The sequence below is a fragment of the Dysgonomonas sp. 25 genome (genome assembly GCF_010501075.1).
GTDB lineage: Bacteria > Bacteroidota > Bacteroidia > Bacteroidales > Dysgonomonadaceae > Dysgonomonas.
Genome location: NZ_QVMN01000008.1, coordinates 10,148 through 180,364, shown reverse-complemented (window position 1 = coordinate 180,364; position 170,217 = coordinate 10,148). Strand labels below are relative to the sequence as shown.

The 170,217-nt window shown below is 43.7% G+C and carries 160 protein-coding genes and 1 tRNA gene; 85 read left to right on the top strand and 76 right to left on the bottom strand.

Annotation, left to right across the window (positions count from 1 at the left end):
- Nucleotides 1-246: 246 nt before the first annotated feature.
- Complete coding sequence (locus D0T66_RS13435) at nt 247-1,308, bottom strand: DUF4349 domain-containing protein (RefSeq protein ID WP_163357819.1); 1,062 nt, start codon at nt 1,306-1,308, stop codon at nt 247-249.
- A gap of 95 nt (nt 1,309-1,403) precedes the next feature.
- Here D0T66_RS13435 and ybaK point away from each other — a divergent pair, with 95 nt between their 5' ends.
- The 5 genes from ybaK (at nt 1,404) to D0T66_RS13410 (ending at nt 4,835) form a co-directional block, all read left to right on the top strand.
- Complete coding sequence (gene ybaK / locus D0T66_RS13430; RefSeq protein ID WP_163357818.1) at nt 1,404-1,886, top strand: Cys-tRNA(Pro) deacylase; 483 nt, start codon at nt 1,404-1,406, stop codon at nt 1,884-1,886.
- A 196-nt stretch (nt 1,887-2,082) separates the two neighbouring features.
- On the top strand, nt 2,083-2,313 hold the full coding sequence (locus D0T66_RS13425; protein WP_163357817.1) for a 4Fe-4S dicluster domain-containing protein: 231 nt from the start codon (nt 2,083-2,085) through the stop codon (nt 2,311-2,313).
- 63 nt (nt 2,314-2,376) lie between these two features.
- Nucleotides 2,377-3,465 (top strand): 3-methyl-2-oxobutanoate dehydrogenase subunit VorB, encoded by a 1,089-nt coding sequence (locus tag D0T66_RS13420; RefSeq protein WP_163357816.1) that lies wholly within the window; start codon nt 2,377-2,379, stop codon nt 3,463-3,465.
- Between the two features lie 34 nt (nt 3,466-3,499).
- Nucleotides 3,500-4,261 carry a thiamine pyrophosphate-dependent enzyme gene (locus D0T66_RS13415; protein ID WP_163357815.1) on the top strand — a complete coding sequence of 254 codons (762 nt, stop codon included), beginning with the start codon at nt 3,500-3,502 and terminating at the stop codon, nt 4,259-4,261.
- Nucleotides 4,262-4,283: 22 nt separating this feature from the next.
- Nucleotides 4,284-4,835: a 2-oxoacid:acceptor oxidoreductase family protein gene (locus D0T66_RS13410; protein WP_163357814.1), complete on the top strand. Its 552-nt coding sequence runs from the start codon at nt 4,284-4,286 to the stop codon at nt 4,833-4,835.
- A 513-nt stretch (nt 4,836-5,348) separates the two neighbouring features.
- Here D0T66_RS13410 and D0T66_RS13405 read toward each other — a convergent pair.
- Complete coding sequence (locus D0T66_RS13405; RefSeq protein ID WP_163357813.1) at nt 5,349-6,002, bottom strand: hypothetical protein; 654 nt, start codon at nt 6,000-6,002, stop codon at nt 5,349-5,351.
- 131 nt (nt 6,003-6,133) lie between these two features.
- Nucleotides 6,134-7,447 carry a ribosome biogenesis GTPase Der gene (gene der, locus D0T66_RS13400; RefSeq protein ID WP_163357812.1) on the bottom strand — a complete coding sequence of 438 codons (1,314 nt, stop codon included), beginning with the start codon at nt 7,445-7,447 and terminating at the stop codon, nt 6,134-6,136.
- Between the two features lie 396 nt (nt 7,448-7,843).
- On the opposite strand from der, the gene D0T66_RS13395 reads away from it, so the two are divergent.
- The 4 genes from D0T66_RS13395 (at nt 7,844) to D0T66_RS13380 (ending at nt 10,101) form a co-directional block, all read left to right on the top strand.
- Nucleotides 7,844-8,332, top strand: coding sequence for an RNA polymerase sigma factor (locus D0T66_RS13395; RefSeq protein ID WP_185154844.1), 489 nt, complete (start codon nt 7,844-7,846; stop codon nt 8,330-8,332).
- A gap of 13 nt (nt 8,333-8,345) precedes the next feature.
- Entirely contained in the window at nt 8,346-8,921 is a 576-nt protein-coding gene (locus D0T66_RS13390) for a hypothetical protein (RefSeq protein ID WP_163357811.1), read from the top strand.
- 37 nt (nt 8,922-8,958) lie between these two features.
- Nucleotides 8,959-9,879, top strand: a complete 921-nt coding sequence (locus D0T66_RS13385; protein WP_163357810.1) for a TraB/GumN family protein — start codon at nt 8,959-8,961, stop codon at nt 9,877-9,879.
- Nucleotides 9,880-10,030: 151 nt separating this feature from the next.
- Nucleotides 10,031-10,101: transfer RNA gene (locus D0T66_RS13380), tRNA-Gln, on the top strand.
- A 55-nt stretch (nt 10,102-10,156) separates the two neighbouring features.
- Here the strand turns inward: D0T66_RS13380 and D0T66_RS13375 are convergent.
- The 12 genes from D0T66_RS13375 to D0T66_RS13320 all read right to left on the bottom strand — a co-directional run bounded on the left by D0T66_RS13375 (nt 10,157) and on the right by D0T66_RS13320 (nt 29,444).
- On the bottom strand, nt 10,157-11,158 hold the full coding sequence (locus D0T66_RS13375; protein WP_163357809.1) for an aldo/keto reductase: 1,002 nt from the start codon (nt 11,156-11,158) through the stop codon (nt 10,157-10,159).
- A gap of 131 nt (nt 11,159-11,289) precedes the next feature.
- Nucleotides 11,290-13,947: a glycoside hydrolase family 2 TIM barrel-domain containing protein gene (locus D0T66_RS13370; RefSeq protein WP_163357808.1), complete on the bottom strand. Its 2,658-nt coding sequence runs from the start codon at nt 13,945-13,947 to the stop codon at nt 11,290-11,292.
- An 11-nt stretch (nt 13,948-13,958) separates the two neighbouring features.
- Nucleotides 13,959-16,217: a GH92 family glycosyl hydrolase gene (locus tag D0T66_RS13365; protein ID WP_255489829.1), complete on the bottom strand. Its 2,259-nt coding sequence runs from the start codon at nt 16,215-16,217 to the stop codon at nt 13,959-13,961.
- A 140-nt stretch (nt 16,218-16,357) separates the two neighbouring features.
- Entirely contained in the window at nt 16,358-17,812 is a 1,455-nt protein-coding gene (locus D0T66_RS13360; RefSeq protein WP_255489832.1) for a glycoside hydrolase family 125 protein, read from the bottom strand.
- A 238-nt stretch (nt 17,813-18,050) separates the two neighbouring features.
- Nucleotides 18,051-19,010 (bottom strand): hypothetical protein, encoded by a 960-nt coding sequence (locus D0T66_RS13355; RefSeq protein ID WP_163357805.1) that lies wholly within the window; start codon nt 19,008-19,010, stop codon nt 18,051-18,053.
- Nucleotides 19,011-19,090: 80 nt separating this feature from the next.
- Nucleotides 19,091-20,497, bottom strand: coding sequence for a BT_3987 domain-containing protein (locus D0T66_RS13350; protein ID WP_255489828.1), 1,407 nt, complete (start codon nt 20,495-20,497; stop codon nt 19,091-19,093).
- 33 nt (nt 20,498-20,530) lie between these two features.
- Nucleotides 20,531-21,673 carry a DUF1735 and LamG domain-containing protein gene (locus D0T66_RS13345; protein ID WP_163357804.1) on the bottom strand — a complete coding sequence of 381 codons (1,143 nt, stop codon included), beginning with the start codon at nt 21,671-21,673 and terminating at the stop codon, nt 20,531-20,533.
- Nucleotides 21,674-21,685: 12 nt separating this feature from the next.
- A complete protein-coding gene (locus D0T66_RS13340; protein WP_163357803.1) occupies nt 21,686-22,732 on the bottom strand; it encodes a glycoside hydrolase family 18 in 1,047 nt (348 codons plus the stop codon).
- Nucleotides 22,733-22,749: 17 nt separating this feature from the next.
- A complete protein-coding gene (locus D0T66_RS13335; protein ID WP_163357802.1) occupies nt 22,750-24,333 on the bottom strand; it encodes a RagB/SusD family nutrient uptake outer membrane protein in 1,584 nt (527 codons plus the stop codon).
- A gap of 22 nt (nt 24,334-24,355) precedes the next feature.
- On the bottom strand, nt 24,356-27,697 hold the full coding sequence (locus tag D0T66_RS13330; protein ID WP_370520809.1) for a SusC/RagA family TonB-linked outer membrane protein: 3,342 nt from the start codon (nt 27,695-27,697) through the stop codon (nt 24,356-24,358).
- 177 nt (nt 27,698-27,874) lie between these two features.
- Nucleotides 27,875-28,855 carry a FecR family protein gene (locus D0T66_RS13325; protein WP_163357800.1) on the bottom strand — a complete coding sequence of 327 codons (981 nt, stop codon included), beginning with the start codon at nt 28,853-28,855 and terminating at the stop codon, nt 27,875-27,877.
- 43 nt (nt 28,856-28,898) lie between these two features.
- The gene (locus D0T66_RS13320; RefSeq protein ID WP_163357799.1) at nt 28,899-29,444 is read right to left on the bottom strand and encodes an RNA polymerase sigma-70 factor; all 546 of its coding nucleotides are present in this window, start codon (nt 29,442-29,444) and stop codon (nt 28,899-28,901) included.
- 257 nt (nt 29,445-29,701) lie between these two features.
- Here D0T66_RS13320 and D0T66_RS13315 point away from each other — a divergent pair, with 257 nt between their 5' ends.
- The 12 genes from D0T66_RS13315 to D0T66_RS13260 all read left to right on the top strand — a co-directional run bounded on the left by D0T66_RS13315 (nt 29,702) and on the right by D0T66_RS13260 (nt 43,297).
- Nucleotides 29,702-30,865 carry an acyltransferase family protein gene (locus tag D0T66_RS13315; RefSeq protein ID WP_163357798.1) on the top strand — a complete coding sequence of 388 codons (1,164 nt, stop codon included), beginning with the start codon at nt 29,702-29,704 and terminating at the stop codon, nt 30,863-30,865.
- A gap of 263 nt (nt 30,866-31,128) precedes the next feature.
- Nucleotides 31,129-32,934, top strand: coding sequence for a glycoside hydrolase family 2 protein (locus D0T66_RS13310; RefSeq protein WP_163357797.1), 1,806 nt, complete (start codon nt 31,129-31,131; stop codon nt 32,932-32,934).
- Between the two features lie 159 nt (nt 32,935-33,093).
- Nucleotides 33,094-35,100 carry a beta-L-arabinofuranosidase domain-containing protein gene (locus D0T66_RS13305; protein ID WP_255489830.1) on the top strand — a complete coding sequence of 669 codons (2,007 nt, stop codon included), beginning with the start codon at nt 33,094-33,096 and terminating at the stop codon, nt 35,098-35,100.
- 166 nt (nt 35,101-35,266) lie between these two features.
- Nucleotides 35,267-36,661, top strand: coding sequence for an MFS transporter (locus D0T66_RS13300; protein ID WP_163357795.1), 1,395 nt, complete (start codon nt 35,267-35,269; stop codon nt 36,659-36,661).
- A gap of 9 nt (nt 36,662-36,670) precedes the next feature.
- Complete coding sequence (locus tag D0T66_RS13295) at nt 36,671-38,065, top strand: peptide MFS transporter (protein ID WP_163357794.1); 1,395 nt, start codon at nt 36,671-36,673, stop codon at nt 38,063-38,065.
- Between the two features lie 10 nt (nt 38,066-38,075).
- Nucleotides 38,076-38,573, top strand: coding sequence for a DNA-deoxyinosine glycosylase (locus D0T66_RS13290; RefSeq protein ID WP_163357793.1), 498 nt, complete (start codon nt 38,076-38,078; stop codon nt 38,571-38,573).
- 104 nt (nt 38,574-38,677) lie between these two features.
- Nucleotides 38,678-40,132: an RNA polymerase factor sigma-54 gene (rpoN, locus tag D0T66_RS13285; RefSeq protein ID WP_163357792.1), complete on the top strand. Its 1,455-nt coding sequence runs from the start codon at nt 38,678-38,680 to the stop codon at nt 40,130-40,132.
- Nucleotides 40,129-40,764 (top strand): hypothetical protein, encoded by a 636-nt coding sequence (locus D0T66_RS13280; RefSeq protein ID WP_163357791.1) that lies wholly within the window; start codon nt 40,129-40,131, stop codon nt 40,762-40,764. Before rpoN ends, D0T66_RS13280 begins: the two co-directional genes overlap by 4 nt.
- Before the next feature lie 35 nt (nt 40,765-40,799).
- On the top strand, nt 40,800-41,180 hold the full coding sequence (gene gcvH, locus D0T66_RS13275; protein WP_163357790.1) for a glycine cleavage system protein GcvH: 381 nt from the start codon (nt 40,800-40,802) through the stop codon (nt 41,178-41,180).
- A gap of 4 nt (nt 41,181-41,184) precedes the next feature.
- The gene (gene purE, locus D0T66_RS13270; RefSeq protein WP_163357789.1) at nt 41,185-41,691 is read left to right on the top strand and encodes a 5-(carboxyamino)imidazole ribonucleotide mutase; all 507 of its coding nucleotides are present in this window, start codon (nt 41,185-41,187) and stop codon (nt 41,689-41,691) included.
- Between the two features lie 4 nt (nt 41,692-41,695).
- Nucleotides 41,696-42,301 (top strand): SIS domain-containing protein, encoded by a 606-nt coding sequence (locus tag D0T66_RS13265; RefSeq protein ID WP_163357788.1) that lies wholly within the window; start codon nt 41,696-41,698, stop codon nt 42,299-42,301.
- A 204-nt stretch (nt 42,302-42,505) separates the two neighbouring features.
- Nucleotides 42,506-43,297, top strand: coding sequence for an RNA methyltransferase (locus D0T66_RS13260; protein ID WP_163357787.1), 792 nt, complete (start codon nt 42,506-42,508; stop codon nt 43,295-43,297).
- Here D0T66_RS13260 and D0T66_RS13255 read toward each other — a convergent pair.
- Nucleotides 43,294-44,064: a hypothetical protein gene (locus D0T66_RS13255; RefSeq protein ID WP_163357786.1), complete on the bottom strand. Its 771-nt coding sequence runs from the start codon at nt 44,062-44,064 to the stop codon at nt 43,294-43,296. The genes D0T66_RS13260 and D0T66_RS13255 overlap by 4 nt on opposite strands.
- 145 nt (nt 44,065-44,209) lie before the next feature.
- Here D0T66_RS13255 and pnp point away from each other — a divergent pair, with 145 nt between their 5' ends.
- The 18 genes from pnp (at nt 44,210) to D0T66_RS13165 (ending at nt 63,659) form a co-directional block, all read left to right on the top strand.
- Nucleotides 44,210-46,363, top strand: a complete 2,154-nt coding sequence (gene pnp / locus D0T66_RS13250) for a polyribonucleotide nucleotidyltransferase (RefSeq protein WP_163357785.1) — start codon at nt 44,210-44,212, stop codon at nt 46,361-46,363.
- A 94-nt stretch (nt 46,364-46,457) separates the two neighbouring features.
- On the top strand, nt 46,458-47,405 hold the full coding sequence (locus D0T66_RS13245) for a hypothetical protein (protein WP_163357784.1): 948 nt from the start codon (nt 46,458-46,460) through the stop codon (nt 47,403-47,405).
- Nucleotides 47,406-47,736: 331 nt separating this feature from the next.
- Complete coding sequence (locus D0T66_RS13240) at nt 47,737-48,069, top strand: NADH-quinone oxidoreductase subunit A (protein ID WP_255489827.1); 333 nt, start codon at nt 47,737-47,739, stop codon at nt 48,067-48,069.
- A gap of 21 nt (nt 48,070-48,090) precedes the next feature.
- On the top strand, nt 48,091-48,669 hold the full coding sequence (locus tag D0T66_RS13235; RefSeq protein ID WP_163357782.1) for an NADH-quinone oxidoreductase subunit B: 579 nt from the start codon (nt 48,091-48,093) through the stop codon (nt 48,667-48,669).
- Nucleotides 48,666-49,211, top strand: a complete 546-nt coding sequence (locus D0T66_RS13230) for an NADH-quinone oxidoreductase subunit C (protein WP_163357781.1) — start codon at nt 48,666-48,668, stop codon at nt 49,209-49,211. Before D0T66_RS13235 ends, D0T66_RS13230 begins: the two co-directional genes overlap by 4 nt.
- 47 nt (nt 49,212-49,258) lie before the next feature.
- Nucleotides 49,259-50,461 carry an NADH-quinone oxidoreductase subunit D gene (locus tag D0T66_RS13225; RefSeq protein WP_163357780.1) on the top strand — a complete coding sequence of 401 codons (1,203 nt, stop codon included), beginning with the start codon at nt 49,259-49,261 and terminating at the stop codon, nt 50,459-50,461.
- Nucleotides 50,462-50,521: 60 nt separating this feature from the next.
- Complete coding sequence (nuoE, locus tag D0T66_RS13220) at nt 50,522-51,031, top strand: NAD(P)H-dependent oxidoreductase subunit E (protein WP_163357779.1); 510 nt, start codon at nt 50,522-50,524, stop codon at nt 51,029-51,031.
- 10 nt (nt 51,032-51,041) lie between these two features.
- Nucleotides 51,042-52,400, top strand: coding sequence for an NADH-quinone oxidoreductase subunit NuoF (gene nuoF, locus D0T66_RS13215; RefSeq protein ID WP_163357778.1), 1,359 nt, complete (start codon nt 51,042-51,044; stop codon nt 52,398-52,400).
- 119 nt (nt 52,401-52,519) lie between these two features.
- A complete protein-coding gene (locus D0T66_RS13210) occupies nt 52,520-53,563 on the top strand; it encodes a 2Fe-2S iron-sulfur cluster-binding protein (protein WP_163357777.1) in 1,044 nt (347 codons plus the stop codon).
- Nucleotides 53,564-53,621: 58 nt separating this feature from the next.
- The gene (gene nuoH, locus D0T66_RS13205) at nt 53,622-54,680 is read left to right on the top strand and encodes an NADH-quinone oxidoreductase subunit NuoH (protein ID WP_163357776.1); all 1,059 of its coding nucleotides are present in this window, start codon (nt 53,622-53,624) and stop codon (nt 54,678-54,680) included.
- A gap of 130 nt (nt 54,681-54,810) precedes the next feature.
- Nucleotides 54,811-55,338, top strand: coding sequence for an NADH-quinone oxidoreductase subunit I (locus tag D0T66_RS13200; RefSeq protein ID WP_255489826.1), 528 nt, complete (start codon nt 54,811-54,813; stop codon nt 55,336-55,338).
- A 122-nt stretch (nt 55,339-55,460) separates the two neighbouring features.
- On the top strand, nt 55,461-55,973 hold the full coding sequence (locus tag D0T66_RS13195) for an NADH-quinone oxidoreductase subunit J (RefSeq protein WP_163357774.1): 513 nt from the start codon (nt 55,461-55,463) through the stop codon (nt 55,971-55,973).
- Between the two features lie 3 nt (nt 55,974-55,976).
- A complete protein-coding gene (gene nuoK, locus D0T66_RS13190; protein WP_163357773.1) occupies nt 55,977-56,294 on the top strand; it encodes an NADH-quinone oxidoreductase subunit NuoK in 318 nt (105 codons plus the stop codon).
- Nucleotides 56,295-56,300: 6 nt separating this feature from the next.
- A complete protein-coding gene (gene nuoL, locus D0T66_RS13185; RefSeq protein WP_163357772.1) occupies nt 56,301-58,187 on the top strand; it encodes an NADH-quinone oxidoreductase subunit L in 1,887 nt (628 codons plus the stop codon).
- 15 nt (nt 58,188-58,202) lie between these two features.
- Complete coding sequence (locus D0T66_RS13180; RefSeq protein WP_163357771.1) at nt 58,203-59,639, top strand: NuoM family protein; 1,437 nt, start codon at nt 58,203-58,205, stop codon at nt 59,637-59,639.
- A 20-nt stretch (nt 59,640-59,659) separates the two neighbouring features.
- Entirely contained in the window at nt 59,660-61,039 is a 1,380-nt protein-coding gene (locus D0T66_RS13175; protein WP_163357770.1) for an NADH-quinone oxidoreductase subunit N, read from the top strand.
- Between the two features lie 119 nt (nt 61,040-61,158).
- The gene (locus D0T66_RS13170; protein ID WP_163357769.1) at nt 61,159-62,424 is read left to right on the top strand and encodes a DUF2851 family protein; all 1,266 of its coding nucleotides are present in this window, start codon (nt 61,159-61,161) and stop codon (nt 62,422-62,424) included.
- A 20-nt stretch (nt 62,425-62,444) separates the two neighbouring features.
- On the top strand, nt 62,445-63,659 hold the full coding sequence (locus D0T66_RS13165; protein ID WP_163357768.1) for a DUF6051 family protein: 1,215 nt from the start codon (nt 62,445-62,447) through the stop codon (nt 63,657-63,659).
- A gap of 6 nt (nt 63,660-63,665) precedes the next feature.
- Here D0T66_RS13165 and D0T66_RS13160 read toward each other — a convergent pair whose 3' ends face one another.
- The 5 genes from D0T66_RS13160 to D0T66_RS13140 form a co-directional block, all read right to left on the bottom strand.
- Nucleotides 63,666-64,313, bottom strand: coding sequence for a hypothetical protein (locus D0T66_RS13160; RefSeq protein ID WP_163357767.1), 648 nt, complete (start codon nt 64,311-64,313; stop codon nt 63,666-63,668).
- Between the two features lie 106 nt (nt 64,314-64,419).
- A complete protein-coding gene (locus D0T66_RS13155) occupies nt 64,420-65,403 on the bottom strand; it encodes a beta-ketoacyl-ACP synthase III (protein WP_163357766.1) in 984 nt (327 codons plus the stop codon).
- Nucleotides 65,404-65,485: 82 nt separating this feature from the next.
- Entirely contained in the window at nt 65,486-65,671 is a 186-nt protein-coding gene (rpmF, locus tag D0T66_RS13150; protein ID WP_163357765.1) for a 50S ribosomal protein L32, read from the bottom strand.
- Nucleotides 65,672-65,741: 70 nt separating this feature from the next.
- A complete protein-coding gene (locus D0T66_RS13145) occupies nt 65,742-66,314 on the bottom strand; it encodes a DUF177 domain-containing protein (protein WP_163357764.1) in 573 nt (190 codons plus the stop codon).
- Nucleotides 66,315-66,499: 185 nt separating this feature from the next.
- On the bottom strand, nt 66,500-66,790 hold the full coding sequence (locus D0T66_RS13140) for an RNA-binding protein (RefSeq protein ID WP_163357763.1): 291 nt from the start codon (nt 66,788-66,790) through the stop codon (nt 66,500-66,502).
- Nucleotides 66,791-67,128: 338 nt separating this feature from the next.
- On the opposite strand from D0T66_RS13140, the gene recG reads away from it, so the two are divergent.
- The 5 genes from recG to nagB all read left to right on the top strand — a co-directional run bounded on the left by recG (nt 67,129) and on the right by nagB (nt 73,880).
- Entirely contained in the window at nt 67,129-69,225 is a 2,097-nt protein-coding gene (gene recG, locus D0T66_RS13135; RefSeq protein ID WP_163357762.1) for an ATP-dependent DNA helicase RecG, read from the top strand.
- Between the two features lie 17 nt (nt 69,226-69,242).
- On the top strand, nt 69,243-69,962 hold the full coding sequence (locus D0T66_RS13130) for a hypothetical protein (RefSeq protein WP_163357761.1): 720 nt from the start codon (nt 69,243-69,245) through the stop codon (nt 69,960-69,962).
- Nucleotides 69,963-70,099: 137 nt separating this feature from the next.
- Nucleotides 70,100-70,927 (top strand): ROK family protein, encoded by an 828-nt coding sequence (locus tag D0T66_RS13125; RefSeq protein ID WP_163357760.1) that lies wholly within the window; start codon nt 70,100-70,102, stop codon nt 70,925-70,927.
- 46 nt (nt 70,928-70,973) lie between these two features.
- Nucleotides 70,974-72,953, top strand: a complete 1,980-nt coding sequence (locus D0T66_RS13120; RefSeq protein ID WP_163357759.1) for a glucosamine-6-phosphate deaminase — start codon at nt 70,974-70,976, stop codon at nt 72,951-72,953.
- 114 nt (nt 72,954-73,067) lie between these two features.
- Nucleotides 73,068-73,880, top strand: coding sequence for a glucosamine-6-phosphate deaminase (gene nagB, locus D0T66_RS13115; protein WP_163357758.1), 813 nt, complete (start codon nt 73,068-73,070; stop codon nt 73,878-73,880).
- 65 nt (nt 73,881-73,945) lie between these two features.
- Here nagB and D0T66_RS13110 read toward each other — a convergent pair whose 3' ends face one another.
- The gene (locus D0T66_RS13110) at nt 73,946-75,007 is read right to left on the bottom strand and encodes an aldose epimerase family protein (protein ID WP_163357757.1); all 1,062 of its coding nucleotides are present in this window, start codon (nt 75,005-75,007) and stop codon (nt 73,946-73,948) included.
- 94 nt (nt 75,008-75,101) lie between these two features.
- Here D0T66_RS13110 and D0T66_RS13105 point away from each other — a divergent pair, with 94 nt between their 5' ends.
- Together D0T66_RS13105 and D0T66_RS13100 are read left to right on the top strand one after the other, a co-directional pair.
- Nucleotides 75,102-75,746 carry an O-methyltransferase gene (locus tag D0T66_RS13105; RefSeq protein WP_163357756.1) on the top strand — a complete coding sequence of 215 codons (645 nt, stop codon included), beginning with the start codon at nt 75,102-75,104 and terminating at the stop codon, nt 75,744-75,746.
- A 1,038-nt stretch (nt 75,747-76,784) separates the two neighbouring features.
- Nucleotides 76,785-78,128 (top strand): FISUMP domain-containing protein, encoded by a 1,344-nt coding sequence (locus tag D0T66_RS13100; protein ID WP_163357755.1) that lies wholly within the window; start codon nt 76,785-76,787, stop codon nt 78,126-78,128.
- Between the two features lie 295 nt (nt 78,129-78,423).
- Here D0T66_RS13100 and D0T66_RS13095 read toward each other — a convergent pair whose 3' ends face one another.
- The gene (locus D0T66_RS13095) at nt 78,424-78,888 is read right to left on the bottom strand and encodes a YcxB family protein (protein ID WP_163357754.1); all 465 of its coding nucleotides are present in this window, start codon (nt 78,886-78,888) and stop codon (nt 78,424-78,426) included.
- Between the two features lie 220 nt (nt 78,889-79,108).
- On the opposite strand from D0T66_RS13095, the gene rbfA reads away from it, so the two are divergent.
- Both rbfA and D0T66_RS13085 read left to right on the top strand, forming a co-directional pair.
- Nucleotides 79,109-79,444 carry a 30S ribosome-binding factor RbfA gene (gene rbfA, locus D0T66_RS13090; RefSeq protein WP_163357753.1) on the top strand — a complete coding sequence of 112 codons (336 nt, stop codon included), beginning with the start codon at nt 79,109-79,111 and terminating at the stop codon, nt 79,442-79,444.
- Nucleotides 79,445-79,464: 20 nt separating this feature from the next.
- The gene (locus D0T66_RS13085; protein WP_163357752.1) at nt 79,465-80,682 is read left to right on the top strand and encodes an FtsX-like permease family protein; all 1,218 of its coding nucleotides are present in this window, start codon (nt 79,465-79,467) and stop codon (nt 80,680-80,682) included.
- Here D0T66_RS13085 and D0T66_RS13080 read toward each other — a convergent pair.
- Together D0T66_RS13080 and coaBC are read right to left on the bottom strand one after the other, a co-directional pair.
- Nucleotides 80,679-84,416, bottom strand: coding sequence for a hypothetical protein (locus tag D0T66_RS13080; protein WP_163357751.1), 3,738 nt, complete (start codon nt 84,414-84,416; stop codon nt 80,679-80,681). The two genes, D0T66_RS13085 and D0T66_RS13080, sit on opposite strands and share 4 nt — an antisense overlap.
- An 84-nt stretch (nt 84,417-84,500) precedes the next feature.
- A complete protein-coding gene (gene coaBC, locus D0T66_RS13075; RefSeq protein WP_163357750.1) occupies nt 84,501-85,691 on the bottom strand; it encodes a bifunctional phosphopantothenoylcysteine decarboxylase/phosphopantothenate--cysteine ligase CoaBC in 1,191 nt (396 codons plus the stop codon).
- A 177-nt stretch (nt 85,692-85,868) separates the two neighbouring features.
- Here coaBC and D0T66_RS13070 point away from each other — a divergent pair, with 177 nt between their 5' ends.
- From D0T66_RS13070 to D0T66_RS13060, 3 genes are read left to right on the top strand one after another with little or no spacing between them, the layout of a single operon-like run.
- Nucleotides 85,869-86,636: an alpha/beta hydrolase-fold protein gene (locus D0T66_RS13070; protein ID WP_163357749.1), complete on the top strand. Its 768-nt coding sequence runs from the start codon at nt 85,869-85,871 to the stop codon at nt 86,634-86,636.
- A gap of 53 nt (nt 86,637-86,689) precedes the next feature.
- Entirely contained in the window at nt 86,690-87,643 is a 954-nt protein-coding gene (locus tag D0T66_RS13065) for a nitronate monooxygenase family protein (protein WP_163357748.1), read from the top strand.
- A gap of 22 nt (nt 87,644-87,665) precedes the next feature.
- On the top strand, nt 87,666-89,039 hold the full coding sequence (locus D0T66_RS13060) for a transporter substrate-binding domain-containing protein (RefSeq protein ID WP_163357747.1): 1,374 nt from the start codon (nt 87,666-87,668) through the stop codon (nt 89,037-89,039).
- A gap of 6 nt (nt 89,040-89,045) precedes the next feature.
- Here D0T66_RS13060 and D0T66_RS13055 read toward each other — a convergent pair whose 3' ends face one another.
- The 3 genes from D0T66_RS13055 to D0T66_RS13045 form a co-directional block, all read right to left on the bottom strand.
- Nucleotides 89,046-89,270, bottom strand: coding sequence for a DUF4834 family protein (locus tag D0T66_RS13055; protein ID WP_163357746.1), 225 nt, complete (start codon nt 89,268-89,270; stop codon nt 89,046-89,048).
- A 74-nt stretch (nt 89,271-89,344) separates the two neighbouring features.
- A complete protein-coding gene (locus tag D0T66_RS13050) occupies nt 89,345-90,490 on the bottom strand; it encodes a PepSY domain-containing protein (RefSeq protein ID WP_163357745.1) in 1,146 nt (381 codons plus the stop codon).
- Nucleotides 90,491-90,708: 218 nt separating this feature from the next.
- Nucleotides 90,709-93,078: a TonB-dependent siderophore receptor gene (locus tag D0T66_RS13045; RefSeq protein ID WP_370520811.1), complete on the bottom strand. Its 2,370-nt coding sequence runs from the start codon at nt 93,076-93,078 to the stop codon at nt 90,709-90,711.
- A gap of 351 nt (nt 93,079-93,429) precedes the next feature.
- Between D0T66_RS13045 and dxs the strand changes: the two genes are divergently transcribed.
- The 6 genes from dxs to D0T66_RS13015 all read left to right on the top strand — a co-directional run bounded on the left by dxs (nt 93,430) and on the right by D0T66_RS13015 (nt 102,684).
- Nucleotides 93,430-95,391, top strand: coding sequence for a 1-deoxy-D-xylulose-5-phosphate synthase (gene dxs / locus D0T66_RS13040; protein ID WP_163357743.1), 1,962 nt, complete (start codon nt 93,430-93,432; stop codon nt 95,389-95,391).
- A gap of 15 nt (nt 95,392-95,406) precedes the next feature.
- On the top strand, nt 95,407-96,744 hold the full coding sequence (gene trkA, locus D0T66_RS13035) for a Trk system potassium transporter TrkA (protein ID WP_163357742.1): 1,338 nt from the start codon (nt 95,407-95,409) through the stop codon (nt 96,742-96,744).
- A gap of 5 nt (nt 96,745-96,749) precedes the next feature.
- Nucleotides 96,750-98,243, top strand: a complete 1,494-nt coding sequence (locus D0T66_RS13030; protein WP_255489825.1) for a TrkH family potassium uptake protein — start codon at nt 96,750-96,752, stop codon at nt 98,241-98,243.
- A gap of 187 nt (nt 98,244-98,430) precedes the next feature.
- Nucleotides 98,431-99,507, top strand: coding sequence for a CapA family protein (locus D0T66_RS13025; RefSeq protein WP_163357741.1), 1,077 nt, complete (start codon nt 98,431-98,433; stop codon nt 99,505-99,507).
- 191 nt (nt 99,508-99,698) lie between these two features.
- Complete coding sequence (murF, locus tag D0T66_RS13020; protein WP_163357740.1) at nt 99,699-100,991, top strand: UDP-N-acetylmuramoyl-tripeptide--D-alanyl-D-alanine ligase; 1,293 nt, start codon at nt 99,699-99,701, stop codon at nt 100,989-100,991.
- Nucleotides 100,992-101,091: 100 nt separating this feature from the next.
- Nucleotides 101,092-102,684 carry a tetratricopeptide repeat protein gene (locus D0T66_RS13015; protein WP_163357739.1) on the top strand — a complete coding sequence of 531 codons (1,593 nt, stop codon included), beginning with the start codon at nt 101,092-101,094 and terminating at the stop codon, nt 102,682-102,684.
- A 495-nt stretch (nt 102,685-103,179) separates the two neighbouring features.
- Here the strand turns inward: D0T66_RS13015 and D0T66_RS13010 are convergent, their stop codons facing one another.
- The 6 genes from D0T66_RS13010 to D0T66_RS12985 all read right to left on the bottom strand — a co-directional run bounded on the left by D0T66_RS13010 (nt 103,180) and on the right by D0T66_RS12985 (nt 108,576).
- Nucleotides 103,180-103,950: a 3'-5' exonuclease gene (locus D0T66_RS13010; protein WP_163357738.1), complete on the bottom strand. Its 771-nt coding sequence runs from the start codon at nt 103,948-103,950 to the stop codon at nt 103,180-103,182.
- 39 nt (nt 103,951-103,989) lie between these two features.
- Complete coding sequence (locus D0T66_RS13005) at nt 103,990-104,787, bottom strand: hypothetical protein (RefSeq protein ID WP_163357737.1); 798 nt, start codon at nt 104,785-104,787, stop codon at nt 103,990-103,992.
- 88 nt (nt 104,788-104,875) lie between these two features.
- Entirely contained in the window at nt 104,876-106,000 is a 1,125-nt protein-coding gene (dnaN, locus tag D0T66_RS13000) for a DNA polymerase III subunit beta (protein ID WP_163357736.1), read from the bottom strand.
- Between the two features lie 97 nt (nt 106,001-106,097).
- Nucleotides 106,098-106,700, bottom strand: a complete 603-nt coding sequence (locus tag D0T66_RS12995; RefSeq protein ID WP_163357735.1) for a M48 family metallopeptidase — start codon at nt 106,698-106,700, stop codon at nt 106,098-106,100.
- A gap of 14 nt (nt 106,701-106,714) precedes the next feature.
- A complete protein-coding gene (locus D0T66_RS12990; RefSeq protein WP_163357734.1) occupies nt 106,715-107,533 on the bottom strand; it encodes an alpha/beta hydrolase family protein in 819 nt (272 codons plus the stop codon).
- Nucleotides 107,534-107,535: 2 nt separating this feature from the next.
- Nucleotides 107,536-108,576: a lysylphosphatidylglycerol synthase transmembrane domain-containing protein gene (locus tag D0T66_RS12985; RefSeq protein ID WP_163357733.1), complete on the bottom strand. Its 1,041-nt coding sequence runs from the start codon at nt 108,574-108,576 to the stop codon at nt 107,536-107,538.
- A 338-nt stretch (nt 108,577-108,914) separates the two neighbouring features.
- Between D0T66_RS12985 and pbpC the strand changes: the two genes are divergently transcribed.
- Entirely contained in the window at nt 108,915-111,299 is a 2,385-nt protein-coding gene (pbpC, locus tag D0T66_RS12980; protein WP_163357732.1) for a penicillin-binding protein 1C, read from the top strand.
- Nucleotides 111,300-111,710: 411 nt separating this feature from the next.
- On the opposite strand, the gene rplQ is transcribed toward pbpC, so the two are convergent.
- From rplQ to D0T66_RS12805, 35 genes are all read right to left on the bottom strand, one after another.
- A complete protein-coding gene (rplQ, locus tag D0T66_RS12975; protein ID WP_163357731.1) occupies nt 111,711-112,352 on the bottom strand; it encodes a 50S ribosomal protein L17 in 642 nt (213 codons plus the stop codon).
- An 8-nt stretch (nt 112,353-112,360) separates the two neighbouring features.
- Nucleotides 112,361-113,353: a DNA-directed RNA polymerase subunit alpha gene (locus tag D0T66_RS12970; protein ID WP_163357730.1), complete on the bottom strand. Its 993-nt coding sequence runs from the start codon at nt 113,351-113,353 to the stop codon at nt 112,361-112,363.
- Between the two features lie 16 nt (nt 113,354-113,369).
- Entirely contained in the window at nt 113,370-113,975 is a 606-nt protein-coding gene (gene rpsD / locus D0T66_RS12965) for a 30S ribosomal protein S4 (protein WP_163357729.1), read from the bottom strand.
- A 118-nt stretch (nt 113,976-114,093) separates the two neighbouring features.
- Entirely contained in the window at nt 114,094-114,483 is a 390-nt protein-coding gene (rpsK, locus tag D0T66_RS12960; RefSeq protein WP_163357728.1) for a 30S ribosomal protein S11, read from the bottom strand.
- An 11-nt stretch (nt 114,484-114,494) separates the two neighbouring features.
- The gene (gene rpsM / locus D0T66_RS12955) at nt 114,495-114,875 is read right to left on the bottom strand and encodes a 30S ribosomal protein S13 (RefSeq protein WP_163357727.1); all 381 of its coding nucleotides are present in this window, start codon (nt 114,873-114,875) and stop codon (nt 114,495-114,497) included.
- Nucleotides 114,876-114,907: 32 nt separating this feature from the next.
- Nucleotides 114,908-115,024, bottom strand: a complete 117-nt coding sequence (ykgO, locus tag D0T66_RS12950; RefSeq protein ID WP_015361145.1) for a type B 50S ribosomal protein L36 — start codon at nt 115,022-115,024, stop codon at nt 114,908-114,910.
- A gap of 12 nt (nt 115,025-115,036) precedes the next feature.
- A complete protein-coding gene (gene infA / locus D0T66_RS12945; protein WP_006841806.1) occupies nt 115,037-115,255 on the bottom strand; it encodes a translation initiation factor IF-1 in 219 nt (72 codons plus the stop codon).
- Nucleotides 115,256-115,269: 14 nt separating this feature from the next.
- On the bottom strand, nt 115,270-116,052 hold the full coding sequence (gene map / locus D0T66_RS12940) for a type I methionyl aminopeptidase (RefSeq protein WP_163357726.1): 783 nt from the start codon (nt 116,050-116,052) through the stop codon (nt 115,270-115,272).
- Between the two features lie 13 nt (nt 116,053-116,065).
- Entirely contained in the window at nt 116,066-117,388 is a 1,323-nt protein-coding gene (gene secY / locus D0T66_RS12935; RefSeq protein ID WP_163357725.1) for a preprotein translocase subunit SecY, read from the bottom strand.
- Nucleotide 117,389: 1 nt separating this feature from the next.
- Nucleotides 117,390-117,839, bottom strand: coding sequence for a 50S ribosomal protein L15 (rplO, locus tag D0T66_RS12930; RefSeq protein WP_163357724.1), 450 nt, complete (start codon nt 117,837-117,839; stop codon nt 117,390-117,392).
- Nucleotides 117,840-117,875: 36 nt separating this feature from the next.
- The gene (gene rpmD, locus D0T66_RS12925) at nt 117,876-118,052 is read right to left on the bottom strand and encodes a 50S ribosomal protein L30 (RefSeq protein WP_163357723.1); all 177 of its coding nucleotides are present in this window, start codon (nt 118,050-118,052) and stop codon (nt 117,876-117,878) included.
- 22 nt (nt 118,053-118,074) lie between these two features.
- Nucleotides 118,075-118,587, bottom strand: coding sequence for a 30S ribosomal protein S5 (gene rpsE, locus D0T66_RS12920; protein ID WP_163357722.1), 513 nt, complete (start codon nt 118,585-118,587; stop codon nt 118,075-118,077).
- Between the two features lie 5 nt (nt 118,588-118,592).
- Nucleotides 118,593-118,937, bottom strand: a complete 345-nt coding sequence (rplR, locus tag D0T66_RS12915; protein WP_163357821.1) for a 50S ribosomal protein L18 — start codon at nt 118,935-118,937, stop codon at nt 118,593-118,595.
- 26 nt (nt 118,938-118,963) lie between these two features.
- Nucleotides 118,964-119,515, bottom strand: coding sequence for a 50S ribosomal protein L6 (gene rplF, locus D0T66_RS12910; RefSeq protein WP_163357721.1), 552 nt, complete (start codon nt 119,513-119,515; stop codon nt 118,964-118,966).
- A 22-nt stretch (nt 119,516-119,537) separates the two neighbouring features.
- Nucleotides 119,538-119,933: a 30S ribosomal protein S8 gene (gene rpsH / locus D0T66_RS12905; protein ID WP_163357720.1), complete on the bottom strand. Its 396-nt coding sequence runs from the start codon at nt 119,931-119,933 to the stop codon at nt 119,538-119,540.
- Between the two features lie 115 nt (nt 119,934-120,048).
- On the bottom strand, nt 120,049-120,318 hold the full coding sequence (gene rpsN, locus D0T66_RS12900) for a 30S ribosomal protein S14 (RefSeq protein ID WP_163357719.1): 270 nt from the start codon (nt 120,316-120,318) through the stop codon (nt 120,049-120,051).
- 3 nt (nt 120,319-120,321) lie between these two features.
- Nucleotides 120,322-120,882, bottom strand: coding sequence for a 50S ribosomal protein L5 (rplE, locus tag D0T66_RS12895; RefSeq protein ID WP_163357718.1), 561 nt, complete (start codon nt 120,880-120,882; stop codon nt 120,322-120,324).
- A complete protein-coding gene (gene rplX / locus D0T66_RS12890; RefSeq protein WP_163357717.1) occupies nt 120,882-121,208 on the bottom strand; it encodes a 50S ribosomal protein L24 in 327 nt (108 codons plus the stop codon). Before rplX ends, rplE begins: the two co-directional genes overlap by 1 nt.
- A 20-nt stretch (nt 121,209-121,228) precedes the next feature.
- A complete protein-coding gene (rplN, locus tag D0T66_RS12885) occupies nt 121,229-121,594 on the bottom strand; it encodes a 50S ribosomal protein L14 (RefSeq protein ID WP_163357716.1) in 366 nt (121 codons plus the stop codon).
- A gap of 2 nt (nt 121,595-121,596) precedes the next feature.
- Nucleotides 121,597-121,854 carry a 30S ribosomal protein S17 gene (gene rpsQ / locus D0T66_RS12880; protein WP_163357715.1) on the bottom strand — a complete coding sequence of 86 codons (258 nt, stop codon included), beginning with the start codon at nt 121,852-121,854 and terminating at the stop codon, nt 121,597-121,599.
- A gap of 12 nt (nt 121,855-121,866) precedes the next feature.
- On the bottom strand, nt 121,867-122,061 hold the full coding sequence (rpmC, locus tag D0T66_RS12875; protein WP_163357714.1) for a 50S ribosomal protein L29: 195 nt from the start codon (nt 122,059-122,061) through the stop codon (nt 121,867-121,869).
- Between the two features lie 11 nt (nt 122,062-122,072).
- The gene (rplP, locus tag D0T66_RS12870; protein WP_163357713.1) at nt 122,073-122,501 is read right to left on the bottom strand and encodes a 50S ribosomal protein L16; all 429 of its coding nucleotides are present in this window, start codon (nt 122,499-122,501) and stop codon (nt 122,073-122,075) included.
- A 19-nt stretch (nt 122,502-122,520) separates the two neighbouring features.
- The gene (rpsC, locus tag D0T66_RS12865) at nt 122,521-123,252 is read right to left on the bottom strand and encodes a 30S ribosomal protein S3 (protein WP_163357712.1); all 732 of its coding nucleotides are present in this window, start codon (nt 123,250-123,252) and stop codon (nt 122,521-122,523) included.
- Nucleotides 123,253-123,259: 7 nt separating this feature from the next.
- Nucleotides 123,260-123,667, bottom strand: coding sequence for a 50S ribosomal protein L22 (gene rplV / locus D0T66_RS12860; RefSeq protein WP_163357711.1), 408 nt, complete (start codon nt 123,665-123,667; stop codon nt 123,260-123,262).
- A 45-nt stretch (nt 123,668-123,712) separates the two neighbouring features.
- On the bottom strand, nt 123,713-123,982 hold the full coding sequence (rpsS, locus tag D0T66_RS12855) for a 30S ribosomal protein S19 (RefSeq protein ID WP_163357710.1): 270 nt from the start codon (nt 123,980-123,982) through the stop codon (nt 123,713-123,715).
- Between the two features lie 22 nt (nt 123,983-124,004).
- Nucleotides 124,005-124,829, bottom strand: a complete 825-nt coding sequence (gene rplB / locus D0T66_RS12850; protein ID WP_163357709.1) for a 50S ribosomal protein L2 — start codon at nt 124,827-124,829, stop codon at nt 124,005-124,007.
- A gap of 7 nt (nt 124,830-124,836) precedes the next feature.
- Nucleotides 124,837-125,127: a 50S ribosomal protein L23 gene (gene rplW / locus D0T66_RS12845; protein WP_163357708.1), complete on the bottom strand. Its 291-nt coding sequence runs from the start codon at nt 125,125-125,127 to the stop codon at nt 124,837-124,839.
- A 12-nt stretch (nt 125,128-125,139) separates the two neighbouring features.
- Complete coding sequence (gene rplD / locus D0T66_RS12840; RefSeq protein ID WP_163357707.1) at nt 125,140-125,769, bottom strand: 50S ribosomal protein L4; 630 nt, start codon at nt 125,767-125,769, stop codon at nt 125,140-125,142.
- Nucleotides 125,769-126,383, bottom strand: a complete 615-nt coding sequence (gene rplC, locus D0T66_RS12835) for a 50S ribosomal protein L3 (RefSeq protein ID WP_163357706.1) — start codon at nt 126,381-126,383, stop codon at nt 125,769-125,771. Before rplC ends, rplD begins: the two co-directional genes overlap by 1 nt.
- Before the next feature lie 106 nt (nt 126,384-126,489).
- Entirely contained in the window at nt 126,490-126,795 is a 306-nt protein-coding gene (gene rpsJ / locus D0T66_RS12830; protein WP_163357705.1) for a 30S ribosomal protein S10, read from the bottom strand.
- 83 nt (nt 126,796-126,878) lie between these two features.
- A complete protein-coding gene (gene fusA / locus D0T66_RS12825; RefSeq protein WP_163357704.1) occupies nt 126,879-129,002 on the bottom strand; it encodes an elongation factor G in 2,124 nt (707 codons plus the stop codon).
- 33 nt (nt 129,003-129,035) lie between these two features.
- A complete protein-coding gene (gene rpsG, locus D0T66_RS12820) occupies nt 129,036-129,512 on the bottom strand; it encodes a 30S ribosomal protein S7 (RefSeq protein WP_163357703.1) in 477 nt (158 codons plus the stop codon).
- A gap of 166 nt (nt 129,513-129,678) precedes the next feature.
- Nucleotides 129,679-130,083 (bottom strand): 30S ribosomal protein S12, encoded by a 405-nt coding sequence (rpsL, locus tag D0T66_RS12815; protein ID WP_163357702.1) that lies wholly within the window; start codon nt 130,081-130,083, stop codon nt 129,679-129,681.
- A gap of 260 nt (nt 130,084-130,343) precedes the next feature.
- Nucleotides 130,344-130,787: a hypothetical protein gene (locus D0T66_RS12810; RefSeq protein ID WP_163357701.1), complete on the bottom strand. Its 444-nt coding sequence runs from the start codon at nt 130,785-130,787 to the stop codon at nt 130,344-130,346.
- 13 nt (nt 130,788-130,800) lie between these two features.
- The gene (locus tag D0T66_RS12805) at nt 130,801-131,379 is read right to left on the bottom strand and encodes a hypothetical protein (RefSeq protein WP_163357700.1); all 579 of its coding nucleotides are present in this window, start codon (nt 131,377-131,379) and stop codon (nt 130,801-130,803) included.
- 354 nt (nt 131,380-131,733) lie between these two features.
- Between D0T66_RS12805 and D0T66_RS12800 the strand changes: the two genes are divergently transcribed.
- Complete coding sequence (locus tag D0T66_RS12800; protein WP_163357699.1) at nt 131,734-134,556, top strand: outer membrane beta-barrel protein; 2,823 nt, start codon at nt 131,734-131,736, stop codon at nt 134,554-134,556.
- 151 nt (nt 134,557-134,707) lie between these two features.
- On the opposite strand, the gene D0T66_RS12795 is transcribed toward D0T66_RS12800, so the two are convergent.
- Genes D0T66_RS12795 through pta form a run of 3 tightly spaced genes read right to left on the bottom strand, consistent with a single transcriptional unit; the run spans nt 134,708 to nt 137,916 of the window.
- Nucleotides 134,708-135,910, bottom strand: coding sequence for an acetate/propionate family kinase (locus tag D0T66_RS12795; RefSeq protein WP_163357698.1), 1,203 nt, complete (start codon nt 135,908-135,910; stop codon nt 134,708-134,710).
- A gap of 7 nt (nt 135,911-135,917) precedes the next feature.
- A complete protein-coding gene (locus D0T66_RS12790; RefSeq protein ID WP_163357697.1) occupies nt 135,918-136,883 on the bottom strand; it encodes a 3-hydroxyacyl-CoA dehydrogenase family protein in 966 nt (321 codons plus the stop codon).
- Nucleotides 136,884-136,902: 19 nt separating this feature from the next.
- A complete protein-coding gene (gene pta / locus D0T66_RS12785; protein WP_163357696.1) occupies nt 136,903-137,916 on the bottom strand; it encodes a phosphate acetyltransferase in 1,014 nt (337 codons plus the stop codon).
- Nucleotides 137,917-138,129: 213 nt separating this feature from the next.
- On the opposite strand from pta, the gene D0T66_RS12780 reads away from it, so the two are divergent.
- The 3 genes from D0T66_RS12780 to D0T66_RS12770 all read left to right on the top strand — a co-directional run bounded on the left by D0T66_RS12780 (nt 138,130) and on the right by D0T66_RS12770 (nt 139,376).
- The gene (locus D0T66_RS12780; RefSeq protein ID WP_163357695.1) at nt 138,130-138,321 is read left to right on the top strand and encodes a CDGSH iron-sulfur domain-containing protein; all 192 of its coding nucleotides are present in this window, start codon (nt 138,130-138,132) and stop codon (nt 138,319-138,321) included.
- A gap of 154 nt (nt 138,322-138,475) precedes the next feature.
- Nucleotides 138,476-138,940 (top strand): hypothetical protein, encoded by a 465-nt coding sequence (locus D0T66_RS12775; RefSeq protein ID WP_163357694.1) that lies wholly within the window; start codon nt 138,476-138,478, stop codon nt 138,938-138,940.
- A 109-nt stretch (nt 138,941-139,049) separates the two neighbouring features.
- Nucleotides 139,050-139,376 (top strand): hypothetical protein, encoded by a 327-nt coding sequence (locus D0T66_RS12770; protein ID WP_163357693.1) that lies wholly within the window; start codon nt 139,050-139,052, stop codon nt 139,374-139,376.
- A gap of 65 nt (nt 139,377-139,441) precedes the next feature.
- On the opposite strand, the gene clpB is transcribed toward D0T66_RS12770, so the two are convergent.
- Nucleotides 139,442-142,030, bottom strand: a complete 2,589-nt coding sequence (gene clpB, locus D0T66_RS12765; protein WP_163357692.1) for an ATP-dependent chaperone ClpB — start codon at nt 142,028-142,030, stop codon at nt 139,442-139,444.
- Between the two features lie 4 nt (nt 142,031-142,034).
- On the bottom strand, nt 142,035-142,286 hold the full coding sequence (locus tag D0T66_RS12760) for a hypothetical protein (RefSeq protein WP_163357691.1): 252 nt from the start codon (nt 142,284-142,286) through the stop codon (nt 142,035-142,037).
- Between the two features lie 166 nt (nt 142,287-142,452).
- On the opposite strand from D0T66_RS12760, the gene D0T66_RS12755 reads away from it, so the two are divergent.
- From D0T66_RS12755 to trxB, 4 genes are all read left to right on the top strand, one after another.
- Nucleotides 142,453-143,493 carry a winged helix DNA-binding domain-containing protein gene (locus D0T66_RS12755; RefSeq protein ID WP_163357690.1) on the top strand — a complete coding sequence of 347 codons (1,041 nt, stop codon included), beginning with the start codon at nt 142,453-142,455 and terminating at the stop codon, nt 143,491-143,493.
- 442 nt (nt 143,494-143,935) lie between these two features.
- Nucleotides 143,936-144,649, top strand: coding sequence for a dipeptidase PepE (gene pepE, locus D0T66_RS12750; protein ID WP_163357689.1), 714 nt, complete (start codon nt 143,936-143,938; stop codon nt 144,647-144,649).
- Nucleotides 144,650-144,668: 19 nt separating this feature from the next.
- Entirely contained in the window at nt 144,669-145,304 is a 636-nt protein-coding gene (locus D0T66_RS12745; RefSeq protein WP_163357688.1) for a LolA-like putative outer membrane lipoprotein chaperone, read from the top strand.
- A 116-nt stretch (nt 145,305-145,420) separates the two neighbouring features.
- Entirely contained in the window at nt 145,421-146,359 is a 939-nt protein-coding gene (gene trxB, locus D0T66_RS12740; RefSeq protein ID WP_163357687.1) for a thioredoxin-disulfide reductase, read from the top strand.
- Nucleotides 146,360-146,458: 99 nt separating this feature from the next.
- Here trxB and D0T66_RS12735 read toward each other — a convergent pair whose 3' ends face one another.
- Entirely contained in the window at nt 146,459-146,791 is a 333-nt protein-coding gene (locus tag D0T66_RS12735; RefSeq protein WP_163357686.1) for a YegP family protein, read from the bottom strand.
- A 231-nt stretch (nt 146,792-147,022) separates the two neighbouring features.
- Here D0T66_RS12735 and D0T66_RS12730 point away from each other — a divergent pair, with 231 nt between their 5' ends.
- The 6 genes from D0T66_RS12730 (at nt 147,023) to D0T66_RS12705 (ending at nt 154,309) form a co-directional block, all read left to right on the top strand.
- On the top strand, nt 147,023-148,285 hold the full coding sequence (locus tag D0T66_RS12730) for a PLP-dependent transferase (protein WP_163357685.1): 1,263 nt from the start codon (nt 147,023-147,025) through the stop codon (nt 148,283-148,285).
- A gap of 116 nt (nt 148,286-148,401) precedes the next feature.
- Entirely contained in the window at nt 148,402-148,833 is a 432-nt protein-coding gene (aroQ, locus tag D0T66_RS12725) for a type II 3-dehydroquinate dehydratase (protein WP_163357684.1), read from the top strand.
- Nucleotides 148,834-148,873: 40 nt separating this feature from the next.
- Nucleotides 148,874-150,340 carry a pyruvate kinase gene (gene pyk, locus D0T66_RS12720; protein WP_163357683.1) on the top strand — a complete coding sequence of 489 codons (1,467 nt, stop codon included), beginning with the start codon at nt 148,874-148,876 and terminating at the stop codon, nt 150,338-150,340.
- Nucleotides 150,341-151,253: 913 nt separating this feature from the next.
- On the top strand, nt 151,254-152,417 hold the full coding sequence (locus D0T66_RS12715; protein ID WP_163357682.1) for an FISUMP domain-containing protein: 1,164 nt from the start codon (nt 151,254-151,256) through the stop codon (nt 152,415-152,417).
- Nucleotides 152,418-152,674: 257 nt separating this feature from the next.
- On the top strand, nt 152,675-153,622 hold the full coding sequence (gene cysK / locus D0T66_RS12710; protein WP_163357681.1) for a cysteine synthase A: 948 nt from the start codon (nt 152,675-152,677) through the stop codon (nt 153,620-153,622).
- Nucleotides 153,623-153,943: 321 nt separating this feature from the next.
- Nucleotides 153,944-154,309, top strand: coding sequence for a hypothetical protein (locus tag D0T66_RS12705; RefSeq protein ID WP_163357680.1), 366 nt, complete (start codon nt 153,944-153,946; stop codon nt 154,307-154,309).
- A gap of 66 nt (nt 154,310-154,375) precedes the next feature.
- Here the strand turns inward: D0T66_RS12705 and D0T66_RS12700 are convergent, their stop codons facing one another.
- Nucleotides 154,376-155,653 carry an Nramp family divalent metal transporter gene (locus tag D0T66_RS12700; RefSeq protein ID WP_163357679.1) on the bottom strand — a complete coding sequence of 426 codons (1,278 nt, stop codon included), beginning with the start codon at nt 155,651-155,653 and terminating at the stop codon, nt 154,376-154,378.
- A gap of 332 nt (nt 155,654-155,985) precedes the next feature.
- Between D0T66_RS12700 and D0T66_RS12695 the strand changes: the two genes are divergently transcribed.
- The 13 genes from D0T66_RS12695 (at nt 155,986) to D0T66_RS12635 (ending at nt 170,134) form a co-directional block, all read left to right on the top strand.
- Nucleotides 155,986-161,577 (top strand): alpha-2-macroglobulin, encoded by a 5,592-nt coding sequence (locus D0T66_RS12695; RefSeq protein ID WP_163357678.1) that lies wholly within the window; start codon nt 155,986-155,988, stop codon nt 161,575-161,577.
- Between the two features lie 79 nt (nt 161,578-161,656).
- Entirely contained in the window at nt 161,657-162,511 is an 855-nt protein-coding gene (locus D0T66_RS12690; RefSeq protein WP_163357677.1) for a hypothetical protein, read from the top strand.
- Nucleotides 162,512-162,673: 162 nt separating this feature from the next.
- Nucleotides 162,674-163,051, top strand: a complete 378-nt coding sequence (locus D0T66_RS12685; protein WP_163357676.1) for a hypothetical protein — start codon at nt 162,674-162,676, stop codon at nt 163,049-163,051.
- Between the two features lie 149 nt (nt 163,052-163,200).
- The gene (locus D0T66_RS12680; RefSeq protein WP_163357675.1) at nt 163,201-163,503 is read left to right on the top strand and encodes a septum formation initiator family protein; all 303 of its coding nucleotides are present in this window, start codon (nt 163,201-163,203) and stop codon (nt 163,501-163,503) included.
- A 7-nt stretch (nt 163,504-163,510) separates the two neighbouring features.
- Nucleotides 163,511-163,873 carry a hypothetical protein gene (locus D0T66_RS12675; RefSeq protein WP_163357674.1) on the top strand — a complete coding sequence of 121 codons (363 nt, stop codon included), beginning with the start codon at nt 163,511-163,513 and terminating at the stop codon, nt 163,871-163,873.
- An 89-nt stretch (nt 163,874-163,962) separates the two neighbouring features.
- Nucleotides 163,963-164,790 carry a pyridoxal kinase gene (gene pdxY / locus D0T66_RS12670; RefSeq protein ID WP_163357673.1) on the top strand — a complete coding sequence of 276 codons (828 nt, stop codon included), beginning with the start codon at nt 163,963-163,965 and terminating at the stop codon, nt 164,788-164,790.
- Between the two features lie 254 nt (nt 164,791-165,044).
- Nucleotides 165,045-166,619, top strand: a complete 1,575-nt coding sequence (locus D0T66_RS12665) for a hypothetical protein (protein WP_163357672.1) — start codon at nt 165,045-165,047, stop codon at nt 166,617-166,619.
- A 2-nt stretch (nt 166,620-166,621) separates the two neighbouring features.
- The gene (locus D0T66_RS12660; protein WP_163357671.1) at nt 166,622-167,203 is read left to right on the top strand and encodes a hypothetical protein; all 582 of its coding nucleotides are present in this window, start codon (nt 166,622-166,624) and stop codon (nt 167,201-167,203) included.
- 59 nt (nt 167,204-167,262) lie between these two features.
- Nucleotides 167,263-167,769: a hypothetical protein gene (locus tag D0T66_RS12655; protein ID WP_163357670.1), complete on the top strand. Its 507-nt coding sequence runs from the start codon at nt 167,263-167,265 to the stop codon at nt 167,767-167,769.
- Between the two features lie 55 nt (nt 167,770-167,824).
- Complete coding sequence (locus D0T66_RS12650; RefSeq protein ID WP_163357669.1) at nt 167,825-168,376, top strand: hypothetical protein; 552 nt, start codon at nt 167,825-167,827, stop codon at nt 168,374-168,376.
- 66 nt (nt 168,377-168,442) lie between these two features.
- Entirely contained in the window at nt 168,443-168,994 is a 552-nt protein-coding gene (locus tag D0T66_RS12645) for a hypothetical protein (protein ID WP_163357668.1), read from the top strand.
- 65 nt (nt 168,995-169,059) lie between these two features.
- Nucleotides 169,060-169,566: a hypothetical protein gene (locus D0T66_RS12640; RefSeq protein WP_163357667.1), complete on the top strand. Its 507-nt coding sequence runs from the start codon at nt 169,060-169,062 to the stop codon at nt 169,564-169,566.
- A 55-nt stretch (nt 169,567-169,621) separates the two neighbouring features.
- A complete protein-coding gene (locus D0T66_RS12635) occupies nt 169,622-170,134 on the top strand; it encodes a hypothetical protein (protein ID WP_163357666.1) in 513 nt (170 codons plus the stop codon).
- The last annotated feature ends 83 nt before the right edge of the window (nt 170,135-170,217 follow it).

Below are 170,217 nucleotides of genomic sequence, written 5' to 3'. Positions count from 1 at the left end.
CCGACAACTATCTCATAAATTATTAATATTTTTGTCTAATAAAACCTGTAACGGTTTTTTAGGACTAGTCACCATACAGAGAAAGGAGAATCCCTCCTATTCCGATAAGTTTAGCTTTCAGGTTCATAGTATCTGATTATGTAGTTTTTAGATTCCGGCATAAAGATAATACAATCCTCGTAACATAAAATGAAAAGGACTTTCCAAATCGGAAAATCCTTCTCACAAATACTATTGTTCCGGCTGTCATCCTTTGCGGCTTCGTCTGTACCGGATGAAAATGATTGCACCCACTGTCAATACCAGTACTACCGGCCAGATGCTCACCAGGAACAATACTAAGCTGCATATTACCCACCAACCAGCAGCCAGCCCATCTATTGCTTTCTGACCGAAGCCCGGTTCGTAAGCGGTGATGTCTGCCTGGTTGGCAATCATTGTGCGGACTTCCGTCCTGTCTTGGTAAAGTTGAATCTCAATATTGCTGAAGTCTATTTTATCGTGTAGTATCACATTCGCCAGCTTCATGCGATCGACTTGCTCCTCAGCATAGTCGCGCGATTCTTCGGCATCTACTGCATCGCCCAATTTACCGCTACGCGAAGCAATGGCGCTACCTAAGCGGTTTGCCTTGCGAAGTTTGCGGTCTTCGGTCATTTTATTCCACAAGATGTTGAATGTTTCATCTTCGGCATGCAATGTGCGATAATCGATTTCGATAGCATAAGGAGCAATCTCTCTTAATGTCTGGTCTAATAATTCTTTGGATACGCGAAGGGATAGGTTCGAATTCAGTTCGTAATAGGAAATCAGCAACGAAGAATCTTTCGATACAAGATAAGGCACATCGGTATGTTTGGTATTAGTTATCGCCGAGTTCATTATCAAGCCCTGATTCTTCAGGATAATATTTTCGATAGCGGCAGTCGCCTGCACGACATCTTTCACTTTGAAGCGGAGGCGTGCCGTACGCACCAATTGGTGCTTGCCATCGTTATTCGATAAGGCTGCCGCTGTAGCGATGAAGTTAGCACTCAGTTCGGGTGCACCTTGCACAGTAGGAGGAGTGAAGCGTACAGTTTGCTGCGATTGCCGCATCTGTTTCGTATTCATCACGCTACTCTCTTCCTGTACCTTGCAGTCATAATCTCTCATCTCTGTTTGTACTTCATCTGCTTCCGGAATCTGCATTTCCGAGAGTGCATATACCTCGTCCGAAACCATGTCAGAACTCTTGTTATTGCCACATCCTGCCACTACGAGGACGCCTAACACTGTTGTTGCGATAAATTTGAAGGGTGCATTCATAATTTTGTATGTTTAAATTCGTTTATTATATGGAGAGAATTCAACCGGAGATTCCATAACTGCCGGATAAAAAAGTGAGGTTAATCAAAAAAGAAATGAAAATAAACAAGACAAACGCTGCCAGACTATTGGATAAAGAGGGTATAGATTACAACCTTATCCCTTACGAAGTAGACGAATCCGACCTGAGTGCCATTCATGTAGCCGAACAATTGAACGAACCTGTAGAACAGGTTTTCAAAACGCTCGTCCTGAAAGGAGATAAATCGGGATATTTCGTTTGCATCATTCCGGGGGCGAAGGAATTGGATTTGAAAGTTGCTGCTGCAATCTCGGGCAACAAAAGTTGCGAAATGATACCGATGAAGGATTTGCTGAATATCACAGGATATATACGGGGTGCATGTTCGCCGCTGGGGATGAAAAAGGCCTTTGCGACGTATATCGACCATTCGTGCCTGCAATTTGCAGCTATCTACGTCAGTGCCGGAAAACGAGGCCTGCAAATACAGATCGCACCCGAAGCACTGATAAAAGCAGCTTCCATTTCGACTGTCGATTTCTTCCCGAAAGGGTAGTTTGGTTGTTGGAATAACTATAAAAATACATTTCTTATAACTGTCAATAAAACAAGTTAATGGAAGTTACAGGATAAAAGTTTATCATAAAAAGTATGGTTGTACCACAAAATACTCATAACTTTAACCTCATAAACAAACAACATAGAACACGTTCTAAAGAAAGATATAGATCAATTAAAATATACACCGAACAATGGCTAAAATAAAAGGAACAGTTGTAGTTGATGAAGAACGTTGCAAAGGATGCGACCTGTGCGTGGTTGCCTGTCCGTGCGATGTGCTGGAACTCCAGCCCCGCAACGTAAACCAGAAAGGGTATCACTACGTATACATGAAAAATCCGGACGAGTGTATCGGATGTGCCAATTGTGGCTATGTATGCCCCGATGCCTGTTTAACAATTTACAAGGTAAAAGCGGAATAAGCGTTATTTTAACATGCGGTTATCCGGCAATCATTCCCGGATAATTCAAAATTCAACAACATTATGTCAGAAGAAAAAGAAATATATTTACTGAAAGGAAACGAGGCCATCTCTCATGCAGCCATCCGTTACGGTTGCGACGGATACTTCGGCTATCCTATCACTCCCCAGTCGGAGATTATGGAAACGCTGATGGACGAAGCCCCTTGGGAAACTACCGGAATGGTTGTCCTTCAAGCCGAAAGCGAGACAGCCTCCATCAATATGGTATATGGCGGCGCCGGCTGCGGAAAAGCAGTGATGACTTCGTCGTCGAGCCCGGGTGTAAGCCTCATGCTCGAAGGGGTGTCGTATCTGGCAGGTGCCGAGTTGCCTTGCCTCTTGGTCAACGTTATGCGCGGAGGACCGGGATTGGGTACAATACAGCCATCGCAAGCCGACTACTTCCAAACAGTAAAAGGAGGAGGACACGGCGACTATCGACTGATAACATTAGCGCCTTCGTCCGTACAGGAAATGGCCGATCATGTGGCCTTAGGCTTCGATTTGGCTTTTAAATACCGCAATCCGGCAATGATTCTGACCGACGGTGTCATCGGGCAAATGATGGAGAAAGTTGTTCTCCCGCCTTTCAAAAGAAGGCGTACAGACGAAGAAATCCGCCAGCAATGTCCGTGGGCAACTTTAGGGAAGCCTGCCGACCGCAAACCGAATATCATTACATCCCTCGAACTGGATGCGCATAAGATGGAAGAGAACAATCTTCGCTTCCAGGCTAAGTATGCACAGATAGAGAAGGATGTTTGCTTATACGAAGAAACCAATTGCGAAGATGCCGACTACCTTTTCGTAGCCTTCGGCTCGATGGCGCGTATTTGCCACAAAGCAATGGAAATAGCACGCAGCGAAGGCATCAAAGTGGGGCTTATCCGCCCGATAACGCTCTGGCCTTATCCGTATAAAGTGATTGACAGCTATTCGTCCCGTGTAAAAGGAATCCTCACGGTAGAAATGAATGCCGGACAAATGGTGGAAGATGTAAGGCTGGCCGTAAATGGCAAAGTAAAAGTCGAACACTATGGACGTTTGGGTGGTATCGTTCCGACTCCGAACGAGATTGTTACGGCACTGAAAGCTAAATTCGGCGCTTAAAAACAGAGTTACAAACAACTAAAAAACGAGAAAAATGAGCCATATAAATATGATAGACCCCGCCAATCTGGTTTACGCCAAACCGGAATTGATGAACGACAACACCATGCACTACTGTCCGGGTTGCTCGCACGGGGTAGTACACAAAATAATAGCCGAAATCATCAGCGAAATGGGCTTGCGCGACAAGACTGTGGGAATAGCTCCCGTGGGCTGCGCCGTTTTTGCCTACAACTATTTAGACATCGACTGGCAAGAGGCTGCGCACGGACGTGCTCCGGCTCTGGCAACTGCCGTCAAACGCCTCCTACCCGACCGCTTGGTATTTACGTATCAGGGCGACGGGGACTTGGCTGCTATCGGTACGGCCGAAACGATACACGCTGCCAATCGCGGCGAAAACATTGCCATCATATTCATCAACAACGGTATATATGGTATGACGGGAGGCCAGATGGCTCCTACTACTCTGCCGGGGATGGTGACGGCAACCACGCCGAACGGACGCGACATACATCTCAACGGTTATCCGTTGAAGATAACCGAACTGCTGGCTCAATTGCCGGGGGTATGTCTGGCAACACGTCAGGCAGTACACACGGCGGCTGCGGTGAAAAAGACAAAGCGCATGATTCGCAAAGCGTTCGAGAATTCGATGGAGAATAAGGGTACATCTATCGTAGAAGTAGTATCTACTTGCAGCTCGGGTTGGAAAATGACTCCTGCGGCTGCAAACGACTGGATGGTAGAGAATATGTTCCCTTTCTATCCGCTGGGTGACATGAAAGATATCTAAAACGAAGGAAAAAAGCACAATTATGATAACAGAAATAATTATAGCCGGTTTTGGAGGGCAAGGGGTTTTGTCGATGGGTAAGATACTTGCATACTCCGGCCTGATGGAAGATAAAGAGGTCTCATGGTTTCCGTCGTATGGCCCTGAACAGCGTGGAGGAACTGCGAATGTAACGGTTATCCTGAGTGACGAGCCTATCAGTTCGCCAATCGTAAACGAATACGATGTAGCCATCATCCTCAACCAACCTTCGTTGGAGAAATTCGAGCCTCACGTAAAAAAGGGCGGAATCTTGATTTACGATCCGAATGGAATCGTTTCGCCACCGATACGAAAAGATATTCATATTTACACAACGGCGGCCATAGATACGGCAACGCAAATGAACAACATGAAGGCTTTCAACATGATTGTGTTGGGCGGATTGTTGAAGATATTGCCTTTGGTGAAATTGGAAAATGTGATGAAAGGATTGAAGAAATCGCTTCCTGAACGTCACCACAAATTACTGCCGATGAACGAACAGGCCATCCTAAAAGGGATGGAGATAATAGAAGAGTATCATCCGGCGTAAGAAAGAGGGAAGATATATATCTAAGAACAACAGAGGGGCTTTCTTAATGAAAGCCCCTCTGCTTTATCTATATTTCCGTAGTTTCTACAGGTTTCTTACTATACCTCTCTTTTATCTGTCTGTTCGATTCCCAAGAATAGAGGAACGCTCCAATAAGAGGGAAAATACAAGTCAGCACAATATAGAACTTTCTCTTTTTAGGAGTAAGTAACTTATGTTTTTGTATCCTAAGCACGATAGGTACAATAATCAATAAATCTAATGGAATAATCCAAAGTAAGTCTGATAAAGTAAGATTCATCTTTTAGTTCATAAATCAAATAAATAATATATTATTAAACAACGAACTAAAGTATAAACACATGCAAGTATAATGGCTACTACTTTTTCCCATGTAGATAGCTTCTTGTCTTTATACTTTTTTCGTATTGCTACTATCAAAAAGAACAATTCATAAGGAATAATTAATAATATATCCCAAAAATCAATATTCATAATGATCTCTTTATAAACTTAAATACATGCATTATAACGTGCTTCAGCATCTGCAATTTCTATATAGTGTTCTCCAGCAAATGCTTTCTTTGCTACCCGAAAGGCCAACGAAAGGCCAAGCTTTTTATCCACAAGATAAAGCCCCCAAGCTGCTGCTGCTCCTCCTAAATAGCGATTTCGGATACTTGTCAATTCTGATCGATAAGTATCTAAACATGAATTAACCATTTTCGTATTATTTATCACATTCTTTTCTTGAAAAACTTCTTCTATGTATTCTAAAGAAGAAAGGGTAACAATTAAGAACTCTCGTTCTTCGATAGACAACGTATTATCATATATTATTTCATCGAAGTTCACATTTCCAACAAAAGAGTAGTTTCCAGAGGATTCCTGTTGAATATATTTATCCAAATACTCATTTTCTTTTTGAGTAGTAGTTTTTTCAACGATGGAAGATTCTTCCTCTACTTTAGATTCCATCGCAATCAAGCAACTGTCAATAAAAGAAATATCTTTATTTTGCATTTTACTATAGAGATTTTCCAGATCTGCTATAGCTTTTTGGGGTTCTCCTTTGGGCGAAAGTGTTTCATCCGAAGAGCAATTGTAAAAAGAAATAACTAACACTAGTAACAGGGTCGACAGGGTCGAAAAAATAATTTTTCTCATGGTTGTGCTGTTTTTGTTAAAAAATTAAATTAATTAAGGTCAAACAATTTTAGGCCCTCATTGTTCTAAAAACAAACATATATCCTTTTTAACAAAAAAACAAGAAAAAGATAGTTTTTTTCAAAAAAAAGTTACTTTTCTCTGACAAACACATTAATCGGTGTACCAGACAAATCCCAGTTGTCGCGGATGCGGTTCTCGAGGAATCGTTTATATGGTTCTTTCACCCATTGAGGCAGGTTACAGAAAAACACAAACGACGGAATCTGCGTCTTCGGCAATTGTGTAATATATTTTATCTTGATATATTTTCCTTTGTTGGCAGGAGGCGGTGTACGCTCGATAATCGGCAACAATACTTCATTCAGCTTATGCGTTGGGATACGAGCCTTGCGGCGATGATATACTTCTTTTGCCACTTCCAACACCTTCAGAATACGCTGTTTAGTCACTGCAGAAGTAAAGATGATTGGAAAATCAGTGAAAGGTGCCAAACGTTCGCGAATGGTATTTTCGAATGTTTTGATTACAATCTGCTCTTTGTTCTCGACCAAGTCCCACTTGTTGACACAAACAACTAAACCTTTCTTATTCTTCTGTATCAGCGAGAAGATATTCAAATCCTGGCTCTCGATACCTTGCGTGGCATCTATCATCAGCACACAGACATCCGAGTTTTCAATCGCTTTGATAGAGCGAATTACAGAATAATATTCCAATCCCTCGTTGACCTTCCCTTTCTTGCGAATACCTGCTGTATCGACCAGATAGAAATCCATCCCGAACTTATCATAGCGGGTATAGATAGAATCGCGCGTCGTTCCGGCAATATCCGTCACAATATTGCGATCCTCGCCCATCAAGGCGTTCAACAAAGAGGATTTACCAGCATTCGGACGTCCGACGATAGCGATACGCGGAATTTCTTCCAATTCTTCTTCTTCGTCCTTTTTCGTAAACTTAGAGATAATCAGGTCGAGCAAGTCTCCCGTTCCCGAACCATTGATAGCCGAAATATTAGCAGGATCGCCCAGTCCGAACGAATAAAATTCAGCCGATTGAGCATGCATCGCAAAATTATCGGCTTTGTTGGATACAAGGATAATCGGCTTCTTCGAGCGGCGAAGGATACCCGCCACATTCATATCCAGATCGGTCAATCCGTTTTGTACATCCACAACAAACATGATAACATCCGCCTCTTCGATGGCGATGGTTACCTGTTTATTGATTTCTTCTTCGAATATATCTTCGGAGTTCACTACCCATCCGCCTGTGTCGACCAGCGAAAACTCTTGTCCGCCCCATTCAACCTTTCCATACTGGCGATCACGTGTAGTGCCTGATGTTTCGTCTACAATGGCCTGTCTGCTTTGCGTCAGGCGGTTGAATAAAGTGGATTTCCCTACGTTAGGTCGTCCGACTATGGCTACAAGATTTCCCATAAATTCCGTTCGTTTTTAGAGTCTGTTTAAATTTTATAGCACATCTTTTTTATAGCTATTATTCAGATGGATTTATTTCTTTTTATTTGAAGATTTAGCGGGCTAAATCAAAAGGAAAAAGAGAGAAATACGCTGAAAAGAGCAGAAAAAAAATGACTAAGAAACAATTAAGCCTGTTATGAATTTTTTCGCTAAAATTTAAACCGGCTCTTATTTCAGGTTGCAAAGATAGCTATTTTTCTTCTATTATGATGCGGATATACCGAACTGATTCAGAGCATTTTTCTGTATACAGGAAAATCTTTTTGAAAAAAAAGATAAATTTGCTGTGATTATTCATAAATAGGTGCGACTAATAGGATAAATACTTAAACAGAATACAATCGCCGAATAAGGATGGGACAAGAGAGAGTTAGTAAGGAGTTTGTTTCGCTCGTGCAACAGAATGAGGGCATCATTTATAAGGTGGCTTCTTTCTATGCCGATGCCGAAAATCCCATCGGAGATTTGTATCAGGAAATCGTTCTCAATTTATGGAAAGGTTATTCCTCGTTCAGGGGCGAAAGCAAATTCTCGACATGGATATACCGTATTGCGCTTAATACGTGTGTATCCTTTTTCCGCAGAAAGAAAGTGAAGCCCGATTACGTCGAAAACCTGCCGGAGATAAGGGACGAAATCGACCACAAAGATGAGCAGATACAAGAGTTGTATAAACTCATTAACAAGTTAGGGAACATCGAGAAGGCGCTTATCCTGCTTTATCTGGAGGATAAGCCTTACAAGGAGATTGCGGAGATCACGGGTATCAGCGTTACGAATGTGGCAACGAAGATCAACCGTATCAAAGAGAAGCTCCGCAAGATGTCAGCCGAAAATGAATAAAACAGCAATTATTATGGAATTAGATAAATTAAAAGAATCGTGGCTAAAAGCCGAAGTAAAGTCTTCGATCAGTGAGGAGAAGATTCAACGGATGGTAAATAACCGGGGAAAAAGTGCTTTCAATAGTTTGCTAAGGACAGAAAAGATCATGCTATTCCTTTTGTTTCCTTGCTTATTTTTTTCTGTCTATCTATATCCTAAAGTCCCAATATCTTCTGTTGTATATGCTATTCTTATCCCATTAGGTATCATCTGGCAATTTTACAAATTAAACCATTTAAGGAAGATAGATTTTACCAACATGAATATTTTGGAGGTTTCCAAGTTGATTAATAAATACAAGTTGTTCATTAAGTGGGAAATTATAGGCGGAGTAGCTTTTCTTATATTGTTCCTTGCATTCTACACTATCGAATTGTCATTCTACTATTCAAATATCCCCGCCACGGGCTTAATAATAGCCTGTTCCATAGGTATCAGCGTAGCCCTGCTGTTTATGTTATTTATCTATAAAGTATTCTATCTGAACAACATAAAAAAGATAGAAGCTTCGATTAAGGAAATAGAAGAATTCGAAACGGAAGAATAAAACTTCATCCAAACAACCATAACTTAATAACACATTTATGAAAAAGCTATTTGTACTTCTCCTGTTAATCAGCTCTGTATTGAGCCTATCGGCACAACGTTCCGAAAAATACAACGGTTCTTTACTCTGGAAAGTCTCGGGAAATGGGCTGAAAGAAGCTTCTTATATTCTCGGCTCCCATCACTTAGCTTCTTTGTCCGTATTGGATAATATCAAAGGGTTAGACAAAGCTCAGTCTGAGACGCGTCAGGTAGCCGGCGAGCTGGTATTAGCTGATAAAACGGATCTACAAAACCGCATGATGCAACGCGCTATGCTCCCTGCCGGAGAGTCGTACAAAACATATCTTTCGGAAGCTGATTACAACAAGCTGGATAAGGATCTGAAAGCTATCTTCGGAACAGGATTAGACCAAATGGGCGTAATGCATCCGGGGATAATATCACTGTCAGCATCTATTATGTTCTACACAAAAGCCTTCCCCGATGTTAATCTGATGGCTCATATAGCTATTGACGAACATATGCAGAAAGTTGCAAACGAAACAGGCAAAACAGTTATTGGTTTGGAAACCGTAGAAGATGAGTTGACAGCCCTATTCGATGCCGAACCATTGAAAACTCAAGCCGAACAGTTAGTTTGTACCATCAGTTCGCTCGTAAACGAAAAAGAAAAGTCTATCGCACAAGTGAAAGAGTTGAATAACTATTATGGCGAAGGAAACTTAGTTAAGATGTACGATCTGTCGTTTAACAATCCCGATGATCCGTGCCCTTCGTCCGAAGAAGCCAAAAACTCTATTTTACGCGACCGCAACAATAAATGGTTAAAACAAATGCCTGCTATCATGAAAGGCAAACCGACATTGTTTGTAGTCGGTGCACTCCATTTAGCCGGAGAAGAGGGCTTGTTATACCAGCTCGACAAGATGGGGTATAAAGTAGAGATTGTGAAGTAAAATCGTTAAGACTATAAGATACATCATTCTTTTCAACGAAATGGAAGAGCCTCCTGCATACCAAAAGAAATTTTAGCAAAGGCTCTTCTTTTTCTATAGGATATATTGAGTTTACTATTTTTTTATTAATTTTGTCCCGCAATTATCGCATTGCCTTATGGTGTAATGGTAGCACTACAGATTCTGGTTCTGTCTGTCTGGGTTCGAGTCCTAGTAAGGCAACAAAAAAAGGAAACCTCTTATAATCAGAGATTTCCTTTTTTTATGTCGTTTCCTATTATAAGAAAGCTTCTATCCCATCCAGTTCCTCCTGTGAGAATGATGTATTATCAATCGCTTTCAAATTTCTGCCCAATTGCTCTACCGAGCTGGCACCAACAATAACCGAAGTCACCGCCTTATCTCTCAACACCCAGGCCAATGCCATTTCGGCAAGCGATTGTCCACGCCCTCGCGCAACGGTATTCAGCCGCTCTATACGGGTTAAAACCTCCTGCGTCAACGCTTCTTTTTTCAAGAAACCACCGCGGGCAATCCGGGAATTTTCGTCGATCTTTCCTCCAAGATACCTATCGGTAAGCAATCCCTGTGCAAGCGGCGAAAAAGCAATAAAGCCACTGCCATTCTCCTCGGCCTGACGGATAATACCTTCTTTCTCGGGTTCGCGATCGAACATATTATATTTCCCCTGATAGAGCAGGCAAGGCGTATCACGCTCCCGCAAATAGTTATAGGCAAATTGCGCCGCCTCGAAAGGGTATTTGGATATGCCGACATACAACGCTTTCCCTTGACGGACAATATCGACTAAAGCCTGCAAAGTCTCCTCCAAAGGGGTATCGGGATCGTAACGATGAGAATAGAAAATATCCACATAATCGAGTTTCATCCGTTGCAAACTCTGATCGAGGCTATTCATCAGGTATTTGCGCGATCCCCACTCGCCGTAAGGGCCGGGCCACATATCATGTCCCGCTTTGGTAGAAATGAATAATTCGCTTCGGTATGGCCTGAACGATTTCTCCATTACCTGACCGAAAGTTTCTTCGGCCGAGCCATAAGGAGGGCCGTAATTATTGGCCAGATCGAAATGCGTAATCCCCTTGTCGAAAGCATAGTGAAGCATCTTCCGGCTATTGCTGAATGTATCCACACCTCCGAAGTTGTGCCACAAACCCAATGAAATCAGCGGAAGCATAATGCCGCTTTTGCCGCACCTCCGGTATGGCATTTTGCCGTCATATCTTTCGGAAGCTGGAGAGTAAACCGGTTCTATCATGGTATCATTGTTTTGGTCATTTGATGGATAAAGATAAGGATTCTTCTCAAAAACAGAAACCTCCCCCGATCTAAATTACCTTTAGACAGGAGGAGGTCATCACTTAAACCTAATTTAAAAGCCTTAGCTCTTTATCTTGCTTGTACCGGAATGGTGAATCTATTCACATTCCAACCATATATATCTACGCTGTAATTCTTTCCGTTCTGCGGCGTGTAATCAACCGTAACAGTAACTGTTTCGCCCGGAAGGACTGATACATAGTTATCGTCATAGAAAGCCGGTAACACACGGTCTTTAGTTTTGCTATCAATCAACGAAACCCTGTTGAAGAACGCAATCGGTGCATCTTTAGGATTCGTGAGTGACACTTCGACTTTGCCATTTCCGGCATATTTTGCCTTCGCTGACAAAGATGTTTCCGGCATAGCCTTCAAGCCGGAGTATTCTCCATTGGCATCCGGGAACCAGTATAGATTTCTGCTGATTACATTTTTATCGAGGTCGCATAATTCCAGATAAAGGAATCCGCCTTTTTTCTCAAAAATAGGATCGGTTGCAGCTTTTACCGACTGAATGTTCTTTGACATACTCGGCTCCATGTAAACCAATGTGCGATCGATAAAAGTTTCTTTACCATCCATATCATAGGCACGCATTTCCACCGTCAGATCGAGTAACTGCTCGAAACTATTGTTCACCACCATTACCATTTTCGTAACAGGGTTGCACATCACATGAACGGGCTGGCTACCATTGCGCAAACCGAACAAACAAGCATTCGGGTCGAGGTAGTAATCATACATCTGTCCGCGCATAGAAGTCCATGGATTTTGTGTTTTCCAGATAATCGAGCCGGTGTACCAATCCCACATGTGCGAGCTGAATCCTTCCATCAGGGCACGGTATTGGTCGTAGTTGACTAACTGTGCCTTCATCGCGAAGTCTTTTATATCTTTCGGCTCACCATAAGGGACGAGGTGACCTTCGTATCCCACGCCGGTATAGGTGTGGTATGTCCACACGTCATCTGTTTCTTCCTTGAACTTAGCATTCGGATTGTATTTCGGCGCTACAAGGTTTTTCTCTGGAATAAAACGAACCAACGATTCGTAATCTCCCACTCCAACCGAACCGACTTCCGAATTGAAAGGCCATGTGCGGTGCTCCCAGAAACGTTCTTTTGGCTGGATAGTATACGGGCCGTCGCCGTTTCCTCCGATGAAGTTATACGACCATTCGTCCGAGTTGGAATAATCGGCAAACCAACGTGTTCCGTCCAGACGAGGAAGTAATTCGTCACGCAAAGGAATCAGGATATCCTGCGGCGGCATAATTTCGTTACCTCCGCACCAGAAAGCCAATGACGGATAGTTACGGATCATTTTTATCATATCTTCGGCAGCTTCCAATACCAAGGCATGGTTATCCGGGTATTTGCGGCGCGTCCATTGATCCTCAGCTTTCAGCGGATCTGTCCAGCGACCGTTACAGTCGCCCGAGAACCAGAAATCCTGTATCACGAGCATACCATATTTGTCGCACGCTTCGTAAAATTCGGGACGCTCAGTCAAAGCACCTCCCCAGATACGGATAAGGTTCAGATTCATATCGCGATGGTAGCGGATTTCGGCATCGTAACGCTCCGGCGTGAAGCGAAGCATAGCATCCGAAATAATCCAGTTACCACCTTTGATGAATATCTTTTGTCCATTGACAGAGATTTGTTTGCTTCGCGTATGCTCGTTCCAGTCGAACTGCAATTCGCGGATACCGAATTGTACATTCTCGAAGTCCTGTACTTTACGGCTTTCGTCTTCAACAAACTCTATCTTGATGTTATACATGTTCTGCTCGCCATATCCGGCAGGCCACCAAAGTTTCGGATTCTTAACCGAATAGTCCGGCAAGCTCACTTCTACCGTTGCATTGGCTTTCAGATTGACGCGCTGCGTAACTAAATCGCCGTCAATCTCGTAGCGCAAAACACCCGAGAGCGACTTATTCGTTGTATTCTGCAATTCAGCCGAAACTTTCAGGATAGCATCTTCTTGTTTTGCTCCTGTATTTCTTTTCCCCGGAACGAGCGTAACAATATGCGGGTTCTTGAGGTTTACGATACCTGTCTTTTCAATATACACCTTGTCCCATATACCTGTATTGCGGTCGCGGATCGGTTGAATCCAGTCCCAACCGGCAGTGTATTGGTGTGTCAGGCTTTTGGCAATGCGTCCGTCGCCCCCTTGCCCACCATTCGGATTGCCGACAGGATCGGGCGGATAAACGATGACTGCCAGACGGTTTTTACCGTCTTTTGCCAACAGCTTAGTGATATTGAAGGATTTGCGCAGGAACATTCCTTCGTAAACTTCATTGTTTACTTTCTTGCCATTCAGGTAGATTTCGACACTATAGTTTATCCCGCGGAATGTCAACCATACCTGCTCGTCGCCGCTTGGAGCCTTTTCGTCAAAGTCCTTGGCAAACCAGTAGGTATAATAGTCGCGTCCTGTTTCGTAAATATCTTTTATCTTCTCGTTATTCATTCCATAGAACGGATCAGGAATTTCGCCGTTCTCCAACTGGGTTGTCAATACGGTTCCGGGAACGACCGCCTTTTTCCATTTCGAAAGAGAATAATTCGGAGCAGAGATTTTCTCTCCTTTGTCTTTCGTTTTAGTGGACGGCATACATTTCCATCCGCTATTCAATTCGTAACGATCCTGCGCATTCACTACTCCTAAGGAGAGAACAAGCGCTATCGCAGTAAATAGGATTTTGTTCAACATAGTATATTCGGTTATTTAATTACTTCATCATTAATACCCCATGTATCGGAAGGCTTGTCTCCCATAAAGAATTCGAGCGTCCCTCCGGCTTCTATCGCTTTGAAGTCGATATAGAACTTATCATAGTCTTTACCATTCAGTTTCACGCTTTGGATGTATTTGTTATCCTTGCTGTTGTTGTGTGCTGTTATAGTAAAGATTTTGCCACCTTTCACTCTCACAACAGCCTCGTCGAGGATAGGACTACCGAAGATATATTTTCCGCCGGCAGGTTCTACCTGATAGAAACCCATTGCTGAGAGCACATACCACGCCGACATCTGGCCGACATCTTCGTTACCCGACAATCCGGCCGGCTGGTCGTGATAGAGAACATAAAGCACTTCGCGCACTTTATCCGCCGTTTTCCAAGGTTGCCCTACATAAGGGTACATGTAAAGTACATGGTGGCTCGGCTCGTTTCCGTGCGCATATTGTCCAATCAGTCCGCTGATATCAGGAGAAGCGCCTTCACCCAAATTACCTTTAACAGTAAAAAGCGAATCGAGTTTAGTCACAAACTTGTCTTTGCTTCCGAAGCTCTCTACCAATCCGGCAATATCATGCGGTACCAACCAAGTATATTGCCATGCGTTTCCTTCTACATAATCGCCTTCGCGGTGAGGAGCTGCAAACGGATCGAAATTCGGGCGGAAGTTGCCTTCGGACGAAAGTCCTCTGACAAAGCCTTTTTCTTTATCGAAGTAGTGTTGATAGACTTTGCTTCTTTTCGAGAAGTATTCATAGTCCTCAGTCTTACCCATTTCTTTGGCTACCTGAGCCAAACTCCAGTCAGCGATGGCGTATTCCATTGCTTTGGAAAGGGCTTCATCTTCTTTGTCGTAAGGGATGTATTGAAACTCTTTGTAATAGCCTAAGCCTCTTTCGTCCAACAGCATCGAGTTTTTCATCGCTTCGTAAGCCAGTTCTTTATCGAAACCGGCATAACCTTTCAGAATAGCATCGGCCACAACGATAACGCCCGGATTACCGACCATACAATCCGTTTCGCAACCAACCAAGTGCCATACTGGCAATTTGCCCTGTTGCTGATAGATATGAAGCATCGTATTGATCATGTCGTTCACCTTCTCGGGGTGTATAATGGTCATCAGCGGATGTGCTGCACGATAGGTATCCCACAGAGAGAAAGTTGTATAATTCTTGAAATCGGCTTTTTCGTATGTCTTGCCGTCCGATCCGCGATAATCGCCGTTCACATCCTGAAAGGTTGAAGGGGCAACCATTGTATGATAAAGCGCCGTATAGAATATGCGTTTTACCTGCTCGTCAGTTGTTTGAATTTGAATCTTGTTCAACTCGGCATTCCATGCTTTATCGGCATCTTTTATCACCTGCTCGAAATCCCATCCCGCCAATTCGGCTTGCATATTCAGTTTTGCATTTTCGATGCTGACAGGCGAAAGAGCGACTTTCACATAGATTTCTTCGTTTTCTTGGGTATCGAATTTGGCAACGCCATATACTTTTTCGGCCGTCAGGCTCGTTCCCGAAACAGCTTTTCCGGCATCGGCAACTTCAAATTGTTTCATCGGTTTGGAGAATACCGCTGTGAAGTAAAGCCTTTGCTTATTGGCCCATCCTTCGGAATAACGGTAACCTGAGATAACCGAATCGTTCTCCTGAACGAGGTAGCCTTCGGTCGGTTTATCCCAGTTCATGTGATCGGCTAAATTGATTACCACCGCCGAAGCATCGGATGCAGGGAAAATATATTTGTGGAAGCCTACACGGTTAGTTGCTGTCAGCTCCACGTCTACATTGTAGCGGTCGAGGTGTACGGCGTAATAGCCCGGTTTGGCTTTTTCGGTTTCTCTTCTGAAAAGGGAGTAATAACCAGACTTCTGGTCGTTATGGACTCCTTTGGCGAGTTTAACATCGCCAACAGTCGGCGTGAACAGGATATCCTGCAAATCGCCGATTCCCGTACCATTGAGGTGCGTATGGGAGAATCCAAAGATAATGGAATCGGAATAGTGATAGCCCGAAACCCAATCCCAGCCTTCGGTTATGCTCGATGGGCCAAGCTGCACCATCCCGTAAGGGACATCGGCGCCCATAAATACGTGTCCGTGGTCGCCCGTACCGATATACAGGTCGACATACTGAGTTAGATCTTGATCTTGGGGAACTTCGGTTTGCTCGCATGAGCAAATAAAAGTAGCTGCGGCAAGGGCAGTAAAAAGAGTGATTGCTGTTTTTTTCAACATGTTAGTCATTGTGAATATTATTAATCAGGTTATATTTTCATCGGTTGAATCAAAAAACCGGGGATAATTACCTATCAAAAACGTGAAATAGAGAAAGATGGTAAGAATCCCCGGCAAAACTAAAACCTCCCGAGAAATCCCTAATAATTGGTGTTATTCAATAACTCCAATTTACCTTCATCTATTAGTTTCAATATCAATTCGCCAAACAGCGTATTTTGCCAAGCAAACCATTCGCGCGTAAACTTGTTCGCATCATCTTTGTAGAAAGATTCATGCATAAAACCTGTTCCGGCATCGGTGTCGATAAGCATCTGTATGCATTGTTGTATTTCGGCATCATCCTGCGAAGTGAATGCTTTCATCATGATGCTCATCGGCCAAATCATATTCAGGCTTACGTGTGATACGTGCGGGCCTCCGATTCCTTCGCCTGCCGTACCTTTGAAGAAGTAAGGATTGTCCTCGCTCCACACAAAGCGGCGGGTGTTCTGATAAATCGGGTCGTTTACATCTACGTCTCCCAAATAAGGCATTGCCAGCAAAGAAGGCACATTGGCGTCGTCCATGAGGTTCACGCTTCCGTAACCGTCTACTTCGAAGGCATATATGGTTCCATATTTAGGATGATTAAAAGTAGCATATTTTTTCAAGGCATCTTCTACTTCTTTTGCCAAAGTAGTACATTCCTGTGCCAAAGCTGCATTTCCATTCACTTCAGTCAGAATTTCAGCCGCTTTGCGCAGGGAAGTAACAGCAAAGAAATTCGACGGAACAAGGAACTGGTAGATAGATGCATCGTCCGACGGGCGGAATGTCGAAGCAATCAGTCCAACCGGTTTCACAGGGTTACCCCATCCGTCATTGACTACCGTATCGGAAGCTTTAGGCGTCTCGCGTTGAAATTTGTAGGGGCCTAAGCTATCTTTACGTTGTTGTTCTTTGAAAGTCTTGAGTATATTCTGAATCGCAGCGAGCCATTCGGCATCGAATACGCTGGCATCGCCGGTCACTTTCCAATAGTGGTAGGCAAGGCGTATGGGATAGCAAAGGGAATCGATTTCCCATTTGCGCTCATGCAATTCGGGCCTCATAGCCGTCAAATCCGACTGCCATTGATGGTCTGGATTGGGATCATACGGATCTAAGAAAGCATTAGCATACGGATCGATGATAATACATTTAAACTGCCTGCGGATAACGCCTGCAAGCATATTCTTCAAATGAGGATCAGTATTTGCCAGCTGCACGTAAGGCCATACCTGTGCTCCCGAGTCGCGAAGCCACATAGCATGTATGTCACCCGTGTAAACGATGGTATCGTCTTTGTCGTCTGTTTTGCGATGGCGCACGGTTGTGTCGAGCGTGTTAGGGAAACAATTCTCGAACATCCATGCCAATTTAGCATTCGTCAATAGCTTCTTGACGCGGACAATTTCTTTTTCGACTGCCTGCGATTTGAACAAACGATCTTTGGGGTCGGGGCGGTTGCTATCGAATCTCGCCATCGGGTTAGCTACGGCTGTATTGTCTTGGACAGCTACAGGAGGATAAGAGTCTTCCGCATGAATTTCTGCCGGACAAACTCCTGCCATACAGATTCCTGCGATAACGCCTCCAAATATTTTCTTTGATATGCGCATAGTACTAAATTAGGTTTAATATAAAAAATAATTTCCTATATAAATAAAGACACTTAAATCGACCTTATCACTCATCATATCGAAATTATTTATATTTTTTTAATAAAAAGAGAAAATCACTATCGCCCTAAAATAATCTATGCAACCCCAATATGGAGTTGCATAGAAAAATCAAGTATAGTATGTTTCTTTATAAATCGTGGATAAAGAAGCCTCTTTGCAATTGGTTATTTTCGTCGTAAAGAGAGAATATCATCCATATTTTATCTCCATCATTTTTAATGATCTTGAAATGTTCCAGATTAAGTCTTCCTCCGGAGTTGGTCGGATAATAGTAATATGCTATTTGCGCACCTGTATATTCGCCAACAGATCTGTCTCCCGGATAATAAAGCCTTACGTAATAAACACCGTAATAATTTAATCCTGATAGGTTTTCCACACCTGGAGTATTCTCAAGTGCATTGAGATATGGAACTTTCGATCCTTTATAGACAACATAAGGCGATGTATTCATTGCCATTATTTCCTCTTGTTCCGATTCGTTATACGGGAAAGTCGTACCTGTTGCTGATACAGCAAATGTCGAAGTCAGCCCGAGAGCATCGGTCACTGTAATATTTGCCGTCGCTGCAGTAAGGCCATCCACCAGAGAAACAGTAATTTTGTTACCGGATGTAGAAACCTCGATTTCAGCCTCATTATCAGACACTACTGTATATCCCGGATTACCTTTGAGTACATCTACAGTGTAAACACCTCTATCTCCCAAAAAGAATCCGAAGTCTAATCTATTTCCATCTACTATTAGCAACTCATCATAATAGGATATAACAGGAAGCACCTTAATTTCAGACTTTTCGTCCATTATAACGACTGAGGTTCTACCCAATCCTGTTGATAGTATGGTAAGACGGTCTCCATCAATTGTCGCGGTAGCAATCGTTTCGTCTGTTGAAAAAACTGTATATCCGCCATTGCCGGAAACTATATCCAATACCATTGTTTCATCTACGATAACCATCGCTGTATCCGAGCTCAATTTAATAACCGGATCGCTCACAGGTCCATTATCGTCGTCGCTGCTACAACTAACTAAGCCAATGGATAGCATAACAAGCAGCGAGAGTAAAGCATATTTTATTTTCATAAATAATCGATTTAAAAGTTTGTTAACCAAACCTCTGGCCTCACAACAAATGAGGCCAAAGGTTTATTATAATCAAATAATTACCAGTCTTTAGCGTATGGTTGTCCATCGTACACCAATTCTTCATCGTAAAGAACCCTTGCCATTCTTTGCATAGCCGGCAACTGGCTCGAATTAAAGTTTGAACGGAACGGGTCCATAGCAAATATCATATTACCGCCATAGCCATCATTACGCAATCTCCTTAAATTTGCTTCAGAAGTAGTCCTGCCTTGTGCAAATTCTTGAGAATAAAGAGCCATACCAGACTTCGGAAGACCCGGGTAGTTACCACTCAAATCGCTACTGCCACCATAGTCATGGATACCCCAGTCTACAAAATCACCTGGCTGTACGCCATCTACACTTGGGAAATTCCTTGTTAATCCGTATACATATGCACACATCAATTTATCAGGCATAGCCTGTTTGCACTCGTAGCAGAGACGGGCTGCTGCCGCGCTCGATGGAGAAACAAATCCCGGAGGAGGAGGAGATATGTAAGAAGAATATTCATCATCCCAAAAGATACCATCGAGATTGTAAGCATCGCAAACCGCTTTCAACTCCTGCGCAAATGCCTGTGCAGTTTCCTTCGACAAGTTAGCCACACCCGAACGGTCGTGATTACCCAATATACCAAGTACCACTTTTATACCTCTATCTTGCAACGGTTTCAGATATTTCTCGCGATTATCCAAAAGGTGTTGCACATTCGGGTTATTGTAGTTGTATACACGTCCTGTCGTTTCATCATAATTGACATTACCCGAAAATAATATAAGGATGTCGACTAATGGTTTTCCGCTGTCTTGCAATGTAAAGCATAAATTATTCAGAGGGTTGGTATCATTTACCTCCATACAACTTATAATTTTTATTCCGGAAGCTTTATCGGCAGTCGGAATTTGTGATAAGTCCTTCACAAAAATCAAGAGAGTCGATTCTTCGCCCAATAATATATCTCCGTTGTTTAAGTCTGTTGATACAGGGATAACATAAGTCGTTTCCGGATTTAATGTTCCGTCTGAAACAACCGAAACAACAGCAGCATCGGATTTAATTGCGCCATTGGCCACTGAAACCGCACCAGCACTAGCAAAGGACACAGATGCCTGAGGGAAGAGAGCATAATTCGTTCCGTGTGCAGTATTGTATCTCTCCAATACCGAAGCATCGAACTTTAATGTTGCACTTACTGCCTGAGTAGCGTTCTTATTCAGTGCCAGATAGAGAGAGATGTCGGCTGCATCGCGAAATTCAGCATAAGTAGTGCTTTTTTTACCATCGGCACCGATCAGGTAACCGGCAACTTTGTCGCTGGTTTCATAGTTCCCCTCGTCCACTTTATTACCCACATTTACGTCGTCGCTACATGCTGCGAACATTCCCAGCATCAGCAAAAACAGGGTGACCATTGTCACATTTATAAACTTATATTGTTTCATAATTTTTGACTTTTAATATAAATAATCATTTGTTTATGGTAATGAAACAGGATTCCATTTGATAACAGTCTTCCTGGAAGTCAGATGGTTCTCGTTCGCAGTATAGTCTGTCACAGTATTACCCGCTCCGTCGTCGCACTTCCAATATGCCACCAGACCCGGAGTAGTAGGATCTACTTCATAAATAGATGATTCGATTTCCTCCTGTGTACGTACAACATTCCAGATGCGGCATTCCGAGAATTCTCCTGCAAAATAGCGGCTATCTTCGTACGAACGTCCGATATAGAATTTTTGCGTGCCAGATGCCGTCATATCCAATGTTCCGAGGCCGGAAATTGTTCCTTCGGATTGAACTCTACCATTCACATACACTTTCACAGCCCCGCTGGCTGTGTTACATGTAACAGCAATATGCGTCCATGTATTCAAAGGCAAACCTTTATTCGCATCACTTCCCGGGAAGTTTCCTCTGTTTGTTGCAACCTGTATCTGATTCGAAGGGAAACCGGCATCACCCAAACGGATAAGGAAGCGACCTTCAACCCCCATTACAGTGCTAATCATTCGATCGTAATTGCGGGCACGTACCAAAGCCTCCATTGTGATTTCGGTTATTCCTCTGAGTGCAGAAGGATTGTTCCATGAAGTATAAGCGCCTAATGCATTTTCTTCCAAATCGGCAACCACATTAATCAAAGCAGCACCTTTAAACACATAATAGTGTGTATTTGCGCTCTCCAATGTTGAAGCATTTATATTAGTAATTGTAACCGGTAGCACATAAACCGTATCACGGCTCAGAAGGTTTATATCCTTGAAATGGATAGTTTTACCTATCGAACGCACAGTTCCTACGTTCACCGTGTCATAAGGTACAGGAATTTCGTAGAAACTCGCAGGCAATAGTTTTGCATTGTCATAAAAAGCTTCGTTGTATTTCTTCACAAGTGAAGTATCGGCCTCATATTTGAGATGTATCTCGTAAGACTGAGGGTGAGGCATTTCTACTTGGAGTGCTTCTACTGCACTTACATTCGCCGGCTTTATCAACAATGTAGTCACCTTTGTAGCAGAAGTTAAAGATACTTTATTGCCAAAGGAGTCGTCGCTCTCGCAACTATTCAAGAGGAATAGCGCCAAAAGGGATAATAGTAAAAATTTATATTGTTTCATAATCAATAAAATTTAAAATGAAGGATTTAATGTATCTATTGCTTCTCTCGAATAAGTGTATACTCGCTTCACATTAAAATAGTCGTTATTAATGTTATAGATACCAAATCCTGCGATTGTGTAATCTGAATATGTACCTGCTGCCCAACTTGCAGTTGAGGTAATTGCAATGCTTCCATCGACCCAGTAACCTGTTTTGATATCGCCCGAATCGAAAGATGGTGTTTGTGCTATTACTATGAAACGGTCGGTAGGGACACCTGCGACTGATGCCATTGACACAGTATATGCCAATGCATTTGCATTCGTCAGGTTGACCGATGGTACAATAATATGCTTGAACGAATTAAACAAGGTTTTATCTGTCAGATACTGAGGATAGCCCTGATAAGTAACTGTTTTAGTCGGATTGAGGTTCATCCATGCAGTAATGAAATTGAAGAAACTATTTTCGTTGTTGAGATAAGTTTGTTTTTCGTCCGCTTCCATGTGCATAGTATTCTTACCGTTATAGCAAATCACTATTCCATCATAATTATACTTCTTCACCAAGCTTAGTTTGTGGCTTAGCGAATCGGCCAGGAATGAGCTAAAGCTACCCGGATCTTGCACTTCCGGATTCCCTTGTCCCCACTCAAAAGAGAGCTGGTCGTGTGCCAGTTTTATAGCATCGAAGTCTATCGACAACAAGGTTCTGATACTCTTTTCTTGACGTATCGAGCTTATTTCTTGTTGCTCCCAATCGGCAAGACCATCAGGGTGCATCAATACAACTGCATCCAAACTATCAGGCAAATCTGTCAAGTGGTGCGAACGGTTGAAAGGAAGCTTCTCGCTGTTGTCATGCCATGCATAAATAAACTTATGATCCGATTCTTTATATTTTCTCAGATTCTCCAGATACTTGGCATATAATGTCGGATTCTGGATTTCGATGCCCGGCTCGTTTATATCTACACTTTCGTCATCCGTCCAATCGCTGCAAGAAGTAAGCATGAGCCCTCCTGCCATTAGCGACAATAGGAATAGGAGTATTTTGTTCATATATATATTTTTCATTCGTTAGACTATTAATGTTATTTACTTCCGTTAGCAGGATTATTTGCCCACCAAACATCTGTCGCCATATTATCAGGAGCATTGAAAAAAGTACTTAATGCATTCAGCACATTTTCCCTATTTCCTGTATATTCATCATTAGGATAAGGCAATCGGCGAGCCATCTTGTTCAGGTCTGTGATAACCGAACTACGGTTCAGCAAGACAGGCATCAACTTAGGATATCCTGTACGACGGAATTCGCTCCATGCTTCGATACCATTCGGATAATTTGCAATCCATTTTTGCGTAATAATGCGTTCGAGGTTTTCATCGAAATTCGAACCACTCCATGCTATTTTGATAGTGCTCGGCGAACCTATGAACGAGTATGAGCCCAACGGGTCTACATATTTGAGCGGTGAGCTTGTTGCATTGGCAATATAAGCCGCTGCGCCCGAAACGCCCCATTGTCCGAAAGACAATTCGATACCCGATTCGTATAAGCTTTGAGCCGTTCCGCCCATATTCCATCCACGCAAAGCTCCTTCGGCTCTGAGAAATGCAATTTCGGCAGCATTCATCAGGCGCATGCTCATCTGGTTATAAACTTCCGGATTCATGCGTGAATATTGTTGTCCGATAGATTGTGCAGGAATCGAAATCCCGTTACGGAATCCGACATATACGCCCGGGCCGAAAGCTGATTCTTCGAAATAGGCAGCCATACGCGGATCATTGTATCCGTTCATATAAGAGGTAATATCGGCCGAAATACGCGCATCACCTCCGCTGTTCCAGATATCAAAACCATAGGCATATGGATTCGTCTGGCCAGATACTAATGTAAGATTCGCATTGTCATCGTTAGACAAAATAGGGCCGATAGCATTCGACATCACCTCTTCGGCTTTCGTGCGAGCCAAGAGAGGCTCTACCTCGGACATACGAATAGCCATACGAAGCTTTATCGAATTGGCATACTTAATCCAACGCTCTACATTACCTGAATAGATACGATCAGCTTTGGGAGAGAAATCATTTGTCCGGTTCACAGTCAACACATCAATGGCCTCATCCAACTCGTCAAGCATCGTTTTATAAACATCTTCCTGAGAGTCATATTTGGCATTCAGAGCTCCATCAACACCTACTTCGGTGTAAGGGATAGGGCCGAAAATATCTGTAATTCTGGACATAGCCGCCACTTTGGTAATGGAAGCAACAGACAGAAGGACAGGATCTTCGGTCAACGTTTTCACTGTATTGTAAGAAGTCATCACTTCCTTCATATAGTCTTTGAAGATGGATGCATACCAACCGTCTTCAGGACCATAGGTAGAGAAGTTTCTGTTGTTAAAACCCGGGTTCACGTCGGAGAAATAACCTCCGTACGGGCCGCCAAGCAATTGCTCGGAGAATTGATTTGCATGCGAAGCACTTGGAATAATCCAGCTTTGCATATTTGTCATGTGCGTTTTCAGAAAGTACTGATCGCGGCTTCCTTCCTCGTCATTCACGCCTGTCTTATTATACCTATCGTATGAGTCTGTACATTGAACAGTGAAGAGCAATGCAGAACAGGCCATCAGTATAATTGATATATGTTTATATATTTTCATAATTATATGGTTATCCGATTATTTAAAATCTCAGTTTAACATTGAATCCCATGCTTCTGGTGCTCGGCATCATGAAGTAGTCGATACCCTGGTAGTTGTTACCGGTAGTAGCAACGGCTTCGGGATCGAACGGAGCCTTGTTGTAAATCATCAACAGGTTACGTCCTATCAATGATACACTGAGCTCTCCTATGTCCCATAGTTTCGATTTAGGGAAAGTATAACCCAACGATACTTCCTGCAGGCGTACGTTAGTAGCGCTATAGGTATAGTATTGTCCGATATTGGAAGCAGAACCTACAGTTTCGTACCATATCTGCGGATTGATTTTATCCCCGCCGTTTATTGTCACGCCACCGTTATCGCGCGCTTTGGCAGAAGCTTCCGACACACCATAGCTATCCATGATAGCTTGTGTTGCAGAATAAACAACACCTCCAAGACGTGCAGAGAACATAAAACCAAAGTTAAAGTTGTTCCATGCGAAGTCATTCCTCCACGACATATTCGCCTTAGGCAATACGCTACCCATTTTCACAGGATCGCTGGCTACATTGATTTTAACTACTTTTCCGTCCGGATCTACATAGATTTTTCCGTTGGAGTCTCTTTGCAAATCAGTCAATGAATACAGGTCACCTAATGTTCCTCCTTTTTTCAGGATGAATTTTGTATCTCCCAGCGCTTTAAGCGTCAACGTTTCCATCGGATACAACTCTCCTGTAACCGGATTCACCCAATTGTTGGCCAATTGTTTGATCTTATTCCTATTAGTCGTAAATGTATAATTTGATGACCATCTAACGCCGGCAAATGTATTTTCATAGCCCAAAGACAATTCTATACCTTTGTTGACAACACTACCCGATTGCACATAATAGTCTTCGTATCCCGATGAGGCCGAAAGTTGTGCATTAAATACCTGGTTGTATGTTTTGGCATGGTAAAGTCCAACATCGAGCTTGAAATTCTTCAGGAAGCGGGTTGTTATACCAAATTCCCATGAATCTGTTTTCTGTGGATCCAAGAAGTTAATCGGATAATGGTCGTAGTTAGGATTATAATTGTTCTTCTCTTCGTCCCACGAGTGATACCTTTGAGCAAGGTGGCGCTGGAATGGAAGACCAACAGAAGCAAAAGATCCTCTTACTTTCAAGTATTCGATTTGTTTAGGCATTGGTAAAACCTCAGACAGAACAACTGATGTACCTATTGATGGATAGAAGAATCCGCTTTTCGAAGACTGATCTCCTGCCAATTGCGACGGCCAGTCGAAACGGCCTGTCAATGTCAGGTAGTAAGTTCCTTTGTAGCCTATTTCGGCACTGGCAAATACAGATTGTGTCTGCTCCTGATACTTGTCCTGATATGGTTTCAGTTTGTTACGATCTATCTGATACACAGTAAAGACATTCGGAATAGCATCGTCGCCTAAAGGTCCCGAGTTGCGGAAGTAATCCTGAAACATATCCGAGATAGAAGCTCCGGCATTGGCTGTCAAAGTAATATCTTCGTTGAACGTCTTATTGATATTGACCAACACATCGGCATAGGTCTGGCGGTCGCGGGTTTTCTGCATACCGAAGAATCCATTCTCCGATCCGGCTAACGTCGAGTTAGTGGAAGCATACAATTTCTCCGTATATTGGTTTTCAGAGAAGTCAGTACGTACACGGCCCGATACATTCAACCAGTCGAATATTTCGTAACTCAGGCTTCCGTTCAACATATAACGGTCTTTCGTATTTTCGCGAAGGTTGCGGTAGTTGATCCAGTAAGGGTTTTGTCCCGAGAATCCCTGGAGTCCATAATCCCAGCGTTGAGTATATATCTGACGGGCATTATTCCATTCTTCGTACATCTTTACATTGTTCCAATCTTCGCCACGCGGGAACAGATAAGCAGACACCAACGGATTCTGATAAACCCCCTGGTTGGTCATATTCATATCTTTCTGTTTGATGTAGCTCGCTCCGAGATCCATTTTCAATTTGCCATCCAACATTACTGTCGAATTGCGAATCGTAAAGTTCATACGGTCATAAGTATTGTTGCGGATAATTCCTTCCGAATTGACTGTCGCAGCTGAAGCATACGTCTGATTAAGCTCATTACCGGTAGATAGGGTTACCGCTTCGGTAGTGACAACACCTGTTCTGAGGTAGTCGTCTTTCGGGTTGTATCCCATGCGGTTAGCCGAATTCAGTTTAGCACCCCAGCTACGGTCTGTCGCCAATGTCGTAAGATTTACTCCTTCCAAACCTGTTCCGTATGAATTCTGGAATTTAGGCATTACAAAAGCGCTCAGGAATTCTGTATTCTGCGTGAAAGTAAGCGTCGTCTTACCGGCTTTACCTCTTTTGGTTGTTATCAAGATTACCCCATTCGCAGCATTGCTACCATACAAGGCCGAAGCGGCAGCACCGTTCAATACGGTCAATGATTCAATATCTTCGGGGTTTATATCGGCAATCGATTCGGTAGTACCACCCGAGCCGAACTCGGTACTTCCTTCGCCGCCTGTATTAAACATCGGGATTCCGTCGACTACATACATTGCGTTATTCGACTGATCGATACTTTTCACACCACGCATCACAACCTTACTTGCACCTCCGACACCCGAAGAACTCGCATTGATTGTTACCCCTGCAACTTTTCCGGATAATGCGTTTATGAAGTTGGCATCTCTCACGCGGGTGAGGTCTTCTGCATTGACCTCTTGTGCGTTATAGCTCAATGCCTTTTGAGAACGCTTAATACCGAGAGCCGTTACAACAACAGCTTCGAGATCCTGCGAAACAGATGCTAATGTTATATTATAAACATTCTTATCTGTCACTTTAATTTGTTGAGTTTCGTAACCCAAATAAGATATAACAAGTACGTCGCCCGGAGCAACTTCGATACTGAACGATCCGTCGATATCGGTCATCGCACCGGCTGTTTTCGAACCTTGCACCGTTACCGGAGCACCGATAAGCGGTTCGCCCGCATCATCCAACAAAGTACCTGTAACTGTTTTAAGCGGCTTTCCTTCCTTCTTGACAGGGACGATCATGATATAATCATCTTTCAGTTGGTAAGAGAAATTTGTTCCCGACAAAATTTCAGCAAGCGCTTGCTCGAGAGTTTGATTCGCTATATTCAAACGAATCTTTTGGTTTCCGTTCAGCTTCGATTCATTGTAAGCAACGGACATCTTCGATTGTTTTTCCACTTCCTGCAATGCTTCTTTTATAGTGATGTTGTCTCTACTAATAGAAATTTTCACATCACTCTGAGCAAATAGGTTCATTTGCACGAAAAACAAGCAAAGCAATAAGATTAACTTAAAGTTTACTTTCTTGTAAAATTGATTCATAGATCAGTACAAATTAAGGGTTAGGGATAAAATTACTATTTGAACAAATTTTAGACTTAAGGGTGTCTTGTATTACCCCCCGCAAGGCGGCAATTAGACTCATGTTCTCTTCATGATTTAGATTTATTAGTTAATCAAAAAAACTTAATTCTATACAAACACATCCGCAGTGCCGGTTTATCTCGATACTGCCGTTATATGGTATGATTCGCCGGTTTGTTTATAATCGAAATTTGCCGAGACGCTTTTTATTATCTCCAGCATATCGTCCAGCGAAGATTCTCTTTTGAACCGGAATGTATATTTATCTTCATTGAAAATATTAGATTTATACTGGAACGACACTCCGTATTTACGCTCCATAGCACACAAAATGTCGGGGATGGTAGCGCTGCGGAATATAAATTCGCCTCGTTGCCATGCCGTAACTTCCTGTATATCGACCTTGGAAATACTATACTCTTCATTTTGCCTGTTATATAGGAATTGATCCTTCGGATACAAAGTATAGTCGTCTACATTTCCTTTTTGCTGTATTTTTACACTGCCTGAAATCAATACTGTTCTGAAATAAGGATCTTCGAGATAAGAATAGACATCGAACTCCGTTCCCAAAGCTGTTACGGAAAATTCTTTGGACTTCACGATAAAAGGCAGCTCTTCGTTTTTCTGTACTTTGAAGTTTGCTTCGCCCGAGAGGTATATCGTGCGGTTATCTTTCCCGAATGATTCGTTGTACAGAAGGATCGTACGCGAATTGGTCTGGATAATACTTCCGTCCGGCAAATGGATGGTATCCATTTCCCCCGCTTGGGTAAAATATTCTATAACTTCGGCATCAGGTTCGGCAGTTCGGGAAAAGAGGTATACCGTGGTAGAGCACAAAATGAGCACAATAGCAGCAGCATACCTCCAGATAATCAACCTCTTCTTAGAACCTTCTCTTATTTGTTGCGCTTTCGATTTAACCGAAGCCAATGCTTCGAGGGTGTCTTTGGTAACCGTAGGGTTCGACTGATTCCACCATTCGAACAGGGCTTCTTCCTTTTCGTCGGCTAATGTATCTTCGGTAAGCCAGTTCTGGAATTTTATCTTTGCAGAATCTCCCAGACAGGCTTTGGTATATAAATCAATTATTTTCTTTACGTATTCGTTCATTTCTGATAGTAGTTATATGATAAAGACAGTTAACCCCACGCGACTACTCAACGGGGCGATAAAAAATTAACGATTTCTTCAGTTCGAGCAGCGCCAGATACAAATGCCTTTCCACTGTGCGCACCGACATATCCAATGCGTCGGCAATCTGGGCATTGCTCTTTCCGTCAAAACGGCTCATCATGAATACCTCCTTACGACGTTGCGGCATTTGCTCTATCGTATAGGTTATCAGCAGCTCGATTTCTTTGGCATGCAAAGTGTCTTCTAAATCGAGTTCGTCGATAATCAGGTTTTTCTTTATCAATTCTTGTTGATATTTGCGCTCGATATTCTTATGCTTGATGAAATTGAATATATGATTCTTTGTCATCTTGAACATATAACGGTTTCTCCTGTCCTTATCCTTGTCGCGCCAAACTTTCGGATAATTCAATAGTTTCAGGAAAATATCCTGCGAAATATCTTCTGCGTCCTCCTCCGACATAAGGATATGCAACGCAAAGGATTTCACCCTCGGATAATTCTCCAGGAAAAACACCTCGAATTCGTTTTCTATTGTTGTTTTCTTCTCTTTAAGTGGCCACATCTAAGAAGCTTTATTTGGTTTTTCACAATATTTTCCTCACATATTACAATGAGCTTGCTCTACTATTAATACATTTTACTCGCGAATACTACGTACTGACATTTTTATGTTATCCAACATGTTTTTTAGCCGTATTATACATCACCCTTTTACTATTCTTTTCAAACCCTCTGTAAAAATGCAACAAAATGACAAAAGAAAGCGTTAAAATCCGATACGATTTACTATTTTTATCCAAAATATTTTTATACGCATAAATGAGCTCGCCAACCAATAACCGTTTATTATCCCTCGACATATTGCGAGGAATTACCATTGCAGGAATGATATTAGTCAACAATCCGGGGTCGTGGAAGTATGTTTATGCTCCGCTCCGGCACGAACAATGGCATGGAATCACGCCTACCGATCTGGTATTCCCGTTTTTCATGTTTATTATGGGAATATCGACTTTCATTTCGCTGCGAAAATATAATTTCGAGTTCACCTTTCCCACATTCAGGAAGATAGTAAAGCGAACGGTAGTCATCTTCGCTATTGGCGTAGGATTGTCGTGGCTCTCCGTTTCTCTCGGAACGCTTCTTCGTTTAGATGGTACAGAGATAGGATTGTTAGAGCGTATAGGAAAAGCTGTAACCAACTTTGAGCATGTCCGCATTTTAGGCGTCATGCAACGATTAGCGCTCACCTATGGGTTAACGGGGCTAATTGCATTATTCGTGAAACATAAGTATATACCGTATATTATTGTTGCGGGACTGCTCGGATACTTCTTGCTGCTGCTGTTTGGCAACGGCTTCGAACAAGGAGACAATAATATACTTGCAATTGTAGACCAGCATATTCTGGGCTTGAAGCATATGTATGTGGATTCCGGGCTCGATCCCGAAGGCATCCTCAGTACAATACCGGCAACCATGCACGTATTAATAGGGTTTTGCTGCGGCAAAATTTTAATAGAAACCAAGGATAACCGCGATCGTATGCTGCGGCTCTTCATCATAGGAGCCATGCTCACATTCAGCGGATTTCTATTAAGCTATGGATGCCCGATGAATAAAAAAATATGGTCGCCGACATTCGTTCTCGCAACATGCGGACTGGCTTCTACCCTATTGTCGCTCCTTATCTGGATAATTGACGTAAAAGGCTACAAAAAGTGGAGTGTATTTTTTGAATCATTCGGTGTCAATCCGTTATTTATATATGTATTGGCAGGTGTTTTGTCAATACTAATAGGGAAAATACCGATAATATACGACGGAAATAGCACAAGTCTGAAAGGCTTTTTTTACACCCATCTTTTAGAACCATATTTCGGAGGTCTTTTCGGCTCATTGATTTTTGCTATACTCTTTGTACTCATCAACTGGCTGATAGGAAACATTCTCTACAGGAAGAAGATCTACATCAAAATATAACATATTGAATAGCCTTTAGACAATTTTAACAATAAAAAACACCGGCAAAATACAAAACACAGCAATTTATTATCGAAAAAGCACTATTTTCGGGGACTGATTTTTTCCAATCATCAGTACTAACCAAATAATTAGCGCAAAAGTTTATTGATCAGGTTGCAGTATTACTACTGCTGCACTGACATAGGTTTATTTGGCCTATGCCATTTTCAATTCACCAGACAATACCGATTTATTTAATAACTAAAACCAAAAAAGTAAGAATGAAAAAGAACCTCTTTCTGATTTTGTTTATTGCCGTTGCTACGAGCCTCTCGGCACAGTGGAAGCCGGCAGGCGACAAAATAAAAACAAAGTGGGCGGATGAAATCGACGTAAACAACGTATTACCCGAATATCCTCGCCCAATGATGGAACGCACAGCATGGAAAAACCTGAACGGATTGTGGGATTATGCCATCCTTCCGGCAGGAGCAGCAGAGCCTACAGCCTTCGACGGTAAAATCTTAGTCCCTTTTGCCGTAGAATCGAGCCTTTCGGGTGTTCAAAAAACACTTGGAAAAGAAAACGAATTATGGTACAAGCAAACATTTACCGTTCCCGCCAACTGGAAAGGCAAAGATGTATTATTACACTTCGGCGGAGTAGATTGGAGAACCGAGATTTATGTGAACGATATAAAAATCGGAACACACGAAGGCGGATATACCCCTTTCAGCTTCAATATCACTCCATACCTGACTTCGGGCAATCAAAAATTGGTTGTGAAAGTTTGGGACCCTACAACCGACGGTTACCAACCGGTAGGAAAACAAAACAAACGCCCCGAAGGCATCTGGTATACACCCGTATCGGGTATCTGGCAAACAGTATGGCTGGAGCCGGTAACTAAAAAACATATTGCTCACATCAAAGCGATTCCTTGTATCGATAGCAACCGCCTGACAGTAGATGTTTGCACAGAAAACACCGCAGCCGGCGATATTGTAGAAGTAATCGTGAAAGACGGTTCGTCGGTAGTAGCGAAAGCCAAAGGCGCTGCTTGCCAGCAATTGGCTCTTAACATTGCCAATCCTAAACTTTGGTCGCCCGAATCACCATTCCTTTACGATATGGAAGTGAATCTCTATTCAGGCGGCAAATTGCAGGACAAAGTAAAAAGCTATACCGCTATGCGTAAAATTTCGGCAAAACGCGATGCAAACGGCATTATGCGTATGCAACTGAATAACAAGGACTATTTCCAATTAGGCCCACTCGACCAAGGTTGGTGGCCCGACGGATTATACACAGCTCCTACTGACGAAGCATTGCTTTATGACATTCAGAAAACTAAAGACATGGGCTTCAACATGATTCGCAAGCACGTGAAAGTTGAACCTGCCCGCTGGTACACACATTGCGACCGCGTGGGAATCCTCGTATGGCAAGATATGCCTAACGGTGACAAATCGCCACAATGGCAGCAATACAAATACTTCGACGGGACGGAAATCAAACGCTCACCTGCATCGGAAGCTGATTACCGTGCCGAATGGAAAGGTATTATGGACTACCTCATGTCGCATCCTTCTATCGTGGTATGGGTACCGTTCAATGAAGCATGGGGACAATTCAAAACCGAAGAAATCACCGAATGGACACAGGCATACGATCCGTCACGCTTAGTGAACTCTGCCAGTGGAGGTAACCACTACAAAACAGGCGACATTCTGGATATCCACCGTTATCCGAAACCGGAACTTCCATTCTACGATGCCGAGCGCGTAACTGTGTTGGGTGAGTATGGTGGTATCGGATTCCCAATGCAAGGACACTTGTGGCAGACAGACCGCAACTGGGGATATGTACAATTCAAGAACAAAAAAGAAGTAACAGACGAATATGTTAAGTTTGCCGAAGAGTTGAAGAAACTCGCGAAAGTAGGCTACTCGGCTGGTGTTTACACTCAGACAACCGACGTAGAAGGCGAAGTAAACGGCCTGATAACTTACGACCGTAAGGAAATCAAAGTAGAAGAAGGCCGCATAGCCAAAATTAACAAAGAGGTCTGCGACGTCTTGAAATAAAAAAGATGCATGGTTAGATTTTTTTTCTATCTTTACAGAGAACTAACCAATTAATTAACCGACCAATGGCACGGCTAGCCTGTGCTGTTGGTTGGTTCTGTTTTATATACCCAATAAATCAATAACCCCGTTTAATTCATGAAAAAACTATTTTTATTGATGATACCCTTGTGGGTGTCACTGTGTATGGGAGCACAAGCTCCGGAAGTTCAGAATTACCAGAACAACCGTTACCCTTTAGTACAAAAACCATACGTAGCCCTTCCGTTAGGCAATATCAAAGCCAAAGGATGGTTACTCGAAATGCTCGAACGCCAACGTGTAGGGGCAACCGGACATATGGACGAGCTATATCCTGAAGTAATGGGCGAACGCAACGGTTGGCTCGGCGGCGACGGCGACCAATGGGAGCGCGGGCCGTATTGGATAGACGGATTATTGCCGTTAGCCTACATATTGGATGACAAAGCCCTGAAAGCGAAAGTTCAGCCTTGGATAGAATGGGCACTGAAAAGCCAGCGCGAGGACGGATTCTTCGGTCCTGCACGCGATTATCCGCACGAAGATGGTATTCAACGCGACAACTCAGCGGACTGGTGGCCTCGCATGGTGGTACTGAAAATTATGCAACAATATTACAATGCTACGCAAGACCAGCGTGTCATTCCGTTTATGACAAACTATTTCCAATACCAATTGAAAACACTTCCTGAGAAACCGTTAGGACACTGGACTTTCTGGGCTGAATACCGCGTATGCGACAACCTGCAAGTCGTTCATTGGTTATACAACATAACAGGCGATACCTTCTTATTGGAATTGGGAGACCTGCTGCATAAACAAAGCATCAACTTCACCGAAATGTTTACGAATAGCGACGCTCTAACCCGTCAGGCATCTATCCACTGTGTGAATCTGGCGCAAGGATTGAAAGAGCCGGTCATATATTATCAGCAGGCGGGCGACCGTAAATACATCGACGCTGTGAAGAAAGGACTTGCCGACATACGGAAATATAACGGCCAAGCACAAGGTATGTACGGAGGCGACGAACCGTTGCACGGAAACAACCCGACACAAGGAGTAGAACTTTGTTCTATCGTAGAAATGATGTATTCATTGGAAAGTATGGCCGAAATCACAGGTGATTTATCTTTCGTAGATCATTTGGAGAAAGTCGCATTCAACGCCCTTCCAACCCAAATCACAGACGATTTTATGCGTAAACAATACCTGCAACAAGCCAATCAGGTGATGGCGACAAGGCATAAACGTAACTTCTACGAAGATCACAGCCATGTATGCACCGACGTTACCTATGGAACAAAAACAGGTTACCCGTGCTGCTACTCGAATATGCACCAAGGATGGCCTAAGTTTACGCAAAATCTTTGGTATGCCACTCCTGATAACGGTATCACCAGTCTGGCATTCTCTCCGTCGGAAGTAACAGCCAAAGTAGGAAACGGCGTACAGGTACGCATCACGGAAGATACGTATTATCCGATGGATGATGTTATCAAATACACTGTTAACATGGTAAATAAGAAGACGAAGCAAGTAGAATTCCCATTCCATGTAAGAATCCCGAGCTGGTGCAAAAAAGCCGAAATCGTATTAAACGGCTCACCATTGAAAAGCGTAGAAGGCGGACGTGTAGAGGTTATCAAACGTATCTGGAAAAGCGGGGATGTCCTTGAACTTCGCCTACCTATGGAAATAAAAATACAGGACGGATGGTACGAAAACTCTGTATCGATCGAAAGAGGCCCATTAGTATATGCCTTGAAAATGAACGAAAACTGGACGAAGAAACCATTCACCGGACACGAAATAAAACAATTCGGCGAGGATTATCTGGAAGCTACCTCTACTACAAAATGGAACTACGGATTGGTGAATGACGACAAAAACAAAGCGAATGAGAAATACATCGTTTCAGTCGACAAAGAAAAAGTCAAATCCACTTTCCCATGGAATATTGAGAATGCTCCGATCGAAATAAAGGTCAAAGCAAAAGAACTAACTCACTGGGGGTTATATAACGAGATGACCGGCCCACTACCGCTATCGGTAGGGCATACGCCGGAGCCTGTCGAAGAAATCACCCTGATTCCTTACGGATGTACAACATTGCGCGTATCGCAGTTCCCATTAGTTTGGTAGTATACAATATCACATAGAAAGAGGTTGCTTCGGGCAACCTCTTTTGGCATAAATATGAAGTAGTTGATAGGATTTTGAGACTTTTTCTATACTTTTGTAACGCAATAAAATAAAACAACAATCTTGCTTACTCTTTTCCCGGGTAAGCATTAAAACAGGAAATAATATGACCGAATTTATCCGTAAAAAACTGAACGAGTCCAAAGCTGCTCGTTGGACAGTACTGATAACCGTAGCTTTTACTATGTTTTGCGCCTATTTTCTGAATGATGTAATGGCTCCGCTGATGGAGAAATTAGGAGAAGAGTTCGGATGGACGGCACAAGATTTCGGAACATTCAATTTTTCTTACGGATGGATTAACGTATTCCTGTTTATGCTCATCTTCGGGGGTATGATTCTCGACAAAATCGGCGTGCGAATGACGGGAATCGGCTCTTGTATCTGTATGGTTATCGGTGCAGCTATCCAATACTATTCGGTAGGAAACTTTGTTACGTTCGAAGGAGCAGTCTTCGGCATAAAAATGCAGCTATTTGTAGCCTGTGTCGGTTTTGCCATTTTTGCGTTCGGGTTGGAAATGGCTGGTATCACCGTAACCAAAACTATCGTACGATGGTTCAAAGGGTACGAAATAGCACTGGCTATGGGCTTGCAGGTTGCCATCGCCCGTCTGGGAATGGGATTGGCTTATGCCTTAACGCTTCCATTGGCAAACAGGCTGGGCCTTTCTACTCCTATCTTGGTTGGATTATTGGCTCTTTGTATCGGTCTGATAGCCTATCTTGCATTTTGCGTGATGGATAAGAAGTTAGACAAATCAGTAGGAGCAGTAGAAGTTTCGGAAGAAGATAAGTTCAAATTTTCAGACATCCTTTTCATCATAAAGAATAAAGGGTTCTGGCTGATTACCTTCCTTTGCCTGCTTTTCTATTCGGCAGTTTTCCCTTTCATGAAATATGCCGTTTCATTTATGAAGAATAAATACCACATCGACGACGATTTCGCAGGAATTATTCCGTTTATGCTACCGGTAGGAGCTATTTTCCTTACTCCTTTCTTTGGAGGTATCTACGACAAAAAGGGAAAAGGAGCAACTATTATGATCGTAGGGGCAGTTTTATTGATTTGCGTCCATTTCCTTTTCTCGCTTCCTATGCTCGACCATTGGCTGATTGCCGGCACTTTAATGGTTGTTTTGGGAATTGCTTTCTCGCTTGTTCCTTCCGCCATGTGGCCTTCTGTGCCGAAAATTATACCGGAGAATAAACTGGGAACAGCATACGGACTTATTTTCTGGGTACAAAATATCGGATTGAGCGGTGTCCCTTATCTGATTGGATGGGTGCTGTATAAATATTGTATCACCGGAACAAATACAGTAACGGAAATAGTAGACGGATTAGAAAAAACAAAAGAAGTTACTCTCTACGACTATACTATCCCGATGATTATTTTCGCAGGATTCGGAGTAGCCTCACTTATTATAGCCTTCCTGCTGAAAAGAGAGGACAGGCTCAAAGGCTATGGTCTGGAGAAACCAAACGTTGTTAAAGAATAAGATCAACATATGAATTCAGAGATAAAGAAAAAAGGACATCCGAAGGGGTTATACATGCTCTTTTTCGTCGAGATGTGGGAACGCTTTTCCTATTTCGGGATGCGGGGTATATTAATGTTATACCTTACCAAAACATTCTTGGAAGGCGGTTTGTCTATCGACCCTAAAGAGGCAAGTTTAATCTATGGCTTTTTCACAGGATTTGTATACTTCACTCCGCTCATCGGAGGATGGCTGGCCGATCAATTTTTAGGACAACGCCGGGCTATCTATATCGGTTGTTTGGTAATGGCATTGGGGCAGTTCTGTTTATTTGCCATCAACACCCACTTCGGATTGATGCTGGGACTTATATTGCTTATCATAGGTAATGGGTTCTTTAAGCCGAATATATCCACATTAGTAGGAAAATTATATTCCAAAGACGACCCTCGAAAAGATTCGGCATTCTCCATTTTTTATATGGGAGTAAATCTGGGTGCGCTTATTGCCCCTATCGTTATCGGTATATTGACCGACGGTGTTTTTGCTACTCACGATGCCAGTGGAAAAATAATTGCATGGGGATATAAATATGGATTCTTAGCTGCCTCTATCGGCATGATACTCGGATTCTTTATTTTCTCTGCCTTATCGAAAAAATATCTGGGAGATGTCGGATTGAAACCAACAAAGGAAAAGAAAACAAAAGAAATAAAACAAGAGATTCAGCAAGTAGAATCGGGAAAACTGACTTCAGCCGACAAGCAACGAATTGCCGTAATTTTTATTTATTTCTTCTTTGCCATCTTCTTTTTTGCCGGATTCGAACAAGCCGGTTCTTCACTGACATTATATACCGAAAACTATATAGACAGAGTTATCACGCTGCCATTCATTGGCGCATGGGAAATACCCACACCGATATTCCAGTCTGTTAATCCGTTCTTTATTGTGACGCTGGCACCTCTTTTTGCCATCTTCTGGGGAACTAAATTCGGACGCAGGCTATCCACTCCTATCAAGATGGGATCGGGTATGATTATTTTAGGGCTTGGCTTCTTCTTTATGCTGGGAGCCGTTTCGGAGCGCGGAGGAGACATCGCTGATGTTACCGTAAAAGCCAGCCTATGGTGGTTGGTTATGACATATCTGGTACATACCATCGGCGAGTTGTGTCTATCTCCTGTGGGGCTATCCGTCGTAACCAAACTTTCGCCACCTAAATTGGCATCGGTTCTAATGGCTGTTTGGATGTTAGCTTCCTTCTTTGCCAATATATTAGGAGGGGTATTAGCTTCCACCGTACAAGCATTAGGCGCTGGAAGAATATTCCTATACATTTCCATATTCGTAATAGGTTGCGGATTGCTGATGATTTGCCTCAACAAAGTCATTCTGAAAATGTCGCACGGCATCCGATAACGTTTTGCCTATGAGGAAGATTGCCTTTTCTCCGGTTATAAACAAAAACTCGAAAGTGCTGTTTTTGGGCACTATGCCGGGGGAAGAATCGTTGAGAAGGCAGCAATACTATGGGCATCCGAGCAATCAATTCTGGAAAATACTATATACCTTATATCAAGATCCACTACCGTCCGATTACAACGAACGGGTAGCTTTTGTGCTATCTAAAAGATTAGCCCTCTGGGATGTACTGCAATCACGCGAAGGTCAGGGAAGCCTCGATTCGTGCATAAAAAACGAAATACCCAACGACTTTTCCGGTTTCTACAAAAACTATCCTTCGCTCGAGACTGTTTGCTTTACGAGCAAGAAAGCCGAAGAATTTTATCGCAAATACGTTGGCTTCGATACAGCGCACACCTTTCTCGTATTACCATCGCCCAGTCCGGCCAATGCCCGCATGAGCTTGTCGGAAAAGGTCGAAAAATGGCACGAGATATTAGAAAGTGTATTATCTTTGCTTTAATAAAAGCGGAGATAGGCTGCGCCTCCGGAATAAAAAAGGGAAACCTTTTTATTCTTCTCTCGGCTTGCACTATCTTTGTAAAGTAAGGAAAATCAGACTTCTCTATGGCACTGAAACAGCAACTTCAATTAAAGCAACAGCAAAAGCTTTCGCCTCTGCAAATGCAGGTGATAAAGCTTACGGAGATGCCTGCCTTGGAGTTAGAGGAGCGCATAAAACAGGAATTGGAAGATAATCCGGCTCTGGAAGAGGGATATGAAGCTGATGAATCGGACGACCTACAGGATGGTAACACCTTGGATGGTGACGACAACATCACGCAGGAAGACCTGACTTTAGGCGACTACCTCAACGAAGAAGAGATTCCCGATTACCGCCTGAAAGACAATAACAAACAAACTTCCGACAACAAAGAAATTCCTTTTGCCGTAGGCGAATCGTTGAGCGAGTATTTGCTCGACCAGCTGGGAGAATGCGACTTCGACGAAGAAGAGCAAAAATGCGCCGAATATATTATCGGAAATATCAATGAGAGTGGTTACTTAGACCGTACACTCCCTGCCATATCGGACGATTTGATTTTTCAGCAAAACATAGACGTTTCACCCGAAAAGTTAGAAAAGATACTGCATATCGTCCAGACCTTCGATCCCGCAGGCATCGGCGCGAGGGATTTGCAAGAATGTTTACTCCTACAACTCGAGCGAAAAGAATCGTCGCCCGTTGTGGAAGCTGCGACACTTGTTATCCGTAACTACTTTAACGAATTTTCGAAAAGGCATTACGATAAGATAATGAAGCAGTTGAATCTCGACGAAGACACATTGAAGGAAGTCATTCGCGAGATAACGACGCTCAATCCTAAGCCGGGGAGCAATTGGGGCGATTCGCTGGCGCAGACGATGAACACGGTAGTGCCCGACTTCATTGTCGAGTCCTACAATGGCGAGTTGTTTTTCAACCTCAACAGCCGGAATCTGCCTCCACTGAAAGTAAATCGCGAATACTCGGATATGCTGAGGGGATATAGCGAAAATAAAGAGTCGATGAGCACAGATGCCAAAAATGCCGTCCTGTTCGTCAAACAAAAGCTGGATTCGGCACGCTGGTTTATCGAGGCCGTGCGTCAACGGCAGGAGACACTCCAACGGACAATGCAGGCAATTATCGACCTGCAATACGATTTCTTCCTTACGGGAGACGAGACGCAGTTGCGCCCGATGATACTGAAAGACGTGGCCGAACGCACCGGGTATGACATTTCGACTATCTCGCGTGTAAGCAACAGCAAATATGTCCAAACCAATTTCGGTGTATATCCGCTCAAATACTTCTTTTCCGAATCGATGCAGACCGATACGGGAGAAGAAATTTCGTCGCGCGAAGTAAAAGCGATACTAAGAGAATCGATAGAAAACGAAGATAAACGGAAACCGTTGACCGACGACAGGTTATCCGACATTTTACGCGAAAAAGGCTATATCATAGCCCGCCGCACAGTGGCCAAATACCGCGAACAGATGAATATACCTATAGCCCGTCTGAGAAAGGAAATATGAATAGACAACACTTTATCGCCCAGGCACTTTCGTTCATCCTACACCCCATCTTTATGGCGGTGTACGGGGTATTGCTCCTCTTTGCCTACGAGGGGGTATATACTAACTTCGAAACGTTTATCCGGTTTATGCTGCCGATAATCATTCTTTCGTGCATCCTCCCCGCCAACGGCATTTTCCTGTTCAAGCGCTTCCGGCTGATAAAGGATTATGCAATGAGCGACAAACGCGACCGGCTGTTGCCTTTCCTTTTCACCTTCCTGTGTTACGTATTGCTGCTCTATTATTTTATGCAGCCCTACATACCCATCTGGTTCCTTGCGATGCTGGCTACGCCGTTGATATTGCTGCTGCTGGCAGGAATCATTACTTTCTTCTGGAAAATAAGCGCCCACATGATGGGTATCGGCGGACTGATAGGATGCGTGCTATCCATCTCGTACAACGTGAAAGGTATCTCGCCCTTCGGGTTGTTTATCGTATTGTTTATCCTTGCCGGATGTCTCGGCACATCACGCCTGCTGCTCAAACGCCATACTCCGGCGCAGGTATATGCAGGCTTTGCGTTAGGATTTATTGTTTCTTATATTTGTATCTATTGGGGCGCATATTTTACTATCTTTGGATTTTAGAATCAATTTATATTAACCATAAAAATATAACAACTATGAATTTCCCTGAAAATTTGAAGTATTCGAACGACCACGAGTGGATAAGAGTAGACGGCAAAACGGCCTTGATAGGTATTACCGACTTTGCGCAAAGCGAATTAGGCGAAATCGTCTATGTCGACATCACCACCGAAGGTGAATCGGTAAAACAAGGCGACGTATTTGGTTCGGTTGAAGCTGTAAAAACTGTTTCGGAATTGTTTATGCCCGTTTCGGCAAAAGTGCTGGAAGTGAATACCCAATTAGAAGACAAACCCGAGCTAATCAACGAAGACCCTTATGGCGAAGGCTGGATTATCAAAGTAGAAATAGAAGATGAAAGCGGATTGGCCGAATTGTTGTCGGCTGCCGATTACAAAAATTTAATAGGAAAATAAGGATATGACACCTGTTGTAAGCATCATTATGGGCAGTACTTCGGATCTGCCCGTAATGGAAAAAGCCGCCAAGCTGTTGGACGAAATGGAAATTCCGTTCGAGATGAATGCATTGTCGGCTCACCGTACTCCCGAGCGTGTAGAAGAATTTGCCAAGAACGCCAAAGCACGTGGCATAAAAGTAATCATTGCCGCTGCCGGAATGGCTGCGCACCTGCCGGGTGTGATTGCGTCGATGACTCCGCTGCCCGTGATAGGTGTGCCTATCGATTCGTCGCTCGACGGAATGGATGCGCTGCTGGCAATCGTACAGATGCCTCCGGGGATTCCTGTCGCAACAGTGGGAATAAACGGGGCGCTCAATGCGGCAATCCTTGCTTTGCAGATGATAGCAACAGGAGACGAACAGGTACAACAAAAGCTGATAGCCTATAAAGAAACACTAAAAGGTAAGATAGAAAAGGCTAACGAGGAGTTGTCCAAAATACAATACAAGTATAAGACAAACTAAAACGATGGGAATAAACGAAATACGTTCCTTACTGGAACACGAAGCGAATGCTGTACTGAACATACCTGTTTCGGACGCATACGAACAGGCTACCGATTTAATCGTGGAGCAAACCAACAAAAAAAAGGGAAAATTAGTAACCAGCGGGATGGGTAAAGCCGGACAGATAGCACAAAACATTGCTACCACTTTCAGCTCTACCGGCACGCCTGCCGTTTTCCTCCATCCGAGCGAAGCGCAACATGGCGACCTCGGCATTTTGCAGGAGAACGATATTATGTTGCTTATTTCCAATTCGGGTAAAACACGCGAAATTATAGAACTGGTTTCGCTGGCTCAGGTGCTTGTGCCGGGGATAAAATTTATCGTTATCACCAGCGATCCCGATAGCCTCTTAGCTCAAAAGGCAACCATCTGCCTGCCTACAGGAAATCCGACCGAAGTATGCGCTTTATGCCTTACGCCGACCACATCCACCACCGTTATGACTGTCATAGGCGACATCCTTGTTGTGGGTACGATGAAGAAAATCAACTTTTCGCCTGCTGACTATGCCAAACGCCATCATGGCGGTTATTTGGGTGACAAGTCGCGCGAGATGAGCAAGTAGAAAAAAGAGTTACAAGTTACTTCGTCCTGTGGACAGTTACGAGTTACAAGGTTTTCAGAACTTTATCTATATTCAAAACGGTCAGCCGTGGTGAGAATTGAACAAGTTGTAAAAAGCACTGTATTGCGTCATATTTGTCAAGTTTGTAAAGTCAAAAAAAATCAGTTGACAATCAACGGAATATCATTTTATCCATCATAGTTCATGGAAAAGATAACCAGTTTACAGAATCCTAAGATAAAGAACATCGCCAAGCTGACAAAAGCGAAGGAGCGGCGTGAGCAGAACCTGTTCGTTATAGAAGGGGCACGCGAACTTAGCTTGGCTTTATCGGCAGGATATACTGTCAAATCGGTTTTCCTTTGTCCCGAACTGTTTTCCAAAACCGACTATCCCGATGTATTGCATAGCATTCCGCAAGAGTTAATAGCCGAAGTATCGCAAGCCGTTTTCGAAAAAGTTGCCTATCGCGAAGGTTCTGACGGATTAGTCGTTTTAGCCGAACCCAAGCTGCATACCCTGCAAGACCTGAAATTGTCGGAGAATCCGTTTATCATCGTGCTCGAGGCTGTCGAGAAACCCGGCAATCTGGGGGCTATCCTCCGCACTGCCGATGCGGCACAAGCCGATGCCGTTATCATTTGCGATCCGGCAACCGACCTCTATAATCCCAATGCTATCCGCTCGAGTGTGGGATGCATCTTCACCGTTCCCACTGCCGTTTGTACATCACAGGAAGCACTCGCATACCTGCAAGCAAAAGGCGTCCAGACCTTTGCTGCCGAATTGCAAGCTTCGCAATGGTATCAGGATACCGACTTCACCCGCCCTTCGGCTATCGTCATGGGTACGGAAGCGGACGGACTAACCGATTTCTGGCTCGACAAAGCCGATGCCCGCATCAAAATACCGATGCGCGGGAAGATAGATTCGCTCAATGTTTCGGTTTCTACTGCCGTACTGACTTTCGAGGCGATGAGGCAAAGAGGATTTTAATAATATAGAAATTCTGTTATCTCTGGCAAGAGTATATGTCCATCCGTCCATTTGAACCAAACATGATGATACATTCCCTCTCTATCCGAATAGAGAAACAGTGCCCAATCCCCTTCTATACCAATGATTCTTCCAGTAAGATTCTTTAAATCGAGTTGTTTCCCATCCGGCCGGTCATATATCGGAAGCTCTTCGCTCCTGACACGCGCAACCTGTCTTAAATATGTGCCCCAGTTCGAATATCGATGGTAGCCTAACATATACATCTCGTCTTCACTTTCACTCCAATCTACATCGTCCTGGTAAAACAAATCCACTCGCTTTACAACAGCAAGCTCTCTTGTCTCACTATCGACTTCAACAATGTAGAAATCTTCTCCGCGAAACATCACTTTCAGAATCAACTCAGGCGGACTATACGGTATAATCCACGAACCTTCATGAACACTCAATATCGCACTAAAAGGCTTCAAAGGAAGGCCGGATTGGCGGCTCATTTTATAAGAAAGGTATTCTTCGATTTCCTTAAACTGTATGGTATCGAACGGAACAGTATCGAACTCGCTTGCATATAGCGGAAGAGGTGAACGAACAGGGCAATATAAGCGGCCAATTCCGATAGTACGGTCCGAATCGGATAAATCAGCCACACCCTGCGCTTTATTCCTGAGCTCTTCTACACTGGGTAATTCGAGCCTTACGTTCTGGGAAGAAATAGAAGTTGCACAAAAAGCAAAGAAGATTATCAATAGAAAGGTACGCATCATTTTATATTGGTGTTTGAAATAATCGGGAAGAAAGATACAAAATATTTTTATCGATTCATTTATATTCGGTATTTGAAAAGCTAACACACCTATATATCAAAACTTTTGCATACCTTTGCATCCGAATTAAAGAAGTTAAAAAAATATGATTAAACCGATTACAAAAAGTATCGATTTGGGTGATGGAAGGACTATCACTCTCGAAACCGGTAAATTAGCTAAGCAAGCCGATGGTTCGGTAATGCTGCGCATGGGCAACACCATGATGCTGGCAGCAGTAACTGCAGCTAAAGATGCAAAACCGGATGTAGATTTTATGCCTTTACAGGTAGAGTACAAAGAAAAATTCTCCGCTTTCGGACGTTTTCCGGGAGGATTTCAGAAACGCGAAGCGCGCCCTTCTGACTACGAAATATTAACTTGTCGTTTGGTCGACCGCGCATTACGCCCTTTATTCCCTGATGATTATCATGCTGATGTATTTGTAACTATTACACTTTTTTCAGCAGATGGAGTAGATATTCCAGATGCATTGGCAGGATTGGCAGCCTCGGCAGCTCTTGCTGTTTCCGACATTCCTTTCAACGGGCCAATTTCGGAAGTGCGTGTTGCCCGCATCGACGGACAATTCGTTATCAACCCTACATTCCAGCAGCTCGAACAAGCTGATATGGACATTATGGTAGGTGCTACGATGGACAATATCATGATGGTAGAAGGTGAATTTAAAGAAGTATCGGAAGCAGAAATGCTCGAAGCTATCAAATTCGCTCACGAAGCTATCAAAGTACAATGCCAGGCTCAGATTGAGTTAATGGAAGAATGTGGCAAAACCGTTAAACGTGAATACTGCCACGAAGAAAACGACGAAGACTTACGCAAAGATGTTTGGGCTAAATGCTACGACAAGGCTTATGCTGTCGCAACATCTTGCAACACGAATAAACATGAGCGCAGCGACAATTTTGCCGCTATCGTTGATGAATATAAAGCAACTTTAACTGAAGAAGAATTGGCGGAAAAAGCTACTCTTATCAGCCGCTATTATCACGACGTAGAGAAAGAAGCGATGCGCCGTTCTATTCTCGACGAAGGCAAACGTCTCGATGGTCGCAAGACTACCGAAATACGCCCTATCTGGAGCGAAGTAGATTACCTTCCGGGATCACACGGTTCTGCTATCTTTACTCGTGGAGAAACTCAGTCTTTGACAACCGTAACTTTGGGTACAAAACTCGATGAGAAGATTATCGACGATGTATTGAACAACGGAAAAGAGCGTTTCTTACTACACTATAACTTCCCTCCATTTTCGACAGGAGATGCTCGCCCATCACGCGGATTGAGCCGTCGCGAAATCGGTCACGGAAATCTGGCACACCGCGCTTTGAAACCAATGATACCTACCGACTACGCATACGTAATACGTGTAGTATCGGATATTCTGGAATCGAACGGTTCGTCTTCAATGGCAACTGTTTGTGCCGGAACATTGGCTTTGATGGATGCCGGTGTACAAATCAAAAAACCGGTATCGGGTATCGCTATGGGATTAATCTCTGAGAAGAAAGGAACAAACTATGCTGTTCTTTCTGACATCTTGGGAGACGAAGACCATTTGGGAGATATGGACTTTAAGGTGTGTGGTACAAAAGACGGTATCACAGCTACACAGATGGACATCAAGGTAGACGGACTATCATACGAAATCCTTGAAAAAGCATTGGCTCAGGCGAAAGAAGGACGTTTACACATCTTAGGTAAAATCCTCGAAACATTGCCTGCTCCTCGTCCTGACCTGAAAGACAATGCTCCTCGTATCGAAGTGCTTATCATTGCGAAAGACTTCATCGGCGCTGTTATCGGGCCGGGTGGAAAAATCATCCAAGGTATTCAGGAAGAAACAGGTGCGACTATTACTATCGAAGAAATCGACGGTTACGGACGTGTTGAAATATCAGCTACAAACCGCCAGTCTATCGAGGCTGCCATGGCTAAGGTCAAAGGTATCGTAGCCGTTCCTGAAGTAGGTGAAGTATACGAAGGTAAAGTACGTTCTATCATGCCGTACGGAGCATTCGTAGAAATACTTCCGGGCAAAGACGGATTGTTGCATATCTCCGAAATATCGTGGGAACGTATCGACGATATGGAGAAAGCCGGATTGAAAGAAGGCGATATCATCGAAGTGAAATTGATAGATATCGACCCTAAATCGGGCAAATTGAAACTTTCGCGCAAAGTGCTTCTTCCGCGTCCTCCAAGACCGGACAAGCCTATAAAGAAAGATGGTGAGTAAATAAACTTACAATTATAATTTAAGAGCCGGATTCCGACAAGGAGCCCGGCTTTTTTATGCTTAAATTCTTATCTTTAGCAAAAAAACACAATAAATGAAAAATATACTTCTTTTGTCAGCATTAGTTATTTCTTTCAATTTAGATGCCCAGACATTTAATATAATAAAAGACTCAATTGAAGTTAACGACTATACAAGATCCTTATGCAAAGTAGAAAACAGTATTTATTTTCTGGATAGCCGAGGAGACAATGCTTACAAGATCGACCTTACAACAAAAGCAATAGACACCTTAAACTGCAATATCGAACTCGACTACCTGATCAACTATAACAATACATTGATTGCCTACAATTATAAAAACAAGCCATATTATTATACCGGAACAAAATTTGAGAGATATAATAAAAAAATCAAGCAAAAGCCCTTCTTCGAAGACAAGCAGTATCTGGTAGAAACACTCTGCAACGGAGAGTGGGGAGGAGAAGCATGGTTCACAGACAAAAGAACAAAGAAAAAATATGCCTGTGAGGCAACTTGTCCTTTTATTATCAATAAAATAAACAATACATATTATCTGACAACTTCTCTACTCCATCTAACAGCATTCACGGCTATTCTTGAGATCAACGATCCATCTTCTCTACCTCTCTACCAAAAAAGAAGAAATATATCAGAACATCCCGACAGACTACCTATCAGCCCCGATTCACCCAATAGGACAGTAATAGACTCAGTAGGATTTATGACAATGACCTCATTTGTCTATAATGAGGAATTATACCATATTGGATCAAAAGTAGATTATCTGTCGCCGAATTATACCGAAGCGACCAATCTATATAAAGTTACTAAGAATGAATTAGTTTTGATAGAAAAAATTGCTAACTTTAATATGATGACTGACGAAATTATAATCACAGAATCAGGTGAGCAAACATGTTACTTCAGCAAAGAACTCGATAACGGCGGAATATTATGGATTAAAGATAACAATATTCATGTTTTTTCTCTTAATAAGAAAAAAGAACACCTGAATTAACTTTTATCTATTGAAAAAGAAAACACACATCCCCTATTCTATCTTTGTAATTTTCGATGTTGAAGATTATAGAATGAGTAAAGTAAAAAACGAAACTTCGATATAAAATTGTTAAAATAGCCGTTTGCTAAGTACTCTTTGCAAAACGGCTTATTTTGTTCATTTTTAATTGTTTTTTCATCAAAATCCTGCCAAAATTGTCATAATTACTACATTTTTTTAGCGAAAAAGGGAGTATCTTTGTGCTTTAGAACATAAAATATACCAAGAATCAATCAATAGAAAAATAACGATGGAATCTTCGACTTTATACGGTTTTCTACCCATTCTTATGCAAATAGCATTCTGTGTAATATTTGTGGTTGCTATCATTTTTGTATCGCAACTACTGGGACCGAAAGTACGTATGAAAAATAAGCTCGACAACTTCGAGTGCGGGTTACCATCCATCGGCAATGCCCGCTATCCCTTTTCTATCCGCTATTTCCTCGTAGCCATACTATTTGTGCTTTTCGATATAGAAATCATCTTTATGTACCCTTGGGCAGTAAATTTCAGCGAGTTAGGCTGGGAAGGCCTGCTCAAGATGGGAGGATTCCTCGGACTGCTGTTTATCGGATACCTTTATATAAAGAAGCGCAAAGCGCTCGACTGGGAAAAATAAGCAATCTATATATCACTATATATGAGCAAAAAAACTAAACTATCAACCGTTGATATTGTCCCTTGCCCCGAAGGATATATGGGGGAAGGCTTTTTTGCTACCAAATTCGATAATGTCATCGGATTAGCCCGTGCCAATTCTCTTTGGCCGTTGCCTTTCGCCACCTCGTGCTGCGGCATCGAGTTCATGGCGACCATGGCATCCAATTACGACATGGGACGTTTCGGAGCTGAACGAAACAGCTTCTCGCCACGTCAGGCAGATATGCTGATGGTGATGGGGACTATCTCGAAAAAGCTCGTTCCCGTACTCCGCCATGTATACGAACAAATGGCCGAGCCCAAATGGGTGATAGCTGTGGGAGCTTGTGCTTCGTCGGGCGGAATATTCGATACATACTCCGTATTGCAGGGAATCGACAAGGTTATCCCTGTGGACGTATATGTACCCGGATGCCCACCGCGCCCGGAGCAGATTATCGACGGTGTGATGCAATTACAGGAAATCGTTAAAAACGAGTCCATCCACCGCCGTGGTTCGGAAAGATATAAGGAATTGTTGAAGTCGTACCAGTTTGAAGAAGAGGAGGAAGCGAAATGACACTCGAAACATCCACTATTCAAAGCCGGATTACGGAGCAATTCCCAAAAGGTGTATCCAACTTCCGCATGGAAAAGGATATCCTTACATTCGAAGCTTCACCCGAAGCGATACACGATGTAATACAATATATGCACGAGGACGAAACACTTCTATTCAACTTCCTCACTGACCTTTGTGGTGTGCATTATCCTGACAATGATAAAGATTCGCAGTTTGCAGTGGTGTACCTGCTGCACAACTGGATAAATAATGTACGGGTACGCGTAAAAGTATATCTGAACGGACAGCCGGAAGTGGCAACCGTAACCGACATATTCAAGGCTGCCGGATGGATGGAGCGCGAAACATTCGACTTCTTCGGTATCAAATTTATCGGACACCCCGATTTACGCCGTATATTGAATGCCGACAGCGTATCATCCCATCCTATGAGAAAAGAATTCCCGCTCGAAGACGGAGGACGTTCCGATAAGGACGACCGTTTCTTCGGACGTACACCCAATAACTACGAAGTAGAAACGAAAGGAGGAGAAGCATAATGTTAGGCGAACCAGTTATATCTCCAAAAGTACGTCAATTTGAAGAGATGATTAAGAATCAGAACTTCGCAGACGGACGCGAGTTATCCGTAATCAATTTCGGTCCTACTCACCCCTCCACTCACGGTGTATTTCAGAATATCCTGCTACTCGACGGCGACATCATCCTTGATGCCGACACAACGGTAGGATATATCCATCGCGCTTTCGAAAAGATAGCCGAGCACCGCACGTTCTACCAAATCAATACACTGACCGACCGGCTGAACTACTGTTCGTCGCCACTCAACAATATGTGCTGGTGGATGACCGTAGAAAAAGCATTGAACGTCGAAGTTCCTAAGAAGGCGCAATATATGCGTGTTATTATTATGGAACTTGCCCGCATTGCCGACCACATCATTTGCAACGGTATATTGGGTGTCGATATGGGAGCATATACAGGCTTCCTTTATGTGATGGAATTCCGCGAACTGATATACGAAATATACGAAGAAGTCTGCGGGGCACGCCTTACGACCAACATCGGACGTATTGGCGGATTCGAACGCGATTTCAGCGAAGCTTGCTACCAAAAGATAGAGAAATTCCTCGAAGGATTTCCTAAGGCTTGGGGCGAATTAGAAAACCTATGCGTACGAAACCGCATCTTTATGGATCGCACGATCGGTGTAGGCGTAATCGACGCCGAAAAGGCAATGAACTACGGTTTCACAGGACCTAACCTCCGTGCAACAGGTATCGACTACGATGTGCGCGTTGCCAGCCCTTACAGCTCTTACGAAGATTTCGATTTCGACATCCCTGTCGGGCAATCCGGCGATACTTACGACCGCTGGTGCGTTCGCGCAGGCGAAGTAAAAGAAGGGGTTCGCATCATTCGTCAGGCTTTCGACAAGCTGAAAGGGATGAAGAAAGACCCTTACCATGCCGATGTGCCGGAATATTACCTCCCTCCGAAGGAAGAGGTGTATACGCAGATGGAAGCATTGATAAACCACTTCAAGATAGTGATGGGCGAATACCCTGTTCCTGTCAGCGAGGTATACCACTCCGTAGAAGCCGCAAACGGCGAACTCGGGATGTATCTGATTACCGACGGTTCGCGTGCGCCTTACCGCTTGCACTTCCGTCGTCCTTGCTTTATTTTTTATCAGGCATTCCCCGAATTGGTGAAAGGCAGCTCCATTTCCGATGCTGTCATCACGCTTTCGAGTCTGAATGTTATTGCAGGAGAGTTGGACGCATAGTAAAAATATGCTAATTAAAAAATACTAACAGCTAAAGGCTAAGGGCTAACAGCTATTATTATGAAACAAGAAATAAATATCACTCCCGAATTGCAGGCGCGTATCGACGAACTGCTAAGCCACTATCCCGCCGATAAAAAGAAGTCGGCGATGCTCCCCGTGCTGCATGCTGTGCAGGATGCACACAACGACTGGTTGAGCGTGGAACTGATGGATAAGGTTGCCGAAATACTGGAAGTGAAACCGATTGAGGTCTACGAGGTTGTGACATTCTATACCATGTTCAACCAGAAACCAAAGGGAAAATATATGCTCGAATTCTGCCGGACAAGCTGCTGCGCTATCCGCAAGGGGGAAGAGTTGATGGAATATACATGCAAAAAACTGGGCGTCAAAGAAGGAGAAGTAACTCCTGACGGATTATTCAGCGTGGTAGGCGTAGAATGCCTCGGAGCATGCGGTTTCGGGCCGATGCTGCAATTAGGCGATTACTACCATGAATTTCTGACCGAAGAAAAAATCGACGCCTTGATTGAGGATTGCAGACAAGGAAAAGTAAAACTTCATTGAATCGTTGGCAATGGGTAAAAAGATATTATTTGAGAAGTTACATATCGAAGGCATTCAGGAATATGAAGTCTACCGCAAAAACGGTGGCTACTCTGCCGTAGAGAAAGCCCTGAAAACGATGACTCCCGACGCCGTTACCGAAGAAGTAAAAGCTTCGGGCATCCGCGGACGTGGAGGGGCAGGATTCCCGATGGGATTGAAATGGAGTTTTATAGACAAACGCTCGGGCAAACCCCGCCATCTGGTAGTGAATGCCGACGAATCGGAGCCGGGAACGTTCAAAGACCGTTATCTGATGCATAAGATTCCGCACCTGTTGATTGAAGGGGCTATCCTTGCCAGCTATGCGCTGGAAGCAAACCTGTCTTACATCTACATTCGCGGGGAATATATGTGGATTTTCAAAATCCTCGAAAAAGCCATCAAAGAAGCATACGCCAACGGTTGGTTAGGCAAAAATATACTGGGTACGGGCTACAACCTCGATCTATACGTGCACTGTGGAGCCGGAGCATATGTCTGCGGCGAGGAGACAGCTTTGCTGGAATCGCTCGAAGGGAAACGCGGTAATCCGCGTATGAAACCACCTTTCCCTGCTGTCAGCGGGGTGTGGGCAGAACCTACGGTGGTGAACAACGTAGAATCAATATCTACCGTATCGTGGATCGTGAATAACGGCGGAGCGGCTTATGCTGCTATTGGTACAGAGAAATCGACCGGAACAAAACTGATCAGTGCATCGGGACATATCAAAAATCCGGGTGTATACGAAATAGAAATGGGACTATCTGTAGAAGAATTCTTCTACTCCGACGAATATTGTGGTGGCATGATGGACGACCGTCCGCTTAAAGCGCTTATCCCGGGCGGGGCATCTGTACAGATACTTCCTCCGCAATATATATTCAAAACTGCCGAAGGCGTAGATCGCCTGATGAGCTACGAATCGTGGTCGGATGGCGGTAAACAGACAGGCTCGTCACTCGGTTCGGGTGGATTTATCGTGTATAACGACACCACTTGTATCGTACGTAACACCTGGAATATATCGCGCTTCTTCCATCACGAAAGCTGCGGACAATGTTCGCCTTGCCGCGAAGGAACGGGTTGGATGGAAAAAATCCTGCACCGCATCGAAGAAGGTAAAGGACGCGAAGAAGATATAGATTTATTATTTAGTATTCAGAGCCAGATAGAAGGGAATACCATCTGCCCGTTGGGTGATGCCGCTTCGTGGCCGGTGGCTGCTGCAATACACCATTTCCGCGAAGAGTTCGAATACCACGTCCGCTTCCCCGAAAAGGTGAAGAACAGAGACCACTTCGTTAACGAACCGATGGAACAGGTAAGGAAATTATTGAAAAGTTAAACACCCCACCCTAACCCTCCCCAATAGGGAGGGAACAAGATGAAGGTGAAAAAATAGTGATAGGAAATAAATGATAACCGAAACAAAAGCCCCTCTGTAGGAGGGGTTGGGGAGGTGAAATGAAAGTTACAATAGACGGACAAACAATAGAAGTAGCCGAAGGGACAACCATCCTGCAAGCTGCCCGCATGATCGGAGGCAACTGTGTGCCGCCGACTATGTGCTATTACGCTAAACTGAAGGGTAGCGGAGGGAAATGCCGTTGCTGCTTGGTCGAAGTATCGAAAGGCAGCGAGAAAGATCCTCGCCCGATGCCCAAATTGCAACCTTCGTGTGTGACGGCTGTGCAAGACGGTATGGAAGTGAAAAGCGCTACTTCGCCCCGTGCATTGACTGCCCGCAAAGCGATTACCGAAATGCTGCTGATAAATCACCCGCTCGATTGCCCCGTATGCGATCAGGCCGGAGAGTGTAGCCTGCAGGATTTGGCGATGGAAAATAAATCCTTTCATTCGCGCTTCATCGAGAAGAAAGAAACATTCGTTACCGAAGATATCGGTAATTATATAGCCCTCAACAAGAACCGCTGTATCATTTGTTACCGTTGCGTACATGTTGCCGACCAACTCACACCGGAACGGGTACATGGTGTCTTGAACCGTGGCGACCGTGCAGAAATATCGACTTATATCAAAAACTCGATAGACAATGCTTTTTCGGGGAACATGATTGATGTTTGCCCTGTGGGAGCATTGACAGATAAGACCTTCCGCTTCAAATCGCGTGTATGGTTCACCAAGAAATTCGACGCCCACCGCGACTGTCCGCATTGTTCGGGCAAAGTGGTACTGTGGATGTTCGGCGACCATATTCAACGGGTTTCGGCACGTAAAAACGAATGGGGAGAAGTGGACGAATTCATCTGCAACGAATGCCGTTTCGAGAAAAAAGAATTGTCTGACTGGACAATCGAAAAGCCTCGCGAATTCGGCAAGCAATCCGTGTTGAACGTCAACAACTATACCAAGCCTACCGAGAAAGTACAACTCAATATGGGCGAGCTGGTAGAGGAAGGACGTCCGCAAGACCGTGAGAAAATAAGTATGGAACAAGTTCCGTACGACGAACAGGAATTGAAAGCGATAGAAGAAACAAAAAAATAGATAGTTACAGGTTACAAGAAGTACCTGATAACTGTTGACTGATAACTGCTAACTGATTATGGAGATTGCATTTATTGTTGAAAAACTGATATTTATCCTGCTGGTATTCACCATCACCTTGGTGGTGGCGATGTACTCTACTTATGCCGAGCGTAAGGTTGCAGGATTCATCCAAGACCGCTACGGACCAAACCGCGCAGGGCCTTTCGGGCTGTTGCAACCGGTATGCGACGGAACAAAATTGTTTGCGAAAGAAGACCTTGTTGTCAACACGCGCAACAAGTGGCTGTTTATCGCAGGCCCGGGCATAGCTATGGCCGTCTCGTTACTGGGGACAGCCGTCATTCCGTGGGCAAAAGAGTTCATCATCATGGGCGAAAGATATGTTCCCCAAGTGGCGGATGTCAATGTAGCCGTGCTGTTTATCGTAGCCGTGTTATCGACCAGCGTCTACGGCATTGTTCTCGGAGCGTGGGCGTCGGGCAACAAATTTGCCCTTCAAGGGGCTATCCGCGCAGGAGCACAGATGATTTCGTACGAAATAGCGATGGGGCTTGCCCTTATTGCTGTTATCATAGCTACCGGCTCGATGAGCCTGAACGATATAACCGACCATCAGAGTGCATGGCATGGTATGCGCTGGAACGCTATTGTGCAACCTATCTCGTGTCTGATTTTCATTATCTGTTCATTTGCCGAGTGTAACCGTACACCGTTCGACCTCGCCGAGTGCGAATCGGAATTGGTCAACGGCCACCATACCGAATTCGGTTCGATGAAGATGGGATTCTATATGTTCTCGGAATATGCCAGCATGTTTTTCTCGTCGGTATTTATCTCCGTCCTTTTCTTCGGAGGGTATAACTATCCGGGAATCGACTGGGTGAATGAAACATTATATGCCAAAGGCGATTGGGGAGTGAATGTGGCAAATGCTATCGCATTCCTTGCACTGTTTGGTAAGACTTTGTTCTTTATATTCTTCTATATGTGGGTACGCTGGACAATCCCGCGTTTCCGCTACGACCAATTGATGCGTCTCGGCTGGAAGATGTTGTTCCCGCTGGCATTGCTGAATATTTTCATCGTGGGTATAGGAACATTGATTTTTAAGTAGTCACCCCACCCTAACCCTCCCCAATAGGGAGGGAATAAAGTAAAAAAATAAAACAAATGAAAAATAGAGATTATATAAACGATATTAACGGAAGCCCCTCTGTAGGAGGGGTTGGGGAGGTGAGATGTCGATGAATAATATATCACTATCAGGCCGCAAGGTAGTTGCCAATAATAAAGATATGTCACCTATCGAACGTATCTATCTGGTAGCTATCATGAAAGGTATGTGGATTACGCTGAAACACTTTTTCAAGCGGAAAGTAACAGTACAATATCCCGAGCAGCAACGCGAATTCAGCCCTGTTTATCGTGGGCGTCACGTTTTGATGCGCGACGAAGAGGGACGCGAGCATTGTACCGCCTGCGGAATGTGTGCCCTTGCCTGTCCTGCCGAAGCCATCACGATGACAGCTGCAGAGCGTCAGGAGGGAGAAGAAAATCTCTACCGCGAGGAGAAATATGCGAAGATATACGAAATCAATATGTTGCGCTGTATCTTCTGCGGGTTATGTGAGGAAGCCTGCCCGAAAGAGGCGATATTCCTGACAAAATCGAAACAGCTCGTAAAACCGAAGTTAGACCGCGAATCGATGATTTACGGGAAAGACAAATTAGTGATTTCGGTAGAAGATGGTAAATCGGGGAAATATAATTAAGCCCCCCATATTCCCCCCAAGGGGGAATTAGAAATAAAAAAATGAAAATAGATAAAAAATAGATACTATCCTTTCTTCTCCTCCCCACGGGGAGGCAGGGAGGGGCCAAATAATTAAGATACATGATTACAATAGTATTCTACATTCTGGCAGCCATTACATTAGGGACAGGGATACTGACTGTTATCTCGCGGAATCCTATCCATAGTGCCGTGTATATGGTCATCTGCTTCTTTTCCATAGCAGGGCATTTCCTGCTTATCAACGCCCAATTTCTGGCAGTGGTGCATGTGATAGTATATGCCGGCGCCATTATGGTATTGTTGCTGTTCACGCTGATGTTGATGAATCTGAATGAACAACACGAAGAGAAGAAAAAGATTGCCGGCCGTATAGCTGCCGTCCTTGCAGCCTGCCTCACGGGATTCGTCCTGTTGGCAAGCGTAGTAAAAGCCAGCCCCGTTATCGAAGGGTATAGCGCTGCGGGAACCGATTTTCAATCGGTGAAAGTAATCGGTCAGGTATTGCTCGACGAATACCTCGTTCCGTTCGAGTTTGCCTCTATCCTGCTGATTACAGCTATGATAGGTGCAGTGATGATATCGAAACAAAGTAAGAAAAACGCTCAAGAATAAGCTATGGAAATATTAAGTCAAATAGGAGTCGAAAACTATATCTACCTCAGCATTTTGCTATTTTGCGTAGGTATAGCCGGAATCCTTTTCCGCCGGAGTGCTATCGTGATGCTGATGTCGGTAGAGTTAATGCTGGCAGCCGCCAATCTGTTGTTGGCCGCCTTTTCGGTCTACCATCAGGATACAAGCGGACAGGTATTTGTCATATTTTCGATGGCCGTAGCCGCCGCCGAAGTGGCCGTAGGATTAGCCATATTAGTCTCCATATTCAGAAATATAGGGTTTATCGACATCGATAAACTGAAAAATTTAAGAGGATAATTTCGGATGGAAAAGATATTGATAATCATATTATTATTAAGTCCGTTAGCCGGTTTCTTCTTCAACATGTGCCTTGGCAACAAGATAGGAGGCAAATCGGGTATTGTGGCTACATTGGCTGTTCTCGTCAGCTTTGTTATATCGGCTTACTTTTTCGGTTCTACCTATTCGAGTGGCGAACCTGTACACGTACACCTATTCGAGTGGTTCTCGGTAAGTAACTTCACGATAAACTTCGACTTCACCCTCGACCAGCTTTCGCTTTTGTGGATGCTCGTGGTGACGGGAGTAGGCTCGCTGATACACCTCTATTCGATAGGATACATGAAAGGAGATGAGAATATAGGCAAATTCTTTGCTTATCTGAATCTCTTTATCTTCTTTATGACGGTGCTGGTTATCAGCAGCAACCTGTTGGTACTCTTCATCGGTTGGGAAGGGGTAGGATTGTGTTCGTACCTGCTTATCGGATTCTGGTACAAGAATCAATCATATAACGATGCCGCCAAAAAGGCGTTTATTATGAACCGCGTAGGAGATTTGGCTTTCTTGGTCGGAATCTTCACATTGATATATTTATTCGGTACAGTCGATTACGAAGGGCTGAAATTAGCCGTAAGTTCAACTGCCAACCTCGAAGCAACAGGTTTGCTGACAGTAGCAACACTATGTCTCTTCATCGGGGCTACGGGTAAAAGTGCGCAAATTCCGCTTTACACGTGGTTGCCTGATGCCATGGCAGGCCCAACACCTGTATCGGCACTGATACACGCGGCAACGATGGTAACTGCCGGAATCTTTATGATTACCCGCCTCAACTTCCTGTTCGACCTCACGCCGGATATCCTTTGGGTGATAGCCATTGTGGGCGCAGCTACTGCTTTGTTTGCCGCAACGATAGGGCTCGTTCAGACGGATATTAAGAAAGTGCTGGCCTACTCTACCGTTTCGCAATTGGGATTGATGTTCCTTGCCATCGGCTGTGGAGCTTATCATATAGCTGTTTTCCATGTTATTACGCATGCCTTCTTCAAAGCCTGTTTGTTCCTCGGAGCCGGTTCGGTTATCCACGGAATGGGCGGAGAGCAGGATATGCGCCGTATGGGAGGATTGAGAGGAAAGATGCTTGTAACATTCGCCACCTTTGCCGTTTCGGCCGTAGCCATTGCCGGTATTCCGCCGCTTTCGGGTTTCTTCTCGAAAGACGAAATCATGATAGCCGCCTTCGAAAAGAACACTATCCTGTGGATTGTCGGAGTAGTAGCATCCTTGTTGACAGCTATCTATATCTTCCGTGCCGTATACCTCACTTTCTACAAGAACTTCAGAGGGACAAAAGAGCAGGAAGCACACGTGCACGAATCGCCTGCCAGCATGACCATCCCGTTGATTATATTGGCTGTTTTCGCTGCTTTTGGAGGATTAATCAGCCTCCCATTCGGACTAAGTTGGTTGAATAATTATTTAGAGCCTGTACTTCCAAAGCTGGCTTATGCCGAAAGCCATCTGAATATGTCGACACACCTGATATTAATGATTGTGTCTTCGCTTATCGCCATCGTAGGATGGGCTATTGCCTTTGTCATCTACAATAAGAAAAATGCTGTCCCTGCAGAGGATAGCAAGAAAACAGGCTTCGTCAAATTGCTTTACAATAAGTATTACATCGACGAACTATACGACAAAGTCATTGTCAAACCCATCTATGCATTGGGTAAGTTCTTCAATAACATCATAGAGAAAGTTCTTTCGGGATGTGTTGCGGCATTTGCCAAAATAACCGATACAGTCTCCTACCCGCTGCGAGGGCTGCAAAACGGCCGCTTAGGCTTCTATCTGCTCTGCTTTGTTGTCGGGTTCTGCTGTGTTGCTTGTTATATGTTTCTTGTATAAAAATTCTATCGGAATATGAATATTGCTATAATACTGATTATCTTACTTGCCGGAGCCGTGGTAACCTATTTGTCGGGCAACCGCTTTGCTCAGAAAGTGGCACTATTATTCAGCGTCGCATCGGCGGTATTTGCCGTTGCCTTGTTGCTGCAATACTTCCAATCGGGAGAGGGAAACTTCGTTATGCAGTGGATAAGCAAGCCTTACATAAATTTCTCGCTCCGTGCCGATAGTTTATCATTGCTGATGTTGCTGATGACAACCTTCTTAGTGCCGGTGATATTGATGTCTTCCTCTGCGGATAAGATGAAAAGCGAGAAAACGTTTTATGCGCTCATCTTGTTCAACGTGTTTGCCATCGCAGGTGTATTTATGAGCAGCAACGCGTTGATATACTATATCTTTTGGGAATTATCGCTTATACCGATTTATTTCATTACCCTATTCTGGGGAAATGGCGATATAGAGAAACGTAAGAAAGCAACGCTGACATTCTTCATTTATACCTTTGCCGGTTCGATGTTTATGCTTGCCGCCATCATCTATATGTACACCAAAGTCGGCAGCTTCGAACTCGATGCTTTCTACGGAGCCAACCTTTCGTCTACCGAACAAATATGGATATATCTGGCTTTCTTCTTGGCTTATGCTATCAAGATTCCTATTTTCCCGTTCCATACATGGCAGGCCGATGTTTACGAGAAATCGCCTTATTCGGGCACTATGATATTAGCCGGACTGATGTCGAAAATGGGGCTATTCAGCATCTTACGCTGGCAATTGCCTACCGCGCCCGATGCTGCACTCCAACTCCGCCCGGTTGTATTGGTATTGTGTATTATCGGTGTTATCTACGGGGCAATTATCGCCTTGCGGCAGGAAAACCTGAAACGCTTTATGGCCTACGCTTCACTCTCGCATGTGGGGATGGTAGCCGCAGGTATCTATTCGGGAACGTATGATGGGCTCGAAGGAGCTATATTCCTGATGCTGGCGCACAGCTTCGGCATCGTCGGATTGTTCTTTGCCGTCGAAGTTATCAACCGCCGCCGTGGTACGATGGAGATAAAAGCACTGGGAGGCATCAAAGCGCAAGCGCCTAAGTTTGCAACGGCTTTCATGCTGATGCTGCTGGCTTCGATAGCCTTGCCGTTGACGCTCAACTTCCTCGGAGAATTTACGATCATGCTCGGATTATTCCGCATCAATATATGGTACGCCATCCTCATCGGCACAAGCATGTTTCTCGGAGCATTCTTCATGCTGCGGATGTATCAGCAGGTGATGCTCGGAGAGCCGGATAAAAGCAAACCGTTCGGAGACCTGACCATGGGCGAAGGATTCGTTTTCGGGCTTATTACCTTGGTTGTTTTCTTTTTCGGGATTTATTCCACGCCGATAAGCAATATATTAAGCCCTTACCTACATCAGATTTTAGTTTATATTAATTAGTAAAATATAGAAACAAGATAATGAATACATTGATAGCTATTTCGGGATTGGGTATTATCTGCCTTGTGTTGGAGGTTCTGAATCTCCGGAAGGTTTTGGTACCGATCATAATTGCGGCTTTGTTGGCTATATTAGGGCTGACCGCTATCGAATATTATTTCGCCCAGTCTTTTCTGGATCTGGATTCCGGTATGGTGGAAACGACTACCTATTCGTTGGGATTCTCAATGCTATTCATCATTCTGGCTATCTTCCTCATAGCGATGAGCCCCCGCTTCTATCAGGAGCAGAAAACAAAAATCGCCGACTATGTCTCCCTGAAGCTATTCCTGCTCGCGGGAGCAGTGGCTATGGTTTCGTTCGGCAATATGGCGATGTTCTTCCTCGGACTGGAAGTATTGTCTATCGCCGTTTATGTTCTTGCAGCAAGTAATGTAAAAGACCTCCGCAGCAACGAAGCCGGATTGAAATACTTCATCATGGGAGCATTTGCTTCGAGTTTTGTATTGTTCGGTATCGCAATGATATACGGTGCTACAGGGACGTTCGACATCAATTCACTTTACATCCTTTCCTCGACAGTTTCGATGCCTGTATGGTTCAATATCGGGTTTGTCATGATTTGTATCGGAATGCTCTTCAAAGCATCTATATTCCCGTTCCACTTCTGGGCACCGGATGTTTACGAAGGCTCACCTACACTGACAACAGCCATGATGAGCACCTTGGTTAAGGTGGCAGCTATCGGGGCATTATTCAAATTGGTATCGACTATGTCGGGCATGATTACGCCGGCCTATCAGACAGTAATCGTTGTATTGTCTATCCTCACCATGACGGTAGCCAATATTACGGGTCTGCGACAGACAAACATCAAGCGGATGATGGCCTTTTCGGGCATATCGCACGCCGGCTTTATGATAATGACATTATTGGCGGTTACAAGCAGCGCTAATGCCGTATTGTATTACGCAGCGGCTTATTCATTAGCAGGAATTGCTGCTTTTGCCATAATCCTCTCGGTATGCGAAGGAAAGGGCAACGAAGACATATCCAATTTCTACGGCTTAGCCCGCCGTCAGCCGTTACTGGCTACTATACTGACATTTGCTATGCTGTCTATGGCAGGGATACCTATTTTTGCCGGATTCTTTGCCAAGCTATTCGTTTTCGAGCAAATGCTGGAAATCAACCAATTGGTGCTTGTTATTTTCGGGGTTGTCAATTCCATCATTGCTGTCTATTACTACCTGGGTGTGGTGAATGTGATGATTGTGAAAACAAACGACGAGAAGAAGGTGAAAAGCCCTTATGCATACCGCATTGTTGCTGTTTTAGCCATCCTGATGAATATCGCTTTGGGATTGTTCCCTGATATCATCATGGGAACACCGCTGTAAAGGGAATCAGAAAAATATAACAGGCCTGTATGGTAGGAGCAAAAATCTTACGGTACAGGCTTTCTTCTTTTTAGTTAAATTATCTATATTTGATGTCGGAAAAACAAAACCGGCTCAATATGGAAAATATCTTACACTACGTCTGGAAATTCCGTCTCTACACCAACGATATGCAAACAACCGACGGACTACCGATCGAAGTGATTGATCCGGGGATACATAACACGGATGCTGGTCCGGATTTTTTCAATGCCAAAGTGAAGATAAACGGCGAACTATGGGCAGGAAACATCGAAATACATTCTGCCTCCTCCGATTGGGTAAAGCACAAACACCATACGGACAAAGCATACAACTCGGTAGTATTGCATGTGGTGGAAAAAGCAAACGACAAGATATATAACGAAGAAAAACGGCTCGTACCCCAATGCGAACTGAAATATCCGCAACATATCAAAGACAATTTTGCCTTCCTTGAGCATGCCAATACGGATATTCCTTGCCACAACTTCGTATCGTCCATGTCGCCCATCCATATCACTTCGTGGATGAGCTATTTGCTTTTCGAACGGCTGGAACGTAAGACAAAGCATATATTCAGCCTGCTCGAGCGGTTCAATAACTCGTGGGAAGATGTTTTCTTCGTATTGCTCACCCGTAACTTCGGGTTCGGGCTGAACTCCGACTCTTTCGAACGATTAGCGTTGAGCTTCCCTTTCAAGTGCATACAGAAGCAAGGGGATAATATCAAGCAGATAGAAGCTATCCTGTTCGGACAAGCAGGGATGCTGAATGAAACGGCTAATCCGGATGCCTATTTCCTCGAATTGCAGAAAGAATACAACTTTCTTCGCACCAAATATACGTTAACCCCTTTAGACGCGTTTATCTTTAAGAAGCTACGAAGCCGCCCTACGGCTTTCCCGCAAATAAGGATAGCCCAACTGGCAGCTTTGTTGTATACATCGCAGGGACTTTTTTCGAAGATAATTTCCTGTGAGGATGTAGGGCGTATCCGGTTGATGTTTCATGTAAACGCCTCGGAATATTGGCAGACACACTATACTTTCGGGATAGCATCAGAAAAGAAATCCAAATATCTGGGCGATGCATCTTTGGATATATTGCTGATAAATACGGTTGCTCCCATGCTTTTTGCATATGGGAAAACGATGAATAACGAGGCTCTTTGTGAACGAAGCATCCGTTTTCTGGAAACAATAAAGCCTGAGCAGAACGTGATAACCAAACGTTTCGGCAGTCTGAATTTCCCGCTGACAAACGCCGCCGATTCGCAATCGATTATCCAGTTGAAAAGGGAATACTGCGAATTGAAAAAATGCCTGCATTGCCGGATAGGGCATAAACTACTGACAACGAGATAATAATATAAATGACTTGTAACATGAAATATATTGATTTATTCAAACATCTGAAAAGTATCGAGAACTATGAGGATGACGAGATTATAATCGATGATGATTTCGCCATCCGTAATTATGATTTCAAATCGAATTATCAATCTATTTTGCCCGGAGGCGAAAACAATCCGGACGATTATGAGTATACACCTACTATTCCCGAGGATTTCGAACCGGACGTTATACAGCAGATGCTAAATAAAACCGATGCCGAAATCACAGAAAATATCCGCTTCAGGTACCATATGATTGTACCGCGCAATGCGGAACGGACGAATAAGATAGTGATGATGTTCCACGGCTTCAACGAAAAGCATTGGGATAAATACCTGCCTTGGGCAAGATATATCGCCGAAAAGACGGGTAAATCCATCGTCATGTTTCCCATCGCCTTCCACATGAACCGTGCTCCGGCTGCCTGGAGCAATTCGCGCGAGATGTACAAGATAAGCGAACAGCGCAAACAGCGCCACCCCGACATCATCAATTCGAGCTTGTCGAATGTCGCCATCAGTACGCGGTTGCATAACAAACCTCAGCGCTTTATCTGGTCGGGATTGCAAAGCTATTATGATGTTATAGACTTCGTAGAGCAGGTTAAGAGCGGGAAGCATCCTTTCATATCGTCCGATGCATCAGTCGATTTCTGTTCTTATTCCATAGGCACATTCCTCGGGCAGGTGGTGATGATGACCAATCATAAGGGCTATTTCTCCCATTCTAAATATGCGACATTCTGCGGTGGGGCGGTATTCAACCGTATGTTCCCCGTATCCAAATTCATTTTGGACAGCGAAGCGAATGTCAGCCTCTACTCGTTTGTGGTAGAGCATATCGAGAGCCATATGAGACGCGACAGGATGTTACGCCACTATCTGAATGAGCCTTTTGCAGAAGGGATCAATTTCAGGACGATGCTGAATTATAAAACGTTGACAAAACATCGCGAAGAAATATTCCGTTCGATGAGCGATCGTTTCTATGGCATTGTATTGGCTCAGGACGAGGTCGTTCCGGCATACGAGGTAATGAATACGTTGCAAGGGAGCAAGCGCGATATCCCAATAAAAGTGGATGTATTAGACTTCCCGTACAAATATATACACGAAGATCCGTTCCCCGCCTTGACGAAGATTGCCGATGAAGTGGACAAACAATTCAGGATAACTTTCGACAAGATAAGCGAGTTCCTGCAATAGGAAACTTTATTTATTATATCTGTATCTAAGGTTGCAGATGGCAATGGTATCCAACGGATCGGTCATTGCCGGCAGGCTACCGAAATAGCTCAAACCCACTGCTTTGTCGATATCTACAATAGCTGCCGTATCTTGGTGCAAAGTCCAATCGGCCACACCAGTTTTGGGGTATTTGATAAAACCGGACGTCCGCCAAAGGCTATCTTTCGACATCCCTTCGGCAACGAATAAAGGATTGCCATTCTTCAGATTGATGAAAAGCGTATCATTCCCATTTTCATTTCTAAAGAAATAGGAAGAGATTACCTGTTTTCCTCCTGCATTGCGATCGATATAGCTAAGCAAATCATCACTTAGAAACTCGAGGGTTATATTGTTGAGATAAGTTCCGTACTGGTTATACGTAGGAGTAAAATAGCGTCTGCCTAATGCCTGTTTCAGGCTGTCAAGATCTTTTACTTCATGCCGGGATGAGCTGTATGCCGTGGCTAAATCTGTCAACTCTTCTCCTCCACCGGGTTTCCCCACATATACTTTCAGGTCGCTGAAGTCGCTTGTGCTTATCCGCTTCACCCGCGAATCGCTATCGCTCGAGCAGGCCCAAAAGAAGATTACGGTAATAGCTATCGGAAGTATATATATCATTTTTTTCATACAGTCTCCATTTAGTTGTTGGTGTAAAGATAGGTTAAATCCGCTTAAAATAAAAGAGAGCATCTTGTGAAAAATGCTCTCCTATAATATGTTTTGGATATTATGCTCAATATGCCCATTTCAAATAGACCGACCCCCACGTAAATCCTGCGCCAAAGGCAGCAAGGATAATATTATCGCCTTTTTTGAATTTCTTTTCGTATTCATAAAGACAAACAGGGATAGTTCCGGCACTTGTATTTCCGTAATTTTCGATATTTATAATTACCTTCTCGGCAGGTAAACTCAAACGTTTTGCCGCTGCCTCGATAATACGGATATTTGCCTGATGAGGAATAAACCAATCGATGTCATCTTTCGACAACTGATTGCGCTCTGCTATTTCGGCCGATACATCAGCCATTTTGGTCACAGCATGTTTGAAAACGGGCTGTCCTTCCTGATAGACATAGTGCATATCGTTGGCAATAGTCTCTGCCGAAGCAGGATATGCCGAACCTCCACCTTTCATATTCAGATGCGGGATTCCGACACCATCGGTATGTAGAATTGTATCTACTATTCCCAACTTTTCTTCGGTCGGCTCCAACAATACAGCTCCCACTGCATCTCCGAATAACGGGCAAGTAGTGCGATCTTTATAGTTTGTTATCGACGACATTTTATCGCCGGCAACTACAATTACTTTTTTGTAGCGTCCCGATCGGATAAAATTAGAAGCGACTTCCAATGCATAGATGAAACCTGAACATGCAGCTTGTATATCAAATGCAAAAGCATTTTTTATTCCGCATGCCTCTGCAACAAGCACTGCCGCTGCCGGGAAACCGTAGTCGGGCGTTGTTGTTGCAAAAATTACGACTTCTATATCCTCCGGCTTGACATTCGTCTTTTCGAGTAATTCGTTGACAGCTTCTGTTCCCATCACGGAAACACCTTTGCCTTCGCCTTTCAATATATGCCGCTCTTTGATACCGACACGGGTCATAATCCACTCATCGTTGGTATCGACAATCTTCGAAAGTTCTTCGTTTGTCAATACATCTTTGGGGATTGAAGCACCTATACCGGTTATTGCTGCGTATACCATAATTCTTTAGGAATTGGATTAATAAAACACCTATATGAACTCGGTCATAGAGGTTTTTTTATAAATTTCGCCTACGCAATATTTATAGAGAAACTTCTTTTTCGATAGCTAATTTGCCACGATAGTATCCACATTCAGGGCATACTGTGTGAAACACGTGCCATGAACCGCAGTTAGAGCAAACAGCCAAAGTAGGAGCAACTGCTTTGTCGTGAGTTCTTCTCTTTCCTTGTCTCGCTTTCGATTGTCTTCGTTTAGGATGTGCCATTTTCTTTTATTTTTATTTATAGTTTTTTTTAATTAACGATTATATTTTCAATCCTTTGCAGGATATATATTTATTCTTCAAATTGCAAATCTTTCAATGCATCCCATCTGGAATCTGACGAGGCTTCGCCGCTATCATCATCCAAATCCATTTCGTCGTCGTTGTCATCGCCATCCTCATCAGAAGAAGATGTTTTATGCCTTTTCAACTTCGAAGTCATGGTTTTATTGCATTCGCCTTGCGGATGAACTTTTTTCATCGGGAGGCTCAAAGCAATAAATTCGTACAAAAACCACGAAATATTGATTTGCCCGTCCTCTTCAGGGATAATTACAATTTCGTCGCTTTCTTCGGAATATTCATTCCCGAATTTTACTATCAAGCGGCTCTTGGTATCCACGTCCATTATCATTTCGTCGAGACAACGGTCACAAGGAACTTTCACTTTCCCTGCAATAACAAAATTCAACTCAAACGTGGTTGCCGTCTTTTTCAGCGAAACGACTACGTCCAAGCTACCTTTTTTTATGTCCGTATCTTCGCCCAGCAGCTTAAAATACTCATCGGTAAGCTGATATGTAAATTCATGCTTACCATCTTCGAGCGACCTTAAAGGGATATTGTATTTACTATATTTTCCCACTTTTTTATCTCTTACAAAGAACGGCTGCAAAGATATATTTTTTTTTCGAGATATAGATAATCTAATTCTTTAAAAATAATCGATACTTGTTCTTCATTTCCATTATCATAAATATAGATAAAAAAGAAGTGAAATCCAATTATAGGACTTCACTTACTAAGACGGTTGGAAAGTATATTAATTTATTAATATCTTCTTTCTCTGTTGAAACTACCTTCGCGACGAGGTCTTTCTTCTCTTGGGCGGGCTTCTGATACAGATATTGTTCTTCCATCATATTCAGCGCCATTCAGTTCTTCGATAGCTTTTTTGCCGGCTTCTTCGTCGCTCAATTCAACGAAACCGTAACCTTTCGAACGACCTGTTTGTCTGTCCATGATAACTTTAGAAGATGCGATTTCACCATATTCAGCGAATAGTTCTCTCAAATCAGCATCATTAACTCTGTAGCTTAAACCTGCAATAAAAATGTTCATTGTCGTAATAAAAATAAATTGATAAAATAAATAATTCGTGCAGAAGAAATTACCAAAATAAAAGGAATCGTATAAAATGCGCTTAACAAGAAGTATAGTTTAGGTATAAACTTGAGAAGAAGAAATTATAAAAACCGAATTTAAGAACTCTTATGCATGGGCAAATGTAAGAATAAAAATTGACTGGCAACACTTTAGGTTGTTTATTTTAGTTAAAATTATAACAATTATCACCCATATGCGCCGAAACGATACGAAATATCACACGACAAACATTTACTGGCAGTTAATAACATAAAAAAATGTACCTTTGCCTTATAGATAATGTTTTGCCGACAATGTCCGATTTTTTACGAACCGATATAAAATACCTGACCGGAGTAGGCCCTAAAAGAGCCGAAATATTCAATAAGGAAATCGATGTATTCACAGTCGAAGACCTGCTATATTACTTCCCATACAAATACATCGACCGCAGCCGTATTTACTTTATCCACGAGATAGACGGCAATATGCCCTATATACAGCTGAAAGGATGGATTACCGCTTTCGAAACAGTGGGCGAAGGGCGGAACAAACGGCTCGTCGCACACTTCACCGACGGAACAGGCTTCATCGACCTGGTATGGTTTCAGGGCGTAAAGTTCATGCAGGACAAATACAAAACTCATTCGCCTTATATCGTCTTTGGCAAACCTACCCGCTTCGGCGACAAATTCAATATCGCCCACCCCGAGATAGATCCTTATATAGATGAGAATAGCCGTAATGTAGGTCTGGAACCTCATTACAATACGACGGAGAAAATGAAGAAGCATTATCTCAACTCGAAGGCTATACAGAAAATTATGGCGGGAGCTTTCAAATCCATACTCGGCTCTATCAGCGAGACATTGCCCGATACGGTCATACAAAAGGCTAAGTTGATGCCGCTAAAAGATGCTTTGCGGAATGTCCATTTCCCCGAGAATCCGCAAATCCTACGCGATGCGCAATACAGGCTCAAGTTCGAAGAACTCTTTTATATACAACTTAATATATTGAAGTACACTTCGGAGCGAAAGTCGAAGTTGAAAGGAATCGTCTTCACGCATGTCGGCGAATACCTCAACCGCTTCTATACCGACAAGCTACCTTTCGAATTGACGGGAGCACAGAAACGTATTATCAAGGAAATACGTGTCGACATGGCCACAGGCGAGCAAATGAACCGCCTGCTGCAAGGCGACGTGGGCAGCGGAAAAACATTAGTAGCCCTCATGTTGATGCTGATTGCGCTGGACAATGGCTATCAGGCTGCCCTGATGGCTCCTACCGAAATATTGGCTACTCAACATTACCAGACAATAAGCGAACTGCTGGAAGGACTGAACGTAAACGTCGAATTACTGACAGGCTCGACGAAGAAAGCCGACCGCGAACGCATACACAACAATCTGTTGACAGGCGACCTGCAAATCCTCATCGGCACACACGCCCTGATAGAAGATACCGTGCAGTTTTCCAATCTCGGATTAGTTATTATAGACGAACAACACCGTTTCGGCGTAGCCCAGCGAGCCAAGTTGTGGACAAAAAACCATCAGCCGCCGCATATTCTGGTGATGACAGCCACCCCTATCCCCCGCACATTGGCAATGACCGTTTACGGCGATCTGGATGTTTCGGTCATCGACGAACTTCCACCGGGACGGAAGCCGATACAAACCATCCACCAGTTCGACAAAAAACGCGGGGCGATGTATCAATCCATCCGCAAGCAGTTGCAAGAAGGGCGACAGGTATATATCGTCTACCCACTGATAGAGGAAAGCGAAAAGATAGACCTGAAAAACCTCGAGGAAGGCTACAAGCATATCATGGAAGTTTTCCCCGAATACAAAATCAGCAAGGTGCATGGCAAGATGAAACCTAAAGAGAAAGATGCCGAAATGCAACGTTTTCTCCGCAACGAGACGCAGATAATGGTAGCGACCACCGTTATCGAAGTCGGCGTAAACGTCCCCAATGCCTCCGTCATGGTCATCGAAGAAGCGCAACGCTTCGGGCTGTCGCAACTGCACCAGCTTCGCGGACGCGTAGGGCGGGGAGCCGACCAATCGTACTGCATACTCGTCACCCCTTACGAATTATCAGCCGATACCCGCAAACGCATCAACATCATGGTAGAGAGCAACGACGGTTTCGAGATAGCCGAAGCAGACCTCAAACTTCGTGGCCCCGGCGATCTGGAAGGGACACAGCAGAGCGGCATCCCGTTCAGCCTGCGGATAGCCAATATCGTCCGCGACGGCGAAATATTGCAATATGCCCGCGAGGTAGCGCAATCTATCATGGATGAAGATCCGAATATGGAGCGCCCCGAAAACAGAATCCTATTGCGCCAGCTACGCCGGCTGAAAGGCAACCGCTATGGCTGGGAATTGATTAGTTAATATCCAAATCACGATATATGAAAACCCGCATACTTTCACTCTTCTTACTTATTTGCAGCTGTTCGGCCACCTATGCCCAATCACCTATTAAGGTAGAAGAAGATAGCTTGGGTGTTTACAACATCGACATCATTTTCGAAAACCTGCACGCTTTCTACGAGAGGCTTAATAGAGGAGAAGCTACCCCCGAAGATTTGACGGCACTTAGTTGGTTTAGCCATTCCTCTGTCGATACATTGACAATCAAAAAAACCTTTACCGATAAAGGGGCTGAAAACCGACTGACCGTTCAAGTGTTGAATCCTTGCATTTGCTCTGACGAAATGGACTTTGAAGATTATCGGGTCAACGGCCTTTTTAATGCCATTTCGGCACATATCGAAAACGAAAAATACACCGATAGCCTCCTCTACTACAACCCTCACGTAGCCATGTCGCTTATCGACCTGCGGGAAAAGGAAATCATCTTTAAAACTGTTGCCCGGAAAACAGCTGCTATCATTCCGTTCTCTTATTGCGGCAATGCCGATATGGATATAACAATCTCTTACATTCTTTTCTACGACCGGAAGAAGTACCTTATCCACATCAATTACCGCAGCCGACACGAAGGATTCGAGGACTACCATCTATATGATAATCTGGACGAGAAACTAAAAGAATTACCCACCAAACTCAAAAAGGCTTTCACCGAAATACTGAAAGAAACGACAGCAGACAAATATATTACGCAATAACCCGATCCATACAAAGGAAAATCATTTTATCCGCCCGAAATGTTAATTAACATTTCGAAACGCAATCCCTATTTTTTTGTGGTTATATTTGTATCAGAAGTCCATTTGTTCTTCTTTGTTAAACTTAATTATATACCATGAGAATAGGAGTAGACATAGGAGGCACGACTATCAGAATGGGGATTGTAGACGGCGGAGTAATACTGAAGAAAATATCGGAACCCTGCCGGGCAGACAAGTCTGAAAAAGAGACGACAGATCACCTGATAGCGATGCTGCGCACGCTTGTCAATTCCAACATACGAGGCGTTGGGATTGGAGTTCCCGCATTTGTGGATTCGGACAGAGGAATCGTTTACAACTCGATAAACATTCCGGCATGGAAAGAAGTCCCGCTAAAAGATATCCTTGAACAAGAATTTAACTTACCTGTTTATATTAATAACGACTGTAACTGCTTTGCTTTCGGCGAACGCTACCACGGCGAAGGTACTACCTCGCGCAATCTGGTATGCATCTCGCTCGGGGCGGGATTAGGAGCAGGCATCATTGTAGACAATAAACTATACTGCGGACGAAACAACGCTGCAGGAGAAATCGGTTGTTTACCTTATCGAGACTTCGACTTCGAGCATTATTGCAGCAGCCACTTTTTTGTCGGACACTACGATATGACAGGCGCCGAAGCTCATGCCAAAGCCCTCGAAGGAGATGCTAAAGCATTGGCTATCTGGAAAGAATTCGGATTCCATCTGGGCAACCTCATCCAAACGATTTTGTTCGTTTACGATCCCGAAACAATCATTATCGGAGGGCGCATATCGCTGGCACATGACTATTTTGCCGATAGCATGCACGCCGTCGTAGAGCAGTTCCCGTTCAGCGAACCGAAAAGAAATTTAAAAATACGATTCTCTCAAAACGAGGATAGCAGTTTATTAGGTGCAGCGGCACTCGTCCTCTGATTCTTATACATTCAATAATTATTAAAAACCAAAATATTCACTTATTATGCGACTGGATTTAAGTTCACAAATAGTCTTAGACCGTGTGCCCCAGCGATACTATCGTCCCGAAAACGAGTTCGAATTATCGGCACTGACACGCTACGAAAAAGTCCCTACCCGGATATTCGAATCTTCCACCGAAGGCTCGATACAAGTAGCGAAAGATATTATTGCCAAAATCAAGGCTAAGCAAGAGAAAAACCAACATTTTGCAATCGGGCTGCCCGGCGGTCATTCGCCACAGACCGTTTATCAGGAATTAATCCGCGCCCACGAAGAAGGATTAAGCTTTGCAAACGTAATTGTATTCAGCATTTACGAATTCTATCCGCTACAAGCTTCGTCGAGCAGCAACTTAAACCTGTTGAAAGATTTGTTTCTCGACCATGTAGATATCAAACCCGAAAACATTTATTCACTGAACGGCATGGAATCGAAGGAGGCAATCCTCGACCATTGCCGCGACTACGAAAAGAAAATAAGGACTGTCGGCGGCCTCGACTATATCCTGCTCGGGCTCGGACGCGCAGGAAATATCGGTATCAACATTGCCGGCTCCAGCATGGGTTCTCAAACCCGTCTGGTACTACTCGATGTGCAATCCAAAAAGGAAGCGATAAATACCTTCGGCTCGTTAGACAAAGTTCCTCCGAGCGCCATTACAATGGGTATTTCCACCATTATGAAAGCGCGCGAAATAGCCTTGATTGCATGGGGAGAAGACAAAGCCAAAAGCATTGCCGATGTAGTAGAAGGACCTTTGTCCGACACCATTCCGGCATCGTGTCTGCAAAACCATCAGCATGCATGCATCTATGCCGACCTGAATGCCGCTTTCGATTTGACACGTATCAATCACCCTTGGCTGGTAACCAGTTGCAACTGGAACAATAAACTCATCCGCCGCGCTATCGTATGGCTTTGCCAGAAGCTGGATAAACCTATCCTGAAACTGACGAACAAGGATTATCAGGACAACAGCCTCGAAGAATTGCTTACACTATACGGCTCTGCCTACAACGTTAATATAAAAATATTCAACGACTTGCAGCACACCATCACCGGATGGCCGGGAGGAAAACCGAACGCCGACGATTCGAACCGTCCCGAACGTGCTATACCTTACCCGAAAAGGGTTCTCATATTCAGCCCTCACCCCGACGACGACGTCATTTCGATGGGCGGGACATTCAAGCGCCTTGTCGATCAGAAACACGATGTATATGTAACTTATCAGACTTCGGGCAACATTGCTGTTGGCGACGAAGAAGTTATTCGCTATCTTTGGATGCTCGAAGATGTTCGTAAGCGTTACGAACCGGACAACAAGGTGATGGAGCAGAAGTATGCGGAAATGCTGCAATTCCTGATGCACGACAAAAAACAGGATGATGTAGATACGCCGGATGTACTGTTTATGAAAGGACATATCCGCCGACAGGAGGCATTAACAGCCGACAGGTATGTAGGCGTTCCTGCCAAAAATGTGACATTCCTCGACTTGCCGTTCTACGAAACAGGACGAATCAAGAAGAATCCCATATCGGAAGCGGACGTCGAAATCGTCAAAGCACATCTGGAAGAAGTCAAGCCGCACCAGATATTCGTTGCGGGAGACTTAGCCGATCCACATGGGACGCACAAGGTTTGTCTGGATGCAGCACTGGCAGCGATAGACGAATTGAAAGGCGCAGAATGGCTGAAAGAATGCCGCATCTGGATGTATCGCGGAGCTTGGGCAGAATGGGAAATCGACCATATCGAAATGGCTGTACCTATCTCTCCCGAAGAGTTGCGCGCTAAACGGAATGCCATCCTGAAACATCAATCGCAGATGGAGAGCGCCCCGTTCCTCGGAAGCGACGAACGGCTTTTCTGGCAACGTTCGGAAGATCGTAACCGCGCCACTGCCGAGTTGTACCGTCAGCTGGGACTTGCCAGCTACGAAGCGATAGAAGCGTTTGTACAGTATAAACCATTATAGTAGTTACAAGTTACTTCGTGCTTCCGCACAGTTACAAGTTACAAGAAAAACCTCCTCTCCCTGTGGGATAGTTGGAGGAGACAAATATAATATTTATAAAAACAAAACCGAACCATGAGATTAATCATTCAATCCGACTACAATCTGCTCTCGCAATGGGCGGCCAACTATGTGGTGTCGAAAATAAAAGAGGCTCAAGCCAAAAGCAACAAACCTTTTGTACTGGGATTACCTACAGGCTCTTCGCCGCTGGGCATGTACAGCTGCTTGGTAAACCACTATAAAGAAGGACGTATTTCGTTCAAAAACGTGATCACTTTCAATATGGATGAATATGTAGGATTGCCCGAAAATCATCCCGAAAGCTATCACTCGTTCATGTGGAACAACTTTTTCAGCCATATAGACATCCCGAAAGAGAACGTCAATATCCTCAACGGAAATGCTACCGACTTGGTTGCTGAATGCGAAGCTTACGAAGAAAAGATAAAAGCAGTCGGAGGAATCGATTTATTTCTCGGTGGGATAGGTCCCGACGGACATATCGCGTTCAACGAGCCGGGTTCGTCATTGGCTTCGCGTACACGTATCAAAACGCTTACGCAGGATACAATAATCGCCAATTCGCGCTTCTTCGACAACGACATCAACAAAGTCCCCAAAACGGCTTTGACTGTCGGCGTAGGCACTGTACTGGATGCCAAAGAAGTATTGATCATGGTAAACGGCCACAACAAAGCCCGCGCATTGGTTCAAGTGGTAGAAGGCCCTATCAGTCAGGCATGGACGATAACCGCCCTGCAAATGCACCCGAAAGGAATCATCGTGTGCGACGAAATGGCAACATACGAACTGAAAGTGGGTACTTACAAATACTTCAAGGATATCGAGCATAACAACCTCGATCCGAAAAGTTTATTGAAGTAAGCCCACCTCGATATCCAATAAGAAAGCCTCCGATTTTCATTTTTCGGAGGCTTTTGCTATTTTAATTACTTCACAGAGAAAGCAAATGTCGTGCGGCTTTCGAATTTGTCACCCGGCTTCAGTATCACAGTTGGATAATCGGGGTGATTGATAGCATCGGGATAGTGCTGCGTCTCGAAGCAAACCGAACTGCGCTCAGGGTATTTATGCCCGTTTTTGTTCACCTGCTTACCAGCTAACCAGTTAGCCGTATAAACCTGCACACCCGGTTCGGAAGTATGAATCGTCATGCAAATACCTGTTTTAGGCGAAGTACATTCTACCGCGAAAGCATACTCACCTTCTTTTTTGTTCAGTACCCAGCAATGGTCGTATCCTTTACCAATGCGTAATTGTTCGAAGTCTTCATTGATTCGCTCCGCCAATGTATGAGGCGAAAGGAAATCGAACGGCGTGCCGACAACTGTTGCCGGTTTCCCTAACGGAATAGACGTTTCGTCCGTCGGCAAATATTCTTTGGCATCTATCACCACCACATGATCCATCGCATCCTGATCGGCATCGCCCGACAGATTGAAATACGAGTGGTTCGTTACATTTAGAATCGTTGTTTTATCGGTAGTAGCCTCATATTTCACATCCAGTGCGTTGTCTTCGGTCAGATGGTAAGTAACTTTTGTTGTCAAGTTGCCCGGATAATTCTCTTCTCCGTCTTTAGCCAGATAAGTCAATTCCACTGTTTGCCCGTCGATCTGCTTAGCATCCCACACTACGAAATGGAAGCCTTTGACACCACCATGAAGGCTGTTAGGCCCGTTATTGATAGCTAATTGATACTCTTTCCCTTCGAGGGTGAATTTACCTTTGGCGATGCGGTTGGCCACCCGCCCGCAAACAGCACCGAAGCTCGGTTCTTCGGAATGGAGGTAAGCATCGAGGTTCTGATGTCCTTGTACAACGTCGGTCAGTTTCCCATTTTTGTCGGGAACCATTAACGAAACGATTTTAGCACCATAGTTGAGTACTGTCACTTCCGCGCCCTTGTTGTTTGTGAGGATGTATAGCTGAACATCCTTTCCGTCTACTTTTCCGGTGAAGTCTGCCGGATTGAGTCCTGATTTTGTCATGGTATTTCTATTTTTGGTTTAGTTTTTTTTGAAATGTAAATATAGGGATTTTGTTAAAAGGTTGTATCTTCGAATAATAAAAGAATTGTAAACAATGAGTTTGGAACACGACGAAGCCATAGAGCAATATATCCTCGACCATATCGACGAAGAGGGCGACCTCCTGAAAGCGCTCAACCGCGACGCCCATGTCAACCTGATGCGCCCGCGCATGCTATCGGGGCATTTGCAGGGACGGTTACTAAAAATGTTCTGCCGGATGATGCAACCGAAATATATCCTCGAAATCGGCACCTATACGGCTTATGCAACGCTTTGTCTGGCGGAAGGGGCTGCAGATGATGCCGAGATACACACCATCGAGGTGAATGATGAACTGGAAGATTTCATCATGAAATACCTGCATCAGACGAAGCTGAACGATAAGATACACCTTCATCTGGGGGATGCGATGGAGATTATCCCGACACTTGATTGCATGTTCGATCTGGTCTTTATCGATGCCAACAAACGGACATATATCGAATATTATGACCTGATATTCGATAAGGTTCGCCCGGGCGGGCTAATCCTTGCGGACAATACGCTCTGGGACGGAAAAGTCCTCGAAACGCCCAAGCAGGGGGATAAACAGACAATCGGCATACAGGCATTCAACGATATGATAGCCAAAGACGAACGGGTAGAAAAGGTTATTGTCCCCTTACGCGATGGCTTGACAATGATTTGGAAGAAATGAAAATCTGGAAAGATTGCTTGGAAATTTATTTTTTAAACGCCTAAACTCCTGCTGAAAATTTGTATTATTTAAAGAAAATGCGTTCCTTTGCTTATCAGTAACAGTATCATTCCAGTGAAAAGGACAAGAAAAACAATATCAGAAATAGCCTTAACTTATTATACATCAGATAAGTTAACCGCCTTATCTTACACACACACACACACACACACACACGAAATATAATAAATATTTCGGATTAATCCAAGGTTTTAGAGAAGAATTTTCAAAGAAAAGTTACTTCGCCCTACGGGCAGTTACTTCGTGCTTCGCACAGTTACGAGTTACAAGAGATAACTTGCGAACTGCTGTACGGCTTTGCCCCTACTCGTCACTCGTAACTTGTAACTCGTCTACTAAAAAATATGCTTGTGTTAATGTCAGGGGTATTCCGGGCTGCGATAGCCGTACCTACCTCCCCCCAGCCCCCTCTAAAAGAGGGGGAGCGAGGGGCTGTCTTTCAGTTAACAGCGGGCCCCCTCAATCCCCCGAAGGTGGAAGTATATCATCCTCTTCTATCAACAATAGAACCCATGTAGGGGCGCACCTGCGTGTGCGCCCGCAAACCGATATATACGGGGCAATGTTGATTGCCCCCTACAAAGCTTTAACGAGATCCCTCGTATCTACCCGGGGTGACAAAGTTATCAGCAGGCAGTTAATAGTTATTAGTCTAATGTTGCCACGCCTTTTAAGGCGTGGGTATGATTGCATCTTTCAGAAGATGACTTTAGTCAAAAGATATTTGGCTAAAGCCCTTTGTTTCCTGTCCTTCTTGTTCCTCCACTTAAAACTGGAGGCAATTAAAAAGAATATACATGTATGTGTGCGCCCGCAAACCAGAATATCGGGCAGACACACAGGTCTGCCCCTACACAAAAACCGAACGAGCTCCCTTGTATCTACTCGGGATGGCAAAGCTAATAGCTATCAACTAATGGCTAAAAGCTATATATCAGCACATTATCTCATTATCATATTTACTAATTATTATTTCTTATGAAAAAAACTTTGACACTGGCTATCGTTCTGTTAGCCTTACTCACAACAATTAGCCTGCACGGACAGGTGACAATAGGAAGTGACCAAGCACCTAACAAAGGGGCGTTATTGGATTTGACACAAGGCTCCTCTACAAACAAAGGGCTTGGCTTACCACGCGTGAAGTTAAATTCACTTACCATCGCGGGAAACGACCTCAAAGTCTCTGTAAACGGGGCAACAGGGCCTGCATGGGATAAGGATGAGCACATCGGGCTGTTGGTATACAACATCAATAAAGTGGAAACAGCTTCCAATCGCGTATGCCCGGGTGTACATATCTGGGACGGAGAAACTTGGCAACCTTTGAGCACTTATCCCGAGCCATTGAAACAGAAAACATTACAACTTATGGTACGCGGATTCGAATACCTCGACCCTGATAGTCCTGTAGGTTGGCCTGACGATAAAGAAACAGAGCGTGCTGCAGGGAATTATGCTCTGGGAAACAGCAAAACGCCAGCCATAACCGACCATCAAGGAAATAGTTATAATACTTCTCGTTTCTATGTGGGATATAGAACCCAAGTAAAAACGTATAAAATAAGTCGCAGTTACAAATGTGATCCTGCTGCCAGTCCGAGTTGGGTAAACGAAGGCACTGAAACAGAAACAGAACGTACTTTCGTCGACGGGGTTTGGACTACTGAACACCTACGAGTAACTACCTTACCCACTGGGGGCAATATAACCAAGTCTTCAGCAAGTAGCTATACTTCCCCTTATTATTTTATCCCTGGCAATCAGGCTACTGTCACGCGCGCGCACGGACTATTGTACAACTGGGCAGCCGCTATCAATATGGGTAACGGAGCAGGACAAACACCTGACCCAGGGAATGTGCTACAAGGCGGAAGCTACGATGACGACGTTCGTATCCGCGGTCTTTGTCCGCAAGACTGGCACTTGCCAAGCGATCAGGAATGGACAGATCTGAAAAATGGCATTATCCTTAAAACAAGTCTCTTTAGTACTACCGCTGATATCGGCAGCCCTTTGCTTGGCTATGATGATAGCTCTCACTCTACTCTCGGTGCTGCGATGAAAAGCATCACGGAAGTCAACAGTCAACCTACCGCAGGTATCAGTAAATCCTCGGCGCAAGGTGGATTTGACGCTTATCTTGCTGGTGTCATCTACAATGGGTTCAACCTCTATGGCGGCTATGGATACTTTTGGTCGGCCAGTAGTTATGTTGGAAACCAAGCAAGGTTTCAGGTTACGGAGTATAACAGCGCACAGATAGTTCGACATGTAACCGGTCGCGACGCTTTGATCTCCATCCGCTGCAAGAAAGACTAATTAGCAGTTATCAGATAAATTATCTATACAGGGGAATATTCTGCGAGGACTGTTTCCCTGTGTTTTTTGTCATCACGAAACGCAGTGAGGGATCTCGTTGCGCTTTGCGCTGTTCACAGTCAGGTCGGGATGCTTCGCCGAAAGCTCTGCATGACAGAAAAATGACAAGTAAAAAACACTGTAGCGCGTCAAATATGTCAAGTTTGTATAGTTTTTGCTTAGAGAAGCAGATAGTAAAGATAAGACAATCTAAACTTTGTCTGGTAAAAGGAGGAAGAGATGATGCCGAATAGCATTATCTCCACTTCCAATCCAATTCCAGAAGATAAGGTATTTGCAAGGCTCTGGAACAGTTAAGCAAGTGCGATTTGAAACCTTCCGGATCCGCTATTTTCTTTTTAGGAATGATGTAATACACTTGCTTACTTTGTTGGATGTAAAAGTAATCTGCAAGTTCGATAATACTCAACAATTCCTTCAAATACATAGTCGTATGCCCGATTTTGTTAGACGATTCTATTGTCTCATCACTTATTTTAAATGAAATTGTTGAGTTTTCAGAATCATAGTTCCGTTCGGTGTTTTTCCGAAGTGTACGTTTATAGAACCAACGGGAATATAGCGGGAACAAAAGAAAAGCCAAAACAGCCATACCCCAGAAGTAATAGCTAATGAATGGATTGAATGGGATAAAAAGGATTCCAAGTATGAGCAGTATCCCCAATAAGATGAAGCGTCCGGTGCGCCTTTGCTTCTTCATTATAGGGCTTATTGAAAAAATATACAGTTGAAACTGTATGTAATCGTCTTTGTCTAACGTGTAATTTAATTCCAGCATAGCGATGTTTATTAGAGTTGTGTGTTGTATTTTAATTATGACAAAAATAAACAAAAAAACGATTTTTCTTTTTATCAGTTCAACAATATAACGATAAATGGCAGAAAGTCTTTACCTTTGCATCATCATTTAGAATAAAAACATGGAATCGACCAGACAACAAAAAATAAACCGCCTCATCCAGAAAGAACTGAGTGAGATATTTCAACGCGATACCCGCCAGATGCAGGGTGTGCTGATAACCGTGAGTACGGTGCGTGTCAGCCCCGACCTCGGACTGGCAAAGGTATATCTGAGCATTTTCCCTTCGGATAAAGGGGAGGAACTGCTCAAGAACATTAAAACGAACACCAAAGGCATCCGTTTTGCTTTGGGACAGAAAACAGGAAAACAACTTCGGGTAATTCCTGAATTGGCTTTCTACATCGACGATTCGCTCGATTATATCGAGAATATCGAGAACCTGTTGAAGAAATAATAACTGTAAAAAACTGCCCGTTGAATCTACCATTTCGCATAGCCCGCCGATACCTGTTCTCGAAGAAATCGCACAATGCAGTGAACGTCATTTCTGCGCTTTCGGTGTGTGGTATTGCTGTAGCTACGGCAGTCATGATTTGCCTGTTGTCCGTTTTCAACGGGTTCACAGATACGATAACACTGACATTCAGCGACTTCGATCCCGATTTGGAAATAACTGTCGCGCGCGGAAAGGTTTTCAATCCCGACGACGAGACGATTCAGCAAGTGTTGAAGCTTGACGGCGTCGCTTTCAGCGCCCAGAAGCTCGAAGAAAATGCCCTGCTCCGCTACGACGAACGGCAAGAGCCGATTGTTTTGCGCGGCTTATCGCAGGACTTCGAATACATTGCCGACCTGAACAAGTATGTGATGAGCGGCGAATTCGGGTTACGCAACGGCGACATAGATTTCGGGGTAGTCGGCATCGGCATAGCAGCCAAATTAGGGATGCAGGCAAACAGCATTCGCCCGTTGGAGATTTACATGCCCAAACGGAACGAGCGCTACAATCCCGCCAATCCGACCAAAGCTTTTGCCAAAAAGGACGCTTACATTTCGGGGATATTCATGCTCAATCAGGCGAAGTACGACGAGCATATGTTGATTGTATCCATCGACTTAGTGCGCGAATTGCTGCAATATACCAACGAAGTGTCGTCTATCGATATAAAGGTGGCTCATGGTGCGGATATAAACGAGGTTCAGAAGCAGATACAAACCATATTAGGCGATAAATACCTCGTCAAGAACCGCTTCCAGCAGCAGGAATCGACTTACCGCATGGTGAATATCGAAAAATGGGTGACCTTCCTTATTCTGACTATCATCATCATCATAGCCGTATTCAATGTAGTGGGATCGCTATCGATGCTTATCCTCGAAAAGATGGACGATATTACCGTCCTGCAAAAATTAGGGGCGAAAAAGAACCTGATATGCAAGATTTTCCTCTACGAAGGGTGGCTCATTACCTTTATCGGAACGGTTATCGGGCTGATACTGGGATTGGTATTGTGCTTGTTGCAGCAACACTTCGGGCTGATAAGCTTAGGTAATACGCCGGGCGCATTCATCATAGATGCCTACCCTGTCTCCATCGACCTACAGGATGTGTTTATTACCTTTATAACTGTTTCTGTGGTAGGTGTATTAGCGGTTTTCTATCCGGTAAACACACTGCGAAAGAAGCTTTAACCCTCGTCCTCCTTCTTTTGTGCCGCCTCTTTCTTCGGAGGTTTGAAGAAATGCTTGATTCGGGTGATGATATTCGCTATTCCCTTAAAGAAATCCTGCTTCTCTTTCGAGATACCGACCGACTCCACAACAGGCGGCTGCAATATCTGCCAGATATAGTTGAATGTCGAACGGTAAGGGTTACGCGTGATTTCGGCTTCCGGCTGACGAGGCGCTTTATTGCGCTTATCGGGGTTATTCTCTTTCAACACCCTGTTTGCCAGACCCGTAACAAACCTATTCTCGACCAGTTCGCCGTCTTTCTGTTTGTACATATCGACTTTCAGGTTGTTGTAGAGCAATGTCATACCAACGGTCGCCCGCTCGCTGCTCGCTGCCGTATTGAACCAAAGGTCATGTACATATCCGCTTGCAATTCTGACAGTTGGGAACATCGGCTGCACAATCTGGTTGAGTTCGGCAAAGTCGAAATCCGTCAGATGAGCATCCAACAGGAAGCTATCGAATGCCGTATCCACAGGCAGTTGCCATGTGGCAGTGAAATAGCCGGTACCCATCAGCTTACCGTCAGCGTCGAGGCGGATGTATTGGTTCGGTTCGGTGGCTACATTGGTAAATCCCGAGAAGCGCCCGTTCATCTCCGTGAAGAATATCTTACCCGGTTCGGTGGCTTTAGGAACCAACTCCTCATATACGACACCGAAGTTACTGACCTTTAAGTCGTTTACATCCAGCTTAACAGGAAGATTCTGTAACCCCTCATATATCATCGGCACAAGGCGCGATTCGGTCTTTATCTGCTTGTTCTTGAAGTTGAGCAGCTCTACATCGTTGACCTCGCCGGATGCGATACGCAATACCTTATCGCTGAAATAACCGGCAATGTCTATCCCGCTCAAACGGATGTCGCCCACTTTGACATCGAACCAGTCCTTATGCTTAGGGTGCTTGTAGGCAAACTCCATCATCGGATAGGCAGGATCGAGGCGGATGTTACGCAGATTGAGTTGCGCATTCGTTTTGCTGATATTGAGGTCATCTATCTTCAATGTATAGAAGCCGTTATCGATAGGAATGGCTAACTTATGCGTATCGAACGATATATCTTCGAGGAAGAACGATTTCTCTTTACTATCCAAAGCCAACCCTTTAAGCATTAGGTCGGTATCGTGCAAATCGAATTGCTTCTTCAGCGAATCGCTTTCCATCTCGTGATAGGTTATATTGCTGTTGCGGATATTCAGATTTCCCACTTCCAGCGTTTGTGCAAGACGACCGATAGTCGTATACAGATCCTGCTTTTGCTGCTCAAGAGGGGCTATACCTTTCCTCTTCGGTGGTGCATGTTGAAAGAGCAGATAAGGGTTATCGATATTCAAGTGCCCAATCCTGAAATAGGAATCGGGAAGGGTCGCCTTATAAGCGAAGTCGTTAGCCTCGAGTTTATCGAGAGATAGTTTAGATTCTTTGCCCGAATGCCAGATATCAGCATCTAAACGGGCGAGATATAACTCCGAAAAGCCAAAGAGAGTACGGCCTTTTGTCGTAACGCCTTGAGAGGAAAAAGCCGACAGGGTAAGATGTAAACTATCTCTCCCCGGTTTATCTATAAGGACAAGTTCGGTACTATCGATTGAGATATGGGCAATATTTATCGAAGGGAAATTAGCCGGCTGTTCAGAAGCTGTTTGCTGCTTAGCAGCATTTCTTTTCACCATTTTAATCTGTGGCGCCTGCACGATAAGCGAATCGGCAGCGAACGAAGCGACCGCATTATTCCGTTCACCATAAAATAACTTACTGATAGTAAGCGAGGGCGAAGAGATAGTGTAACACATATCCGGCATATCCGCACCATCATCCATCCGTGGATTGATGCGCAGTTCCTTCAATTTCAGATTGCCGGATTGACTATCGAACGAGGCGTTTCCAATATCGAGCGTATGTTGTTCTTGTGGGAAATAGCCGAAGAACTTATCGAAACTGAATTGGAAATCGAGGTAGTCGAAAAAAGCATTCGGATGCTTCACCGTGCTCTTATTTGCTAAGAATCCCTGAGCATCGAGATACAGGTTCTTTATACGGAATGTCTCCTTTGTTCTTTTATCGAGGTACTTGAAATCGGTATCGGTCAGCCTGATATTCTTGATAAGCAAGTGCCCGAACAAGGGCGAAAAGATATTGTTGATAACCTCCTGCGATTTCGCACCCGAAGACCAAGACGAAGTTCTTTTGGCTGATTTCTCGAAAGACACTACCGGCTTGTCGATAGTCAGCCAGTCTATTTCGACTGCATTCATATACCTCAGCCCTTCGACTGAAAGGCTTCTAACTGTTCCCGATAAGCAATCATAATCAGTAGTTGTGTTGATAGGCTTTATCCGGAGCGTGTCCACCCCGAGCTGGCCCGTACCCAAGCTGTCGAACGAAACATCGATATTCTTAATTCGGATCTGGTGGTTACGGCTCACCATATTTCCCCGCAACTCTTTGGAACTGAAACTGAAATCGTTCGAATAAAGCTGCCGGGGGTTATCACGCGAAAGGGAATCTATCCGAAAATGGTTGGCCGTGAATGTGAAGTCCTCCATCTCGAACACATCTTCTTTTCCGGCATTCATTAGGCAATATTCCAGCTGTGTGCTATCGATTCCTATCCGTTCGATAACCACCCGATGAAGCAATGGAGACACCAGCTCGTACAACGACCACGAATCCAGAAGCGAATCTACATTCTGCACCGGAGCATTAGCCGTTGTATCGCTTTTTGCCGTTCCGGCATTGAAATAACGGATATTCGCCGATGAGATGTCGAACGAACGGGCATCCAGATAATTCAGGCTGTTTTCCCGCTTAAAGTAAATTCCTTTCACCGCAACCTTTCCTACGGCTGCATTCACATAGCTATCAGCGACATAGTCGGGGCGGATGGAATCGTACATATTGAATTGTATCCCCTCGAAGAGGATGATCGAATCGCGCGTATCGAGCAAGATATTCCCGGTCGTCAGGTTGAAGCGCTCGCTTTGCAGCAATGCCTGCGCTTTCTCCGCTTTAAATTCGAAGTTATCGGAATATAGCAATTTCCCCGATTCCGAGGAATGTTCGTCCAACCTGAAACCATAGATATGAAAATCTATATCCTTGAGTGCATAGGTAGTCGAATCCAAATCTTCGCCAAGATGATAGGCAATGCTCGCATTCTCCAGATTCATTTTTTCAACGGTCAGTTCCGATATGTAAGGTGAAATGACAGCATACAGATTCTCTACATCGGCCGCCGATATGTGATGCTCGTTGCCGTTCTTTTCACTCACTTGTGTTTCGTAGAGATGCGTATCCACATCTTTTATCTCAAACAGGTCGAAGTTCAGCGTCTTATAATTCCTTCGCCACGTAAGGTTAACCCCTTTGAAGTAGATGGAACCGACCGACAAATCTGCCCGGATGGCGGGTAAACTATCTTGAGCTTTCCAGCGGGCTAATGTCTCCTGATTGGGATGTAAACGGATGCCTTCGATAAGCAGTTCGCCCGAAAAGAAGTCGATATTCAGGTCGGTAAACGAAAGGTCATAAAATCCGTCTGTTTCTTTATAGACAATTTTGGGCAGTTCTTTTTGGAGATACTGCTTCAGTTCGTGCATCAAGAAGGTATTCAGCAAAATACCGATCACAGCAAGACCCGCAATTACAATAATGCTTATTTTTAGTGCTTTACGGATTCTTTTTGCCATCGGTCCCGATTGTTTGAGTATACTATTATTACTAAACAACTCCGAATACCTTTTGTTTAGGGATTCTCTTTACAGGAGAGGATTTTATGCAAAAATCCGGTCGATAATATCTTTGGCTACATCCGCTTTCGACTTCAACGGGTAATCTTCTTTGGTTCCGTCTTTGCTCAGGATAGCTATCTTGTTGGTATCGTGGCGGAATCCTGCTCCCGCATCATTAAGCGAATTGAGGACAATGAAATCGAGATTCTTCCGCTCCATCTTTTTCAGGGCGTTTGCTACCTCATCGTTTGTTTCGAGTGCGAAGCCTACGAGCCTTTGTGCTGTTTTCATCTGCCCCAGCACTGCTGCAATATCTTTGTTCGGCACGAGCGAAAGCGTCATTTCGTCATCGTTCCGTTTGATTTTCTGTTCTACCTGTTCCTTAGGACGGTAATCGGCAACTGCTGCGCAAAGGATAGCCGCATCCATCTGCGGAAAGATGTCCGTCGCTGCCTGATACATTTGTTCGGCCGACTCCACATCTATACGGTGAATGTTCGGATGATTGACTTTAAGCGAAACAGGCCCGGCAACAAGATAAACCTCCGCCCCGCGTGCAGCACACTCTTCGGCAAGGGCAAAGCCCATCTTACCCGACGAATAGTTTCCGATAAAGCGTACGGGATCTATTTTCTCATACGTCGGCCCTGCCGTTATCAGGACTTTTTTTTTTGACAGGCTCCCGCCTTTTTCGAAGAAGCTTTTGGCGGCTTCCAGAATCTTTTCCGGCTCTTCCATCCGTCCTTTTCCTATCAGATGGCTGGCCAACTCGCCTGCCGCCGGCTCTATAATGATATTACCGTACGAGCGTAGTATCTCTATATTTCGTGTAGTAGAAGGATGCGCAAACATATCCAAGTCCATCGCCGGGGCAACCATCACCGAGGCTTTCATCGACAGGTAAGTCGTGATAAGCATATTATCGGCTATGCCGTTCGCCATCTTGCCGATAGTAGCCGCCGTAGCCGGAGCGATAACCATCAGGTCGGCCCACATGCCGAGGTCTACATGGCTGTGCCATGTACCGTCGTTGGCCGTGAAGAATTCGCTGACAACAGGTCTGCCTGTCAGCGCCGAAAGGGTTACGGGTGTAATGAATTCTTTGCCCGAGGGCGTCATTACTATCTGTACTTCAGCCCCTTCCTTGATAAAGAGACGAGCCAGTGATGCAGCTTTGTAAGCGGCGATACTACCTGTAATACCCAGAACGATATGTTTGCCTTTTAGTGTCATAGCCGAATGCTTTAGTTTTATACAAAGATATACGCAATAATCGGCTCATTCAAAAATAATTCCCTTAAATTCACTACTCGCCCAAAGAAACAAAACGGGAGCAATATCATTCGGAAACTGAAAAAATCTGTATATTTACCAATCTTTATCTCGTAATCAATTAATAAAACATACGTTATGAAACGACTATTATTCCTATCATTATTATTCATTGTCTCGTTATCCGGCTTTTCCCAGTTCAAAAACGCATCTTACGCCATCGGCGGCAAAACATTGCCCTATAAGGTAATGTTCCCTGAAAATTATGATGCAAACAAACGCTATCCCTTTGTCCTCCTTTTGCACGGAGCTGGCGAACGGGGCAACGACAACGAAGCCCAGTTGACGCACGGAAAGCAATTCCTTATAGATCATTTCAGCGCTGACTATCCGGCGATTGTGGTCGTTCCGCAATGTCCGACAGGTGAATTTTGGTCGAATGTTTCGCGCCACCAGATAGAAGGCGAGCAACCTTCTTTCAGATTCGGCATCACCGACGAGCCATCGGATGCTATGCAATTGGTGGTAGCACTTGTCAATGACTGGATTGTCTCGGGTAGAATAGACCTGAAACAAATGTATGTCGGAGGTTTGTCGATGGGCGGAATGGGTACATTCGAGATATTATGGCGCATGCCCGGAGTTTTTGCGGCCGCTTTCCCTATCTGCGGAGGTTCGGATACCAGCAAATACCCTATCTATGCTAACAATACCGCTTTATGGATTTTCCACGGCGAAGTAGACGGGATTGTCCCTGTCGAGTTTTCGCGCGAAGCATACAAAAAGCTGAAAGATATGGGTTGCGACGTAAAGTATTCCGAATATAAAGGTGTAAACCACAACAGCTGGGACAATGCCTTTGCCGAGAAAGAACTCGCTGCCTGGCTGTTCAGCCACACAAGATAATATTTCCCAAAATCCCTTATATTTGTATTTGTACAAAATAAAAAACAGTAATTATGAACAACAGAATAACATCTCTCTTCGGAATTAAATATCCTATTGTCGCAGGCGGAATGGTCTGGTGCAGCGGCTGGAGATTGGCAGCAGCAGTGAGCAATGCCGGCGGCCTCGGGCTGATAGGCGCAGGCTCGATGCATCCCGAGACACTTCGCGAACATATCCGCAAATGCAAGGCTGCCACGGATAAACCTTTCGGGGTAAACGTGCCGTTGATGTATCCCGAGATAGAAACGATTATGGATATCATTATCGCCGAAGGGGTGAAAGTTGTTTTCACTTCGGCCGGAAATCCCAAAACATGGACGAAAACACTGAAAGATAACGGCATAAAAGTGGCGCATGTGGTTTCCAGTTCCAAATTCGCCCTGAAATGCGAAGAAGCTGGCGTCGACGCCGTTGTAGCCGAAGGATTTGAAGCCGGAGGGCATAACGGACGTGAAGAAACTACCACCATGGTACTCATCCCGCAGGTGCGCAAAACGCTCTCTTTGCCGTTGATTGCCGCCGGAGGAATCGGTACGGGAGCAGGAATGCTCGCCGCTATGGCGTTGGGCGCCGAAGGGGTACAAATCGGTTCGCGCTTCGCCCTGACGGAAGAAAGTTCGGCTTCGGAGGAGTTCAAGAAACTGTGTATTGGACTGAAAGAGGGCGATACAATGCTTTCGTTGAAGAAGGTCAGCCCTACCCGACTCATCAAGAATCATTTTTATAATGCGGTTCAAGATGCGGAAGACAAAGGTGCTTCGGCAGAGGAACTTCGCGAAATCCTCGGACGCGGACGCGCTAAGAAAGGAATATTCGAAGGCGATCTGGAAAACGGCGAACTCGAAATAGGACAGATAGCCTCTCTGATAGAAGATCTACCTTCGGTACAAAAGGTTGTGGAAGATATTATCGCCGAATACAATGCCGGCATCGAAAAGATACTGGCAGAGCGACCGAAATTCTGACGTCGAACAAAAACCAGCTTATATGCAACGCATCCTTTACCTGTCTTTTATCGCTATTCTCTTATGCATGTTTTCTTGCAAGCAAGAAAATGTAAGGATATATGATCTGGAGCAGATAAAGAGGAATAAGGAGCTGACCGTGCTGACGCTCAACACTTCGGCTTCCTATTTTATCTATCGCGAAGATACCATGGGATATCAATACGACATGGTGCGCAACTTCTGCGATACGTTGGGGGTGAAGCTGAATATTGTAGTTGCCGAGAACGAATCGAAATTGCTCGAGATGCTGGAAGAAGGCAAAGGCGATTTGGTCGCCTATCCTATTCTGGTACGAAACGAGATGAAAGATTCGATTCTCTATTGCGGCCCAAAACAAATCACTTATCAGGTTTTGGTGCAGCGCGCCAATAAGGAAGATACGCTGCTAATCAGCCAATCACAGTTATTGGGGAAGACAGTGTATGCCGTCCCCGACTCGAGGTACTATGAGCGTATAAACAATTTCAACGAAGAATTAGGGGGAGGGATCGATATACGCTTGATCGCGCGCGATACGGTGACAACAGAAGACCTGATAGCGATGGTTTCGGCGGGTGAAATACAATATACGCTGGCATCGAACCTGTTAGCTAAACTGAACAAAACCTATTACAACAATATAGATGTCTCGTTACCTATCAGTTTCGACCAACGTTCGTTGTGGGTAGTGCGGAAAAATACGCCGCAATTGGCAGCAGCACTCGACGAGTGGGCTGAAAAATATAATAAAACCCCGTCATTCAAAGCGGTGACAAAAAAATACTTCGAGTTGAGCAAACAGCCACTCTCTGCTTATTTCGAAATACCAAAAGGGTTGCCTAAGGGTGCAATCTCCCCGTATGACGATTTATTCAAGAAACATGCCGACAGTACCGATTACAATTGGCAACTATTAGCCGCGGTATCTTATCACGAATCCCGTTTTATGAATAACAGGACATCGTGGGCAGGAGCATCGGGCATTATGGGGCTGATGCCGCGCACGGCACGTTCGCTCGGATTGTCGGATGACGATCGCTTATCGCCCGATTTAAGCATCGGCGCGGCTGTAGTATTGTTAGACAGGCTAAACGATATCTTCAAGAAAATAGAAGACCGCGATGAGCGCATCAAATTTATATTAGGAGCTTATAATGGCGGCGACGGGCATATCCGCGATGCTCAGCGGCTGGCGACCAAATATGGCGCTAATCCGCATAAATGGGAAGATGTGCGCAAATTCCTGCTATTGAAGAGCAAACCCGAATATTACAACGACCCGGTAGTGCGCAACGGCTATATGCGCGGAATGGAAACAGTAAAATATGTGGATAATGTATTGAAAACAACCGAACGGTTTACGGAAGGGAAGTAATGCGAATCAATCGGTTATCTCTTCGTAATCGACATATTTGCCTTCTGTTTTCTCGAATTGTTTGTTTTTGTGCGAAGAAGATTCGTGCTGATTGCTGTTTTGCTGTTGGTTCCGATCTCTGCGGTTGTTCGTATTCAGCGGGTTAAGAATATTCAGTATCCCTTTCAGTATCTTTGCTCCGAACCAGATAATACAAACAACAATAAGAATAAACAACAAAAAATAACCCATATCGCAATCAACCAATTTATATTGAATAAACAAATATATAACTTTTTTGTTTATCTCCGTCCTTCGGAGAGTTATTAGCCGTCTACCGGCCTCACCGTTTTGGGGTGTTTCTTGCGTTTGACATAGAAAATATAATAACCCGTAACGGGCAGGCTGGCACCTATCAACGCTGCAATAAAGGTGAATATCTTGGAGAACATCCCCCAATAATTTCCTACATGCAGCACGTAAGCCCAATGGAATATGCGTGTGGATTTGCTGATTTGGCTATAGTAAGTGATTTTTGTTATCTCGCCTGTTTGCGGATTGAAATTATAAGTATCTGTCGCGCGTGAATTAACGGCATCTTTGAGGTGTACGGATGCTGATTTATCAGCTATGCGGATATATTCGAAAGTCGGGTTTTTCTCTTTAATGGCGGCCACGACTGCATCCCAGTGAAGAATATCGAGCTCTTCTTTTTTGTTCTCCTGTCCTCCCCTGTTTCCTCGTCCTTGACCTCCTCCTTGCTGAGCCTGCTGCCCATGACTGCCGCCACGGCTTTCGGATTGTTCTGCACCGAAGAGTTTAAAAACGCCATTCCGATACCATTCGAACGACCACATGAGCCCCGTCAGCGCGCATAAGAGAATAATAATACTGACATACACCCCCAATACGCGGTGCAAATCGTAGAATAAGCGACGGCCTCCGCCTTTGAATTTAATCGTAAAGGCTTTTTTCCATTGCTTGCGGTTACGCGGAAACCAGATAACCGCCCCACTAACAATAATAAATACCAACAAAAGGGTAGTCACGCCCACAGCATATTTGCCTACCGTTCGGCTGCCATCCATCAGCCAACGATGTATTTTCATCACCTCGTGAAAAAATCCTCCGCGGAAAGGATAAGTATCTGTTATTTCACCCGTATAGGGATCGACTGCCACCATCAGTTTCTCTCCCGCAGCCTGCTGCATAGTATAGGTACGTTCGGGATCTGCCGAGACGCGGACATTGGCCACCGAATTTCCATCCATCTGTTTGTTTACCATCGGAATTAATTCTGCCAAAGGGATAGGGGTATCTTTTACTTCGGAAACAAAGTACCGCGAAGGGTATGCCAGTTCAAGCATCTCCGTCTGAAAGACCAATATAGCACCGGTCAGGCAAGTTATCGTAATAATAAGCCCTGCGGGGATCGAAAGCCATTTATGCAGCGCTTTGAAGAATTTTCTCATATACAGGTTTTAAGCTGGTTATAACAATTTTACTAAAAAAATCCGATGCCCTGATTCAACATCACAGCATCGGAAAACTATCATCAAAGTTATGTAATTACTAAAATATTGATCATTTCCTTACATGTTACAAAGGTCGTTACTTTCGGGCGGATACACAATCGCTAAAAATAATGATTTTTCATCCACCCGATCACTATAAATAGTGATCGCCTGTCTTAGAATGTATACGACAACGATCCGGCAAAGTTGCGGGGATCGATCTGGTTGATATACCCTCCGCGATAGTAAGAGTTATAGCCGACCTTGTCGAAGATATTATTGAAATAAGCCCGCGCCGTGATATGTTTATATCTATATGCCAGTTGGGCATTCCACGTAATATAGCCCGGCATATCGAACGGTTTGGCGCCAATCATAGAGCCATGTCCGTCAGGGCGGAGAGAATGTTCATTTACAGGGCGTTCGCCTACATAATAGGCTCCTACTCCGACTGACAAATCTTTCAGGATTCCTTTATCCTGCGTATAATATATCCAACCGTTTGCCGTATGCTTCGGCGCATTCATCGGCGCACTGCCGTTTTTGTAAGACGGGCTGTTGGCATAACGGGCATCGAGATAGGCATAACCCAACATCACCTGAAGGTTGTCGAGGATACGCCCGTTCAATTCCACTTCGATACCGTCGCGCTTCAAGTCTCCGGCTTTATACTTCAGTCCGGTAGCCTGTGTCCCGTTATATTCCGAATTGGTTAAGTTCTCGGTAATAATATGGAAATAAGTGAAGTTGAAACGCAGGCGATGGTCGAACCATTCGGTCTTGAAACCTGTTTCCCATTGTTTTGTCTTCGATGCTCCGGCTGTTCCTCCGCCAACGAGCAAATCGGCTGCACTGCGTAGATTGGTGCTGGTGGTATAAGAGCCAAAGAAGTTTACGTTTTCCACCGGAGACAGCATCAATCCGAACATCGGATCCCATGCATCGTTACGGACAGGTCCTGCTTCCGATCCTTTTGTTCCCGAATTAGAATTGGTAGTGATGGAACTATAGCGAATGGCTAAAATAGCCCGAGCATATTTGGTAATACTCATTACCTCCTGCGCCATCACTCCATAGGTATTGTATTTTGTATTGACAGGTTTTACTTTCGAATAATCGTTTTCGTTATAGAACAAGGTATCCACCCTGCTATTCGGTATCTGGCTTGCAGGCAATGTTACATCTATCTGGTCGATAACAAAAGAACCTAAATTTTTAGTCGTAGCATCTGCTTTACGATAATCAAATCCTGCCTGAAAGGTATGTTTCACCGGACCTGTATAGACATCCTGCCCTACAAAGTCGAACTGGAATGTATAATTGTTATCGTCGCGCAAACTGCGGGAGAGCGTACGGTTGCGGATATTATAATCCGCTCCCGGTTTATTGGCATTCGGCGTGCTAAGTCCTGTACTGGTATTATCTACCTGATAGGAAGAACCATATAGGGCAGCACGTATGCTGAAATTCTGATTAAAGTAATGCTTGATACGTGCCGAGTAGGTCATCAACTCGGTATTGGTATTATCGTTGCGGAAGCCGAGGAATTTATTATGAGGCATATCATACAAAGCCCTGACACTGTCGGCAGCTAAGTTTACGGTACTTGTCACAGGTGTCCTGTCTTCGTTCAGATAATCGGCTTCGAGATTAACGGTTGTCTTATCATTCGGACGCCATTCGAACGACGGGTTTATATAAACGCGCTCCATACGGACAATCGGACGGTAGTTATCGCTTCTTTCGTATGCTCCATTGATACGCAGGGCTGTCTTTTTCGATTCGTCGAGAACAGTCTGCACATCGAATGTCGGACGGAATTGTCCCCAACTGCCCACACGCACACCTACTTCGGCTGCATTAGTAAATTTAGGTGTTTTCGTTACCACATCTATTACCCCTCCGGCATTACCTATATCCGTGATAACCCCTTGTGTAATAGCGGCAGAACCTTTTATCATCTGAATGCTTTCGACACCCTGCATATCGGTAATACCCGATGCCGTCTGAAACTGAGAGTCCATGCGCACCCCGTTTTTAAGCACAGGCACTCCCCTGAAACCGCGGGTAGACATACTTTCTTTCACGCCTCCGTAGCTACCGAACAGCGTGACACCGGGAACATTGCGCATGGCATCCGAAATGGATAAAGCTCCTTGTTCCACAATGACCTTTTCCGAAATAACCGAGATACTTTGTATCTGCTCATTCGGGCGCAAAGGCATACGCGTGATGGCATCTAATTTTTCAGGTTGTTTATAGCGTTCGCCGAATACCTCTACCTCGTGGAGGTTATTGTCCGATACCATCTGAATCGTTAATATTTCTTCGTATTTATTAGTCAGGTCGGCTTTTTTGACAACTGTCTGGTAACCTACAAAAGTCACTTTCACGTCATAGGCTTTACGATCTAAATGATGGAAACGGAAACGTCCGTCATCATCGGTATGTACTCCCTTTTGCGTTCCTTCCAGAACAACCAATGCGCCCACCATAGGCTCTCCTTTTTCATCAACAACACGTCCTTTTATGAGCGATTGGGCCATCGCAAATGAACAACATATCACAAGAAATGTGATTAATAAAGATATTCTTCTAAGCATATTTAAGTTGGTTTATAATACTGTTATATGGATTGATTTTTCGTTCACAAAGGTCACTATCGCACTCTTTTGATGCAATACCGAATAATAATGATTTTAACAAATTTAAATACCTATAAATAGCGAGCAGACTTCCTCCTCGATGTTCTATTCGCTCTGCTACTCTCGCCGGAAGTGTATTTTCCTTTGTTAAACCCGTAAAAATATCCGTTAAAAGATTTATTGGCATCCGTATTGTTTATATCTTTGCTTTCTTAATATACTGCTACTTGCAGTATAGCTATTAGCAGAAAGATGGACGAACAAGATAAAAAGACTATATTAGACAATATCAACTATCCGGCTGATCTCAAACATCTGAGCATAGAACAATTGGAGGAGCTTTGTTCTGATCTCCGTACGTTTATCATCGACGAATTGAGCAATAATCCGGGGCACTTCGCATCCAGTCTGGGTGCAGTTGAATTGACAGTAGCTCTACATTACATATACAATACACCTTACGACCGCATCGTGTGGGACGTAGGGCATCAGGCATACAGCCATAAAATCCTGACAGGACGCAAAGACCGTTTCCACACCAACCGCCAATACGGAGGCTTGGCAGGATTCCCCAATCCGGCGGAAAGCGAATACGATTCGTTTATTGCCGGACACGCTTCCAACTCCATATCGGCAGCATTGGGGATGGCAGTCGCATCCAAATTGAAGGGTGAAGACCGCAGTGTAGTTGCCATCATCGGCGACGGTTCCATGACAGGGGGGTTGGCTTACGAGGCACTCAACAATGCCAGTTCGCAACCGAACGATATGCTTATCATCCTCAACGATAACGATATGGCTATCGACGACAATGTAGGCGGATTGCGCGATTATCTGGTAAAACTCACTACTTCAGAGACATATAACAAGATAAGGAATGAAGTCGCTCAGACTTTCAGGGGCGAAAACATTATTACCGAAAAGACAAAAAACCTTATCCTGCGCTTCAACAATAGTTTGAAATCGTTTCTGGCAGGACAACAGAATATGTTCGAAGGCTTCAATATCCGCTATTTCGGGCCGGTAGACGGAAACGATTTGCGCGGATTGATACGCATCCTGCAAAATATAAAGGATATGAAAGGGCCTAAGCTGCTCCATATCCACACGGTGAAAGGAAAGGGATACGAGCCTGCCGAAAAGGAAGCACAACTTTGGCACGCTCCGGGTAAATTCAATAAAGAAACAGGCGAACGCATCGTTTCCAATGCCAAGGATCAACCTCAACTATATCAGAATGTTTTCGGCTATACACTGGTCGAACTCGCCCAGAAGGACGAGCGGATTGTAGGTATCACACCTGCTATGCCGTCGGGAAGCTCGATGTCTTTCATGATGAAAGAATTCCCGAGCCGCGCCTTCGACGTGGGCATCGCCGAAGCACATGCCGTAACCTATTCGGCAGGATTGGCCAAAGAAGGGCTTATCCCGTTCTGCAACATTTATTCGTCGTTTATGCAGCGCGCCTACGATCAGGTTATCCACGACGTAGCCCTGCAAAACCTGCACATGGTGATGTGTCTCGATCGCGCCGGATTAGTCGGCGAAGACGGGCCTACCCACCACGGAGCATTCGACCTCGCATTCATGCGCTGCGTGCCGAATCTGACAGTGGCATCACCCTATAATGAGCATTACCTGCGCGACCTGATGTACACGGCCGTGTATGGCAACGAAGGGCCTTTCGTCATCCGCTACCCACGCGGGAAAGGCGAGCTGGTCAACTGGGAGAAGGAAATGCAACTGCTGGAAATAGGAAAAGGCTGGAAACTGAAAGACGGTAAAGATCTGGCGGTACTGACCATAGGCCCTATCGGGAATGTTGCATCCAAAGCGATTTCCATTCTCGAAGACCAAGGGTATAGCATCGCCCAATACGACATGATTTTCCTCAAGCCGATAGATACCGAACTTTTGAAAGAGGTTGCCGAAAACTTCACACATGTGATGACCATCGAAAACGGTACCATAAACGGCGGATTGGGAAGCGCTGTTGTGGAATATTTTGCCGATAACAAATACAACCATATCGACGTAACGCGTGTCGGGCTGCCGGACGAATTTGTGACGCACGGTTCGATTTCTATTCTGAACGAAATATGCGGTATAGATATGAACGGGCTTGCCAAGCGCATGACCGAAGTGCTGGAAAAGGCCAAAACAACAGGAAAGAAAGATCCTGAACTGACGGCAACAGCATCAGACAACGAATAAAAACAGGACGAGCGAATGAAAATAGTGATTGCAGGAGCCGGAGCGGTAGGAACACATTTGGCTAAATTGTTATCAGCCGAAAATCAGGATATTATCTTGATGGACCCCAACCGTGACAACCTCAACTTTTCGCAGAGTAACCTCGAAATAATGACAATGGTGGGTTCGCCCACTTCGCTCGACGACCTGACGGAAGTAGGCGTCAAAGATGCCGACCTTTTCATAGGTGTCACCCCCGAAGAGACAGTCAACATCACCGCTTGCATGCTCGCATCGAACATGGGCGCAAAAAAGACTTTCGCCCGTATCGACAACTACGAATACCTCCTCCCGCAGAATAAGGAATTTTTTGCCAAATTGGGTGTAGGCGCAATGGTTTATCCCGAAATGCTGGCTGCTAAAGAGATTGTAACTTCCCTCAAGCATCCGTGGGCAAGCCTTTGGCTCGAATTATGCGGCGGGCTGCTAATCCTTGTCGGGGTAAAAGTTCCCGAGAATGCGTCTTTAGCCAATACCAAGCTGAGCGACCTGAGCAATGAAGAGAAGAAATTCCATATCGTTGCCATCAAACGCAACGGACTGACTATTATACCGAAAGGGGATCACCAGATATTAGCGGACGACACGTTGTTTTTCACTACAACGAAGGAACATGTCGACGCTATCCCCACGCTTGTCGGCAAAAAAGATTTCGAGATACGCAACGTCATGATTATGGGCGGCAGCCGGATTGCTATACGAACATCGCAGTACCTGCCGGACAATGTGAATATCAAGCTATTGGAATCTGATAAGGAGAAAACGCAGAAGCTTGTGGAAGTGTTGCCTAAAAACGTTACTGTCTTTTACGACGACGGACGCCATGCCGAATCGCTGATACACGAAGGTATTTCGGAGATGGATGCTTTCATTGCCGTCACCGGCAACTCGGAAGCCAACATTCTCGCCTGTATGGCTGCCAAACGTTATGGCGTGCCGAAGACTGTGGTGGAAGTGGAAAATATGGACTATATTTCGATGGCGGAAAGCCTGAACATCGGTTCCATCATCAATAAAAAGCTGATAACAGTCAACAATATATACCGCTTCCTGCTGAACGCTGACGTTTCGAACCTGAAAACGTTGATGGTTGCGAATGCCGATGTAGCAGAAATCACTGCCAACCCCAATTCGCAGATAACGAAGAAGGAAATAAAGAAAATTACTTTACCCAAAAATATCACGCTGGGAGGGCTTATCCGCAACGGTGAATCGCTGATGATCGACGGTAATACCATTATCGAACCTTATGATATTGTCATTGTTTTCTGTCTGGAAGGAACGCTGAAAGATGCAGAAAAACTATTTCGCTGAACCGGATGGATGCACTTGTAATAGGGAATAATATCGTTCGCAGGAAATTCAACTACCGTTTTGTGTTGAAAACAATCGGGTTTATCCTGATTATCGAATCCCTCTTTATGATGGGTGCGGCTATTGTTTCGTTTTATTGGCACGAATGGAGCGCCGATTCGATGCTGCTCAGTTCGGCTATTACATTTTTTTCGGGCATCTTCCTCCGGTTGGTAGGGACCGACGATTACGACCATCCCATCGGCAAACGCGAAAGTTTCTTGACAGTCACCCTGACATGGGTTGCCTTGACGACTTTCGGGATGCTCCCTTTCTACCTCAGCGGGGCTATACCCGATATAAGCGATGCCTTTTTCGAAACCATGTCGGGCTTCACGACTACCGGCGCGACTATTATGACCAATATCGACGAAACTCCGCGCGGTTTGCTTTTCTGGAGAAGTATCACGCAATGGGTAGGCGGTATCGGAATCATTGTCTTTGCCCTTGCTATCCTCCCCATCGTAGGAGGAAACGCTTCGGTGCTGTACGACGCCGAATCGACAGGGATTGTCCGCGACCGTTTCCGTCCGCGTATCGCGCAGGTAGCCAAGCGTTTGTGGATAACCTATATTTTTGTCACTTCGGTATTGGTAATATTACTCTGGATAGGGCCAATGGACTTATTCGACGCTATCTGCCACGCGCTAACAACCATGTCGACAGGAGGTTATTCGACCAAGCAGGCAAGTATTGCCTATTGGAATTCGTCTTATCTGGAATATGTCCTCAGCATCTTTATGTTTATCGGCGGGATAAACTTTTCCCTGATATTCTTCCTGCTGAAAGGCGTTCCGAAGAAAATAATGAAAGATGAAGAATTTCGCTGGTATGCCGTTATCTGCCTGATTTTTACGGTTGTGATTGCCGGTGGCTTATTCATATCGGGACAAATAGGCAATATCGAGGATTCGTTCCGCACATCGCTCTTTCAGGTTGTTTCCACCATCACCACCACAGGCTTTTCGTCGGCATCGTATATGAATTGGGGCGCATTCTACATCTTCATGATATGTATACTGATGCTTTTCTGTGCCTGCGCCGGCTCTACGTCGGGCGGGGTAAAGATAGTGCGTATTATTGTCCTGTTCAAGAATGCCATCAACGAATTCAAGCGGCAGGTACATCCCAATGCCGTATTGCCTGTACGCCTCAACAATCAGGTAATCCCTATCGATATCGTAACCAAAGTACTGGCCTTTATATTCCTGTACATCGGCATCCTCATATTCAGCTTTATTGTCCTCTCTGTTACAGGGATGAGCTTTGAAGAATCTATAGGAGCCGCCATTTCGTGTATGGGTAATGTCGGTCCCGGGTTAGGCGAAATGGGTGTCAACGGGCATTTTGCATCTGCTCCGACTTTCTCGAAATGGTATCTGAGTTTTATCATGCTCACCGGACGTCTCGAACTGTTTACTGTCCTTTCCCTTTTCATGCCTGCTTTCTGGCGGAAGTAGCATATTAGTTACGAGTTACTTCATCCTGCGGATAGTTACAAGTTACGAGATGGTCTATTTGTAACATTGTGTTACTCTGTGAAAAAACTCCGTGTCCTCTGTGGTTAAAGAATAAGCTTCTTACTCCTACAAACAATAATTTTCCTATCTTTGCATTTATTAAGGTTTTGTTACACTTATCTAAACTATGCAAAGGGCACTTATACTATCCATATTTCTGCTTTTCCTGCAAATACTTCACGCTCAACAAAATCGCGTCAGCTTTTTGTTTGCCGGAGACGCCATGCAGCACCAATCGCAGATAGATGCCGGAAAAACTTCCGCCGGTTACGATTATACTTCCTGTTTCAAATACGTAAAAGATTCGGTACAGGCGGCCGACATTGCCGTTGTCAATCTGGAAGTAACGCACGCCGGAAAGCCTTATACAGGCTATCCCTCCTTCTGTGCGCCGGATGAATTTTCGGTTGCTTTGAAGGATGCAGGATTCGACATTTTCCTGACCTGCAACAATCATAGTTTGGACAAACGTAAGAAAGGGTTGGAACGCACCATCAAAGTTCTGGATTCGCTGAAAGTCAAGCACACAGGTACTTTTATCAATCAGGAGAAACGGGATACGCATTATCCGCTGATGATGATCAAAAACGGCATCCGTATTGCGATACTCAATTACACTTACGGAACGAACGGGCTGACTGTGCAATCGCCCAACATTGTCAACTACATAGATAAGAAGCAAATATTGAACGACATAGACATGGCTAAGATATTGAAAGCCGATATTATTGTCGCCAATATGCACTGGGGGCTGGAATATAAATTGCAGCCGAACAGCGAACAGAAAGAATTAGCCGATTTTCTTATACAACACGGTGTAAAGCTCGTCATCGGTAGCCATCCGCATGTGGTGCAACCGATCGACATCCGCCGAAACGAATCGGGCGAGATAGATGCTGTGGTTGTATATTCGCTCAGCAATTTCATTTCAGCCATGAAGATAGTAAATGCAACGGGTGGATTGATGGTGAATATCGACATCAGCAAGGAAGAGGATAAGCCTGTAAAGATAGAGCGTTGCGACTATTCGCTCGTATGGGTGAACAAAAAGGAGAAAAACGGCAAGTTCAATTTCTTCGAACTGTTGCCTGTAGAGGCTTTCGACAACGAAGAAGGAAAAGCGCATATGGGCGAGCAAAACTTCAGTACGATGCAAACTTTTGCCAAAACAGCACGCGCCACCGTAGAGAGTATGGGGCGGTAAATATCCGGATTATAAACAGATAAAAAATAAAGCCAAAAAGCGTTAACGTTTTTACTTCTTAATGATATAAATCTTATATTCGTATAGCTCTAATAATATTTCTTAAAAAAGGGAAGAAATTATAGCAAGACTCCAACTTTTTTGGACATATAAACGTTTTTAGGGTAGAATAGAATATATGGATTAGTATCATGGACATATCATCTTTATACAAAATTTTCACCCAACATCCAGCCGTTACAACCGATTCCCGTGATGTTACTCCCGGAGCGATATTTTTTGCACTGAAAGGGATAAATTTCGATGGAAACGAGTATGCTTCCGAAGCATTGGCTGCGGGTTGCAGTTATGCCGTAGTCGACAATCCCCGATATGCCACATCGCCCAATACCATATTGGTAGAGAGCAGCCTCAAGACCTTACAGGAACTGGCCAATTATCACCGCCGGAAGATGAGGACACCCATTATTGCTATTACGGGAACGAATGGTAAAACGACAACGAAAGAATTGGTATATTCTGTCCTTTCGCAAGAGCATAATGCAATTGCACCGGAAGAAAACATAAACTACGCTATCGGCGTACCGTTGACATTGCTCCGCCTCAGAAAAGAGCACGAAATTGCCGTCATAGAAATAAATGCCGGTAAAATCGGAGGAATCAAGGAATTGTGCGAAATCGCAGAACCCGATTACGGGCTGATAACCAATATAAGCCCTTCACATACCGAGAAATTCGGTTCATTACAGAATCTTATCAACTCCAAAAAGGAGCTATATACCTATATCGCCTCGCGAAAAGAGGGTAAAATTTTTGTCAATTACGACAATCCCGCCTTGCGCGAAATGGCTGTCGGCATACCGTCTATCTACTATGGTCTGGATTCCGACCACGACCAGTTTGTTACGGGAAAAGTGGTATCATCTACGCCCTATCTGGTATTCGAATGGAAAATGGCAAGAAAATTCCATACCGTAAAAACCAAGATGATAGGAGATTATAATCTATCCAACGCGTTGGCTGCTATCACTATCGGCAAGTATTTCGGGGTGAAAGGGGAGAAAATATGCCGCGCCATAGAAGCATACGAGCCCGACAAACGCCGGACGCACCTGAAGGAGACAAAGAAAAATATGCTCCTCATAGATGCCTACAATGCTAATCCGGCAAGCATGCAGGCTGCCCTGCAAAACTTCGGGCAGATGGAGGTCAACAATAAAGTGCTCATCCTGGGCGAGATGAAAGAATTAGGTCCCGATAGTAATAACGAGCATCAGCGGATAGTGGATAACATCTCGCAATACGACTTCGATAAGGTTATTCTGGTAGGCGAAAACTTCAACCAGTTAAGTCCCCAATACGAAACATTTTCGGAAGTCGAAGATTTGATGGATTACCTCAAAAAACAACCGTTGAAGAATAATTATATCTTGCTAAAGGGTGCCCGGCGATTACATCTCGAGAATATTATAGAGTTGTTGTAAACAATCTATCCTCATATTCGTGAGAACAAACGGATTAAAGAGATTTATTTTTTATATCTTTACAAAACGGAAATTTGTGTGGCTTTCTAACCTCATTTGTATGAAGAATATCTTATTGATATGTTTCTTTTACTTTTTATGTATTCCTCTTTCGGCGCAGTCTATAACTGTTAAAGATATAGAAGACGCTTCAAAGGAATTGCTGACATCGGGTAATCCGACCATGCTTCATCTTTATCAGGAGCTGGAAGAGAATTATCCGCAGATGACAGATGAGCAAAAAGCCGTCTTCGGGCTGAAATATACGGAAGCGCTCGATGCAACGCAAACGCCGGTAGCCGATCTAAAGTATCTCGATTTTTCGATCGATTATTATGCCCGCACCAATAATAAGAAGAAGCACGTACATGCCCTTTTATACAAAGGACGCCATTACAAAACCCAACGAAACTATCCTGCTGCCATACAGACCTTTCTGAAGGCAAAAGACCAGCTTAACCCGTCTAAGGATTTCAATCTGTTAGGCAATGTATATATCGAGCTGGCGCATCTGGCGGCTTATCAGGACGAATTCAGCAAAAGCCTCGGATATACCAATATTGCCATCGAGAACTTCGAAAAGAGTAACTACCAAGTAAATCTTACTGCTAGTTATGTACTGAAAAGCTGGATATATCAAACCATCGGAGAACTGGATTCAGCCATCATTTCATCTAAGTATGTTCTGGAAGCTACTCCAAAATTGGAGCAAAAAGGTGATGCGCTGAACGACATAGGATATGCATATTACCAAAAGGGGAATCTCGATTCGGCACACTACTTCATCAAGAGAAGCCTGCATTACCCCTACGACCACAAAAACGGAGCTATTCGTTTCTATCATCAGGCACAGGTATATACCGATTTATACGAGTATGATTCGGCCAAGATATATCTCCGCAAGGCATTATACGATCCTATCGATATATACACACAGAATGATTGCTACAAATTGCTGGTGAGGTTGTCGCTGATGAGTGGCGAAACAGATAATCTGGCATGGTACATAGCCCAGCAGCAAATCTGTGCAGACTCTATCCGGAAAATCGAAATGCAACCCAACATCAATACGATAGAGGAATTGCACAAAACAACCAAAGAGACGGAAGAAGCCAGAACACAAAATACGATTCTGGCAATAGTTATCATAATAATTGTTGTCATAGCTGCCCTTATACTCCTCTTTCTGCACAAACAGAAGAAAAAAGTCTCTGACAAAGCAGATACTTACAAAGTGGAACTGGAGAAAAAGCACGAAACACTCTTGCAGGAGCTACACTACGATTTTGAGAAAACCCGCGAAAAATATGCGGAAAAACGGAAAAAGGCTGATTTCATCCAGCGTCAGGAGATAGAGAGAACGATATACGAAGAGGTATTATATATCGATGATGAACAGAAATTTTTCAGTAAAATGAATGCTGTATTGAATCATCTGCCCGATAAGCTGAAAGCCGAATATCCGGCCATCACGTCCAAAGATATTATCTGCTGCTGCCTTTTCGTTTTGGATATCCCGACACAAGACATAGCCATGCTGATGGATTATACCCAGAGCAGCTTGTATAAATTTAAGCAACGGCTGGCTAAAAAATTGAATCTTTCAGGTTCGAAAGAGCTGGAACAAATGCTCCGCGAAAAAGCAGAAATTTAATCTCACACCCGTCATTTTTTACCCCATTTTCGGCACTTGTCAGAGAAGGAAAAGCCCTTGTCTCAAAAATGAGACATCGGTCAGACCTTAAATAATTAGCAATCAAATGAATACAATCGTCTCTTGTCCTAATCTTTCGGAGGGTTAGGACAAGGTCATAAGACATGTTTTGCCTACTTTTACAATGTAAGTTAAATGAGACAATGACTTGAATCACGATATACTTACTTCACACAAAACTATGACATGAATGCGTTTTATCCGCTTCGGGTTGAATAAACAGGAGGATAGGTACTTTGAACGATTTGAAGCGGATTCTAACGCAGGATTGAAAAAAGATTTACTTTGATTAGATACATTCATTTAGGACACACACACTTTTTCGAAGATTGATTGTTGATAATGCCCTGATTTATAAGATGGGCAAGTCTTGTGAAAGACAACTTTTTAGATTTCTGTGATAGAGAAAAAGCAGCTCGGAGAGAGCTGCTTTATTCATTTATTTATTTCGCGTAGTTTAATCTTCGTCAGTGCCTGCTTGGTATTCAGCGGAAAATCGGCATCCATCATCCAGGCATAAAAGCTCGGTTCGTTTTTCAGCACTTCTGCCACGGGCTTTCCTTTATGTTTGCCGAAGTTGAATATTTCGATACCATCTTCGTTCAGAATAATACGTCCGGCAAGGTCGACATTGTTGTTGAAGAAAGAATAGTCTTCCGACAATTTCTCTATATCATTCACCAAATCGGGATATTTGTCCAGTTGTGCTTTCAATACTTCGTATGTCGCACGTGTATCAGCTTCGGCGGAATGGGCATTTTCCAATTCTTTGCCGCAATAGAAACGGAGAGCTGCCTCCAGTGTACGTTGTTCTTTTTTATGGAAGATAATCTGCACATCTATCATCTTACGCTTGCTGAAATCGATATCTACCCCTGCGCGCAAGAATTCTTCGGCAAGCAGCGGTACATCGAAACGGCTCGAATTAAATCCTGCCAGATCGCAACCTTCCATCTGCTGCGCCAATGACTTGGCTACCTGCTTGAATGTGGGGCAATCTTTGACATCTTCGTCATATATCCCATGCACAGCCGAAGCACCCTCGGGTATATGCATTTCAGGGTTAAGACGCTTCGTTTTCGATTCTTCTTTTCCGTTCGGGAATATTTTGAGGTAGGATATTTCGACAATACGGTCTTTGACGGTATCGGTTCCTGTGGTTTCGAGGTCGAAAAATATAAGCGGGTTCTTTAGATTTAATTCCATACAGTTGAAAATTGTTATTCGAGATACAAAGGTAAGGGTTTATTTTGGATTATATCCTATCAATTCGTATTTCAACAACCGTTCGCTGCCCGGGAGATAATAGGCTTTCAGCTTTATATTGACTTTCAGTCCCAAGCGCCTCATATAACTTCCACGTGTAGCTTCGGGGGTGGTATTCCAACTGGCGGCTATCATCGCTTTATCCTTTTCGGTCAATACAAACGAACGGGCATCATCATAGTTATTTGAGGACTCTAACCGTTTGACATGAATATCAAAATTCTCTGGTGTAAGTTGGAAATTCTCCTTCAATTTCTGTAATTCTCTGTATTGGTAGATATCCAATTCGATATCTCCTAATTGGTAATAGCGTGTTTTACCTGTTCGGGAGCGTCTCAATGACTGCAAATCGACTTCCTGCTGAAGATATTCATTATTCCATATAGAAGGAAAATCCTGAATAGCCGAGGTAATAACAAGATAACCTACAAACAAGGCAAAACCTCCCAAAGCTACATACCCGACATAACGTCCATATTTTTTCGAAGCCTTATTCTTTATAGTTTTTTCGTTTTTATTACTTTTCGCTTTTCTCGGGTCTTTCCCTTTCAGCAAAAAAGCCACTAAAAAAAGCAAAGCAAACGATGTCCATTTAAAAACCTGCAGAAAATAAGGTAGGTAAAGGTATTCGCCAAAGAGGCTGTAAGCCGGATAATAATATATCCAATAAGTTATCCCGCTAATATGGTCAGGATGAATAATCACAAAAAGGATAGTCCCTATCGCCAGCAAAGATATAGTCGTGACGAGAATCGCTATTTTTACTTTTTTAGCCATCGCTTGTTGTGTGTTGTATATGTTGTAAATGAAGAACCCCACCTTTTTAATGATGGGGTCTTATAGTATTTTTGAGATGAAACGATTGTTAGTCGTTCAGCATCATCGGCATAAGGAGCATCAGCAGGTCTTCGTTTTCCTCATTCTCGGTAGGGATAATCAATCCGGCGCGCGAAGGGTCGGACAGTTCGAGTGAAATTTCCGACGAAGGGATATTATTCAAAATATCAACCAGGAATGTCGATTTAAATCCGATACTCATCGGTGTACCTGCATATTGGCAAGGGATTGTTTCTTCGGCAGCGGTAGAGAAATCTATATCCTGTGCCGAAATCTCGATATTGCTGTCAGTCAACTGCAATTTGATAAGGTTGCTTGCCTGATTAGAGAACACCGATACACGTTTGATAGCATTCAGGAATGCCAAACGGTCTAATACAACCTTGTTGGTATTGTTCTGCGGGATAACCGAGTTGTAGTTCGGATAGCGTCCCTCGATAAAGCGGCAAGTCATTGTATAGCCCGACATTTTGATGTGCGCGTTATTTTCGTCAAAAGCGATTTCTACTGTTTCGCTCTCTTTCGGCAAAATAGTGCGTAATAGGTTTGCAGGCTTTTTAGGGAGAATGAACGAAGCGCGCTCATTTCCTTTAGCAGACAATGTCTTGCAGCGAACCAATTTATGTCCGTCCGAAGCAACAAACGTCAAATCATCGGTGGTAATATCGAAGTAAATACCATTCATCACCGGACGAAGTTCGTCGTCGGCACTGGCAAATATCGAACGGTTGATTCCGCCCAACAATACGTCGGGAGCAATCGTCAGGTTGATAGCCGATTCTTTCAATTCCTTCGGCAACGGATAATCGTCACCGCTCTGGCCAATAAAGTTATATTTACCATTGTGGAAATAAATGAATATTTCCAGATTTTCGTCGTTGATATCGAATGTCAACGGTTGTTCCGGCAATTCCTTCAACGGGTCTAAGAGGTTTTTAGCATTTACCGCGAATTTGCCTTCGCCATCGGCATCCTGCACCTCGATAGAGGTTACCAGACGGGTTTCGGCATCCGAAGCTGTCAAGGTCAGTGTATTCCCTTTCAGTTCGAGCAGGAAACAGTCTAATATCGGTAATGTATTTTTCGAATTGATAACCTTGCTTATTGCCTGAAGGTGGCTCTGTAAGCCAGTGCTGGATACAACAAATTTCATATGTTTATTCTATATTAATTATTATTTTTGAATAAGGCAAATATAAAGAAAATATCAATCACTAACAACAGTATTATTATCTCTTGTTACAGAAGTATCAATAAGTTTGTCCTTGTTTATCGGCATTCGTACTAAGCCCATACATCATGGCCGTCATCTGTCCGCCATAGTCGGCATCGGGATTTAGTTCAATTGCTTTTTGCAGATATTTTGTACTCTGTTCTCTATAGCTCTCCTCTCTTGTGTCGAGAAAGAGCCTGTTGGCATTTATCGCCTGCCGGAAGTAAGCGACCGGATTCGCGGGATCGAGCTGTATTGCTTTATCCAATAAATCCATCGATTCTTTATAGGCCGACTTTTCGTACATCAGTATCCCAAATCCGCAATAGACATAAGTATTCAGGCTATCGAGCAGCCAAGCCTGATTGAAGCGCTTCATGGCTGTTTCGTTATCATTGACACCTATGTAATAGAAGCCCATTTCGACATGCTCTATCGCCGCCTTCTGCCGCGAAGAGTAGATGCTATCGCAGATACGCAGAAATTCCCGATCCGCTTCTAACTGCCCTTTTGTCTTTTTGCCTTTGCCATACATCGGTTTCAGGTTGGTTGCCCGTTCCTCTGTTGATTGACCTGTCTGGCACGAGGCCGAAGAAAATAGTATGCCTGTCAACAAGGCTAAAAGAATCAGCTTTTTCATCCGTATAGTGAGTATTATTTATTGAAATGTTTCATAAAAAACTCCAACTGGTAATCCAGCGCATTATCCCAGTACTCGTGTTTATGCGCTCCGGGGCGGACAATATAATCGTGCTGGATGTTATTATATAACATCGCCTTATGCAGCTCTTCGTTTATCTGGTGGAAAAAGTCTTCCGTTCCGCAGTCGATAATAATTGCCAGCGTTCCGGGTTCTATCTTCGACAGATTGGTTATCACCGTATGAGATTCCCAAAGGTCTTTATTGTCTTTGTAAGGTCCCAGAAGGTCTTCGATATGCCATTTCTTCGGATAAGGGCGGATATCTACTCCCCCACTCATGGAGCCGCATGCCCCGAAGACATCAGGGTGGTTGATTCCGATCCACAAACCTCCATGGCCTCCCATGCTGAAGCCTGTTACAGCTCGCCCTTTGGGAGAAGCGATTGTGTTATAATGCGAATCGATATATTCTACCAATTCTTTGCTCACGTATGTCTCGTACTGGCTCGCAGGATTTACAGGGCTATCCCAGTACCAGCTGTTTTGACCGTCGGGACAAACAAAAATCACCTGCAATCGGTTAGCATCCTCCGGCAACGATTTTTTTGTACGCGAAGTGAATGTCGTTTCATTTCCACCGTGCCCATGTAGCAGATATACAACAGGATAACGGGTTTGTGATTTTTCGTTATAGCCTTCGGGCAAAATGATAATATTCTTCACATTACGATTCATTTTCTGACTGAAAATGTCTAACGGCTTAACGGTTTGCGCCTGCAATCCGATGATTACAAAAAGGCAGGCAAAAAATAAAATAAATCTGTTTTTCATATCTATTCTTCTTTTTTAGATTTGTTGAATGATGATTTCACCCATCGCGGAACGATTAACGCCCCGACAAACAGGTAATTATAATATGTCAGCAAACGCCAAAGCAAAATAATAAGCGGTACAACTCCTGCCATTGGGATAAATTCGCTCAGGTACTGGTCGAAAATAAATTCGCTGAATCCGCTACCTCCCGGGGTAGGGCTGATGACCATGACCACCCACATGATAAACTGGCGGGCAAAAACAAGCAAATTATCATAGACCGGGAAGAATGCCATAAAAAGGGCATTGACAACCAGATAGCGCGAACACCACGACAGGATGGTGGCTATGATAAGCGGATACCAGAAAGAAAATTTCTTTCCGCGTATTTCGCGGGCGCTGATTATCAGATCGTCTCCTGCTTTTACGGCATGCTTGTACCATCGCCGAAGGAAAGGAAGGGAGAATAATTTGATTATCAGCCAGCGTACTGCCTGCGGCTTGAAAAACAAGCCTGTAATCAAAAGGGCACAAAGAGCCAGCTTAACGACGTAGGCTATCGCAAACAGGGTTAATATGCTTGTCCCCAATGCCGAATTGTCCGAAAAAAGGACATCGAAGGGGATGAATAACAGCAGAACGGGGAATGCTACGACAAAGAAGAGTTCGTCTAACAAGGTCGTAACAAAAACCATCGCGGTACTCCTGCCCGCAGGGATATTCTCTTTTGTCAGAAAAAGAATCGCCATCGTAGAGCCTCCAACCGACGAAGGGGTAATGGTTGAGCCGAACTCGGCTAACAATGTGACTTTTATAGCCTGCTTCCACGAAAGTTGCTTCTCGGTCAGATAACGGTAGCGAATGGTGAAACCGGCATCGCGCCCCAGCATAAAGCAGAAGGCAATAAATATCCAGAATGCGGTATGCCACGTGACCTTAATCTGTTTGACCTGCTCCAAATCGAACTCACGGCCGAACATGTACACAATCACCCCCAACCCGATGAGTGTGGGCAGGAGAATTTTCCATGTACTGAATGTTTTATTTGTTGCGGCCGCCATTACAGGTGTTTAGAGAAAGTACAAATGTAAAAAAACATTTCGTTATAACCGTTTCTATTTGTACATTTACAATATAAACCGCTGTAATTTATCTATAGTTTATAGAGTTACTTCGCCCTACGGGCAGTTACGAGTTACAAGTAAACGAGTTTACAAGAAATTAAGTATACATATGTTACTTTTGGTGAGTTTTTACGCTCTTTGTGGTTTATATTTTTACCACAGAGGGACACGGAGTTTTCCACGGAGTGCCCGAAGAGAAAAGTAACTCGATAAAAACACTCCAAAGCGATAGAGGTAAGTATACCTTTGTTACTTTTTAACAAAACAACACACGGATGTCAGCATGCCGAGATAATATAAAAAACAGGCTGAGAGCTATCTGGAAACGATATTGCCACAGCAAAAAGCGCTATAAAGTGGGGATTCCCGTTTTATTGGTGTTTGTTGTGTGGTATATCTTCTGCCTGCCTGACCCATTGTTCAATGTACCTTATAGTACTGTCGTATCCGACCGTAACGGGGAGCTTCTCGGCGCGCGTATTGCCAAAGACCAGCAATGGCGCTTTCCGATGACCGACTCTATCCCCGAGAAATATAAGATATGCCTTGTCGAGTTCGAGGACAAACACTTCCATCGCCATTGGGGCGTCAATCCCTTGGCTATCGGGCGCGCCCTCGTGCAGAATATCGAAGGCGACCGCATTGTCAGTGGGGCGAGCACCATCACGATGCAGACTATCCGCCTCTCGCGCAACAAAGACCGCACCATCACCGAAAAGCTATACGAAGCTATCCTTGCCACCCGCCTCGAATTTGCGTGCAGTAAGGACGAAATCCTACAACTATACGCATCGCATGCCCCGATGGGCGGCAATGTGGTGGGTATAAATGCTGCTTCGTGGCGCTATTTCGGGCACGACGCTTCGTATCTTTCGTGGAGCGAAGCAGCCACTTTGGCCGTACTGCCCAATGCTCCCTCGCTGATGCACTTCGGGCGCAACCGCGACAAGCTGCTATCGAAACGCAATCGCCTGTTGAAACGCATATTCGAGAAAGGACTGATAGGCGAAATAGACTACGAACTGGCCATTGCCGAGCCGCTGCCTTACAGTCCCCATTCGCTGCCGCAAACCGCCCCTCACTTGGTGACGAAAATCTACCTCGAGGAAGGGGGCAAACAGGTTACTTCGACCATCGACAAATACCAGCAAGAACGGGTAGAGAACATCCTCGAGCGATGGAATGCCGAGTTTGCGCAAAACGGTATCAACAACATAGCGGCCGTCGTTTTCGATGTACAGACAAACGAAGTAGCCGCCTACTGCGGAAATGTTCATTTCGAGCGTAATGCAACGGGTAGCCAGGTGGATGTTATCCAAGCGCCACGAAGCACCGGCAGCATCCTGAAACCTATCCTCTACTGCTCTATGCTGGATAACGGGCAGATACTCCCCAACCAGCTATTGCCCGACATACCCGTCGACCTATACGGCTTTATGCCTAAGAACTACAGCCAGAAATACGATGGAGGGGTACCGGCTTCGAGTGCCTTAGCCCGCTCGCTGAATGTGCCTTTTGTGCTCTGCCTCAAGGATTATGGGGTGTCTAAGTTCGTTAACCTGCTGAAACGAAGCGGGATGACTACACTCAAGCGCTCGAATGATAACTACGGGCTATCTCTCGTTCTGGGAGGAGCAGAAGGAAAGCTTTGGGAAATCAGCTATATGTACCTGCAAATGGCACAGACGTTGCAGGATTTCAATGTTGAAGGCAAATACTATCAGCCCGTCGCCCCTTCCTACATCCTGAACGAAGAAAAGAGTTTCGAAGAAGAAAGCAATCCCCTGTTCTCGGCAGGAGCTATCTGGCAAACATTCGAAGCATTGACTACCGTCCACCGCCCCGAAGAAATAGACTGGCAGTTTATCCCTTCCATCCAGAAAATAGCCTGGAAAACAGGAACGAGTTTCGGCTCGCGCGATGCATGGTCGGTAGGTATTACCCCGAAATATGTCGTTGGCGTATGGGTGGGAAATGCCGACGGAGAAGGGCGTCCCGGAATAATCGGTTCGAAAACGGCAGGCATGGTGATGTTCGATATTTTCAACGCTTTGCCGCAAAGCCAGTGGTTCGACCAACCCGAAGAGGACTTGGTAGAAGCGCATATTTGCCAATTAAGCGGCCACCTGAAAAGCATCAATTGCCCCGACGAGGACAGCGAATGGACACGTATCAGCCCGAAAGGATTCAATGGGCATCCTTGCCCCTATCATAAGCGGGTTCACTTGTCGGAAGACAAGCAATATCAGGTATATGAGGATTGTGCCGGAAAAAGGGGAATTGTACATCTCTCGTGGTTCTCGCTCCCGCCCCTTTGGGAGAAGTATTACAAGGAACATAATACCTCTTACAAACCTCTCCCGCCCTATTCGCCCGAATGCCGTACCGAGGAGGAGAAGCGCCTGATGGAGTTCGTTTACCCTTATCCGAATAGTATATTGAGCCTGCCTAAGCAATTGGACGGTTCGGAGGGGCGTGTTGTCTTCGAGATTGCCCACCGCATACCTACCCATCGGGTATTCTGGCACATCGACAACGAATATATCGGCGAAACAAGGAATTTCCACAAGAAAGAATATACTCCGGCCAAAGGCGAGCATAAGCTAACTGTTGTAGACGAAACAGGAAGCAGCATATCTATGAAATTCCTTGTCCAGTAAGGCAACAGGCAAATTTCGCAAGCAACGTTTCAGTTTCAGTAACAAACTTATCTTCAAGCATATTATTGTGCTTACCCATGTTAATAGTGATTCCGGAGAATGTTAAATATTTACTTTTTTATAAAAATTTTCAATTTCCGTGCAACGTTTTCTACAAAGCTGCATCTTTAATATAACGAATCAAATAAAAAGATTCTCGTGAATAAGACTTCCAACCCTAACACAACCCCTTTCGAGGGAAAGAGCTAAAGCTCTTTATAAACACTACAACACATACAAAAACTACCATAAGAAATACCCTTACAACGAAAGTTTGAGGGTATTTTTTAGTTTCCCAAAATGGCTGCTACAAAAACAAATAAGGGGATATGAAATTCATATCCCCTTATTTTATATAATACGTGTATTATATTATTCAGCTTTAGGCTCTTCCGTTTCCTGAGCAGGTGCTTCATTTGCAGGAGCATCATTCTCAACAGCCGGAGCTTCCTCTTTCTTAGCTTTAGGCGCAGCAGCTTTTTTAGCCGGCTTTTCTTTTGCCGGAGCTTCTGCAGCAACTTCAACAGCGTCAGCTTCTTTCTTAGCAGCAGAAGAACGACGTGTTCTTTTCTTGGTTGCAGTAGCTTTTTCTTTCAACATGTTTTCGTTGTAGTCTACCAACTCGATAAAACACATCGAAGCATTATCTCCCAAACGGTTACCTGTCTTGATGATACGTGTATATCCACCCGGACGGTCGCCTACCTTCTGAGAAATATTCTGGAACAACTCTGTTACTGCATTTTTAGCATTGCCGTTCACCGTATCCGTTTTTTTAGGATTAGGCGTTACAACACCACTTTTCAAAGCTTGGAATACAAGACGTCTCGAGTGTGTTGTATCTTCTTTTGATTTAGTAATAAGCGGCTCGATTACCAGTTTCAAAGCTTTCGCTTTGGCAACGGTAGTGAAGATGCGCTTGTGCATAATCAACGATATGCACATATTAGAGAGCATCGCCTTACGGTGTGAGCTTTTACGCCCTAAGTGATTGAATTTTTTATTATGTCTCATTTCGCTTTCTAATCTTTATCTAATTTATACTTAGAAATATCCATACCGAAAGACAGGTTCAGATTTTCCAACAGTTCGTCAAGCTCGGTAAGTGATTTCTTACCGAAGTTGCGGAATTTGAGCAAGTCGTTCTTGTTGAATTGAACAAGTTCGCCCAATGTTTCCACTTCTGCCGATTTCAAACAGTTAAGCGCACGAACCGAAAGGTTCATATCTGACAGCTTTGTTTTGAGCAATTGACGCATGTGAAGGACTTCTTCATCAAATTCTTCATTTCCATCCATTTCGTTATTCTCGAGAAGTATCTTCTCGTCAGAGAACAACATGAAGTGGTGAATAAGAATTTTAGCTGCCTCTTTCAAAGCATCTTTCGGATGAATAGAACCATCGGTAGCTATTTCTATTACCAGTTTCTCGTAGTCGGTCTTTTGTTCGACACGGTAGTTTTCGATCGAATACTTAACGTTACGTATCGGTGTATAAATCGAATCGATAGCTATAACATTCACATCGTCGGACAGGTTGCGATTCTCATCGGCAGGCACATATCCGCGACCTTTATTTATATTCAATTCAATTTGGAAGCTGGCATTTTTATCCAAGCGGCAAATTTCGAGTTCAGGGTTCAATACCTCGAATCCCGATAATTGCTTGCTTATGTCGCCGGCGCTGAATACTTCTTTTCCCGAAACAGAAATGGTTACTTTTTCGGTTTCAATCTCTTCGACGATTTGCTTGAAACGCACCTGCTTAAGATTGAGGATGATGTTTGTTACATCTTCCATAACTCCCGGTATAGTGGCAAATTCATGCTCTACACCGTCGATCTTAATAGATGTGATGGCAAAACCTTCGAGAGATGAAAGAAGGATACGGCGAAGAGCATTACCTACGGTAATACCATAGCCGGGTTCTAATGGACGAAATTCGAACTTGCCGAAGAAATCGTCCGCTTCCAACATCAATACTTTATCCGGTTTTTGAAATGCTAATATAGCCATGTATTTATTTTATTTTTTATTTAGAATACAACTCAACTATCAACTGCTCTTTGATATTTTCAGGGATATCGGCTCTTTCGGGGATGTGCAGGTATTTACCTGTCATCGAAGCTTGTTCCCATTCTATCCAAGGGTATTTGCTGTGGTTGAATCCGGCTAAAGTATCGCCAATAACTTCTAACGATTTAGATTTTTCGCGTACTCCGACCAATTGTCCTGGTTTAACGGTATACGAAGGGATATTCACCACTTTGCCGTCTACTACGATATGACGGTGTGATACCAACTGACGTGCTGCAGCACGCGTAGGAGCGAGACCAAGACGATAAACGATGTTATCTAATCTCGATTCAAGCAATTGAAGCAATACTTCACCGGTGATACCGCGTGAGCTAAGTGCTTTTTCGAACATATTACGGAATTGTTTTTCCAATACACCGTAAGTATATTTTGCTTTTTGTTTTTCGCGTAACTGAATACCGTATTCCGAAGATTTTTTCTTACGTCCGTTACCATGTTGTCCCGGAGGATAGTTCTTACGAGAAAGAACTTTATCAGGTCCAAAGATTGGTTCTCCGAATTTACGGGCAATTTTTGATTTTGGTCCAGTATATCTTGCCATTTTTTACTAAGTTAAATAATTAAGTGAAAGCCAAATTTTGTGCAGCCGCGATTACAGAGAGGGTTTACTTGCAATCAATCACATTCATCCGGTTTTCAGTTTCCAATAAATAAATCGATTAAACTCTTCTATGTTTAGGAGGGCGACATCCGTTGTGCGGAAGTGGTGTAACGTCAACGATTTCGGTTACTTCGATTCCTACAGAATGGATAGTACGTATAGCAGACTCACGTCCGTTACCCGGTCCTTTCACGTATACTTTTACTTTTCTCAAGCCTAAATCGTATGCCACTTTTGCGCAATCCGATGCTGCCATCTGAGCGGCATAAGGCGTGTTCTTCTTAGAGCTGCGGAAGCCCATTTTACCTGCCGATGACCAGCTGATTACTTGTCCTTCGCTGTTAGTCATCGAAATGATAATGTTGTTGAATGAAGAGTGAACGTGGGCTTGCCCCATAGCATCCACTTTAACGTTTCTCTTTTTAGCTGCGACTGTCTTTTTTGCCATAAGTCAATTAATTATTTTGTAGCTTTTTTCTTGTTAGCAACAGTTTTCTTTCTACCCTTACGTGTGCGGGCGTTGTTTTTAGTTGATTGGCCTCTTACAGGCAAACCGATACGGTGACGGATGCCACGGTAACAACCGATATCCATCAAACGTTTGATATTCAATTGAACTTCAGAACGCAAGTCTCCTTCGACTTTATAGTTTGCACCGATAATTTCACGGATTTTACCTGCCTGTTCGTCATTCCAGTCTTTTACTTTAACATCTCTGTCAACTCCTGCTTCTGCCAGGATTTTGTTCGCTGTGCTACGACCGATACCAAAAATGTATGTAAGGGCTATTTCGCCTCTTTTATTTTGTGGTAAATCGACACCGACTATTCTTATTGCCATATTATATTGATAATTTTTGCAAAATTAATAATTTATCCCTGACGTTGTTTAAACTTAGGATTTTTTTTGTTAATAACGTACAAACGTCCTTTGCGTCTAACTATTTTACAGTCAGCCGAACGTTTCTTGATTGATGCTCTAACTTTCATATCTTCGTTTTTTTATTTGTATCTGAATGATATTCTACCTTTGGTCAAATCGTATGGAGACATTTCCACTCTTACCTTATCTCCGGGAAGGATTTTGATATAGTGCATACGCATCTTCCCCGAAATGTGTGCTGTTATCTCATGTCCGTTTTCTAATTCGACACGAAACATTGCATTCGATAATGCTTCTACGATTACTCCATCCTGTTCAATTGCCGATTGTTTAGCCATAAAACTCTTACTAATTAAATTGCGTTACTTCCTAATACAGATTCAATAAATTCAAATGTAGATAATATATCTGCTTCGCCTTGACGGATAGCTACCGTATGCTCGAAGTGAGCCGACGGTTTACGGTCTTTCGTCCGCACTGTCCATCCATCCGATTCGAATACGACATTCTTGCTTCCCATGTTTATCATAGGTTCGATGGCGATACACATTCCCTTCTTCAGGAGAGGGCCAACCCCGTGACGTCCATAATTAGGAACTTCCGGTTCTTCGTGCATCTTGCGGCCAATTCCATGCCCGACCAATTCACGTACAACTGAGTATCCCCTTTTCTCGCAATATGTCTGTACAGCCTCGCCTATATCGCCTACGCGATTGCCTTCGACTGCTTTTTCGATTCCTTTATACAAAGCTTCTTTTGTAGTTCTGAGCAGCTTCATCACGTCTTCGGCAACTTCTCCCACAGGGAAAGTGTAAGCCGAATCGCCACAGAATCCGTTTTTCTCGGTTCCACAATCTACCGATATAATATCTCCGTCTTTCAATTCATATTCCGAAGGAAATCCGTGCACAACATTTTCGTTCTGAGAAATACAGAGCGAGTATGGAAATCCGTTGTAACCGAGGAACGATGGTATCGCACCGTGGTCGCGGATAAACTCTTCTGCGATTTCATTCAAGCGAATTGTTTTTATACCCGGCTTGATGTGCTTGGCTAACTCGCCCAATGTCATTCCGACAAGGCGGTTTGCCTCACGCATCAATTCAATCTCTTCGTCTGTTTTCAGAAATATCATTTATAGCTCTTTATTAATATGCTGCTATTGAACCAGACCGTCCTTTAATTCTTCCTGTTTTCAGCAAACCGTCATAGTGCCTCATCAAGAGGTGACTTTCGATTTGTTGGAGCGTATCCAATACAACTCCCACCAAAATCAAGAGCGATGTACCTCCAAAGAATTGAGCAAACTCGCGGCTTACGCCTATCAGGCCTGCAAAAGCCGGCATGATGGCTACCAAGGCAAGGAACAATGAACCCGGAAGAGTGATACGAGACATTACGTTATCGATATACTCGGCCGTTTTCTTTCCCGGTTTGATGCCCGGAATAAATCCGTTATTACGCTTCAATTCGTCGGCCATTTGTACAGGGTTGATCGTAACCGCTGTATAGAGCCATGTGAAGGCTATAATCAGGAATGCAAATACTAAGTTGTACCAAATGCTGGTATGATCGGTAAATGCCTGAATGAAAGAACCGCCTCCGCCTTCGAACAGGCCTGCTACTGTAATAGGTATAAACATAATTGCCTGAGCAAAGATGATAGGCATCACATTGGCAGCATTCACCTTGAGAGGGATATACTGACGTGCTCCGCCATATTGTTTATTACCAACTACTCTTTTAGCATATTGCACTGGAATACGGCGTGTACCTTGTACAAGCAGGATTCCTCCGCAAATAATCAAAAGCAGGAATACGATTTCAACCAGGAACATGATCAAACCTCCGGCCTGATTTCCTAAACGGGCTGTAAATTCACCGATAAGGGCATGAGGCAGGCGGGCAATGATACCTACAAGGATGATGAACGATACTCCGTTTCCGATACCTTTGTCTGTAATACGTTCTCCTAACCAGAGGACAAACATACTACCTCCGGCCAAGATAATGGCTGATGGCAGGTAGAAGTCCCAGAATCCACCGGGAGCGGCTTCGCCTAATGCTCCGATAAGATAAGCAGGTCCTTGGAATAATAGTATTGCTACTGTCAGATAACGGGTGTATTGGTTCATTTTAGTACGTCCGCTTTCGCCTTCGCGCTGCAATTTCTGGAAGTAAGGTAATGCTATACCCAGCAACTGAATAACGATAGATGCTGTGATGTATGGCATGATACCCAACGCAAAAATAGAAGCATTGGCAAAAGCTCCTCCCGAGAACATATCGAGAAGTCCCAATAGACCACCCGAGGCTTTCGCCTGAAGGGCATCGAGGGCATCCGGATCGACTCCCGGAAGAACAACATGTACTCCGAAGCGATAGATCACTACGAAAAAGAAAGTAATGAGGAGTCTTTTGCGCAAATCCTCAATCTTCCATATATTTTCTATCGTTTTTACGAGTCCCATATTACTTTAATTTTGTTACGGTTCCACCTGCTGCTGTGATAGCTGCTTCTGCCGATTTTGAAAACGCGTGAGCTTCAACTTCAAGCTTAGCAGTCAATGTTCCGTTTCCAAGAATTTTCACTAAGTGTTTTTTAGCTACAAATCCGGCATCGATCAACGCTTGTAGGTCGATTTTTGTCAGATTAGAAGCTTCTGCCATACGTTGCAATACGTCCAAATTGATTGGTTTGTATTCGATTCGGTTGATGTTTTTGAAACCGAATTTAGGAAGGCGACGTTGGATTGGCATCTGACCACCTTCGAAACCGATTTTCTTAGAATAACCCGATCTCGATTTAGCTCCTTTGTGACCTCTTGTCGAAGTTCCACCCAAACCCGAACCCGGTCCGCGACCGATACGTTTTCTTGTTTTAGTAGAACCTGCTGCAGGTTTCAGATTAGATAAGTTCATATGCTATATTTTTTATTTCTTATACACTAAAGTTTATTACTCAACAATTGCAACGAGGTGCTTTACTTTGTTGATCATTCCTCTGATAGCAGGGTTGTCCGGATGTTCGATTACACGGTTCAACTTGCGAAGTCCGAGAGCGTCTAATGTCGCTTTTTGGTCTTTGGGGCAGTTGATTCTGCTTCTTACTTGTTTAACTTTTATTGTTGCCATAATTTAGAATGTTCTTTGCAGATTAACCTTTAAATACTTTTTCCAAAGACACACCTCTGTTTTGAGCAACAGTGTATGCATCTCTCAACTCACCAAGTGCCACCAAAGTAGCTTTCACAAGGTTGTGAGGGTTAGACGAACCTTTCGATTTTGCAATCACATCGGTGATACCAACGCTTTCGAGTACCGAACGCATCGCACCCCCTGCTTTTACTCCTGTACCGGGAGCAGCTGGTTTGATGAATACTTCCGAACCGCCGAATTTACCGATTTGTTCGTGAGGGATTGTTCCTTTCAATACGGGAACTTTTATCAGGTTCTTTTTAGCTGCTTCAACGCCTTTAGCAATGGCTGAAGTTACTTCGCCGGCTTTACCCAAGCCCCAACCTACGATTCCATCTTCGTTACCTACAACAACGATAGCGGCAAAGCTGAAACGACGTCCACCTTTTGTAGCTTTCGTTACACGGTTGATGGCAACTAATCTGTCTTTTAATTCGATATCGTTGGTTGATTTTACTCTATTTTCTGCCATTTCTATTAAAATTTAAGTCCTGCGTTACGGGCAGCATCTGCCAATTCTTTAACTCTACCATGATACAGGTATCCGTTACGGTCGAATACGACTGTTGTTACACCTGCTTCTTGAGCACTTTTAGCAACCATTTCACCTACTTTGGCGGCGATTTCTTTCTTAGGGGCCTTGTCGGTCATTTTAAGAGAAGATGCTGCTGCAAGTGTTTTTCCGCTCAGGTCGTCTATTACCTGTGCGTAGATTTGCTTATTGCTTCTGAATACTGTAAGACGAGGGCGCTCTGCTGTACCTGTGATACGGCCGCGTACTCTCGTTTTTATCTTAATTCTTCTATCTTGTTTTGTCTTTATTGCCATGATTAATTTCAGTTTATGAATTATTTACCTGCGGCTTTTCCAGACTTGCGGCGTATTTGTTCGCCTACGAAGCGTATACCTTTTCCTTTGTAAGGCTCAGGTTTACGGAACGAGCGAATTTTAGCGCAAACTTGGCCGATTAATTGCTTATCGCAAGATTCGAGAATGATAAGCGGGTTTTTGTTTCTCTCAGCTTTAGTTTCCAGAATGATTTCTTTCGGTAATTTCAAGAAAATCTGGTGTGTGTAACCGAGCGAAAGTTCGAGTACCTGTCCTTCGTTCGAAGCACGGTAACCAACCCCTACCAATTCTAATTCTTTGCGATATCCTTCAGAAACTCCAATCACCATGTTGTTGAGAAGCGATCTGTAAAGTCCGTGCATCGAACGGTTTTCTTTCGAATCGTCCGGACGGCTTACGGTAAGTTCTGCTCCTTCAACTTTAACTTCGATAGCAGGATTGATTTCTTGATTAAGTTCGCCTTTAGGACCTTTCACTGTTACTACATTACCGTTTTGGGTAATGGTAACGCCTGCAGGGATGCTTATCGGTAATTTTCCTATTCTTGACATAATTTGTTATCCTCCCTCTTAATTAATAAACATAACATAAAACTTCTCCGCCTACCTTCAGGTCGCGTGCTTCTTTGTCTGTCATTACACCTTTAGAGGTAGATAACACTGCTATGCCCAGTCCGTTGAGTACGCGGGGGATATCTTGGTATCCTGTGTACTTACGAAGACCTGGCTTAGAAACACGAATTAATTTCTTAATTGCGTTCACTTTGTTTACCGGATCGTACTTCAAGGCTATTTTGATGCTTCCTTGAGGTCCTTCGTCTACAAACTTATAGTTAAGTATGTAGCCTTTTTCTAAGAGAATTTTAGTAATCTCTTTTTTCAAATTCGACGCAGGTATCTCTACCACTCTGTGTTTCGCCATAATAGCATTGCGAACACGCGTCAAATAATCTGCTATTGGATCTGTCATAAAATAAATTAATTAAATTGATCCCGATTATCGGGACAATATTTAAAACTTTTGTGAATTATAGATTAAGAATGATGAATTATGTGTTTATAATTCACCATTCGTAATTTTATTCTTACCAGCTCGCCTTTTTCACTCCCGGGATCAAGCCTTTCGATGCCATTTCGCGGAATTGAATACGCGAAATTCCAAACTGGCGGATATATCCTTTCGGACGGCCAGTGATAGAGCAACGATTGTGCAAACGTACCGGAGAAGCGTTCTTTGGCAATGCTTGCAAAGCGTCGTAGTCTCCTTCTGCCTTGAGCTGAGCTCTTTTGGCAGCGTATTTAGCTACTAATTTTGCACGCTTTACCTCGCGAGCTTTCATTGATTCTTTTGCCATTCTTTAATTCTTTTTAGCGTTATCTTTAAACGGTAGTCCAAACTCTTTCAAAAGAGCATAGCCTTCTTCATCTGTTTGCGCAGAGGTCACAAAGGTAATATTCATTCCCAATATTTTGGTAATATTATCGATATTAATTTCGGGGAAGATGATTTGCTCTTCGATTCCGAGCGTATAGTTTCCTCTTCCGTCCAATTTGCTTTCGATACCTTTGAAGTCACGGATACGTGGCAATGCTACGCGAACGAGTCTTTCGAGGAACTCGTACATTTTGTCGTGACGTAGTGTAACCATCACGCCGATAGGCATTTTCTTACGCAACTTGAAGTTAGATATATCTTTCTTCGAGTAGGTTGCTACTGCTTTCTGACCTGTGATAGCGGTGAGTTCGTTGATGGCGGTTTCGATAATTTTTTTATCTGCAACAGCGATACCCAAACCTTGGTTCACAACGATTTTTTGCAAAACCGGAACCTGCATTGGCGATTTGTAGCCGAACTCTTTCATCAAAGAGGCTACAATACGCTCTCTATAATCTGTTTTGAGGGTTGTTGTACTTGCCATTATTTAATTTCCTCCCCTGTTGTTTTTACGTAACGTACTAATCTTCCTTCACTGTTTCTCTTGCGACCGATTTTCAACAGCTTGCCTGTTTTTGAATCTCTGATATTCAAAGCGAGGTTAGATATATGGATCGGTGCTTCTTTTTCTTCGAATCCTCCTTGAGGATTGTTGGCGCTTGGCTTCGCACTTTTCTTCATCATATTACGGCCTTCTACGATGGCACGTTGTGTTTTAATAAAGACTTTAAGTATACGGCCTGTAGCTCCCTTGTCTTTTCCTGCAAGGATTACTACTTCGTCGCCTTTTTTGACATGTAATTTGCTCATTACTTCTTCGTTTTATGGGATTAAAGCACTTCGGGTGCAAGTGAAACAATCTTCATGTTTGTAGCACGAAGTTCGCGGGCTACCGGTCCGAAGATACGGCTACCTCTCATTTCGCCTGCAGCATTGAGCAATACGCAAGCGTTGTCGTCGAAACGGATGTATGATCCGTCGGCACGGCGAACTTCTTTCTTGGTACGCACTACTACTGCTTTTGTTACAGCACCTTTTTTAATATCACTCGAAGGGATTACATTCTTGATAGCAACTACGATTACATCCCCTACAGACGCATAGCGTCTTTTTGTTCCGCCTAATACGCGGATACACAAGCATTCTCTTGCTCCGCTGTTGTCGGTTACGACTAATCTTGATTCTTGTTGTATCATAATTATTTAGCCCTTTCGATTATTTCTACTAATCTCCATCTCTTAGTTTTACTCAACGGACGAGTTTCCATGATACGTACTGTATCGCCTTGGTTGCACTCGTTCTTTTCGTCATGAGCGTGGTATTTTTTCGTTTTGTTCACGAATTTTCCGTAAATAGGGTGTTTCTCTTTCCATTTTACAGCAACGGTGATGGTTTTATCCATTTTGTTACTGAAAACGACCCCGATTCTTTCTTTTCTTAAATTTCTCGTTTCCATCAGCTTTTAAGATTATTTTTTAATACCTCTTTGGCGAAGTTCTGTAAGGAAACGTGCGATGTCGCGACGTTTCTTTTTGATATCGGCCGAACTATCCAACGGAGATACACTGTGGTTCAATTTCATTTGAGTGAGCGCGATTCTCTCGGCGTCCAGTCTTTCCAATAATTCTTTGTCAGACAATTCTCTTACTTCTGCTATTTTCATAACGATTCAGATTATTTTTGAGTTAAATCATAGTCACGACGCACAACGAACTTTGTTTTCACAGGGAGTTTTTGTGCTGCCAGACGTAATGCTTCCTTAGCTACTTCGAAAGAAACGCCTTCGATTTCGAATATTATACGGCCCGGGGTAACTGGTGCCACAAATCCTTCTGGCGAACCTTTACCCTTACCCATACGTACTTCGGCAGGTTTCTTAGTGATTGGCTTATCAGGGAAAATTCTAACCCAAACTTGTCCTTGACGCTGCATGTAACGAGTCACTGCAATACGGGCTGCTTCTATCTGGCGTCCTGTAATCCATTTAGAATCTAATGTTTTGATTCCGAATGAACCGAATGCCAATTGGTGTCCTCTTTGGGCTTCACCTTTCATGCGGCCTTTTTGCTGTCTTCTGAATTTTGTTTTCTTAGGTTGTAACATTTCTTCAAACGTTTAATGCTTATTTTCTCTTATTTCTCTTGGAACCTCCACGGTTGCCTCCTTCGCGGCGTTGTCCTCCGGAATTGTTATCCTTAGACGCTGCAAATGATGGCGAGAGGTCTTGCTTGCCGTAAACTTCTCCACGGCATATCCATACTTTGATTCCTATCAATCCTACTTTGGTCAAAGCTTCGGCATGAGCATAGTCGATATCGGCACGGAATGTGTGAAGTGGTGTACGTCCTTCTTTATACATTTCGGAACGTGCCATTTCAGCGCCATTCAAACGGCCTGATACTTGAATTTTGATACCTTCTGCTCCCATGCGCATAGTGGATGCGATAGCCATTTTCACGGCACGGCGGTAGGCGATTTTACCTTCCAACTGGCGTGCAATGTTGTTTGCTACGATTACGGCATCCATCTCCGGCTTTTTAACTTCGAAGATATTGATTTGGATATCTTTGTCAGTGATTTTTTTCAACTCTTCTTTCAGTTTGTCTACTTCTTGTCCGCCTTTACCGATGATGATACCGGGGCGTGCTGTACAAACGGTGATTGTAACGAGTTTCAATGTACGTTCAATGATAATGCGCGATACACTCGCTTTGGCAAGACGGGCATTAAGATATTTACGGATTTTGCTGTCTTCGAGAAGAGTGGCGCCGTAATTCTTACCTCCATACCAGTTAGAATCCCATCCACGGATGATTCCTAAACGATTTGCTATTGGATTTACTTTTTGTCCCATCTACCTATTAGTTTTGATTATCATTTTTTATTGTATCTACCTGAAGAGTTACGTGGTTGGAACGCTTACGGATACGGTATCCACGGCCTTGCGGCGCGGGACGCAAACGTTTAAGCATTGCTCCACCATCTACTTTTATCAATGAGATGTATAACTCTCCGCTTTCTGCTCTACGCTCATTCTTAGCTTCCCAGTTAGCGATAGCCGAACGCAATAGTTTTTCAACTCTTGCAGCGGCTTCTTTGTTTGAAAATTTCAATACACCGAGAGCTTTGAAAACTTCCATTCCACGAATCATGTCTACTACAAGGCGCATTTTTCGTGGTGAAGTAGGAACGTTATTCAACTTTGCCAAAGAGACAGCTTTGTTAGCTTCTTTTCTCTTTTCGGCTGTTAATCTTTTTCTAGCACCCATTTTTTTACTGTTTCTTTTTAATAATTATGTGGCTTCTGCTATGATTTATTTTTTCTTATTACCTCCATGACCACGGAAATTGCGGGTAAGTGAAAACTCGCCGAGTTTGTGACCTACCATATTCTCTGTAACATATACAGGGATGAATTTATTTCCGTTGTGCACAGCTATTGTGTGTCCTACGAAGTCTGGTGATATCATCGAAGCTCTTGCCCATGTCTTAACTACAGCTTTCTTTCCCGACTCATTCATAGCCAGGATTTTTTTCTCGAGCTTAACGTTAATATATGGACCTTTTTTTAATGAACGACTCATATTTATTCTTTAATTAATCAGGTTATTTCTTTCTTCTCTCAATTATATACTTAGACGAATGCTTTTTAGGAGCTCTTGTTTTGAGACCTTTAGCATACAAGCCTGTACGTGATCTTGGGTGACCTCCTGAAGCGCGACCTTCACCACCACCCATTGGGTGATCGACAGGGTTCATCACTACCCCACGGTTGTGAGGACGGCGGCCTAACCAGCGAGAGCGTCCGGCTTTTCCTGATTTTTCCAAAGCGTGATCTGAGTTGCCCACAGTTCCTATCGTTGCACGGCAAGTCGTTAGGATTTTGCGCATTTCGCCCGAAGGCATTTTAACAACTGCGTAAGTTCCTTCGCGTGATACCAACTGTGCGAATACACCTGCCGAGCGAACCATTTTGGCTCCTTGTCCCGGACGTAATTCCAGGTTGTGGATAACGGTACCCACAGGTATATTTGCCAATGGCAATGAGTTTCCTACTTCAGGTGCAGCTTCTGCTCCTGACATCACTGTCTGGCCTACTTCCAAGCCTTGTGGTGCAAGCATATATGCTTTTGCTCCATCAGCGTAATATAGCAATGCGATACGTGCCGAACGGTTCGGATCGTATTCGATTGATTTTACTGTTGCCGGAATGCCGTCTTTTGTTCTCTTGAAGTCGATAATTCTGTATTTTCTCTTGTGACCGCCACCGACATAACGTACTGTCATTTTACCGGTATTGTTACGACCACCTGATGCTTTTTTACCGACTACAAGCGATTTCTCTGGTACACGTGCAGTGATTTCTTCGAATGTACCAATAACCTTGTGTCTTTGCCCCGGTGTTGTGGGCTTTAATTTACGTACTGCCATTTTCTATTTAGATATTACTAAAAAAGTCTATTACTTCGCCCTCTTTCAAGGTTACGACTGCTTTCTTATAAGCACTTGTTTTTCCTGTTACAACGCCCGATTTAGTATAACGGCTTTTCTTCTTGCCCGAATAGTTCATCGTGTTAACAGATACGACTGTTACGTTATAAACTTCTTCTACCGCTTTCTTTATCTGAGCTTTGTTGGCATCAGGAGAAACGCGAAAACCGAAACGGTTAGGATACTTTTCAGTAATCGCCGTTTGTTTTTCTGTCAAAATTGGTTTCAATAGAATCATTTTTTATCCTCCTTATGCATTTAAAAGTTTATCGATAACTGCTACTGAAGATTCGGCCATAACGATACTTGCGCAGTTCATCAACGCGTAAGTGTTTATGTCCGAAGCGCTTATAACATTAACTTTTTGCAAGTTACGAGCCGACAAATATACGTTTTTATTTTGATCCGGCAAAACAAGAAGTACCTTTTTATCAGCTACTTGCAAATTCTTAGTAAGGGCTACGAAGTCTCTTGTTCTTGGTTTTTCGAAAGAAAGATCTTCGATAACGATAATCTGTCCGTCTTTCGCTTTATAAGCCAAGGCTGATTTACGAGCCAATACTTTTACTTTTTTATTCAACTTGAAGCCGTAGTCTCTTGGCTTAGGGCCAAATACGCGCGCACCACCTACCAAAACAGGAGAGTTGATATCACCACGACGGGCTCCACCTCCACCTTTTTGACGGATCAACTTGCGTGTACTACCCGACATTTCGCTTCTTTCTTTAGACTTGTGAGTACCTTGACGTTGGTTTGCCAAGTACTGTTTCACGTCTAACCAAAGAACGTGGTCGTTAGGCTCGATTCCATAAATAGCATCGTTCAACGCTACTTTCTTTCCGGTTTCTTTACCGTTTATATCTAATACACTAAGTTCCATTATTTCTCAATTATAACGATTGAACCTTTGCATCCAGGAACAGATCCTTTGATCAACAAAAGATTGTGTTCTGAGATTACTTTAATTATCTGAAGGTTTTGCACGGTAGTGCGCACATTACCCATTTGACCGGCCATGCGAGTTCCTTTGAATACTTTTGCAGGATACGAACATGCACCAATCGAACCCGGGTGACGGAGACGGTTGTGCTGACCTAATGTCGCCTGACCTACCCCACCAAAGTTGTGGCGTTTAACTACCCCTTGAAAACCTTTACCTTTAGAGGTTCCGACAACATCTACAAATTGTGTGTCGGCAAACAGGTCGACTGTAAGAACGTCTCCAAGTTTGCAATCTCCTAATCCTTTGAACTCGGCCAAGTGTCTTTGCGGTTTTACTCCTGCTTTTTTGAAGTGTCCGGCCAATGGCTTGGTAGTGTGTTTATCTTTCTTTTCGATAAAACCTACCTGAACAGCTTCGTAACCGTCAGTATCAACGGTTTTCACCTGAGTAACTACACAAGGACCTACTTCGATAACAGTGCATGGAATATTTTTTCCCTCAGCACTGAAAACGGATGTCATTCCGATTTTTTTTCCTAATAATCCTGGCATTTCTCTTTAATTTAAATTTAGTTTACGAGTTGACAAGTAGACCAGTTAACAAGTTTTATTCATATTCCTTCTGTCTACTTGTATACTTTGTTTACTTGTTTACTATTTATACTTTAATCTCAACTTCGACTCCACTTGGCAATTCAAGTTTCATCAATGCGTCTACTGTTTTAGCAGTTGAACTGTAAATGTCGATCAAACGCTTGTAAGAGTTCAATTCGAACTGCTCGCGCGATTTCTTATTTACGAAAGTTGAACGGTTCACAGTGAAGATACGTTTGTGAGTTGGCAACGGAATAGGTCCGCTTACTACAGCACCTGTAGCTTTCACTGTTTTTACGATTTTCTCAGCCGATTTATCAACCAGGCTGTAGTCGTAAGATTTCAGTTTAATTCTGATTTTTTGACTCATGTCTTTTTTTATTTGTTATTATTGTTATTATATAAGTTTAGGACGATGGTTAAGAGTCATTCGCTAACCACCGTCCTATTCTTTTATTTAATCAGTTCTACACGTCCTTTCACCTCGGTAAGCACTTGCTTAGCTATCGAAGAAGAAACTTCTTCGTAGTGGTCGAATGTCATTGCTGACGTTGCACGACCCGAAGTAATTGTACGCAATGATGTTACATAACCGAACATTTCTGCCAAAGGCACTTGCGCTTTCACGATACGTGCTCCCGAGCGGCTCGATTCCATACCTTCGACTTGTCCGCGACGTTTGTTCAAGTCAGAGATAACGTCTCCCATATTTTCTTCCGGAGTTACCACTTCAATTTTCATGATTGGTTCAAGAAGAACTGGACGCGCTTTCTCTGATGCACTACGGAATGCCAATTTGGCACAAAGCTCAAATGACAACTGGTCGGAGTCAACCGGGTGATACGATCCGTCGACTAATACCACTTTCAGTTTATCCAAAGCATATCCGGCAAGTACACCATTTTTCATGGCAACCGCGAATCCTTTTTGAACTGAAGGGATAAATTCTTTCGGAACGTTACCACCTTTTACTTCGTCAACGAATTGCAAGTCGCCTTCGAAATCAGGATCTGCAGGACCAACTTTAACGATGATATCGGCAAACTTACCACGACCTCCGGTTTGTTTCTTGTAAACTTCGCGAAGCTCGACAGTCTCGGTGATAGCCTCTTTATAAGCTACCTGCGGACGACCTTGGTTACATTCAACCTTGAACTCACGTTTCAAGCGGTCGATGATGATTTCCAAGTGAAGCTCACCCATACCTTCGATAACTGTTTGACCTGTTTCTTCGTCAGTATGTACACGGAAAGTCGGATCTTCTTCGGCCAATTTAGCCAAACCGTTCGCCAACTTGTCCATATCTTTTTGAGTTTGCGGTTCAACCGAGATACCGATTACCGGTTCAGGGAAATCCATAGACTCGAGTACAATCGGATGATTTTCGTCACAAAGTGTATCTCCTGTACGGATATCTTTGAAACCTACTCCGGCACCTATGTCACCACAACCGATAACATCTTTCGGGTTTTGCTTGCTCGAGTGCATCTGGAACAAACGCGAAATACGTTCTTTCTTGTCAGAACGTGGATTGTACACGTATGATCCGGCAGGAAGTTCTCCTGAATATACACGGAAGAAGCAAAGACGTCCTACGTAAGGGTCGGTTGCAATCTTAAATGCCAATGCACAAAGCGGCTCGTCCGGACTTGGGTGACGAACAACTACTTTGTCAGTACGTGGATCCGTACCTTCGATAGCTAATGTATCTATCGGGCTTGGAAGGAATTTACATACTGCATCCAAAAGTGGTTGCACACCTTTATTCTTGAACGAAGAACCACAAAGCATCGGGTTGATTTGCATGCTTAATGTACCTACGCGAAGTGCTGCAAGTATTTCGTCTTCGGTAATTGTTGAAGGATCATCGAAGAATTTCTCCATCAATGTTTCATCACATTCAGCAATTTTTTCCAACATTTTCTCGCGCCATTCTTCAGCTTCGGCTAACCATTCAGCAGGGATGTCGCCAAGCTCGTAGTCGGCACCCATTGTTTCGTCGTGCCAGTACATAGCTTTCATCTTCACAAGGTCGATGATTCCGGCGAATTTTTCTTCTGCTCCGATTGGAATCTGAACAGGACATGGGTTTGCTCCGAGAACTTCTTTGATCTGACGTACTACGTCGAAGAAGTTTGCTCCCGAACGGTCCATCTTGTTCACGTAACAAATACGTGGAACATTATATTTATCAGCTTGACGCCAAACTGTTTCCGACTGAGGCTCAACACCACCAACGGCACAGAATGTAGCGATAGCTCCATCGAGGATACGAAGTGAACGCTCTACCTCTACAGTAAAGTCAACGTGTCCCGGAGTATCGATCAAGTTGATTTTGAAAATTTCGTTATTATATTTCCATTGAGCAGTAGTAGCAGCCGATGTAATCGTGATACCGCGTTCTTGCTCTTGCTCCATCCAGTCCATAGTAGCCCCACCATCGTGCACCTCGCCAATCTTGTGTGTAAGACCGGTATAGAAGAGGATACGTTCCGATGTAGTAGTTTTACCGGCATCGATGTGAGCCATGATACCAATATTTCTCGTGTTTCTTAAGTTATCAATAACTTTAGCCATTTGTTATTTTCCTTCCTTCTTACTTGTTGTATATTAAAATCTGAAGTGAGCGAATGCACGGTTAGCTTCTGCCATTTTGTGCATATCTTCTTTACGTTTGAATGCTCCTCCCTGGTTGTTGAATGCGTCTACGATTTCAGCGGCCAATTTATCAGCCATCGTTTTACCACCTCTTTTGCGAGCATAGAGGATAAGATTTTTCATCGAAACGGATTCTTTTCTATCAGGTCGTATTTCCGTAGGAACTTGGAATGTGGCTCCACCTACACGGCGTGACTTCACTTCCACTTGAGGAGTTACATTATCTAATGCAGATTTCCAAATCTCTAATGCAGATTTTTCTTCATTCGCCAATTTCGACTTCACAGTCTCAAGGGCTGAATAGAAAATCGTAAATGCTGTGGTTTTTTTACCATCATACATTAAGTGGTTAACGAATTTCGTCACCTTTACATCACCGAAAACAGGATCCGGAAGGATCTGTCTCTTCTTTGGTTTTGCTTTTCTCATTTTTTACTTTAAAATTTTGTTTTTGTTTTTGGTTGCCAATTTTAGTCGTCTTCAACAAGTTTCCTCCGAAACCGTTTACTCAACCCGTATTTGCCTATCCAATAAACGTAAACCGTTGTTAAACTTTTGAATCTAAAAATTCGGTTATCGGGATAATGCTACGAAATTATTTTTTCTTAGCTCCTGCTGCTGCAGCTCCCGGTTTAGGACGTTTGGCTCCGTATTTAGAGCGACGTTGTGTACGGCCGTTTACACCGGCTGTATCCAATGTTCCACGTACGATATGGTAACGAACTCCCGGAAGGTCCTTTACACGACCGCCGCGTACCAACACGATTGAGTGCTCTTGCAAGTTATGTCCTTCTCCAGGAATATATGCATTCACTTCTTTTGTGTTTGTTAGTCGCACACGGGCAACTTTACGCATAGCCGAGTTAGGTTTTTTAGGAGTAGTCGTGTACACACGGATACAAACACCGCGACGTTGCGGACACGCATCCAAAGCACGTGATTTGCTCTTTTCAACCAAAACAGTACGTCCTTTTCTTACTAATTGTTGAATTGTAGGCATCTTGTTTTAATTCTTTTGTTCTTTTTTGAACGTTAGTTTTTTGTTAAATTTTCTTATTCCGAACAATGCGATAAAACCACCCATCACTAAGATTATCAGAAGATTATCTTTCGCGACAAGTCGTTTCAACCCATTATTTGGGCTGCAAATGTATGCATTATCAATGAGATAAGCAAATTTTTGATGTATTTTTTAAAGAATAAATCTCTACAATTAATTACTGCAGAGATTCATCCAATCAAAAGAAAGATATCCTAAAACTATTCTATACTGGAAGTGTTGTTTTTGTATGATAAAATAAACGCTCCCAACAAAAGCAAAACAGTCACAATATTGATACATACAAAGGCAAGTTCTCCCGACCATTCAATACCTACAACATATTTAAAATAAAGCGACATCAATGTATAGGAAAAGACAAACCAGAGTGCAAACAAGATACCTTTTAGGCGCTTCTGCTTAGCTTTACGAAGCGTTTGTTCATCGGACTTTCTCTTCTTTAATATGCTATATTCTGCCGCAGGATATAGTGCAAATATAAAAACCGGATAAAACAGCAGTCCAAATGCCAACACTAACCATCCTAGATGATATTTATATTGTCTGAAACTCTTTATCGCCTCTACTAATCCTATGACATATACCGCAACAAGGGTTCCAAGCATAAGGAATATAGTTGAACTTAAATGAAAATCGTATGGCATAATCTATATAAAATTAATTTCGTGGAAATTCATGACCGTTTGCTCGTTCAACACAAATAAAAACTGCGGAAAAACCAACCATAGCCTCACAAGCAAAGCCAATAGCTGAACATGTTATATCATTAAGCCAGTCACTCTCTATTTGCTTCATCATTTTGTTATACTCTCCTTGCACACAGCCATAAAATCCACCCGCAGCCTTTGGAGAAATATTTTCCTCCATATCCATTTTGTATAGCCGCCCCTCTTCTGTATAATTTAGTACTGCTATCTTATCATCTCCCACATAATGTTCTACAGAGAAATTACCATCTTTATCAAACTGTTGGACTAATTTAAAATCCATAGTATCATCGCTATAATCACTCGAAGCTGTTATTAAATAAGTAAATTCTCCTGATGCAGACTTTGTTGTCCTCTCTTGAGGTTTTATAAGAAAATTCACCCCTGTACCATTATAATCATGTACTGAGGTTTCCTGTTTAAGGACTAAACCTTCATTCACTTTCTCAGGTGGTGTGCTATTACTATTTTGCTCTGAGCACGATAATACTAAAAATGATAAAATAATAAATACAATTACTTTTTTCATAAATGTTTCAATTCAATGTTAAGTTTAAGAAATTAAAAAATAATTACAAATTTATACATACACAAAGTATTTTTCAAGCAGGAAATAGGTCGATATAGTTTTTTATAAAAAAGGGGTTCTGAAAATCAACTAATTAAACTTTAATCACATAGTTTTTTTGAACTAAAAAAAGCAAAAGTCATACGATTTTTAACCCACCTGCAACAAACATTTACCCAGAAAACACACTTTACTTAACATCATCTCTTCCTACAAAAAACTTTTTTAATAAAAAATTCAAACCCGATTAAACCTTTTCATCTTTTTGTAGTCTTATTGACCACATAAGTATGCAATTATAATTAACTAATGAGAATGAAGAAAGCCTCTCTAACCCTCTTTATTTTATTCATTACGAGTTGTTTGTTTGCCCAAAACAGCCAGAATATTACCATTAAGGGAAGCGTGTTGGATAACACGACGAAAGAAATTATCGAATCGGCCAGCGTACGTATCCTTAACGCGCGCGACAGCTCGTACGTAACAGGAACCGTGACCGATGAAAAAGGAAACTTTTCACTAACCATTCCGGGCAAAAGGTATATTGTCGAACTATCTTTTATGGGTTTCGACAGTCAGTATTTCAATGTCAGTCCGCGACAGAACAACGGAAACATAGGCCAGGTATACCTATCAGAAAGTAGCATCCTGTTACAGGAGGCTGTTGTAACCGCCAAAGCGGTGGAAATTCTGGTGAAAGGCGATACGGTAGAATACAACGCCGATTCGTATAAGACGCAGGAAAGCGCTGTAGTGGAGGATTTGATAAAGAAAATCCCGGGTGCGGAAGTCGATTCGGATGGAAAAATCACTATCAACGGAAAAGAAATATCGAAAATTCTGGTTGACGGGAAAGAGTTCTTCTCCGACGACCCGAAAGTTGCATCGAAGAATCTTCCGGCGAAAATGGTTGAGAAACTGCAAGTGCTCGACAAAAAGTCGGATATGGCACAGTTGACAGGATTCGACGACGGCGAAGAGGAAACGGTTATCAACCTGACCGTGAAGCCGGGAATGAAAGAAGGATTATTCGGGAATTTCCTTGGAGGATATGGCTCGCGCGGACGCTACGAAGGAAACGGAATGGTCAACTATATGCGAAACAGCACACAACTAACCGTTTTGGGAGGATTAAACAACACCAACAACGCCGGAGCCACCGACTTTGCCTCCAGCATGCGACAGGGAGGGCCTCCGCGAGGACTGACTTTCGGCAGCAATAACGGGGTAGCGACAACAAATAATATAGGCGTAAACTTTGCCACCGAAGTAAAAGATAAATTGAAAGTCAGCGGAGACGTGCGTTTCAACTCGATAGACAATGACGTAACATCGGATATGGAACGGGATTACGGAACTAATGACATGCGCGAACGGATGACCTCTTTGGCAAAAGGAAATAATAAGAGCCAAAGTTTCGGGACAAATTTCCGCTTCGAATGGAAACCCGACACACTCACACAAATTGTTTTCCGTCCGAGTTTCCAATACAACAAAAACAAAAACCGGCAATATGAAAAAGGTGAAACTTATTATGCCAGTGGAAAATCCGACCTGAGCTACACTGAGGATACAACTGCTTACTACTCGGATGCGGATGGCTGGAATACACGAGGCGACCTGATGCTCAGCCGAAGATTGAGTAATTCGGGACGAACGATTACTTTCCGTGTGGCAGGAGGATACAGCGAAACGAACAGTGATGCTTACAACTACTCGGACAATATTTACCACTTTGCCGATCTGCGCCCGGATTCGATACCGCCACTTCCTATCGACCAGAAATCGGTACAGGACGACAAAAGCTACAACTGGCGGGCATCGGTATCGTACGTGGAACCTTTGGGCAGAAACAACTTCCTTGAATTGCAATATACGGCACGAAATAATTATTCCGACGCAGACAAAAATGTATATTCCAACGACCTGTTGGATAATTACGGTATGCGCGTGGATAGCGTATCGAGGCGCATAGAGAATGATTTTACGCGGCACAATGTAACACTCAGCTTCCAGAGTATGCGCGAAAAATTCAATTACACCATCGGGCTGGGATTAGAACCGAACCGTACCAAGACCACCACCACCGATCCTGTTTCGGGTAAAACATCTTATAAACCGATCAATACAACCTTCTTTGCGCCACGTGCACGCTTCAACTATATGTGGAGCAAACGTAAAAACCTGCGCATCGACTATTATGGTTCGGCGAGCCAACCTTCGACGCGCCAGTTATTCGACGGGATATATTCCGACAATGGTAATAAGATAGAAATAGGTAATCCGAATCTTCGCCCTTCGTTCGAAAACAGACTGCATATCCGCTATCAGAACTTCAACCCGGAGCAAGGTTCTGCCTTTATGATATTTGCCCGCTTAACATACAAGATGAAAGATATTGTGAGCACTACTATCTGGGAAGAGAAAAACGGCACTCCCCTTGAAGTGGCTACGTACAAAAACGTTGACGGAAATATGAGTGCCAATGCACGGGTTATCTACAATACCCCGCTGCGCAACCGCAAATTTTCGTTCAACACCATGACTTTTGCCAGCTACTCGCGCACGAATAGCTTCGTCAGCCCGGGACAGGGCGTAGACGCGTTGAAAAATACGGCCAACAACTATCGTATACAGGAAAATGCAGGATTGCGTTTCACGTCCGATTTATTCGATTTCACCGTGCGCGGAAATATGAGTTATAATAAGGTGAAGAATAATGTATCGAATAACAACCGCAATGTATGGGATTATGGCGGTTATGCCGACTTCACGTTGCACCTGCCTTACAATTTCCATATCGACAGCGACCTGACTTACTCGGACAATTCGGGATATAATGATGGCTTCGATAAGAAAGAATGGCTTTGGAATGCATCTATTGCCAAAGATTTCCTGAAAGCCAAAAATGCAACCATCCGTGTCAAAATGTATGATATCCTTCAGGACCGAAGCAATGTCAGCTGGACATCTAACCAGAACTATACGCAAAGTACGCGGTACAATACCATCAACAGTTACGTAATGATTAATCTGGTATATCGCTTCCAAATATTTAAAGGAGGAGCCAAAATGGGAGATATGCAACCGCAGGGCGGCTTTGGCCCGGGCGGACACAGAGGTGGGCCTCCAAGATAAAAATTACCAACACTTACACATAGCAAAACGAAAGGGAAGGTATCCGCTTTAGAATAAGCAAGGTATCTTCTCCTTTTTTATACATCTTATAGCAATAAGAAAGGCGATGAAGATATACCCTCATCGCCTCTGCTATTTTCTTGTAGTTGGATTACTGATGTCCGACGATTTCCATCGTATCGGAAGCAATCATATATTCTTCGTCCGTAGGGACAACCAAGACCTTCACGCGGGCATCGTCGGCACTGATAACACCCTCTTCGCCGATAGCGGCATTATTTTTGGCGTCGTCGAGCTTGATACCCATAAATTCCATATCGGCACAAACAATCTCGCGCGAAATAGCATGGTTCTCGCCGATACCGCCCGTGAAGACAAGTATATCCACCCCTCCGAGGGCAGCAGCGTAAGAGCCTACATATTTCTTGATACGGTATTCGAACATATCGAATGCTAATTGTGCCCGCTCGTTGCCTGCGCGCATAGCCGCCTGCACCTCGCGCATATCGGACGAAACGCCCGATACACCGAGCATACCGCTATGCTTGTTTATCAGCGTATTGATAGCCTGCGTACCGATATTTTCTTTCTCCATAATAAAAGGTATAGCACCTGCGTCGACGTCTCCCGAACGGGTACCCATCAGCAAGCCTTCGACAGGAGTCATACCCATCGACGTGTCGATAGATTTTCCGTCTTTTATGGCTGCCAACGATCCTCCGTTGCCCAAGTGGCACGAGATAATCCGTTGCTCTTCGTACGGCACGCCGAGTATTTCGGCTGCACGGCGCGATACATAGCGGTGGCTCGTCCCGTGGAAACCGTAGCGACGGATAGCATATTTCTCATACAGCGAGTATGGTAATCCGTACATATAAGCTTTAGGCGGCATGGTCTGATGGAAGGCCGTATCGAATACGCCGACCTGCGGAACGTCGCCCATCAACTCTTTCACAGCATAGATACCGGCAAGATTGGGCGGATTATGCAACGGAGCGAGTTCGATACAAGCTTCCATTTCCTTTATCATCTCGTCGGTGATGAATACACTGCCGTTGAATTTTTCGCCGCCGTGCACTACGCGATGCCCTACGGCATCTATCTCGTCGAGCGATTTGATGCAGCCGTATTTTTCGCTGACCAATACACCTAATATATAGTCGATACCTGTCTGGTGCTCCAGTATTTCGCCTTCCAGCACGACTTTGTCGCCGTTCGGGAGCGGGAATTTAAGGAATGAGCCTTTCAGCCCTATTTTTTCGATACCTCCCTGCGCCAACACTTCTTTCGAAGCCATGTCGAAAAGCTTGTATTTGATAGAGGAGCTACCGCAATTCAATACTAATATCTTCATCGTTTTCTTAATCTAATTTGTTTGGACTGATTTTCTTACCTTGCTCATTGTAGATGTAGAATCCTCTACCTGTAGATTTTCCGTATTGTTTCGAACGGTACAACCTCCATAAGATAGGAGACGCTTTGTAGCGCTTGTCTCCGTAATCATGGAACATGTCTTCCATCAGCATAACGATTTTCTCTATCCCTACAATATCAGCCATCTCGAAGATACCGTAGCGCTGTCCGTATATGATTTTGAACTCCTTGTCGATGTCTTCCATGCGGGCAACATTCTCGAGCCACATCTGGCACGATTCGTTCAGCATGATAATCAGCAGGCGCATGCTTACCATACCGCTGCTTTCGTGCACTTCCACAGGAGTGTATTTTATCAGCTTGGCAAAAAGGTATATCTTTTCCAACACACTGTCTGCCGTAAAAGTGCTGCGAACAACCTCCAACAGGCGGGCATCGGTATGTGCAACAGGAAAATGCAGGCTCACGCAGCGCTCCTTATACTTCAGTTCCGCTGCCAGTTCGCTGATGATAACCGTCGTGGCATTGGTTGCGATGATGGCATCGGGAGAGAGCACTTTCTCGAGGTTGTGAAACACTTCTTTGCGGAGCTGTGTACTACGCTCTCCATTCGCTTCGTAACGGATACATTCGATAACGAAGTCGCAGTCGCGCAAATCGGAATAGTCCAACGTCCCTTTGATGCGTCCCATAGTAGCACGTTTCTCCGATTCGGTCAAACCCCAGTTCTCGATTTTGGTATCGAGTCCCTGTTCGATGTCTTTCAACGCTTCCTCTATCTTTTCCTTCGACACTTCGACAAAGGTAACTTCCATGCCCGAGAGCGCCGTCACGCTTACGATATTGCGCCCGTCGCGTCCGCAACCGACAACGCCGATTTTGGAGAACAAGCGGCTCTTCGTATTTTGCTTGCTAAACCCATAGCCTCCAATGGGCTCTTTTATTTCTGCCATAGTATAGTTATTATCTTATTTATTTTGCTTTTTTTGCTGCCTGAGCCTGATTGGCGGCAATGGCAACCAGGTTGTATATATCACTTACCGAGCATCCGCGCGAGAGGTCGTGTACCGGTGCGGCCATCCCTTGCAGGATAGGGCCTACCGCTTCGGCGCCTCCGAGGCGTTGAACGAGTTTGTAGGCAATATTGCCTACTTCGAGCGTAGGGAAAATGAGCACGTTGGCCTTTCCGGCTACGGGGCTACCCGGCGCTTTGCTGGATGCTATCGAAGCTACGAGGGCAGCATCGGCCTGCAATTCGCCATCGACACTCAATGTCGGGTCCAGTTGCTGCGCTACTTTGGTCGCTTCCACTACTTTGTCTACCATTTCGTGTTTAGCACTTCCTTTGGTCGAGAAGCTAAGCATAGCCACGCGCGGCTCTTCGCCGACGAGGGCACGTGCCGTATTGGCTGTTGCCACGGCTATTTCGCCCAACTGCGATGCCGTAGGGTTGGGTGTCACGGCGCAATCGGCAAAAAGTAGCAAGCCGTCTTTGCCATATTCTTTCGCCTGCGTAAACATCAGGAATGCACCCGATACTACGCTGATTCCCGGCGCTGTTTTAATAATTTGCAGGGCAGGACGCAATACGTCGCCCGTGGTATTTTGTGCTCCGGCTATTTCGCCGTCGGCGTCGCCGTTCTTTATCATCAAACATGCAATGTATAACGGATCGGAAGCCAATGTAGCGGCTTGCTCGATGGTCATACCTTTTGCCTTGCGCAGTTCGAAAAGCAGGTTGGTATATACATCTTTTTTGCTGTAAGTAGCCGGATCGACAATTTCTGCCTTGTCGAGATGGGTCAATTTAAAGTTAGCCGCTTTGGCACGAATTTCGGCAGGACTGCCTATGAGTATAATATCGGCAACTCCGTCGCCAATCAGCTGATCGGCAGCTTTCAGGGTTCTCTCTTCGGTGCCTTCGGGCAAGACAATACGTTGCCTGTCCGATTTAGCCCGCTCAATAATTTGTTTAAGTAAGTCCATTTGTATTTTGTTGTATTATAAGTTATTCGCAAAAGCCCCGTGTCGAAATTATCAGAGCTTTGATTTTGGATGTACAAATATACGAAATTGTAAGACAGAGTTTGCAAAACATAAAGGAAAATGCAAGGCAATCCTTACTAAAAGTGAAAAAGTGAACTCTCTTGCCCGCTTACATGTTTACTAAACAAAGGTCAACAAAAAACTATTACAATTATGGAAAAAGAAAGCTTATTAAAAATCACCGTTCTGCCGAACGGGCCACTCAAAGTAGAGGGCAAAGTCGAATTAACATTAGCCGACGGAAGTAAAAAAGAACGGGAAAATCCGTTTTTGTGTCGCTGTGGGGCATCGAAGAATAAACCGTTTTGCGACGGAACGCACGCAAAGATAGGGTTCAAAGATTAGGCTATTCAGCAATGAATCCTTTTTATTAGACATATAAGATTGATTGGTTGAAGCGGTCGAAAGGCCGCTTTTTTTGTGCAATTATTTCAGGGCAAGATATATTCATTTTCGCTGAAAAAGAGTTAGATTTGCTGTCCATGTCATATTATATATTATGAAAAGAGTCATTTTATTCCTGTCAATCATCATACCCATACTAACAAATGCACAAACATTTGAAGTGACCGGAACAATGAAAGATGACATTGGCGAGCCATTTACGGGGGCAACCGTCACCAATCTCCGCACAGAAAAGACAGCTGTTGTAGATGACATTGGCGAATTTTGTATCGAAGCCGAATCCGGCGATTCCCTGCAATTCTCCAATATCGGCTTTGTAACACAAAATATCGTTATCTGCGACACAACACGGCTCCATATTATTATGCAGGAAGCCGAGCAAGAATATCGTCCATTTTACGGAACCCTAAAGAAGATAAAAATAGTCGGTAACAACGTTATTACTCCGGAAGAACTTGCCAAAGACACTCCAAACTCAGGACTGGGCATCAGCAATATACCCAACGAAACAGCCATAGATGCAGAAAAAGCAAAGCCTGCCGAAAAGAAAAATCAATAATCAAAATTCACTTTTTTCCTTCCGTATGCAATTTGAGACGGAAGGATTCTATTTTTGTAAAATAGGCAACGATCGATCATGCTTAAATTGAATTAAATTATTATTGAAGATGAAAACCATATATAAAAATATCTTTTTATTAGCTATTATTGTTTGTTGTAATACTCTTTCTGCTCAAGAAAAGAGTGGGTTCCGAATAATAGAAGGAGAATGTAAAGTCGTCATAGATGCTCTCCGAAAAAATCAAGGTAATGATTCCATTGCTGTTGAAATTTTCAAAAAAGAATATCTTATTGACAAGATGTCTAATCCTCAAGAGCTATTTAACAAAAAATATACAGCAATAATTAACTATTTTGACTCAAAAGAAGGAAGAAAGTATCAATGTCGTCTAAAAGACACAAAGATAATTGATCCTATTTTATTGAGTAATTAATAATATGTGGCTCTAATATAGATTGTCTTGAATATCAAGACAATCTATATCTACAATAACCTATATTAATTCTTAAAATCCAGACCTCCATCCTTCACCCCGACGACAATCGGCGACGACTTGTCGACCGTTCCCGCCAATAGCTGCTTAGAAAGAGTATCCAAGACCGTACGCTGTATAACGCGTTTCACAGGACGTGCCCCGAACTCGGGATCGTAGCCCAATTCGGCTATCAGCTTCACGGCTTCGTCGGAGAATTCGAGCTGTACCCCATTCGATTTCAAGATTTTGACAACACCGTTCAACTGAATGCGTACAACCTGCTCGATGTCCGTTTCGGTCAAAGGTTCGAACATGATTATTTCGTCGATACGGTTCAGGAATTCGGGGCGGATAGTTGTTTTCAGCATATCCAACACCTCTGTTTTTGTTTTTTCGACAACCTCGTCGTGGTTTTCCTTCGTCATCAACGAGAAATTCTCGCGGATAACATTCGAACCCATATTGGAGGTCATAATAATAATCGTATTCTTGAAGTTGACTACCCTACCCTTGTTGTCCGTCAAACGCCCGTCATCCAATACCTGCAACAGGATATTGAATACATCAGGATGCGCCTTTTCGATTTCGTCGAACAGGACAACCGAATACGGCTTGCGGCGGATAGCCTCCGTCAGCTGGCCGCCCTCGTCATATCCCACATATCCCGGAGGCGCACCAATCAGGCGGGTAGCAGCAAATTTCTCCTGATACTCGCTCATATCGATACGCGTCATCATATTCTCGTCATCGAAGAGGAATTCGGCGAGCGCCTTTGCCAGTTCGGTTTTACCTACTCCTGTCGTTCCTAAGAAGATGAACGAACCGATAGGGCGTTTCGGGTCTTGCAAGCCTGCACGGCTCCGGCGGATAGCATTCGATATGGCTTCGATAGCCTCATCCTGCCCGATTACACGTTTATGCAATTCGGCTTCGAGGTTCAGGAGTTTATCTTTCTCGCTTTGCAGCATTTTATTCACAGGAATACCCGTCCAACGCGACACCACATCGGCAATGTCTACGGCGTCGACTTCCTCTTTTATCATAGCCGAACTTTCCTGCATCTCGCGAAGTTGCTTTTGCAGCTTCTCTATATCTTCCTCCAATGCCTTGATTTTTCCGTAACGGATTTCGGCTACCTTTCCGTAATCGCCTTCGCGTTCGGCTTTGTCCGCCTGAAATTTGGCATCTTCTATTTCTATCTTGTTTTGCTGTATCTTATTGACAACCTCTTTCTCGGATTGCCATTTGGCTTTCAACGCTTTTTCCTCTTCTTTGAGGTCGCTTATCTGCTTCGAAAGCTCTTCTTCTTTCGCCTTATTCTTTTCGCGTTTGATAGCTTCGCGTTCTATCTCCAATTGCGCAATACGGCGGCTCTTTTCGTCCAGTTCCTCAGGGACGGAATCGACTTCCATACGCAATTTGGCAGCCGCCTCGTCCATCAGGTCGATAGCCTTATCCGGCAAAAAACGGTCGGTAATGTAGCGCGACGAAAGTTGCACGGCCGCCACAATAGCTTCGTCCAAGATGCGGACCTTGTGGTGGTTTTCGTATTTCTCCTTCAACCCGCGAAGGATGGATATAGCGTCCGTTTCGCTCGGCTCGTCTACTATCACAATCTGGAAACGGCGTTCGAGGGCTTTATCTTTTTCGAAGTATTTCTGGTATTCATCCAATGTGGTCGCTCCTATCGAGCGTAATTCGCCGCGAGCCAAAGCAGGCTTGAGGATATTGGCGGCATCCATCGCGCCTTCGCCTTTTCCCGCACCGACAAGGGTATGAATCTCATCGATGAAGAGGATGATTTCCCCTTCGGACTTGGTCACTTCGTTGACAACGGATTTCAGGCGTTCTTCAAATTCGCCTTTATATTTTGCTCCAGCAACCAATGCACCCATATCGAGCGAATAAATCTGCTTGCTGCGCAGGTTTTCGGGAACGTCTCCGCGAACGATGCGGTGCGCCAGCCCTTCGGCAATAGCCGTCTTACCCGTACCGGGCTCACCTATCAGGATAGGATTGTTTTTTGTCCGGCGGCTAAGAATCTGCAGCACACGGCGAATTTCCTCGTCGCGCCCGATAACGGGGTCGAGTTTGCCGTCGCGTGCCCGTTGTGTCAGGTTGATAGCATATTTCTCGAGGGATTGATAAGTATCTTCCGCCGACTGGCTATCGACCTTATTTCCTTTACGCAACTCGTTTATAGCGGCTTGCAACTCCTTTTCCGACACGCCCGCATCTTTCAGCATGCGTGCAGCCGAACTCTTTCCGGCAAGGATAGCCAATAACAGGTGCTCGAGCGAAACATACTGGTCGCCCATCTTTTTGGAATAATCTATCGCTTTTTCCAAATCCTGATTACTCTCGCGGCTCAAATAAGGCTCTCCGCCCGAAACTTTGGGGTAAGCATCCAACTCCTTGCCGAGCAAACCGGTCAAGTAAGAAGGATTCGCTCCCAGCTTCTGAAAAAGGAAATTAACAACATTCTCGCCGGTCATTATCACCCCCATCAGGATGTGAGCCGGCTCGATAGATTGCTGTCCTTTTTCGCGTGTTATCTCAATAGCTTTCTGCAAAGCCTCCTGAGACTTAATAGTAAAATTATTGAAGTTCATATATTTAAAGTTTTATTTTACGTCTTTTAGTTAAACAATTTATCACGACATTCCGTTCAATTCTTCCAAAGAATTTGCCAAACAGGAATTTCTGACAGATTGGCATAGCTGTTGTTTTATACTGCCGCGCTTCTTTCAGAAGCTTGCCTTCGTTCATTTTGGCATTGCCCAAAACGAACCAAAAGGCCATTGCTTCGTTCCTTGTTGACCCGTCAATCCGGTTTGTCAACTGAATGAAATAAGGAATGCTTCGCATTCTGGAATTTCATTCTGCGCTGCCTGCACCGGACGGGTACCCCAACAGCGGAACTAATGCACGTCTTATTGCAATGCAACGAAAACACAAATAATAGAACATTCTTGAACTGCTGATTCACATGAATAATTATCTTTACACCTATATCTAAGAAAAAAACATCAATATGATAACCAAAATCCGCCGACTAAACCAGCAATTAGCCCAACCCCGCTTTACGACGCCTAAAGATGTTGTCAGCTGGATGGGAGCCATACAGGCGCAGGAATATAATATGGCTAAATGGGCTGTCGGCATCCGCTGCCCCTCTGCGCGTATCGAAGATATCAACCGGGCATTAGAGAAAGGCGAAATCATTCGCACACATATCCTGCGCCCCACATGGCACTATGTTGCCGCCGAAGATATACGCTGGATGGTGATGCTATCGGGTAAACGCATCATAGCCGGTATAGATTCGTGGTGGAAAGAGAGAGGCAAAACGCAGGATTTTTACCCGAAATATCACCGTATGCTGGAAAAGATACTCGAAGGGAAAAGCCTGAGCAAAGAGGAGGTAGCCCAAGAGTTTGTGAAAGCAGGCGTCGAGGCAGACGATCGTTTCACCTTCCGCATATTGACTGCAGGGGAAGCAGAAGGTATCGTTTGCAGCGGCGGCGAAAAGAACAAGAAGCACACTTACGCCTTGCTCGAGGAGCGCGTACCACCCACCCCCCAAATCACGAAAGAGGAGGCTTTGGCTAAATTAGCGACCAAATACTTCCAGAGCCATTCTCCGGCAACGATAACGGATTTTATCTGGTGGTCGGGGCTATCGATTACGGAAGCCAAACTCGCAACAAAGTTGATGGAAGACAAACTGATAACCGAAAAATACAATAATCAGGAGTACTATATACACGAGTCCTGTGCCCGCGAATTATCCCGCGACGGCAGTTTGCATTTGCTTCCTTCTTACGATGAATATCTGATCAGTTATAAAGACCGGACGGCCGCATTAAAATTGGAGCATCATCCGAAGGCTTTTACAAATTTCGGAATATTCTATCCGGTCATTATGCACAACGGCAAGATTGTAGGCAACTGGAAGAAAGTAAAAGCGAAAGGGAAAACAGCTATCGAAACGTCTTTCTTCGACAGTCAGGCAAAGGTCAATCAAAAACTTATCGACAAGGCCAAGGAGCAATACCTGCAATTTATCTCGTGATAAAAGCCGGTTTCTTTAGGAGGTATAAGTAATTGTCACTATTTTTGTTGTAAGTTTATCAATGTTTAGTTACGAGTTACTTCGTGCTTCGCACAGTTACAAGTTACAAGGGAAAGTAACCCGGGAAAAACACCGGGAATAAGTATACTTGTGTTACTTTTGGCGAAAAAGTGTTCTTTTAAAAGCTTGGTGAACTTGGTGTAGGATCTTCGTGTTCTTCGTGGTTAAATAATAAAAAAGTAACTGCATAAAAAAACGCAAAGTTTTTATATACTTTTTTCACATTAATCAACTCATAATAAACATAATAAGAACCCACAAAAGTAACAATAAGGTAACAAAAAAGTGACACATTTGTGGCTTTTCAGGGGGGGAGAACCGAGGCCGGTTTTTAAACCAAAAGAGATTTATAAAGTCTATATAATAAACAAAAGATATATTTATGGTGAAACGTTTACTTCTTATCAGCAACTCTACCAATCCGGGAGAGGCTTATCTGGATTACCCGAAAAATAATATCAAGGATTTTTTAGGTGAAAAACCGCTTAAAATCGTATTTATACCCTATGCTGCCGTTACTTTTTCGTACGACGAATACGAGCGGAAAGTGAACGAACGCTTCGAAGATATCAACCATCGCGTGACAAGCATCCATCATTACGACGATCCCGTTCAGGCGATACAAGAGGCCGAAGCAATAGTAGTAGGCGGAGGAAATACATGGAAGCTCGTACGGATGGTGCACGACAATAAGCTGATGAAGGTAATACGCGAAAGGGTGTTAGCCGGAGTGCCTTATGTGGGATGGAGCGCCGGTTCGAACCTGGCATGCCCTACGCTGCGCACTACTAACGATATGCCTATTATTGATCCTACATCGTTCGATACGTTAAACCTTGTTCCGTTCCAGATAAATCCGCACTATCTCGACGATCATCCAAGCAATCACGGAGGAGAAACACGCGAGATGCGCATTGCCGAATTTATAGCCGAAAACAGGGATGTATATGTGGTAGGACTGCGCGAAGCAACCATGTTGCAGGTGGAGGGACGGACAATGAAACTGATAGGAAACCGCCCTGCACGCATTTTCCACCATGCTAAACAAACGCTGGAACTTACCAGCAATGACAATTTCGACTTTTTATTATCATAAACCGAAAACTACAAACCTGATGAGATTAAAACTACTATTTATATTTGTCCTTGCATCCCTCACGGGAGCATACGCACAAAGCGCCCGCACCATCCTCGACAATGCGTCGGCCACTTATAGCAAGGTAGGCGGCATCACCGCGAGCTTCACGTTAGACATGAAAGATACCGCATCGGGCAATGTCTACAGTTCGGATGGTACTATCAAGATGAAAGGGGACAGATTCTGCCTCGACATACCCGAAATGACCACCTGGTACGATGGCAAAACACAGTGGGTGTATGTGAAAGGAACCGACGAGGTCAACATCACCGAGCCTACAGGGGAGGAATTGCAGGGACTAAGCCCGTCGTCTATTTTCAGCATCTATAAGACAGGGTTTAATCTGATATATAAAGGACAAAAGACCGAGCGGGGCGCATCGGTTCTCGAAGTGGAAATGACGCCGCTTGCCAAAAATGACAATTTGCAGAAGATAATCGTACAAGTCAACAAGGCTACCAATTTGTTCTCCAAGATTGTCGTTTACGACACTTCGGGATACGAGAACACACTGATAATCAGCAAAATTCAATCGGGAGTCAGCTTGCCGGATAATACATTCTCATTTGATGAAGCAGCTTATCCCGATGCCGAAATCGTCGATTTGCGCTGATATAGACGAAGATTATGCGAGATAGAAAATAACTACTGCTTTTTCTTTGATTGAACCCGAATCGGATGTAATTTTGTACCGCATTAAGTTTTATAAATAAAAACAGGAATATTGTTATGAACGAAAAAGTATGCTGCCTGATAATAGGCTCTGGACCTGCCGGTTACACTGCAGCCATTTATGCATCCCGTGCTAATCTGAACCCCGTATTATACGAAGGTATTCAGCCCGGAGGGCAATTGACTACAACGACCGACATCGAAAACTTCCCGGGTTATCCCGATGGCGTTACGGGAACAGAGTTGATGGAAAACCTGAAAAAACAGGCAACCCGCTTTGGTGCGGACATCCGCACAGGAACGGTTACGGCTGCCGATCTGAAATCGACGCCCAAGAGAATAACAATAGACGGCGAAAAGGTCGTAGAAGCCGATACTGTCATCATATCGACAGGTGCAAGCGCTAAATATCTGGGACTTCCTGACGAAACAAAATATGCCGGAATGGGTGTATCGGCGTGCGCAACATGCGACGGATTCTTCTACCGCAAAAAGGTGGTGGCTGTAGTAGGTGGCGGCGATACTGCCTGCGAAGAGGCTATTTATCTGGCCAATCTGGCAAGCAAAGTATATATGATTGTACGCAAGCCGTTTCTGCGCGCCTCTAAGGTGATGCAAGACCGCGTAATGACAAATGAGAAGATAGAAGTGCTGTTCGAGTGCAATACGCTCGGGCTGTTCGGCGAAAATGGTGTAGAAGGGGCGCATCTGGTAAGACGTCAGGGTGAAGCGGATGAAGAAAAATTCGACATCGCTATCGATGGCTTTTTCCTCGCTATCGGTCACCAACCTAACACAGGTGTATTCAGCGAGCAACTCGAATTGGACGAGGTAGGTTACATCAAAACTATCCCGGGAACTCCCAAGACAAATATCGAAGGGGTTTTTGCCGCAGGAGACGTAGCCGACCCTGTTTACCGTCAAGCTATTACAGCAGCCGGAACGGGTTGTCAGGCAGCTATCGAGGTAGAACGATACCTTCTGGAAAGAAAGTAATTATAATAGAATAGAAAGGAAATTAAAGAAGAACGCAAACAGAAAGAGGTTATCCGAATGGATAACCTCTTTCACTTTTTCTTATCAGGTAGAGAAGTCTTATTTCAGGTTTTCAACCACATCAGCCGTAGGCGCGTTCTTCTTCACAGACTCGATACCTTTTTCGCGAGACGATTCGCTTTCATACATTTCGCTCGTTCCTATTATTTGCCCGTTAGACGCTTTCAAGTTAAAATACGGCTTTCCGTTACTAGAAACTTTACGGTCATATCTAGCATCATCCGTAGCATTTCTCTTTACCGAGTTCACTCCGTTGATACATGAATCCTTAGCTGTATAGCCTTCGCTGGAAAGGATTACTTGTCCATTAGATGCTTTCAGATTGAACTGAAATTCGCCATTCTTTCTTTTTGTAATTTCAAATTTACCCATGTCGTTATATATTTATAGTTCTAAGCTTTGTGTCTATAACATGTTCTACAATATTTTGTTCGTCAAAAAAAGGTTTGATAAAGATTATTAACTTAATATAGAGAACAAAGTCCGAAGATAATCATTTTCTACATAGTAGGAAAACAAATAAGAGGGTTTTGACTTCTTTTATCAAAAAAAACTTATCAATATTCTTAAATATCAATACCTTTAACCCTCATTTTATACGCTATGTCACAAGAAGGATACAACGAAGAAGGATTCGATACCCGCATCATCAACAACCGTTTTGCGAAACCCGATGTACACGGAGCTATCGGCATGCCCGTATACCGAAACGCGGCATTCGAATTCCCGAGCGCCGAGAGTATTGCCGCAGCCTTTCAGTATCAGGAGGATTCGCCTTCGCACACCTATACCCGCATTACCAATCCCACTGTCGAGAATCTGGAACAAAAGATAAAAACAGCTTCGGGAGCGCAACAGGTGCAGGCGTTGGCCTCGGGTATGGCTGCGATAACCAACACCTTTATGTGTCTGGCTTCGGCCGGGGCAAATATCGTCACCTCACCTCACCTTTTCGGCAACACGTTTTCCTTTCTCAAGTTCACGTTAGCCGAATTTGGCGTCGAAACAAGGTTTGTCGACACCAACAATCCGGAAGCGGTAGCAGCTGCCACAGACGATAATACGTGCGCTTTCTTCTGCGAATTGATAACCAACCCGCATATGGAAATCGCCGATTTAGAAGCTATCGCGAAGATAATGCATATCCGCCGCATCCCTGTCGTTGTAGACACGACCGTTATCCCTTGGTGCGGATTCGATGCCGCGAAATGGGGCGTCGATATAGAAGTCGTTTCTACCACTAAATACGTTTCGGGAGGAGCAACCTCTATCGGAGGGGCTATCCTTGATTACGGCACATTCGACTGGTCGGCACACAGGCGATTAGGTAAAGTCAAACCTACGGCCGGCATGTCTGCCTTTTCCTTCAAACTGAAACGCGAAATCACCCGCAACATGGGTGCAGCCATAGACCCCGAAGCGGCATCGTTGCAAGCGTTGGGGATGGAGACATTGAAGCTGCGGTTCGAGCAGGCTTCGCAATCAGCTTACGAACTGGCGTCTTTCCTCGGGCAGCAATCGCGGGTTACGAAAGTGAATTATACCAAGTTGGACAGTTCGCCTTATAAGGCTTTGTCGGATAAGTTTGTCACGGGTAATCCGGGAGCAATGCTGACATTCAACCTCGAATCTAAAGCCGCTTGCTATAGATTCATCGACGAGTTGCAGGTTATCCGCAGGGCAACAAACCTGTTCGACAACAAGTCATTGATCATCCACCCCGAATCGACTATCTACGGCACGTTTTCGCCCGAGATGAAAGCAGTTATGGGTATAGAAGACAGTTTGTTACGTCTGTCGGTAGGATTGGAGGATGTCGGTGATTTGAAAGCGGATATCGTCCGGGCTTTATTATCTCTGGGATAAGGGAGATTTTTTACATTAATTGTCTCTGAACTTTTCGCTTACAACAAAAAAAATAGTACCTTTGAAGTCCTAAATTAGATAACAAAACATATCTTACCGTAAATTAATTGACTGAAATGAAGATAATGGTTATAAACGGACCAAACCTGAACCTGCTCGGAAAAAGGGAGCCGGCTGTTTATGGGCATTCATCTTTCGGCGATTATTTTGTCCGGCTACAAGAGATGTTCCCCTTAGGTGAACTATCCTATTTCCAATCCAATCACGAAGGGGATATTATCGATAAATTGCACGAAACAGGATTCGATTATGATGGCATCGTCCTCAATGCCGGAGCTTATACGCATACTTCAATAGCGATATTGGATGCAATCAAAGCGATAGCTACGCCGGTGGTTGAAGTTCATATATCGAATATACACTCCCGCGAAGAGTTCCGCCACCAATCGCTTATCGCTCCTGCCTGTGTGGGATCGATTGCAGGCTTCGGGCTCGATTCGTACCGTTTGGCGGTAGACTATCTGCTAAACAAAACAGTTGATAAATAAAAGAAATTTAGATACATACAATTAAACTAAGATTACATTTATGATTCAGAAAAAAACGAAAATCGTAGCTACGATTTCAGACATGCGTTGCGAAGTTGACTTCATCAAGTCGTTGTATGAAGAAGGAATTAACGTGGTGAGAATGAACTCTGCACATATGACAGAAGAAGGCTTTGTGAAAGTCATCAACAATGTGCGTGCAGTGTCTAAAAATATCGGTATCATCATGGATACCAAAGGCCCTGAAATCCGTACGACTGCAACTGCTGACGGAAACAAGATTCAGGTGAAAATCGGTGATAAGCTGAAAGTAATCGGCGACATCAACGTGCTATCTACACCTGAACAGGTATCTGTTTCGTATCCGAGCATCGTTGCCGATGTTCCGGTAGGGTATGTATTGCTTATCGACGATGGCGAAACGGCATTGAAAGTTGTTGAGAAAACAGCTGACTACCTGCTTTGCGAAGTGCAAAACGATGGTACTATCGGTAGCCGCAAGAGCGTAAATATCCCGGGAGTAAGCGTGAATTTGCCTTCTATCACCGAAAAGGATAAACGTTCTATCGAAATCGCTATCAAATATGGCGCTGACTTTATCGCTCACTCATTCGTACGTCACAAAGGCGACGTGTTGGATGTGCAGAAGATATTGGACGAGCACAACAGCGACATCAAGATTATCGCTAAAATCGAAAACCAAGAAGGTGTTGATAACATCGACGAAATATACGAATACGCTTACGGCGTGATGGTTGCCCGTGGTGACCTGGGTATCGAAGTTCCACAGGAAAATATCCCGGGAATCCAACGTTTGCTTATCCGTAAGGCTGTTGAATACAAAAAACCGGTTATCGTTGCTACACAAATGTTGCACACCATGATCGAAAATCCACGCCCTACACGCGCCGAGGTTGCCGATATCGCAAATGCGGTTTACTACGGTACTGATGCTGTGATGTTGAGTGGTGAAACTGCTTATGGTAAATATCCTGTCGAAGCTGTTCGCACAATGGCTCAGGTAGCTAAAGCGGCTGAGGTTTCTAAATTGTTGGAAAACGTGATTCCTGTTCCTTTCAAAGACAGCGAATATGATACAACTTCATTCCTTGCTAAACAAGCGGTTAAGTCTTGTAGCCAATTGGGCGTTACTGCTATCATCACCGACAGCGTAACAGGCCGCACAGCGCGCACATTGGCGGCATTCCGCAGCAAGAGCCCTGTATATGCTATCTGTAGCAAAGAAGAAGTTGCACGCCAACTATCGGTATGCTACGGTATCGCTGCCGAATATCAAGAGTTTACTGGTTACACAACCAACAAGCACAAAGCATATTTCCTGAAAGCATTGGACAGATTGACAAAGAGCGGACATATCAAGAAAGAAGATATGGTAGCTTACCTGAGCGGAAGCTTCGCGAAAGGCGGAGGTACTTCGTTCCTCGAAATCAACAATGCCGGACAAGTGCTCGAAGCTGGTGACAACTACGGTGTGCCTGTAGAATAAAAAGGACTTATTTAGTTTAGATAGTAAAAGCATCCTCTTTGGAGGGTGCTTTTTATTTTAGAAAAACATGCTAAATAGGTTGTATTTCTCGCAAAAAGGCCTTTTCTTTGTAATCGTAAGTAATTTCAACATGCAAGAAAAACAGACCATTTTTTTACTTAACTTCTGCCTTATCAATATGTTCATTGGTGAGATAATGAGCACACACACACACACACACACACACGTAATATAACGTTTTCTTGGGATTTATCCAAGTTTTCAGATAAGAATTTTAGAAAAAAAAGTTACTTCGCCCTACGGGCAGTTACTTCGTGCTTCGCACAGTTACGAGTTACAAGAGATAACTTACGAACTGCTGCATGGCTTTGCCCCTACTCGTCACTTGTCACTTGTCACTCGTCTACTAAAAAATATGCTTGTGTTAATGTCAGGGGTATTTCCGGCTGCGACAGCCGTACCTACCTCCCCCCAGCCCCCTCCANTTCGCACAGTTACGAGTTACAAGAGATAACTTACGAACTGCTGCATGGCTTTGCCCCTACTCGTCACTTGTAACTTGTAACTCGTTTACTAAAAAATATGCTTGTGTTAATATCAGGGGTATTCCCGGCTGCGACAGCCGTACCTACCTCCCCCCAGCCCCCTCCAAAAGAGGGGGAGCGAGGGGCTGTCTTTCAGTCAGCAGTTATCAGTCAACAGTTAACAATAGAACTTCTGTAGGGGCGCACCTGCGTGTGCGCCCGCAAACCGATATATCGGGCAGACACATAGGTCTGCCCCTACACCCTGATGACAAGAGATCCCTCGTGTCCACCCGGGATGACAATAAAGCTAACAGCTATCAATCAACGGCTAAAAGCTATATATCAGTACATTATCTCATTATCATATTTACTAATCATTTTTTTTTATGAAAAGAACAATCTTGACACAGGCTATGATTATATTAGCCTTTTCATTGACAACGATCAGCCTGCATGGACAGGTAACTATTGGAAGCGACCAAGCACCCAACAAGGGAGCACTACTCGACCTCACCGAAGGGGCTAATACAACTAAAGGACTGGGCTTGCCACGGGTGAAATTGACAAAAATAGATGACATCACCAATGGCGATATCACAGGCGTGACAGCAGCAAATGCTGATGAACATGTCGGCCTATTAGTGTACAATACGAATCAATGCCTCCCCGGTGGAGATATTGGCTTGCACGTTTGGGATGGAGACAAATGGCAGCAAATTGGAGGAAACAACTCGGCTGTGTATGAAGTTAAGGATTCACGGGACAATGAAATATATTTAGCTCGCAATTTTGGTAATGCAGGAGATTGGCTCTTAGAGAATGTACGATATGAAGATCCTTCATTTACTGTGAGTGTAAATGGCGAATCAGCAACTGCACAATCATATTTGTATCCTTCGGGCAATTCAAGCAATACTTACGGCAACCCTCCTGCAACATGGACTAAACAGGAAGGGCTACTCTACACTTACTCGGCTGCCACCAAAGGAGTGCAGGATGCCGTTGTCGAGGACCAAGGTCAAGGAGAAGTAAAGGAAGGTCCTACTTTCTATATACAAGGCGTTTGCCCTGCCGATTGGCATATCCCTTCCGACAAGGAGTGGAATGAACTGGAAGAAGAAATTTACAACCACCCCGAAAAGTATAGTTTCTATAGTGGAAGTAGTGAGTTTACCCCTGCAACATGGAATGCGACATCTCCTGATTGGAATACATTCAAAGGTGGAAGAGGCTCTACCGATTCCAAAAAGGGGCATGGCTATGCTATGCGTTCCTCCTGCTATGTTGATAATTCGGGTGGCCATTGGTCAAAAGAAAACCGTGGCTATACAGCCAAACGCGGAGGCTTCGACGCTTTGATGGTAGGACATGGGTCAAGAGGAGGTATATCAAATTATCGCTACACAGGAGGATTCTGGACTTCAAGTGTTTGGTCTATGAGCAATCATGCATACCATAGGTGGATAACTTATAATGGTGGTGAACAACTGGTCCAAAGACAAGTATGGGGCTTCAGTTGGTTGTTCTCCGTCCGTTGCAAAAAAGATTAGCGCGAATCAATTAGCAGATATCAAATAATTTATCTATACAGGGAAGCAGTCCGCAAGAGTTGTTTCCCTGCGCTCTTTAACTCTACTACTAAAAAAATGACAAATAAAAAAACACTGTAGTGCGTCAAATATGTAAAGTTTGTAAAGTTTTTGCTAATGGCTAAAGAAATGATTTTATCGGACAGTCCATTCAACCGAAATGTCACTATATTTGTTTTATAGGATTAAAGGTATAATTAACTAAAGATTCATTTATTATGGCAAAAATAGCAACCAAGCTGACCGACCTGATAGGCAACACACCCCTGTTGGAGTTGTCGAATTATCAGAAAAAGCACCATGTGCAAGCGCATTTAATAGCTAAATTAGAGTATTTCAACCCTGCCTCGAGCGTCAAAGACCGCATTGCCGCGGCCATGATAGAGGATGCGGAGAAAAAAGGTGCATTGAATCAGGACACCGAAATCATAGAGCCTACCAGCGGCAACACCGGCATCGGGCTGGCTTGGGTAGCAGCATCGAAGGGATATAAACTAACGCTGACAATGCCCGAAACGATGAGCATCGAGCGCCGCAACCTACTCAAAGCATTGGGCGCGAATATCGTGCTTACGCCCGGAGCGGAAGGCATGAAAGGTGCCATCGCCAAAGCCGAAGAGTTGCAGAAAACAAATCCGAACGCTATCATATTGCAGCAGTTCACCAATCCGGCCAATCCGGCTATCCATAAAAAAATAACAGCCGAAGAAATCTGGCGGGATATGGATGGAAATGTGGATGTATTCGTGGCAGGGGTAGGAACAGGCGGCACGATAAGCGGCGTTGGCGAGTTTCTGAAAAAGCATAAGCCGGAAGTAAAAATCGTAGCTGTAGAGCCCAAAGAATCGCCTGTATTGTCGGGAGGAAACGCTGGGCCACACAAGATTCAAGGCATAGGGGCAGGTTTTGTCCCGGTGAACTACGATGCTGCTGTGGTAGATACTGTTGTGCGAGTGAAAGGCGACGATGCCATCCGCACCAGCCGCGAATTAGCGCGCTGCGAAGGGCTATTGGTCGGCATATCATCGGGAGCAGCCGTCTATGCAGCTGCTGAATTGGCAAAGATGCCGGAGTATAACGGCAAAAACATTGTTGTACTATTGCCCGACACCGGCGAACGGTATCTTTCGACCGCCCTCTATGCTTTCGAGGATTATCCGCTATGATTGGGCTGAGAATGTTAAAATATTTCTTTTTGCTTCGTTTGAAGTATATTTTTTCGTCCTGTCTTCTGTACACATTGATATTATCTATCGCTCATAAGTAACCACCGAAAGCGACTAAACAAACAGTTCTTTGACAAAATGCTATAATAAACGAAAAAATAATCGCAAAAATATTTGTATGTTATAAAACATATTTTTATCTTTGTAATGTGAATTAAGACAAGAGCAGAGAATACCATGAAACCACATAGGGATTCTCTGTCTTTTTTTATTAGGTTAAAGGTTATAAATAAAGATTGTTTAATTAAAAACAAATTGGTTATGAAACGTTTATTAGTACTTACATTATGTGTTGTGGCTTTTGCCGCTAAATCATTTGCCGGTCAAGGCGTAGTTGTCGAAAAACTGAACGACAAAAAAACATTTAATCGCGTAGCACGTTATCTGTCAGTTGACTCTGATCAGTCTCAGGACTTGAAATATGTATTCAACCTTGCAGACAAACGATACAAAGAAGCTATCAAAGGTGGTGCATCAGAAGAAGAGGCAGCAACAAAGGCTATGAACTTTACGCTTGCTAACTCGAAAGTAGTATTATCAAAAGAACAATACAGCAAACTCCTTCAAGTAATCAATACAACAGTATTTCATCATGAAGCATCAAATCTTTTGGCTCAGAACCGCTAATCACTTAGCTTACTATAACATACAAGGCTGTTTCACATATGCATGAGACAGCCTTGATTGTTTTTATCAATTACCTGTGACGAAGCTTGCCAACAGCAGGATGTTCAGGAAAGTCACGATAGCCGCAATAATATACAGCATCCATTTGGTAAATGGGCGGTTGGCATACTTACCCATCACTTTTTCGGATGAAGTGAGGCGAACCTGAACAAAGACCGTGACAGGCAGCTGCATACTCAGTATGGCCTGCGATATAATAAGCCCCATAAACGGATTGTCGATGACAAAGATGATAAGCAACGCAACACCCAAAGAGATAGCGACGCCTGTGCGGGAATGAATATCCTTGATATTATACGGCTCGTTGTACATCCCTGCGAATATCGATCCGGCAGCAATACCCGATGTCATAGTCGACGAGATGCCGGCAAACAATAAAGCCAAAGCAAATACCACTCCTGCATTCGTCCCGAGTAACGGATCGAGCAACGATTTAGCCTGTTGCAGATCATCCACATGAACTCCTTGCTTGAAGAAAGTGGCAGCAGCCAGAAGAATCATCGCGCTATTGATTGCCCACCCGATAAGCATAGAGAAGAAAGTATCGAAAAACTCATACTTCATCTGCTTCTCCATCACCTTTTCGTCCTCCAGATTCCATTGGCGGCTCTGGATAACTTCGGAATGCAGAAAGAGGTTGTGAGGCATCACAACTGCACCGAGCACACTCATGATAAGCAACATACTACCTTGAGGGATAGAAGGCGTCACCCAAGCTTTAACGGCAGCACCCCACTCTATATCTATCAGGAATAGCTCGTAGATGAACGACAATCCTATCAGCGAAACGAATGCAATAATATAGCGCTCTATCTTCTTGTAGGAGTTCGAGAACATCATCACAAAGACGAAGATGGTAACGAGAATAGCGCCTATCTTGATAGGGATACCGAAAAGCATCTCCAAGGCGATGGCTCCCCCGAGTATTTCGGCGAGGGATGTCGAAATAGATGCCCCGATAGCCGACCAAAGAACAACCTTCGATCCGGTCTTGGGCAGGTACCTGGTTATTGCTTCCGACAGACACAATCCCGTAGCAATGCCTAAGTGCGCCACATTGTGCTGCAAGATAATAAGCATAATGGTGGAAAGGGTAACAACCCACAAAAGCGTATATCCGAACTCCGAACCGGCAGCAAAGTTAGACGCCCAGTTACCCGGATCGATAAATCCGACCGTAACCAGCAATCCCGGCCCGATATATTTGAGCAACTCAAAAGCCCCTGACTTCTGTTTCGTATTCCTCGTTTTGTACGCCTTCCGCAGTTTCTTGAATATGTTCATTTCGTATATGATAACAGTGTTTCTATAGTCCTATTATGAAGTAACAATCCTAATCATTTTTTGTTGCTTCAGGTCTTACCTTTTATTGTTTTTGCCTATAAATCCGCACTGCATTTTTACTGTTTCTACAAATATACAAAATCATTAATTATCCGGATTCATGATTCTTCCGAAGCGGCTTTTTTATAAAAAATATTAAATCGCCTGTTTTCTGCAAATTATCCTGAATAATTGATAAATTTTTGATAGAAATCTCCGAAAGAAAAAGTTATATTTGTAGAGATAGTAAAATACACAATAAATATCACCAAACACTTTCAGAACTTATTCTAATGAACAAAAAGATCACCGCTTTGCTTGCCGTTGCTGCGGTTATTTTCTTCGTATTTGCATTTGGCGGGTGCAAAACAAAAAATAACCACGAAATCAATCCTGAATTCTCTCGCTACATCGCAGGATTCACGTATGGAAACATTACCTCTTCTTCGCCTGTCATTGTCGAACTCACACAAGATGTGCCTGCCGTAGAGATAGGCAAAGAAGTCGACAAGGATTTGTTCAAACTCAGCCCTTCGGTCAAAGGAAAAGCTTACTGGGAAAGTACGCGCACCATCAAATTCGTTCCCGAACCCGGAGAGTTGAAAGCAGGAACGCAATATGATGTGATCTTCAAACTGGACAAAGTGTTAGATGTGGAAAGTGATTTCAAGGAATTTTACTTCAATTTTCAGATACCCGAGCAAAGCTTCGATTTCGATTTATCGCCCTATTCACCGATGAAAAACAACGATCTCGCATGGAATAGCGTGCGAGGAACATTGACTTTATCGGACGATGCGAAACCGGAAGATATACAGAAAATGTTCTCTCTGTCGGACAAAAAAGCCCGCATACAGGTTTCGCCGACCATCACCCCTACACGGTACAACATCATTATCGACAGTTTGCTCCGTACCAATACCGATACAGAATATACGCTTACCGTTTCAGGGAAAGCCATCAATGCCAAAACTGAAGATAAAACCTATAAAATAGCCATTCCATCGTTGAGCGCGAGTGATCTGAAAGTGGTGGATGTGTCCACAGGATACGACCCGAAAGAGTCTATCCATATCACATTCAGCGATCCGCTTTCGAGTAAACAGAATATCGAAGGGCTGGTGAAGATAGCAGGAGTCAAAAACTTCTCCTATGAGATTCAAAGCAATGTATTGATTCTTTACCTCGATACCTATTCGCGCCGCAACAATGTAAGCCTTACATTGCATAAGCAACTGAAGAGCATCAATGGAAGAACGCTCGACAACGACTATACATATGCGCTGCAATTCGAACAGAACAACCCACAGATAAAGCTGCCGAGTTCGGGCAATATCCTGCCCGATACGGGAAGGCTGATAATACCGATACAGGCTGTCAACCTTTGGGCAGTAGACGTGAAAGTGATTAAGATATTCGAAAGCAATATACTCGGCTATCTGCAAAGCAACAACTTAGGTGGCGACAGCCAATTGAGACGCTTCGGGCGATTAATCCTTAAAAAGCGCCTCCGCCTCGATACCGATCCGACTGTAAGATTAGAGGAATGGAATACCTTCTCGCTCGACCTGTCTTCGATGATCAAGCGCGATCCGGGAGCAATCTACCGCCTCGAGTTTTCGATGAGGCAGGAGTATTCGCTTTATCCGTGCGATGGCGTTGTTCCCGAAAAACCGACAGAATCGGCCTTGGAAAGATTCGATACTGTTACCGACGAAGATATGTCGCAATTCGACACGCCGGGGTATTACTATTATGACGACTATGATGTCGACTGGAGTGAATACAACTGGTCGGACAGGGATAATCCTTGCAAGCCTACCTACTATATGAACAGGAAGGAAAGCTGTGTTGTCATGGGTTCTAACATGGGTATCACGGCCAAACTGGGAGGAAACAAAAAACTAATGGTTGCCCTGACTAATTTAGTCAACACCGAACCTATTTCGGGTGCAACGATAGACGTATATAACTACCAGATGCAGCGCATCGGGACAGGAAGTACCAATAAAGAAGGCTTTGCCGACGTTTCGTACGAAGGCGGTGTACCGTTTGCCGTCATTGCATCGAAAGGGAAAGACAAAGGCTACCTGAAAGTAACATCGGGGCTTTCGCTCTCGTTGAGTAATTTCGATGTCAGCGGAAAGGAAATACAAAAAGGACTGAAAGGATACATCTATGGCGAGCGTGGCGTCTGGCGTCCGGGCGATTCTATTTTTGTCACTTTCGTTCTGGAAGACAAGAATAAGATGTTGCCGGCCGTACATCCTGTTTCGCTCGACCTATACACCCCTCGCGGGCAATTGTATCAGCGCTACCTTGCAGCCAGCGGACAAAACGGATTCTACGCTTTCCGCATGGCTACCGAACCCGATGCGATAACAGGTTACTGGCGCGCACAGGTCAAAGTAGGAGGCGCGACATTCGACCAATCCCTCCGCATCGAAACAGTGAAACCGAACCGGCTGAAAGTACGCTTAGATGCAGGCGATATGATAGATGCCTCCGAAGGAAAACTCAAAGCCAAAATATCATCTCAATGGCTGCACGGTGCTCCGGCAAGCTATCTGAGAGCGACAGTCGAAATGCGCCTGACAAAAATGTCGAATCCGTTTAGCGCTTATCCGAAATATACGTTCGACAATCCGGCGTCTAATTTCTACTCCGATACCTATCAATTATTCGACCAAATGCTCGATGAAAACGGCGAAAATCAGGTAGAAGCCAGCCTTCCGAGTGCCGAGAATGCTCCGGGAATGTTGCAGGCGAATATCATTTCGCGCGTTTACGAATCGGGTGGTGATGCAAGTATCAATACGCAAGTTGTGCCGTATTCCCCTTTCGAGTCTTATGTAGGTATCAAAACGCCGAACGAAAACACATACGACTGGCTCGAAACCGACACCGACAACATTGTCGATATATTGACCGTAGATGCTAAAGGCAAGCCTGTCAACCGCGCAGGCATCAATGTGAAAGTCTACAAGCTGCGCTGGTCGTGGTGGTGGAGCCAAAGCTATTCGTCTATTTCGTCTTACATCAACAGCACATCGGCAGAAGTGTTGATGGATGAAACTATCTCCACATCGGGAGGAAAAGGAAAGGTTAAATTCCGCATCGATTATCCTGAGTGGGGACGCTACCTGATTCTGGCATCCGATGAAGAAAGCGGACATACCGCCGGAAAGATTGTTTATGTCGACTGGCCTGCTTATCGCGGACGCAGCAACAAGCAGGATGCGATGGGAACAACCATGCTCTCGTTCTCGACGGACAAGAACAAATATGCCGTAGGTGAAAAGGCGACCGTTATCCTGCCGAAAAGCTCGAACGGACGCGCCCTGATTACGATAGAAGACGGTTCGCGCGTTATCTCCCGCACATGGGTGAAAACAAGCGCCAACGAAGATACCAAGCATACCTTCGCCGTGACGGACGAGATGGCTCCTAACTTCTATGTTTGGGCGAGCCTCTTGCAGCCGCACTCGCAGACGTCGAACGAATCGCCTATCCGCATGTACGGGGTACTGAATATCAACGTGGAGAACCAGAATACGAAACTCGAGCCTGTTATCAATATGCCGGATGTAGTCCGTCCCGAAGAAGAATTTACGGTATCCATTACCGAAAAGAACAAGAAGGACATGACCTATACGCTGGCTATCGTAGACGACGGGCTGCTCGACCTCACTTCATTCAAAACACCGAATGCCTGGAAAGAATTCTATGCCCGTCAGGCTTTAGGCGTGCGCACATGGGATTTGTACAACATGGTAGTAGATGCCAAGACAGGTAAATTCGGCCCACTATTGAGTATTGGTGGGGGCGACGAAGACGAGGCTGAGAAAGAAGGTGGTACTAATAAAGCTAACAATGTCAATCGTTTCAAACCGGTAGTGAAATATTTAGGCCCTTTCACACTGAAAGGCGGTCAGACGAAGAAACATAAGATTACGCTTCCGCAATACTTCGGCTCTGTCCGTGTGATGGTCGTTGCCGGTAATGGCGATGCAGCTTATGGAAGTGCGGACAAAACCGTACAGGTGAAAAATCCACTGATGGTGCTGTCTACCCTTCCGCGTGTGGCAGGACCAGGCGAAGAAATCCTGTTGCCTGTGAATGTATTTGCGATGGATGATAAGATAAAGAACGTCTCGGTGAGTGTGAAGTCCGAAGGCTTATTCCAATTTACCGACGGAACGTCGAAATCGGTATCGTTCACCAAGCAAGGCGACCAGATGGTTTACTTCAAAATGAAAGTTGCCAACAAAACAGGCGTAGAGAAAGTGACGATTACGGCCTCGGGAGCCGGCGAAACGGCTACCGAAACGATAGACATCGAAATCCGCAACCCGAACCCGTATGTGGTACTGACTTCAGACCAATTGGTTTCGGCAGGAAAAGAAGCCTCGTTAAGCCTCAAAATGGACGACCTGAAAGATGGCGACTGGGTACGCATGGAGGTATCGCGCATGCCGGGAATCAACCTCAACAAGAACCTCGATTATCTGCTCGATTATCCGCACGGATGCTCCGAACAGGTTACTTCGCGCGTGTTCCCGCTGCTGTATATCAGCAACTTCATGGAGTTGAGCGCTGCGCAGAAACAGAAAATGGATTACAACATCAAAGAAGGAATCCGCATTATATCAGCCCGCCAACTCTCGGACGGAGGTATCGCTTACTGGCCGGGCGACCGTTATCCTACGGAATGGGTGACGACGTATGCCGGACACTTCCTCATCGAAGCGCAACGCGCAGGGTATAATGTACCTTCGTCGGTACTGAGCAAATGGAAATCATTCCAGAAGAAAGGTGCTCTACAGTGGAACAACAACAGCATGTACAGCACTTACTACTCCAACAGTATGAGTGACTTGCAACAAGCCTACCGCCTATACACCTTGGCGTTGGCAGGTGATGCCGAATTGGGAGCAATGAACCGCCTAAAAGAGATGAATAATATTTCTTCGCAAGCCCGCTGGCGTCTGGCTGCCGCCTATATGATAGCCGGCAAAACAGATGCTGCCAACCAGGTAATATCGGGAGCAAGCGATATTGTCGGCAAATACTCATTCAACAACGACACTTACGGCTCTTCAACGCGCGATATGGCGATGATTATGGAGACCTACCTGTTGATGGGCAAAACGGATAAAGCCTTGCAATTGTCTCATAAAGTGGCCGAAGGCCTGAACGGACGTTACTACAGTTCGACGCAATCGTCGGCTTATGCGCTGGTAGCGATGTCGAAACTGGCAGAGAAGATGGGACAGGGATTGGTTTCGTACGAATGGGATTTGAATGGCGTTACGCAAAAGAACGGACAGCAGGGACGTGTCTTCCAGGTGATAGACATCAAACCGACGAAAAAAGTCGATGTCAAGTTCCGCAACAATGGCGATGGCGAGTTGTATGTACGCCTGATAGGTAAGACACAACCGCTCGAAGATAAGAATCCGGCCATCAGCAACGGCATCAACCTGTCGGTGAAGTATACCGATGAGGACGGGCATGCTATCGACGTCACATCATTGAAGCAAGGAACGGAGTTCTATGCAAAGGTTACGCTGCAAAACTCTTCGGGGCAATACCTGACAGACTTGGCGCTGACGCAGATATTCCCGTCGGGATGGGAGATTTTCAACAATCGCATGTATGACGAAGAGGCGGAAGCCGATAGCCGATACAACTATCAGGATGTGCGCGACGACCGTGTGATGACTTATCTGAACCTCGGTACGAATTATTCGAATACGGTGACTATACGTTTGCAGGCGGCCTATTGCGGACGCTTCTACCTGCCTGCCGTGGGATGTGAGGCGATGTATAGCCCCGACTTGCAAGGACGCACTACAGGACGCTGGGTAGAGGTGAAACAGTAATCAAAAAAGATTTCTCTATAGAAGAAATAGGGTATTTCGGTCGAAATACCCTATTTTTGCATATTATACAAATATCGATATGAAAAAAGTACTCTGTACATTCGCCAATCATTTTATTACGAGAGGGTTCCCCCGCTTCAAAGAACAAGCGGAGAGCATGGACGTATTCGACGAAATTATTTTCTACTCCCAAAAGGATCTGGGAAAAGATTTCAGGGCAAAGTATGGCCGTCATCTCTACCCTTATTCCCGCGGTTTCGGCTATTGGTCATGGAAACCTTATCTGATATTGAAGGCATTGGAGTTGCTCGAAGAAGGCGACATCCTCCTATATACCGATTTGGGCTGTTTTTTCAATCCGAATGGACGCAAACGCATGATGGAATACTATGATATGGTAGAAAAATCGCCGATTGGCATCTTAGGATTCCGCAGCTACGAAAAGAGCTACAATGGCATGCCGGAGAATACGTATTATGAGTATCAGTTTACTAAAGGGGACATCCTCGACTATTTCGGCGTACGAAATGATGAATCCTATACACAAACGACCCAGTTTGAAGCAGGGATTATTTTTATTCGTAAAAATCCGCAGTCGGTACTCTTCTTTAAAGAATGGCTGGATGCTATCTATGCTGATACTTCGCTTATCACAGACCAACCTTCACGCTCACCAAACCTCGAAGGCTTTGTCGAAAACCGCCACGACCAGAGCCTCTATTCAATATTAGCAAAAAAACATAAGATTGCTGAAGTCTCTACCAATGAGCTATTCCCTATAGGACAGAATTGGGACTTACTCACCGATTATCCTATCTGGGCGATGCGCGACATGCATTATCCGAGCAAGTTCCATTACCTCCACCGACTGCGTTTCCGGCAGTTATACAATGCTTTATGGTCACTGAAATATCTTTTCAAGTCAAAATCGTAATTTTTCACCCCATCCGAAATCCTTTCCCACAAAGGGATTTCAATTTTTAACACAAAAAAAAATAAAAAAAGTTGCGTTTCGTTGTAATATTTCGCCCCCTTTTGTACTCATATATAATGAGAGCAGTTAAGAAAAAAATAACAACTATAAAAACGAAACGCTATGAAAACAACGGTAATAATATTAGCAGCATTGATGAGCTTGGTATCTGTGAATTTATCAGCGAACAACGTAAAACCCGAAGATGTAAATCTGGGAGTGGAACTACTATCGAAGCGTAGCATGTCGAAAGAATATATAATCAATAACGAACAGGATTCGACATCTACTATGAGAATCGTTTACACAGATAACAACACAGGCAATCGCACAGCCAAAATAGTCTATCATCTGGATAGCGAAAGTGGTAAATGGATTGTGTCGAACAGGACGGAATATAAATATAACAACCAGAACCAGCTGACACAGGTCGTTAACTACTACTGGGATAAAGTGAATGCCGAATGGACGAATGTGCAGGTGCAAGATATACTCCGATAAATCCGTAAGATAAAGTCAGACAGAAGAAAGCAGTCCGGAAGGGTTGCTTTTTTCTTATGCAACAAAAATATAACAGATATAATATGGCATGCTAATCACAATTCTTTATCTTTGCAACGAAAGTAGTGTTTATCTAACAGACAGGGCAGATGAAATTTGTTAAAGCAATAGGTCGCTATCTTACGCAATATTTTTCGAAATTGCAGTTACTGGCAATCGTTGTCCTTATTGTTTTTGCCTTTTTCGTAAGCGATAGCAATATCTTTACGCGGTTGAATTACGATATAGAAATTCACGACCTGAACAACCAAATCGAGTATTACCGCGAACAGGCCGAAAAGGATAAAGAACGCCTCCAACAGTTGAACTCAAATAAAGAAGACATAGAAAAATTCGCGCGCGAAAACTTTATGATGAAGAAGCCGGACGAAGACATTTTCATTGTCGAATAAATAACATATGAACCTTTCCCCTCAAATCCGTAATATTATTTTTCAGGTATCGGCATTGTTGATTTTATTTTCGGCAATACTATATTCTTTTTCGTTCGATATAGCCAGATACCTTATCATTGCAGGCGTTATCGGATATGCCGGCACTGTTTTCACAGGAAAGTATCCGGGCAAAAGTATCCAGGGGAAACGACTGTATAACATTCAGGTATTCGGCGTGCTGTTTATGGTCGCCTCTTCGTACCTGATGTTTGTCGGACGGCACGAATGGGTTATTACGCTGCTGATAGGAGCGCTCTTCATATTATACACGTCTATCGCCCTGCCGCGGGCTTATAAGAAGGAGCAGGACGAAAAAAAGAAGAAATAATGCCTACAAGGCAATCCCCTTCTCTTTTAACTTTTTCGTTGTTCGCGTGTTATTAAAACTGTACAAAGCTCAAAAAAAAACAACCACTGATGAAAAATGACAAGATATTATCTATCCAGAGCAGGCTGGCATACGGCTACGTAGGCAACAACGTAGCAGAATTAGCTATCCAGCTGCACGGATTAGACGTTATTTCGCTGCCTACCGTCCTGCTGGCAACTCACACGGGACATAAGCCGATCTATGGGCGAGCCACGGACAAAGCCTCTTTTGACGAACTGATAAAAGGCATCGAAGCAATACATGTTTTAGACACCACAGCATGTGTGGTTACGGGATATATCGGTACGGATGATATACTCGGTTCGACGCTCGATTTCGTCAGGAGGATAAAAAAGCAATATCCCGACAAGCTATATATCTGCGACCCGGTAATGGGTGATTTCGATCAGGGTATGTATGTCCCCGAAACAGTGGCAGGTAAGATTCAGTCGGAGCTTATTCCTTTGTGCGACGTACTTACGCCTAACCAATTCGAGCTGGAACATATGCTCGGGAAAAAGATTCGGTCGATTGAAGAAGTGACCGCTTTGGTTGCCCATTCTCCCGCCTTTTCCGATAAAACGTTTATTATCACAGGCTGCCTGCTGGAAGATACACCGGAGGGTATTATCGAATCGCTCGTGGTAAGAAACGGGAAAATAGACCGCATCCACTCCCGCCGAATAGCCGTGACTGTGACAGGAGCAGGCGATTTATATACTGCTATATTGGCTTCGCAATTAGCCAGAGGGAAGGATATGCTTGCAGCCGTACAGAAAGCTGCCGATACGCTTTCTTCTTGCTTCGAGGATTTGGCATCGAAAGGGCTGACCGAGATGAATGCTGCTTGTATATTGAAATACCTGAAGCCATAATAACAGTCTTCTTATAATTTTATCTATATAAGAGAAGTAGACGAGTAGATTGTCATTCCGATAGTGTGTCGAAATACTTCGCTTAGCACGAAAAGATCATTCCTCTATTTCGTGGCACTCTAATTGTTAAAATCGAAAAAAACCATTGTGCATTTCTTGGTAGGTTGAATTGTAAAGTTTATATTTACAACAAGTTCATAGAGGGCCCTCAAATGAACCCAAAGAAATTACAGTACTTAATAAACAAACAGCTAATGAAGAACAAAATCAAACTTTATTCGGGGCTAATGGCAGGAGTTCTGCTTTTCTCGGTACTGGTGTATGCCTGTACGAAAGAGGAGGTAGCAACCGAGCCTCAACAGCCGGTGGAAGCCTTAACAATTGAAAATGCACAAAAGTGGTACAACCAGCATTTCGGTTCGGCGGCAAAGACGAAAGCATCTTCGGATGCAGGCGACGATGACGGGATTACTTTAATCCCGCAATGGAATGAGGCCGAGCTTTCGGAGAACTCGGCATGGTACACAGTGGAAAGCCCACTGGAATCTTCTTCGGACATCCGTGTCCTCTTTATGCAGGAGGAGGTATTAAATCATGCAATTGACAACAAGGCGTATCAACAGGTGAAGCAGGTACACCGCCATGTGGTGATGCGAAACAGGGAGACGGGCGAAACGTATGCTTTTATCATGGTGGTGATGCCGACGCTGGAGTATATGCAACGTGTGGGTGATGCCTTGGAAACGAACAAGTATCTTTCGCGGGAGAGTGACTTGGATGGTGAGGTTGTCTATTTCAACTGTGCAGGCGAATTCGTCAATGGATGGATATATGAGAAGGGGAAAATCACCTACGGTACGCATGTGGAGGAGTTCGGCGGAAATAGAACGAAATCTTTTGTTCTTATCGAAATTTGCCACAATCAGCTTGCTCTTGGTGGAGTAGCCGGGGATGAATTAGGGGTAATTGATGACCGAATGATTTGTAGAGATTATTCCCTTTGGACAGATGATGCTCCTACCCTTCCTGAATTTGGCCTTGGAGGCGGTGGCGACATCTCTTTACCAGCTCTGGGAAGTGGTGGTAAATGGAATGCTCCTGAACCGAAGGACAAGGAGCCGGAGGAACGGAAAGACTGTGCCGGAAAGGCAGCTCAGAATGCGAATAATGCGCAAAGTGCAATGGAGGCAAATGAAAAAACTCAAAAAACTGTAGAGAATTTGAAAGAAAAAGCATCAAATCAGAAAGTGGAATACGGAACCACAATTGAATATATTAATGGGCAATATGTCATTAAGGATATTGTTGGAGGAGAGCAGTATAGCGTTACTATACCATTTAATTATCAAACCACTTTATATGATATCCATACTCATCCTAATGCATATGGCCTTACAGGAAAGTATCTGCAAGACGGGCCTTCGGAAAGGGATATCTATTCGCTGCTAAAGGATTATATTAAGAGTCAAGCACAAGGAGGAGTCTATAAGGGATCTATCATAATAACTTCTACTGGAACAGAGATTTTAATATGTGTAAATGATCCTTCTTTAGCCAGTAACCCCAGTACTCGAGATAAATTTGCGACAGATTCAGATGGTTTATTTAAAGATCGAGCATTGAATGATGAATATGCTCGAATAACGCAAGATTTAATAAGCCAAGGCTTTTCGGGAAGTGACGCCAGTATATTCTCGATGAGTCGTTTATTGGATAAATATAATAGTGGTCTTAAGATTTCTAAAAAAGAAAAAGGAAAAAATTCTTTTAAAGAGACCAAAACAACAGAAAAGAGTTTAAATGAATACAAACCAACTATATGTCCTTGATTATGAAAAAGTTACTATTAACAACCATAATACTATTAGCAGTTAGTTCAGTTAAAGCACAATGCAATTTACCTTACAAATCATTGAGTGAATTTAAAAATGATACAACAGCATTTATGTTATACAATTTTATGGATAGAGCTGAATGTTATAAGGGTAAAACATTAAAAGAAGTACGCAATGATTTACATCTTCCTGTAAAATGGGCAATGTCTACTTATAACAAGAGACGGCCAACTATATCATATGGAATTTCGATTGGTATTCTCTCTAATAAAGAGAGTATTGAGAAAATAAGGAACAATAAACATAATAATACAATTTATATTTATTGGGAAGAAGCATATCCTATAAATCCAGAAGAGGATTTTGATGCTATTAAGAATAATAATCTCAATTATTACAATATTTATAACAATTGCAAAATAAAGAATATATATACAACGATTCCAGAGGGTGAAAAGTACGCCAAATATCGTAAAATGGAAGAAGAAAGACTCAAAAAGGAGGATGAAGAAGCTAAGGTGAAAAAGAAGAGCTTGCCTCCTTTGCCAGAAGAGATGGGGTGGTCTGTTAAAGAATAAATAAGTAATTCAGCCAGTCCGGTATCAGGCCTATCGGGCTGGTTTTACTTTTCTTAATTATGAAAAGAATAACATTAATTATATTAGTTCTGCTTAGCTCAATAGCAGTTAAAGCACAATGTGATCTGCCATACAAATCATTGAGTGATTTCAACCATGATATAGAACAATTTAAAGATTATAATTTTATAGTACGGGCAAATTGCTATAAAGATAAAACGGTAGAAAATATTCTTAATGATATAAATGCACCTATCACTTATGTTATTTCGGAGATGAATCGAAATGACACTAAAAAAGAAGGAATATATCTCTATTGGGGAGAGAAAAACGTTGTCTTGATTCTATTTAATGAAATAGAAAATCCAGATTTTTCTTTAGATGGAAAATGGTCGGAAACTGCTTCCAAGTATTACAAAAATAGAATAATTAAGGCCGTATATGTCCCGATAGGGAAAGATGATTTGCCATACAATACTAAAAAATCAAAATCCAATAAACCGAAACCTAAATTTCGATTAGTAAGAGGTCCTCTACCTCCAGGAAATTTAGAGGATTTGAAATAAATTATCTATCCAGTCCGGTATCGGCCCTACCGGACTGGTTTTACTTTTCTTAATCATGAAAAAGTTACTATTAATAACCATAATACTATTAGCAGTTAGTTCAGTTAAAGCACAATGCAATTTGCCCTATAAAGATTTGAAATCTTTTAATAATGATACAACAGCTTTCTTTGTCCATAACTTTATCAACAGAGCCGACTGCTATAAAGGGAAAACACTGAATGATGTGGTGAAGGATATGCAACTCCCGATAAAAAAAGGTAATGCAATAATAAAAGGTAGAATAACCAATTATTCTCTTGGGGTAATAATTGGAGTGAATACGAACGACGAAAGTTTGATATTAAGAGAGCAAGGTCGAGTAGCGAATAATCTTTTTGTTTATTGGGAAGATGAAGTATATATTGATTTGCAACACGAGGCAGATATAACCGATCATAAAAAGCCTTATAGCGATTATCTCGATATATACAAAAACGCTAAGATAAAGGAACTAAAAGCACTTGCTCCTAAAGAGGAAAAATATCTGAATCAGGTAAAAAGTGCCGAAAAAAGAAACGAATTTATCCGGCGACAGAAACTAATAGAAGAGTCTATTAACAGGTAGAGAACCTATACCTTCCCTGAGTAGATAGTACCGCGGGTATCTACTCGGGGATAGTTTTTATCAATTATGAAAAAGATAATATTAATAACAATTATGCTATTAGGGATTACATCTGTGAAAGCGCAATGCAATCTACCCTATAAAGACTTGAAAGCATTTAATAATGACACAACGGCGTTTTTCGTTCATAACTTTATTAACAGGGCCGATTGTTATAAGGGTAAGACACTGCATGATGTGGTAAAGGATATGCAGCTCCCTATTAAATGGGGGCAATCAATACTCAAAGCCGGAATAACAAATTATTCGCTTGGTGTTAAAATAGGTGTAAATACAAATGATGAATCCTTACGCCTGATAAATAACAATAAAACAGATAATACTATTTATATTTATTGGGAAAATGAAGTATATATCGATTTGCAACACGAAGCAGATATAATATATGGTAAAAAGCCATATACCGATTATCTCGATATATACAAAAACGCTAAGATAAAGAAATTAAAAGCACTTGCTCCTAAAGAGGAAAAATATCTGGAGCAGGTAAAAAGTGCCGAAAAAAGAAACGAATTTATCCGGCAACAAAAACTAATAGAAGAGGTTATTAACAGGTAGAGAACCTATACCTTCCCTGAGTAGATAGTACCGCGGGTATCTACTCGGGGATAGTTTTATCAATCATGAAAAAATTACTATTAATATTAATTACATTTCTAACGATTATAGAAATTAAAGCCCAATGCGATTTACCGTACAAATCATTGAATGATTTTAACAATGATATAGAATTATTTAAGGATTATAATTTTATAGTACGGGCAAACTGTTATAAAGATAAAACAGTGGAAACCATTCTTAATGATATAAATGTTCCTATCACTTATGTAATTTCGGAAATGAATCGAAATGATACTAAAAAAGAAGGTATATATCTTTATTGGGGAGAGAAAAACGTTGTCTTGATTCTATTTAATGAAATAGAAAATCCTGACTTTTCTTTAGATGGAAAATGGTCGAATGATGCTTCTAAATATTATAAAGATAAAGTGATTAAGGCGGTATATCTCCCGATAGGGAAAGATGATTTGCCATACAATACTAAAAAATCAAAATCCAATAAACGTAAACCTAAATTTCGATTAGTAAGAGGTCCTCTACCTCCAGGAAATTTAGAGGATTTGAAATAAATTATCTATCCAGTCCGGTATCGGCCCTATCGGACTGGTTTTACTTTTCTTAATCATGAAAAAAATAACATTAATAATTATGATAATACTGGGTATCTCAACGGCGAATGCCCAATGCGATTTGCCTTACAAATCATTGCCAGAATTTAATAAGGATACAACATCTTTTATAATTTATAATTTCCTGGATCGTTCAGATTGTTATAAAGATAAGACGATGGAAGAACTCTATAATGAGTTACTCCCCTCCATCAAATATATTACTGAATCGGCTCAAAATAAAGATATAATAAAATTGTATATTTATCTATATAACGAATCAAATTCTGAGCCAATTTATATTTGTTGGGAAAAAGAAGATTTAGAAAATATAGATCTTCCTAAAAATGAGATATTTTTCTACGAGAAATACAAAAACAATAAAATAAGAGAAATTGGAGTAATATTATCCCCTAATCATAAAGATTATCAGAGATATTATTCGCAAAAGAAGAGTCGTACATTTAAAGAGCCCAGAGGTTATATAAAAAATGGCCGCATGGTTTATCGGTGGAAAACAGGTAAATAACTTGTGAATAAGTAATTCAGCCAGTCCGGTATCGGGCCTATCGGACTGGTTAATTTTATCGATTATGAAACAGGTTATTATTA

Coding starts and splice junctions, on each gene's coding strand:
- D0T66_RS12735 (WP_163357686.1), bottom strand. CDS start 146,791: ATGGGTAAATTTGAAATTACAAAAAGAAAGAATGGCGAATTTCAGTTC.
- der (WP_163357812.1), bottom strand. CDS start 7,447: ATGGGAAATCTTGTAGCCATAGTCGGACGACCTAACGTAGGGAAATCC.
- D0T66_RS13385 (WP_163357810.1), top strand. CDS start 8,959: ATGAAAAAGCTATTTGTACTTCTCCTGTTAATCAGCTCTGTATTGAGC.
- D0T66_RS13070 (WP_163357749.1), top strand. CDS start 85,869: ATGAAACGACTATTATTCCTATCATTATTATTCATTGTCTCGTTATCC.
- D0T66_RS12985 (WP_163357733.1), bottom strand. CDS start 108,576: ATGGCGGCCGCAACAAATAAAACATTCAGTACATGGAAAATTCTCCTG.
- rpmF (WP_163357765.1), bottom strand. CDS start 65,671: ATGGCACATCCTAAACGAAGACAATCGAAAGCGAGACAAGGAAAGAGA.
- D0T66_RS13225 (WP_163357780.1), top strand. CDS start 49,259: ATGATTAAGAATCAGAACTTCGCAGACGGACGCGAGTTATCCGTAATC.
- D0T66_RS13260 (WP_163357787.1), top strand. CDS start 42,506: ATGGAAAAGATAACCAGTTTACAGAATCCTAAGATAAAGAACATCGCC.
- D0T66_RS13030 (WP_255489825.1), top strand. CDS start 96,750: ATGGATGCACTTGTAATAGGGAATAATATCGTTCGCAGGAAATTCAAC.
- nuoK (WP_163357773.1), top strand. CDS start 55,977: ATGGAAATATTAAGTCAAATAGGAGTCGAAAACTATATCTACCTCAGC.
- rplV (WP_163357711.1), bottom strand. CDS start 123,667: ATGGGTGCTAGAAAAAGATTAACAGCCGAAAAGAGAAAAGAAGCTAAC.
- D0T66_RS13290 (WP_163357793.1), top strand. CDS start 38,076: ATGAGGAAGATTGCCTTTTCTCCGGTTATAAACAAAAACTCGAAAGTG.
- D0T66_RS13390 (WP_163357811.1), top strand. CDS start 8,346: ATGGAATTAGATAAATTAAAAGAATCGTGGCTAAAAGCCGAAGTAAAG.
- D0T66_RS12780 (WP_163357695.1), top strand. CDS start 138,130: ATGGAAAAAGAAAGCTTATTAAAAATCACCGTTCTGCCGAACGGGCCA.
- rplP (WP_163357713.1), bottom strand. CDS start 122,501: ATGTTACAACCTAAGAAAACAAAATTCAGAAGACAGCAAAAAGGCCGC.
- ybaK (WP_163357818.1), top strand. CDS start 1,404: ATGAAAATAAACAAGACAAACGCTGCCAGACTATTGGATAAAGAGGGT.
- D0T66_RS13375 (WP_163357809.1), bottom strand. CDS start 11,158: ATGATAGAACCGGTTTACTCTCCAGCTTCCGAAAGATATGACGGCAAA.
- D0T66_RS13060 (WP_163357747.1), top strand. CDS start 87,666: ATGCAACGCATCCTTTACCTGTCTTTTATCGCTATTCTCTTATGCATG.
- D0T66_RS13210 (WP_163357777.1), top strand. CDS start 52,520: ATGAAAGTTACAATAGACGGACAAACAATAGAAGTAGCCGAAGGGACA.
- D0T66_RS13170 (WP_163357769.1), top strand. CDS start 61,159: ATGGAAAATATCTTACACTACGTCTGGAAATTCCGTCTCTACACCAAC.
- D0T66_RS13295 (WP_163357794.1), top strand. CDS start 36,671: ATGAATTCAGAGATAAAGAAAAAAGGACATCCGAAGGGGTTATACATG.
- D0T66_RS12645 (WP_163357668.1), top strand. CDS start 168,443: ATGAAAAAGATAATATTAATAACAATTATGCTATTAGGGATTACATCT.
- D0T66_RS13110 (WP_163357757.1), bottom strand. CDS start 75,007: ATGACAAAATCAGGACTCAATCCGGCAGACTTCACCGGAAAAGTAGAC.
- rpsL (WP_163357702.1), bottom strand. CDS start 130,083: ATGCCTACAATTCAACAATTAGTAAGAAAAGGACGTACTGTTTTGGTT.
- D0T66_RS13410 (WP_163357814.1), top strand. CDS start 4,284: ATGATAACAGAAATAATTATAGCCGGTTTTGGAGGGCAAGGGGTTTTG.
- ykgO (WP_015361145.1), bottom strand. CDS start 115,024: ATGAAAGTTAGAGCATCAATCAAGAAACGTTCGGCTGACTGTAAAATA.
- rplW (WP_163357708.1), bottom strand. CDS start 125,127: ATGATTCTATTGAAACCAATTTTGACAGAAAAACAAACGGCGATTACT.
- pyk (WP_163357683.1), top strand. CDS start 148,874: ATGATTCAGAAAAAAACGAAAATCGTAGCTACGATTTCAGACATGCGT.
- secY (WP_163357725.1), bottom strand. CDS start 117,388: ATGGGACTCGTAAAAACGATAGAAAATATATGGAAGATTGAGGATTTG.
- D0T66_RS12695 (WP_163357678.1), top strand. CDS start 155,986: ATGAACAAAAAGATCACCGCTTTGCTTGCCGTTGCTGCGGTTATTTTC.
- rpsS (WP_163357710.1), bottom strand. CDS start 123,982: ATGAGTCGTTCATTAAAAAAAGGTCCATATATTAACGTTAAGCTCGAG.
- D0T66_RS13435 (WP_163357819.1), bottom strand. CDS start 1,308: ATGAATGCACCCTTCAAATTTATCGCAACAACAGTGTTAGGCGTCCTC.
- D0T66_RS12690 (WP_163357677.1), top strand. CDS start 161,657: ATGAAAAAAGTACTCTGTACATTCGCCAATCATTTTATTACGAGAGGG.
- D0T66_RS13255 (WP_163357786.1), bottom strand. CDS start 44,064: ATGATGCGTACCTTTCTATTGATAATCTTCTTTGCTTTTTGTGCAACT.
- D0T66_RS12640 (WP_163357667.1), top strand. CDS start 169,060: ATGAAAAAATTACTATTAATATTAATTACATTTCTAACGATTATAGAA.
- D0T66_RS13415 (WP_163357815.1), top strand. CDS start 3,500: ATGAGCCATATAAATATGATAGACCCCGCCAATCTGGTTTACGCCAAA.
- rpsK (WP_163357728.1), bottom strand. CDS start 114,483: ATGGCAAAAAAGACAGTCGCAGCTAAAAAGAGAAACGTTAAAGTGGAT.
- rpsD (WP_163357729.1), bottom strand. CDS start 113,975: ATGGCAAGATATACTGGACCAAAATCAAAAATTGCCCGTAAATTCGGA.
- rpsN (WP_163357719.1), bottom strand. CDS start 120,318: ATGGCAAAAGAATCAATGAAAGCTCGCGAGGTAAAGCGTGCAAAATTA.
- D0T66_RS13335 (WP_163357802.1), bottom strand. CDS start 24,333: ATGAAAATATATAAACATATATCAATTATACTGATGGCCTGTTCTGCA.
- pepE (WP_163357689.1), top strand. CDS start 143,936: ATGGTGAAACGTTTACTTCTTATCAGCAACTCTACCAATCCGGGAGAG.
- D0T66_RS12650 (WP_163357669.1), top strand. CDS start 167,825: ATGAAAAAGTTACTATTAATAACCATAATACTATTAGCAGTTAGTTCA.
- rplB (WP_163357709.1), bottom strand. CDS start 124,829: ATGGCAGTACGTAAATTAAAGCCCACAACACCGGGGCAAAGACACAAG.
- D0T66_RS12715 (WP_163357682.1), top strand. CDS start 151,254: ATGAAAAGAACAATCTTGACACAGGCTATGATTATATTAGCCTTTTCA.
- rpsQ (WP_163357715.1), bottom strand. CDS start 121,854: ATGGAAACGAGAAATTTAAGAAAAGAAAGAATCGGGGTCGTTTTCAGT.
- D0T66_RS13010 (WP_163357738.1), bottom strand. CDS start 103,950: ATGGAATTAAATCTAAAGAACCCGCTTATATTTTTCGACCTCGAAACC.
- D0T66_RS13420 (WP_163357816.1), top strand. CDS start 2,377: ATGTCAGAAGAAAAAGAAATATATTTACTGAAAGGAAACGAGGCCATC.
- D0T66_RS13005 (WP_163357737.1), bottom strand. CDS start 104,787: ATGGCTAAAAAAGTAAAAATAGCGATTCTCGTCACGACTATATCTTTG.
- D0T66_RS13120 (WP_163357759.1), top strand. CDS start 70,974: ATGCGACTGGATTTAAGTTCACAAATAGTCTTAGACCGTGTGCCCCAG.
- D0T66_RS13355 (WP_163357805.1), bottom strand. CDS start 19,010: ATGAAAATAAAATATGCTTTACTCTCGCTGCTTGTTATGCTATCCATT.
- D0T66_RS12995 (WP_163357735.1), bottom strand. CDS start 106,700: ATGAAAAAGCTGATTCTTTTAGCCTTGTTGACAGGCATACTATTTTCT.
- D0T66_RS13360 (WP_255489832.1), bottom strand. CDS start 17,812: ATGGCAGGAGTTTGTCCGGCAGAAATTCATGCGGAAGACTCTTATCCT.
- D0T66_RS12705 (WP_163357680.1), top strand. CDS start 153,944: ATGAAACGTTTATTAGTACTTACATTATGTGTTGTGGCTTTTGCCGCT.
- D0T66_RS12775 (WP_163357694.1), top strand. CDS start 138,476: ATGAAAAGAGTCATTTTATTCCTGTCAATCATCATACCCATACTAACA.
- D0T66_RS12700 (WP_163357679.1), bottom strand. CDS start 155,653: ATGAACATATTCAAGAAACTGCGGAAGGCGTACAAAACGAGGAATACG.
- D0T66_RS13245 (WP_163357784.1), top strand. CDS start 46,458: ATGAAAAATATACTTCTTTTGTCAGCATTAGTTATTTCTTTCAATTTA.
- rpsM (WP_163357727.1), bottom strand. CDS start 114,875: ATGGCAATAAGAATAGTCGGTGTCGATTTACCACAAAATAAAAGAGGC.
- pbpC (WP_163357732.1), top strand. CDS start 108,915: ATGTCAGCATGCCGAGATAATATAAAAAACAGGCTGAGAGCTATCTGG.
- nuoF (WP_163357778.1), top strand. CDS start 51,042: ATGGGTAAAAAGATATTATTTGAGAAGTTACATATCGAAGGCATTCAG.
- D0T66_RS13195 (WP_163357774.1), top strand. CDS start 55,461: ATGATTACAATAGTATTCTACATTCTGGCAGCCATTACATTAGGGACA.
- cysK (WP_163357681.1), top strand. CDS start 152,675: ATGGCAAAAATAGCAACCAAGCTGACCGACCTGATAGGCAACACACCC.
- D0T66_RS13300 (WP_163357795.1), top strand. CDS start 35,267: ATGACCGAATTTATCCGTAAAAAACTGAACGAGTCCAAAGCTGCTCGT.
- murF (WP_163357740.1), top strand. CDS start 99,699: ATGGACATATCATCTTTATACAAAATTTTCACCCAACATCCAGCCGTT.
- rplQ (WP_163357731.1), bottom strand. CDS start 112,352: ATGAGACATAATAAAAAATTCAATCACTTAGGGCGTAAAAGCTCACAC.
- rplC (WP_163357706.1), bottom strand. CDS start 126,383: ATGCCAGGATTATTAGGAAAAAAAATCGGAATGACATCCGTTTTCAGT.
- D0T66_RS12665 (WP_163357672.1), top strand. CDS start 165,045: ATGAAGAACAAAATCAAACTTTATTCGGGGCTAATGGCAGGAGTTCTG.
- D0T66_RS13050 (WP_163357745.1), bottom strand. CDS start 90,490: ATGAGAAAATTCTTCAAAGCGCTGCATAAATGGCTTTCGATCCCCGCA.
- rplD (WP_163357707.1), bottom strand. CDS start 125,769: ATGGAACTTAGTGTATTAGATATAAACGGTAAAGAAACCGGAAAGAAA.
- rpmD (WP_163357723.1), bottom strand. CDS start 118,052: ATGGCAACAATAAAAGTTAAACAAGTAAGAAGCAGAATCAACTGCCCC.
- D0T66_RS12675 (WP_163357674.1), top strand. CDS start 163,511: ATGAACCTTTCCCCTCAAATCCGTAATATTATTTTTCAGGTATCGGCA.
- D0T66_RS13180 (WP_163357771.1), top strand. CDS start 58,203: ATGAATATTGCTATAATACTGATTATCTTACTTGCCGGAGCCGTGGTA.
- recG (WP_163357762.1), top strand. CDS start 67,129: ATGTCCGATTTTTTACGAACCGATATAAAATACCTGACCGGAGTAGGC.
- rpmC (WP_163357714.1), bottom strand. CDS start 122,061: ATGAAAATAGCAGAAGTAAGAGAATTGTCTGACAAAGAATTATTGGAA.
- D0T66_RS13065 (WP_163357748.1), top strand. CDS start 86,690: ATGAACAACAGAATAACATCTCTCTTCGGAATTAAATATCCTATTGTC.
- D0T66_RS12655 (WP_163357670.1), top strand. CDS start 167,263: ATGAAAAGAATAACATTAATTATATTAGTTCTGCTTAGCTCAATAGCA.
- D0T66_RS12770 (WP_163357693.1), top strand. CDS start 139,050: ATGAAAACCATATATAAAAATATCTTTTTATTAGCTATTATTGTTTGT.
- D0T66_RS12990 (WP_163357734.1), bottom strand. CDS start 107,533: ATGAAAAACAGATTTATTTTATTTTTTGCCTGCCTTTTTGTAATCATC.
- D0T66_RS13105 (WP_163357756.1), top strand. CDS start 75,102: ATGAGTTTGGAACACGACGAAGCCATAGAGCAATATATCCTCGACCAT.
- D0T66_RS12635 (WP_163357666.1), top strand. CDS start 169,622: ATGAAAAAAATAACATTAATAATTATGATAATACTGGGTATCTCAACG.
- dxs (WP_163357743.1), top strand. CDS start 93,430: ATGGACGAACAAGATAAAAAGACTATATTAGACAATATCAACTATCCG.
- D0T66_RS13100 (WP_163357755.1), top strand. CDS start 76,785: ATGAAAAAAACTTTGACACTGGCTATCGTTCTGTTAGCCTTACTCACA.
- rplF (WP_163357721.1), bottom strand. CDS start 119,515: ATGTCAAGAATAGGAAAATTACCGATAAGCATCCCTGCAGGCGTTACC.
- D0T66_RS12810 (WP_163357701.1), bottom strand. CDS start 130,787: ATGCCATACGATTTTCATTTAAGTTCAACTATATTCCTTATGCTTGGA.
- nuoE (WP_163357779.1), top strand. CDS start 50,522: ATGAAACAAGAAATAAATATCACTCCCGAATTGCAGGCGCGTATCGAC.
- D0T66_RS13200 (WP_255489826.1), top strand. CDS start 54,811: ATGAATAATATATCACTATCAGGCCGCAAGGTAGTTGCCAATAATAAA.
- rpsC (WP_163357712.1), bottom strand. CDS start 123,252: ATGGGACAAAAAGTAAATCCAATAGCAAATCGTTTAGGAATCATCCGT.
- map (WP_163357726.1), bottom strand. CDS start 116,052: ATGATATTTCTGAAAACAGACGAAGAGATTGAATTGATGCGTGAGGCA.
- D0T66_RS13240 (WP_255489827.1), top strand. CDS start 47,737: ATGCAAATAGCATTCTGTGTAATATTTGTGGTTGCTATCATTTTTGTA.
- D0T66_RS13370 (WP_163357808.1), bottom strand. CDS start 13,947: ATGTTGAACAAAATCCTATTTACTGCGATAGCGCTTGTTCTCTCCTTA.
- D0T66_RS12805 (WP_163357700.1), bottom strand. CDS start 131,379: ATGAAAAAAGTAATTGTATTTATTATTTTATCATTTTTAGTATTATCG.
- aroQ (WP_163357684.1), top strand. CDS start 148,402: ATGAAGATAATGGTTATAAACGGACCAAACCTGAACCTGCTCGGAAAA.
- trkA (WP_163357742.1), top strand. CDS start 95,407: ATGAAAATAGTGATTGCAGGAGCCGGAGCGGTAGGAACACATTTGGCT.
- D0T66_RS13350 (WP_255489828.1), bottom strand. CDS start 20,497: ATGAAACAATATAAGTTTATAAATGTGACAATGGTCACCCTGTTTTTG.
- D0T66_RS13045 (WP_370520811.1), bottom strand. CDS start 93,078: ATGGCCCAATCGCTCATAAAAGGACGTGTTGTTGATGAAAAAGGAGAG.
- D0T66_RS13155 (WP_163357766.1), bottom strand. CDS start 65,403: ATGGTATACGCAGCAATAACCGGTATAGGTGCTTCAATCCCCAAAGAT.
- D0T66_RS13315 (WP_163357798.1), top strand. CDS start 29,702: ATGAGCTCGCCAACCAATAACCGTTTATTATCCCTCGACATATTGCGA.
- D0T66_RS13080 (WP_163357751.1), bottom strand. CDS start 84,416: ATGGCAAAAAGAATCCGTAAAGCACTAAAAATAAGCATTATTGTAATT.
- D0T66_RS13230 (WP_163357781.1), top strand. CDS start 48,666: ATGACACTCGAAACATCCACTATTCAAAGCCGGATTACGGAGCAATTC.
- D0T66_RS12730 (WP_163357685.1), top strand. CDS start 147,023: ATGTCACAAGAAGGATACAACGAAGAAGGATTCGATACCCGCATCATC.
- D0T66_RS12970 (WP_163357730.1), bottom strand. CDS start 113,353: ATGGCTATATTAGCATTTCAAAAACCGGATAAAGTATTGATGTTGGAA.
- D0T66_RS13330 (WP_370520809.1), bottom strand. CDS start 27,697: ATGAATCAATTTTACAAGAAAGTAAACTTTAAGTTAATCTTATTGCTT.
- D0T66_RS13395 (WP_185154844.1), top strand. CDS start 7,844: ATGGGACAAGAGAGAGTTAGTAAGGAGTTTGTTTCGCTCGTGCAACAG.
- D0T66_RS13425 (WP_163357817.1), top strand. CDS start 2,083: ATGGCTAAAATAAAAGGAACAGTTGTAGTTGATGAAGAACGTTGCAAA.
- rpsH (WP_163357720.1), bottom strand. CDS start 119,933: ATGACAGATCCAATAGCAGATTATTTGACGCGTGTTCGCAATGCTATT.
- dnaN (WP_163357736.1), bottom strand. CDS start 106,000: ATGAAATTTGTTGTATCCAGCACTGGCTTACAGAGCCACCTTCAGGCA.
- gcvH (WP_163357790.1), top strand. CDS start 40,800: ATGAATTTCCCTGAAAATTTGAAGTATTCGAACGACCACGAGTGGATA.
- purE (WP_163357789.1), top strand. CDS start 41,185: ATGACACCTGTTGTAAGCATCATTATGGGCAGTACTTCGGATCTGCCC.
- infA (WP_006841806.1), bottom strand. CDS start 115,255: ATGGCTAAACAATCGGCAATTGAACAGGATGGAGTAATCGTAGAAGCA.
- pta (WP_163357696.1), bottom strand. CDS start 137,916: ATGGACTTACTTAAACAAATTATTGAGCGGGCTAAATCGGACAGGCAA.
- trxB (WP_163357687.1), top strand. CDS start 145,421: ATGAACGAAAAAGTATGCTGCCTGATAATAGGCTCTGGACCTGCCGGT.
- D0T66_RS13310 (WP_163357797.1), top strand. CDS start 31,129: ATGAAAAAGAACCTCTTTCTGATTTTGTTTATTGCCGTTGCTACGAGC.
- D0T66_RS12790 (WP_163357697.1), bottom strand. CDS start 136,883: ATGGCAGAAATAAAAGAGCCCATTGGAGGCTATGGGTTTAGCAAGCAA.
- pdxY (WP_163357673.1), top strand. CDS start 163,963: ATGAAAAATGACAAGATATTATCTATCCAGAGCAGGCTGGCATACGGC.
- D0T66_RS13405 (WP_163357813.1), bottom strand. CDS start 6,002: ATGAGAAAAATTATTTTTTCGACCCTGTCGACCCTGTTACTAGTGTTA.
- rbfA (WP_163357753.1), top strand. CDS start 79,109: ATGGAATCGACCAGACAACAAAAAATAAACCGCCTCATCCAGAAAGAA.
- D0T66_RS13160 (WP_163357767.1), bottom strand. CDS start 64,313: ATGAAAAAAATGATATATATACTTCCGATAGCTATTACCGTAATCTTC.
- clpB (WP_163357692.1), bottom strand. CDS start 142,030: ATGAACTTCAATAATTTTACTATTAAGTCTCAGGAGGCTTTGCAGAAA.
- pnp (WP_163357785.1), top strand. CDS start 44,210: ATGATTAAACCGATTACAAAAAGTATCGATTTGGGTGATGGAAGGACT.
- D0T66_RS13015 (WP_163357739.1), top strand. CDS start 101,092: ATGAAGAATATCTTATTGATATGTTTCTTTTACTTTTTATGTATTCCT.
- D0T66_RS13055 (WP_163357746.1), bottom strand. CDS start 89,270: ATGGGTTATTTTTTGTTGTTTATTCTTATTGTTGTTTGTATTATCTGG.
- D0T66_RS13140 (WP_163357763.1), bottom strand. CDS start 66,790: ATGAACATTTTTATTGCAGGTTTAAGCTACAGAGTTAATGATGCTGAT.
- D0T66_RS13365 (WP_255489829.1), bottom strand. CDS start 16,217: ATGTTGAAAAAAACAGCAATCACTCTTTTTACTGCCCTTGCCGCAGCT.
- fusA (WP_163357704.1), bottom strand. CDS start 129,002: ATGGCTAAAGTTATTGATAACTTAAGAAACACGAGAAATATTGGTATC.
- D0T66_RS13340 (WP_163357803.1), bottom strand. CDS start 22,732: ATGAAAAATATATATATGAACAAAATACTCCTATTCCTATTGTCGCTA.
- D0T66_RS12685 (WP_163357676.1), top strand. CDS start 162,674: ATGAAAACAACGGTAATAATATTAGCAGCATTGATGAGCTTGGTATCT.
- D0T66_RS13130 (WP_163357761.1), top strand. CDS start 69,243: ATGAAAACCCGCATACTTTCACTCTTCTTACTTATTTGCAGCTGTTCG.
- D0T66_RS12745 (WP_163357688.1), top strand. CDS start 144,669: ATGAGATTAAAACTACTATTTATATTTGTCCTTGCATCCCTCACGGGA.
- D0T66_RS13280 (WP_163357791.1), top strand. CDS start 40,129: ATGAATAGACAACACTTTATCGCCCAGGCACTTTCGTTCATCCTACAC.
- D0T66_RS12755 (WP_163357690.1), top strand. CDS start 142,453: ATGATAACCAAAATCCGCCGACTAAACCAGCAATTAGCCCAACCCCGC.
- D0T66_RS13345 (WP_163357804.1), bottom strand. CDS start 21,673: ATGAAACAATATAAATTTTTACTATTATCCCTTTTGGCGCTATTCCTC.
- rpsE (WP_163357722.1), bottom strand. CDS start 118,587: ATGGCAGAAAATAGAGTAAAATCAACCAACGATATCGAATTAAAAGAC.
- D0T66_RS13025 (WP_163357741.1), top strand. CDS start 98,431: ATGCAAAGGGCACTTATACTATCCATATTTCTGCTTTTCCTGCAAATA.
- coaBC (WP_163357750.1), bottom strand. CDS start 85,691: ATGACACTAAAAGGCAAACATATCGTTCTGGGTATTACAGGTAGTATC.
- rpoN (WP_163357792.1), top strand. CDS start 38,678: ATGGCACTGAAACAGCAACTTCAATTAAAGCAACAGCAAAAGCTTTCG.
- D0T66_RS13165 (WP_163357768.1), top strand. CDS start 62,445: ATGAAATATATTGATTTATTCAAACATCTGAAAAGTATCGAGAACTAT.
- D0T66_RS13325 (WP_163357800.1), bottom strand. CDS start 28,855: ATGAACGAATACGTAAAGAAAATAATTGATTTATATACCAAAGCCTGT.
- D0T66_RS13265 (WP_163357788.1), top strand. CDS start 41,696: ATGGGAATAAACGAAATACGTTCCTTACTGGAACACGAAGCGAATGCT.
- nuoL (WP_163357772.1), top strand. CDS start 56,301: ATGGAAAAGATATTGATAATCATATTATTATTAAGTCCGTTAGCCGGT.
- rplX (WP_163357717.1), bottom strand. CDS start 121,208: ATGAGCAAATTACATGTCAAAAAAGGCGACGAAGTAGTAATCCTTGCA.
- rplO (WP_163357724.1), bottom strand. CDS start 117,839: ATGAACTTATCTAATCTGAAACCTGCAGCAGGTTCTACTAAAACAAGA.
- D0T66_RS13175 (WP_163357770.1), top strand. CDS start 59,660: ATGAATACATTGATAGCTATTTCGGGATTGGGTATTATCTGCCTTGTG.
- D0T66_RS12660 (WP_163357671.1), top strand. CDS start 166,622: ATGAAAAAGTTACTATTAACAACCATAATACTATTAGCAGTTAGTTCA.
- nagB (WP_163357758.1), top strand. CDS start 73,068: ATGAGATTAATCATTCAATCCGACTACAATCTGCTCTCGCAATGGGCG.
- D0T66_RS13095 (WP_163357754.1), bottom strand. CDS start 78,888: ATGAAGAAGCAAAGGCGCACCGGACGCTTCATCTTATTGGGGATACTG.
- D0T66_RS12800 (WP_163357699.1), top strand. CDS start 131,734: ATGAAGAAAGCCTCTCTAACCCTCTTTATTTTATTCATTACGAGTTGT.
- D0T66_RS12760 (WP_163357691.1), bottom strand. CDS start 142,286: ATGCGAAGCATTCCTTATTTCATTCAGTTGACAAACCGGATTGACGGG.
- D0T66_RS12795 (WP_163357698.1), bottom strand. CDS start 135,910: ATGAAGATATTAGTATTGAATTGCGGTAGCTCCTCTATCAAATACAAG.
- rplE (WP_163357718.1), bottom strand. CDS start 120,882: ATGGCAAGTACAACAACCCTCAAAACAGATTATAGAGAGCGTATTGTA.
- nuoH (WP_163357776.1), top strand. CDS start 53,622: ATGGAGATTGCATTTATTGTTGAAAAACTGATATTTATCCTGCTGGTA.
- D0T66_RS13305 (WP_255489830.1), top strand. CDS start 33,094: ATGATACCCTTGTGGGTGTCACTGTGTATGGGAGCACAAGCTCCGGAA.
- D0T66_RS13320 (WP_163357799.1), bottom strand. CDS start 29,444: ATGTGGCCACTTAAAGAGAAGAAAACAACAATAGAAAACGAATTCGAG.
- D0T66_RS12680 (WP_163357675.1), top strand. CDS start 163,201: ATGAAATTTGTTAAAGCAATAGGTCGCTATCTTACGCAATATTTTTCG.
- rplN (WP_163357716.1), bottom strand. CDS start 121,594: ATGATACAACAAGAATCAAGATTAGTCGTAACCGACAACAGCGGAGCA.
- rpsG (WP_163357703.1), bottom strand. CDS start 129,512: ATGAGAAAAGCAAAACCAAAGAAGAGACAGATCCTTCCGGATCCTGTT.
- rpsJ (WP_163357705.1), bottom strand. CDS start 126,795: ATGAGTCAAAAAATCAGAATTAAACTGAAATCTTACGACTACAGCCTG.
- D0T66_RS13235 (WP_163357782.1), top strand. CDS start 48,091: ATGAGCAAAAAAACTAAACTATCAACCGTTGATATTGTCCCTTGCCCC.
- D0T66_RS13125 (WP_163357760.1), top strand. CDS start 70,100: ATGAGAATAGGAGTAGACATAGGAGGCACGACTATCAGAATGGGGATT.